The 230,686-nt window shown below is 38.6% G+C and carries 205 protein-coding genes, 1 other RNA gene and 1 riboswitch (1 of these 207 cut by a window edge); of the genes, 80 read left to right on the plus strand and 126 right to left on the minus strand.

What is annotated here, in order from left to right; all coding sequences use genetic code 11:
• Positions 1 to 166: 166 nt before the first annotated feature.
• Positions 167 to 706 (plus strand): citrate lyase holo-[acyl-carrier protein] synthase, encoded by a 540-nt coding sequence (gene citX, locus PT281_RS01465; RefSeq protein WP_277151387.1) that lies wholly within the window; start codon positions 167 to 169, stop codon positions 704 to 706.
• Here citX and PT281_RS01470 read toward each other — a convergent pair.
• Positions 699 to 1,646 carry a sugar-binding domain-containing protein gene (locus tag PT281_RS01470; protein WP_277151388.1) on the minus strand — a complete coding sequence of 316 codons (948 nt, stop codon included), beginning with the start codon at positions 1,644 to 1,646 and terminating at the stop codon, positions 699 to 701. The genes citX and PT281_RS01470 overlap by 8 nt on opposite strands.
• A 109-nt stretch (positions 1,647 to 1,755) precedes the next feature.
• Entirely contained in the window at positions 1,756 to 2,256 is a 501-nt protein-coding gene (ybaK, locus tag PT281_RS01475; protein WP_277151390.1) for a Cys-tRNA(Pro) deacylase, read from the minus strand.
• 62 nt (positions 2,257 to 2,318) lie between these two features.
• Between ybaK and prmA the strand changes: the two genes are divergently transcribed.
• The 7 genes from prmA (at position 2,319) to PT281_RS01510 (ending at position 10,375) form a co-directional block, all read left to right on the plus strand.
• Positions 2,319 to 3,263, plus strand: coding sequence for a 50S ribosomal protein L11 methyltransferase (gene prmA, locus PT281_RS01480; protein WP_277151392.1), 945 nt, complete (start codon positions 2,319 to 2,321; stop codon positions 3,261 to 3,263).
• A gap of 70 nt (positions 3,264 to 3,333) precedes the next feature.
• Positions 3,334 to 3,675, plus strand: a complete 342-nt coding sequence (locus PT281_RS01485; protein WP_277151880.1) for a hypothetical protein — start codon at positions 3,334 to 3,336, stop codon at positions 3,673 to 3,675.
• A 14-nt stretch (positions 3,676 to 3,689) separates the two neighbouring features.
• Positions 3,690 to 5,939: a bifunctional (p)ppGpp synthetase/guanosine-3',5'-bis(diphosphate) 3'-pyrophosphohydrolase gene (locus PT281_RS01490; RefSeq protein ID WP_277151394.1), complete on the plus strand. Its 2,250-nt coding sequence runs from the start codon at positions 3,690 to 3,692 to the stop codon at positions 5,937 to 5,939.
• Positions 5,940 to 6,377 (plus strand): D-aminoacyl-tRNA deacylase, encoded by a 438-nt coding sequence (gene dtd, locus PT281_RS01495; RefSeq protein ID WP_277151396.1) that lies wholly within the window; start codon positions 5,940 to 5,942, stop codon positions 6,375 to 6,377.
• 276 nt (positions 6,378 to 6,653) lie between these two features.
• Positions 6,654 to 7,940 (plus strand): histidine--tRNA ligase, encoded by a 1,287-nt coding sequence (hisS, locus tag PT281_RS01500; RefSeq protein ID WP_277151398.1) that lies wholly within the window; start codon positions 6,654 to 6,656, stop codon positions 7,938 to 7,940.
• A 2-nt stretch (positions 7,941 to 7,942) separates the two neighbouring features.
• Entirely contained in the window at positions 7,943 to 9,796 is a 1,854-nt protein-coding gene (aspS, locus tag PT281_RS01505; RefSeq protein WP_277151400.1) for an aspartate--tRNA ligase, read from the plus strand.
• A 78-nt stretch (positions 9,797 to 9,874) separates the two neighbouring features.
• On the plus strand, positions 9,875 to 10,375 hold the full coding sequence (locus PT281_RS01510; RefSeq protein ID WP_277151402.1) for an NUDIX hydrolase: 501 nt from the start codon (positions 9,875 to 9,877) through the stop codon (positions 10,373 to 10,375).
• Positions 10,376 to 10,420: 45 nt separating this feature from the next.
• Here PT281_RS01510 and tpx read toward each other — a convergent pair whose 3' ends face one another.
• Both tpx and PT281_RS01520 read right to left on the minus strand, forming a co-directional pair.
• Positions 10,421 to 10,912: a thiol peroxidase gene (gene tpx, locus PT281_RS01515; protein WP_277151404.1), complete on the minus strand. Its 492-nt coding sequence runs from the start codon at positions 10,910 to 10,912 to the stop codon at positions 10,421 to 10,423.
• 100 nt (positions 10,913 to 11,012) lie between these two features.
• Positions 11,013 to 12,197, minus strand: coding sequence for an aminotransferase class I/II-fold pyridoxal phosphate-dependent enzyme (locus PT281_RS01520; RefSeq protein ID WP_277151406.1), 1,185 nt, complete (start codon positions 12,195 to 12,197; stop codon positions 11,013 to 11,015).
• 151 nt (positions 12,198 to 12,348) lie between these two features.
• Here PT281_RS01520 and msrB point away from each other — a divergent pair, with 151 nt between their 5' ends.
• A complete protein-coding gene (msrB, locus tag PT281_RS01525) occupies positions 12,349 to 12,780 on the plus strand; it encodes a peptide-methionine (R)-S-oxide reductase MsrB (protein ID WP_277151408.1) in 432 nt (143 codons plus the stop codon).
• 49 nt (positions 12,781 to 12,829) lie between these two features.
• Here msrB and PT281_RS01530 read toward each other — a convergent pair whose 3' ends face one another.
• The 3 genes from PT281_RS01530 to PT281_RS01540 form a co-directional block, all read right to left on the minus strand.
• Positions 12,830 to 13,708 carry a YitT family protein gene (locus PT281_RS01530; RefSeq protein ID WP_277151410.1) on the minus strand — a complete coding sequence of 293 codons (879 nt, stop codon included), beginning with the start codon at positions 13,706 to 13,708 and terminating at the stop codon, positions 12,830 to 12,832.
• A 341-nt stretch (positions 13,709 to 14,049) separates the two neighbouring features.
• A complete protein-coding gene (msrA, locus tag PT281_RS01535) occupies positions 14,050 to 14,577 on the minus strand; it encodes a peptide-methionine (S)-S-oxide reductase MsrA (protein WP_277151412.1) in 528 nt (175 codons plus the stop codon).
• A gap of 58 nt (positions 14,578 to 14,635) precedes the next feature.
• The gene (locus tag PT281_RS01540; protein WP_277151413.1) at positions 14,636 to 15,466 is read right to left on the minus strand and encodes a pyruvate, water dikinase regulatory protein; all 831 of its coding nucleotides are present in this window, start codon (positions 15,464 to 15,466) and stop codon (positions 14,636 to 14,638) included.
• A 182-nt stretch (positions 15,467 to 15,648) separates the two neighbouring features.
• Between PT281_RS01540 and rpsU the strand changes: the two genes are divergently transcribed.
• The 10 genes from rpsU to rpoD all read left to right on the plus strand — a co-directional run bounded on the left by rpsU (position 15,649) and on the right by rpoD (position 25,770).
• Positions 15,649 to 15,825: a 30S ribosomal protein S21 gene (gene rpsU / locus PT281_RS01545; protein WP_009560161.1), complete on the plus strand. Its 177-nt coding sequence runs from the start codon at positions 15,649 to 15,651 to the stop codon at positions 15,823 to 15,825.
• Between the two features lie 151 nt (positions 15,826 to 15,976).
• Complete coding sequence (locus PT281_RS01550) at positions 15,977 to 16,420, plus strand: GatB/YqeY domain-containing protein (protein ID WP_277151415.1); 444 nt, start codon at positions 15,977 to 15,979, stop codon at positions 16,418 to 16,420.
• A 21-nt stretch (positions 16,421 to 16,441) separates the two neighbouring features.
• Positions 16,442 to 17,398 carry a PhoH family protein gene (locus PT281_RS01555; protein WP_277151417.1) on the plus strand — a complete coding sequence of 319 codons (957 nt, stop codon included), beginning with the start codon at positions 16,442 to 16,444 and terminating at the stop codon, positions 17,396 to 17,398.
• Complete coding sequence (gene ybeY / locus PT281_RS01560) at positions 17,398 to 17,922, plus strand: rRNA maturation RNase YbeY (protein ID WP_277151419.1); 525 nt, start codon at positions 17,398 to 17,400, stop codon at positions 17,920 to 17,922. The genes PT281_RS01555 and ybeY overlap by 1 nt, the downstream gene beginning before the upstream one ends.
• Positions 17,922 to 18,830 (plus strand): GTPase Era, encoded by a 909-nt coding sequence (era, locus tag PT281_RS01565; RefSeq protein WP_277151421.1) that lies wholly within the window; start codon positions 17,922 to 17,924, stop codon positions 18,828 to 18,830. The genes ybeY and era overlap by 1 nt, the downstream gene beginning before the upstream one ends.
• Complete coding sequence (gene recO / locus PT281_RS01570) at positions 18,831 to 19,583, plus strand: DNA repair protein RecO (protein ID WP_277151422.1); 753 nt, start codon at positions 18,831 to 18,833, stop codon at positions 19,581 to 19,583.
• A 250-nt stretch (positions 19,584 to 19,833) separates the two neighbouring features.
• Positions 19,834 to 20,751 (plus strand): glycine--tRNA ligase subunit alpha, encoded by a 918-nt coding sequence (gene glyQ, locus PT281_RS01575; RefSeq protein WP_277129599.1) that lies wholly within the window; start codon positions 19,834 to 19,836, stop codon positions 20,749 to 20,751.
• Complete coding sequence (gene glyS, locus PT281_RS01580; protein ID WP_277151424.1) at positions 20,744 to 22,810, plus strand: glycine--tRNA ligase subunit beta; 2,067 nt, start codon at positions 20,744 to 20,746, stop codon at positions 22,808 to 22,810. Before glyQ ends, glyS begins: the two co-directional genes overlap by 8 nt.
• 24 nt (positions 22,811 to 22,834) lie before the next feature.
• The gene (dnaG, locus tag PT281_RS01585) at positions 22,835 to 24,649 is read left to right on the plus strand and encodes a DNA primase (protein WP_277151426.1); all 1,815 of its coding nucleotides are present in this window, start codon (positions 22,835 to 22,837) and stop codon (positions 24,647 to 24,649) included.
• Positions 24,649 to 25,770, plus strand: coding sequence for an RNA polymerase sigma factor RpoD (gene rpoD / locus PT281_RS01590; protein WP_277129602.1), 1,122 nt, complete (start codon positions 24,649 to 24,651; stop codon positions 25,768 to 25,770). The genes dnaG and rpoD overlap by 1 nt, the downstream gene beginning before the upstream one ends.
• A gap of 48 nt (positions 25,771 to 25,818) precedes the next feature.
• Here the strand turns inward: rpoD and PT281_RS01595 are convergent, their stop codons facing one another.
• Entirely contained in the window at positions 25,819 to 26,259 is a 441-nt protein-coding gene (locus PT281_RS01595; protein ID WP_277151428.1) for an 8-oxo-dGTP diphosphatase, read from the minus strand.
• 184 nt (positions 26,260 to 26,443) lie between these two features.
• On the opposite strand from PT281_RS01595, the gene PT281_RS01600 reads away from it, so the two are divergent.
• From PT281_RS01600 to PT281_RS01645, 10 genes are all read left to right on the plus strand, one after another.
• A complete protein-coding gene (locus PT281_RS01600) occupies positions 26,444 to 27,133 on the plus strand; it encodes a class I SAM-dependent methyltransferase (protein WP_277151882.1) in 690 nt (229 codons plus the stop codon).
• On the plus strand, positions 27,120 to 27,917 hold the full coding sequence (locus PT281_RS01605; RefSeq protein WP_277151430.1) for a Nif3-like dinuclear metal center hexameric protein: 798 nt from the start codon (positions 27,120 to 27,122) through the stop codon (positions 27,915 to 27,917). The genes PT281_RS01600 and PT281_RS01605 overlap by 14 nt, the downstream gene beginning before the upstream one ends.
• Before the next feature lie 9 nt (positions 27,918 to 27,926).
• Positions 27,927 to 29,165, plus strand: a complete 1,239-nt coding sequence (pepT, locus tag PT281_RS01610) for a peptidase T (RefSeq protein WP_277151432.1) — start codon at positions 27,927 to 27,929, stop codon at positions 29,163 to 29,165.
• A gap of 308 nt (positions 29,166 to 29,473) precedes the next feature.
• On the plus strand, positions 29,474 to 29,827 hold the full coding sequence (locus PT281_RS01615) for a GntR family transcriptional regulator (protein ID WP_277151884.1): 354 nt from the start codon (positions 29,474 to 29,476) through the stop codon (positions 29,825 to 29,827).
• A gap of 11 nt (positions 29,828 to 29,838) precedes the next feature.
• On the plus strand, positions 29,839 to 30,546 hold the full coding sequence (locus PT281_RS01620; protein WP_277140420.1) for an ABC transporter ATP-binding protein: 708 nt from the start codon (positions 29,839 to 29,841) through the stop codon (positions 30,544 to 30,546).
• The gene (locus PT281_RS01625) at positions 30,546 to 31,376 is read left to right on the plus strand and encodes a hypothetical protein (RefSeq protein WP_277151434.1); all 831 of its coding nucleotides are present in this window, start codon (positions 30,546 to 30,548) and stop codon (positions 31,374 to 31,376) included. Before PT281_RS01620 ends, PT281_RS01625 begins: the two co-directional genes overlap by 1 nt.
• A gap of 12 nt (positions 31,377 to 31,388) precedes the next feature.
• Positions 31,389 to 32,210 carry a hypothetical protein gene (locus tag PT281_RS01630; RefSeq protein WP_277151436.1) on the plus strand — a complete coding sequence of 274 codons (822 nt, stop codon included), beginning with the start codon at positions 31,389 to 31,391 and terminating at the stop codon, positions 32,208 to 32,210.
• Positions 32,211 to 32,230: 20 nt separating this feature from the next.
• Complete coding sequence (locus PT281_RS01635) at positions 32,231 to 33,049, plus strand: hypothetical protein (protein WP_277151438.1); 819 nt, start codon at positions 32,231 to 32,233, stop codon at positions 33,047 to 33,049.
• A gap of 27 nt (positions 33,050 to 33,076) precedes the next feature.
• Positions 33,077 to 33,913, plus strand: a complete 837-nt coding sequence (locus tag PT281_RS01640; RefSeq protein ID WP_277151440.1) for a hypothetical protein — start codon at positions 33,077 to 33,079, stop codon at positions 33,911 to 33,913.
• A gap of 154 nt (positions 33,914 to 34,067) precedes the next feature.
• On the plus strand, positions 34,068 to 34,193 hold the full coding sequence (locus PT281_RS01645) for a hypothetical protein (protein ID WP_277151441.1): 126 nt from the start codon (positions 34,068 to 34,070) through the stop codon (positions 34,191 to 34,193).
• 256 nt (positions 34,194 to 34,449) lie between these two features.
• On the opposite strand, the gene PT281_RS01650 is transcribed toward PT281_RS01645, so the two are convergent.
• Together PT281_RS01650 and lepB are read right to left on the minus strand one after the other, a co-directional pair.
• Complete coding sequence (locus PT281_RS01650; RefSeq protein WP_277151443.1) at positions 34,450 to 34,641, minus strand: LBP_cg2779 family protein; 192 nt, start codon at positions 34,639 to 34,641, stop codon at positions 34,450 to 34,452.
• A gap of 63 nt (positions 34,642 to 34,704) precedes the next feature.
• On the minus strand, positions 34,705 to 35,277 hold the full coding sequence (gene lepB / locus PT281_RS01655; protein WP_277151445.1) for a signal peptidase I: 573 nt from the start codon (positions 35,275 to 35,277) through the stop codon (positions 34,705 to 34,707).
• Positions 35,278 to 35,360: 83 nt separating this feature from the next.
• Here lepB and PT281_RS01660 point away from each other — a divergent pair, with 83 nt between their 5' ends.
• Genes PT281_RS01660 through PT281_RS01680 form a run of 5 tightly spaced genes read left to right on the plus strand, consistent with a single transcriptional unit; the run spans position 35,361 to position 39,995 of the window.
• Positions 35,361 to 36,113 (plus strand): SAM-dependent methyltransferase, encoded by a 753-nt coding sequence (locus PT281_RS01660; protein WP_277151448.1) that lies wholly within the window; start codon positions 35,361 to 35,363, stop codon positions 36,111 to 36,113.
• The gene (locus PT281_RS01665) at positions 36,103 to 37,068 is read left to right on the plus strand and encodes a hypothetical protein (protein WP_277151450.1); all 966 of its coding nucleotides are present in this window, start codon (positions 36,103 to 36,105) and stop codon (positions 37,066 to 37,068) included. Before PT281_RS01660 ends, PT281_RS01665 begins: the two co-directional genes overlap by 11 nt.
• On the plus strand, positions 37,061 to 38,446 hold the full coding sequence (locus PT281_RS01670) for an RsmB/NOP family class I SAM-dependent RNA methyltransferase (protein ID WP_277151452.1): 1,386 nt from the start codon (positions 37,061 to 37,063) through the stop codon (positions 38,444 to 38,446). Before PT281_RS01665 ends, PT281_RS01670 begins: the two co-directional genes overlap by 8 nt.
• 5 nt (positions 38,447 to 38,451) lie before the next feature.
• Entirely contained in the window at positions 38,452 to 39,228 is a 777-nt protein-coding gene (locus PT281_RS01675) for an HAD family hydrolase (protein ID WP_277151454.1), read from the plus strand.
• Between the two features lie 29 nt (positions 39,229 to 39,257).
• Positions 39,258 to 39,995 carry an NADPH-dependent oxidoreductase gene (locus tag PT281_RS01680; protein ID WP_277151456.1) on the plus strand — a complete coding sequence of 246 codons (738 nt, stop codon included), beginning with the start codon at positions 39,258 to 39,260 and terminating at the stop codon, positions 39,993 to 39,995.
• 63 nt (positions 39,996 to 40,058) lie between these two features.
• On the opposite strand, the gene fni is transcribed toward PT281_RS01680, so the two are convergent.
• From fni to mvk, 4 genes are read right to left on the minus strand one after another with little or no spacing between them, the layout of a single operon-like run.
• Complete coding sequence (fni, locus tag PT281_RS01685; protein ID WP_277151458.1) at positions 40,059 to 41,075, minus strand: type 2 isopentenyl-diphosphate Delta-isomerase; 1,017 nt, start codon at positions 41,073 to 41,075, stop codon at positions 40,059 to 40,061.
• Positions 41,076 to 41,083: 8 nt separating this feature from the next.
• Entirely contained in the window at positions 41,084 to 42,166 is a 1,083-nt protein-coding gene (locus PT281_RS01690; RefSeq protein ID WP_277151460.1) for a phosphomevalonate kinase, read from the minus strand.
• A 35-nt stretch (positions 42,167 to 42,201) separates the two neighbouring features.
• Positions 42,202 to 43,164: a diphosphomevalonate decarboxylase gene (gene mvaD / locus PT281_RS01695; RefSeq protein WP_277151462.1), complete on the minus strand. Its 963-nt coding sequence runs from the start codon at positions 43,162 to 43,164 to the stop codon at positions 42,202 to 42,204.
• Positions 43,164 to 44,072, minus strand: coding sequence for a mevalonate kinase (gene mvk / locus PT281_RS01700; RefSeq protein WP_277151463.1), 909 nt, complete (start codon positions 44,070 to 44,072; stop codon positions 43,164 to 43,166). Before mvk ends, mvaD begins: the two co-directional genes overlap by 1 nt.
• A 75-nt stretch (positions 44,073 to 44,147) precedes the next feature.
• On the opposite strand from mvk, the gene PT281_RS01705 reads away from it, so the two are divergent.
• From PT281_RS01705 to PT281_RS01775, 15 genes are all read left to right on the plus strand, one after another.
• Positions 44,148 to 47,624 carry a PD-(D/E)XK nuclease family protein gene (locus PT281_RS01705; RefSeq protein ID WP_277151465.1) on the plus strand — a complete coding sequence of 1,159 codons (3,477 nt, stop codon included), beginning with the start codon at positions 44,148 to 44,150 and terminating at the stop codon, positions 47,622 to 47,624.
• A gap of 3 nt (positions 47,625 to 47,627) precedes the next feature.
• Positions 47,628 to 51,245: a helicase-exonuclease AddAB subunit AddA gene (gene addA / locus PT281_RS01710; protein ID WP_277151467.1), complete on the plus strand. Its 3,618-nt coding sequence runs from the start codon at positions 47,628 to 47,630 to the stop codon at positions 51,243 to 51,245.
• A gap of 21 nt (positions 51,246 to 51,266) precedes the next feature.
• On the plus strand, positions 51,267 to 54,053 hold the full coding sequence (locus PT281_RS01715) for a helicase C-terminal domain-containing protein (protein ID WP_277151469.1): 2,787 nt from the start codon (positions 51,267 to 51,269) through the stop codon (positions 54,051 to 54,053).
• Positions 54,046 to 54,528 (plus strand): hypothetical protein, encoded by a 483-nt coding sequence (locus PT281_RS01720; RefSeq protein ID WP_277151472.1) that lies wholly within the window; start codon positions 54,046 to 54,048, stop codon positions 54,526 to 54,528. Before PT281_RS01715 ends, PT281_RS01720 begins: the two co-directional genes overlap by 8 nt.
• A gap of 66 nt (positions 54,529 to 54,594) precedes the next feature.
• A complete protein-coding gene (gene asnS / locus PT281_RS01725) occupies positions 54,595 to 55,893 on the plus strand; it encodes an asparagine--tRNA ligase (RefSeq protein WP_277151474.1) in 1,299 nt (432 codons plus the stop codon).
• Between the two features lie 72 nt (positions 55,894 to 55,965).
• The gene (locus PT281_RS01730) at positions 55,966 to 56,607 is read left to right on the plus strand and encodes a DnaD domain protein (protein WP_277151476.1); all 642 of its coding nucleotides are present in this window, start codon (positions 55,966 to 55,968) and stop codon (positions 56,605 to 56,607) included.
• Entirely contained in the window at positions 56,607 to 57,230 is a 624-nt protein-coding gene (gene nth / locus PT281_RS01735; RefSeq protein WP_277151478.1) for an endonuclease III, read from the plus strand. Before PT281_RS01730 ends, nth begins: the two co-directional genes overlap by 1 nt.
• Before the next feature lie 266 nt (positions 57,231 to 57,496).
• The gene (locus tag PT281_RS01740; RefSeq protein ID WP_277151480.1) at positions 57,497 to 61,315 is read left to right on the plus strand and encodes an SLAP domain-containing protein; all 3,819 of its coding nucleotides are present in this window, start codon (positions 57,497 to 57,499) and stop codon (positions 61,313 to 61,315) included.
• 186 nt (positions 61,316 to 61,501) lie between these two features.
• Positions 61,502 to 62,272, plus strand: a complete 771-nt coding sequence (locus tag PT281_RS01745; protein WP_277151482.1) for an accessory Sec system protein Asp3 — start codon at positions 61,502 to 61,504, stop codon at positions 62,270 to 62,272.
• 42 nt (positions 62,273 to 62,314) lie between these two features.
• On the plus strand, positions 62,315 to 62,497 hold the full coding sequence (locus PT281_RS01750) for a hypothetical protein (RefSeq protein WP_277151483.1): 183 nt from the start codon (positions 62,315 to 62,317) through the stop codon (positions 62,495 to 62,497).
• Positions 62,498 to 62,510: 13 nt separating this feature from the next.
• Positions 62,511 to 64,847 (plus strand): preprotein translocase subunit SecA, encoded by a 2,337-nt coding sequence (secA, locus tag PT281_RS01755; protein WP_277151485.1) that lies wholly within the window; start codon positions 62,511 to 62,513, stop codon positions 64,845 to 64,847.
• Positions 64,848 to 64,890: 43 nt separating this feature from the next.
• Positions 64,891 to 66,108: a hypothetical protein gene (locus tag PT281_RS01760; protein WP_277151487.1), complete on the plus strand. Its 1,218-nt coding sequence runs from the start codon at positions 64,891 to 64,893 to the stop codon at positions 66,106 to 66,108.
• Between the two features lie 15 nt (positions 66,109 to 66,123).
• Complete coding sequence (gene asp1, locus PT281_RS01765; RefSeq protein ID WP_277151489.1) at positions 66,124 to 67,611, plus strand: accessory Sec system glycosyltransferase Asp1; 1,488 nt, start codon at positions 66,124 to 66,126, stop codon at positions 67,609 to 67,611.
• Positions 67,612 to 69,165, plus strand: a complete 1,554-nt coding sequence (gene asp2 / locus PT281_RS01770; RefSeq protein WP_277151491.1) for an accessory Sec system protein Asp2 — start codon at positions 67,612 to 67,614, stop codon at positions 69,163 to 69,165.
• 239 nt (positions 69,166 to 69,404) lie between these two features.
• On the plus strand, positions 69,405 to 70,949 hold the full coding sequence (locus tag PT281_RS01775; RefSeq protein ID WP_277151493.1) for an ATP-binding cassette domain-containing protein: 1,545 nt from the start codon (positions 69,405 to 69,407) through the stop codon (positions 70,947 to 70,949).
• 52 nt (positions 70,950 to 71,001) lie between these two features.
• Here the strand turns inward: PT281_RS01775 and PT281_RS01780 are convergent, their stop codons facing one another.
• Both PT281_RS01780 and recU read right to left on the minus strand, forming a co-directional pair.
• The gene (locus tag PT281_RS01780; RefSeq protein ID WP_277151494.1) at positions 71,002 to 73,353 is read right to left on the minus strand and encodes a transglycosylase domain-containing protein; all 2,352 of its coding nucleotides are present in this window, start codon (positions 73,351 to 73,353) and stop codon (positions 71,002 to 71,004) included.
• The gene (gene recU, locus PT281_RS01785; protein WP_277151496.1) at positions 73,340 to 73,975 is read right to left on the minus strand and encodes a Holliday junction resolvase RecU; all 636 of its coding nucleotides are present in this window, start codon (positions 73,973 to 73,975) and stop codon (positions 73,340 to 73,342) included. Before recU ends, PT281_RS01780 begins: the two co-directional genes overlap by 14 nt.
• Before the next feature lie 69 nt (positions 73,976 to 74,044).
• Between recU and PT281_RS01790 the strand changes: the two genes are divergently transcribed.
• From PT281_RS01790 to PT281_RS01840, 11 genes are all read left to right on the plus strand, one after another.
• Complete coding sequence (locus PT281_RS01790) at positions 74,045 to 74,614, plus strand: DUF1273 domain-containing protein (protein WP_277151498.1); 570 nt, start codon at positions 74,045 to 74,047, stop codon at positions 74,612 to 74,614.
• Between the two features lie 91 nt (positions 74,615 to 74,705).
• Positions 74,706 to 75,131 (plus strand): DivIVA domain-containing protein, encoded by a 426-nt coding sequence (locus PT281_RS01795; protein WP_277151500.1) that lies wholly within the window; start codon positions 74,706 to 74,708, stop codon positions 75,129 to 75,131.
• 29 nt (positions 75,132 to 75,160) lie between these two features.
• Positions 75,161 to 75,521: RNase P RNA component class B (rnpB, locus tag PT281_RS01800), an RNA gene on the plus strand.
• Positions 75,522 to 75,590: 69 nt separating this feature from the next.
• Positions 75,591 to 76,715, plus strand: coding sequence for a class I SAM-dependent RNA methyltransferase (locus tag PT281_RS01805; RefSeq protein ID WP_277151502.1), 1,125 nt, complete (start codon positions 75,591 to 75,593; stop codon positions 76,713 to 76,715).
• Entirely contained in the window at positions 76,712 to 77,941 is a 1,230-nt protein-coding gene (locus PT281_RS01810) for a metallophosphoesterase (RefSeq protein ID WP_277151504.1), read from the plus strand. The genes PT281_RS01805 and PT281_RS01810 overlap by 4 nt, the downstream gene beginning before the upstream one ends.
• A gap of 14 nt (positions 77,942 to 77,955) precedes the next feature.
• On the plus strand, positions 77,956 to 78,291 hold the full coding sequence (locus tag PT281_RS01815) for an acyltransferase (protein WP_277151506.1): 336 nt from the start codon (positions 77,956 to 77,958) through the stop codon (positions 78,289 to 78,291).
• 190 nt (positions 78,292 to 78,481) lie between these two features.
• The gene (locus tag PT281_RS01820; RefSeq protein WP_277151508.1) at positions 78,482 to 80,158 is read left to right on the plus strand and encodes a formate--tetrahydrofolate ligase; all 1,677 of its coding nucleotides are present in this window, start codon (positions 78,482 to 78,484) and stop codon (positions 80,156 to 80,158) included.
• A 9-nt stretch (positions 80,159 to 80,167) separates the two neighbouring features.
• Positions 80,168 to 80,632 carry a signal peptidase II gene (gene lspA / locus PT281_RS01825; protein ID WP_277151510.1) on the plus strand — a complete coding sequence of 155 codons (465 nt, stop codon included), beginning with the start codon at positions 80,168 to 80,170 and terminating at the stop codon, positions 80,630 to 80,632.
• On the plus strand, positions 80,625 to 81,533 hold the full coding sequence (locus PT281_RS01830) for an RluA family pseudouridine synthase (protein ID WP_277151511.1): 909 nt from the start codon (positions 80,625 to 80,627) through the stop codon (positions 81,531 to 81,533). Before lspA ends, PT281_RS01830 begins: the two co-directional genes overlap by 8 nt.
• A gap of 4 nt (positions 81,534 to 81,537) precedes the next feature.
• Positions 81,538 to 82,593 carry a carbamoyl phosphate synthase small subunit gene (locus tag PT281_RS01835; protein WP_277151513.1) on the plus strand — a complete coding sequence of 352 codons (1,056 nt, stop codon included), beginning with the start codon at positions 81,538 to 81,540 and terminating at the stop codon, positions 82,591 to 82,593.
• Positions 82,594 to 82,596: 3 nt separating this feature from the next.
• Entirely contained in the window at positions 82,597 to 85,773 is a 3,177-nt protein-coding gene (locus PT281_RS01840) for a carbamoyl phosphate synthase large subunit (protein ID WP_277151515.1), read from the plus strand.
• Between the two features lie 51 nt (positions 85,774 to 85,824).
• On the opposite strand, the gene PT281_RS01845 is transcribed toward PT281_RS01840, so the two are convergent.
• Positions 85,825 to 87,513, minus strand: coding sequence for an NFACT RNA binding domain-containing protein (locus tag PT281_RS01845; protein ID WP_277151517.1), 1,689 nt, complete (start codon positions 87,511 to 87,513; stop codon positions 85,825 to 85,827).
• A 382-nt stretch (positions 87,514 to 87,895) separates the two neighbouring features.
• Here PT281_RS01845 and PT281_RS01850 point away from each other — a divergent pair, with 382 nt between their 5' ends.
• The 4 genes from PT281_RS01850 to PT281_RS01865 all read left to right on the plus strand — a co-directional run bounded on the left by PT281_RS01850 (position 87,896) and on the right by PT281_RS01865 (position 92,069).
• Entirely contained in the window at positions 87,896 to 88,309 is a 414-nt protein-coding gene (locus tag PT281_RS01850; protein WP_277151519.1) for a MarR family transcriptional regulator, read from the plus strand.
• Positions 88,310 to 88,382: 73 nt separating this feature from the next.
• Complete coding sequence (locus PT281_RS01855) at positions 88,383 to 89,261, plus strand: DegV family protein (RefSeq protein WP_277151521.1); 879 nt, start codon at positions 88,383 to 88,385, stop codon at positions 89,259 to 89,261.
• A gap of 55 nt (positions 89,262 to 89,316) precedes the next feature.
• Positions 89,317 to 89,940: an NUDIX hydrolase gene (locus tag PT281_RS01860; protein ID WP_277151523.1), complete on the plus strand. Its 624-nt coding sequence runs from the start codon at positions 89,317 to 89,319 to the stop codon at positions 89,938 to 89,940.
• Positions 89,941 to 90,098: 158 nt separating this feature from the next.
• Positions 90,099 to 92,069 (plus strand): S9 family peptidase, encoded by a 1,971-nt coding sequence (locus PT281_RS01865; RefSeq protein WP_277151525.1) that lies wholly within the window; start codon positions 90,099 to 90,101, stop codon positions 92,067 to 92,069.
• A gap of 72 nt (positions 92,070 to 92,141) precedes the next feature.
• On the opposite strand, the gene xerS is transcribed toward PT281_RS01865, so the two are convergent.
• A complete protein-coding gene (gene xerS / locus PT281_RS01870) occupies positions 92,142 to 93,209 on the minus strand; it encodes a tyrosine recombinase XerS (protein ID WP_277151527.1) in 1,068 nt (355 codons plus the stop codon).
• A 1,355-nt stretch (positions 93,210 to 94,564) separates the two neighbouring features.
• Here xerS and PT281_RS01875 point away from each other — a divergent pair.
• A complete protein-coding gene (locus PT281_RS01875; protein ID WP_122018189.1) occupies positions 94,565 to 94,924 on the plus strand; it encodes a helix-turn-helix transcriptional regulator in 360 nt (119 codons plus the stop codon).
• A 68-nt stretch (positions 94,925 to 94,992) separates the two neighbouring features.
• Here the strand turns inward: PT281_RS01875 and PT281_RS01880 are convergent, their stop codons facing one another.
• From PT281_RS01880 to parE, 4 genes are all read right to left on the minus strand, one after another.
• Complete coding sequence (locus tag PT281_RS01880) at positions 94,993 to 95,922, minus strand: manganese-dependent inorganic pyrophosphatase (RefSeq protein WP_277151529.1); 930 nt, start codon at positions 95,920 to 95,922, stop codon at positions 94,993 to 94,995.
• A 60-nt stretch (positions 95,923 to 95,982) separates the two neighbouring features.
• Complete coding sequence (locus tag PT281_RS01885) at positions 95,983 to 96,918, minus strand: LysR family transcriptional regulator (protein ID WP_277151531.1); 936 nt, start codon at positions 96,916 to 96,918, stop codon at positions 95,983 to 95,985.
• A 150-nt stretch (positions 96,919 to 97,068) separates the two neighbouring features.
• Positions 97,069 to 99,525, minus strand: coding sequence for a DNA topoisomerase IV subunit A (gene parC / locus PT281_RS01890; RefSeq protein WP_277151532.1), 2,457 nt, complete (start codon positions 99,523 to 99,525; stop codon positions 97,069 to 97,071).
• Positions 99,526 to 99,540: 15 nt separating this feature from the next.
• Complete coding sequence (gene parE, locus PT281_RS01895; RefSeq protein WP_277151534.1) at positions 99,541 to 101,499, minus strand: DNA topoisomerase IV subunit B; 1,959 nt, start codon at positions 101,497 to 101,499, stop codon at positions 99,541 to 99,543.
• A gap of 97 nt (positions 101,500 to 101,596) precedes the next feature.
• Between parE and plsY the strand changes: the two genes are divergently transcribed.
• Complete coding sequence (gene plsY, locus PT281_RS01900; RefSeq protein WP_277151536.1) at positions 101,597 to 102,232, plus strand: glycerol-3-phosphate 1-O-acyltransferase PlsY; 636 nt, start codon at positions 101,597 to 101,599, stop codon at positions 102,230 to 102,232.
• A 121-nt stretch (positions 102,233 to 102,353) separates the two neighbouring features.
• Here plsY and PT281_RS01905 read toward each other — a convergent pair whose 3' ends face one another.
• The 11 genes from PT281_RS01905 to PT281_RS01955 form a co-directional block, all read right to left on the minus strand.
• The gene (locus PT281_RS01905; RefSeq protein ID WP_277151538.1) at positions 102,354 to 103,241 is read right to left on the minus strand and encodes an aldose 1-epimerase family protein; all 888 of its coding nucleotides are present in this window, start codon (positions 103,239 to 103,241) and stop codon (positions 102,354 to 102,356) included.
• An 18-nt stretch (positions 103,242 to 103,259) separates the two neighbouring features.
• Positions 103,260 to 104,663, minus strand: a complete 1,404-nt coding sequence (gene hslU, locus PT281_RS01910; protein WP_277151540.1) for an ATP-dependent protease ATPase subunit HslU — start codon at positions 104,661 to 104,663, stop codon at positions 103,260 to 103,262.
• 15 nt (positions 104,664 to 104,678) lie between these two features.
• Positions 104,679 to 105,203, minus strand: coding sequence for an ATP-dependent protease subunit HslV (gene hslV, locus PT281_RS01915; protein ID WP_277151542.1), 525 nt, complete (start codon positions 105,201 to 105,203; stop codon positions 104,679 to 104,681).
• Positions 105,203 to 106,129: a tyrosine recombinase XerC gene (gene xerC / locus PT281_RS01920; protein ID WP_277151544.1), complete on the minus strand. Its 927-nt coding sequence runs from the start codon at positions 106,127 to 106,129 to the stop codon at positions 105,203 to 105,205. Before xerC ends, hslV begins: the two co-directional genes overlap by 1 nt.
• Positions 106,130 to 107,446 carry a methylenetetrahydrofolate--tRNA-(uracil(54)-C(5))-methyltransferase (FADH(2)-oxidizing) TrmFO gene (gene trmFO / locus PT281_RS01925; RefSeq protein WP_277151545.1) on the minus strand — a complete coding sequence of 439 codons (1,317 nt, stop codon included), beginning with the start codon at positions 107,444 to 107,446 and terminating at the stop codon, positions 106,130 to 106,132.
• Between the two features lie 86 nt (positions 107,447 to 107,532).
• Positions 107,533 to 109,644, minus strand: coding sequence for a type I DNA topoisomerase (gene topA / locus PT281_RS01930; protein WP_277151547.1), 2,112 nt, complete (start codon positions 109,642 to 109,644; stop codon positions 107,533 to 107,535).
• 65 nt (positions 109,645 to 109,709) lie between these two features.
• The gene (gene dprA, locus PT281_RS01935; protein WP_277151549.1) at positions 109,710 to 110,558 is read right to left on the minus strand and encodes a DNA-processing protein DprA; all 849 of its coding nucleotides are present in this window, start codon (positions 110,556 to 110,558) and stop codon (positions 109,710 to 109,712) included.
• Positions 110,559 to 110,610: 52 nt separating this feature from the next.
• A complete protein-coding gene (locus PT281_RS01940; RefSeq protein WP_277151551.1) occupies positions 110,611 to 111,363 on the minus strand; it encodes a ribonuclease HII in 753 nt (250 codons plus the stop codon).
• Positions 111,360 to 112,199 carry a ribosome biogenesis GTPase YlqF gene (gene ylqF / locus PT281_RS01945; protein WP_277151553.1) on the minus strand — a complete coding sequence of 280 codons (840 nt, stop codon included), beginning with the start codon at positions 112,197 to 112,199 and terminating at the stop codon, positions 111,360 to 111,362. Before ylqF ends, PT281_RS01940 begins: the two co-directional genes overlap by 4 nt.
• A gap of 49 nt (positions 112,200 to 112,248) precedes the next feature.
• Positions 112,249 to 112,479 carry a YozE family protein gene (locus tag PT281_RS01950; protein WP_277151555.1) on the minus strand — a complete coding sequence of 77 codons (231 nt, stop codon included), beginning with the start codon at positions 112,477 to 112,479 and terminating at the stop codon, positions 112,249 to 112,251.
• Positions 112,480 to 112,481: 2 nt separating this feature from the next.
• Complete coding sequence (locus PT281_RS01955) at positions 112,482 to 113,342, minus strand: DegV family protein (protein WP_277151557.1); 861 nt, start codon at positions 113,340 to 113,342, stop codon at positions 112,482 to 112,484.
• 118 nt (positions 113,343 to 113,460) lie between these two features.
• On the opposite strand from PT281_RS01955, the gene PT281_RS01960 reads away from it, so the two are divergent.
• On the plus strand, positions 113,461 to 114,126 hold the full coding sequence (locus PT281_RS01960; RefSeq protein WP_277151559.1) for a hemolysin III family protein: 666 nt from the start codon (positions 113,461 to 113,463) through the stop codon (positions 114,124 to 114,126).
• Here PT281_RS01960 and PT281_RS01965 read toward each other — a convergent pair.
• The 17 genes from PT281_RS01965 to PT281_RS02045 form a co-directional block, all read right to left on the minus strand.
• The gene (locus PT281_RS01965) at positions 114,123 to 115,319 is read right to left on the minus strand and encodes a CCA tRNA nucleotidyltransferase (protein ID WP_277151561.1); all 1,197 of its coding nucleotides are present in this window, start codon (positions 115,317 to 115,319) and stop codon (positions 114,123 to 114,125) included. The two genes, PT281_RS01960 and PT281_RS01965, sit on opposite strands and share 4 nt — an antisense overlap.
• 182 nt (positions 115,320 to 115,501) lie before the next feature.
• Complete coding sequence (locus PT281_RS01970; protein ID WP_277151562.1) at positions 115,502 to 116,755, minus strand: tetratricopeptide repeat protein; 1,254 nt, start codon at positions 116,753 to 116,755, stop codon at positions 115,502 to 115,504.
• A gap of 126 nt (positions 116,756 to 116,881) precedes the next feature.
• Positions 116,882 to 117,157 (minus strand): HU family DNA-binding protein, encoded by a 276-nt coding sequence (locus tag PT281_RS01975; protein WP_277129681.1) that lies wholly within the window; start codon positions 117,155 to 117,157, stop codon positions 116,882 to 116,884.
• Positions 117,158 to 117,344: 187 nt separating this feature from the next.
• Positions 117,345 to 118,655: a ribosome biogenesis GTPase Der gene (gene der / locus PT281_RS01980; RefSeq protein ID WP_277151564.1), complete on the minus strand. Its 1,311-nt coding sequence runs from the start codon at positions 118,653 to 118,655 to the stop codon at positions 117,345 to 117,347.
• 65 nt (positions 118,656 to 118,720) lie between these two features.
• A complete protein-coding gene (rpsA, locus tag PT281_RS01985) occupies positions 118,721 to 119,932 on the minus strand; it encodes a 30S ribosomal protein S1 (RefSeq protein WP_277129683.1) in 1,212 nt (403 codons plus the stop codon).
• A 72-nt stretch (positions 119,933 to 120,004) separates the two neighbouring features.
• Positions 120,005 to 120,679 (minus strand): (d)CMP kinase, encoded by a 675-nt coding sequence (gene cmk / locus PT281_RS01990; protein WP_277151566.1) that lies wholly within the window; start codon positions 120,677 to 120,679, stop codon positions 120,005 to 120,007.
• Positions 120,680 to 120,721: 42 nt separating this feature from the next.
• Positions 120,722 to 121,177: a LysM domain-containing protein gene (locus PT281_RS01995; RefSeq protein WP_277151568.1), complete on the minus strand. Its 456-nt coding sequence runs from the start codon at positions 121,175 to 121,177 to the stop codon at positions 120,722 to 120,724.
• A gap of 98 nt (positions 121,178 to 121,275) precedes the next feature.
• Positions 121,276 to 121,965: an ECF transporter S component gene (locus PT281_RS02000; protein WP_348635615.1), complete on the minus strand. Its 690-nt coding sequence runs from the start codon at positions 121,963 to 121,965 to the stop codon at positions 121,276 to 121,278.
• A gap of 92 nt (positions 121,966 to 122,057) precedes the next feature.
• Positions 122,058 to 122,172: riboswitch (FMN riboswitch) on the minus strand.
• A 27-nt stretch (positions 122,173 to 122,199) separates the two neighbouring features.
• The gene (locus tag PT281_RS02005; protein ID WP_277151570.1) at positions 122,200 to 122,919 is read right to left on the minus strand and encodes a pseudouridine synthase; all 720 of its coding nucleotides are present in this window, start codon (positions 122,917 to 122,919) and stop codon (positions 122,200 to 122,202) included.
• The gene (scpB, locus tag PT281_RS02010; protein WP_277151571.1) at positions 122,919 to 123,527 is read right to left on the minus strand and encodes an SMC-Scp complex subunit ScpB; all 609 of its coding nucleotides are present in this window, start codon (positions 123,525 to 123,527) and stop codon (positions 122,919 to 122,921) included. Before scpB ends, PT281_RS02005 begins: the two co-directional genes overlap by 1 nt.
• Positions 123,517 to 124,254 carry a segregation/condensation protein A gene (locus PT281_RS02015; protein WP_277151887.1) on the minus strand — a complete coding sequence of 246 codons (738 nt, stop codon included), beginning with the start codon at positions 124,252 to 124,254 and terminating at the stop codon, positions 123,517 to 123,519. Before PT281_RS02015 ends, scpB begins: the two co-directional genes overlap by 11 nt.
• Entirely contained in the window at positions 124,244 to 124,606 is a 363-nt protein-coding gene (locus PT281_RS02020; protein ID WP_277151573.1) for a reductase, read from the minus strand. Before PT281_RS02020 ends, PT281_RS02015 begins: the two co-directional genes overlap by 11 nt.
• An 8-nt stretch (positions 124,607 to 124,614) precedes the next feature.
• Complete coding sequence (xerD, locus tag PT281_RS02025; protein ID WP_277151889.1) at positions 124,615 to 125,523, minus strand: site-specific tyrosine recombinase XerD; 909 nt, start codon at positions 125,521 to 125,523, stop codon at positions 124,615 to 124,617.
• Positions 125,507 to 126,394, minus strand: coding sequence for a S1-like domain-containing RNA-binding protein (locus tag PT281_RS02030; RefSeq protein WP_277151575.1), 888 nt, complete (start codon positions 126,392 to 126,394; stop codon positions 125,507 to 125,509). Before PT281_RS02030 ends, xerD begins: the two co-directional genes overlap by 17 nt.
• Before the next feature lie 112 nt (positions 126,395 to 126,506).
• Positions 126,507 to 128,276, minus strand: coding sequence for a pyruvate kinase (pyk, locus tag PT281_RS02035; RefSeq protein WP_277151577.1), 1,770 nt, complete (start codon positions 128,274 to 128,276; stop codon positions 126,507 to 126,509).
• 30 nt (positions 128,277 to 128,306) lie between these two features.
• Complete coding sequence (gene pfkA / locus PT281_RS02040; protein ID WP_277151580.1) at positions 128,307 to 129,266, minus strand: 6-phosphofructokinase; 960 nt, start codon at positions 129,264 to 129,266, stop codon at positions 128,307 to 128,309.
• 167 nt (positions 129,267 to 129,433) lie between these two features.
• Positions 129,434 to 132,562: a DNA polymerase III subunit alpha gene (locus PT281_RS02045; RefSeq protein WP_277151582.1), complete on the minus strand. Its 3,129-nt coding sequence runs from the start codon at positions 132,560 to 132,562 to the stop codon at positions 129,434 to 129,436.
• Positions 132,563 to 132,673: 111 nt separating this feature from the next.
• Between PT281_RS02045 and PT281_RS02050 the strand changes: the two genes are divergently transcribed.
• Positions 132,674 to 132,880 carry a YjzD family protein gene (locus PT281_RS02050; protein ID WP_277151891.1) on the plus strand — a complete coding sequence of 69 codons (207 nt, stop codon included), beginning with the start codon at positions 132,674 to 132,676 and terminating at the stop codon, positions 132,878 to 132,880.
• A gap of 47 nt (positions 132,881 to 132,927) precedes the next feature.
• On the opposite strand, the gene PT281_RS02055 is transcribed toward PT281_RS02050, so the two are convergent.
• The 8 genes from PT281_RS02055 to uvrC form a co-directional block, all read right to left on the minus strand.
• Positions 132,928 to 134,475 (minus strand): bifunctional UDP-sugar hydrolase/5'-nucleotidase, encoded by a 1,548-nt coding sequence (locus PT281_RS02055; RefSeq protein ID WP_277151584.1) that lies wholly within the window; start codon positions 134,473 to 134,475, stop codon positions 132,928 to 132,930.
• Positions 134,476 to 134,544: 69 nt separating this feature from the next.
• Positions 134,545 to 134,736, minus strand: coding sequence for a 50S ribosomal protein L32 (gene rpmF, locus PT281_RS02060; RefSeq protein WP_277129694.1), 192 nt, complete (start codon positions 134,734 to 134,736; stop codon positions 134,545 to 134,547).
• A gap of 111 nt (positions 134,737 to 134,847) precedes the next feature.
• Positions 134,848 to 135,069, minus strand: coding sequence for a lipopolysaccharide assembly protein LapA domain-containing protein (locus tag PT281_RS02065; protein WP_277151586.1), 222 nt, complete (start codon positions 135,067 to 135,069; stop codon positions 134,848 to 134,850).
• Positions 135,070 to 135,077: 8 nt separating this feature from the next.
• Positions 135,078 to 135,878, minus strand: a complete 801-nt coding sequence (locus PT281_RS02070; protein WP_277151588.1) for an SDR family oxidoreductase — start codon at positions 135,876 to 135,878, stop codon at positions 135,078 to 135,080.
• Complete coding sequence (rnz, locus tag PT281_RS02075) at positions 135,871 to 136,812, minus strand: ribonuclease Z (protein WP_277151590.1); 942 nt, start codon at positions 136,810 to 136,812, stop codon at positions 135,871 to 135,873. The genes PT281_RS02070 and rnz overlap by 8 nt, the downstream gene beginning before the upstream one ends.
• 12 nt (positions 136,813 to 136,824) lie before the next feature.
• Positions 136,825 to 138,744, minus strand: coding sequence for an acyltransferase family protein (locus PT281_RS02080; protein WP_277151592.1), 1,920 nt, complete (start codon positions 138,742 to 138,744; stop codon positions 136,825 to 136,827).
• A 27-nt stretch (positions 138,745 to 138,771) separates the two neighbouring features.
• Positions 138,772 to 140,076, minus strand: a complete 1,305-nt coding sequence (obgE, locus tag PT281_RS02085; protein WP_277151594.1) for a GTPase ObgE — start codon at positions 140,074 to 140,076, stop codon at positions 138,772 to 138,774.
• Positions 140,077 to 140,156: 80 nt separating this feature from the next.
• On the minus strand, positions 140,157 to 141,959 hold the full coding sequence (gene uvrC, locus PT281_RS02090) for an excinuclease ABC subunit UvrC (protein WP_277151595.1): 1,803 nt from the start codon (positions 141,957 to 141,959) through the stop codon (positions 140,157 to 140,159).
• Positions 141,960 to 142,128: 169 nt separating this feature from the next.
• On the opposite strand from uvrC, the gene PT281_RS02095 reads away from it, so the two are divergent.
• A complete protein-coding gene (locus tag PT281_RS02095) occupies positions 142,129 to 142,251 on the plus strand; it encodes an SPJ_0845 family protein (protein WP_277151597.1) in 123 nt (40 codons plus the stop codon).
• 28 nt (positions 142,252 to 142,279) lie between these two features.
• On the opposite strand, the gene yihA is transcribed toward PT281_RS02095, so the two are convergent.
• The 7 genes from yihA to rpsO all read right to left on the minus strand — a co-directional run bounded on the left by yihA (position 142,280) and on the right by rpsO (position 150,121).
• Positions 142,280 to 142,867: a ribosome biogenesis GTP-binding protein YihA/YsxC gene (gene yihA / locus PT281_RS02100; RefSeq protein ID WP_277151599.1), complete on the minus strand. Its 588-nt coding sequence runs from the start codon at positions 142,865 to 142,867 to the stop codon at positions 142,280 to 142,282.
• The gene (clpX, locus tag PT281_RS02105) at positions 142,857 to 144,122 is read right to left on the minus strand and encodes an ATP-dependent Clp protease ATP-binding subunit ClpX (RefSeq protein ID WP_277151601.1); all 1,266 of its coding nucleotides are present in this window, start codon (positions 144,120 to 144,122) and stop codon (positions 142,857 to 142,859) included. Before clpX ends, yihA begins: the two co-directional genes overlap by 11 nt.
• A gap of 126 nt (positions 144,123 to 144,248) precedes the next feature.
• Entirely contained in the window at positions 144,249 to 145,571 is a 1,323-nt protein-coding gene (tig, locus tag PT281_RS02110) for a trigger factor (RefSeq protein WP_277151603.1), read from the minus strand.
• A 143-nt stretch (positions 145,572 to 145,714) separates the two neighbouring features.
• On the minus strand, positions 145,715 to 146,905 hold the full coding sequence (gene tuf, locus PT281_RS02115) for an elongation factor Tu (protein ID WP_277129706.1): 1,191 nt from the start codon (positions 146,903 to 146,905) through the stop codon (positions 145,715 to 145,717).
• Positions 146,906 to 147,090: 185 nt separating this feature from the next.
• The gene (locus tag PT281_RS02120; RefSeq protein WP_277151605.1) at positions 147,091 to 147,924 is read right to left on the minus strand and encodes a tetratricopeptide repeat protein; all 834 of its coding nucleotides are present in this window, start codon (positions 147,922 to 147,924) and stop codon (positions 147,091 to 147,093) included.
• Between the two features lie 2 nt (positions 147,925 to 147,926).
• Entirely contained in the window at positions 147,927 to 149,696 is a 1,770-nt protein-coding gene (locus tag PT281_RS02125; RefSeq protein WP_277151607.1) for a ribonuclease J, read from the minus strand.
• 155 nt (positions 149,697 to 149,851) lie between these two features.
• Positions 149,852 to 150,121 (minus strand): 30S ribosomal protein S15, encoded by a 270-nt coding sequence (rpsO, locus tag PT281_RS02130; protein ID WP_277129710.1) that lies wholly within the window; start codon positions 150,119 to 150,121, stop codon positions 149,852 to 149,854.
• A 202-nt stretch (positions 150,122 to 150,323) separates the two neighbouring features.
• Between rpsO and rpsT the strand changes: the two genes are divergently transcribed.
• The gene (gene rpsT, locus PT281_RS02135) at positions 150,324 to 150,575 is read left to right on the plus strand and encodes a 30S ribosomal protein S20 (protein WP_277129711.1); all 252 of its coding nucleotides are present in this window, start codon (positions 150,324 to 150,326) and stop codon (positions 150,573 to 150,575) included.
• A gap of 63 nt (positions 150,576 to 150,638) precedes the next feature.
• Here rpsT and holA read toward each other — a convergent pair whose 3' ends face one another.
• The 9 genes from holA to typA all read right to left on the minus strand — a co-directional run bounded on the left by holA (position 150,639) and on the right by typA (position 160,171).
• Complete coding sequence (gene holA, locus PT281_RS02140; protein ID WP_277151609.1) at positions 150,639 to 151,625, minus strand: DNA polymerase III subunit delta; 987 nt, start codon at positions 151,623 to 151,625, stop codon at positions 150,639 to 150,641.
• A complete protein-coding gene (locus PT281_RS02145; RefSeq protein ID WP_277151611.1) occupies positions 151,622 to 153,904 on the minus strand; it encodes a DNA internalization-related competence protein ComEC/Rec2 in 2,283 nt (760 codons plus the stop codon). The genes holA and PT281_RS02145 overlap by 4 nt, the downstream gene beginning before the upstream one ends.
• The gene (locus PT281_RS02150; protein WP_277151614.1) at positions 153,873 to 154,574 is read right to left on the minus strand and encodes a helix-hairpin-helix domain-containing protein; all 702 of its coding nucleotides are present in this window, start codon (positions 154,572 to 154,574) and stop codon (positions 153,873 to 153,875) included. Before PT281_RS02150 ends, PT281_RS02145 begins: the two co-directional genes overlap by 32 nt.
• A gap of 60 nt (positions 154,575 to 154,634) precedes the next feature.
• Complete coding sequence (locus tag PT281_RS02155) at positions 154,635 to 155,684, minus strand: SepM family pheromone-processing serine protease (RefSeq protein ID WP_277151616.1); 1,050 nt, start codon at positions 155,682 to 155,684, stop codon at positions 154,635 to 154,637.
• A 4-nt stretch (positions 155,685 to 155,688) separates the two neighbouring features.
• Positions 155,689 to 156,168, minus strand: coding sequence for a pantetheine-phosphate adenylyltransferase (gene coaD, locus PT281_RS02160; protein ID WP_277151617.1), 480 nt, complete (start codon positions 156,166 to 156,168; stop codon positions 155,689 to 155,691).
• Positions 156,168 to 156,719 (minus strand): 16S rRNA (guanine(966)-N(2))-methyltransferase RsmD, encoded by a 552-nt coding sequence (gene rsmD, locus PT281_RS02165; RefSeq protein ID WP_277151619.1) that lies wholly within the window; start codon positions 156,717 to 156,719, stop codon positions 156,168 to 156,170. Before rsmD ends, coaD begins: the two co-directional genes overlap by 1 nt.
• On the minus strand, positions 156,716 to 157,057 hold the full coding sequence (locus tag PT281_RS02170; RefSeq protein ID WP_277151621.1) for a YlbG family protein: 342 nt from the start codon (positions 157,055 to 157,057) through the stop codon (positions 156,716 to 156,718). The genes rsmD and PT281_RS02170 overlap by 4 nt, the downstream gene beginning before the upstream one ends.
• Positions 157,057 to 158,226: an FtsW/RodA/SpoVE family cell cycle protein gene (locus PT281_RS02175; protein WP_277151623.1), complete on the minus strand. Its 1,170-nt coding sequence runs from the start codon at positions 158,224 to 158,226 to the stop codon at positions 157,057 to 157,059. Before PT281_RS02175 ends, PT281_RS02170 begins: the two co-directional genes overlap by 1 nt.
• Positions 158,227 to 158,329: 103 nt before the next feature.
• The gene (gene typA, locus PT281_RS02180) at positions 158,330 to 160,171 is read right to left on the minus strand and encodes a translational GTPase TypA (protein ID WP_277151625.1); all 1,842 of its coding nucleotides are present in this window, start codon (positions 160,169 to 160,171) and stop codon (positions 158,330 to 158,332) included.
• Between the two features lie 257 nt (positions 160,172 to 160,428).
• Here typA and def point away from each other — a divergent pair, with 257 nt between their 5' ends.
• The 4 genes from def (at position 160,429) to PT281_RS02200 (ending at position 164,054) form a co-directional block, all read left to right on the plus strand.
• Entirely contained in the window at positions 160,429 to 160,983 is a 555-nt protein-coding gene (def, locus tag PT281_RS02185) for a peptide deformylase (RefSeq protein WP_277151627.1), read from the plus strand.
• Between the two features lie 177 nt (positions 160,984 to 161,160).
• Positions 161,161 to 161,385: a DNA-dependent RNA polymerase subunit epsilon gene (locus PT281_RS02190; RefSeq protein ID WP_277151629.1), complete on the plus strand. Its 225-nt coding sequence runs from the start codon at positions 161,161 to 161,163 to the stop codon at positions 161,383 to 161,385.
• A 6-nt stretch (positions 161,386 to 161,391) separates the two neighbouring features.
• On the plus strand, positions 161,392 to 163,071 hold the full coding sequence (locus PT281_RS02195) for a ribonuclease J (RefSeq protein ID WP_277151631.1): 1,680 nt from the start codon (positions 161,392 to 161,394) through the stop codon (positions 163,069 to 163,071).
• Between the two features lie 35 nt (positions 163,072 to 163,106).
• On the plus strand, positions 163,107 to 164,054 hold the full coding sequence (locus PT281_RS02200; protein ID WP_277151633.1) for a YegS/Rv2252/BmrU family lipid kinase: 948 nt from the start codon (positions 163,107 to 163,109) through the stop codon (positions 164,052 to 164,054).
• 41 nt (positions 164,055 to 164,095) lie between these two features.
• Here PT281_RS02200 and PT281_RS02205 read toward each other — a convergent pair whose 3' ends face one another.
• The 28 genes from PT281_RS02205 to PT281_RS02340 all read right to left on the minus strand — a co-directional run bounded on the left by PT281_RS02205 (position 164,096) and on the right by PT281_RS02340 (position 191,348).
• Positions 164,096 to 165,670, minus strand: coding sequence for an APC family permease (locus PT281_RS02205; protein ID WP_277151634.1), 1,575 nt, complete (start codon positions 165,668 to 165,670; stop codon positions 164,096 to 164,098).
• A gap of 141 nt (positions 165,671 to 165,811) precedes the next feature.
• Positions 165,812 to 166,198 carry a DUF1828 domain-containing protein gene (locus PT281_RS02210; protein WP_277151637.1) on the minus strand — a complete coding sequence of 129 codons (387 nt, stop codon included), beginning with the start codon at positions 166,196 to 166,198 and terminating at the stop codon, positions 165,812 to 165,814.
• A gap of 15 nt (positions 166,199 to 166,213) precedes the next feature.
• Positions 166,214 to 168,583: an ATP-dependent RecD-like DNA helicase gene (locus tag PT281_RS02215; RefSeq protein WP_277151639.1), complete on the minus strand. Its 2,370-nt coding sequence runs from the start codon at positions 168,581 to 168,583 to the stop codon at positions 166,214 to 166,216.
• Complete coding sequence (locus tag PT281_RS02220) at positions 168,576 to 169,220, minus strand: tetratricopeptide repeat protein (RefSeq protein WP_277151642.1); 645 nt, start codon at positions 169,218 to 169,220, stop codon at positions 168,576 to 168,578. Before PT281_RS02220 ends, PT281_RS02215 begins: the two co-directional genes overlap by 8 nt.
• On the minus strand, positions 169,221 to 169,880 hold the full coding sequence (locus tag PT281_RS02225; RefSeq protein WP_277151643.1) for a histidine phosphatase family protein: 660 nt from the start codon (positions 169,878 to 169,880) through the stop codon (positions 169,221 to 169,223).
• Between the two features lie 105 nt (positions 169,881 to 169,985).
• Positions 169,986 to 171,110 (minus strand): tRNA 2-thiouridine(34) synthase MnmA, encoded by a 1,125-nt coding sequence (gene mnmA / locus PT281_RS02230; RefSeq protein ID WP_277151645.1) that lies wholly within the window; start codon positions 171,108 to 171,110, stop codon positions 169,986 to 169,988.
• 6 nt (positions 171,111 to 171,116) lie between these two features.
• On the minus strand, positions 171,117 to 171,458 hold the full coding sequence (locus tag PT281_RS02235; RefSeq protein ID WP_277141578.1) for a DUF1831 domain-containing protein: 342 nt from the start codon (positions 171,456 to 171,458) through the stop codon (positions 171,117 to 171,119).
• A gap of 48 nt (positions 171,459 to 171,506) precedes the next feature.
• Positions 171,507 to 172,655, minus strand: a complete 1,149-nt coding sequence (locus tag PT281_RS02240; protein ID WP_277151647.1) for a cysteine desulfurase family protein — start codon at positions 172,653 to 172,655, stop codon at positions 171,507 to 171,509.
• Positions 172,656 to 173,351 (minus strand): 5'-methylthioadenosine/adenosylhomocysteine nucleosidase, encoded by a 696-nt coding sequence (locus PT281_RS02245; RefSeq protein WP_277151649.1) that lies wholly within the window; start codon positions 173,349 to 173,351, stop codon positions 172,656 to 172,658.
• Between the two features lie 26 nt (positions 173,352 to 173,377).
• The gene (locus PT281_RS02250) at positions 173,378 to 173,722 is read right to left on the minus strand and encodes a hypothetical protein (RefSeq protein WP_277151651.1); all 345 of its coding nucleotides are present in this window, start codon (positions 173,720 to 173,722) and stop codon (positions 173,378 to 173,380) included.
• 1 nt (position 173,723) lies between these two features.
• Complete coding sequence (locus PT281_RS02255; RefSeq protein ID WP_277151653.1) at positions 173,724 to 174,287, minus strand: NUDIX hydrolase; 564 nt, start codon at positions 174,285 to 174,287, stop codon at positions 173,724 to 173,726.
• A complete protein-coding gene (locus PT281_RS02260) occupies positions 174,288 to 174,509 on the minus strand; it encodes a cold shock domain-containing protein (RefSeq protein ID WP_277151655.1) in 222 nt (73 codons plus the stop codon).
• On the minus strand, positions 174,509 to 177,298 hold the full coding sequence (ileS, locus tag PT281_RS02265; protein ID WP_277151657.1) for an isoleucine--tRNA ligase: 2,790 nt from the start codon (positions 177,296 to 177,298) through the stop codon (positions 174,509 to 174,511). Before ileS ends, PT281_RS02260 begins: the two co-directional genes overlap by 1 nt.
• A 224-nt stretch (positions 177,299 to 177,522) precedes the next feature.
• A complete protein-coding gene (locus PT281_RS02270; RefSeq protein ID WP_277151658.1) occupies positions 177,523 to 178,290 on the minus strand; it encodes a DivIVA domain-containing protein in 768 nt (255 codons plus the stop codon).
• Positions 178,266 to 179,066: a YlmH/Sll1252 family protein gene (locus PT281_RS02275; protein WP_277151660.1), complete on the minus strand. Its 801-nt coding sequence runs from the start codon at positions 179,064 to 179,066 to the stop codon at positions 178,266 to 178,268. Before PT281_RS02275 ends, PT281_RS02270 begins: the two co-directional genes overlap by 25 nt.
• The gene (locus tag PT281_RS02280) at positions 179,066 to 179,368 is read right to left on the minus strand and encodes a YggT family protein (RefSeq protein WP_277151661.1); all 303 of its coding nucleotides are present in this window, start codon (positions 179,366 to 179,368) and stop codon (positions 179,066 to 179,068) included. Before PT281_RS02280 ends, PT281_RS02275 begins: the two co-directional genes overlap by 1 nt.
• The gene (sepF, locus tag PT281_RS02285) at positions 179,368 to 179,808 is read right to left on the minus strand and encodes a cell division protein SepF (protein WP_277151663.1); all 441 of its coding nucleotides are present in this window, start codon (positions 179,806 to 179,808) and stop codon (positions 179,368 to 179,370) included. The genes PT281_RS02280 and sepF overlap by 1 nt, the downstream gene beginning before the upstream one ends.
• 15 nt (positions 179,809 to 179,823) lie before the next feature.
• Entirely contained in the window at positions 179,824 to 181,152 is a 1,329-nt protein-coding gene (gene ftsZ, locus PT281_RS02290; RefSeq protein ID WP_277151665.1) for a cell division protein FtsZ, read from the minus strand.
• A gap of 15 nt (positions 181,153 to 181,167) precedes the next feature.
• Positions 181,168 to 182,529, minus strand: a complete 1,362-nt coding sequence (ftsA, locus tag PT281_RS02295) for a cell division protein FtsA (protein ID WP_277151667.1) — start codon at positions 182,527 to 182,529, stop codon at positions 181,168 to 181,170.
• A 55-nt stretch (positions 182,530 to 182,584) separates the two neighbouring features.
• Positions 182,585 to 183,439, minus strand: coding sequence for a cell division protein FtsQ/DivIB (locus PT281_RS02300; protein ID WP_277151669.1), 855 nt, complete (start codon positions 183,437 to 183,439; stop codon positions 182,585 to 182,587).
• 21 nt (positions 183,440 to 183,460) lie between these two features.
• Positions 183,461 to 184,567 carry an undecaprenyldiphospho-muramoylpentapeptide beta-N-acetylglucosaminyltransferase gene (murG, locus tag PT281_RS02305; RefSeq protein WP_277151671.1) on the minus strand — a complete coding sequence of 369 codons (1,107 nt, stop codon included), beginning with the start codon at positions 184,565 to 184,567 and terminating at the stop codon, positions 183,461 to 183,463.
• Between the two features lies 1 nt (position 184,568).
• Positions 184,569 to 185,948 carry a UDP-N-acetylmuramoyl-L-alanine--D-glutamate ligase gene (gene murD / locus PT281_RS02310; RefSeq protein WP_277151673.1) on the minus strand — a complete coding sequence of 460 codons (1,380 nt, stop codon included), beginning with the start codon at positions 185,946 to 185,948 and terminating at the stop codon, positions 184,569 to 184,571.
• A gap of 10 nt (positions 185,949 to 185,958) precedes the next feature.
• A complete protein-coding gene (gene mraY / locus PT281_RS02315) occupies positions 185,959 to 186,921 on the minus strand; it encodes a phospho-N-acetylmuramoyl-pentapeptide-transferase (protein WP_277151676.1) in 963 nt (320 codons plus the stop codon).
• A gap of 7 nt (positions 186,922 to 186,928) precedes the next feature.
• The gene (locus PT281_RS02320; protein WP_277151679.1) at positions 186,929 to 189,094 is read right to left on the minus strand and encodes a penicillin-binding transpeptidase domain-containing protein; all 2,166 of its coding nucleotides are present in this window, start codon (positions 189,092 to 189,094) and stop codon (positions 186,929 to 186,931) included.
• Entirely contained in the window at positions 189,094 to 189,456 is a 363-nt protein-coding gene (ftsL, locus tag PT281_RS02325) for a cell division protein FtsL (protein WP_277151681.1), read from the minus strand. The genes PT281_RS02320 and ftsL overlap by 1 nt, the downstream gene beginning before the upstream one ends.
• A gap of 12 nt (positions 189,457 to 189,468) precedes the next feature.
• A complete protein-coding gene (gene rsmH, locus PT281_RS02330; RefSeq protein WP_277151684.1) occupies positions 189,469 to 190,416 on the minus strand; it encodes a 16S rRNA (cytosine(1402)-N(4))-methyltransferase RsmH in 948 nt (315 codons plus the stop codon).
• A 3-nt stretch (positions 190,417 to 190,419) separates the two neighbouring features.
• Positions 190,420 to 190,851 (minus strand): division/cell wall cluster transcriptional repressor MraZ, encoded by a 432-nt coding sequence (gene mraZ, locus PT281_RS02335; RefSeq protein WP_277151687.1) that lies wholly within the window; start codon positions 190,849 to 190,851, stop codon positions 190,420 to 190,422.
• 170 nt (positions 190,852 to 191,021) lie between these two features.
• Positions 191,022 to 191,348, minus strand: coding sequence for a DUF3397 family protein (locus PT281_RS02340; RefSeq protein WP_277151690.1), 327 nt, complete (start codon positions 191,346 to 191,348; stop codon positions 191,022 to 191,024).
• Between the two features lie 92 nt (positions 191,349 to 191,440).
• Between PT281_RS02340 and PT281_RS02345 the strand changes: the two genes are divergently transcribed.
• Entirely contained in the window at positions 191,441 to 191,578 is a 138-nt protein-coding gene (locus PT281_RS02345) for a DUF4044 domain-containing protein (RefSeq protein ID WP_277151692.1), read from the plus strand.
• A 32-nt stretch (positions 191,579 to 191,610) separates the two neighbouring features.
• On the opposite strand, the gene mreD is transcribed toward PT281_RS02345, so the two are convergent.
• The 10 genes from mreD to ezrA all read right to left on the minus strand — a co-directional run bounded on the left by mreD (position 191,611) and on the right by ezrA (position 203,889).
• The gene (mreD, locus tag PT281_RS02350) at positions 191,611 to 192,144 is read right to left on the minus strand and encodes a rod shape-determining protein MreD (RefSeq protein WP_277151694.1); all 534 of its coding nucleotides are present in this window, start codon (positions 192,142 to 192,144) and stop codon (positions 191,611 to 191,613) included.
• Positions 192,144 to 192,995: a rod shape-determining protein MreC gene (gene mreC / locus PT281_RS02355; RefSeq protein ID WP_277151696.1), complete on the minus strand. Its 852-nt coding sequence runs from the start codon at positions 192,993 to 192,995 to the stop codon at positions 192,144 to 192,146. Before mreC ends, mreD begins: the two co-directional genes overlap by 1 nt.
• Before the next feature lie 49 nt (positions 192,996 to 193,044).
• Positions 193,045 to 194,049, minus strand: coding sequence for a rod shape-determining protein (locus PT281_RS02360; protein WP_277151698.1), 1,005 nt, complete (start codon positions 194,047 to 194,049; stop codon positions 193,045 to 193,047).
• Positions 194,050 to 194,146: 97 nt separating this feature from the next.
• Positions 194,147 to 194,770 carry a JAB domain-containing protein gene (locus PT281_RS02365; RefSeq protein WP_277151700.1) on the minus strand — a complete coding sequence of 208 codons (624 nt, stop codon included), beginning with the start codon at positions 194,768 to 194,770 and terminating at the stop codon, positions 194,147 to 194,149.
• A 36-nt stretch (positions 194,771 to 194,806) separates the two neighbouring features.
• Positions 194,807 to 195,487 carry an HAD family phosphatase gene (locus tag PT281_RS02370; protein WP_277151702.1) on the minus strand — a complete coding sequence of 227 codons (681 nt, stop codon included), beginning with the start codon at positions 195,485 to 195,487 and terminating at the stop codon, positions 194,807 to 194,809.
• Complete coding sequence (locus tag PT281_RS02375; RefSeq protein ID WP_277151704.1) at positions 195,468 to 196,745, minus strand: folylpolyglutamate synthase/dihydrofolate synthase family protein; 1,278 nt, start codon at positions 196,743 to 196,745, stop codon at positions 195,468 to 195,470. The genes PT281_RS02370 and PT281_RS02375 overlap by 20 nt, the downstream gene beginning before the upstream one ends.
• A gap of 1 nt (position 196,746) precedes the next feature.
• The gene (locus PT281_RS02380; protein ID WP_277151706.1) at positions 196,747 to 199,386 is read right to left on the minus strand and encodes a valine--tRNA ligase; all 2,640 of its coding nucleotides are present in this window, start codon (positions 199,384 to 199,386) and stop codon (positions 196,747 to 196,749) included.
• 269 nt (positions 199,387 to 199,655) lie between these two features.
• On the minus strand, positions 199,656 to 200,873 hold the full coding sequence (gene thiI, locus PT281_RS02385; protein ID WP_277151708.1) for a tRNA uracil 4-sulfurtransferase ThiI: 1,218 nt from the start codon (positions 200,871 to 200,873) through the stop codon (positions 199,656 to 199,658).
• A 3-nt stretch (positions 200,874 to 200,876) separates the two neighbouring features.
• Positions 200,877 to 202,034, minus strand: coding sequence for a cysteine desulfurase family protein (locus tag PT281_RS02390; RefSeq protein WP_277151710.1), 1,158 nt, complete (start codon positions 202,032 to 202,034; stop codon positions 200,877 to 200,879).
• Positions 202,035 to 202,173: 139 nt separating this feature from the next.
• Positions 202,174 to 203,889, minus strand: coding sequence for a septation ring formation regulator EzrA (gene ezrA, locus PT281_RS02395; protein WP_277151712.1), 1,716 nt, complete (start codon positions 203,887 to 203,889; stop codon positions 202,174 to 202,176).
• A 341-nt stretch (positions 203,890 to 204,230) separates the two neighbouring features.
• On the opposite strand from ezrA, the gene rpsD reads away from it, so the two are divergent.
• From rpsD to PT281_RS02410, 3 genes are all read left to right on the plus strand, one after another.
• Entirely contained in the window at positions 204,231 to 204,842 is a 612-nt protein-coding gene (gene rpsD / locus PT281_RS02400; RefSeq protein ID WP_277151714.1) for a 30S ribosomal protein S4, read from the plus strand.
• A 72-nt stretch (positions 204,843 to 204,914) separates the two neighbouring features.
• Positions 204,915 to 205,382, plus strand: a complete 468-nt coding sequence (locus PT281_RS02405; protein WP_277151716.1) for a YueI family protein — start codon at positions 204,915 to 204,917, stop codon at positions 205,380 to 205,382.
• Positions 205,382 to 206,689 carry a replication-associated recombination protein A gene (locus PT281_RS02410; protein WP_277151718.1) on the plus strand — a complete coding sequence of 436 codons (1,308 nt, stop codon included), beginning with the start codon at positions 205,382 to 205,384 and terminating at the stop codon, positions 206,687 to 206,689. The genes PT281_RS02405 and PT281_RS02410 overlap by 1 nt, the downstream gene beginning before the upstream one ends.
• Before the next feature lie 67 nt (positions 206,690 to 206,756).
• Here the strand turns inward: PT281_RS02410 and PT281_RS02415 are convergent, their stop codons facing one another.
• Positions 206,757 to 219,992 (minus strand): SLAP domain-containing protein, encoded by a 13,236-nt coding sequence (locus PT281_RS02415; protein ID WP_277151720.1) that lies wholly within the window; start codon positions 219,990 to 219,992, stop codon positions 206,757 to 206,759.
• 938 nt (positions 219,993 to 220,930) lie between these two features.
• Between PT281_RS02415 and PT281_RS02420 the strand changes: the two genes are divergently transcribed.
• Complete coding sequence (locus PT281_RS02420) at positions 220,931 to 221,212, plus strand: hypothetical protein (protein WP_277151722.1); 282 nt, start codon at positions 220,931 to 220,933, stop codon at positions 221,210 to 221,212.
• A 46-nt stretch (positions 221,213 to 221,258) separates the two neighbouring features.
• Entirely contained in the window at positions 221,259 to 221,720 is a 462-nt protein-coding gene (locus tag PT281_RS02425; protein WP_277151724.1) for a universal stress protein, read from the plus strand.
• Positions 221,721 to 221,780: 60 nt separating this feature from the next.
• Here PT281_RS02425 and PT281_RS02430 read toward each other — a convergent pair whose 3' ends face one another.
• The 13 genes from PT281_RS02430 to atpB all read right to left on the minus strand — a co-directional run.
• Positions 221,781 to 222,974 carry an FtsW/RodA/SpoVE family cell cycle protein gene (locus PT281_RS02430; RefSeq protein WP_277151726.1) on the minus strand — a complete coding sequence of 398 codons (1,194 nt, stop codon included), beginning with the start codon at positions 222,972 to 222,974 and terminating at the stop codon, positions 221,781 to 221,783.
• Between the two features lie 12 nt (positions 222,975 to 222,986).
• Complete coding sequence (locus tag PT281_RS02435; RefSeq protein ID WP_277129772.1) at positions 222,987 to 223,214, minus strand: DUF2969 domain-containing protein; 228 nt, start codon at positions 223,212 to 223,214, stop codon at positions 222,987 to 222,989.
• A gap of 8 nt (positions 223,215 to 223,222) precedes the next feature.
• Positions 223,223 to 223,516, minus strand: coding sequence for a membrane protein insertion efficiency factor YidD (gene yidD, locus PT281_RS02440; protein WP_277151728.1), 294 nt, complete (start codon positions 223,514 to 223,516; stop codon positions 223,223 to 223,225).
• Positions 223,517 to 223,534: 18 nt separating this feature from the next.
• On the minus strand, positions 223,535 to 224,524 hold the full coding sequence (locus PT281_RS02445) for a rod shape-determining protein (RefSeq protein ID WP_277151729.1): 990 nt from the start codon (positions 224,522 to 224,524) through the stop codon (positions 223,535 to 223,537).
• Positions 224,525 to 224,606: 82 nt separating this feature from the next.
• Complete coding sequence (locus PT281_RS02450; RefSeq protein WP_277151731.1) at positions 224,607 to 224,837, minus strand: DUF1146 family protein; 231 nt, start codon at positions 224,835 to 224,837, stop codon at positions 224,607 to 224,609.
• A gap of 71 nt (positions 224,838 to 224,908) precedes the next feature.
• Entirely contained in the window at positions 224,909 to 225,346 is a 438-nt protein-coding gene (locus PT281_RS02455) for a F0F1 ATP synthase subunit epsilon (RefSeq protein WP_277151733.1), read from the minus strand.
• Positions 225,347 to 225,357: 11 nt separating this feature from the next.
• Entirely contained in the window at positions 225,358 to 226,797 is a 1,440-nt protein-coding gene (gene atpD, locus PT281_RS02460; protein WP_277151735.1) for a F0F1 ATP synthase subunit beta, read from the minus strand.
• Between the two features lie 23 nt (positions 226,798 to 226,820).
• Positions 226,821 to 227,783: a F0F1 ATP synthase subunit gamma gene (locus PT281_RS02465; protein WP_277151737.1), complete on the minus strand. Its 963-nt coding sequence runs from the start codon at positions 227,781 to 227,783 to the stop codon at positions 226,821 to 226,823.
• Between the two features lie 10 nt (positions 227,784 to 227,793).
• A complete protein-coding gene (atpA, locus tag PT281_RS02470; protein WP_277151739.1) occupies positions 227,794 to 229,305 on the minus strand; it encodes a F0F1 ATP synthase subunit alpha in 1,512 nt (503 codons plus the stop codon).
• A gap of 14 nt (positions 229,306 to 229,319) precedes the next feature.
• Positions 229,320 to 229,868, minus strand: a complete 549-nt coding sequence (gene atpH, locus PT281_RS02475) for an ATP synthase F1 subunit delta (RefSeq protein WP_277151741.1) — start codon at positions 229,866 to 229,868, stop codon at positions 229,320 to 229,322.
• A complete protein-coding gene (gene atpF / locus PT281_RS02480; protein WP_277151743.1) occupies positions 229,868 to 230,377 on the minus strand; it encodes a F0F1 ATP synthase subunit B in 510 nt (169 codons plus the stop codon). The genes atpH and atpF overlap by 1 nt, the downstream gene beginning before the upstream one ends.
• A gap of 44 nt (positions 230,378 to 230,421) precedes the next feature.
• On the minus strand, positions 230,422 to 230,646 hold the full coding sequence (atpE, locus tag PT281_RS02485; protein WP_277129782.1) for a F0F1 ATP synthase subunit C: 225 nt from the start codon (positions 230,644 to 230,646) through the stop codon (positions 230,422 to 230,424).
• A gap of 18 nt (positions 230,647 to 230,664) precedes the next feature.
• A protein-coding gene (atpB, locus tag PT281_RS02490) for a F0F1 ATP synthase subunit A (protein WP_277151745.1) crosses the window boundary here: on the minus strand, positions 230,665 to 230,686 show its 3' end. Its footprint extends 692 nt past the window's final position; the window shows 22 of its 714 coding nt (coding positions 693-714); its start codon lies beyond the right edge, outside the window — the gene reads right to left on this strand; its stop codon occupies positions 230,665 to 230,667.

The raw sequence follows: 230,686 nt of genomic DNA on the forward strand, positions 1-230,686 counted from the left end.
TATACTGATCGGACAGTTGCTTTAGTTGAATATCGTGATGGCTCAATCATTGATACTATCAAGCAAGTTAAAGACTAAAAAATTATAAATTAAAAGCGTGGAAATAAGTAATGACTCGTTTCCACGCTTTTTTAGTTATAATAATGATAAAAGGAAGTTTATAGTAATGCAATCAATTTTTTTAATAGGTAAACCGCAAAGTATCCCTGATGTATTGGCTGCTAAAGATCAGCGGGCAGCATTGCAAAAGCAGCTTTTTAGCCAAAATCCGCAAGGTACACTATTAGATGTAAAGCTAAATATACCGGGTCCGATCAAAAATAATCGTTATTTGAAGCAGCTATTTAATAAGGGGTGTGCAACTTTAGAGCAAGACTTAAAAATTCAAGGATTTAAATATTATTTGGTAAGTAGTTGGGACCAAGCAAGTGGCTGTGAGAATTTTTACCTATTAAATGTTGCAGCTGAATCCGTAAAGCAAGTGGCAATTGCATTTGAAGATAAAAACAAACTAGGACGTCTGTTTGATGCTGATGTGCTAGTTAAAAATCAACCAGCAGCCCTTTCACGATCAAAGTTAGGACAACCTAGACGGCATTGCTTTTTATGTAATCGACCAGCTAAAGAATGTGCACGCTCGCGCCGCCACCAAGTCACAGAATTACAAGATTATATTAGTAAAATATATCAAGAAGAATTTAGCTAAATTCAATATTTTTGCGTAGTACCCGTTCAGCAATACCACTAGTTGTAATTAAGTGCGTAATTATTCCACTTCTTAATGCGCCTAAGAGAGCATCTTCTTTAAAACGATTTTTTACAATCACAAACCGATTGGGGATCTGCATGATTTCTGCAAAACTGATGCCACAAATATGTGTTTCAATCGGTTTAAAAAAGTTACCATCAATATCATATGGTCGCCCAAAAATCATACCTGCGACTTTGCTGCGGTCAATATGTCTAAATAACTTATCTGCGTAATAATCCATGAAAAATTGTCCGGATTCTAATGATTGTGCTGTCCCAATACTTGCAAAAACCAAATCAATTCTAGGGTAAAAAGTTTTGATATATTCAAAGAAGGGCTCTTGCATAATGTCTGTTACAAAATCCGGATTAAGCGCGTAAAGAGGAGCTGGAAAAGTTAAACAATTGGCACCAAACTTATCAGCTGCCTGTTGCACTAGTTGGTTTTTTCGTTTGCTTGCATTAACTGCCTGTCCAACCAGCTGCACAAAAGTTAAATCTTCACGTTCAGTTTCAGGAAAATTATTAATAATATCGCGAATTAATGTTCCCCAAGTCAGACCGACTACGTGAGCCGATTTAGTATAGTTTTGAATTTGCTTAGCGGCGTAATTAACGATCATTTCGTTATCTTGATTTTTGGTTTCTAAGTCTTCTAAAATATATACTTCTTTTAAATTAAAGAATCGTTGAAACTTACGCTCCAATTTTTCAGCTCGCTTGGGACTTTGATAAATGCTGATTTTGACAATTCCTTTTTCTTCGGCTTCCTCTAACGCCTTGGTAATCAGGTAACGCGAAAGGTCATACTTTTTGGAAATATCAGCGATATTTAATTTACTTAAAAAATAATCGTGTGCAATATTTGCAAGTTGTTCATCTGTTAATAATGTCATGTTTTTATTCCTTATCTGTTTGTATTAATTTATATTATATTACAAATGAATAAATTTGCCTGATTGTTTTACTCTATACGGGAAAATTTTACCCTTTTGCTAAATAAAATCATTCTAATAAGTCACAGAATGTTCCATTGGTAACCTGTTGAAGATCATCAGGACTTAAAAAGACACTACGGCCAACTTTACCGCTGGAAACACCAATTTTTTCTTCATTATTCATGCCATTATCTAGATAAATTGGAAAATGATGCTTAAAATAGATACCAATCGGTGTATTAGCACCATGAACATAGCCTGTTGTCTTTTCCAAGTCTTTAAGTGGTAACATTTCACACTTTTTATTACCAGAATTTTTAGCGAGTTTTTTCATGCTTAAATGCTCAGTTACTGGGATTACACCGACAAGGGGACCAGTTTTATTACCTGTGCAAACCAAGGTTTTGTAGACCAAATGTTCATTCTCGTTTAAAATAGAAGTATCCATTTGAGCAACACCACCTGAATCCTCGTGGGTTGTAAACTGGGTTTGTTCATACGGAATTTTGTTCCGCTCTAAAATTTTTTCAACTAAAGTTTTTTCAAGTTTATTTTTTTTCTTTGCCATATTTATCACCTTTTTTATGATAGCATTGTGCGGATAAAAATAAAAAGGGAGTTTAAGTTAAAATGAAATTATTAATTATTAAAATTGAAACCAGTCATGAAGTAGAAGATGCGCTCAGCGTTTATAGCCAAGATATCTTGGGTGCGCTAGGAACCGAAACTAGGAAACGAACCGACTTTGAACATGCCGGTTGGGAGCATGATTCAACAATTGTTAATTTAGATGAAATTAAGGACTTGCCTGACGACATGCAATTTTTTGCTTATTTCGATGAAGAAGCAGATGCAGAAGAATTAGTCCAAAAATATCATGATAAGCTTGCGGAATTAAAAGGCTATGGCCTGGCTGTTGGCTTAGAGCAAATTACAACATCTTATATTGAAGATCAAGATTGGAATACTGCTTGGCAAAAATTCTACCATGTGATTGACTTTTCACGGCATTTGGCGATTGTACCTGAGTGGGAAGACTATGAACCTGCCTTTAAAGACCAGCAATTGATTAAACTTGATCCGGGTTTAGCCTTTGGGACAGGTAATCACAAAACAACCCAGTTAGCAATGATGGGCTTAGAACGTGCGATGACAACGCCTAAAAATGTGATTGATGTTGGCACTGGCTCCGGCATTTTAGCTATTGCTGCTGCTCTTCTTGGTGCTCAAAATGTTGTGGCAACTGATATCTCGGATGAAGCTGTTACAGCAGCTGGTGAAAATATTAGTTTAAATAATTTAACTAATATTAAGGTAGAAAAAGCTAGTTTATTGCAAGGAATTAGTGGTAAATTTGATATTATTGTAGCTAATATTTTGGCAGAAATCCTCTTAGATTTAATTCCACAATTGAATGATCATTTAAATGAAGGTGGCCAAGTTATTTTTTCAGGTATTGATTATTTACAATTGGACAAAATCAAAGCAGCCCTTGAGCAATATAACTTTAAGATTACCTTGACAATGCGCCAAGATCGTTGGGTAGGATTAATAATTGAACGCAAAGAACAATAAAAAAGACTATAATGTTAAATTAAGTAAGGAAAATAGATTGATTATTAAATTCAAAAAATTTAAACAAAAAATTCTGGCAATTCCCCCAATTCATAAATTAAATCAATTGCAAGCAATGCCAATCGTTTGGTGGAGTCTATTAGTGGCGATTTTGCCGTTTGGCTTCAGCCTTTTTAGGATACCAATTGTCTGGCGGGTTGGATTATTATTTATCGTTATTAACTGCATTATCAGCTACCATGTTGGTCGTTTAATAATTACCCTTAAATTGCCTAGGTATTGGCTATTAATGTTACCAGTGGTCTTTTGTTTGACGATAATTATTAAATTTGCTAAATACAATTTGTTGTTTGGGATAATATATCTCATTTTTGAAATTTTTGGTTTAATGGATAAACAGATCTATAACTAGAAAGGGTGCTGCAAATGTCGAAATACATTGAAATGACGCATGACCAGGTAATAGCAGCCTGTAAAAAATATATGACTGATAAGCAAATTGCCTTTGTTGAAAAAGCTTATGAATTTGCGAATAATGCTCATAAGGAACAAAAGCGGGCTTCAGGTCAGCCATATATTGTGCATCCAACTCAAGTAGCCGGAACTTTAGCAAACTTGGGTCTTGATCCAGATACAGTTGCTGCCGGCTTTTTACATGATACTGTTGAAGATACACCTGTTACTAACGATGATATTAAAGAAAAGTTTGGCAAAGATGTTGCCTTTATTGTTGATGGTGTGACCAAACTTAACAAATACGAATATAAGTCACACCAAGAATTTTTGGCTGAAAATCACCGTAAAATGTTAATTGCAATGGCCAAAGATATTCGCGTCATTATGGTTAAGTTAGCTGACAGACTGCATAACATGCACACTCTGCAACACTTACGTCCAGATAAGCAGCGGCGAATTTCTTCAGAAACAATGGACATTTATGCACCACTAGCAGATCGCTTGGGTATCGGGACAATTAAATGGGAATTAGAAGATATGAGTTTTCATTATCTAAATCCTGAAGCTTATTATCAAATTGTTAATATGATGAGCTTGAAGCGTAGTCAACGTGAAAAGTACATCCAGGATGCAATTGATACACTTGAAGCAAGTCTTGATAGTCTGGGGATTAAATACGAAATTTATGGTCGACCTAAACATATTTATTCCATTTATAAAAAGATGGTCGATAAACATAAGGACTTCGATGAAATTTACGATTTATCTGCAGTTCGGGTAATTGTTGAAACTGTCAAGGATTGTTATGCAGTTTTAGGTGCGGTTCATACTAAATGGAAGCCAATGCCTGGTCGCTTTAAAGACTATATTGCAGTTCCTAAGGTTAATGGGTATCAATCGCTGCATACAACAATTATTGGTCCCGGCGGTCGTCCGTTAGAGATTCAGATTAGAACTGAACAAATGCATGAAGTTGCTGAATACGGGGTTGCTGCTCACTGGGCATATAAGCAGGGTAATTTTACTGGTGTTGAAGAAACTAGTTCAAATGAAAAACTAGACATGGTTCGTGAAATCTTAGAGTTAAAGGATGAAACCCAAGATGCTGGCGAATTTATGAAGAGCGTCAAAAGTGAAATCTTTTCTGATCGCGTTTATGTTTTTACTCCTAAAGGCGAGGTTTATGAGCTGCCTAAGGGCGCAGTTACGCTTGATTTTGCCTATCAAATCCATACGCAAGTTGGTAGTCATGCTGTTGGTGCCAAGGTTAATGGTAAACTAGTACCCCTTGATTACAAGCTGAAAAATGGCGATGTAATTGATATTATGACCCAGTCAAATGCGACACCGTCGCGTGACTGGATGGATATTGTTAAGACTTCACGGGCGCGAAATAAAATTCGCCGTTATTTCCGTAATTTAGATCGAGAAAAAAGCATTGAGCAGGGCGAACAAATGGTTGCCGATCAACTGCGTGACCAAGATTTAGCTCCCAAAGAATTTATGGACAAAGACCACCTTGAAAAAGTTCTCGATCAGTTTAATTACCATACTGCTGATGAAATGTTCGCTTCTGTTGGTTTTGGTGATCTTTCTGCAATCAGCGTTGTTAATCGGCTTACTCAAGATTTACGGCGCCAAGAAGAAGAAAAACGGCAAAAGCAGCTTGAAGATGAGATTCTAAATTCGGGGCAAAAAGCTGCTTCATCAACTCAGACTAACAAGTCGGCTAGTTCACCAATGAAGATTAAGCACAAGAATGGCGTGATGATCCAAGGCATTAGCGACTTAATGCTGCATTTGGCCAAGTGTTGTAATCCAGTTCCTGGTGATAAGATAGTTGGTTATGTTACTAAAGGACGTGGTGTAACAATTCACCGCGCAGATTGCCGCAATATTACCAATGATGCAGCTAGTCAAGGGCGACTAATTGATGTGCAATGGGAAAATGTTGACGATAGTGCCGATGGTTCTAAACAAACTTTTAACGCTGATATTGAGGTCTTTGGTTATAATCGTGAACGTCTGTTAAGCGATGTGATTACCAAATTAAATACTGTTACGACTAATATCAATAATTTGTCGGGTAAAGTAAACGAAAATAATATTGCACACATTTACGCTACGGTGGCAGTTAAAAATGCGGCTCAACTGGACAAAATTTTGAGTAAATTACGTGATGTTCCAGACATTTATGAAACACGAAGGGCAGATAATTAAATGCGAGTAGTAATTCAACGGGTTAATCGTGCCCAAGTAAATATTGACGGTAAGACTGTTGGTCAAGTTAAGCGCGGTCTACTTCTCCTGGTTGGGATTAAAGAAGGTGATGACCTAGCAATTGTTCAAAAAGCAGCGGCTAAAATAGCTAAAATGCGGATTTTTGAAGATAAAGACGGCAAGACTAATTTAGCAATCAAGGATGTTGGCGGTGAAATTTTGAGTGTCAGTCAATTTACATTATTGGCTGATACCAAGAAGGGTAATCGTCCTAGCTTTATTGAGGCTATGAAACCACCTAAGTCAAAAGAATTATGGGAAGATTTCAACCAAGAACTGGTTAATGCTGGTTTACATGTCGAAACTGGTGAATTTGGCGCGGATATGAAGGTTGATCTTGAAAATGATGGCCCGTTTACGATTGTGCTGGATTTATAAAAAATAGCCTAAATTTGCATTCTAGGTTGACTTTTGCCCCTTAAAACTATAAGCTAAAACAAGAATTATCAATGACAAAGATTGAAGATTGGCAATTTCTATGACAGAGACCGCTTGATTGGTGTAAAAGGCGGATAGAAAGCTGACTGTGACCCCTTTAGCAGATAATATGCGCGTCGCGAGCGTTATTCGCAGCAGGCAAAAGGTGGTACCGTGCAAAATTTAGCGCCCTTGATTTTTTCAAGGACGCTTTTTTATATTTAAAAGGATGATTAAATGAGAGTTCAAAAACCAAAAGGAACAGTCGATATTTTACCTGAACAATCTGGTTCATGGGAAAAGGTTGAGCAAACTGTCCGTGACTTCTTTAAGCAAGCCAATTACCGAGAAATTAGAACACCGAGTTTTGAAAATTATGAGGTCTTCTCCCGTTCAAGTGGTGAAACTTCTGACGTCGTTGAAAAAGAAATGTACGACTTTAACGATAAGGGTGGTCGGCACATTGCACTGCGTCCAGAAGGGACAGCTGGTGTTGTTCGGGCTTATGTTGAAGACAAAATGTATGCTCCAGAAGTAGTCAAACCATTTAACGTTTACTACATCGAGTCAACTTTTCGTTATGAACGTCCGCAAGCTGGTCGCCAACGTGAGTTCCACCAAATTGGGGTAGAGAGTTTTGGTTCCAGCAATCCCTTAGCAGATGTTGAAACAATTGTCTTAGCTCACGACTTACTTGCCAAACTTGGTGTAAAAAATTACGAATTGCATATTAATACGTTAGGTAACGCGCAAGTGCGTCAAGATTATCATGATGCCTTGGTTAATTACTTTACACCGCTAAAAGACCAATTGTCTGATGATTCTAAGCGTCGCTTAGAAAAGAATCCACTCAGAATTTTGGATTCTAAAGATGAACAGGATAAACAATTTTTACCAGATGCACCTAAGATTATTGATTACTTGGATGTAGATTCTAAGGCTAACTTTGATGAGATTACTGGTATCCTTGACCAACTTGAGATTAAGTACGTTATTGATAACGATTTAGTTCGCGGTTTGGACTACTATACCGGAATTATTTTTGAGTTTATGGTTGAAGATAAGAACTTATGGGAATCAGCAACTACCATTTTGGGTGGTGGTCGTTACGATCATTTAGTACAAGAGTTTGATGGGCCAGAGACTCCAGCTGTTGGTTTTGGGATTGGTGAAGAACGGCTGATGCTTGTTTTACAACAGCAAAATCCAAACCTATTTGCCGATCAAGGGATTGACTTTTTCATTACTAATATTGGTGAAGGAACTGGAATTAAAGCTGTTGAAATCGCCCGCTCACTACGTAAGCAAGGCTTTAGAGCGCAATATGATGTTGACCAAAAGAAGCTGAAGGCGCAATTTAAGAAGGCCGACCGTGTCTACGCTAAGTTCGTGATTACGATTGGTGCCAAAGAATTGGCTAACGGCACGTTAAACGTTAAACGACTAGCTGATGGCAAAACAATCGACCTCCAGCTTGAAGACGTCGACGATATGAAAACAGTTATGGAACAATTAAAGGATTAATTATGGAACAAATGGAAAAAAGAACAGACTACTGCGGCAATATTACTACTGCATATCTTGACCAAGAAGTTAATTTGTATGGTTGGGTGCAACGTGTCCGCAATTTAGGAAATTTATTGTTTATTGATTTGCGGGATCGCGAAGGATTAGTGCAAGTCGTTGTCAACCACGATTCTGGTGCAGAATTGATGGCAACAGCTGAATCACTTGGTAATGAGTATGTTGTTCAAGTTAAAGGTCAGGTTGTTAAGCGTTCAAGTGTCAATCCAGAAATGAAAACTGGGGAAGTTGAAATTGAAGCTTCTGCAATTAAAATTTTAAATAAGTCTCAGACCCCGCCATTTGAAATTAAAAATGACATTGAAGTTGGTGAACAAACTCGGTTAAAGTACCGCTACCTTGATTTGCGTAGACCAAATTTACAACAAGCAATTATTTTACGGTCAAAGATTTTGCGTGCAACTCATGAATACTTTGATGAAAATGGCTTTATTAATATTGAAACGCCTATTTTAGGAAAGTCTTCTCCAGAAGGGGCTCGTGATTACCTGGTACCATCAAGAATTTATCCTGGAAGTTTTTACGCTTTGCCACAATCACCGCAATTGTTTAAGCAATTATTAATGGGTGCGGGCTTTGACAAGTACTACCAACTGGCTAGATGTTTCCGTGATGAGGACTTGCGAGGCGATCGTCAACCTGAATTTACCCAAATTGATATGGAAACTTCATTCACTGATGAACAGCAAGTGCAAGATTATACTGAAGGCTTGCTCAAAAAAATCATGAAAGACGTTATGGGTATTGACTTAAAGACGCCAATTGCCCGAATTTCTTGGACTGACTCAATGAATAATTACGGTACAGACAAGCCCGATACCCGTTTTGGCATGTTAATTCATAATTTGAACGATACTTTTGCCGATAGTGACTTTAAAGTCTTTGCAAATGCAATTCAAGATGGTGGTTTCGTTAAGGGAATTGCCGTTAAGAATGGTGCTAAGGCATATTCACGTAAGCAGATTGAGAAAAAGCAAGACTACATCAAACGTTACCATGCCAAAGGTTTGGCTTGGGTTAAGTTTGAAGATGGTGAATTTTCTGGTCCCGTTAGTCGCTTCTTAACAGATGACAATCAGGCAGCTTTAATCAAAGAATTTGATCTTGAAGGCGGCGAATTGCTTGTCTTTGTTGCTGACAAGTGGAAAGTTTGTTGTGATTCCTTAGATCATTTACGGCGTGAATTTGCTAAAGAAACTGGTATTATTCCTAAGCATGTCTTTGACTTTGTCTGGGTTGTTGACTGGCCATTGTTTGAATTCGATGAGGGCTTTGGTCGCTGGATTGCTGCCCACCACCCATTCACAATGCCTGATGATGAAGGAATTAAGTTGCTTGATACTGACCCACATAAGGCTCATGCCCGCAGTTATGATATTGTCATGAACGGGGATGAACTTGGTGGTGGTTCAATCAGAATCCACAAACGTTCAATTCAAGAAAAAATGTTTAAGGCACTTGGCTTTACTAAGAAGCGAGCATATGAGCAGTTTGGTTACTTGCTTGTTGCTCTTGACATGGGCTTCCCACCACATGCTGGATTAGCTATTGGACTTGATCGTTTTGCCATGATGTTAGCAGAGAAGGATAATATCCGCGATGTCTTGGCCTTTCCAAAGAATGCCAGTGCTTCAGAACCAATGATGCACGCACCAGCGCCAGTTGCTGAGCAGCAATTAACTGACTTGGGAATTGAAGTTGAAGAACAATACCAAGAAAGTGTTGCGCAAACAGAAGCACGTTTAGAAGAAGAAGCCCAAAAAGATGCGGATCAAAACGCAACTTGGGATGAATAAATAAAACAGCAAAAAACGATGTGATAGAATAAATTCACATCGTTTTTGTTTATTTAAAAATAAAGAAGGCTTTTTAAAATGACAGACAAATATCATCGCGCATTTGGTGTATATGGCATTATGCAGCAGCAAGAAAAGTTAATTGTTATCAAAAAACGTGGCGGTCCCTATACCAACCGTTATGATTTGCCCGGAGGCAGTCTTGAAGATGGCGAAAAGCTTACGGATGCAATTGAACGTGAAATATATGAAGAAACAGGGTTAACTGCTCTTGAAATGGTTCAATTAGGCATTACTTCTTTTCGTTATCCTTGGGATTATCAAGAATGGCATTTCAATCAGCACCTTTGTGTGTTTTACCAAATTAAGAAGTGGCAGGGACAATTACAGGAAACAGTTAAGCAATTTGCCGGGCAAGATTCTTTGGGAGCAGTTGCTGTGCCATTAACGCAGCTTACTTTGGCGAATTCGTCACCCTTGGTTCTAAAAGCCAAAGAGTTTATCCAGAATAATTATCAATTTAATCCGGCCGACCAAACTTTTGGGGCATGGTCCGTATTAACTAAATCAGTGTATTAAAAAAGATAACCAGTAATGGTTATCTTTTTTAATATTAATGCTTAATTATTTTAAGTTGCTTAAAAATGTTAATGCAGCATCGTAATCTGGTTCATCAGTCATTTCGTAAACCAATTCTTGGTACAAAACTTCGCCGTCAGCGGAAATAATCCAAACACTTCTTGAATCTACGCCGCTTTCAAGGTAAAGACCCATTTCTTCACCGAAGTTGTGGCTTTCATCAGATAAAATTTCCATGTTTTTAACGCCTTCAGCAGCACACCAATTCTTTTGGTCAGCGAGAGTGTTAGTAGAAATTGTGTAGAAGTTAATGCCGTCAAACTTATCAACTTCGTTGTTGAAACGTTTAGTTGAAATACTGCAGACACTAGTGTTAAGGTCAGGAACAACACTAATTAAAGTTGGCTTAGACAATAAGTCAGCCTTAGTAGCTTTACTACCATCAGCTCTAACAACAGTAAAATCTGGCAACTTGTCGCCAACCTTAGGTGGTTCACCGTTAGTATATAGAGGCTCATTTAATCTTGTAATTTTCATAATAAAATCCCTTCGTTTAACTGTTTTCTATTTTGATAAATTGTTTATCTATTCAATTCTACTATAAAGAGCGCGGAATTACGTCTACTTTGCTTACTGATTATAAGTCATTAACGTAGGCAGTAATCCGGCGAACAGCTTCTTCTAGGTCTTCTGTTGAAGCAGCATAAGACAAACGTACGTAGCCTTGACCGCCTTGACCGAAATAACTGCCAGGCATTAGTGCAACTTTTGCTTTAGTAGCTAAATCAGTCGCGAATTTAACATCATCTTGTCCAAATTTAGTAGGAATTTTAGCAAAAATATAAAATGCACCTTCAGGGGTAGCCATGCTAAAGCCGCATTTGCGTAAACCAGTTTCAATAATGTTTAGACGGTTTTCATACGTATTGCGGGCAATCGGATAGTCAGCTGCACCATGAACTAGGGCTTCAGTTGCAGCAGCTTGTACATTATCAGTAACAGCAGTAATCAAAAATGAATTAACTTTAATAACCGACTTCATAATTTCTTTAGGACCAGCAATGTAACCAATGCGCCATCCAGTCATTGCAAAGCTCTTAGATAAACCAGATAAAAGTAATGTCCGTTCAGGAATAATCTGAGTTAATGAGTAGTGCTTTTTGTCGTTATAGATTAATTCGGCGTAGATTTCATCAGTAATGGCAAAGAGATTATTATCTGTGATAACTTGGGCTAGTTCTAGCAAATCTTGCTTGCTGTAAACGCGACCAGTAGGGTTAGATGGATCTGTTAAGACAACAGCTTTTGCGCCTTTTCCTTCATTTGCCAATACTTCCTTTAAATGATCGGCAGTTAAAAGAAAACCGTCTTGCGAGGTATCAACTTCTACTGGAACTGCACCAGTCATTTCGATAATGCCAAAGTAGACACCCCAAACAGGAGTAGGTACTAAAATTTTATCACCAGGATTAAGCAGGGTCATAAAGGCAACATTTAATGCTTCAGTTGCACCGACAGTTGCGCAAATTTCGGTGGCAGGGTCAAAAAACACGCCCAAGCTATCATTTAAATAGTCGCTAATTGCGGTTAGTAATTCTGGCTTACCAGCTTCTGGGGCATAATGAGAATCGTCTTTCTCAATATCGGCAATTGCGGCCTGTTTAACATGCTCTGGAGTATTAACATCAGGTTCACCAATTGTTAATTTAATAATTCCAGGAATTTTGGATGTTTGGTTATTAAACGTAGTTATTTGTGAATCAGATAATTGTGCGATTTTGGTATTGATTGTTCTAGACAAACTTTTTGCTAGATGTGGCATAATTAAAAAATCCTTTCTATTTAATTATTTTACCTTTTAATTATAAACCATACGGCAATAGTGGAATTATAAAACAAAAAATTTAATAAGTCTTTAAATGTACTCCAATAATCAAATTTTGTTATAGTTAAGAGGAAAGATGGTGTATTTTATGGATCAAGCAAAAAAAGAAGCACGACTAAAAGAGTTAACAAAAGACCAATATGCATCAACACAAAATGCGGCAACGGATTATCCTTTTAGTGGTAAGTATGACGATTTTTATCAAAAAGGAATTTATGTTGATATTGTTTCAGGCGAGCCATTATTTTCTAGTGAAGACAAGTATGATGCTGGCTGTGGTTGGCCCAGCTTTACTAAGCCAATTAAAAAATTAACTTATCATCGCGATCAGTCTCATAATATGGAACGAACCGAAGTAAAGAGTCCAGATGCAGACTCACACCTGGGGCATGTGTTTACTGATGGGCCAAGTGATCAAGGTGGATTAAGATACTGCATTAATTCTTCGGCATTAAAATTTATCCCGTATGATGAGCTTGAGCAAGCAGGGTACGGTGAATATCGAAAATTATTTGCTTAATTTTTGAACATTAAAAAGAGTGTTAGAAAATTTCTAACACTCTTTTAGTTTAAACGATTTCTTGTTCCCTGAACCGCCCATAAACATGCTCAACTTCACTGACACTCATGAAGGCATACGGATCACTTTTTTTAATAATTTGTAAAATATCATACATGTCATAACGGTCAATGACTGTAACTAAAACGGTCTTTTCGTCATGGCTGTATGCACCTTCAACATCGTGGTAGATGGTAATACCGCGATGCATCTTGTCTTGAATGCCATCAATAATTGTTTGAGGATGCTCAGTTACGATTGTAACCTGCAACTTTTGGTGCTGCGTATAAACCGCATCAATTACTCGACCATTAATAAAAATAGTTAAAGCAGAATAGAGTGCGCGATTCCAACCAAAAACAAAGCCCGCGGCCACAATAATTACTAAGTTAATCATAATATTAACTTTGCCATAGCTGGCGCCCGTTTTCTTTCTAATGACAATTCCGATAATATCAAGCCCACCAGTTGAAATACCATTTTTAAGAGCAAAGCCAGTACCTAAGCCGTTTATCATGCCGCCAAAGATAGCACAAACTAACGGATCAACATGCATGTTGACTGGGTTAATTACGTGCATCATGATTGTGCCCAAGACAACTGAAATTATGGTAAAGTAGGTAAACTTGTGCCCAATCTTGAACCAACCTAATAAGAACAACGGGACATTAAGCGCAAAATACATGACAGAGGTCGTCAATGTAAAGGGTAAGAAGCGTTCACTTAATGTGTTAATTAGCTGGGCAAAGCCAGTTATTCCAGATGAGTACATATGTCCTGGTGTCCAAAAGAAATTCAAAGCAACCGCGACTGCCAGCGAGTAAAAGAACGACGCTGAAATTTTGGAAAGTAAATTATAGCGCCTATTAAACTTATCCAATTGATCCATATAGTTAGTAATAACTCCTTATAAATAAAGAAATTGGGATTTTTACGATATTTATATCCCAATTATCTTAAAAACTTACGCAATTCGTTTTACATTGTATCATTCTTCTGCTTTTTTGCCTTTGCATTAATATTAAAAATTATTACAAACTAGTAAATTGATTTTTAAAAACATTAAAAAAGCCATCAGTAATAATGATGGCTTTTGTGGACGCTTAACAAAGTAAAATTAAATCTCTAGATAGTATAATTATTGTTATTTTAAGTATATTAAATATCGTTTGATCAACATCCACATTTACATCGTATCATCAATTTGCTATTAATTGTTTAGTTACAACTTTATTTGGACCAGTGTTCTTTAATAAAGTTGTCGCGACCACCAGATTCTTCTAAAGAATATCTTAGTGGGTCTTTCTTGTAAAAATCTTGATGGTAATCTTCGGCATCATAAAAAGGGGCAGCAGGTTCAATCTTAGTAACAATTGGCTTATCAAATTTACCACTATTTGCTAATTCTGCCTTTGACTTTTCGGCAGCAGCTTTTTGTTTGGGCGAATTATAAAAAATTACGGGTCTGTAATTATCACCACGGTCTTGAAATTGTCCTGCAGCATCAGTTGGATCAGTTACTTGCCAATAATACTGTAATAATTTTTCATATGGCATTAATTCCGGATTAAAAGTTATTTTAACTGCTTCTGTATGACCGGTAGTACCAGCACAAACTTGTTCGTATGTTGGATTAGCAACGTGACCGCCAGTATAGCCTGAAACAACTTTTTCAACGCCGGGTAAACTGTCGAAGGGTTTAACCATACACCAAAAACAGCCGCCGGCAAAAATTGCAGTATCTTCTTGTTTGTTCATATTAGTTATCTCCAAATATTTTTCTTAGCAAAGTATAAATTAAGTACTTACTAACTAATTATAGCTGTTCAATCCCTAAGTGATCCATAATTAAGGCTGCAGTTTCTTCGATTGAGCGGTGAGCAACATTGATCACATAACAACCAAGCTTGTCATATAACTTTTGTGCGGAATCAAGTTCTGCTTTAATTGCATCAGTATTGGAATATGTTGTATCTGGACTCAAACCATAAGAGATCATTCTTTGGCGTCTAATTTCGTTTAGAACTGATAGGTCATTAGTTAAGCCAATAATCTTTTTCGGATTAATTTTATAAATTTCTTTAGGAATGTGTGTATCAGGTACAAGCGGTAAGTTAGCAACTTTAAGGTTCTTATTGGCTAAAAATAACGACAATGGTGTCTTTGAAGTTCGCGAAACCCCCAATAAGACCACATCAGCCTCTAAAAAGCCCTTAGGGTCTTTACCGTCATCATACATAACCGCAAATTCCATCGCTGAAATTCGGTCAAAGTACTGCTGGTTCATTTTATGCTGGGCACCAATTTTTTCTAATGGTCGCTTGCCAGTCACTTTTTGCATGGCTTCCAGAGCAGGGGATAAAATATCGACACTTTGAATCTTATGTTCACGAACAAATCTGATTACTGGAATTTGCATTTCATCTTTAACCAGACTGTAAATGATAATTAAATTAGGATATTGCTCAATTTCCTCAAAAACATCATCAAGTTTATTATTATCGGTAATGAATGGGTAACGCCGATAATTAACTTGGGCATCAGGGAATTGTGCTGCCGCCGCGATAGCATTGTTAAAAGCAGTATCACCAGCGGAATCAGAAATAATAATTATGTTAACTTCTTTTTTTAGTGTTTCTTCGCTCATTGTTAACTCCTTTTTAATTAATTATACATTTTTGAGAAATTATTAACAGATTTAGTTAAGATAATGCTGCTAAAAAACTTTTTTAAAAATATTGCATGTATGTATTGACCCTTGCGTGAGGTTTGATATAATTTAAATAAATGTATGACGGTAACGTCAAGAAATGGAAGGAGGGATCACACATGGCCAAGACAGTCGTTCACGAAAACGAGTCTATTGATGATGCTCTTCGTCGTTTCAAACGTTCCGTTTCAAGAAGTGGTACCTTGCAAGAATACCGCAAACGCGAATTCTACGAAAAACCTAGTGTACGTAGAAAGCTTAAATCTGAAGCAGCACGGAAACGTAGACATTATTAATATATAAAGAAGCGACTTCTATCTGTTGATAGGGGTCGCTTTTTTTTACAGGTAAATTACGTTATTCGAATAATTTGATTAATTGTTTTCTACCACGGACTAGATTTGCTATAATTTAGTTGGATTCTATATTTAGAAAGAAGGAGTACTTGTGAGTTTATCAGAACAAATCATGGTCGACATGAAGGAAGCCATGAAAGCACGTGATAAAGTTAGATTGAATACGGTGCGGATGATTAAATCAGCCCTGATGAATGAAAAAATCAAGGCAGGTCATGAACTTAGTTCAGACGAGGAATTGACAGTTTTGAATCGGGAAAAGAAGCAACGTGAAGAATCAATTGAAGAATTTACCAAGGCTGCTAGAACTGATTTAGCTGACGAAACTAAACAGGAATTGGCAGTTGTTGAAAGTTATCTGCCGAAGCAATTGTCCCAAGATGAATTAGAGCAAATTGTCACTGAGACAATTGCCGAAGTCGACGCCAAAGGTAAGTCTGATTTTGGTAAAGTGATGAAGGCTTTGATGCCTAAGATCAAGGGCAAGGCTGATGGTAAAGCAGCTTCCAGCGCAGTGCGTAATCATCTAAATTAAGCAAGAAAAGGAGCGAACTTTTTGGCTCGAACCAATTTTATTCCTAAAAATCCAGAGAATATCCAAAAATTAGTTGGAATTAATGATGGTAATCTTAACTTGTTAGCTGAAGGTTACGATTTAAGCGTGACTGATACCGGCAACCAAATTGTCGTTGACGGCGATGTTGAAAATACGCGTAAAGTAATCGCAGTCCTGAAGGCTTTAGACAATGTTGTGAGCACTGGTGTTAACATTGGCGCGCCTGATGTTGTCAGCGCAATGAAAATGGCAGATAAGGGAACAACAGAGTATTTTGCTGACTTATATAAAGAGATTTTAATTCGGGATGCTAAAGGTAAACCGATTAGAGTTAAAAATATGGGGCAAAAACGCTATGTTGAAGCCATTAAAAAAAGTGATGTTGTATTTGGGATCGGACCTGCCGGTACCGGTAAAACATTTTTGGCTGTCGTTTGTGCTATTGCAGCCTTTAAAAAGGGTGAGGTTTCTCGAATTGTTCTAACTAGACCAGCTGTTGAAGCTGGCGAATCTTTAGGATTTTTACCCGGAGATTTAAAGGAAAAAGTTGATCCGTATTTACGGCCAATTTATGATTCGCTCTATGCAATTTTGGGGACTAATACAACTGACCGGTTGATGGAACGAGGCGTAATCGAAGTCGCTCCTCTAGCATATATGCGGGGAAGAACACTTGATGATGCCTTTGTTATTTTGGATGAAGCCCAAAATACGACCGATGCACAGATGAAGATGTTTTTGACGCGGTTAGGTTTTAATTCAAAGATGATTGTCAATGGTGACATGACGCAGGTTGACTTACCCGGTCGCCAGCGCAGTGGACTGATTGATGCTCAACGAATTTTAAAAGGCATTGACCAAATTAAATTTATTCGTTTTACCGCTAATGATGTTGTTCGTCACCCAGTGGTTGCTAAAATTATTAATGCTTATGAGAAAGAGGACGAAAGACATTAATGACGTCGATTGAAATTACCTATAATGATGAGGTTGGCTTTTTAGAGAATGCTGATCGTGATTGGCAGGATTGGATTGCGAAGTTGTTGTTACTTGCTAAAAAGGCAATTGCTAAAGAAAATAACTTGGCAATGAGTATCAATTTTGTTGATGAAGAACGTAGTCATGCGATTAACAAACAATATCGTGAAAAAGATCGACCAACTGATGTTATTTCGTTTGCAATTGAAGATGGCGAAGATGACTTAAATCTTGCAGCTTTTACTACAGATCCCGACTTTCAAGAAGATATCGGCGACTTGTTTATGTGTCCGAGCGTGATTGAACGTCATAGCAAGGAATACGGAACAGGCTGGGACCGTGAATTTGGTTATACCTTAGTTCACGGCTTTTTGCATCTTAATGGTTATGACCATATTGAGCCTGATGAAGCAAAAGAAATGTTTGGTATCCAAGGCAAAGTACTTGAAGAATACGGCTTACCACTGTATCCTGACCAATTAGATGAAGGCAGAGGAAAATAATGACTGAAAATAAGAAAAATAAATCTGGTTTTGTTGCATTAGTCGGTCGACCAAACGTTGGTAAATCAACTTTAATGAATAATTTGGTTGGTCAAAAGGTGGCAATTACTTCTAATAAGCCGCAGACAACTCGCGATAAGATTTCTGGTATTTACACAACAGATGATATGCAAGTTGTCTTTGTTGATACGCCGGGAATCTTTAAGCCGCATCTTAAACTAGATGATTACATGGATAAAGCTAGTATTTCTAGTTTAAACGATGTTGACCTAGTTTTATTTATGGTTGAACCGGAAAAAATGGGCAAGGGTGACGAATATATCATCGACTTGTTGAAGCAGGTCAAAGTACCTGTCTTTTTGGTAATCAACAAGGTTGACCAAGTTAATCCGAATAACTTATTGCCAATTATTGATTCGTATCGCAAACTTGATTTGTTCAAGGAATTTTTGCCAATTTCCGCAACTCAAGGAGTTGGCATTACCGACTTAATCGCTACTTTGCACCAATATTTACCTGAAGGTCCTGACTATTATGATCCTGAACAGATTACTGATCGTCCCGAATATTTTATGGTTGCAGAATTAGTGCGTGAACAAATTCTAAAGTTAACGGCTGAAGAAGTACCGCACGCTGCAGCTGTTTGGGTTGAACGGATGAACCAGCACGAGAAGGGCAAGTTGCAAATCGAAGCAACGATTTATGTTGAAAAAGATGGGCAAAAGGGAATTATTATTGGCAAGGGCGGAAAAATGCTTAAGCAGATTGGTATTAATTCCCGCCGTCAAATCGAAAATTTGCTCGGTGAAAAGGTTAATTTGCATTTATGGGTTAAGGTGCAACATAATTGGCGGTCTGACCCAAGCTTTTTAAAGCAAATCGGTTATGACAAGAAGGCACTCTCATAAATGACACGTGAACTTAAAGAAGTTCAAGGCATTATTTTTAAACGCCAAAAATTTAAAGAAGCAGATTTACTAGCTAAGATTATTACCAAAGAAAATGGCATCATTACGATGATTGCTCGTGGAGCATTGCGACCTAAGTCAAAATTAGGGGCAGCCTTACTCAATTTTTCTTACGGAACGTATATTATTTATACGAGTGGTCAAGGTCTAAGTAATTTGCGCACTTATAAAGAAGTAAAGCAATTTGATGGGTTATTTAACGATTTAACCAAGAATGCTTATGCTTCTTTTATTTTAGATTTGGTTGACCATGCTTTTGTGGAATACCAGCCTCTTGGTAAGTATTATTCATTGATTGAATTTGCCTTACAAAAAATCAATGCGGGTATTGATCCAGAGATGATTACGCAAATTTGTCAAATGCAGCTGTTGGATGCTTATGGGGTTGCCCCAGAATTACGCAGGTGCGTTATTTGTGGGAAGGAACAAGGCGTTTTTGATTATTCAATTAAGCGCGGCGGCATTATTTGCAGTGACCATTTTTATCAAGAAGCTAGTCGCATGCATTTAGAACCGAAAGAAACAGCGGTTTTAAGAACCATTGGTTTACTGCCGATTGCGCGGCTAGGTTCAATTACGGTTAATGAACCAACCAAAAAGGCAACTCGCAAAGCTATTGACCTCATTTATCAAGAAACTGTTGACCTAAATTTAAAGACGAAGAAGTTCTTAGATGAATTAAAATTATTTTGACTAAATCTTTTGTTTACATCCGTGATTATGGTAAAATACCAATGTACTTTGGTAATAATGAGGATTTAAAAAAGTACCAGCTAAGCGAGTGTCGGTAGTGTAAGGACATCTGGGAAACAGGCACCTCTAGCCAAATCAATTAAGAGCAGAGAAGATATTCTCTGAATTAGGGTGGAACCGCGATTAAATCTCGTCCCTATGCAAGTTTTGCATAGGCTTTTTTTATGGCCTCATGCAGGGAGGAATTAATATGGCAAAGAAAAAATTAACAATTCAAGAAATGATTTTTAAATTGGAAGAATTTTGGTCTTCCAAGGGTTGTATGATTATGCCGTCATACGATGTTGAAAAAGGGGCCGGAACAATGAGTCCGTATACTTTTTTACGGGCAGTAGGTCCAGAGCCATGGGCAGCATGTTATGTGGAACCATCAAGACGGCCAGCAGATGGTCGTTATGGTGATAATCCTAACCGGCTGTTCCAGCACCACCAATTTCAGGCAGTAATTAAGCCGGCTCCAGAAAATATTCAACAATACTATTTGGATAGCTTGAAGGTATTAGGCATTAATCCATTAGAGCACGATATTCGCTTTGTTGAAGATAACTGGGAGAATCCATCGATGGGTTGTGCTGGTGTTGGTTGGGAAGTTTGGCTTGATGGGATGGAAGTCAGTCAATTTACTTATTTCCAAACTGTCGGTGAACTTGACGTTAAGCCAACTATGAGTGAAATCACTTACGGGGTTGAACGGCTTGCTTCCTATATTCAAGATGTTAATTCTGTCTTTGACCTTGAATGGGGCAATGGTGTACTTTATCGTGACATCTTTAAAGAAGCAGAATATGAGCACTCTAAGTATGCTTTTGAAGAATCAAACCAAGAGAATTTATTAAAATCCTTCGATGTTTATGAAAAAACTGCTAAACGTTTGTTAAGTCAAAACTTAGTTCAACCTGCTTATGACTATATTTTGAAGTGTTCACATACTTTTAACTTGCTTGATGCGCGCGGGGCCGTTTCGGTTACTGAACGTGCAGGTTATCTGGCAAGAATTCGTAATTTAGCCCATGAAGTAGCTGTTTGTTTTGTTCAAGAACGTGAAAAGCGCGGCTTTCCATTATTAAAAAATGCAGAAGACAAGAAGGCGGGGCTTGAAAATGACTAAAAATTATTTGTTTGAAATTGGAATTGAAGAAATGCCAGCACATGTTGTTTCAAGAAGTGTGAAGCAATTAGCTGACAGAACCAGCAAATTTTTAAAAGAAAACGGTTTAAAATTTAAGAATATCAAGACTTACTCAACACCACGCCGCTTGACGATTGTTGTAGAAGAATTAGCTGAAAAGCAAGTTGATATTGACGAAATTAAAAAAGGTCCAGCTAAGAAGATTGCTCAGGATGCTGACGGTAATTGGACTAAGGCAGCTCAAGGTTTTGCCCGTGGTCAAGGCATGACAACCGATGATATTTACTTTGAAGAACTCAAAGGTACCGAATATGCTTATGTTCATGTCAAGCAAGAAGGCAAAAAAGCCAGCGATATTTTGCTGGGAATGAGCGACATTATTAAAGCAATGACTTTCCCAACTAAGATGCGTTGGGATTCTCATGACTTCGAATTTGTACGGCCAATTCACTGGATGGTTTCACTATTTGGCAGTGACGTTATTCCGGTTAAAATTTTAGATATTACTGCTGGTCGTAAAACCGAAGGTCACCGTTTCTTAGGCGATTCCGTTGTTTTAGCTAGTGCAGATGATTACGAAGAAGCATTAAAGAATCAATTTGTAATTGTTGACGCTGACGAACGTAAAGAAATGATCGTTCAACAGATGAATGATTTGGTTGAAAAGAACGATTGGCAGATTAAACTGGACAAGAACTTACTTGAAGAAGTTACTAATTTGGTTGAATATCCAACTGTCTTTGCCGGTACTTTTGCCGAAAAATACTTGGAAATGCCGCAAGAAGTTTTAATTACTTCAATGAAGGATAACCAACGTTACTTTGAGGTTTACGACAAGCAAGGTCAACTGATCAACCACTTTATTGCTGTTCGTAATGGTAATAAAGATTACCTGGATAATGTTATTTCTGGTAACGAAAAGGTATTGGTTGCCCGACTTGACGATGCTCAATTCTTCTATGATGAGGACCGCAAGTATCCATTAAGTCATTTTGTTCAAAGATTGAACAATGTATCCTTCCACGATAAGATTGGTTCGATGGCCGAAAAGACTCAACGTGTTCGGATTATTGGTGACTTTTTAGCTGAAAAATGGAACTTGGACAAGCAAACTGTAACTGACTTTGATCGTGCCAGCGAATTATACAAATTCGATTTGGTTACGCAAATGGTCGGTGAATTTGCAGAATTGCAAGGGATAATGGGCATGCATTATGCTCGGCTTGCCGGTGAAAATGACGATGTTGCTGTTGCTATTAAGGAACACTACATGCCATTATCTGCTGAAGGTCAACTGCCGCAAACAACTGTTGGTGCATTGTTATCAGTTGCTGATAAGCTTGATACCATCATTACTTTCTTTGCTGCTGGTATGATTCCAACCTCATCTAATGATCCGTATGCTTTGCGCCGGTACGCTTATGGGATTGTTCGCATTTTACTTAACCAAGAGTGGTCATTACCATTTAATCAAGTTTTGCCACAAATCGTCAGCTTGCTTGATGGTAAAACTGCTGCCAAGATGCCAAAATCAGAAAGTCAAGATGAAGAGATTGCTTCCTTCATTCGTGATCGGATCAATCAATACTTGCAAAAGAATAAGTTTAAGTATGATATTATTGATGCGGTTCTTGCTTCTAGCCAACAGGATCCAATTCAAATTTTAACCGCGGCATCAGTTCTGCAGTCACATCATGATGACGAGCAGTTTAAACCAGTTGTTGAAAGTTTGACAAGAATCAATAATATTTTGAAGAAAGCTAAGTTTAAAGGACAGATTACAATTAATCCAGACTTATTTGACGATGCAACTGAAACTGAACTTTATGCTGGTGTGCAAAACTTACAAGAGTTAACAGATTTAACTGAACTATATAATGGTTTTGTTAAATTACAACCGGTCATTGACCGCTACTTTGACACTAATATGATTATGGCTAAGGACGAAGCCGTTAAAAATAACCGACTAGCACAATTAAGTGCAGTTGGCGATTTGGCTGAACGTTTGGGTGATTTAAGTAAATTAGTTATTAAATAAGTTAATCAGGAATAGGTGATATGAATGGCTGGTTTGATTCCAGAAGAAACAATTGCCAAGGTGCGCAATAATGTTAACATTGTTAATGTAATCAGCCAGTATGTCTCACTTGAAAAGAAAGGCAAAGACTATATTGGTCTTTGCCCTTTTCATGAAGAAAAAACACCATCGTTTACCGTTAATGAAGAGAAGCAATTTTTCAAATGCTTTGGCTGCGGCAAGGGGGGCAATGTCTTTAAGTTCTTAATGGAGAAGGACAATTTAACTTTTCCCGAAAGTGTGCGTAAGGTTGCCGATTTTGCCCATATTGATATTGGCGAAACCGGACAAAGCAGTCAAACCAGCAACCCGCTGATTAAAATGCATCAAGATGCTTGTGACTTTTATCAGCGGGTGTTGACCTCAACTAACGCTGGTAAACGGGGACTAGCATATGCGCAATCGCGAGAACTTGACGATGAAATTATTGCTCACTTCAAGATTGGTTACGCGCCAAAGCAAAACAATTTATTGCTGACATACTTAAAGGGACGTGGTTATTCAAACGATGAGTTAGCCTCTAGCGGCTTATTTGTACAGACTCAAGATGGTGAGCTCTTTGACCGCTTTCGTGATCGGCTGATGTTTCCGCTAAGTAACGAGAGTGATTACGTTATTGGCTTTTCCGGTAGACGTTTGTCGACAGATAAGACAGAAGCGAAATATATCAATAGTCCAGAGACGCCAATTTTTACCAAATCCAAGTTGCTATTTCACTTTGCGGAAGCTAAAAAAGCAGCTCGAGATGAAGGGCATTTGGTGTTATATGAAGGCTATATGGATGTAATCGCAGCTTACAAGGCGGATATTAAGTCTGGAATTGCTTCAATGGGAACAAGTTTGACGGATCAGCAGGTTTACATGCTGCGGCGAATTACCAAAAATATTGTCATCAATTATGATGGTGATGATCCCGGAGTTCATGCTGAAGAGCGAGCTGCCAAAATGTTTGATAAGGCTGGCGGCTTTAATATTGGGATTGTTGTTCTACCAGAAAAATTGGATCCCGATGAATATGTCAAAAAATATGGTGCTGCCAAATATCGCGATGAAATTAAGGGTGCATTAACGCCGACTGACTTTTTCTTAAAGCGATTAGCACAAAAGTATAATTTAGCTAATGACCGCGAAAAAATCGCCTATCTCAACGATGCCGTTAAGGAAATTGCTGAATTGTCAAATCCAGTTGAGCAAGACTTATATTTGGAACGGATTGCTCAGGCGCAGAATGTTTCTAAGGATTCTCTCAAGGTCAACCTGCTGCGGCAGCGCCGGATTAATAATGCAGCTCAAAGACATAAAAATAGTGGTGGTCCAGTTGATCCTATTTTGGAGGATGACTCGACACCAATTATTGAAGCCGAACAAACTGCCAAAATTGATCCGATTCAAACTAGATTATTATATTTATTTATGCATTCAGAACATGCCCGTGATTTTTTGCTTGAAAATAATTTTTTATTTCCAGATGAAAAATATGCAGATTTAGCTGAATTATGGTTAAAATTTAGTGAAGAACATGAAAATCCAACAATAAATAGTTTCTTAGATTTTATTCCTGACGAACTTCAAGGTATAATAGTAAGTACTGAAATGACAGATATGCCCCAGGATTTTTCTGACCGCGAACTTGAAGAGCAGATGGCTGCACTTGAGATGCGTAAAATTAATGCCCAGCTGAAAGATCTAGAAAATCAGTTGCAGGATGCCAAACGCAAAACAGACACAAATGAAATTATTGCCATTACTCAGAAAATTTTGCAGTTAAAGAGGATTCAGGGTCAAAGGGGGGCCTTTTAGTGGTAGAAAAGAAAAACACTAACCAAGAAGAAGAACTATCATTAGACAAGGTAGTTAAAAAAATTGTCAAAGAAGTTAAAAAAGACAAGGCAATTACCGAAGAAGAATTTACTAAGCAGTTAATTAAGCCGTATAAACTGCAAGGTAAGGCCGTTGATCAATTGGTGCAGGAGTTTGAAGATAATGGTATCAGCATCGTTGATGAAAAGGGTGAACCTTCAAAATTAGCCTTGAAAAAGCAAAAGGATGTTGAAAAGGCTGAATTAAAAGACATGTCTGCACCTTCAAGTGTGCGTATGAACGATCCAGTTCGGATGTATCTGAAAGAAATTGGTCGTGTACCACTTCTTAATGCTGACCAAGAAATTTCTTTGGCTAAGAGAATTGAAAAGGGCGACGAAGAAGCTAAGCAGGAATTAGCAGAAGCTAACTTGCGGTTAGTTGTTTCCATTGCTAAACGTTATGTTGGGCGTGGAATGTCGTTTCTTGATCTAATTCAAGAAGGTAATATGGGCTTAATGAAGGCTGTCGACAAATTCGATTATAGCCTTGGATTTAAGTTTTCAACTTATGCAACTTGGTGGATTAGACAAGCAATTACGCGTGCGATTGCCGATCAAGCACGGACAATTAGAATCCCAGTTCACATGGTTGAAACCATTAACAAATTAATTCGGATTCAACGGCAACTATTGCAAGACTTAGGTCGTGAACCAGTGCCTGAAGAAATCGGTGCTGAAATGGATATGCCAACAAGCAAGGTGCGCGACATCTTAAAGATTGCTCAAGAGCCAGTGTCTTTAGAAACCCCAATTGGTGAGGAAGATGATTCACACTTAGGTGACTTCATCAAGGATAAAGATGCCACTAGTCCTGAACAACATGCTTCTTACGAGATGCTCAAAGAGCAATTGGAAGAAGTCCTTGATACCCTAACTGACCGTGAAGAAAATGTTTTACGGTTGCGGTTTGGTCTTGACGATGGTCGGACACGGACACTTGAAGAAGTAGGAAAAGTCTTCGGTGTTACTCGTGAACGGATTCGGCAGATTGAGGCTAAAGCTTTGCGCAAGTTGCGTCATCCTAGCCGTTCTAACCAATTACGTGACTTTTTAGATTAATAATAAAAAAGGATGATGAATATCGTACGATTTCATCATCCTTTTTGTTTAAAATAATTCGTCACGGTTACCGTCAAGCAAGTGTTCATAAGTTTGCTCATTAAAGTAAACTTGTAAATCCCGATCAAAGTTGTAGGCAAGTTGGTGGCTCATTAATTCATCCTTGGTCATCCAAGTTAGAGCACCTTCATTTGAAGCTTGAACATTACCAGTAAAGTTATCAGCGATATAAAACAACACAATGTAGCGATCACCATTCTCGTCATAAAATTGTTTAATTCCTGCTAAACGTGGCTTGGTAATTGTTAAGTTTGTTTCTTCTTTAACTTCACGGACAACTGAATCATGGAATGATTCATGTGCCTCCACGTGACCACCTGGGAAAGTTAGTCCAGGCCACGTGGGGTCATTGCGGTTTAAGACTAAAATTTTATCGTCTTTAGTTATCATACACATATTAGTTAACGTAACACGTTCGGTTCGATCCATAATTACTCCTTTTAATTTGAATTTCTCTATAATCTTACCACTTAGCTTGCCTGCATAAAAATCAGTTCTGGGGCTATTAGTAGACCAAAATAATAAATAGCCACTAATTTTTATTTTACTGGCTCCAACTAATAATTTTATTATGTTAAAATTTGAGTGATACCTAGAGAGCAGAGGAATGAAAATGAATTTACGGTTAAATACTTTAGCGCAAATGGTCGATCAAGGGGCACGAGTTGCTGACATCGGCACCGATCATGCATACTTGCCAATTGCATTAGTCCAATCTGGTAAAATTGACTACGCAATTGCCAGTGATATTGCTCAAGGACCACTAGATAATGCCCGAGATGACATTGCTCAGGCTGGTCTTGAGAAGCAGATTGATGTGCGTTTGGGTGCTGGTCTAGTGACAATTACGCATGAAGATAAAATTGATACGGTTGTAATTGCTGGTATGGGTGGCAAGTTAATGACAGAAATTCTCACTGCCGCTTGGCAGAATGGTTTCCAATTTAATACACTAGTGCTTGAGCCTAATGTTGGTGAACCTGGGGTTCGAAAATGGCTTGTAGACCATAATTATCAAGTTGTGGCAGAAGACTTGATTGAGGAAGCTGGTCATACATATGAACTCATTAAGGCAATTCAGGTGAAAACACCAGTTAAGTTAAGTAGTGCAGAAATCTTCTTTGGACCCTTAATTTTACAAACCAAAAATCCTGTTTTTTACCAAAAATGGCATGGTCAACTTGCTTATCACCAGAAGCTATTAGCCAATTTAAACAAGGCTAAAAACAAGGATACAGAGCATATTAAACAAATTGAGCATGAAATTACACTGATTGAGGAGGAATTAAATGACCAAGGTTAAAGATATTGTTGCTCGTTTGCGGCAAGACTTTCCTGAAGAAATTGCCAGTCAAGGTGATCCAGTTGGACTGCAAATTGGATCACTCAAGCAGCCGGTTACCAAGGTACTGACTACACTTGACGTGCGGCCGCAAGTTGTTACTGAAGCAATTAATCAAGGCGCTAATTTGATTATTAGCCATCATCCGTTAATGTTTCATCCAGCGCGAAATTTAGACTTTGCGGATCCGCAAAATGCCATGTACGGTCAGATCATTGCACATGGCATTACTGTTTATTCAATTCATACTAATTCTGATAAGGCACAAAATGGTTCCAGTGATTGGCAGGCAGAGGAACTGGGGTTAACTGATGTTGAACCGTTCTGCTTAGATGATGACGGAATTGCCATTGGTCGCAAAGGCAAATTGCCTCAAGCAATGACTGCTTATGATTTTGCTTATTATGTCAAACAGAAAATGAATATCAAAATGGCGCGGTTAATTACTGCTGATAATCAGCAGCTAATTTCAACAGTTGGCTTTATTTGTGGTGATGGCGGTAAATACTGGCACCAAGCAGTCGTTGATGGGCTAGATGCCTTTATTACAGGCGACGTTTATTATCATACTGGTCATGATATGATTTCTGCAGGGTTAACAGTAGTTGATCCCGGGCACTATACTGAGAAGTTATTTAAGGATCGAATCTATAACTTGCTGCAAAAATGGAATACCGAATTAAATTGGCAAGTACAAATTGCCGTTTCTCAGGTTTCTACCAATCCGTTTCAAGATTTAATTTAAGGAGTAAAAATGGAATATCCAAATTTGTTACCACGATTTTTAAAATATGTACAGGTTAATTCACGCTCTGATGAGCATTCAACTCGTTTTCCATCAACGAAAAGAGAAGAAGACTTTCAAAAGCAGGTAATCATGAAGGATCTGGAGGAATTGGGTCTAAGTGACGTTCATTATAACCAAAAGTCCGGCTGTGTGATCGCTGAAATTCCAGCTAATATTACTAAAGATGTACCTGTCATGGGCTTTCTGGCTCATAGTGATACGGCTGACTTTAATTCAGAAAATGTCAAGCCGCAAATCCATAAAAATTATGATGGTCACTCTAAAATTCAATTGGGTGATTCCGAATTTTATTTAGATCCAGAAGTTTTTCCGCATTTAAAAAATTATCAAGGACAAACAATTATCACTGCTTCCGGTGATACATTACTCGGTGGTGATGATAAGTGTGGTGTGTCTGAATTAGTAACTTTTGCGGAATATTTGCTTACTCATCCGGAAATTAAGCACGGGAAAATTCGGCTTGCCTTTACACCTGATGAAGAAATCGGTACGGGTGCTGAGCACTTTGATGTTCCTGAATTTGGTGCTGATTTTGCCTTTACAGTTGATGGTGAAGCTCCTGGCAAGCTTGACTGGGGGACTTTTTCTGCGGCACAGTTTAGCCTTGATATTCAAGGAGTTAATGTACATCCAGCTGTTGCCAAAGGACAAATGATTAACGCCATTCAAGTTGGAATTAATTTCCAAAATCAATTGCCACAAGATGAGGTACCAGAACAAACAGATGGTAAGCAAGGATTTTATCATTTAATGAACTTTGCGGGTACTGTTGATAATGCTCATTTAGACTATATTATCCGTGACTTTGAGCGTGATGGTCTTGAAGAACGTAAGAACTTGGTTAAGTCAATTGTCGCTAAGATGAATGAAGAATTCGGTACTGAGCGGATTAAGCTTAAGATGTGGGATCAATATTACAACATGGCTGATGAACTGGCTAAGCACATGGACATTGTAAATTTGGCTCGTGATGCTTATAAGGCAGAAGGACTAACAATTGATGAAGATCCTGTTCGTGGCGGCACAGACGGCTCGCAATTAACTTACATGGGTCTGCCATGTCCTAATCTCTTTGCCGGTGAAGAAAACATGCATGGTCGTTATGAATATACCGTTTTGGAATCAATGTACAAGGCAGTTGACGTAATGGTTAAGATGGCAGAATTAAACGCCGCCAATCATTAGTAGTGGAACAAAACCTGTAATAATTCAGTACTTTATTAGAATTATTTGAAAAAGCTAAACACTTATTTTCTAAGTAAAATAACTTTTTCCTTGATTTAAAAAAGTTATGCACAAATAACTTAGTAATTCAAAAAAGTCCATTTTTAAGCTGATATAACAACTTTAATGGACTTTTTAGTTTGCACAAAAGCCTAAAAATGCTTTTGTGAAACATTGGAAGTAACTTAAAAAGATTGCACTCACACCTAAAATAGTTTACTATATAGGTGTGCTAGGAAAATAGTACAGTGAAAATGGAAGGTGACCTTGTGGAATTTAAAGATAATATTCCTATTTATCTGCAGATCAAGCAGTATCTTTACCGAGAAATTGCCGTAGGTAAATTGCAAGCCGGAGAAAAAATCCCATCAGTTCGGAACTTGGCATTACAATTAACGGTCAATGTCAATACGGTGCAGCGTGCCTTGCAACAGATGAATGATGAAGGAATTTTATATACTAAGCGCGGTGAAGGTAATTTCGTGACCAAAGATACTGCTTTACTGGCGCAGACTAAGCAAAATTTAATTAATAATGAATTGGACAAGTTTGTTCAGAGTATGAATGCTTTAGGTGTAACCAATGATCAGCTTAGTTCAATTCTAGCTAATTATTTGAAGTAAGGAGTTTTGTAATGAAAAATGTACTTGAAATCAAGGATGTAACTTATAAGAAGAATCAAAAATTGATTTTAAAAGATGTCAATTTAACTTTGCAACCCGGTAAAATCGTTGCTCTTCTTGGAGAAAATGGTGCTGGTAAAACCACGCTGATGCGGATTATCAGTGGCATGGCTAAAAATTACCGTGGCAGTGTGAAAATTGATGGCTTTGACAAGGACGCCGAGAAAAAAGCACATTTATCATTTACTGATGGTTTAACGGGCTTCAGTGACTCAACTAAGATTAAGGCGGTCGTTGACTTTTACGAAGTTGTCTACCAAGATTTTGACAAGGACGAATTTGAGCAATTGCGTAAGTTCATGAAGCTTGACCCTGAGATGCGCTTGAGCCAGTTGTCGCGGGGAATGCGCGAAAAATTAGTAATTGCCCTGACTTTTGCTCGTAAAGCTGACTTATATTTGCTTGATGAGCCATTTGGCGGAATTGATGCAATGGCACGTAAAAAGATTATTAATTCAATTATTCTTTGGAAGAATGATGACGCAACAATCTTGATTTCCGACCATTTTGTTAATGAAATTGCGTCGCTGCTTGATGAAGTAGTCGTTATTAAGGATCAAACTATTTTTGCTCATAAATCAGCTGATGAAATTCGTAATAATCATGAGAGTATCGAGCAGTATTATGAAGGCCTTTACGATGGAGAAGAGGAAGATTAATGGCTGTTTTTGAACGTTTATTTACCGAATTATTCAAGCAAAAGTCTAAGAAAGCCCACTTAATGATTATGTTGCAGTTTGTATCTGCCTTAGTCACTACTATTTTTAATTATTTCGAAAGCACTGGCGAAATGAAATTCGTTTTGCAAAAAGAAAATGGCTTTTTACCATTTTTATTCGCGATCTTTTTCCTATTTAGCTTTTTGTTTTTGCCAATTTACCTAATTGTAACCAGCTTGCAGAATGAGCGGATTAATCATAGTCAGACTTGGCGCTTAGCACCAATGAGTGATGCCAATATTTATTTGGATAACACGTTAAGCTCATTTGTTAACTTTATTTACTTAGCCTTATTGCAAACACTTGGCTCAATAGTCTTATTTGGGCTCAGTTACTTATTCAATAAGCGGACTAAGAATGGCTGGGATGGCATGCTTGCGGCAATCAGAAAAGGCAATCAAAGTCGGGCAACGCTTACTGACCTACTTGGTATTGTCTTGATTGCAATCCTTCTTGGTTTATTAGTTTACTTAGTTATCAGCTTTTTAAACTTTACTAGTCAGGCAATTGTCGATTTTTTGCCGGCAGTTTCAAGTAAATTTATCGTTACGATTATTCGTTTAATTTTAATTATTGCGATTATGTGGCTGTTAACCAGAGTTTACCTATTTGTTAAGCCGATTGTGGCTTCGCCGTTAAGCTATTTACTCGGTGAAAAAGAGTTAGAACTTTGGCCAGCAGTGGGATTATTCACCATCATTGATGTAGTTTTAGCAGCCGTGAACATGTTTTTAATTAGTAAGTTCTTTGAAGCAAAGCAAAATAAGTAGAGCAGCAGAAAAATGACAGTTTTTAATCATCTATTTAAAGAATTATTTAAACAAAAGAATCGCAATGCTAATGCAGTAATTATTATTCAGTTGATTTCTGCGTTAGCGATAACAATTATTAGTTTTGTGGCAGAAGGCAGGTATGAGGCTGAAGATTGGAAAATGGTGCTGCCGATGTTCGCTATTTTATTTGCAGTAACTAGCATTATTGCCTTGCCAATTTATCTGGTTGTTACTTGTTATAAAAATGAGCACGTTAATCGCAGTCAAACTTGGCGTTTAGCACCAATCAGTGATGAAATGTTCTACCTGGACAACACGTTAAGTTCATTTATTTCGGTTATTTATCTGCTGATTGTCCAAATTGTAGTTATTGCGATTTTAACTGGGATTAGTTTTGTACTGTTTAATGAAAATCTTAATGATGCCTTTAAAGGCTTGATGAATGGCCTTTCTGGTACTAATTATAATGTAGCTTTCGGCAACATATTGCAGGTTATCTGTTTAACCATTCTGATTAGTCTGTTTACATATCTAATCGTTAGCTTTCTGAATTTTTCTACTCGTGCAATCGTTGATTATTTACCAGGAATATCAAGCAAAGCCGCAGTTACCATACTTAGATTAGTATTGATTATTGTTATCGCTAAGTTATTAGAGAAGATTTTCGAATTATTTAGCAATGTAATCTTATCACCGACAAATTATCTATTTGGTAATATGAATATTACTTTAAACGGAATTATTTTTATTTTTTTGGTGATTGATATTGTATTATTGTTGGCCAACATGCTTTTAATTAATAAGTTTTTCGAGGCCGAACCGAATAAGTAACTGAAGCAGGAGGCATTGCAATGATCAGTTTTAGACAGTTATTTGGAGAATTATTTAAAAGTAAGAGCAAAAAGTTGTTGCAAGTCATTGCCATTCAATTGGTTGCTGCCGTGATTTTAGCGGGAGTAATGACTTTTAAGGCAATTGCAATGCCTGGCAATCCTTATTTAAATATGATTCGCAGCTTTTTGTTAAATTTAGCAAGAGTTGTTGCCTGGACTGGGTTAATAGCTGTCTTGGGCAGTCTCTTTGCGACTATCTCTGACGTAGAAAAAATCAACCATAGTCAAACTTGGCGGCTGGTTCCAACTACTGAAAATACCATTTATTTGAGCAACATTACCAGTTCACTTGTTTCATTTGTGATTTTAGTCCTGCTAGAGTTTATTTGCGGAATTGGACCGATGTTATTGCACTATTCAATAAGCGGACAATGGTCAATGGTGATGGACTTCTTTAATGATATGGCGAAGATTGGTTGGTTCAAGTGGTGCCAAATTGTAGTGGTATTATTTTTAATAACTTTGGCTGTTTACCTTACCGTTAGCTTTTTAAATTTCAGCAGTCAGACGATTGTTGACTTTTTGCCAAATTTTTCAGGAAAATTAGGATTAAAGGCTACTAGGTTCATTATCTTTTTGTTAGTTTACTGGCTGAGTGTTGGTGCTGCTAACATTGTTTTACCAATTTTAAAATTGCCATTCCAATTAATGTTTCTGGGTGCCGCAAAACTTCAATTATTAGGCGGAATTGCTGCCTTGGTAATCTTTAATTTATTTGTTGGAGCAATAGATCTGTTCTTAATCAATAAAACATTTGAAGCCAAGGCTAATAAATAGTTGCTGCAGTAGCAAGAAGGTATAAAAATGACTGATTGTACCAAGTTATTTAATGTAATGCTCAAGCAAATGAGAAAAACAATCTACTTACTATTTGGGATGCAGTTATTGGCAGCATTGGTAATTACTGTTTTCAATTGGTTTAGCCATAATGGAATGCAAGTTTATTTTTACCATTTAGCAATGACTGACTTTTTACCGCAGTGGGGAATCTTTACAATTGCTTTGAGTTTTTTGTGTCAATTAATTTTGGTCACAATAATTATCTTTAAAATGCAACAAAATTGTACTAGCCAAACTTGGCGGTTAATTCCTGTTAGTGACACTAATTTTTATTTAGTTAACCTGCTAAGTGCACTCATTAGCATAATTTATCTAGCAGTTTTGCAATTACTTGGTTTAATTTGTATTTTTGGTCTTTCTTTTATGAACAGCAGCAGCTTTCATAATGATTTTTTACAAGAACTGCATCAAGACAGCCAACTGATTAGCTGGAATGGAGCTGCTGCTATTAGACTTATTGAATTAATTGGGCTAGTTCTATTGCTGGTGATTGTTAGTCTTTTAGTAATTAACTTAATCTGTTTTTGCTGGCAAATTATTAGCGCTGCTTTTAATGGCAAATCCAATGGCGTAATATTAATGCTACTTTGGTTGTTATTTTTATCTGGCATTTATCGGCCACTGCTGACAACGCTAAATTTTTTGCCCCAAGCATTAAATTACCCACTGAATTTTATTGCTGGTCAAGATATGACTGGTGTTCATAGTACAGTTAGCTTTTTACTGCTAATAGGTATCCTGCTTCTAGCAATTAATCTTTACTTAATTAATAAGGTCGTTGAAGCAAAGGCTAATAACTAATACTAAAAAAGTGCTCCTAACACAATTAGGAGCACTTTTTGCATGTGATTTTATTTTCAAAAAATTGCAAAATCATCTTTTATTATATATTTGAATATGTATAATATGATTGTTAGCTAAAATAGCTAACATGTGTACTTAAGGGGGTGAGAAAATGACCCGCATGGAGTACCGTAAGGCAAAACAAAAAGCCGATCATAAAGCAAGACTTAAGCAAATTGCTTTCATTATCGACCTAATTGCAAACCTTATCAGTATTATGCGTCAACTCTTATTTTAGACCCTTAAGAAGTTGACAAGGGGACGGGCTAATGCTTGTCCCTTTGTCTTAAGTATAGCAAAACTCAAGGAGTTTTCAAATGAAAAAATCTGAAGAAATATTTTTAATCGTTTCGCTAATTGTTTCTGCTATATCCATAGTTTGAAATGTCATAAGTTGGATTAAATAGGAGCTATAAAGTGCGTACTATCAAAAAACGTTTAACTTACTAAAAGACCTTCAAGGATTAACTTGAAGGTCTTTTGTTAAGTTAGATTTAATGGCTGGCCGCCATATAATCGTAAAGCTGATTAATTTCTTCAGGAGTGAATTCACCCTCGCCAGTTTTCATTGCATGAATTTTTTCAACTGATAAGTGGCTGGCAAAGGCTAAATCAGTATCCGTGACGTGATGTTGTACTTGATAATCAATAATCGCATCGGATAGTTCTTCTAATTGATGACTCATAAGTTATCCTCCTTTACAATTTCATTTTAACGAAAAAACCGTTAAATTCAAAGAGAAACAATATTAAAATCCTTGAATTTTATTGAATGGCCAATAACGAAAGACAACTTTGCTAACTAGGGCACTTCTTTTAACGGGACCAAAAATATGTGAATCTTTGGAGATATCACGGTGATCACCCATGACCCAGTAGTAACCCTTAGGAACTGTATAAGTGAAATTGTTTGTATAAGTTTGACCAGCTTCATTATCAGCCTTTTTAAGACTATTATCTAAATACGGTTCCTTAAATAACTTGCCATTGATGTACATTTTGTCATTTTTAGAAACCAATTTATCACCGGGTAGACCGATAATTCGTTTGATATAAAGGGCGCCAGGAACATCTTGGGCTGCTTTAGGTGCTTTCAAAACAACAACATCGTTGCGCTTAGGTTCAAAGTGCCGTACCGAAATTAACCGGTCACTATCTTGAAATGTTGGCTGCATTGATGGACCAGATACACTATCGTTTGACAGGGCATAGGTGAAGACCAGCCAAAAGATACCTAAAATTACAACCATCATTACTACAACGTCAAGGATAAATTTTCCTAAACTTTCTTCTTCGTTTTGCTTATTTCCTTTTTTTGCCATAAAACTTCTCCTTTGTTTATTATCTTTTATTATAACTGAAATCTGTCTGTTTGAATGGTAAAATCAATAGAGGGATTGAAGTTATGACAAATTTTTTAGACAAAATTAACCAATTAGACAGGCAAATTAAGCATCCATTAGTCAATCGGCAGGTTGCAGAAATTAATCAAATTATCACTAAGTTGAACCAACACCAAGTGTTGGAAACGGCTCCGGCAAAATTAGGCTTATTGCCTGATGAAGTTGAAGTGATTTTGCAGCAAGTGGGGGATGAACAAGATACAAACCTCAAAGTATTGAACCAATTGCTTAACAGCTTGCGGCAATTTTTATCAATTAGGTATGGTCTTTGGTCATTGCCCAATCTGACAACAGCAGGCTTAATTAAAGAGCAATTGCACGTGACAACGGCATTAGAAATTATGGCAGGTAACGCATATTGGTCAAAGGCTTTGACTAAGGCACATATAAGGACAATTGCAACTGATTCTTTAGAATGGTCTAAGACTTCAGCAACAGGCAGTCACCCAGCTTTTGATGTAGTAGACTTAGATGCAGTACAGGCAATTAAGCAGTTTGCAGATGTTGATTTGATTATTTGCTCATGGGCACCCAACTTTACTGAGAGTGATTTACTGGCAGTTGCAGCATGGAAAAAGTATAATCCTAAGAGTCACTTTCTTTTTGTTGGTGAAAAAAATGGTGCAACTAATTCACCCGCTTTTTGGCAAACAATCAAACGTCATCATTCACCACAACTAAGAAAGATTAACCAATCGTTTCAAAGTTACGACTTTATTAATGAACAAATATTTGAGATAGAACATGAAATTTAAAAAATTCGGATTAATTATAGTTTTCTTCTTGGCACTTTTAGGAATTGGTAGTATGTTATCCAACGTGCAGTCACGTGAAGCTGACCAATTGCTAGAAGCCTATGGTTTAAGCAATAGTACACGCTATATTGATATTAATAGTCGGCAGAAGGTCAGCACTTTTTTACGATATTTAACTAAAAATTACCCCAAGAACAAAATTCAGGTACATCTTGATCATCAAGATAAAAATCACCAAACGTTAATTTGGGCTAACCATACGATTATTAGTTTGCCGACCGAAGCAGGACGCTATTTTTCGGCGGATGATTTTAAGGGACAAGTTTCTTTTGCGGTACTGGGGCTAAACGCCAAGGTCAAAACGTTAAAAACGCAAGGTAACCAATATGTTGTATTGCACCATAGATATTATTCGGTAATTGGCACCTTCAAGCATTACCGCCAAATGAAGCAAGATGGCTATTACTTATCGACTGGTCCTAAGCAGCCGACAGGACAATTTAAGCTAAACAATTACCAAATTATTATTGATGCATCAGACAAGGTCATTCATAAAATTGCGGCGCATTATGGCGGTAAGGTTAGAACACCGTTATTTGTAAAAAAACATCAAATTCATCGATTTTCGGTTATTCGTGAAATTTTACTGATTGCTCTTTTTGGCTTAGTTGCAGCAATTTGTAATCTGCTGCTTGCCTTAATTGATTGGCAAACAGTTAAAAAGACCAGCCTTACTGGCAATCTATTACGTAATTGGCTGATTAATCGTGGCATTAGACTAATTCTAACTGAATTATTAACCATGGTAGGAGCCTATTTCTTTTTATGCTGGCGAGCATTTTATTCAAAACCCGATCATTTGTTATGGCTGCTAATATTCAGCTGGTTTGTCATCATTTGGGCTTATATTCTTGGCATTTTGTACTTATCACGAAAGGAACGGCGTCGTGCTTAACTTACCCGCAGAATTTACACTTAAATATCAAAAATTACTTGGCAAAAAGCAGGCAGCCATTATGTTTGAAGCAATGGCACAACCAAGTAAAAAGGCTTTTCGCCTTAACCCACTGAAGTTTACGCAACAGGTGGCATATGATTGTGAAGAACCAATTCCTGAAATTAAAACAGCGTATTATGGTCAAGTTGCTGGCAATGATCCAGAGTGGGTTAGCGGCACGGTGTATTCCCAGGATCCGTCAGCGATGTTTCCAGCCAAGTTAATGGCAGTTAAGCCAGGTGATAAAGTCCTTGATCTCTGTGCTGCCCCAGGCGGAAAAAGCACCGCCTTAGGCGAGCAGTTAGCTGGCGAAGGGTTATTAGTTGCTAATGAAATTTCCGCGACGCGGGCCAAGATTTTGCGAGAAAATATTGAACGTTGGGGCATCACTAATTGCTTGATTACCAGTGAAGATCCGGTAGATTTAGCACCGCAATTCCCGCAATTTTTTGACAAAATCTTAGTTGATGCCCCGTGCAGCGGCGAAGGCATGTTTCGTAAAAATCCAGATGCAGTTAATTATTGGTCACAGGATTATGTACTAGTTTGCCAAAAACGCCAACAAGAGATTTTAACGCAAGCCGTCAAAATGCTTAAGCCAGGTGGGGAGTTGGTTTATTCGACTTGTACCTACGCTCCAGAAGAAGATGAGCAGATTGTCAGCTGGTTAATGACGGAATTTGGCTTTTCTGTAGAGGCGACGAATTTACATTCTACTAAGATAAGTCATGGTCGACCTGAATGGGGTGATAATCAGCCAGCCTTGAAGGAGACCCTTCGCTTTTGGCCGCAGGATGACTTAGGAGAAGGACAGTTTGCAGCCAAGCTAAAATTACCTGGCAGTATTGAACAGCACTCAGTTAAAGAAAAAAAGCATAAAAAGCACCGGTCAAAATTGCTTTTAACAAAAGAACAAACTGAATTAGTAACTTCAGTTTTGGCGGAATTTGATTTGCCACAAGCATTATTAAACTGGCGTGAGGAAGCGCGCGTTAGCCAAGATCATGTTTTTATTCCCGCACTCAAAACTTCTAACCTGCACCTCAAGATAATTAATAACGGACTTGAATTAGGTGTCTTAAAGAAAAACCGCTTTGAGCCGGGACACCAATTAGCAATGGCATTAAGCCAAGTTAAGCAGGAGCGCACAGTTGATTTAAATGATGATGACTATGCAGCTTATTTACATGGCGAAACAGTGCGGATAAAAACGGATTTACGCGGCTTTGTTTTAGTTAGCGCGCACCAACTAATTTTTAGCTTTGGTAAGATTACTGGCAATGGTGTCCTTAAGAATTTTTATCCTAAAGGTTTGCGAACACTCAAGAAAGGTTAATTAAAATGATTAAGTTAATTGCAACAGATATGGATGGTACTTGGCTGACTGATGCCAAGACCTATGATGTTGACCTGTTTTTGCGTGAATTTAAGATTATGCAGGAACGTAATATTAAATTTGTAGTTGCCAGTGGTAATCAGTACGAAAATTTAATAACTCGCTTTTCTGAAGTAGCTAATCAAATTTATTTTGTCGCTGAAAATGGGGCGCTGGTTGCTAAAGGTAAGCAGGTAATTCATACCGATAGCTTATCTGACAATGATTTGCGGACAATTTTGCAGATTACACACCAATATAAAGAAAAAGCCGTTGTTTCTGGATTACTCAGTGCATACGTACTAGATCCTGAATCGATTGAAGAATTGCGCAAGTACTACCACAAGATCACGTTAGTACCAGACTTTGAACACCTAGAAGATCAGGTCTTTAAAGTCACTTTTGATGTCGCTGAAGCTAAAATGCCACAAATGTTAGCAGAACTGAAACGCAATTATCCTAATCTGGGCTTTGTTTCCGGTTCTGCCGGTTCGATTGATATGTCAACCAAAGGCATGAATAAAGCTGTCGGCTTACAGTATTTAAGTAAGAAGCTCGGGATTAATCCGCGCGAAATGGTTGCCTTTGGTGACAGTGGCAACGATGTTGGCATGCTTAAATATGTTGGTCGTAGTTACGCGACTGGGACAGCTTTACCAAGTGCTAAAAGTGCCGCAAACCGAATTATCGGTTCCAGTAACGACAGTGCTGTCCAAAAAGAAATATGGCACTTATTGAATTAACTTAATATTTAAAGAAGGAACTAAGAATAGTGAATGATTTTATTCAAAAAATGACACAACATGTATCCGTACGTTCATTTGTCGATGAACCCTTGCCAGCTGCAACTAAAGAAGAACTACTCAAAGCTGCTAATAGTGCATCATCATCAAATTTTGTCCAGGCATTTTCAATCATCGAAATTACAGACGAGCAAAAACGCCAGCAATTAGGTGAAATTGCCAATTGTCCAGAATATGTGGTACACAGTGGGACCTTTTATGTTTTCGTTGCGGATTTGTACCGGCAAAAGTGTCTTTTAGAAAAAGCAAAGCAGTCACTAGCAGGAATTAAAAATATGGAAGCGCTGTTAGTCAGCGTAATTGACGCGACGATTGCAGCACAGAATATGGCAGTTGCAGCTGAGTCCCTTGATTTAGGAATTTGCTATATTGGCGGGATTCGGAATGACCTCGAACAAGTAAGTGGAATCTTAGAATTACCAGAGTATACTGTGCCTATTTTGGGGATGACAGTAGGTATTCCGACTAAGAAGAATGAGATAAAGCCGCGAATGACACTAGAGCAAAAAGTTGCTCAAAATAGCTATGACAAAACGAAGTTCACTGATTTAAGCAATTATCAGCAGGTGACTGCTGCATATTATGCTGCTCGTAATAGCAACCAGCAGCAAACCGACTGGCTGCAAAAGAATATTGATTTCTTTAGTGAAGTAAGAAGACCAGATGTGGGCGCATTTTTGCAAAAACAAGGTTTTGAACTGAAATAGAAAAAAGAACAAGCAGAATATGCTTGTTCTTTTTTATGTCATAATTAAAATTATGTAAAGTATTTAACTTAATTGCATTATTAAGTCATGCAAGGGCAGGTCAAAATATTGCTTAATACTTGTTAAGTTAGTCAAATCTTTTTGCCCAAAAATTGCTAATAAGCCAGCTAATTCATGCTGCCAATTCTGAATCATTTGCAACAAAAACTCCGGTGAATTTTGTTCCATTGCTTGTAAAAAGACATTAGAAATACCGACATATTGACCGCCTAAGCATAACCCCTTGAATACATCAAGAGGATTGCGAACGCCACCAGAAACAATTAGGTTAACGTCTTCTTTTTGAGCCATCATTGCCGCGATAACTGTTGGCAAACCTAAATCTTCTAAATAAGAAAGGTCACTCTGATTACGAGCATTTTCAATTTGGGCAAAATTAGTGCCGCCGCTGCCAGCAACGTCAAACCATTCAAAGCCTTCATTTTTCAATAGCCGAATGGTTGCCTGGTCAAGGCCGAAACCAACTTCTTTAATAATGATTGGGACAGTAATTTCTTGGCGCAAATTTTTAAGATTATCTAACCAGTGGAAATCGCGTTCACCTTCAGGCATGGCAATCTCTTGAACTGTATTTAAATGAACCTGCAAAGCATCAGCTTGCAATTCGTTGACAATTTTTTGGGCATCTTTTGGGGCGGTTTTAGCATTGACGTTAGCAATAATCACGCCATCTGGATTAGCCTCGCGCGCAACCAAAAAACTATCAAGCTGTGCATGCTCTTTAACTAAGATACTAGCTGAACCTAACGCCAGCCCGATTTTAGTTTGATTGGCAATCTTACCTAGCTCTTTGTTAATCACCAGTGACTTAGGTGAACCACCAGTCATCGCGTTAATGAAGAAGGGGGCATTGACTTTTTTACCAAACATTGTTGTTTTGATTGCAGCTATGTCAACTTGGGTTTCAGGTAAAGCTGGTCGTAATAAGTGCATTTGGTCAAAACTATTGGCTTTTTCAGATTGAAAAAAAGTTTGTGCTAACGCTAAATGTTCTTCTTTGCGTTTAGATCTGATTGACATTTTTTCTCCTATTGGGCAAGTTTAACTTGGTGTACGTGAAAGTTGAGCGGTTGAATTCCATTTTCCTGCCATTGACTTTCTAAAGCAGCCACGTTGGTTGCTTTGTCTGCAATTACAATACCGCAATCGCCGTTACCAGCGCCAGATGTCTTAGCTGCACCGCCAAAACTTTCAGCAATACTAATTAATTTGGACAAGCGCGGAATTTCAATCGCAATTTGGTTAATTTGGGCAAAATGCTGCAATAAACCGCGATTGACACGGATCTGTGTTTTAATCAAGTCAATATTACTTTGTTCAAATCCAGTAATCATGTTCAACACGCACTCGCGTGACGCCCGCAAAAATTCTTGATATTCACCATTTAGAGCGGCGCGATTAGCATTAGTTTCATCAACTAACCGTGATGTTGAAGCTGGCTTTTGGCTCCAGCCTATCATTAGATGCATCCCTTTTGGTGGCGTTAATAATTGGATTTTTAATCCCGGCCATGCTTCGTTAACGATTTCTGATAATGTTTTGCTAGTCAATTCACTAGTCAGCCATGCCTTATCAAAGGTTTGGTAAGCCAGCCAGCCGCCGTATACGCTGGCTGCAATATCGCCAGCAGAACCGTTACCCTGAACCGAATAATGAGAGATGGCGGATAATTTATAAACTAATTCATTGCTAAAAGGCACATTATAAAAATGCAAAATTGACTTAACGGTTGCAACTGTTACTGCCGCGCTAGAACCCAAGCCGTACTTTTTGCCATCAGCCGAATCTAAATCTGAATTAACGTACAAGTCATAAACTTCCATCGTAACGTTTTGTTCAATACAGTAACGTTCCGTATATGAAATTGCAGCTAAAATATATTCGAAAGGATTATCACGGTTATCAATTACCATTTTGGTACCTTTGCGTACCCAGTGAATTGAGTCTTGTGAATACTGCTTGGAGTGAATTGAGCCCGTTGTTGATTTGCTTTTAGTAATCGAAACCCGAATAAACTGGTTAACTGCAACTAAGATTGCTGGGCAATCTTGTTCTAAGACGGCATATTCACCAGCAATATATAATTTCCCGGGTGCTTGCTCTGTGATCAATTAATTTAATCTCCTAATCAATTAAATTACATTAATTAGTCCAGGCATGAAATACCTGGACCAAAACTTGCATTTACTATCTTAGCATTCTTAAACACAGACACAAATGAATTGGTCACATCTTTTACATTTCTTAACTGGCAGAGAACTTTAACGTTAGGTCCAGCATCAATTGTGTAGTAGCATTCAACTCCGCAAGCTCGCAATTGGGCAACCAGTTTAATCGCGCGAATAGTGTCTGGTTCAAAATAAGTAAAGCCAGGTTGAGCGGTTAGGTTAATTGCATGCATTTCACTGGCGTTAAGTTCAGCTAGTTGTCCTAATTTAGTAAAATCATTTTCCTTGATGGCAGCTATCATAGCCGCCATTTCTTGTTCATTACGCGCTAGCCACGGTTTAAAAAGTGGCGAAGATTGGGCTTGCTTCATTCCGCCAGTTGACGATAATTTTTTCGGTTGCTGGTTTAACTCAATTGCTAAAAGATGTAGATCCATCTGTGGCTTTTCATCCAAAGCATAGGCATAAGAACTGGCATTATCTGTACCTTTTTGCCAAACCGCAAATCCGCCATAAATTGACCTAGAGGCTGAACCCGAACCCAGCCGCGCTAAACAAGAGAGTTCTTTACGCGTAACATCTAATTGGTAATATGAGCAAAAAGCCCCAGCTAAGGCCGCAAAAGCAGAACTAGATGAAGCGAGTCCCGCTGCTGTTGGCACGTGATTGGTCGAGTAAACGGATAATGGACCTGTGACGTTAAAATGCTGTTGCAGTTTTTTTAAATAAGTAAAAACACGCTGCGCGCTTTGACCAGTTTGTTCAACATTGTTTAAGAAAAAATGATTTCCTGTTGTGCTGGGCTTGATTTTCGTATCTGTATAAAATTGGTCTAAGGTCATTGATAGACTAGACATAAGCGGCAAGCGCAATTGGTCGTCAGCCTTACCCCAATACTTAATTAATGCGATATTTGTGTGCGCGCGGACTGTTTTGGCCATTAAATTTCCTCGATCCATGAATTTGCAATTAACGTTTGACTTGCGGCGATGATTTTTTCTGCCGTTTCCCGATTAGGGCACAGAGCAATGACGATTCCACCAAGGCCACTGCCAGATAACTTGAATCCTAATGCTCCGTTAGCTAGGGCTAATTTTTGCAACTGGTTAATTTTAGTTGTGGCTAAACCGAAGGCTTGCAAGATTGCTTGTGCTTGATTAAAAATATGACCCACCTCAACTTGCTGCTGGTTCAGCCATGCTGTCTTAGCTGCCGTGGCTAATTGCCCCAATTGCGCAATCATTTGCTTTTTAGCGGGGTCTAGCTCCATTTGGGTATGGACCTGGTTAACGGCTTCTTTGGTGCTGCCTAATTCACCGGTATCCATGATAAGCAGGGTGGCTGCCAATTTGGCATTCAAAGTTTGCGGACCCATTTTTTGGTTAAAAAAGACCAAATTAGTTGCATTAACAGTTGCCGCATCAAGCCCAGATGCCTTGCCATGATTAATCATTTCGGCATGGTTGGTAATCGCCATGATTTCTTCTTCTGTTAAGTTTAATACAAAATATTCATTCAAGACGCGACTTGTTGCTAGTGCCACGGTTGCACTAGAACCCAAGCCGCGTTCAGTCGGGATTTCTCCCGTATAAGTGATTTTGAGAGGCTCATTGCTGTTTGCCTTAGCGCGCATCGTCTTGACGACATACTTCAAGCCGTTATATTCATCCGGAGCCGTAAAAAAGGGCCCCTGATAACAAGCGGTGTCTAACCACATTTGTGAGTTAGGTTCAACCGTTGTCTTAATCTGCAGGGACATAATTGGCAAGGCTAAGGCATCATAGCCATAAACAACCGCATGCTCACCAATTAAGATAACTTTACCATGTGCTAAATAACTACATTTCATTTTATTTAAGATCCTTAATGTTAGTAAAAAATTGTGGCTCCTATGCTAAAATAATAGCTAAGGAGAAGTGAACAAATGATCAAGATTCTAGTCGGTCGGCAGACAGATCCTTTGCAAGAAAAAATTCTGCAACTAGCAATTGAAAATTATCAACAGCAGCCAGAACACGAAACTTTCATCATTGTACCTAATCATATTAAGTTTACCACAGAAATTAGGGCAATAAATAAGCTTGCTGTAAGTCAAAAGCAGGTAGAACAGTCAGTGAAGAATTTGCAGGTTCTGTCGTTTTCACGACTGGCCTGGTATTTTTTAAAGGACGCAGAAGAAGGATTGCCCACGCAATTAGACGATGCGGCAGCAGCCATGTTATTAGCTAAGATTATTGAGGAAAAGCGCGAGCAGCTGCATTTATTTAAAAATGTCAGCGTTAATTCTGGCTTAGTCAAGCAGCTTTACGATACTATTCTGCAAGTGCGGGCTGGTAATTTGGATCTGGACGGACTCGATGACAGCAATTTAGATTTAGAAACAAAGAACAAGATTGCTGACTTACGCGTGATTTATGATGCCTTTATCACAGAAATTACGGGTAAGTTTTCCACCAAAAACGAAGTTCAATTACAGTTAAACGAACTCTTGGCCAGTAAGAAAGATCTGCGCCAGACGGATTTTTACTTCAGTGATTTTTCACATTTTTCATTACAAGAATGCTTAACTATTAAGCTGTTAATGATGTATGCTGGCAGTGTTACCTTGGCCTTTAAGACCAAACTAGGGCAAATTGATCCCGCTGCCGAAGCTGGTGACTATGATTACGTCATCCAAAAAACAATTGGTCAATTGATGCACTACTTAGATGACCATAATTTAGATTATCAAGTAAGTACCACGCCGATTGCACCTAAGCCATCAAATCGTGAATTATTAAATGAATATTGGACAGGATCAATTACACCACCGGAAGAATTGAAGCAGGTACAGTTGGTGCGAGCTGATTCGCGTTACGCTGAAGCCTATTTTGTCGCACGCACAATCTACCAGCAAGTAGCTCTTAGTAAGTATCGTTACCGTGATTTTTTGGTCTTAACACCTAATCTGCACGAATATGAAACCTATCTAACACCAATTTTGCGGCAAAATAAGATTCCATTTTTTAATGACTTGCAGCAGGAGATGAAATACCATCCCTTAGTAATACTAATTGAAAATATTGCCCAACTACTTGCTAGACCCCTGCAAACCAGCAACTTACTAGCAATTTTAAAAACTCGCTTGTTGATTCCCGATTGGTATCAGGATGAAGCGGCCTATGTTCACGATGTCGATGAACTAGAAAACTTTGTCTTAGCGCACGGAATTAACCATAACTTATGGCGGCGTGACTTTACTGATTATGTGGCTGCCGAGGTTATCAGATTAGACAAGATTCCCGATGAAGTAGCCAAGATTAGCAAGCTCAAAGATTATTTTGTAGACCGTATTTCAAACTTGCTTACTGAGATGAAGAAAGAAACCGACAGTCAAAAAGCTGTCACCATTTTCTTTAACTTTCTAACGCAAAATGGTATTCCCAAGCGCTTAGAACAGTGGCGTGAGAATGCGCAAGAACAAGGTGAATTACAACAAGCGCAGCAGCCTGAGCAGGTATGGGATTTATTGATTAACTTACTTCATGATTATCTTCTGATTAACCCCGATAAGTTCGATATTGACAGCTTTTTTTATGTATTAACCAATGGCTTTAAGGAAGCAACTTTCTCGCAAATTCCTTCGACTTTAGATGCCGTTAACTTGTCCGAAATGGGTATGATTCAAACTAGCGGCTACAAGCAGGTCTTTATTATTGGGGCAACCAGTAATAATTTGCCGGCAATCCAAAATATTCCGGGCTTTTTAAGTTCGGAAAACATAGATAAATTAAGTCAGGCATTTGGTGAAGATTCATATTTGGAAGACAGTCAAGAGCTAAGTAACTTAGATCAGAATTATCAATTTGGCGTGTCTCTTGCCTTAGCGCAAGATAAGGTTTACCTTTCTTATCCGGTTTTAAATGCTGCTAACGAAGAATTAGAGCCGTCAATCTACTATGAACGGCTGAAACAGGCTGGCGCTCCCGAATTTAGTCAGCATAATTTGCCAGACAAGTTACAGAATTTGTTATCATTTTTAACTAATCCTGAGGCCAGTCTGGGTTATTTAACTTATTTAAGTCAAAATCAGCCAGAGCCTCATGTTGAAAAGCTGCTGACGTTAACACAAAAATATTTGCCGCAAAAGACAGCGATGGTCCTTGAAGCCAGTCAATTTGATAATCAACCGGAAGATATCGGGGCAGAATTAGCCCAAAAGTTATACGGGGAGAATCTTAATTCTTCGGTTTCACAATTAGAAACCTTTTATGAAAATTCCTATGAATACTTTTTAAATTACGGCTTACGCCTGCGCAAACGCTTTGAAAATGAGCTTGATGTTATCCAAGCTGGGAATTATTTCCATGAAACGTTTGACCGCTTGGTTAAGGAATTAAATCAGCGCAAATTGGACTTAGCAGAGATTGATCAGACGACTTTGCAAAGGCTGCTTGAATTAGCTCGCGCAAAAATGCAGGATGAAACTAAATACCAACAGTTGATGAATGATCCGTTTAATAAGTACTTATTTCGGTGTTTAGATCAGACAACAACTAAGGTGGCAGCTAATTGGCACCGTTCACTGCAAAAAACTCCTTTGCGGGCGCAATACTCAGAATTAAGTTTCGGCTTAGGCGAACAAGTTAAGGGACTAAACTTTACGGTTCCCAACTTGACAGGAGACCACCACGTCAATTTACGTGGCAAAATCGATCGGGTTGATCTTGCCCAAATTTCTGACCAGCGGGAATTTTTAGCTCAGGTCATTGACTATAAGTCATCGGCGAAAAAATTCAATCTTGGGTTATTTTATAACGGAATTTCCCTGCAAATGGTATCCTATCTTGATGTCTTAGCCCAAAACCAGGACTTTTTTACTGGCAGCAATCCTTTATCACTACTAGGAGCATTTTATCAAACAGTCACCCGGCAGATTGAGCGACTCAATGGTAAAGATTTGATTGGTACGGATTTGCTTCTTAAAAAGCCATCCCTAGATGGGCAAACGCGGCTGAAATACACGGGGCTAATCAATAATGACCCCGACTTACTATTAAAGGCGGAGCCGCTGCTTGAAGAAACAGGTCAGGTCTCAGAGCTGTATACTGGTGTTAAAACTAAGGCAAAGGGCGGCTTTAGTTTTAGCAGTAAGAATGACTTCACTGAAGATGAAATCAACCTATTGTTAAAGTACGATGAAGACCTAATCAAAGAGGCTTCCAGTCAGATTTTATCCGGGCAGGTTAAGCTTAATCCTTATAAATACGGCAAGAGTAAAAATGCCTTAACTTATTCCGACTATCGTGATGTCTTCTTTTTTGACTCCATGCTTAAAGATAATAAGTATCATCAAATCAGTAATTTAAGCAAAAAAGAGCTACTCAAGAAAATTAAAGAAAAATTAGGAGAGAGTGACTAAATAATGCCCCAATTTACTAAAGAGCAACAACAAGCAGTTAATGATCGCGGGCAGGATATTTTGGTCTCCGCATCAGCTGGTAGTGGCAAGACCACAGTCTTAGTCGAACGGGTCATGCAGGAAATTTTAGCGGGCACGGGGGTTGACCAGTTATTAGTTGTAACCTTTACTAAAGCCGCCGCTCAAGAAATGAAGACCCGGATTAAGCAGGTACTAGAACAACAGTTAAGCTCGGCACCAAATTCTAATAAACGTTACCTGCGCCAGCAGCTGAATCAAGTTGATACCGCCAATATTTCAACAATTGACGCCTTTTGTTTGGATGTGATCCATCGTTTTTACTATGTCATTGACATTGATCCCAGCTTCAGCGTCTTAACAGATGAAACGCAAGCAGCATTGCTGCGTGAACGGGCGCTGCACGAAATCGAAGGCGAATTTTTAGAGGCAAAGGATAAGGACTTCATTGCCTTTTATGATAATTTTGCTGGTGATCGGGATGCCGATTCTGCTCAAGGGTTGCTGCTGGACTTGTATGACTTTGCTATGGCTAAGCCCGATTATCGTGATTGGCTCAAGCAATTAAGTCGGCAGTATGAAGTTGGCGATAGTATTATTAAATCTTCTTTGTGGCAGAAGCAGATTAAGCCGTACTTAACGAATACTTTTGCAGGTCTCAATGAAAAAGTTGAGCGGCTGCTGACAAATAGTCAGCTTGAGACTAAAGAATTAAGTAAGGTGCAAGCAGGTTTTACGCAATTTCAGCAGGCGTTAGCAAATTATCGTAAAAGTTTAGCAGACGATGCAGATTACGAAACCCAGCGAGCATTTTTACGCAGCTGCATTTTTACTGGGACTTACCGTAAATCGAGCAAATGGGATGAGGATCTGCTTGACGTCTATCAAGAAAGTCAGACTTTAAAAGAAGAAGCTAAAAACCAAATTTTTTCAACGTATACTTCTTTTTACGTGACAGACGAGAAAGAGCAGCTCGACTTGTTAAAGCAGGGAAAGCAAATTATGACAGCAATTACTAAGGCTGAATTGGCTTTGATTGATCGTTTTAATCAATTAAAGCGCGCTGAAAATCTGCTCGATTATAGTGATATGGAGCAATTAGCTTACCAAATTCTTAGTCAGGATACATCTAATTCACAACTGGCTCGTGACTATTATCGCAATAAGTTTAAGGAAATTCTGGTTGATGAATACCAGGACATTAATGCCTTGCAAGAAAAGATTTTGCAATTACTGAAAAAGGAGGGACAAAACAACCTCTTTATGGTGGGGGATGTCAAGCAGTCAATTTACGGCTTTCGCCAAGCTGAACCCAGTCTATTTTTGCATAAATATCATGCCGCGGCACAAGCTGACAATAAAAACCAAGAACGAATCTTATTATCAGCCAATTTCCGCTCTGCTAAACCAGTTGTGAAGCTGGTTAATCAAGTATTTGACAGCATTTTAAGCACTGACTTTGGGGGAATTGATTATTCTCATGAAGGTCAGTTGATATTTGGCGCACAATATTATCCGTCTGATTTGCCAGCAGCTAGTGAAATTCTTTATCATGAAAAAGAAACACAAACAAATCAAGATGAACCAGTGCTGGATATTGATGCCAGTGAAATCATGATGGTTATTAACCGGATTCAGCAATTTAAAAAAGAACATTTACAAGTGTATGATGCTCATTTGGGACACAAGCGACCTTTTAAATACAGCGATATTGCTATCTTAACCAGAAGCCGCAGCGATAATTTAATGATTATGCAAGAGTTTGCTAAGAACCAGTTACCATTATTTGTGACCGATGCTAAGAATTATTTTCAGACCCTAGAATTAACAGTGATGATGAATTATTTAAAAATCATTGATAATCCGGATCAGGACATCCCGCTAGTCACGGTTTTGCGCTCCCCACTGTTTAACTTCAAAGAATCCGACCTTGCTAAAATTCGGATTCATAGCAAAAACGCTAGTTTTTACAATGCATTAACTTCGTATGTCGTAGTCGGTGACCAATTAAGTGGTCGCATTAAAGCCTTTTTAAATCAATTAGATGACTTACGGCAGTTTGCGACTAACCACCGTATTTCGGAGTTAATCTGGAGTATTTACGAACGAACAAGTCTTTTAGAAATTATGACCGGGCTGCCTAATGGTGAACAGCGCCGGGTTAATCTTGAGGCTCTTTATGAGCGGGCAAGTTCCTATGAAAGTGCTGGCTTTAAGGGCTTGTACCAGTTCATTAACTTTATTGAGCGCATGCGCCGCAGTCAAAAAGACCTGGCGCAACCGCTACTAACTAAAGAAGCTGGTGATGCGGTTCGACTGATGACAGTTCATGGCTCTAAAGGACTAGAATTTCCAATTGTGTTCTATGTTGGCTTGCAGCATCGCTTTCAAATGCGTGATTTAAGCGGTAATTATATTATTAATGCCGATAATGTTGGCTTGACTTTACGGCGCAAACACTATCGGGCAGATTCACTAGTCAAGTCAATTGATAATATTAAGCAAAAGCAGCAATTATTAGAAGAAGAGGCGCGGATTTTGTATGTTGGGCTGACGCGGGCTAAGCAGAAACTCATTTTAGTGGCGGATATTCCGAGTTTTCCTAAAAAAGTCGCGGCTTGGCAGCAACAATTGAATAGTAAAAACCAACTTGCATTAGCTGACAAATTAGCAGCTACAAGTCCAATGAATTTTATTGGACCGGCAATTCACTTTGATGAATATCCTACTCAAACAATTAGTGACGTCACAAGTGAATTAGATCAAAGCCAAGACTTATTAATCATCAAATATGATGAAGAACAAATCACAGCTGCACCCGCTCAAAAAGCTCAGCAGCAAGAAAAGCAGGATTTAACCTTGCTTAATCAGACCGCCCAGAAGTTGTATGACTTTGTTTACCCGTTTAGCGATGCTAGTCAAACAACAGCCTATCAAGCTGTTTCGGAAATCAAGAAGGCCTTCAATGATCCAATTGATACCGAACTGGAAAATGCCCACCTCTTGTCATCTACTAACCGTTACCTGCAGCCAATCGACACCAAACCCAATTTTCTATTTGAAGCAAAATTTACGGGTGCAGAAATTGGGACGGCAACCCACTTAATCTTGCAATATTATGATTATCGCGGTAATGGCAATGACGATCAGTTAGATAACGAGATTCAAGAATTGGTCAAGCAAAAGAAGCTAAATCCGCAAATCGTTGCTAGTCTTAAAAAGGACGAGATTGACTGGTTTGTACATAGTGATTTCGCTCGTGACTTTTGGCAAAAGCCAGATAAGTTAAAGCGTGAAGTAGACTTTTCCAGCTTAATTGCAGCAACAACACTGTTTAAGCAATTTAGTGATCCTGATGCCAAGATTCTGGTACACGGAACCATTGATGGTTATTTTGAAGCTGACGACGGGATTATTTTGTTCGATTATAAGACTGATCACGTTGATCCAACTAATTTAGACGCGGCAATCGCTAAGATTAAGCAAAAATACACGGGCCAGCTTAGGTTATACGAGCAGGCACTTAATTCGTTTGCTAATCAAAAAGTAACCCACAAATATCTAATTCTGCTTGACGCAAAAAGGGCAGTAGAAGTTAAATAGAGAAGAAAAGGAGGGCAGAACATGACATCATTTGCTAAAGATACTTTTGCGGTGGTCGATTTGGAAACAACCGGAACGCAGCGCGAAGATGATAATCATATTATTCAATTTGGCTGCGCAATTATTAAAAATCTGCAGGTTGTCAAAACTTATTCATTCATGATTAATCCCCACCGTGAAATTCCCTTGGCAGTCCAAAATCTGACCCATATTCATAATGAGGACGTCGCAAAGCAAAAGGACTTTACTTACTATGCTCCCAAAATCATTGAAATCCTTAAAGGAACGGTTTTTGTTGCGCATAATGTTAATTTTGATCTGCCGTTTTTAAATTATGAACTAGTTAGTCATGGCTTTGATGAGTTGCCCAACAAGGCAATTGACACGGTTGAATTAGCTAAGATTGCCTTTCCAACCTTGCCATCATATAAGCTCGGTGACTTAACGACCCAATTAAACATCAAGCATTTAAATCCCCATAAAGCTGACTCCGATGCCTATGGAACCGCGGTATTATTAATTAAAATTATTCATGAACTTGAAGCCTTGCCTCAAGCAACACTGAATACGTTGAGCTCACTAGCTCATGGCTTAATTCGTGATACTTCGTGGATTTTTACAACAATCGCGGAAAACGCCCGCCAGCAAAAACGCCCGTTAAGTAAAGATCGCATGCAGGTACGCAATATTGTCCTGCAAAAGCAGCTGGTTAATCCTACTAGTAATCCGCGGAGCAGTAGAGCCAAGTTTCCGATTAAGGATGAGGTTAAGCGTAAGCTATTTAAGGATAAAATTAATTATCGCCAGCCCCAAGTTGACCTAATTAACCAGATTAATGGCTTTTTGCGTGATAGTCAGCAGCGAGCCATGTTAGTTGAGGCACCTAATGGTACGGGGAAAACTTTCTCCTACTTATTCGCTTATGCTTACCAGCTGTATTCCAGCCGGAAGTTAGTCATCGCTACGCCAACCAAGGTTTTGCAAAATCAGGTTATCAGTCAGGAAATTCCGCAAATGCTGGCAGTTACTAAGCTTGATCTAACTGCAGAAGTAGTTAAATCAAGCAGCCATTATCTTGACTTAGACGGCTTTTATCAAAGTCTTTATCAGGGAACACAGAACAAGCCGACATTGATTTTGCAGATGCGGATTTTGGTATGGTTAACGCAAACCAAAACAGGAGACTTAGATGAGTTACAATTAACCAATTATCGTGCGCCGTTGTTTACGGAAATATCGCATCCTGGAGATGCTCGTGTCGGCAGCAATTTTGCGGCGGTTGACTTTTGGAACTTAGCAAGACAAAGGCAGGAACAAGCCGACATCTTGGTGACCAACCACGCTTACTTGGCTAATCATTATAATGATTCAATTTGGGGACAAAATCCTTACTTAGTAGTTGATGAGGCTCATAGATTTGTCGACAATGTGATTACTTCGCGTAACGATTCGTTTCAGTTTGAATCGCTTTGGGGCGTGCTTAGTCATATTCGCAACTTATTGTATTACGCTGATGACAGCATTTTAAACCAATACGGCAATGACTCACAGCTTAACTTTTTACTAGAAAAATTGAATCCAGAACTGCTTGATTTAATTCACGCGATGAATAATTTGCAAAAAATGCTGTATGCGCAAAAAGAACAGTCTCTTAACCAGAACTTACTGGCAAATGGTAAATTACTTCTTAGTTTTCAAGGAACAGACCTGTTCCCTAAAAAAGGGGAGTTTAGGGCGCGACTGAGTGAATTTCAAAGACGATTAGAAAACGTCCGCCAGGAACTTAACCAAATTTTATTTAAACTGGATAAGGAAGCTGGCGATACTACCAATGATGAAGATGCACTTTTAAGTGAAATTACTGCCCAGCTTGACCGGCTCGACTTCTACATTGAAAAGAGCTACCAATTGTCTGACCTGCTGCACGACCAAGCGAATTTACAGCAGGAAGGGTTCATTGTTACGTTGACTAATCCGCAAGATCCGCTTAGTGCTAATATTAGTTGGCTAATGCTAGATGCCAGCAGTGAGTTGAAGCAAATTTATGCCCGCTTTGATCACCTGCTATTTGTCAGCGCAACTTTAACTAGTGAGAATAGCTTTGCATTTGCGATTAACCAGTTGGCTCTAGCTGATTTAATGCCCAAGGAGTACATTGGTAAAAGTACATTCAAATTGGCGAAGCACCTTGAGGTCTTATCAGCTAAAGACATGCCGGACTTTACCGCTGAGCAATATAATGACCAGCTGGCAGATATGTTAACCAATGATTTAGGTAATAAAAAGCATGTATTAGTACTAATGACTAATCTAGATCAGATTAAAGAAGTCTTTACCGCGATTTTAAACTCGCCGAATTTGCAGGACTTTGAAATTTTAGCTCAAGGATTATCCGGGTCAAACAACCGAATTGCCAAAAGATTCGCGATTGCTAACCAAGCAATTATTCTTGGTGCTGATAGTTTTTGGGAGGGTATTGACTTCCACCAATGTGGAATTGACCTAGTAATTGTTGCTAAATTACCGTTTGAATCGCCGGATCAGCCAGAAGTTAAATTACGCCAAAAAAGGCTGCAAGACCAAGGACTGAATGTCTTTCAAACTGATACAATGCCGCGCGCCGTTATTCGCTTTCGGCAGGGAATGGGTCGGTTAATCCGCGGCGAAGAAGACCGAGGGCAATTTGTCATTTTAGATTCGCGCATTTGGCAGCGAGATTATGGTAAAGTATTTTTGGATGCAATTCCGGTTAAAACACAGAAAGTCAGTTTAAAGGAGTTACGAGATAAGTTGGCTAATTATGATTAAAGATGATACAAGACAAACAATTAAGTTCGTTACTTGGGTGGTAATCATTGTAGTATTGCTCTACTTTGCATTTGTGGCCCTTTTTTACCAAGCAGGTCAACCTGGACGTAGTGAAACTCAAAATGTTAAGCAAATTGCAACCAGTAAGACACCGATTACGCTGGTAGAAGCACATTATCACTTAGATCGCGGAATTAATAGCTATGCCGTTAAGGGCATTAGTAAGAAGAATGGCACGTACTATTTTATTTACTTGCCTGGGTCCAAGAAGGGTTACCTCTATCCGGCTAAAAAAGGTGTCAATGAGACCACAATTAGAGCTGAATTTAATCAAAAGCATACTGGTGGTAAGATTAATGAGGTTAACTTAGGTTGGTACCAGAATAAGCCAGTTTGGGAAGTAACTGCTAAAAATGCGGCAGGTGATTATAGTTACAAATTATATGAATTTAAAACCGGAAAATTTATCGGTTAAGTCGCGCAAAAGGTAAAACTTTGGTATGATTAAGTTGATACAATAAGGAAAGTGGAATAAGAATTTATGACAGAATTAATTTCAATTAGAGACTGCTCCAAGCATGTTGACGAAGAAGTTGAGATGCATGTTTGGCTGACAGACAAACGTTCAAGTGGAAAAATTGTTTTCTTGCAATTGCGTGATGGTACCGCATTTTTCCAAGGAGTTCTTCGGAAAAATGACGTTTCCGAAGAGGTATTTGAAGCCGCAAAATCATTGCACCAAGAAGCTAGCTTCTACATTAAAGGTACTGTTCATCAAGATGAACGGTCTCACTTTGGCTACGAAATTCAAATTTCGGACTTAAAAGTTGTCACTAACAATGAAGGCTACCCAATTACAAACAAGGAACACGGAATCGACTTTTTACTCGATCACCGTCACTTATGGTTAAGAAGTCGGCGTCCATTTGCAATTATGCGCATTAGAAACGTCATTTTCAAAGCAACAGTTGATTTCTTTGAAAATGAAGGCTTCGTTAAATTTGACGCGCCAATTTTCATGCATTCTGCACCAGAAGGTACTACTGAATTATTCCATACTGAATACTTTGGTGGGGATGCTTACTTATCACAATCAGGTCAATTATACGGCGAAGTTGGTGCTGAAGCTTTTGGTAAAATCTTCACCTTTGGACCAACATTTAGAGCTGAAGAATCCAAGACTAGACGTCATTTGACAGAATTTTGGATGATGGAACCAGAGATGGCATGGATGCATCAAGATGAATCACTTGATATTCAAGAAAGATTCTTGTCCTATGTTGTTAAGCAAGTACTTGATAACTGCCAATACGAACTAGAACTTTTAGGTCGTGATCCTAAGAAGCTTGAACCAGCTGCAGAAGGCAACTACACTCGTTTGTCATACGATGATGCTGTTAAGATGCTTCAAGAAGCTGGTCGTGACTTCAAGTGGGGCGATGACTTTGGTTCTCCTGATGAAGCTTTCATTTCTGAAAAATTTGATCGACCATTCTTTATCGTAAATTACCCAACAGTTATTAAGCCATTTTACATGAAGAAGAACCCAGAAAATCCTAAGGAATACCTATGTGCTGATGTTTTAGCACCTGAAGGTTATGGTGAAATCATGGGTGGCTCAGAACGTGAAAGCGACTATGAAATTTTGAAGAAGCAAATCGCTGAAGCTGGCTTAAACGAAGATGACTACAGCTGGTACCTTGATTTGCGTAAGTACGGTAGTGTGCCGCACTCTGGCTTCGGCATGGGCTTTGAACGGGTAATTGCTTGGATCTGTAAATTAGACCATGTTCGTGAAGCTATTCCATTCCCAAGAATGATTAACCGTATTGAGCCATAGAGTTACTAATAGAATATAATTAAAAGTTGGACTAAAATTTTTAGTTCAACTTTTTTAAAGGGGAGAATTTAATTGCACTACAATGATTTTCGCAAATTAGGTTTTACTACACTGCAGAACGGTTTAATTGCCTATTACCCACAGCTTAAAATTAGTGATCCTGAATTAATTCTAATCATTCAGTTAGAGGCTTTTGCCCAAAAAGGAGAGAACTTCCCAACAAATGAACAAATCGCTGCCAATACTAATCTCTCAACTGGTGAGGTAGCCAGCATTATTCAACAGCTGATTGACCAAAATTATTTAACCATCGACCAATTAACTGACAAACAAGGTCGAATTGGAAATTTTTATAATTTAGCTAACCTTTACCATAAGCTTGATGACTTTTTAACCGCTAACGTAATGGTTAAAAGTCATCAGGATCACACCGAAAAAGTTAGTGATAGTCTTGATAATAATCCACTTAGTACACTGGCAAGGCAGTTTGAAATCGAGTTTGGGCGCTATTTAAGTCCAATCGAACGCGAAGAAATTGCTGCCTGGCTTAGTGTTGACCACTATGATCCAGAAATTATTAAATTAGCATTGCGAGAAGCGGTTTTGTCGCAAGCATACAGCTTAAAGTATGTTGATCGCATTTTGTTAAATTGGCAAAGACATAATCTCAAAACCGTCGCGCAAGTTCAAAAGTTTTTACAAAGGAACCGTTAATGTCACAAGAAGAATTGTTAAGCACTGAAGAAGCACGCAAAGTATTGCGTACAATTAATAAGATGTATCCTGATGCCAAAAGTGAACTAATATGGGACAATAATTTTCACTTGCTTTGCGCGGTCCTAATGAGTGCCCAAACAACTGATAAAATGGTTAATCGGGTAATGCCCAAATTCATTGCTGATTATCCGACACCCGTGGAACTGGCACAGGCAACGATTGCAGATATTGAAGATCATATTTCTAAGATTGGCTTGTATCATTCAAAGGCCAAGTACCTCAAGGAAACAGCACAAATTTTAGTTGATAAATATAATTGCCAAATTCCTGAAGACAAGAAGACATTGGTAACCTTACCCGGAGTTGGTGTCAAAACAGCTAATGTTGTTCTAGCAGATGGCTTTGGTGTACCAGCAATTGCGGTTGATACTCATGTTGCCCGCATTTCCAAGCGATTTCACATTGTACCACAGAATGCCAAACCACTTGAAATTGAAAAAAGGTTGGAAGAAATTTTGCCACCTGACGAATGGATTCATACGCACCACGCCATGATTTTATTTGGACGTTACTCGATGACCGCTCGCGATAAAGAGAACCCATATACGTATTTGAAATAATATAGTAAAAATTTTTAATAGAATTAGTTTTATAAAAAACGTCGTTTATATTTTTATATAAGCAGCGTTTTTTTATTTGCTATTTTAAAAGTTAACGTGTTATTTGTATGCCATGATTTTGCATAGTCTAAAGCTGTGTATGCGTTTCGATCTAGCAGTGTTATTTAATAGCCTTTTTTGGCATTATTATTAAATTTAGCTATATAATAAAAGTGGTATAAATATATATACTATATAGTAGATTTATTATTAAGGAGAAGTTTATAATGAGCTCAAATCATAAAAAGAAACAAAGTCTCTTAAATAAAACGCAAAAACATAAAGTCCATAAATTAGCTAGAAATATTGCTGCAGCTGGTACAGCTACAATTGGTGGTATCCTCGGTGGTCTAGCTGTGTCACCCAGTGTTACTCACGCTGCAAATGTAACAACAGGTAAGGTGACGACCACTGATGATGTTCTGGCAAATGCTAAATCAGCAGCAATCCCTGCTTCACAAAGCGCTTCATCACAGAGTACAACTAATTCTAACTCTAATTCTTCAAGTACTTCAGAAGCAACTGCTCAATCAGTTAGTCAGTCAAGTACAAGTAACTCATCAACTACTGGTTCACAAAGTGATCAGTTATCTGAATCAACAACCGTTAAGAAATCGCAATCAACTTCATTAACTAAAGATCAAAGTTGGGGAACTAAAGATTTTCTTTCCGATCTAGCATCAGCTTCAGCTTCAACTTCAGCTAGTTTGAGTGCCGCAGCAAGTGCTGCGGCAAGTACCGCAACTTCAATTTCAGCTAGTTTGGTTGCTTCTAACTCAACTAGTTTGAGCATTGTAACTAGCTTTGCTGATTCAGTTTCAACTAGTGTCCAAACTTCAATGATTAACAGTTTAAGTACATCAGCTAGTCAACTTGCGTCGTTTTCAACTAGTTTGGTTAATTCAGTCTCAACTAGTTTGAGTATCGCGACAAGTACGGCAACTTCAATTTCAAATAGTTTAGTTGCCTCACAATCTACTCAACAAAGTTTAGTAGAAAGTCAAGCTGCATCATTATCGACTAGTTTGGTTAATTCGGCTTCAACTAGTTTGTCAACGGCAGTAAGCTATGCTAACTCTGTTTCGACTAGTTTATTGTCATCAGCTTCAACTAGTGCTAGCTTACTCGCCAGCACGCTTGAGTCACTGTCAACTAGTTTTTCAAAACTGTTCTCACTCAGTACCAGTCAGGAAAGCCTTGATTCTGCGTCACTGTCAACTAGTTTATCGAATTTGATTTCTGAAAGTGAATCAACTAGTGCTAGTGAAAGTACATCTAGATCTGAGGCAAATGAAGAATATACCTCAGAACAATTATCAAATCTATCAGCTAGTCTTTCTACTGTTATTTCAGCAAGTGTAAGTGCATCAACTAGCACCAGCACCTCAGCTTCAACTATCAGTACGTCAACTTCAGCCAGTTTAAGCAGCCTGTCGGCATCACTTTCAACCAGCTTATCTGAGCAAAGCGAGAGTTTGGCTTCAACCAGCACTTCTATTTCAGAAAGTATTGCTAGTCTAAGTGCATCAACTTCACAGAGTTTACTTGACTCGTACAATTCAGCTTCTACTTCAATTTCAACATCATTAAGTAGTGCAAGTGCTAGTTTATCGACAGTTGTTTCGGAATCAACTTCAAATTTAGCAAGTGAATCAACAAGTGTTGCAACCTCACTGTCACAAAGCTTAAGTGCCGTGCAAAGTATTCTTTCTAGTGTATCAGCTGTTGCCAGTGAAAGTGTTTCAGCTAGTCTGGAAACATCAATTTCAACCAGTGAAAGTATTGCTATTAGTGGCATTAATTCACTATCAACTAGTTTGGAAAGTTCACTGTCAACCAGTATGAGTTATGCTGAAAGTGTGGCTAGTTCATTATCAACTAGTTTAGAAGATTCAGCTTCAGCCAGTTTAAGCACTGCTACCAGCACAGTAAACTCAATTTCAACTAGCGCTTCACTTGCAGCTTCAACTCTTGCTTCACTTAGTCAAAGCACTTCGGCAAGTTTAAGTACATCAATGTCTAGCGCTGATAGCGGATACACTTCAAGTGAACTCGCATCAGTTTCGACTAGTTTATCAAGTACAGTTTCCGCAAGCATTAGTACTGTAACTAGTCTTAGTGAATCTGCATCAACTAGTTTGATTTCTGCTAGTGCGTCACTTTCAGCTAGTTTAAGTAGTGTTATTGCTTCTATATCAGCAAGTGCATCAACTTCGTTATTGGAAGTATACAGTGCTCAAGCAAGTTACAGTTTATCTGCTGAACAAAGCCTGAGCTATGCTAGTGAATCGGCTTCAGCTTCGATTAGTAAGTTCATGTCAACTTCAGTATCTGAATCTCAAAGCACATCAACTAGTGAAAGTCACCTGGCAAGTGTTGTTCAATCAGTTTCAACAAGTATAAGTTTAGTTGCAAGTAAAAATGCATCTGAGGTAGTCAGTGCATCAACTGAAGCTTCAGCAAGCTTAGAGGCAGCAAGTGTATCAGCCAGCCAAAGTTTAGCCAGCGTAAGTGCTGCAGCTAGTCAATCAATGTCAACTAGCATTATTGATAGTTTAAGTTCATCAATCAGCATGGCTGAATCACTCGTTAATAGTGCAAGTTCAGCTGCAAGTAGCCTTGCTTCTAGTTTGGCTGCTGAATCAGCATCAGCTTCAACTAGCCTAGAAGAAGCAAGTACTTCAGCTAGTCAAAATTTAGCTAGTGAGAGTGCATCAACGTCAACCAGTATTTTTGATAGTCAGAGTAAGTCCACCAGTACTTTAGCGTCACTTTCAAGTAGCGCAAGTATAATTGAAAGTAGTACGTCTGAAAGTTTAGCTAGTGTATCTACTTCTGCATCATCAGCTGCTTCAACCAGTACTTCAGCCAGTGTAAGTAATTCTATTAGTGATAGTTCATCGCTTTCTGAAGCTAACACTAGTTACACATCGGAGCAATTATCATCATTATCAGCTGCTTCGGAAAGTGCGGCTTCTTCGCTTTCAGCTAGTCAAGCTAATTCACTTAGTGAGAGTACAGCTGTATCAAGTAGTTTGATCGAATTAAGTCAATCACTTAGCAGCAGTTTAGCTAGTGAGAGTGCGGCAACTTCAACTAGTGTTGTAAATAGTCAAAGTGTTTCAACCAGTACTTCAGAATCACTTGCATCAAGTTTGAGTACAGCTGCAAGTGAAATGACTTCTAGTTTAACCGAAGCATCATCAGCTGCTTCAGCAAGCTTAAGTTCAGCAAGTGCATCACTTAGTAGTAGTTTAGCTAGTGAGAGTGCATCAACTTCAACTAGTATTGAAAATAGTGAAAATGCGTCAACCAGTACGTCAGAATCACTAGCAAATAGTGAAAGTACAGCTGAAAATAATGCTTCAGCAAGTCTATCTAATTCAGCATCAACAGCATCAAGCAGTTTAAGTTCAGTAAGTGCTTCTACTTCAACTAGTTTAGCTTCGCAAAGTCAATCGGTTAGCCAATCTACATCAACTTCAATTAGTGATAGTTTAGCTGGTATTTCATCGACTTCAGTTAGTCTGTCTGGTTCTGTTAGTGCAAGTACTTCTACTTCAACCAGTACGACTATGTCGCAATCGAGCAACTCAACCTCGACTTCAACATCAAATCCAGGTTCAACTAGCACTTCCGCATCTAATTCCGCAAGCAATTCAGCTTCAAATAGTGGCAGCAACAGCTATGCTCCTGAAGATAAACTTTTGATCCACAATGCTTACATCTACAACAAGAAGGGCAAGCGTGTTGGCAAGAAAGTCTTAAGAAGAAGAAAGACCATCAGAATTTACGGCGTTAAAGTAATTAAAGGTCGGAAATTCTACAGCATTGGTAAAGGTAGATACGTTGCTGCAGGTAATATTGCCGGAATTAAGCGCCGCTTAGTTCATAATGCCTTCTACTACAATAAGAAGGGTCACCGGATGAACAGAAAGGTAATGAAGAAAGGCAAGTTAGTTAAGGCATATACTATCAAGCGGATTAGAGGCAGAGACTTCATCTACATTGGTAAAGGTATCTATGTTGCCGCAGGTAATATTTAATTAATCATTAGAATTATTAATTAAAACATCCCAATATTTATCACATCCAAGATAAATATTGGGTGTTTTTATATATTCAAATTTTGTAATAAATATAGGTGGTTTATGTTATAATAATCTCAGTATATCAATGAATATTATAGTTATCGTTCATTGATTTATTTGATGATTATGAGGTCTAAGATTGTGGGAAATGTCTATCTCTTTTTTTGTCCCTTAAATTTGTTCTATCTCTACACTTACGGGGCTAAGATTAATTTTGGCAACGATAAAATTAGTTACGAAAATGCCATTTTATCGCCCGGTCAGCCATTAATTACTTGGCGTAATGCGCACTTGGCTCTTGATGAAATTCCAAGTATGTATTTACCAATACTTGAAGCTAAGCAAAGATACCAATTTTTTATTAGTAGTACTGAACAGCCTCACAATTCACTATCATTAGCAGTCACGCAATTTGATGATACTAATGGTCAGATTAAGCACGATGTTTTTGAGCAAAAGAGCGGTGTGTTCACGGTCTTACCGCAAACAAGGAATTATCAACTTGATTTAATTAATTTAAACAACCAAAAGTTTGAATTTACTGCTGTTATCCTTGCTAAAACTAAAACAATGAGCAAATGGGATATCCAGCTAAGCTGCACTGCAGCATTTTGCTTAATTAAAATTCAAACTAAGAAACACAGCAATAAACCATTGTTACTGCACCTTCAGACAAAAGCGAATGTGGTGCAGCGCTTGAATTTTAACAAAAGTTACAACCATATGTTCATTACATTGCCGCTTGATCAAAATGGGCAGTTTAGATTAAGTGCTGCTGATTTAACGCGGTTAGTTAAACAATTAAGACAGCTATTGACTGATGCTGAGTTATATCAGCTCATTAATCAACCGGCACATGATAATTTAACAAAAACTATTGTTACCCAGTTAAAGCCACTTTTAAAGTCGTAATAGTTAATTTCAGCTTTTAATATTAACGAGGAGGCTGATTTAATGAAAAGTCCACTTGATGAAAAAATCCAAAAGCAGTTTGGAAATGAAGAAAAGAAGTACCCAATAATTAAAAAGACCCAGAAGACAAAAACGGAAAAATTGACCATCTTGGTTAGTTTACTATTGGGGCTGGGAATTATTATTGGCGCGGTTTACCCGTTAATTCAACTATTAATTAGATAATCTGAGAAAAAACATGAAGTCATATTTGAAAAATCATCGCTATTGGCAAAAGACTACACAAGTTATGAAGTTGCGCGACCGGTTTGCTGAGCTAAGTGATGATGAAATTAAGGCTAAAACCAAAAAATTGCGGCGGCAGTACCAGCAAGGTGCCTCACTTAATTCACTCTTAGTGCAAGCTTACGCCTTAGTTTGCATTGCAGATGAACGCGTCTTAGGTTTACGTCCGTTTAAGGTGCAAATTTTTGGAGCCGTGGCAATGCACTACAATAATGTCATCGAGATGAAAACTGGCGAGGGCAAGACACTTACCGCAACGATGGTAATGTTTTTGCATGGCTTAACAGGTCCTGGTAACTTTTTGGTTACAGCTAATTCGTACTTGGCAAAGCGTGACGCAACTAATATGGGGCGAGTATATCGCTGGTTGGGCTTGACTGTCAGCTATAATAGTGAAGACGCGACCGATAACGAGCAAAAGCAAGAAATTTACCAAGCCGATATTGTTTATACCGATAGTGGCACCTTTGGCTTTGACTATTTGACTAATAACCTCGTATCAACAACTGAAAAGCAATTTATGCCGCCCTTTAAGTTTGCTCTAATTGACGAAGTTGACGCGGTTTTATTAGATCTTGCCTCAACGCCGTTAGTAATTTCTGGTCGGCCTAAAGGACAATCAAATTATCCTAAGTTAGCAGATACCTTTATTAAGACCGCAAAAGAGAAACGTGATTTTGCTTATAGCAAAGACCGAAAGAAAGTCTGGTTTTTGAAGGCTGGAATTAAACGAGCCAGCGAATTTTATGGCGTGCCTAATATTCTAGCGCAAAAATACGCTGACATTTATCGTTATTTATATCTAGCTCTTAAAGCTAATTACATTTTACAGCGTGATCAAGACTACTTGGTCGATGACGGTAAAATTGTCCTGATTGATGACAATAATGGTCGCAAGATGAATGGCATGCAGTTACAGGCAGGTCTACACCAAGCAATTGAGGTTAAGGAAGGCTTGGAAGTAACTCCCCAGCAGCAAGCCATTGCGACAATCACCTATCAAAATCTCTTTCGCATGTTTAAAAGTCTGGCAGGAATGACTGGGACGGCATTAACTGATCGCAGTGAATTAATGCGGATCTATAACTTAGCCGTTGTTCAGGTACCGACTAATAAGAAAAGTATTCGGGAAGATAAGCCAGACCAGATGTTTTTCACTAATCAGGCGAAATTATTAAGCTCGTTAAAATTAGTAAAACAAAACCATGAAAAAGGACGCCCAATATTAATCGAAACCGGGTCTTTGGAATTATCTAACTTATATTCTGACTTATTATTCAGAGAACATATTCCGCACAACTTGTTAAATGCTCGCAGTGTTGTACAAGAGTCAGCAATGATTGCTGTTGCAGGACAGGTAGGGATGGTAACTGTCTCAACTTCAATGGCTGGTCGCGGAACAGATATTGTCTTATCTGATGAGGCTAAAAAGTTAGGCGGTCTATTAGTGATTGGTACCGAGCGAATGAGCATTAAGCGAATTGACAATCAATTAAGAGGACGTGCTGGACGGCAAGGACAACCAGGAACGACGATTTTTTATACTTCTTTGCAGGATCAACTAGTTAATAAGTTTCCGTCTTCTAGAATTAGTAAGACAATTAGCCGCCATCAAGAACAGTCCGATCAACAAATTACTGGGCATTTTCGCTATCAGCATTTATTTGATAATTTGCAAAAGCAGGTTGCCCACCAAAATGAGTCTTCACGGTTTATGACCCTGCAATATGGTGAGATTATGCGCCTGCAGCGAGAGGCTGTTTATCATGCCCGGGCACAAGTTATGGAAGAATATCAGGACCTAGACGAATTAGTGATTAAGAATAGTGAGCAGGCAATTGATGATTTTGCAGTCGAAGATAATCTGCAGACAGCAACAATTATGGATTATCTGTTAAAGAATATTGATCCGGAATTTGTAACGCGAGTTAATATTAATCGTTCAACAGCTAATTGTCGTCATGAGCTTAAAAAGATCATGCTTACTGCTTTAGACAACAAAAGAAAGCAGTTTAAAAATCCGGAAGCTTGGCATTATTATGAGAAATTAACGATTTTAAAGGCAATTGATGATTCATGGGTAACGCAAGTAGATACACTGGAAACTTTACGAGTAGAAACTGAGCAAAAAACTACGGGACAAAGTAATCCAATGTATCAGTATCAAGAAGACGCGCTAAATAGTTTTATGAAGATGCGGCAAGATATTGCTCAACGGGTAATGAAAAACGTCTTATGTTCAGACGCTGACGGGAACTCTGATGAAGGGATGCAGATTTACTTTGCATAGTAACAGCTGTGGTAAAGAATAGAAATAGGAGGGCAATGCGCCAATGAAAAAGCGAACTTTACAAAAACGAATTCTGTGGTTGCTTTTTTTGGTGGCAGTTTATTGTTTGGGACAGTTTATCATTATTCCATTCGTGTCTACTAAAATTGCGGAACATTATTTGCGGAAGAATACACTTTTACGGGTAATTGGGATGTACACTGGGGCGCAGACTAGTCGACCATCTTTATTAATGCTAGGCATTGGTCCCTACATGTCTGCCAACATTGTTTTACAAGCAATAACTTCATTAGATATTGCTAAGTTAAGAAACATGTCAGCTCACGACACCGGGATTTTAATTAACTTTTTAAGTCTATTTTTCGGAATTCTGCAAGGAATTATGTATGCCTATAATTTACGACCTGCCCTGATTTATATTGGCTTTTTTGGTCATAATGTCAGCTTTTTATTAACAACTATCGTTTTGATCGCGGGAGCAATGATTGCCGTCTTTTTAGCTAACCTTAATTCAGAGAAAGGAATTGGTGGCTCGGCAATGCTGATGCTACCGCAGCTGTTAGTATCATTGCCAACAATTCTCAAGCATGGTTGGGGCAACGGAACTTACAAATTTACAACCAGCAATTTAATTATCGTTTTCGTAGTTGTTATTCTATTAATTCCGTGCGGACTAGCCTTGACTAGAGCTGAGGAACGGCTTCCTTTGCGCAACCCAATGTTAACCAGCAATTTTGCGGAATCATTCTTTCCATTGCGTTTACTATTGGGCGGCGCAATGCCCTTTATGTTTTCCAATACATTATTTATGTTGCCGCGAATGCTATCAGGCAATGTTAAAAAATTTAAAAATATCGTTCTTAGTTTAACATCACTTAATCAGGTAAGCGGCATTCTGTTCTATATCCTGATAATTATAATTTTGAACTTTATCTTCGGTATTATCTCGCTGCAGCCAAGTGTTAAGGCGAGAGAATTAAAAGAATCTGGTTGTTACTTCTACGAAACAGTTGCTGGGGCTGACACAGAAAGCTTTTTACTAAAGCACTTTATCAGGCTAACATGGATTAGCAGCTTATTTTTGATTTTGATTAGTGTATGGCCACTAATATTGGGACTTAAATGGCACCAATTAGCTAACTTGACGCCGTTTATCGGTAATGCATTCATCATTATTACAATTGTCTATGCCGCCAAGCAAGAATATCAAACGCTCAATAATGAACGTAAATATGTCATTAATATGTGGGCCAAAAACTAATGATTAGGTGAAAAAATGATAACTTTAGTTCCTAATTTACGGGTAACAAATGATTTTTACCAAGAAAACAACATTTTAAACTTATATTCGAATTTTACTAAGGCAAAACTATCTTGCCAATTGCTTATAATTGATGAATTTCCTGATTCTGAATTATTGCTTAAACAGGCTGGTATTACCAACCAGCATTACTGCATAATTTTTGATGAAATTCAGGGAATTGATGTTCCCGGAAGTCCCATATTCTTAACGGATTTAAATCTTTCGGCTACCTATGTTCCTTCCTATGGCGACAGCCAAAGCGGCATTGTGACATATTACCGTGATCATCAGCCAGCATTACAGGTCAAATTGACTAAAAATGGCTGCATTGACACAGTTACGCAGATAAGTGGTTCATCATTAATTAGAGATCAATATGATATTCGCGGCTTTCGCAGCAGTCGCAGTTATTTTGCGACCGCCAAGCCAAAAAAACCATTTAAAAAAGAATGGTTTAATTGTCAAAATGATCTAGTAATGACGGCTACCGAAAAACAAATTTTGATTGCTAAAGCGCAGCAGGATCGATTTAAAAAAAGAAAGTATGCTAATTTAGCTGAAATAATCGCTGAATTTACCCAACCGCACCTTAATTTAAATGATCCGGTCATTGCTGATGCTTGGAATACTAGCATTAGTTTACAAGAACAGTTAGTGGGGCAGCGTTTTTATTTTTCAGTGGAAGATTTGGCACAGTTTTCAGCAGATGTATTTAATCAAGCACAGCAGCATACTGCCACCTACGTTTTTCCTAACGATAGTGTCAGAGATAGCTTTTTAGCTAATTATCCCGTCAGCCAAGAACAAACTCGAATTATTGCGCCGTATTTCCCTGATTTTTCATTTAGCAACAGCAATTATTTAGCCGAGCAACTGATTTATTGGCGTATTGGACAAAGCAGCTATGATGCCACTACCAAGATTTTATATCAACTACTTCATTTACTAGTTGTTCATCCTAATGTAACGGTTGTCACAGATACTGATTTAATCCACAGTCAATTCTTAAAAGCATTAATTAAAATCTTAATCAAGCAATTTAACCAAGAATTAAGCGATTTAGACAAGAAGCAGCCGCGCAATGAAGCTGCTATCAAAAAAGCCCAGCAACAAATAGCGGCATTTGATCGTATTACTTTTAAAGAACTAGCCGATTATCAAGCAAGAAAAAAATTATTGCGGCAAGCCCGGCTGTATTTAGATACTGGAAATAAGACTTACTTTTCCTTACAACTGGAGGCAGTTACTGCTGGTATTCCGCAGATAGTTAAACAGGCTAATGGTGTGGTTCATGAAGGAGTTAATGGTTATTGCATTAAGCAGCCAGCTAAATTAGCGCAACAGCTCGAACCTTTTTTAAGTGAATTTTCAGCTTGGAATGATGCAGCAATTGAGGACGTTAAAGTAATTGAACAATTTTCAGCGGAAAAATTAGTCGAGAACTGGAAAGGTCTAATTTAAATGAAAGTAAAACGATACCTGTTCCACAGTGGGCAGCAATCCTATAATTTAACTGCGAAATTTCTGACAACTTTTACTTATGTTTGGGCTGACACTTTTAATTTGCGCAAGAATGATTTAGAACCAATTTTCAATAAATCAGAGTTTAATGAAGACTATTCTGACGCTTTTTTTCTGCTAGATGAAACTTCGCCATGGCTGACAGACTATGAATTGTTAAAGCAACTGCCCGCTAATCAGATAATTTATAGTAAGCAGGCTAAATTATCTAGTAAGGTGCAACGATTGCTCAATTTGCGTGGGGCTTTTAAGCTCGAGTTTGGCGCTGATTTAAGCAACTTACAGTTTACCCTTAATCATTATTTTTATGGTCGCGGTGAAGGGTACCGCATCACTTTGGCTGAATTTGTCTTACAAAAACAGTTCATGGCTAATGCCAAGCTAGTTGGTAATAATTATTATGACCTCAAAGTTGCGGCAACTGATGGCTGGACTAAGTTGGGAGAATTACGCCATAGTGTCTACTTACCGCTTGAAATGGATGAAGATATCATTATTGAGTTTCAACAATTAGGATCAGTTGAGTTAAAGGTTGAAGCCGTGTGTTTTTCACTAGATCAAAGCAAAATTATTGGTAAGTTTAGCAAAAGTGGCAAAGAGTTACACGACGGTAAGTTAGTTATTGCCGGCTTAAAAGAAGCAACGTATTTTATTCTCCAATTTTATGTTCGCGGTGAAGGAAATTTACATCTAGGGTATATTCATATTAGACGCTCACTTGGCAAGTACGGCAATATTGTACTTGGGGCTAAGACAATAAACGATGACCGCCATTTGAGCGGGGATATTGCTTATTTGTTTAATGCTGGTGACTTAAAGCCACCGCTAAACGTTATTTTCAGTGGTTATCATACGGCTGAATCGTTTGAAGGTTATCGAATGATGAAGAACTTGCACGCACCTTTTCTATTGATTAGTGACTTGCGTTATGAGGGCGGCGGCTTTTATATTGGTTCTGATCACTTCGAGCAAAAGGTACTTGCCGTCATTAAAGGCTACCTACATAAGCTAAACTTTACTAATCAAGATTTAGTATTATCAGGAATGTCAATGGGTACCTATGGCGCAATGTATTATGGGGCACAATTAGACCCTGGTGCAATTGTTATTGCCAAAATTTTACTAAATATTGGTACCATTGCGGGAAACATTAGCATTGAGCGCCCAGAAGATTTTAGGTGTGCCAGTGATCTAGTTTTAATTAATGAAGGAGCTAATGATACAACTGCCCAGAAGAAAATGAATAACCACATGTGGCGTAAACTTTCCAATGGTTATTTTACCAATACCACCTTTGCATTGGGTTACATGGAAAATGATGACTACGATCCTAATGCCTTTACGGAACTTAGGGAGTTTTTAGTTAAGCGTAATCCGCAAGTTCACTTACTGTCTAAAGGCTTTCCTGGACGGCACAATGACGACACGCCAAGTATCGCCAATTGGTTTGTGCGCCAAGTCGGTAAAACATTAAAGAATAAGTATCAACGATAACTTAAAAAGACATGGTTCAGCTATGCCTTTTTTATTTTGGTAATTAATGATAAAATTATTAAAAATACTGTTATGTCATAAGGCAAATTCGTTTACAAGGAAGTGATTATGATGAGAAGTTTACTAGTCAATCAAAACGCGATGGAAATTGCCTAACAAGAGCAATTTTTAGTTAAAGATCAACTTTTGTTAGGACAAATTCCATAATTTAAAAATATTATTACTAAGGTGTGATAGTTATGGAATTTATTAAAATTATTGATCTTACAATTAATTATCAGGGAGTAAAGTTATTTACCATTCCTAATTTAAAAATTAGTACCAATGAAAAAATCGGATTAATTGGAGCAAATGGTGTTGGCAAAACGACCTTAATGCAGACAATTTTACAATTACCTGAAGATACACATGGTCAAGTTATTAAAAATTGTTCACCTATTTACGTACCACAATTATTACCGCAGACAGATCAAAGTGGTGGTGAAAAAGAAAAGGCTGCACTTAATCAGGCTTTTCAGCTGCTAGGGGGACAAAGAAACAGGGTACTATTACTTGATGAGCCTACTTCTAACTTAGATAAAGCTGGACAAGTATGGTTAATTAACTATCTGCAGCAATTAAGTTGTCCTATGCTGATAATTAGTCATGATCGAAAATTGCTGAATGCAGTTACTAATCTCACTTGGGAATTAAAAGAACAAAGAATCATAGTCTATAAAGGTAATTTTGCGGCTTATGAACAATTTTTAGCCAAGAAGAAAGAACACCAACAAGCCCAAAATCATCAACACGAATTAAAGCGCAAGCGACTGCAAAAAGAATATCAACGTAAGCAAACTCAGGGTCACACTGCCCGCAAACGTAAAGCTGGTATTTCAGTTGCAGATTGGAAATCTCGTGGTGATGCCAGCGGTACACAGCGAAAACTACTCAGACAAAGCCGCATTCTAACAAAGAAGATAGCCGCAGAAAATGAGGCAATTAAGCATCCCCACGAACATGATCAAATCACGCTAAAAAATATTACAGCACATTTAAATAAGTTAAAACTACCAATCAAAGCTAATTTAGTGACTATTAAGCCGCAGTCTGTTTACTGGCAACAGCAAAAATTATTTACAGTCGCTCATGAATTGAAACTGCAAACTAACAGTAAAATTGCCTTAGTTGGGCCTAATGGCAGCGGTAAGTCGGTTTTTTTGAAAAAGTTGGTCAATAAACAACTATCTGGCTTTTATAATCTGCAGTTAGATAGTGGACTATTTAATCAGGATCTAACAACTTCATTAACTAATGAAACTGTGCTAGACAAACTATTACGCGAATCAATTTTTACACGCAGCATAACAATGCAGCTATTGGGAGACTTGAATTTACAGTCAGCCTTTAATGAGTCAATTAGACAGTTAAGTGGTGGGCAGCTAGTTTGTTTTAACTTAGCTCGTATCTTGTTAGGTCGGCATAACCTACTTTTGCTTGATGAGCCGACTAATTTTTTAGATATTGGTTCAATTACGGCACTAACTAATTTTATAAATAATTATCCGTTTGCACTAATTGTCGTGTCACACGACCAGCAGTTTATGGCTGATCTCAACTTTCCTAAATGGCAAATTCAAGATAGGCAATTACTTAATGGCGCCTATTTGCAAGCAAATAGTGATAATAGAGCAGAGGAGATTGCATTGCTTAAATTTAAACGTGACCAGATGATTGCCGATCCGTCGGTCGAACTTAAAGAAATAGCAGCAATTACCCAAAGGATAAACCAATTAACTAAATAAAATAAAAGCCTCACGGTAATTAACCGTGAGGCTTTTTGATTATCAATCTGATTTAGTGATGCTGCTTATTAGCAGTTGAATTATTGTCTGTCGTTGACGTCGATCCTTCATTAGTTGTTGAACCTGATGAAGAATTATTAGCATTGGACTGATGATGTTCAGATTGATTATTGTTGTTATTTTGGTTGTTTTGGTTATTCTGATGTGTATTTGTATGATGCTGACTATCATGGGACTGCGCAGTAGAACCATTTTGCTGTTGGTGCTGAGTAATGGCATGATTTTGCTGCGTATTAGTTGTTGAACTGGAGCTGTTTGTATCAGTTTCTTCATCATCTTCATCGTAGCTACTATCATCAACGATGCCACTTGGAGCATGTCCGCGAACAAACAATTGCCACTGACCACTTGTAGAAACTTCAGGTGGGTTAGAATTTTTAGCAATTCTTGCCCGAATAACAGAATCTGGTTTTTGCCAATCAGCATTTGCCTTATTCTGCATCAGATACGACATCATGCTCTTATACAATAATTGAGCAGATTGTTGACCAATCCCAGAAATTGTTCCGTCTTTTAGATTATCATAGCCCGTCCAAACGCCCATAACATAGCTTTGGGTATACCCAACAAACCAAGAATCTTTGGGTGTAGAAGCATAGCTTGGGTAGCGAGCTAAATCTTGATCGGAATACTTAACAGAACCAGTTTTACCAGCTTGGTGCAAGCCGGCAATTTTAGCACTAGTACCAGAACCAGTTTTAATTACACCCTTAAGCATATCGGTAATCATGTAAGCAGTAGACTTGCTCATTACTCGAACGCCGGCAGAATCATAGTTTCTTGTTAAACCATCTGGAGTTTCAATTTTAGAAACAAACTGCGGTTTATGGTAAACGCCCATCGTCGCAAAGGCACTAAAGGCACCAGCCATCTGCATACTTGAAGCATTTGCCCCAATCGCTACTGATAAACCGGAAGATTTTGGAACATTAATTCCTAATTTTTGAGCAAAAGCAGCAGCTCTAGGAACACCAACCTCCTTTAACGTCTTAACAGCAGGAACATTACGTGATTGTTCTAACGCATGACGCATGGTCATCATGCCATCGTACTTGTTATCCCAGTCATAAAGCTGAACATTCGTCCCAGGATAATAGTATTTACTATCATCCAGCATTTTGGCTGTTGACCAATTTAAATACTGAATTGCTGGACCATAGTCAAGAACTGGTTTAATTGAAGATCCAGTTGAACGACTAGTCTGAACGGCACGGTCAAGACCTAACTGAACAGAAGGTAAGTGGCGACCACCGATAATCGCAACAATATGACCGCTGCTAGGATCAACTACGGTAGCTCCAACCTGCATTTGGTCGCTAGTAAATGGTACTTGACCGTTATTAGCAAGCTCATAAAGCTTGTTTTGGGCTTTTTGATCAATATTGACGGTGATTTTGAGGTTATCACGGTAGGGGTCAAAGCCTTTTGCCTGTACTTCAGCGATTGCTTCCTTAATATACGGATCATCAATTTTACGCAAATTAGTTTGCGCCTTTTGACTATGATATTTAAGACCTTTTTTAACACTTTCTTTGCGTGCCTGATTATATTGGGCTTGTGTGATTTTCTTATTATCCAGCATTGCGTCTAAAACAATATTTCGGCGATATTTAGCATATTTCGGGTAAGCATATGGATTATAAGCAGTTGGTCTATTAGGCATTCCTGCAAGTAAAGCTGTTTGAGCTAAGTCAAGTTCACCAATACTCTTACCATAATAATAATTAGCAGCAGTTCCAATCCCGTAATTACCGTAATTCATGTAAACCTTATTAATGTAAAATTCCAGAATTTGGTCATGTGTATATTCGCGTTGAACTTTCATTGCCAGCCATGCCTCTTGAGCTTTCCGGCGCAGCGTTCTTTGCGAAGCATTAGTAGAAAAAACAGTTAGTTTAACTAGCTGCTGGGTAATTGTCGACCCACCAGCGGCAATGCTCTTGCTTTGGGCGTTAGTTAACATTGAACCAGCAATTCTAATTGGGTCAACACCTAACTTATCCTTATAGAAGCGTTTATCCTCAACCGATACAATTGCATCCTTAAGCAGCTGCAGCTTAGGACTGTCCTTAACGTAGATGCGCTTTTCTGAACCAAGCGATAAGAGAAACTTACCATTAGTTGTATAAAAGCCGGATGAACCCCCGCTTTCAAGCTGTGCCTGACTAATATTAGGTGCATCTTTTGCATAATATGCAAAAAGACCAATTCCCGAAACAATTAGCAGTAATGCAGCTATCAGACACCACTTAACTATCCGCCGCCACAACGGTTTGGGCTGTTTTTGCCGATATTCTTGACGCGACTGGCGCTGATTATTTGAACTAGATTTATTGTTTGCCATTATTCATATTCCTATCTGTAATAAAATGATCAACAGCAATTAAATAGGGCAGCGTAGGCTGAAAACCACTCTTAATTTCAACTGACCACTTTTCTACCTCGGGTAAAGTCACTGAGCTTTTATCTTTAGTCCACCAAGCTTTAATAATAAAACTAGCTGGAGTGACAAAATACCGTTTTAAGCTTGTAAAACCAATAATTGTAAAACAAATTCCCTGCTGCTTTAAACATTCTGCTAAGTGCACAATTTGGTGTTCGTGAAAGTTTTTCAGCGGAAAGTTTGTTTTATTTTTGGTTTCTTTAGCTTCAAAGTCTAAATAATAACCTTTATATACTCCATTATAGTCCGTTGTCGACTCTTGGCGAAAATATGCTTCGCGAATTACTGCTCGTGACCGCTTAGGATAATCTACCTTCACAATTTGCACTGGCGTTGGCTTTTTGTGAACAACGGCCATTTCCTTTAGGCGATAATATTTATTTGATTCGTTAATCATTTGTTCTAAAGTCATCCCACGTCCCGAAAAGCTAACATTTTTACGATGCTCAAAATTTTTACGGATTTTGGGTTCTTCAGTTGATTTACGAAATGCGGCTAAACTGCCGCTTGGATATTTGACCATTAATCTCACTCCTGCTAGCATTATAGCAATAAAGAAAATTTTTTTGAACAAGGAGCTATCTGTTTCACTATGCAACGACTATGGGTTACCGGTTACAGAAATTACGAATTGAGTACTTTTGGCGATAAAGACCCTAAGATTAAAATCATCAAGCTTGTTCTTAAAAAGCGCATGGTAGAGCGGCTAGAAGACGGTCAACTTGATTGGGTGATTACTGGTGCTAACTTGGGCGTTGAGCAATGGGCTAGTGAAGTTGCAATTAGCTTACGTGACCACTATCCTTTGCGGGTTTCAATGATTATACCTTATGAAGAATTCGCAGGACGCTGGAACGAAGCTAACCAAGGCAAATTTCTTAATTTAAAAAATCAAGTTGACTTCTATGCCTCAACATCAAGTCATCCGTATCAAAGTCCAGTTCAATTGCGTAACTACCAAAATTTTATGCTGATGCACACGGATCAAGCATTAATGATTTATGATCCTGAAAATCCGGGTAAACCTAAATTTGATTATAATTTAATCAAAAAACACCAAGAAACCAAGGATTATCCGCTAGAATTAATTGATTTTTATGATTTACAAGATGCTGCTGAAGAATATCAAGAAAGTCTGGCGGAAAAAAACCGTTCAGAATAACTTAAAAGTTTATTTAAAGTTAAATTTGCGGTTTTAAGCACGCACTCTTTTTGCTAAAATAAAAGGGTATGATAAAGGAGTTGTCGTCACTATGCCAGATTTAAATGATATTCAATTATCCACACAGGATATTTTAAAAAAGCAATTCAGAACTAAAGTTAAGGGAATTGACCCAAACGAAGTTGACGCCTTTTTAGACAAGGTAATTGCGGATTATGATACTTTTGAACAAATTATCGAGGATCTTTATGGTCAAATTGGTGATTTGCAAGGAAAATTAATCAATGACCGACAAAAAGAAAAAACCGCGGAACAGCCAAAGTCACGCCGCGTTGCGCCAACTGAAGATACAGTCCGGACGTATACTCCAAGTAGTCAAGTCAGCACTTTTAACTCTTTTGCAGATAGCGAGCAAGAAACCGAAAATTCGACTAATATGGCGATAATTCAACGCATTTCGGCACTCGAACGCAAAGTTTATAACTTGGAAAGACAAGTTTATGGGTTACAAAAGTAATTTCTTTTGGTATAATCTTTTTTAGTGTGAATTTTGAGCAGTCGCGGTTTGGCTTTGTGCCGAGCTGAGGAAAGTCCACGCACGCACGAGCTGCGATGCTTGTAGTGTTCGTATTTAGCTCAATAAGCTAAAGAATTTTTAATTACGGCGGAAAAAGTGCTACGTCTTATTGATATGCATGACTATCCTGAAAAGTGCCACAGTGACGAAGCAGCAGTGGAAACGCTGCTGGTGGAACGAGGTAAACCCTGCGAGCGTGCAACCCAAATTTGGTGGGGGCGTCTCAACCTAAGAAATTGAACTAAAGGTTGGATTACTTTAATAGTAAAGATAGATGGCTGCTGAAGGTAATTTTGCCAAAATTACTGGAACAGAACGTGGCTTATAAATATTTGCACTGGCAGCGTTGAGCTTTTCAAAGGGCTCAACGCTTTTTTTAAAGAAATGAAAAGGATTATTATGAAACAATACCAACTTTATACAACAATGGGCGCGGGCTTCGAAAGTGTCGTTGCCAAAGAATTGCAATCACTTGGTTATGAAACAAAAACAGAAAACGGTCGGGTTTTCTTTAAGGGTAATCAAGCAGATATCGTTAAGACTAACCTCTGGCTGCGGACTGCAGACCGTGTCAAAATTCTGCTGAAAGAATTCAAAGCGACTGATTTTGATACGCTTTATAACCAAGTTTATGATGTTGATTGGGCTGAATTATTGCCGATTGATGCTAAGTTCCCAGTTCAAGGGCGTTCAGTTAGGTCAAAATTGCATTCTGAGCCGGGCATTCAATCAATTGTCAAAAAGGCAATCGTTAATAAAATGTCTGACCAGTATCATCGGCGTGGCTTTTTGCCAGAAAGTGGTAATGAATATCCGCTCGACATTCACATTTATAAAGATACAGCCCGAATCTCATTAGATACAACTGGTGCTAGCCTCTTTAAGCGTGGTTACAGAATTGAACACGGCGGCGCCCCTTTAAAAGAAAACTTTGCTGCTAGTTTAATTAAATTAACCCCATATGATGGTACGCATCCGTTAATTGATCCAATGACCGGGTCGGGAACATTGGCAATTGAAGCAGCTTTAATTGCCAGAAACATTGCACCGGGTACTTGGCGGAAGTTTGCCTTTGATGGCTTTGACTGGTTCGATACCAGCCTGCACGAAACAGCTTTAGCAGAAGCCAAAACACTGGTGCGACCACTTGAGCAGCCAATCTGGGCAAGTGATATTGACCAATCTATTTTGGAAATTGCCAAGTTAAATGCCCATAATGCTGGCGTGCTGCAGGATATTAATTTTAAGCAGATTGCAGTTAAAGACTTTGCGACAGATTTAGAAAACGGCATTATTATTGCTAACCCGCCATACGGTAAACGTTTGAAAGATAAGGAATCTGCCGAAGCTTTATATAAGCAAATGGGTGAAGTTTTCCATAAATATGACAGCTTTAGTCAATATTACTTGGTTGGTGATCCCGATTTTGAAAAATGTTTTGGTGCACGCGCAACTAAAAAGCGTAAATTATTTAACGGTAACTTGCGCGTTGACTTTTACCAATATTGGGCAAATAAAAAATGATCACAGATAAGTTAAACACTGAATTTTGGGTAATTACAGATACACATTTAATTGCAGATAGTCTTCATGACAATGGTCCGGCTTTTGCTCGTATGCAAAATACAAGTCAAGGTAAGGACTTGGCATATCAAGAAGTAGCTTTGAGTGCCTTTTGTAAGATGGCCCAAGAAAAGAAACCCGCAGCTGTTATTGTAACTGGCGATGTGACTTTTAATGGGGAACTAATTTCCGCGCAGAAGTTTCAAGAGATTTTTAGTAGTTTAACTGAAACCAAATTATTGGTTTTACCTGGTAATCATGACATTTACGATGGTTGGGCACGCAGCTTTAAGGGTGAAAAACAAATTTTAACCCCGCAAGTTGGACCTCAAGTTTGGCGGCAGATTTACAAGTCGTCATACGATTGTAGTCTAAGTCAAGATCCACATTCACTAGCATATAGTGTGCAGCTTAATCCGCAATATCTGTTGATAATGCTGGATACAAATATCTATGGCACTCAAGAAAACTATACTTCACCAATTACCGCAGGACAGATTAGTGACGACCAGTTTGTTTGGCTTGAGAATCAATTAATCAACGCGCGTAAACATCATTTACGGCCGCTGCTATTTATGCATCATACGCTATATGTTCATAATCCGGCAGTTAATCGCGGATTTGTTTTAAATAATGCGCCAATGCTTAGGCAAATATGCAGAGAATTTGACATCAAGATGGCTTTTTCTGGTCATATTCATGCCCAAAATATTGTCGGTCCAGTTGACAAGACACCTACAATTGAAGTTGTAACCTCAAGCTTTTGTTCCTACGATCAAGCATATGGTGTTGTCCAAGTAAATCCTAATAAAGTTACGTATCAAAGAAAAACTTTTGAAATGGAACCTTACTTAACTAAGTCACAACAACAAAATTATACCTTGACCCATTTTCATCAATACTTGAAAGACATTCAATTGCGCAATCTAAGTGGTAATTCTGGTAACCTTGATCCTTTGGCTGAAAATCAACCACCATTAATCCAGCAGGTAAACAAGTTATTTCTCAGTATGAATTATAATTATTTTACTGGTCATAATCATATTAGTCAGGAAGAACTTGACCAAATTTATGATTCCGTAGCTTACCAAACGCTTGAAGCGCAGCATCCTAAATTTCGTAATTACATGAGAACATTGTATGACTCAACAGATCACAGTAACTTGGAAGCAACAGTTGAATATTAATCAGGAGTAGCTAAATGAATAAGAAGCACTTTATTATTCTTGGACGTGTAGGGTTAGTTTATTTTAGCTGGGTATTTGTTGTTTTATTTCTCAGCTTAATCTTGGCTTACGAAGGAACACACGTCAAAAATTGGCCAGCAATAAGTTTGGGGCTAGTTTTTGTAATATTGTTAATTTATACCTTTTTAACTTCATATTGGAATAAAAACTATCTTAAATTGCCATTTAGAACTAAAGTAAAATATAATAAACCACCCAAATTGTTTTGGAAGTGGCATTATTTACATATTTACGTAATTACTGTTGCCGATTTAGAAAAATATTATTTATTACGAATCGCTAAAAATTAAGTTAAAAAATAGCCAGCTAAAAAGCTGGCTATTTTTATTGCTTGCAAATTAACCTGCAATAAAGAAAATGTTCTTAAAATTTGTTATAATAGCAGTTGATTTTAAATAAAGGTGGGACCTAAATTCTAATATGAAAAGGCAAGCAAGTATTATGACAACTTAATTTTAAAAACAGAAGGAAGAATTCTAATTGAAAACAGATATTCAAATTGCTCAAGAAGCACAAACTCTACCAATCAGTGATATTGCAGCTAAGGCGGGCTTAGCTAAAACTGACCTTGAACCTTATGGCTACGACAAAGCCAAGATCAACTGGTCAGCCATTAAGAGAAGCCAAGCTAACGGTCATCTTGGCAAGTTAATCTTGGTAACTTCGATTTCACCAACTCCAGCTGGCGAGGGCAAATCAACAATGACAATTGGACTTGGCGATGCCATTAATAACCAATTGCACCAAAAAACAATGATTGCTCTGCGTGAGCCGTCAATGGGTCCTGTTTTCGGTCTTAAGGGCGGCGCAACTGGTGGTGGTCAAGCTCAGATCATTCCCATGGAAGACATTAACTTGCACTTCACTGGCGACATGCATGCATTAACTGCCGCAATTGATACTCTGGCAGCACTTGTTGACAATTATATTTACCAAGGAAACGACTTACATCTTGATCCTAATAAAATTGTCTTAAAACGCGGAATTGATGTTAATGACCGCAGTCTACGACAAGTTACAGTTGGTCAAGGGTCTAAGTTCAACGGTATTGAGCACGAATCAAGCTTTGCCATCACAGTTGCTAACGAATTGATGGCCATTTTGTGTTTAGCCACAGACATTAATGATTTGAAAAAACGAATTGGGGAAATGTTAGTTGGTTATACAACAGCTAATGAGCCCGTTTACGTTAAGCAACTCGGTTTTCAAGGGGCAATTGCGGCTCTTCTTTCTAATGCACTAAAGCCTAATTTGGTACAAACAATTGAACACACACCCGCATTAGTTCACGGTGGACCATTTGCCAATATTGCTCATGGAGCTAACACAATTATGGCAACTAATCTTGCTCTGCACCTCAGCGATTATACCTTAACTGAAGCTGGCTTTGGTAGTGACCTTGGCGGGCAAAAGTTCATGGATTTTGTATCTACCAAACTTGATAAAAAGCCAGATGCCAGTGTTGTTGTGGCAACTGTTCGCGCATTAAAATATCAGGCAGAAGGCTCAACTGACAATCTAGGTACCGAAAATCTGCCTGCTTTACGCAGCGGTTTTAAAAACTTAGAACGCCACATGAATAATATGCGGAACTATAATATTCCTGTAATTGTCTTAATAAATCGCTTTGCGACTGATACACCAGCAGAACTTGATCTATTAAAGCAATTGGTTAACGAACAAGGAATTGAAGCTCAAGTTGTTGATTATCATCAATTAGGTTCAAGGGGTGGTATTGAAGCTGCTCAAGCTGTTATTGACTTGGCTAATTCTGGAAAATCTGACTTAAAGCCAACTTATCAGGAAAATGATGATGTCAAAACTAAGATTACCAAAATTGCCCAAAAAGTTTATCATGCAACAAGTGTTGAGTACAGCGAAAAAGCTGAGCATGATATTCATGAATTAGAAAAGATTGGAAAAGATAAACTACCGGTTATTATTGCTAAAACTCAATATTCATTCACTGATAATGCTAAATTGCTGGGAGCACCAACTGATTTCACTTTGCATGTTAAGGGTGCAAGTTTAAGAAATGGTGCTGGCTTTATCGTAATTACAACCGGACATGTTTTAGACATGCCAGGATTACCTAAGCATCCCGCAGCACTTGATATTGATGTTGATAATGATGGTAAAATTAGTGGTTTATTCTAAAATTTATTTATGCAACTTTTATATTTAATTATTTCTTTCGTAGTTGTTTTCGCAGATCAAGGGCTTAAATCCTTTATCAGTAATAATTATAGCCTAGGTGAGGTTCACCAAGTCATACCTCATGTTTTGTCATTTACTTATGTCCAAAACAACGGTGCTGCTTGGAATATTCTTACTGGACAAATGTGGCTGTTTTATCTAATTAGTATTTTTGCAATTGGAGTCTGCCTTTATTATTTATTCAAACCCAAATACAAAAACTGGTTGTTTGATTGTGGACTAGCCCTTGTTTTAGGCGGAATTATCGGTAATTTAGTTGATCGAATTCACCTTAAATATGTTATTGACATGTTACAAGTGGATTTTATCCATTTTAATATTTTTAATATTGCTGATTCAGCAATTACTGTTGGAATTATTTTGATTTTTATTTATCTATTATTTTTTGATGAAAGTGGTAACGTGAATGACTGAAAACTATCAGCTTGAAGTTAAAAGTGAGCAAGGTCGGCTCGATAAATTTATTGCAGCTCAAATTACAACTTTATCGCGCACACGGATCAAAGAGTTAATTCAAGATAAACAAATATTGGTTAACAACAAACTTGAAAAAGTGTCTTATAAAATCCAGAATGGCGATCAAATTACTGTAACTGTGCCGGCACTAAAACCCTTGGCCGTTACTCCTGAAAATATACCGCTAGACATCGTTTACGAAGATCAAGATGTGATTGTCGTCAATAAACCGCAGGGAATGGTGGTTCATCCAGCAGCTGGACATCCCGACCATACCTTAGTTAATGCGCTGTTATATCATACAAAGGATTTGGCAGCTAGTCCTGAAGGTTTTCGCCCAGGAATTGTCCATCGGATTGACAAGGATACATCAGGCTTATTAATGATTGCCAAAAATGCCCATGCTCGCGAAAGTTTGGAAGAACAATTAGCTCAGAAAACTAACAAACGGCAATATTTAGCCATTGTTCATGGCAATTTTAGTGAGAACAGCGGTGTGATTGACGCACCAATTGGGCGTAATCATTATAACCGTAAGAAAATGGCTGTTGTTGAAAATGGCAAAGATGCTGTAACTCATTTTACAGTTTTAGAACAATTTAAGGATTACAGTTTAATCCGTTGTCAATTAGAAACAGGTCGGACACACCAAATTCGTGTCCATTTGTCTTATATTGGTCACCCAGTTGCTGGTGATCCTCTATATGGTCCACACCATACCTTGCAAGGTCATGGTCAATTTTTACATGCCCAAATTCTGGGCTTTTCACAACCATCTAGTGGCAAATGGCTTGAATTTCAGGTAGAACCACCTCAGATTTTTCTGCAGCGGCTATCCGAATTAAGAGAAACTAAGTGATTAGATGAAACGATATTTAATTCTTGAAGACGGCAGTTCATTTGAAGGTGAGGGCTTTGGTGCCTCAATTATTTCAACTGGCGAATTGGCAATTCAGACCGGTAATTTTGGGTACCAAGAAGCGTTAACAGATCCAACTAATGCTGGTAAAATTCTTGTTTTTACAGCACCAATGATTGGTGGCAATGGGATTAATGCAATCGATTATGAGAGCATTAATCCCACCGTTAAGGGGATTATTGCCAATGATGTTGCCCGTAACATCTCTGATAGTGAAAATTTTCAAGATTTAAATTCTTTTTTACAAGAAAAGAAAATCCCAGCATTATATGCGGTCGATACACGGGCACTGGTACACTTGTTAATTGCAGAAAAGACAATCAAAGCATCAATTATGGATGCCAGTGATGCGCATGCTTTTGATCAAATTAAGGCGCTTGTTCTACCCAAAAATAAATCGGCTGCAGTTTCAACTAAAAATGCCTACGCGGCGCCAAATGTTGGCAAAACTGTTGCCGTTTTAGATTTGGGTCTCAAACATTCAATGCTGCGCGAGTTATCGTTAAGAAAGATTAACGCGACTGTACTGCCATTTGATGCTTCCGTAACAGATATTGATAATTTGCGCCCAGATGGCATTATTATCTCGGGAGGTCCCGGGAAAGCTGCTGAAGTCAAAGCTACTTTAGAACCTGTATTCTCTCATTTTTATGGAAAATATCCGATCTGGGGTATTGGCTTGGGCTTTTTAGCACTTAGCGATTATCTCAATTTTGAATTAGTTGATCTGCCTGAAGAATTTAATGGCACTAATTATCCGGTTATTGAACAAAACTGTAACCATATTTGGCAGACAGCAATGAACATTTCGCAATTAGTGTTAGCTGATAGTGTGCAAATGGAAATGCAGCAGGAATATTTTGACCTGCACAGTGACTTGTTAGCCGGGTTTTGTAATCCACAGAAAAAGATAATCGGCACAGCTTTTAACGCTGAAGGTGCACCGGGTAGTCTTGATGCACTATCTATTTTTGATGATTTTGTAAAGATGATGAGGTAGAGTATGCCTTTAGAAAATGATTTAGACAAAATTTTAATCATTGGGTCGGGACCGACATTAGTGGGAAGTGTTGCAGAAACCGATTTACTTACTTCTGATGCTATCAGGGCACTTTTAGAAGAGGATATCCATGTAGTTCTTGTTAATCCTAATCCAGCAACAATTTCAACTGATAAAAGACCGGGAGTAACTGTTTATTTGGAGCCAATGACCTTGGACTTTCTCAAGCGAATTATTCGCATGGAAGAACCAGATGCAATTATTCCTGCATACGGTTCAACCACTGGGTTATCGGTAACGCTTGATCTAGTTAATGATGGTATTTTGCAACAAATGGGCATTAAGCTGCTCACGTTAAATAAAGAAACATTAATGATTAATTCCCAACAGAAGATGACCGCTTTTCTCAAGCAAAATGGTCTTGAAATTAATCAAAGCTGGAAGTTATCAGACTTTTCTAGTGATAATTTAGCTCACGAATTGGACACTAAAGTTACTTTCCCGATTTTAATGATTAAGAGAGAACGTTACTTGTCTAATAAGCAAATCATTTTTCAAAAGTGCCAAGACTTAGTTGCTTACATCAAAAAAGAGCGGCAATGTGAAGGCTTTTGTTGTGATAATTACCGCTTAATTGAAGACTTGTCTTCATGGGAAGAAGTTATCGTTAATATTATTCGCGACAATGATGGTAATGTATTGTTTACTAGCTTTGCTGATTCAATTGAACCAGTTGCCGTCAATGCTGGTGATTCCGCGATGGTGATGCCGGCATTAACTTTAAACAATGACCAAGTTCAACGGATTAGGCAAATAGCACAGAAAATTGCTACAAGTTTAAAAATTGTTGGCATTTTAAATATTCATTTTGCTGTCAAACATCAAGGAACAAAATTTGATGTCAAGATTTTAACAATTAAGCCGCGATTAACTAGGAGTGCAATTTGGTCGCAACGAATTGACCTTTATAGCATTGGTTATGTTGTTTGCAAGATTGCAATTGGTTATCGCTTAAATGAGATTACAGATCCAATGTCAGGATTAAATGCGGCAATTGAGCCAACTCAAGACAAGGTTGCTGTTCGCATGCCATATTGGTCATTAACGCAATTAAGTACTAATCATTATTCTTTAGGCAAAAGAATGCAGTCGGGTGGGGAAGCTATTGGCATTGGTCGTAATTTTGAAACCGCCTTTTTAAAAGGATTGGCTTCAACCGTTAATCTCAACACGGCAGTGCAACTATTTATTGCTGAAAAAGATAAGAATCCGGAAGAAATTAAGCAAGATTTACTTCATCCCGATGAATTACACTTGATTAGATTGTTAGCAGCTATTGCTAAGGGGTTTTCTTACCAAGAATTGCAACAGTTGGTGCAGCTGCATCCCGTTTATTTTCAAAAATTGCAAAATATTGCTGACATCAGTCGTAAGTTAAAAGACAATAAGCCAAGTGATGAACTACTAATTGAGGCAAAAAGGCGCGGCTTTCGTAATGAGTTGATAGCAACATTAACTGGCATTAATCTTGATGCCTTACAAAAACATCTTAAAAAATTGCACCTAACACCATCTTACTTAGAGATTGATGGTTCAGCAGGCGTTTATCAGCCCAAAGTTCAAGCATATTACAGTGCCTTTGGTGTTCAAGATGAGGTGCAACCGCTAATAGCTGATAATAAGATATTGATCATTGGCATGTTGCCAGCACAGGTATCAGTTACCAATGAATTTGACTACATGGTTAGCCATGCAGTAGAAACTTTACATAAAAATAATTATGCCACTGTACTCATTTCCAACAATGATGAGTCTGTAGCTACTAGTTACAAGTATACCGATCGTATCTATTTTGAACCCGTTACAGTCGAAAATATTGTTCAGGTTGCTCACAAAGAGAACATCAAAAATGTATTGCTGCAATTTTCTGGTAAAAAAATTAACGCTATGGGCGATAAACTTGTTCAACGCGGGTTAAATGTTTTGGGTAATCACAGTGAAAATCCCGTTGATAAAATTAAACAGCTTTTGTCAACTCCAGTAAAATCACTCAAACAAAATTCACTATTAACAACTACTGATCCAAAAGAAGCAGAAAAGTTTGTTAAGGAACATAATTTTCCGATTTTAATTGGTGGTTTTAATAATCAAGGCGTCAAGCAAAAATCAGCCGTTGTTTACGATCAGCCAGCTTTAGAAAAATATGTCGCAGAAACCCAATTATCAAAAGTAACTTTGTCGCATTTTATTGAAGGCAACAAGTACGAGATTACAGCCATTTCTGATGGTAAAGATGTCTCTATTCCAGGAATTATTGAGCACTTAGAGCAGTCCGGCTCGCATGCTTCGGATTCAATCGCGGTCTTTAAACCCCAAAACTTATCTAAGCAAGGCAAGAAACTGTTAATTGAATACGCATCTGAATTAATTAAAAAGCTAAAAATGCGGGGTATCTTTACACTACACTTTTTAATCGTCGATAAAAGCATTTATTTATTACAAATTAAGCCATACGCGGGGCATAACGTCGCCTTCTTGTCACAATCGCTAGGTAAAGATATTACAGCTTGTGCCACAGAAGTACTAACTGGGAAAAATTTAGCCGACCTAGACTGTAAAACAGGCTTATGGCATTCAAACAACTTTATCCATGTTAAGATGCCCGTCTTTTCATATGTTGACTATAATAGTGGCAACACTTTTGACTCAAAAATGAAATCTTCTGGTTCAGTCATGGGTCGTGATACAGAACTTGCTAAGGCTCTTTACAAAGGTTATGAAGCCAGTGGCTTACATATTCCAAGCTTTGGTACCATCTTTATTTCTGTTCGTGATGAAGACAAGAAAAAAATGACAGAGTTAGCGCAAAGATTTAACCGTTTAGGCTTTAAAATTGTTGCCACTGAGGGGACTGCTAATGCGTTCGCTGAAGCTGGAATTACAACTGGTGTAGTTAGCAAGGTTCATTCAGATCCCAATAATTTATTAGAAAAAATTAGCCAGCATAAGATTGTCATGGTAATTAATATTACTAATCTTTCTGATACAGCAAGCGGCGATGCAATTAAGATTAGGGACGAAGCTTTGAACACACATATTCCTGTTTTTTCTAGTATTGAAACTACGGAATTAATCTTGCATGTCTTAGAATCCTTGTCTTTAACCACGCAGCCAATTTAAAAAATAAATTAAAACGCGCAAAAGCGAGAATGTATTACATTCTCGCTTTTTTTAATCAATTCTTTTACTCAAAACACGATCTTTTTCTGGTGTAACTTCAATTGAATTCTGACCAGTATAGATAACAAATCCAGGTTTGGCACCATTAGGCTTCTTAACTCGCTTATCTTGAACATAATCAACTTGCACGTGTGCTGAATCTTTTGCCTTAGAAAAGTAGGCGGCAATTTCGGCAGTTTCCGCAATATCTGTGTCAGTTGGCGAACTATCTTGCAAGATAACATGTGACCCCGGAATATTCTTAACATGAAACCAAAGATCGGTTTTATTAGCTTTTTTTAGCGTTAGCCAGTCATTCTGATAATTATTTTTCCCAACTAAAACAGTTTTACCAGAAGTTAGTTTAAACTTATTTAAATTATGCTCGGTGATTTTTTTCCGCCGCTTTTGCTTTTGCGGTTTGCGAAGATAACCTTGACTGATTAGTTCATCAGTAATTTGGTCAATATCCTGCGGTTCCGCATTATCAATTGCCGTTTGAATTGAATCAAAATAGGTTAGGTTAGTTTGGGCAATTTCAATCTGCTCTTTAACATGCTTAATCGAATCACGCAACTTTTTATAACGAGTAAAATACTTTTGACCATTACGTGCAGGGGATAGGGCAGCATCTAATTTAATCTCAATTGGTTCATTATTATCATAATAATTAGGTAAAGATATTTTTGTCATTCCTGGTTTAACTTGACCTAAATTAGCGTTTAAAATTTCGCCGCGAATACGATACCCCTCAGAATTTTCTGCCTGATCAAGCTGCTGATTAAGCTTAACAATTTTTTTACTTAACTTTTTTTGTTCATTTTTGACAATCCGTTCAACTTGACTTGCCTTTTGTTTAACCCAATCACGGTTAGCTTGATATTGATAAAATTCATCTAAAGCATGATTTATATCAGGATCCGTACTTTCCTTTACCAAATCGAGATGATAGGGAAGATAAGGGAAGATTTTTCGCTTATTGTTTGGTGTTTTTAAAACAAAGGCACCAGATTTATCAAATTGCTGCATAAAAGTGGTAAAAGAGGAGTATGTATAATCATCTTCCAAATAGCCGGTCAATTCATCACGATCATCTTTGTCCAAACCGCCAATCTTTTTAGCAAAAATGGCGGGCTCGCACCCAGTTATTTCTTGTTTAAAGTCATTTTCTGTTAGGTCAAAGCCATTTAAACCCGGATTAAGGGGTGGTAGTTCATATTTAGCCTTGGGCAACAAAATTCGTGCCCGGTTTTCATCTGGATTGATTCGCTTCAATAAATCAATAATATGACCACTTGTCTGATCGTACAAAATTACATTACTGTGGCGTCCCATTAACTCAATTGACAAAATAAGTTGTACTTGATCACCAAGCTCATTGCGATTACTGAAACAAAAGTTAATAATACGATCGACACCAACTTGATTGATTGATTGCAAAACTGAACCTTCAAGATATTTTCGCAATACCATTACAAAAGTAGGTGCCTTATCGGGATTACTAATTGCCTGTTTAGTTAAATAAAATCTCGGATATTGTGCGTTAGCCGAGATTAACAATTGTTGATTCTTGCGTTCTTTTCTAAAAGTTAAAATTAGATCCTGATTGAAGGGCTGGTAAATCTTTGATAAGCGCCCACCAATAAGAACTGGGGCTACACTGTTTAATAGACTATGAATGAATAAGCCGTCGAATGCCATAATAAATATCACCTCAAAATACGAACTCTATTATACCAATTATTTAGCAATAAGTATAAGATGTCTTTTTAAACCGCATTCTTAAAATAACGTACATTCACAATATATTAATTAAATTTACTCTAGCAAAACAAATTATTGCAAAAAGATGCTATACTAGTAATATATATTAATGGATACTGGTATTTATTAGTTATAAGTAAAAAATAATGCAAAATTGTTTCACGATAAAATTATTTGCATACTTACCATTGCTGTTTCACACTCTATCTGATATGATGAAACCTTATTTAACAATGTTATTTAACTTTTAAATTGTTAAAATTTATAGTATGCAAAATAATTTTGTCTTTTAGTTATTCAGAGGAAAAGGTTTAGTTGAATGGATATTTTATCTTTTAGCACAATTGCAGCGCAAATAAAAAATGAAATCAGTCGTACATGCGGGTTAAACTTATCGCAAACCAGGATTTTACTATATTTTGATAAAAATGGTAATCAGCCATTGAAAATGGGTAGTTTAGCAACTAATCTAAATATTTCTTTGTCAACTTTAAGTAGGCAATTACAACAGAAAAAGACATTAACATTAGTAAAAATTATTCGTTCTGAGAGTGATTCTAGCAAGTCAGTTGCTCTAAATGATGCTGGTATTCGCAAAGCAGGTGAGTTAAAGGCTACTTTAAAGAAAATTGAACAGATACTCTTTGAAGACCTTTCACAACGTGAAATTAGCCAGTTAAGTACGATCATCAGCCAGCTAGCAACTAAGTTAGAAACTGCAAAGTCTCTTTAGATAGTAGAATGACCGCCTATTTTTATGCTATAATTTCTCTGTATCACATATTAATAAGCGAAAGGTTAATTAGATGAAAATTGCATTAGTTACCGATAGTACTAGCGTTATAACTAAACAAGAAGCTGAAGACAATAATATTATCGTTGTACCAATTCCAGTTATTATTGGTAATAAGGAATACTTAGAAGGCGTTGATATTACTTCCGACAAGCTTTTTGAGCTGCAGAGAGAGGGTGCAGATTTTCCTAAGACCTCACAACCAAGTATGGGCGATATGATTACACTTTTTGACAAGTTACATGAAGAAGGATATGAGGCAATTATTGCAATCACACTTTCTAGTGGTATTTCTGGTTTTTATCAGACTTTATGTAATATCGCGCAAAATCATCCTACATACAATCTTCATCCTATCGACACCAAGATGACGGTACGTTTGCAAGGTAATTTAGTATTAGCTGCTGCTAAAATGATCAAAAATGGTTTAGATTTATCATCAATTCTTGATCACTTGGATAAGATTAGAGCAACAATTGATGAAGTTTTTGTTGTTAATGATCTTAAGAATCTAAGCCGTGGTGGTCGGTTAAGTAACGCTGGTGCGTTTATTGGCTCAATGCTCAATATCAAGCCGCTGTTAACTTTTGAAAATGGTGACATTGTCGCATTTGACAAAATCCGGTCAATGAAACGAGCTTTTTCTAAAATGGAAAATTTAACGATTGAAAAAATCAATCAATTACCGTACAAAGATAAAATCAAGTTATTCATTATTGATTCAAACGATGAAAGTCAAGTTAAGGAAGCCAATGAGTTCTTACTAAAAGAATTTCCAGATAAGACAATTTCAATTACTAAATTTAGTCCCGGAATTGCTACTCACTTAGGCGAAAAATCACTTGCCATTGGTTGGATGATAGATATTGATAAAATTGATTTAACAAAATAAAGGGCAGCTATGATGGCTGCTTTTTCTGTAGTATTCAAAGGTAAAGGCAAAAATTATGGATAAAAAAGATCAGTTTACTAACTGGGCAATCGAGTTACAAAGTTTAGCTCAAAATGGTTTAGAATATGGTCATGACAATTTTGACCTGGAACGCTATGAACGAATCAGAGCCATTGCAACCGAGATGATGGCTGCTAAAACGGGTTTGCCAATAAAGCAAGTAAAATCATTATTTAGCAGTGATGATGGCTACCAGACGCCTAAATTGGGGACAAGAGCAGCGATTTTTAAGGATGATCAAATCTTACTTGTCAAAGAAACTATCGATGGTGCTTGGTCAATGCCTGGTGGCTGGTGTGAGCCTAACATGTCAGTTGCTCAAAACTGTATTAAGGAAGCCAAAGAGGAATCAGGACGTGATGTGGCAATTGAGCGCGTGATTACAATTTGCAATCACAACCATACAATTCGCGGTGAACGAGCAATTAATATTGTTAATGTATTCTTTTTATGCCATGAACTAGGCGGAGAATTTGTCAAAAATACTGAAACAACTGACTGTCGCTATTTCAGCCTTGAAAATCTACCCAAGTTATCAATTGAACGCAATAGTGAAGCAGAAATCAGGACATGCTTTGATGCATATCACGACTCTAACTGGCAGACAACTTTTGAATAAAATTTAAAACACACGATTGACAGAAACTTTACCTAATCGTGTGTTTTTATTAACTAAAAAATTAAAGCATTGACAAAAAAGGTCAGAATAGTAAGATTAATTAAATTAATAAATAATGAAATAATATTTAATTTAATTAATCAAAGGAGTGCAGATTTATGACGAAAAACATCGCACCAGAAGACCTTTATCAGTTAAGATCCGTTTCGCAAGTAAGATTTTTCGATAATAAAATCTTTTTTACTGAAAATTTCATTAAAAAAGACAGCAACAGTTATTTAGCCAATTTGGTTAGTCTCGATCAAGACAAAAACTATCGCATTTGGAGTCATGACGGGCTAAATAGTAGTCCGCGAGTATTGGGAGATTTTCTTTATTATCGCCATCAAGAAGACGGGGAAAAGCCGCAACTTTACAGGATGCCAATTGATGGCGGCAGCTCACAGCCATTCTTGTTAACTGACAGTGATGATATTTCAGTTCAAGAATTAGTTATTTCAAATGACGCGCAAGCTCTGTATGTAAAAACTAAGAAGACTAAGGAAAAGCCTAAATTCAAAACGGAAAAATTTCCGCCAGTTAGACACGTAACCAAGCTTAATGGTCGATTAGATGGCTATGGTTGGTTTGAAAATGATGCCGAGTTTTCACTGATTAAGATAGATAAACTAACGCAAGAAGCAACAGTTTTGTTTACTACTAAAGACGACTTCCAATTAGCAGCAGCCAAAGCCGGGACTATTGCTTATATCAGAGGGCGCCAGCCTGAACTTGATACAGACATTGATTACACCAAGGCAGTGTATCTTTATAACGAAAAGACAGGCAAAACCCAATTGATTACTGCTGAAGTTGCTCAAGGGAGTTTTTCTGCCGCAGCTTTTTCACCAGACGGCACAACTTTAGCATTAGTCGGCAATGATAACAGTCATCCAGGGCAAACTGTTAACGATCTATGGCTGTATTCTTTAAAAACTAAGCAATTAACTAATTTAACGCGGCAGTTATCTGACGTTGATGTAGGATATGAAGCTGCGCTAACCGCAGATTTCGCCCAAAATTTATGCAGTAACAGTGTCGTTTGGTTAGATAATGACCAGTGTGTGTTTACTGCTTTACATCACGGTCATAGTCAACTGTATCTGGGTAACCAGGGTACTGTGCAGCTAATTCGTGATGAAGCTGAAGATATCACTGACTTTTGTACGGCTGGTCCGCAACAGTTATTACTGACAGTTTCAAAGCAGGCGCTGCCAAGTGAATTGTTACTCTTTGACCTTGAAACTAAAACTACCAGCCAATTGTATAATCCTAATCATGACTTTGAACAGACCCATAGTTACCTTGAGGCGCAAAAATTCACTTATCTGTCTAAAGATAAAACACAAGAATTAGAAGGTTGGTATTTACCCGCAGCAAATCAGCCTAAACAATCTCCAGTATTGCTGTATGTTCACGGTGGTCCACATGCAGCTTATGGTGAAGCCTTTTTCCATGAATTTCAAGTTTTAGCCAGTTGGGGCTACGGAATAGTTTACGTTAATCCACGTGGTTCAACCACATATGGGCAAAAATTCTGTGATGATGTTGACGGTCATTACGGTGAAAATGACTTTTCTGATGTCTTAACCGGCTTAGATTATGCCTTAGAACATTTTCCTGAGCTAGATAAGAACCACCAATATATCGCTGGTGGCTCTTACGGCGGTTTCATGACAACTTGGGCTGTGGGGCACACAAAGCGGTTTAAAGCAGCAGTTGCCCAGCGCTGCGTCAGTGATTGGATTAGTATGAATGGTACTTCAGATATCGGCTATTGGTTTGACCGTCAAGAATTACAGGCAGACTTATTTAGCGATGACGAAGCCCGGCAAAAATATTGGCGCATGTCCCCATTAGCTTATGCCCAAAATGTAACCACGCCGATTAGACTACTCCATGGTGAATGGGACATGCGCTGTCCAATCTCACAAAGTGAGGAGTTCTTTACTGCCGTCAAACTGGCAGGGGGAGAAACCGATATGATTCGTTATCCGCAATCATTCCACGGCGTGTCACGTAATGGCTTGCCATCTATTAGAATCCACAGAATGTATGATATTAAAGAATGGTTTGATCAACATCAATAACAATTATATAAATGTAGAACTTTTATGCCAAAAGCCCAGTTATTGTTAAATAACTGGGCTTTTGGTTTATTTTTATTTATTTTCCGTTTCAGAAATTTCGTTTAATGCGTCACGCTGCTTCTTTTGATCGACATGCGTATACAGATCCGTCGCTGAAGTGCCTTTTTGCCCAAGTTGCTGTGCTACAAGCACCTGGTCTTTAGTCACGCCATAGAGCTCAGAAGCAAGCGTATGGCGCAATTTATGTGGCGTTAGCGGATGACCGAAGCTAGCAGAATACTTGTTAACCATTTTTTCAATCGCGTTGGTCGTCATTCTTTTTGTTTGCTGGTGCCACCGCGTTAAGAAAAATGCCGTTTCTTTCTTAGTTGCAGAATAACGCTCACGTCTGACTTTTTGATATTCAGTTATATAGTCTAACGTCCATTCAGCAATTGGAACGCTGTCGCGCTGACCACCTTTACGAGTTACATCAAGTGTAGCTTTTTTAAGATTCAAATCCGCCAAGTTAACGCCAGCACATTCAGAAACTCTAATTCCTGTTCCCAAAATTAAAGCAATAATTGCCATATCTCGTTCTTTATTGATTTTGAAAGCAGGCAATGCTTGCTTATTGCAATGCTGCTCATACTCATTTTCAATAAAATCAAGAAACTGATATTTTAACTTACCAATGTACATGTGTGATTCAAGAACATGCGCCCGATAATTCAAAGTCTTAGTGTTATTAAGCGAGTCGATTTTGAGCATGACGTTGCGATCAAAGTAGGGTTGACCATCATTGTTATCAGCTGTAATCGTTAAAAACTTAAATAGAGAGCGTAGAGCGTTAATTGACCGGTTAATTGTTGTCGGTGAATTTAAATGTCCCTGTTGATTTTTCACGTGCCCCAAATAGTTAATGTACAGCATAATATCGTTGCGCCGCAAATTAGCTAGTGTATCAACACTAATCTGACTATTATCAGGAGCAGATGAAATTCCTTCTTGACGCAGCCAATCAAAAAAGCGGCGAATTTCTGTTAAATACTGGTATGTTGTCGTTAAAGAGTGGGCCGTGCCAAAATTATACTCTTTGACAAAATCCGGCATACCTTTAAGTTCAGTTTCGATTAAGTCTAAATACTTTTTAGTTTCCACAAATCTGTTCTCCTTAAAAAGTTGATTATATTTAATAATTATAAAGCAAAACTAGAATGTATGTTCGAATTTTTGACTATGAAAGTACTATAAATAAGCAGAGGAGGGGAAAATAGTAGGATTGAAGAACACAATACCCAATAGCACTAGGCTAGTTGGCTCTTTCGTTTTAAATTTTAAAAATAAAATGTAGCAAAGGGATTTTGACAAAATTAAGTTTAGCTTTTGCAGATGACTTTTAAAATTCAAAAATAATATTTTATAAAAACCATCTGCAAATTAGTAATCAAATTAAGCAAATTTAGCTAAAAATACTGATATACAGCCGTTTATACCTTTCATTAAAATTATAGTTTTAATGAAAGCAAGCGAAAATTATTAAGTTTAAGTAAACCTGGCTTAACCAAACACCAAACTCGATCAAGTACTCCTCTTATGAATATGTGGCTTAATCAGAAAATAAACATTAATTTTTAAATTGCTAATTTCTCTTACAACTAATTATTATTAGCCTTTAAACTGTTAATAATCCAAACTAGGTAATTAAGTTTGACAGTTATCGGGCAAAACCAATTAATTTGACCGTAGAATTGCAATCTCAGCAACAAATAACAATGATTACTGCTCACAAAATTAATTTTGCTGCCGCTGATTAACCAAATAATCTTATTACTAGTAATTTTGCATGCTACTAGTAATTAACAGTGTCTCTTCCAAAATATAGTTATTTTCCATGATTACTTTACATAATATATATTATACGAAGCTATAACTTGCATAATTTCCACAATTACTCTTGTATATTCTCCTTCCAAAGTTGTTTCCTTCTAATTTTTTCTTGTAGTGTTAATTGATACTAAAAAATGATTTGCACTAGGCAATTTCATAAACTAATTGCTGATTGCAAACGAGTTTAACTGTTTATAATTAATAAATATTCACTTAGATCAAGTAATTATTTAATTTAGCTGTCTATTTAGGTGATTTATTCTTTAATTTTTTAAAGTTGAAGCCCTTACTTGGATAAATTTTAATAACCAGCATTTAATAATTAACGATGCTTTAATCTTTCTATTTTACCCTCCCATACGACAAGCAATTTGGCCATTTAAGATAATATTTGCCACTTTTTCCCTTTTTTATTTTAAGTTGAATTTTTCTAGGTGCATTTTTATTTGAATTTTCAGCAAAATGTCCTACAATACTATCTGGGGTTTTTAAAAGTGAGTTTTAAGTTTTACATTTATTAGTTAAACCTAAGGCTTGCACTTATTAATTTTATTGTTTTATTTTGTAATATATTTATTTTATAATATATAGGATAGAGTTTATTTTTTGAAAGGGTTGTTTATTCCATGAGTATAAATTTAGGAAAAGAAATATGCCGTCGTCGACGTGAACAAAAGCTGACACAGGAGGATCTCGCTGAATTAAGTGATTTGTCAGTTAACTTCATCTCACGTCTTGAACGTACTAAGAACCAAAACATTAGTATTCAAAAGCTTGATTCAATTGCTAGAGCTTTGAATACCACGACACCTGATATTATCATGAATGCTTACCGCTTTAAGGAAGTTAAAGCTGAAAATCATCAAGATAATACCCCAGTCTTCATTAAGAAGGTTCTTAATGAATTAAGAAAAATGGCTCCTGAAAAGGCTGAGCGCGTATGTAAGTCTTTCATTATTTTAGCAAAAGAAATTAACAAAGATTAATTTTAAAAGCAAAACAAAAAAGACGAAGTAGGACTAATTTCCTACTTCGTCTTTTTTGATATTTAAATTTATGCAAAAGCTTCAGTTAATGGTGGGACAACTTGCTTCTTACGCGAAACAACACCTGGTAAGCTGATTTCTGAATCAGTCACCTTACCAAATGCCTTTTCAAACGCTGCTTGAGCCTCATCTGAGCCCACTACAAGAGCTTTTGAATCGGAATCAAGAACATTAGTAATTAAGAGCATAAACATGTCATAGCCATTAGCAGTTGATGCTTCTTGCATTGTCTTTAAGAACGCATCTTTACGTTCCATTGCTTCTGGCAAATCAACGACATTGATTTGGGCAACACGGACGTTTTTGCCGTTAAGAGCAAAACTCTTGGCATCCAAATCAATTAAATCTTCTTCTGACTTAGCAGCAATGTTTGTACCAGCTTTTAATTCTTCAAGACCATAAGTCTGGTAGTCAACATCAGCAATCTTAGCTAAAGCCTCAACAGCTTGTTTGTCATCATCTGTAGTTGTTGGTGACTTGAGCAGCAAAGTGTCAGAAATAATTGCTGAAAGCATAATTCCGGCAATGTTTTGCGGAATCTCAACACCAAAGTGCTTGTACAATTTCCACATAATTGTACTTGTACAACCAACAGGTTCTGCTAAGTAAAACAATGGCGAACTAGTGTCAAAGTTCATAATCCGGTGGTGGTCAACAACGTGAGTTACTGTCACTTGATCAATATCAGAGACACTCTGTTGCGGCTCATTATGGTCAACCAGCATTACCTTATCAACTTCGTTAGCAGCTGTTTTAATTACTCGTGGTGCTTCAAAGCCAAATTTCTTTAAAGCATAGGCAGTTTCATCGTTAGGTTCACCCAATGCCACGGCTTCAGTGTTAAAGCCCAACTTATTTTGTAAGTATGAGTAAGCTATCGCAGTCCCAATCGCATCAGTATCAGGATTTTGGTGACCAAAAACTAACTCTTTTTCCATTAATCTTCCTCTTTCTTCTTTTATAAAATAATCGTTCTATTCTATTTTAGCTAATAGACGTTATTTATCCAAGAAATTTTTAAATTCGGTCAAAATATTATTGATCCGCGGAATATCTTTTTTACCTTTACGATAAACTAACGACACGGCAAATGGTTTAACTTCTTTTAAATGGATTGGCGTTAACGTGATTTCATTCTTATGAGCTTGGTAATACGCATCACTGACAAACGTGTCGTAATCCGTCTCTTGAGCAGTCTTAACTAGTTGTTCAGTTGATGAAAAACTAATTGGAACCGTCAGACAGTCTTTGACATTTGTTTTAGCGCCAAGTTTTTTCTTCATTAGCTGGGTTAAGTAAAAATCATCTGGATAAGCAACCCACTCTCGATGGGCAAAGCGTGAAATTGGGTATGACTGCCCTGCCTCAACTGTATCTTTATGCGTTAAAACCGTCAATTGGTCTTCATAAATAGTGCAGTGCTCATATTGATGCTGTAATTCAGCCTGACTCTTCTTGGTACTATCAGGTAAGAACATAACTGCAATATCAATTAAGTTATTGTCCAAGTTATACCACAAATTCTTACGGTCATAATATGTCACATTAAGCGTAACATCAGGGTTCTTTTGGTTAAAAGCAACCAAGAATTGCCGCAAGACTTCAGAGTTAATGCTATCTAAGATACCGATTGAAACCTGACCCTTGTCAGCTTGAGTAAACTCTTGGATACCGCTGACAACTGAGTTAATCGTGTTTAATAACTTAATTGCCCCAGTCTGCAGTTCTTTACCAGCTTCAGTTAAATAAAGCTTTTTACCCATTTGACCAAACAGCGGTGTACCAATCGCGTGTTCAATCTTTTTTATTTGCTGCGTCAATGCCGGCTGCGTAATTCCCAATATTTGAGCAGCCTGAGTGTAATTCATCGTATCAATTAATTGTAAAAAATAATGTAAGGACTTAGTTGAAAGTATTGTATCTGTTTTAGGCATGTAATAATTTCCTCTATCATAGCAAGAATATATTTATATTTACATGCTATTATCAAATAAAATTACGCTCATGTCAAAGTATAATTCAAAAACTTTTAACACAATTAAAAACACATTTTATAAAAAATGTGTTTTTAATTTGTAAGCCTTTTAATTGTTACTGCTTAAAGGCTGACCCAGCAGCAAATTGGTAGGCTGACCATCGGTTATTGTATCAATTACAAATGAACCATTTGAATACCGGTCGCCTATTGGATATTCATTAGTTTGCAATGTTACTTTTCTTTTACTGCTAGTAATAATATTTAAAGTGTGATTTTGACCATAAGATACCAGTGCAGAAATTCTATGTGGTTTTGTCTTTAATTCACGTAAAACAAGCACGCCACGCTTAGCCCGCGACACCTTGTTAATTAATTCTGCTTTGAATTGCTTGAAGGCTCCACGCTGCGTAATCAAACCGACTTTAATTAGATCAAGATATTCAGGATCAATTAAAATGTAAGACACGATAAAATCATCATCTTTCAAATTAACAGATTTGACCCCAATGGCCTTGGCGCCAGATGTCGGCACTTCACTTACATCATAACGAACAGCATAAGCATCACGCGTGAACAAGATAATTTCTGCTTTTGTATCTGGTTGAACCACATCAACGCGAACTACTTGGCTTGCTGCTGACTTCATCTTCATGGCAGTCATTGCCCTTGAACGATATGTTCTCGTTGGCTGTAAATTAACTAACTCTAACTGCTTAATGTAGCCGTCATTGGTAGCCAGCAAGAAGTTAATCTTTTCGTCTAATTTATCAAACGCAAAAACTCGAATTACTTGTTCATCACTTGGCAAGCCAATTTCTTGTGACAAGTGCTGCCCAGTCTCTTTCCATTTAGCCTCAACTAATTCATGAACCGGACGATAAATAACATTACCGCGATTAGTAAACAGGTACAGACTAGCTAATGTTGAGATTGTCTTTTCAAAAACAACATCATCGCCATCAGGTAAACCATTTTCGGTATCATCACTTGATTGCCATGAGCGTAATGATGAACGCTTTAAATAGCCATCACGACTGATTAAAACACGAACCTGTTCATCAGTAACCAATGCTTTTTCATCAATTTGGATTTTGGCAGTAGCAGTAGAAATCTCTGTTCGCCGTGGATTACCAAATTCACGTTTAACAGCTGATAATTCGCGAATAATTTCTTTTTCCAAAACTTTCGAATCAGATAACAATTGTTGATACTGATCGACCTTTTGATTTAAGTCTTTCTGTTCAGCAACTAGTGCGTCAACATCGGTATTAGTCAAACGGTACAATTGCAAGGAAACAATTGCTTCTGCTTGTCTTGATGTAAAGTCAAAGTCAGCAGTCAAATTCTTCTTGGCATCAGCTTTATTCTTTGAACCACGAATGACCTTAATCACTTGATCCAAGATATCCATTGCATGGATTAATCCTTGAATAATTTCTAAGCGATTTTGTGCCTTGTTCAAATCAAATTTGGTTCGCTTGATGACAACATCCTTTTCATGGTCAAGATATGAAGCCAAAATATGCTTCAACCCCACCTGAACTGGCGTCATATTATCAATTGCAACCATGTTAAAGTTATAAGAAACTTGCAGCTCAGTATTCTTGAATAGATAATTCAAAATATTTTGCGCGTCAGCATCCTTTTTAAGTTCAACAACGATCGATAATCCATGACGGTCAGTTTCATCACGAACTTCTGCAATCCCGTCAATCTCCTTATTAAGGCGGATTTCATCCATTTTTTTAACCATTAAGGCCTTATTGACAGCAAATGGAATTTCGGTAATTACAATTTCTTGACGATGGCCGCGAATTTCTTGAATTGAAGTCTTAGCCCGGACTTGAATCCGCCCGCGACCAGTTTTATAAGCTTCACGCAGTCCCTTTTGCCCCATAACAATTGCTCCAGTAGGAAAATCTGGGCCTTGAACGTACTTCATTAGGTCGTCAAGCGTGGCATCTGGATGCTTCAATAAATATATCGTGGCATCAATCACTTCAGACAGATTGTGCGGCGGAATATCTGTTGCATAACCTGAAGAAATTCCTGTTGAACCATTAACCAGTAAGTTAGGAAATCTTGCTGGTAAAACTGTCGGTTCGTATTCCGTATCATCAAAATTCAGCACCATATTGACGGTTTCTTTGTCAATATCCTGCAGCAGCATGTTGGAAATCTTATTCAGTCGTGATTCCGTATAACGCATAGCCGCGGGACCATCGCCATCCATTGAACCGTTGTTACCGTGCATTTCAACTAGTGGCTCGCGCATTTTCCAATCTTGTGATAAGTGAACTAGGGCGCCATAAATCGAACTGTCACCATGCGGGTGAAAGTTACCCATGATATTTCCTACAGCCTTGGCTGCCTTTTTAAATGGCTTGTCATAAGTGTTATTATCCTGATACATTGCGTAAAGGATTCTTCTTTGCACTGGCTTTAAGCCATCACGAATATCCGGTAGAGCCCGTTCTTGAATGATATATTTGGAATATCGTCCAAATCGTTCACCCATGACCTGCTCAAGCGGCATTTCACGAATTCGTTCTTGTATAGCCATTAATTAAAAACCTCTTTACTCATTTTCTTCTTCTAAGATTGACGCGTTCTCGCCCATTCTGAATTTAACGTTCTGTTCAATCCATTTCCGTCTAGCAGCAACCTTATCACCCATTAATGTTGTAACGCGGCGCTCAGCAAGGGCAGCATCATCTATCTTCACCCGAATTAGCATTCTGGATTCTGGATTCATGGTTGTCTGCCATAACTGTTCGGCATTCATTTCACCCAAACCCTTAAATCTTTGCAGCATATAGCCCCGACCCATATTCTTTTCGTCAGTTGCTAATTCCTCATCGGTCCAAGAATACTTAACTTGTGCCTTCTTGCCGCGACCCTTTTGCAGACGGTAAAGCGGCGGCAGAGCAATATAAACCTTGCCTTGTTCAATCATTGGCCGCATGTACCGGTAGAAAAACGTCAGCAGCAAGATTTGAATGTGCGCACCATCATCATCGGCATCCGTCATGATAATTACTTTGTCGTAATTGGAATCTTCTGCCTTAAATTCGGCACCAACACCAGCACCAATGGTATAAATCATGGTATTAATTTCTTCATTTTTGAAGATATCTTGTAATTTAGCCTTTTGGGTGTTTAAAACTTTACCCCGCAGCGGCAAAATTGCTTGGAACTTTCGGTCGCGACCTTGCTTAGCAGAACCACCGGCAGAATCACCCTCAACTAAGAATAGTTCATTCTTTTTAGGATTACGTGATTGCGCTGGCGTTAACTTCCCAGACAATACTTCTTTCTTGCGGCGTTTTTTACCATTACGGCTCTCATTACGTGCCTTTTTGGCTGCTTCACGAGCATCCCTCGCCCGTTGCGCCTTCTTAACCAAGTCCTGGGCTAACTCCCCATTTTCCATTAAGTAGTAAGACATCTTCTCATAAACGAGTGTATCAACTACTGAACGTGCCTGCGGCGTGCCCAATTTACCCTTAGTCTGACCTTCAAATTCAAGTAGTTCTTCCGGAATTTTTACTGAAAGAACGGCACTAAGACCTTCACGATAGTCAGACCCATCAATATTTTTATCTTTTTTACCAAGCAGCCCCTGCTTTTTGGCATAGTCATTAAATGCCCGCGTAAAACCACTTCGAGCACCAACTTCATGAGTACCACCATCAGCGGTGCGAACATTATTAACAAATGAAACTAAGTTTTCTGAATAGCTGTCACTATACTGACCACTAAACTCAACTTCCATCCCATCTTGCTTGCCTTCAAAATAAAAAACATCGTTTAAAGTGTCTTTACCTTCATTCAAATAAGATACAAAGGACTTAATCCCATCATCGTACTTAAAATCATCATGATGTTCCGGCTCACGTTCGTCAGTCAAAACAAACCGAACACCCTTTAACAAGAATGCCGACTCACGAATTCGTTCTTGAATCGTTTCATACTTATACTTAACCGTTGAAAAAATAGTTTCATCAGGCTTAAACGTAATTGTTGTTCCAGTTTTTTCCTTAGTTTTACCCAGTGACTTTAAAGTTCCTACTGGATGACCGCCGTCAGCAAATTCCTCTTCATAAGCTTCACCGTCACGGACAACCCTAACTTTTAGATAACTAGATAGAGCATTAACAACAGAAGAACCAACTCCGTGAAGACCACCTGATGTCTTATAATTTTGTTCAGTAAATTTACCACCGGCATGCAAAACGGTCAGGATAACCTCAATTGTGGGCTTTCCTGACTTGTGCATCCCTGTTGGCATTCCTCGACCAAAATCGCGTACGGTCACGCTATTATCCCGATGAATGGTTACATCGATTTCTTTACCGTAGCCGGCCATCGCCTCATCAACTGAATTATCGACAATTTCGTAAACTAATTGATTTAGACCATGGATATCAGTTGACCCGATATACATTCCCGGCCGCTTTCGGACCGCTTCTAAACCGTGAAGAATCTGAATTGACGAGTCATCGTAAGAACTTGTTTTTTTATTTGTTTTAACCAAATAAATTCCTCCAGTTATTAAATCATTTAAAAATTCACCGCCAACTTGGATAATTTTTGCTAAAATAGCTGTAATACACTAAGAGAGCAGGATTTAAATGATAAATTTGAAATTATTACTGGTATTTATTCTAGCATACTTAATAGGATCCTTCCCGACGGGGGTAATTGTCGGCAAACTATTTTTCCATGAAGATATCCGTAAATACGGTTCAGGAAATATCGGTACTACCAACTCATTCCGAGTGTTCGGACCAGTTGCCGGCAGTTTCGTACTGGTTGTCGATGTCTTAAAGGGGACACTTGCAACCTGTCTACCGCGGATCTTTCATTTGCCGTATCCTAAGTATGTTTTACTAATTTGCGGCGGGTTAGCTGTTTTAGGCCATACCTTCTCAATTTTCCTTAAATTTAAGGGCGGCAAGGCAGTAGCTACTAGCGCTGGTGTCTTCTTAGGCTACAATCTCCAATTCTTTGGTGTTTGTGCGGCAATCTTCTTACCGCTGGTCTTTATTACATCGTACGTTAGTTTATCAAGCTTAATCGCAATTACAGCAATTTTTATCGCGACGTTTTTCTTTCACGATATTTTCTTAACTATCATCGCGGGCGTGATGCTCATTATTCTTTTTACAAGACACCGCGATAACATTAAGCGCCTTGAGCACCACAGCGAGAATATTATTCCGTTTGGTTTGCTTTATTGGTATAAAAAACGACACCACAAATTATAAACTAGAAATAAATACAGCCAGTTAAACCGTAGTTTACTGGCTTTTATATTATAGCTATTCGAACAATTGTTCGCAAGTACTAATTATAAGTAAAAAGAGACACGTTAGTGTCTCTTTTTACTTAATCCTGATCATGAAAAGCCATCCCAAATCCAGCTGTAAAAGTAGCTTCCTGAGCCAGATGGTTCATCCCATACTTTTCTTCCAACTTACTATTAGTATCACTTAGATCAGCAATTCCCCACCAAGGTTCGATACAAACATAATCGGCCGTTTGCGGATATTGTGACCAAACACCGACAAATGGTGCATCCCGCAGCCAAACATTAACATGAAAATCACTTGTTTCGGTTCTAAGCGAAACTTTATTATCATGACCCTTCATCTGAAAAATCAAAGCGTCATTCTTAAATAGATGGTCACTTAATGTAATCAAACTGTTAGTTGAAGCTAGTGAACGATTATCCCAATCTAAGTACGAATCCTTTAATGGAATTTGCACTCTTGCAATCGAAGGTTTAGTACTAAAGTAGTAATCTTCCTTAGTAATTGAGTTAGTTGTCGGGATATTAAATCCCGGATGCCCACCAATACCAAAAATCATTTCGTCAGCGGACTTATTCGTCACACTGAAATTTTCTTCAAGCAAGTTATTTAACAGATTATAATTGACCCGCAATTCAAACTTAAACGGATAAATTTTTCTTGTTTCAGGAGTATCTTTAAGTAAAAAGGTAATACTCTCTGCCGTCTGCTGTTCAACACTAAACTCCATATCACGTGCAAAACCGTGCTGCGTCATACGATAAGTCTTACCCTGATAGGTATACTCATCATTTTTTAGTCGACCAACGATTGGAAACAGTACTGGTGCATGGCGACCCCAGACATTAGGATCTGCCTGCCAGAGGTATTCATAGCCGTCATGCTGACTTTTAACGCTTTGTAATTCAGCACCCTTACTTGAAATTACAACTTTTAAAATTGTATTTTTGATAATGTAGTCCATCTCACTCATCATCCTTTGTTAAAGAATAAACTTAGTTAAATCTTTATTTGTTATTATATCACTAAGTTTTCCATTAACATATGCTTCAGTTACCGTAATTTCACCCATTTCCATGTCTGGGCCTTCATACAGAACGTCTTCAAGCAATTTTTCGAGGATTGTTGACAGTCTTCTAGCCCCAATATTATCTGTACCTTGGTTAACATCAAAGGCAATCTGCGCAATCCGTTCAACGGCTTCTTGTGTAAAGATTAATTTAATTCCGTCAGCTTTTAATAAGGCAACATATTGCTCTAAGAGTGAATCTTCTGGATCTTTAAGAATTTTAACAAAGTCATCTTTAGATAAAGCATTTAATTCCACTCTAATTGGAAACCGACCTTGTAATTCGGGAATTAAATCGCTGGGCTTAGTTTCAGCAAATGCTCCCGCGGCAATAAAGAGAATATGATCGGTTGAGACTGGACCGTACTTTGTCTGCACGGTTGACCCTTCAACAATTGGCAAAATGTCACGTTGGACACCTTCACGGGAAACTTCCCCAGAATTTTTCTTATTACCGGAAGTAATTTTATCAATTTCATCAATAAAGATAATCCCGTTATTGGTAGTCCGCTCGATTGCTTTTTGGTAAAGCGTGTCGTAATCAATCAGCTTATGTGATTCTTCTTGAATTAAGACTTCACGAGCATCTTTTACAGGTAAAGTTCGCTTAACCTTCTTCTTAGGTACCAAATCGCTCAACATTGAACTCATATCAACGCCCATTTGCCCCATCATGTCACCCATTGGATTAACTTTTGGTGCTTGCTCAACCTCAATCGTAACTTCGCGATCTTCTAATAAACCTTTACTTAATTGTTCAGCGACCGTTAAGCGCTCATTGCGAATTTCATCAGTCACTTCTTCTTGGTCAGTGTCCTTAGATTCATTTTGTCCGCTACCCATTAACATTGACATCATATTTTGCATTTCCTGCATCTGATTTTGATGTTTTTCATGCTTAATACCAGGTACTAGTAACCGCACCAAAGTCTTATTGACTTCCTTAGCAGCTTGAGCACGCACATGGTCAAATTGATCTTTTTCTTCCATCCGCACAGCTTCATTAACTAAGTCACGTACCATTGATTCGACATCGCGGCCGACATAACCAACTTCGGTAAATTTAGTTGCTTCGACCTTAACAAAAGGCGCATCAACGATTGCGGCCAGCCGGCGTGCAATTTCGGTCTTACCAACACCAGTTGGACCAGCCATCAATAAGTTCTTCGGCGTAATATCTTCCTGCATTTTCTTTGGCAGCTGCATGCGGCGATAACGGTTGTAAAGCGCAATCGCAACCGACTTTTTAGCCTCATCTTGCCCAATAATGTATTCATTTAGCAAATTAACAATTTGCTTTGGCGTTTTTATTTCCATGAATTTTTCTCCTAATTAGAGTTCATCCGTAATAATTTGATTATCAGTAAAAATATCAATTCCCGAAGCAATTTCAACTGCTTCATGAGCAATTTCTTCTGCTGACATCCCCGAAGAATGTCTCGTTAAAGCAATTGCAGCAGCTTGAGCAAAGTTACCACCAGAACCGATGGCAACGACGTTTTCATCTGGCTCAAGCACTTCACCATTTCCAGAAATCAGCAATAAGTCCTTTTCATCAAATGCAATAAGCATTGCTTCTAACTTTTGCAATGTTGGATCCTTACGCCAAGATTGTGCCATCTCAACAGCTGCCCGGCGCAAATCACCGCCAAAAGCTTCTAGTTTACCTTCTAACATGTCTTGCAGACTAACGGCATCAGCTACACCGCCGGCAAAGCCAATTACAACGCGGTCATGATAGATCCGGCGAATCTTTTTAGCTGTTGCCTTAGCAATTACCTTTTCGCCCAAGGTAACTTGCCCGTCACCGGCAATTGCTGTTTTACCATTAAATTTTACTGAACAAATTGTTGTCATTATTTTGCCTCATCTTTCTGATCATTACGAGTAAAAAACTGTTCGTAATTAGCCTGTAAGTGGCTCATTGTAACATGGGTATATATTTGGGTAGTCGATAAGTTAGCATGCCCCAATAATTCTTGCACACTGCGCAAATCGGCGCCATTATTAAGCATTGCTGTCGCAAACGAGTGTCGCAATTCATGGGGATGCACCTTACCACTAACTCCCGCCTTATTAAATACTTTTTGCATCACATATTCAATTCCCCGTGGCGTAATCGGGTGCCCTTGATTATTTAAAAAGACTGTTTGGGTATCATCTTGCTGACCAAGAAGCTGCGGTCGTGCATCTGTTAGATACTGCACCAAGGCAGCTTTAGTTTGCTCATCAAAGGCCACATAGCGATCCTTATTGCCTTTACCATGAACCAAGATAACTTTTAAATCCAAATCCAGCTGCTGGATCTTTAACGCACTAACTTCGCTCACCCGCATGCCAGTTGTATAGAACAATTCAAACATTGCTAAGTTACGCTCTGTTAATGGATCAGTAGCTGTCAAAGTCGCAAAAACCTGCTTCATTTCCGGAGTATAGAAAAATTGCGGCAATTTACGGTCTTTTTTGCGCAGCGTAATCGTTTGTGTTGGATTAACCTTGACGACGATCTTACGTCGCACTAAAAAACGATAGTAGGACCGTAAACTGGACATCTTCCTGGCTTGTGTCGATCGCGCTAAGTTGCGCTCTGCAAGACTTTGTAAAAAAATCTCAACATCGCGTTCGGTAATCTTTTGCCACGCCACAAAACCACCATTGGTCTGCCAAAATGTCTTTGCCTCAAGCAAATCAGTTTGGTAAGACTTAATCGTTTTGCTGCTGTAATGCCGCTCATTTTGCAAATAAGAAATAAAGCTTTGCAATTCTCGATCCTGCGTTGACATTTAACCCAAGACTTCCTCTTTAAATTTAGCCAAACTGGCTAACCCGCGTTCACTAATCTTTTCGTGCCGTTCACGCTTATTACGGATCTTTTTACCTTCAAGCCCGGGAATAAGAGCAAAACTCGCATTCATTGGCTGAAAATGCTTTGCACTAGTTGTAGTCACATAATTAGCCATTGATCCAAGAGCTGTCACTTTAGGAAAAGCAACAGTTTCTTCACTCATTGCTCGTCTAGCCGCGTTAATCCCCGCAACCAAACCGCTGCCGGCACTTTCGACATAGCCTTCAACCCCAGTCATTTGTCCGGCAAAGAACAAACCTGGTTGCTTTTTAGCTTCATAACTGGCGGTTAAGACTTCTGGTGAGGCCATGTAAGTATTACGGTGCATTTTACCGTAACGGACAAACCGCGCATCGGCTAATCCCGGAATCATTGAAAAGACCCGCTTTTGCTCACCATATTTTAAGTGAGTTTGAAAACCAACGATATTATACATCGAAGCAGCGGCATTATCCTGGCGTAATTGAACAACCGCATACGGCGTTTCACCAGTATGTGGATCTTCCAGACCAACTGGCTTTAGGGGACCAAATAACATTGTTTTACTTCCCCGCGCAGCCATAACTTCTATTGGCATACAGCCCTCAAATACGTCACTATTTTCAAAACCGTGCATTTCAGCGGTTTCCGCATTAACCAATTCTCGCGCAAAACGGTCATATTCTTCTTTAGTCATTGGACAGTTCAGATAAGCTGCTTCCCCGCGGTCATAACGTGACTTTTTATAAACGATTTCCTGATCAATCGAATCTGCCGCCACAATTGGTGCTGCCGCATCAAAAAAGTGCAGGCTATCCGTTCCAGAAAATTGCTGAATTTGACTAGCTAAGGTGTCACTTGTCAATGGTCCCGTTGCAATCACCGTAATTCCATCCTGAGGAATAGTTGTGATTTCTTCATCATGAAAGGTTACATTAGGCAGCGAGCGTAACTTTTGGGTAACATAATCGCTAAATTTGTCCCGATCAACAGCCAGAGCGCCACCTGCTGGAACTTGCGTCTTATCAGCAGCCTCCAAAATAAGTGAATCCATCTGCCGCATTTCTTCTTTTAATAAGCCCACGGCATTTGACAACTGGTTGGAACGCATTGAATTAGTACAAACTAACTCCGCAAAATTACCAGTCTTATGTGCTGGTGTTAACTTGTTAGGTCGCATTTCGTACAAGTCAACTTGAATTCCACGCTTTGCTAACTGCCAGGTTGCCTCACTGCCGGCAAGTCCACCGCCAATTACTGTTACATTTTTAGGCATTCTAAGATATTCCTTTTCTAAAAAATATTTTTCTAAATACAAGAATATCATCAAACCATATCTGACTTGATGATATTAACTTAAATTTAACTTTCTTTTACAGCGCCTTCATCCTTAGGCTCCTCCTTGTAGTCGCCATTAGGACATAGCACGACCAGTCCTTTTTTGTTTTTCTTTTCAACCAAAAAGTGACCATCATTTGGACAATTACGACCAATCGGCTTATCCCATGATACAAAATCACATTCTGGATAACGGGAACAGCCAAAGAATTTGCGGTTACGCTTAGATTTCTTTTCAACGACATCCCCCTTGCCGCATTTTGGACAAGTGACACCAATCTTCTTCACAATTGCCTTAGTATTACGACAATCAGGGAAGCGCGAGCAAGCATAAAACTTACCGTACCGGCCCATTTTAATTACCATTGGTGCCCCGCAGATATCACAGTTAAAACCAGCTGGTTCATCCTTAATCTGAACCTTCTTGATGTCAGTATCTGCCTTATCAAGTTCCTTTTTGAAGGGATGATAATATTCATCAATTACCTTGACCCAATCTTTTTTACCCTCTTCAACATTATCGAGGTCATTTTCCAATTGCGCGGTAAAATCAACGTTAACAATGTCAGGGAAGAACTTTTCAATTAAATCATCAACAATTTCACCTAATTCTGTTGGAACAATTGCCTTACCTTCAAGTTTAACGTAATAGCGTCTTTGAATTGTATCAATAGTTGGGGCGTATGTTGACGGGCGACCGACACCATTTTCTTCAAGCGAACGAACCAAGCTAGCTTCAGTGTATCGTGCCGGCGGCAATGTAAAGTGCTGCTTGTTATCCGACTTAACTAATTTAACTTGATCACCTTCATTTAAATCTGGCAATTCAACACTATTTTCCTGTTGATTATCGTAAACCTTAGTAAATCCAGGAAACTTCATCTTCGAACCAGTTGTTCTAAAAATGATACCATTTTGCGCGATATCAGCTCTGACCGTGTCATAGACAGCTGGTGTCATTTCACTAGCTAAAAAGCGTGACCAAATCAGTTTATATAACCGGTATTGCTCAGTAGTTAAGACTTCCTTAAGTGATTCTGGTGTCCGATAAATACTGGTAGGTCTAATCGCTTCATGGGCATCTTGGGCATCTTGGGCATTTTTAAAGTGTCGCTGACCTTTTGCTGCATATTCCTGACCATATTTTTCATTTAAAAACTTGGATGCTTCAGCTTGCGCGATTGGTGATGTCCGCTTAGAGTCGGTTCTCATATAGGTAATTAAACCGACCGTACCTTCTTTGCCTAAGCTAATTCCCTCATAGAGCTGCTGGGCAATGCTCATGGTCCGCCGCGTCCGGTAATTGAGCCGCTTATTGGCTTCCTGCTGCATTGTCGAAGTTGTAAATGGGGCAGCTGGCTGGCGGCGACGCTCACGGGCAACAACTTTGCTCACGTTAAACGGCTTTTTCTTATCAATTTTGGCTAAAACGTCCTGAACAGCATCATTATTTGGTAGTTCCCTCTTTTTACCGTCAACACCCCAAAATTGTGATTTGAAAGCTTGCTGATCCTTTTTAAATTCGGCATCAATTGTCCAATACTCTTCCGGCTTGAAGTTCTTGATCTCCTTTTCGCGGTCAATTACCAATTTTAAGGCAACTGACTGCACCCGACCAGCACTCAAGCCCTTTTTGACCTTATCCCATAAAATTGGAGATAGTGAATAACCCACTATCCGGTCAAGAATTCGCCGTGCCTGCTGAGCATTAACCGTGTCCATATCAATCGCCCGGGGATGCTTAAAGCTTTCCTTAACGGCATCCTTAGTAACCTCATTAAAAGTTACCCGGTTCTTCGCCGTATCGTCCAAATTTAATGCATGAGCAACATGCCACGCGATTGCTTCTCCTTCACGGTCGGGGTCGGATGCCAGATAAACATCTTTAGCCTTCTTAGCTTCCGACTTTAATTCCTTAATTGTGTCGCCTTTGCCGCGAATCGAAATATATTTTGGCTTGTAATCATTATCAAAATCAATTCCCATTTGTGACTTAGGCAAATCGCGAATATGTCCTTTAGAAGCAATTACGCGATAATTACGACCTAAATATTTTTCAATCGTCTTAGCTTTTGCTGGCGATTCTACTATAACTAATGTTTTTTTATTTTTACGTTTCTTTGACTTAGTAGGCATCAAATGCCTCCTCATTAAAATTCTATTTTTAAAAAATACTATTCTGAGAATAGAATATTTAATGGCTAGTTGTCAAATCTTTCATTTAATTTAAAGTCAGTAATTGGGTTAGCACCAGCCGCAATTAGTTTATTGGGACCTGCTGATAATGGACTAGTAATCGGACCTGGCACCGCATAAACATTGCGATTTTCTTGCAAAGCCAAATTAGCCGTAATCAGGGAACCTGACTTTTCCTTTGCCTCTGTGACTATGGTACTTTCGGCTAAACCCGCTAAAATACGATTACGCTCAGGAAAGCGAAAAGGTCGCGGCGGCGTGTCAGGTAAATATTCACTCAAAATCAGCCCCTGCTGGACAATTTTTTCTTGTGTGTTGTGGTTAACCATCGGGTAATAATGATTTAAGCCGTTACCAACAACCGCTATTGTCTGACCCCGATTTTGTAAAGTTGCCCGATGTGCTAAAACATCAACGCCTTTAGCTAGACCGCTAGCAATTACAATGTCATGCTTAACCAAATTAGGCACAAGTTGCGCCAAAACCTGCTGGCTATATGCCGTTGCCTGTCGTGAACCAACAATGGTCACAATTCTTTTTTGGAGCAAGGCAATATCCCCGCGAGCAAACAGAATTAGGGGCGGCTGATAGATTTGCCGCAATTGTTCAGGGTAATCATCATCAAAAAAGCTGATTACCTGACACTGCTTTTTGATTCGCTTAATCACTTTGCCAAATTTTTCTGACTTAAAGGCAGCTATACCGGCTTCTTTCACTGCCAGTGGCAAGGTCATTTGTTTTAATTTTTGGATACTTACTTGCTCATCGTCCAATTGGCTGGCAATTTGCAGCATTTTGACGTAACCCAGTCCCTTTTGTAACTTTAGGCGTAACAAAAAATTTGTTTTTTCCATTAAAAAAGCCTCCTAATTACACATACGTGAAAAAGGAGGAAATATTCTATTTTTATTTAAAAAAATCACTAACTGGGGCAAAAGTCTTACGGTGAATTGGAGTTGGTCCGTATTTCTTCAGTGCGGCAAGATGGACACTGGTCCCATAGCCAGCATTGTGATCAAATTGGTACTGCGGATAAATTTTACTATAATCAGTCATTAACTGATCACGAAAAACCTTGGCGACAATTGAGGCGGCAGCGATGGAATTAGACTTCGCATCCCCCTTAATTAGGCGCACCTGCGGCAAGTCAACTGGGACATCCATCGCATCAACTAGTAACGCGTCCGGCTTACGATCAAGATCCATAACTGCCTGCGCCATCGCCAACCTATCAGCTTCATAAATATTAATTTCGTCGATTACCTGGGCACTTTTGACTCCAACGGCAACACTGACTGCTTCTTGCAAAATTTTCGGGTATAGTTCCAGCCGTTTTTGCGGTGTCAACTTTTTAGAATCATTAACATCAAGCAGATCAAACTTAGCATCAATAATTACCGCAGCCGTAACTACTGGTCCAGCTAAAGGACCACGGCCAACTTCATCCACGCCGGCAACCATTTGACCCTTAGCCCAAAATTCCTGTTCATACCGCATTCTAGTTAAAAAGTCGGCTTTTTTTTGCGCCAGTTTTTCTTTGCGGCGATAATAACTAGCTAATAACTTTTGGACTCCCGCACGTGGGTCAGTACTTAACGAAGCTAATTCTGCTTCACTAACCTCAGTGGTAAGCAGCTCTTTTACTTCTTTAATTGTCATGGGCGATCCAGCGTAATTCGACCAACTTTACCCTTACGCAGCCGCTGCAGTAAGTAAAGTGAAAAGCGATCATAATCATCCCGCATCCCATAGGATTCGGTCATTGCCAGCAATAAGTCAGTATCGTTAATCTTAACTACTTCGTCTTTAGGAGTTCTGGCGAATTTTGCCAGATCAGCCAAATAATATTTGCGCAGATTCTTCATTAAAAATAGCGCCACGTCATCAGCATGAAAAATACTGTCTTTAATAGCTCCAAATGCAGCTAATTTATAACCAACCTCTTGATCGTCAAATTTAGGCCATAAAATTCCTGGTGTATCTAAAATTTGAATATTAGTCTGTGTCTTAAGCCAAGTTTGACCTTTGGTTACCCCTGGCTTATTCCCAACTGCAGCTACATTGCGACCAACCAAACGATTAATAATTGTTGACTTGCCACAGTTAGGGATGCCGGCTAAGGCAATTCTAATCACTGGATTAGAAGCCCCCTTGGCCTCAAGTTTAGCCACCTTGTCTGCTGCGGCTTTTTTAACCATGCGAACTAGCACTTGCATGTTAGTATTATGCAGTGAGTCCATCGCCATGACAAATTTGCCTTTGCCCGCAAACTTCTTTTGCCAAATTTTAGTTAATACCGGATCAGCTAAATCTGCCTTATTTAAAATTATTAAGTGCGGTTTAGTACCTACTAATTCCTCAATCATTGGGTTTCTTGATGATTGCGGGATACGGGCATCCAAGACTTCAACTAAAACGTCAATTAGCCCCATCTTGTCTTCAAGCTGGTTACGCGCCTTGTTCATATGTCCCGGATACCATTGAATTGTCGCCATCTTTTGTCCTCTTTAACACTAAAAAAGCTCCAAAAGTTAGGAGCTTTACTTAATACGCCATCTTTTCTTGATACATCTCGTAGGCCTGATCAAAAATACTCATGCTAGATAAATAACCAGCATTCAGTTCAAGATAATCAGACAGCTTTTCGTAATCCTGTTCCTGTTTAGGAAAAGTCTGATCATTCTGAGCATTGTTTGCAAACTGCGCGATTTCATCATTTGAATCACTATCACGCTGGGTCATTAAGTAACGATAAAAACTCTCTCGATAAGCCATGATTACTCCGTATAGTACAAAATTGCATAAGCGTCTAGCCCTGTATGAGTCGCAATAATTGGACTCGTTTCACGCACCAGTACGTCAATATCAGGATTAATCTCCTTGATTTTTTGGGTAAAATCTTTTAATTTTTGCGGAACACCATCAAGGGAAACATAAGAAATTCCTACTTCCTTGATCTTATCCTTGTTAGCTTCAATATCAGCTAAAACTCGATTGTCAAAGGCTATTGAGAATTTTTTGCCGCGTCCTTTTTTGGCCACTTTTAAATGACCTCCCGGCATCTGCAACTCAAGGCGAATGTTCAGTAGAGTAGCAATTTTACCAGAAACAGGTCCCAGTCGTCCACCCTTGATGATATTTTCTAAATTAACAACTATCAGTCTTAACCGCTGCGTCTTCTTAATATGTTCTATGTGTTCTAAGATTTCTTGGACTGTCTGTCCTTTCAAAGCACCACGGGCAGCTTCTAAAACCTGTAATCCTTCAGCCCGATCAGTTAATTCTGAATCGACTAAATTTACCTGCTCATCCTTACCAGCAATTTTGACGGCCTGTCTTGCTGCGTCAATCGTTCCACTCAAGCCCTTGCCTAAAAAGATACCAATAACTTCACTGCCATCAGCAGTCAACTGATTGATAGTATCAACTAGCTGACCGATTGGCGGTTGACTAGTCTTCGGTAATTCTTTTGCTGTCATCATCTTTTCAACAAATTCTTGCCGTGTAATATCCACGCCATCAACGTATGTTTTGTCATCAATTGTCACCAACAACGGGATAACTGTGATATGATATTTTTCGATTTCCTCTGGCGTTAGCTGCGCTGAAGAATCTGTCATGATTTTTATTTCTGACAACGTATTCGCCCTCAATTCTAATTCGCGTTACATTTTATGATAAGATGTTAACAATATCAATACAAGCATTATAGCAAAAAAACTTAATGCAGAAGAAAATGATTGGACTATTTTGATAATGAAATTAAAACAACTTTGGCAAGAGCCAACAACAAGATCAAAAACATATTACATCCTAGACAATACCTTTAGTGCCATTACCCACGGAATTGGGTTTGGTTTAGCTGTCGCCGGTCTAGTAATGCTAATTATTAGAGCCGCAGCTACTGGAAATGCCTTGCGCATTGTTACTTTCAGTATTTATGGTGCCTGTTTGGTCTTTTTATACCTGTTCTCGACTCTTTTTCACAGCTTAATCTTTACTAGAGCACGTAATGTTTTTCAAATTTTTGATCATTCATCAATCTTTTTATTGATCGCTGGCTCATACACCCCATATTCTCTTGTTGCTATCGGTGGGATATGGGGCTGGATTTTATTCTCCCTTATCTGGGCATTAACCATTTTTGGCATTATTTACTACATCTTCAACCGTGGCAAACATACTATTCTTGATACCGTTTTGTACGTTGCCATGGGCTGGCTGGTGATTTTTTCTGGACACTCACTCTATATCCGTCTTAGTCCGGTTGGTTTCTGGCTGCTTGTAGGCGGCGGAATTGCTTATACTGTCGGTGCCTTATTATACACAATGCGGCATATTCCCTTTATCCATGTTATCTGGCACTTATTTGTCATGCTGGGATCAGGACTAATGTACTTTTCGGTCCTACTTTACGTTTAATTATCTGCCAAAAAAGCAGTGACTGCCTCCACTGTATTTTCAAGTTCACCAGAAATTATCTTTTGCTTAATTGAGGTCAATAATTGTCCCAACTTTGGTCCCGGAGTAATTCCAGAATTAATCAAAAAGCGACCATCAATCGCGAGCTCTGCTGTCGACTTAATCGGTAAGGCAACATAGCGATCAACCAGAGCTTTAGAATTAACTGGTTGACCTAAAATATGAGCAACATCAATTGCATTTAACAAGATTTCTTTTCCTGCTTCAAAGAGCTCAAAATCGGTTGGTGTCCGTTCTGAAAGCAAATCAAACAAGGTAACAATTTTTTCAACCTCGCTAGTCATGGCATTTGAATTTTTCCAATCACGCATAAATTTCGTGATTTGTTTATTAGGAATTTTAAGCAAAATTATCACAATTGCCCAAAGACTAGTTTCCATATCCGGATTAAATTCTAAGCTGGGATAAATTGCTAGCAGGTCACTTTTACCGCAAAAATCGGGAACATCCTCACTTAATTGCGTATCTAAAAAGACCTGAAAAGCTTGCCGTGAATGTGGTCCAATACCCATCTTAACAAATTCATCACGAATCCGTTCTACCGAGATTTTTTGTAAGAGCTGGTGGTTATCCTTAACTGCCTGCTCTGTTTTTGTTTCTAAGTCAAATTGCAGCTGGCTCATGAACCGCACCGCACGCATCATTCGCAAGGCATCTTCGTTAAAGCGCTTTTCGGGATCGCCAACCGCCCTAATCACATGCTTTTGCAAATCACCTAGACCATCAAACAAATCAATAATTTCACCGCTCGTATTCATTGCCAAGGCATTGATTGTAAAGTCCCGCCGTTTAAGGTCTTCACTCAAATTTTGTACAAACGTCACATGATCAGGTCGGCGGAAGTCCTGATAGCCAGATTCGGTTCTAAAAGTAGTAATTTCATAACTTTCATTATCATACAGGACAGTCACGGTTCCATGCTTAATCCCAGTATCAATTGACCTATTAAACAGTTCCTTAACTTCTTCTGGATATGCACTAGTTGCAATATCAATATCATGGATATGCCGTCCTAGCAATAAATCACGAACAGAGCCACCAACAAAGTAGGCTTCAAAGCCTGCTTGTTCTAATGTTTTAAGAACGGGTAGCGCCGCCGTAAAGATCGCGGGTAATTCATTTATTTTCATCATTAATAATCAACTCATTTATCTTAATTTTTGTCAGTTAAATAAGCACCATTATTTTAATTTATAATAGTGTCACTGCATATTATAGCCTATTTACGAATCAAACACGACTTCTCTTGTATTATCTCGAAAAATTGCCAAACAAAAAAGGCCACATCATGGTCTTTTTGTGTTAAAAAATTTAATTAATCAGCTAATTGATTGTACAACTCCTGCATCTCGCCGTCTTCTGGCTCCAGCTTTAAATAGCGCTCTAACAGCTGCAAGACGATTTCAGTAGCATTAGCCTCAGTATTAAAGAAACGAATCATTTGCTTCAAAAAAGCGGGATTACCTTGAAATTCTGGATACGCCAGCAAGAACTCACTCTTGGCCTTATCGCTGTTATCCAAATTCTCATAAGAAAGGGCCATATTCCAGTGAGCTTGCGGCTCCAAATCACTTTCATCAAGCTTACTAAACAGTTTAAGATTAGCCTCGTTCTTATTTTCATGTAGGTAAAGATTAGACAATTGCAGCCGCAAATCGTTATTTTCCGGTTGAACCTTTAACCCCCGCGTCAATAGATCCTCAGCCGTCTTTAGGTCATTGAGATTAGCTGCTGCACGGGCACCCTTAGAATACAATATTGGGTCAAGTTCGTTATAAGCTAGTCCTGCCTGACTAGAACGCAAAACCTGCTCGTTATCATTTTTATGCTCATAGGCAGTAGCTAAGAGCGGATAAGCATTGACGTAATCCGGACTCTGATCAATTACGTCATTTAAATAAGTAATTGCCTGATCATCTTTATTAACATTAAGCATAATCAAAGCAGCTTGATACTTACTGTCAATATCTAAAATATCGCCGCTATGCTCTTCAATTACCTTGCTGGCTTCTTCATAACGGCCCAATTTAGCCAAGGTTTGAAACAGGCGGTCAGTTAAGTTAACTTCACTAATATTCTTGTGACGCGTTAATAAATCTTGGTACAAAGTCAAAGCTTGCTCATTATGGCCGCTCAGGTAATCTAATTCAGCCAAGCCAAACTTAATAACATCTTCGTCTGGAGCTAATTTAGCCGCCTTCAGCAGCTTGCTATGAGCTGTCTCAAGCAAACCGTTAGTTTGATAATAATCAGCTTGAACTAACAAACTATCCAGGTAGGCAGAAGAAGCTTCATCAATGTTATATAGCAATGACAGACCATCATCTTCTTCGCCATCATTTAACAAAATTTCAGCTAAGTAGACTTTAAATAAGTCTTCCTTTGGAAATTGGGCAATCAAGCTCCGATAAACTTCTTTAGATAAGTTAGTAAAGCCTAAGCCCGTTAAATTTTCAGCCAAAGATGCCAAGACTTCTGGGTCATCGTTATCCAAGGCCTTTTTAAGTAAGACTTTTTCCTGTGAAAAATCTTGTCTTTCAATTGAATCAAGTAGTTGTTCAGAATACATTTAGTCCCTCCATTACTCCTAATTATGCCATAAAATCAGCCTAACAAAAAATATCCCGAATTATTTACACCAATCAAAAAAGATGGCAACAATCACGTTGCCATCTTTTAGGGTAAAACTATTAAACTATTTAACAGCTTCTTTAAGAGCCTTACCAGGTCTAAATGCAGGAACCTTACTTGCTGGGATTTTAATTTCATCACCAGTTTGTGGGTTACGACCCTTACGGGCTGCACGTTCACGAACTTCAAAAGTACCAAAACCAATCAATTGAACTTTGTTACCCTTTGCAAGATCATCTTGGATTGAGCTGAAAATTGCATCAACAGCAGTAGCTGCGTCTTTCTTAGTTAATTTAGTTCTTGAAGCTACTTCAGAAACTAATTCTGCTTTATTTGCCATCTGGACTTCACCTCCCAAAATTTGGATCCACTTAACTAAATCCAAAGCCTATTCTTCAAACTGAAGAACGAGAAATAATGATTTTGATTCAATCACTGTTTCTATGACCCAAAATAGCACAAAAGCCTTAGTACAACAAGCTTTTTTGCTAAAAAGATTAATTTTTATGCATTTGCAATATACAAAATTACTTTCGCTTACGAGCAATTATTTTAATTGGTGTTCCCGTAAAATCAAAATTTTCTCTTAATTGATTTACTAAGAAACGTTGATAAGAAAAGTGCATCAATTCCGCATCATTAACAAAGACCACAAACGTTGGCGGGTTAGTCGAAACTTGAGTCATATAGTAAACCCTTAAACGTTTACCCTTAATCATCGGTGTTGGTACTAGTTTACTTGCTTCTAACAATAAATCATTGAGCACGCTAGACTGAATCCGTTGAGTTTGGTTTTGGTAGACCTGCTTAACCATTTTGGGAATTTGGTCAAGTCGTTGACCTGTTTTAGCAGAAACAAATAAAATCGGCGCATAATCGAGATACTGAAATTCTTGCCGAATTGTCTGCTCAAATTCTTTGGCGCTAGTGCTATTTTTCTTTGGCAAATCCCACTTATTTACAATAATAATTATGCCGCGACCAGCATCGTGGGCATAGCCCGCAACGTGCTTATCTTGCTCACGAATCCCGGTACTGGCATCTAATACAAGGCAGACAACATCTGAGTGCTCAATTGCCCCCATTGCCCGCATAACAGAATACTTTTCCGTCTTTTCGTAAACTTTGCCGCGGCGTCTGATGCCAGCAGTATCCACAATTCGGAATTTAGTACCATCTTCTGAAACAAATGGACTATCAACGGCATCACGGGTCGTTCCTTCCTCATTATTGACGATAACCCGTTTTTCACCAACTAATTGATTAACAATTGATGATTTGCCAACGTTTGGACGACCAATAACACTAAAAGAAATTTGATCGTCATCCTTTTTATCTAAGTCTTTTGGCAATTCACTGACAATCCGGTCAAGTAAGTCACCGATACCAGTACCGTGAACACTAGATACAGGAATCGGATCACCAAATCCTAAACTATAAAAGTCATAAATATCTGCTCGCTGTTCGGGATTATCAGCCTTATTTACAGCCAAGATAACTGGCTTTTTGGTACGGTAAAGTAATTGTGCAATCCGCTCATCTAAATCCGTTAAATGATTAGCGACACTAGTTAAAATTACAATTACATCAGCTTCATCAATCGCGATTTCTGCTTGCGCACGAATTTCATCTTCAATGCGCCCGTTTTCCCATGTAATACCACCAGTATCAATTAGGTCAAACTTTTGCCCCATCCATTCAGCTTGGGCATAATTACGGTCACGAGTTACGCCTGGCTTATCTTCAACAATTGCCAAACGCTCATTAATAATCCGGTTGAAAAGCGTTGATTTACCAACATTTGGTTGGCCAACGATTGCCACTACTGGTAAAACCATCTTTCAGCCTCCTTTATAATATAAAATAAAAAAAGCCGGCTATTCAGTCGGCTTTTTTATTATGATTAACGACGGTCCTTTAATTGGTCACCAATAATGTCACCTAAAGCGAAACCGCTGTCTTCGTTGTTCATGTACTTCTTGTTAACAGAGTTGTTTCTGTTGTTGTATGAACTGTGTGAACGAGAACCTTCATTGTCAGAGCCTTTAGAATCAGCTGCCTTCATTGAAAGTGAAATCCGACGTTCACTTGGGTCAATGTTCAAAACCTTAACCTTAACAGTTTGGCCAACTTCCAAAACATCACTAGGTTTGTCCACGTGCTTGTATGAAATTTCTGAAACGTGAACTAAGCCTTGAATACCATCAGCAACTTCAACGAAAGCACCGAAGTTAGTCAATGACTTAACTTCACCTTCAAAGATGTCACCTTCATGTAATTCTGAAGTAGCTTGTTCAAATGGAGAAGGTTCTGTTTGTTTGATTGAAAGGGAGATGCGATGTCTGTCATCATCAATACCAATAACTTTGACCTTAACATCTTGACCAGCCTTTAATACATCGCTAGGCTTATCAACGTGCTTGTATGAAATTTCTGAGATGTGAACTAAACCGTCAACACCACCAACATCAACAAAGGCACCAAAGTTAGTCAAACGAGAAACTTTACCTTCAACAACATCACCAACAACTAATTGTGATGCTACTTTATCAAAGGCTTCTTCACGTTCTTCTTCGATTAAATCCTTGTGTGAAAGAATCAAACGATTCTTACCTGGATCAATTTCGGTAATCTTAAGTTTCATTGTCTTACCAATGTAAGGCTTAAGATCAGAAACATAACGATTAGAAATAAGTGAAGCTGGCAAAAATCCTCTAGTACCAACATCAACTAATAAACCACCACGAACAGAAGCTGTGACAGTACCTTCGATAGTTTTACCTGCTTCGAAGTCCTTTTGTAATTCGTCATAAGCTTCTCTTTCCTTAAGACGAGTTACTGAGAAGAAGAACTCACCGTTTTCCTTGTCGCCGCCGGCTTTTCTCAAAACTAAAGCCTTAAGTTTGTCACCTGGCTTAACAAGGTCACGTAAATCGGCGTTGCGGTCTGAAGTGAATTCACGACGTGGGATTACACCTTCGACACCAGCGTTTTCAACACCGACATCGATTTGGCCGTCTTCAACGTCTAATACTTCTACATCGACGATATCTCCGACCTCAACTCCTTGCATTTGTTTCAATGCATCTAAAAATTGATTACTGTTTTCTGACATTATTTACCTCCCAATATCATAATCTAATTCTAAATGAAAGTGAGATATTTTTCTACTGTTTTAACCCCTTTTTTATAGTTTTTTTTGACTTTTTTTTATTTCGGCTAAAATTGCAGCTACTACTTGGTCAATTGACAGCGATGTTGTGTCAATTTCAACTGCGTCTGCTGCCTTCTTTAAAGGGGAAACTTCACGATGTGAATCTTTATAGTCGCGACTGGCAATATCCTGTTCAATTTCAGCAACGGTCTTATCAGACTTAATACCACGTTCTTGCAAGTCAAGCATTCGCCGCTTAGCTCTAGATGCTGGGGTAGCTACTAAAAAGATTTTAACTTCGGCATTAGGTAGCACTGTTGTTCCAATATCACGGCCATCCATAATCACATTGACCTTACCAGCCATTTGCCGCTGTAAACTGACCATTTTAGCCCGCACACCAGCTAAAGCAGATACTTGTGATACATTAGCAGAAATTTCAGGCGTCCGAATTTCTTGAGAAATATCTTGGCTGCCGGCAAATACTTTTTGCTCACCATCAATAACTTTAAGTTCAATTCCAACTTGGTCAATTGCCGTTAAAATTCCAGCTTCATCCCCATAATCAAGGTGCTGCTCTCTGGCAATTACCGTACATGCGCGATACATCGCTCCAGTATCGATATAAATAAAATCTAATTTTTGCGCAATAATTTTTGCGACTGTACTTTTGCCAGCTGAAGCTGGTCCATCAATTGCTACTTGCATTCAATCAAAAAGGGACACACAGTCCCTCTCCCTTCTCAATAATTATTTTAATTTAAGTGTTTGTCCGGCGTTCACATGTCCATCATCATCAAGATTATTAAGCTTGGTTAATACTTTCGACGAAACATTTTTCTTTTGGGCAATACTATTTAAAGTATCACCATCTTGAACAACATACTTATTTGACTTTCGTTTGGTCGTCTTTTTCTTAGCTTTAACCTTAACTGAAGTTTTAGCCTTTTTGTGTTTAGACTTAGCTGATTGCTTTTGCTTCACACTCTTAACTGACTTTTTAGTCGTTTTTTGTAATTCAACAGCCTGCTCTTTAGTCTGACTACTTGAAGCCAAGTGATGAACAATAGGAACAAGAGCAATCATTACAATGACTAGCAGTGCCAGAGTTATCAGCCAGCCTTTAGAATGCGACTTATAAATTGTGGTCCTCGATTCACTTGGACGTGCATAATGCTTATATGGTTTTTCCTGTTTCTGATTCATCAAAATACCTCGATTCACCTAACTTGTTTAATTTTAGCATATTTACCAGTCTTTTTGGATAAAAAAATCGGCCATTTACATGACCGATTTTTAAAAAACTAGCTTTTTAAATTAAAATTCTTTTGAACAAAAGGTTTTAAATTACGTAAGACTGCTTCAAACAATAGGTAAACAACAATACTATTGATTAATCCCTTTAAGAGGTTAAACGGAACAATTATGCCAAAAATATATGTCCCCATTGATGGAATATGCAGTAATTGTCCTAAGTATACCTTTTCGGTAAAGCCTAATAAACCGGAATACCCGTGAATTGCCGGCAGGTTAGGTACTGTTGTTACGGCATACATAGGTGTCAAAATCAAAGCGTTCAGAGTTGCTAAAATTACTGCCATCGCAAGTGTTCCGCAAATTAAACCAATAATTGGCTTAACATGACGCTTCATGCCGCTAGTTTCATCACGCTTCACGTGTCTAGTAACAAAATAGAATGGCAATGCATAACAAATTGAGGCGATTAAAGCTGCTAATTGCCCAACGATACTTGGCAGGCTAAAGCCACTATAAATTAAACTTAACAACATTCTGATAATCGCAATGAAAATCCCCGGCCAAATGCCAAACAGAAACATCCCGATTGTAATAATGACATCCGAAAAATCAAATTTTAAAAAACTCGCATTTGGTAAAATAGGAATCCCTGTAAATTTAATAATGACAAATGATACTGCACCTAACATCGCACATGCGATTAATAATGCTAAATTACTCGTATTCTTACTCTTCAAAAAACTTACCTCCAAACAAGAATAGGTCTGTTGCTCCCCAGCAACAGACCTATTAAAAGTAAGCGTTTTTAATTTACTTTTCTTTTAGTTTAGTCTGTCTTCTTTCATCTAGACTCTAACTATCGGTATCTCAAAAGATTCCACCACTTACGTGGGTCGTGGACTTGCACCACCGGTCGGGATTTTCACCCTGCCATGAAGACAACAAACTCTGTATTTATTTCTATCAATATATTAGTCCACACGCTTTAATCTGTCAACTTCTTCGTGAGTTAATTCGCGATATTTGCCAGATACAAGCCCATCAAGTGTTAAGAACGAATATTTTTCTCGAGCTAACTTTTCAACCTGATGATTAACTGCCTTGAACATGTTCTTAACTTGGTGGTAGTGACCCTCATGAATTGTTAATTGAACAATTTGACGGTTACGCTTCTTGTCTGTGCGAATAACTTTTACCTTAGCCGGAGCACTCTTGTGGTGGTCAAATTCAACTCCGCGCGCTAACTTTTTGCTTTCCTCAGGTAGTAACTGACCTTCAATGCGGGCAACATAAACCTTAGCTACCTTATTGCGCGGGTGCATCAATAAATTAGCCAGTTCACCATCGTTAGTCATTAATAATAAGCCTGACGTATCATAATCCAGCCGTCCCACTGGATATAAACGGTATGGTAAATCACTAAAATAATCAACCACAGTCTTTCTACCCTTATCATCACTAGCTGTTGAAATAACCCCGCGTGGTTTATAAAACAAGTAAGTGTGCAGGCTTTCACGCTCGATTGGTTCACCATCAACCGTAATGTTACTGAAAGTTTCTACTTTAGTACCAAGCTTGGTAACAATTTCACCATCTACCGTGACGCGACCCTCCGTAATCATTTTTTCAGCCTTACGCCTTGAGGCAATTCCTGCTTCAGCAATTACTTTTTGTAAACGTTGTAACGTCATTATTTTTCTCCCTTTTGCATGCTAGCCAAGTTTTTATCAGCCTGACCCTTAGCCGCAAATAAATCTATTTCGCCATCGGCATTAATACTATCATCTTCAAAATCCTCAATTAACGGTAAATCTGCTAAACTTTGATAACCAAAATATTGCAAGAAGTAGTCGCTAGTGACATATAAGTTAGGATGACCTGGTGCTTCTTTTTTTCCGTTAACCTTAACCAGTCCGCGCCAAATTAAGGTCTGCAATGCACCAGACGAATTAACACCGCGAATATCATCAATTTCAACTCGGGTAATTGGCTGGCGATAAGCAACAATTGCCAAAATCTCTAAAGCTGATTGACTTAATGTTTTAGTTAAATCTTTTTGAAAATAGCCCTCTATCGTTTTAGCAACCTCAGGACGAGTTGTTAATTTATAATTTTGGTTAATATGCAGTAGCTGCAGTCCCGAATCGTGATTTTCTTGCAGCTTATCAGCCAAATCTTTAGTTAATTCGCGTAAAGCTGACTGACCTACTGCTAATAATTCACATAAATTATCACCAGCAATTCCGTTATCACCTGCCACATATAGCAAGGCTTCTAATTGCGCAATCTTACTTGGCATCGACATCAATTCCCTCTAATTCTAAGTCGCCATATGTTCGTGCTTGACTAACCTTGATTTTTTGCTTTTTGCATAATTCCAGTAATGCTAAAAATAAGCCAATTATATCTGACAAGCTATGCATTTGGTCACTGCATGCAAAAAAGCTGACCTTTTTGCGACCGGCTGTTTTTTCCTGCAAAAAATTAATCATTTCTGTAATCGGTGTTTCCTTCACTTTTACTGATGCAATGTCGGGCTGTCTAATTTTGAGCCGCTGCAATACAGCAATGAAAGTATTGGTTAATTCAGTGGCTGTAATCTGACCACTTGGAAGTGGCTGTACCTTCTTAGTCTGCGGGATACTTTCTTCTTTAGCCGCAGTAATTGGTACCATTTCGTTGCGCTTCTTAAAATATGCCGAGATCTTTTTAAAGACTGAATACTGCACCAATTGTTGCACTAACTCTTCTCTTGGATCATCTTCAGGTTCATCCGCGACAAAATCATTTTGAGGCAACAATGACTGCGACTTAATTCGTAAGAGTGTTGATGACATTACAAAATACTCACCGGCAATTTGTAAGTTTAATTGTTGCATTTGCTGCAAATAAGCTAAATATTGACTTGTAATTTGGGCAATCGGAATATCATAAATGTCAATTTTTTGTGACTTAATTAAGTGCAGCAGTAAATCTAGCGGTCCTTCAAAATTAGGTAGTTCTAAAGTTAAATTATCACTCATGATTTTTATTTTCTATTAAATATTTAAGTAAATAAGTCCATTCCGGCAAAGCCGTTACCTTCTTCTTGGGATTAGTGGCTGCTAATTCGCGAACTGCCGCTGATTCGTATTTGATATCGCGATAATCTGGCGCAAATGACAAATAGCGAATAACAATAAAATTGGCATCATTTTGCGTGCCAATAACCCCGACAAAATTAGCATCATTTTCGCGATATAGGTAAAGCTGAAACTCCGAACCATTTTTATTCAAATTTATTTCATCTTTCAAATTGGCAAGATTTTTAAAATCAGGTAGATAAGATAGCAGTCCCATTGCCACCTTTTCTTTGTCGCTTTTACATTCAATTAACATTTAATCACCTAAGTTCGTGGATGTGTTTTGGCATAGACTTGTAAAATATGCTTTTGTGATAAATTGGTATAAATTTGGGTAGTACTGATATCAGAATGACCCAAAATTTCCTGTACAACCCGTAAATCAGCGCCATTTTCAAGCAAATGAGTCGCAAAAGTATGACGTAACGTATGTGGCGTCACATCTTTAGTTATCCCAGCCATCTGGCAATAACGTTTAATAATCTGCCAAACAGCTTGCCGCGTTAATGACCCGCCACGATTATTAAGAAAAATATAATCGCTGGCCTTACCAGTTTTTAAAAGTAATGGTTCACGGACCTTAGTCTGATAACTTTCAATCCACGAAATCGCAACCGTACTAATCGGAATTAGGCGCTCCTTAGAACCTTTACCTAAAACCTTTAGTAGTTTTAATTCCTCATGCAAATCATCAAATTTCAAATTAATCAATTCACTAACCCGAATTCCCGTCGCATAAAGCGTCTCAAGCAAAGCCCGATCACGTAGCCCTAGCTTTTGGTGAACATCTGGTTGTGCTAAAAGACGTTCAACTTCATCAACAGTCAGAGCTACTGGCAAACGGTGCTCCTTTTTGGGTGGGTCAATTTCCAGCATAGGATTTAATTTTTGAATGTTCTGCCGTGCTAACCACTGGTAGAACTTGCGTAAACTTGAGATCATCCGGCTAATCGAACTGGTAGCCTTGTTTAAATCGCGCTGCTGTGCCAAAAAGGCATCAATATCTAATGCCTTAGTTGGCCAAGACGTGAAGTTTTCTTGCGTTAAAAAAGTAAGAAATTCCGTTAAGTCTTGGCGGTATGCTGTAATCGTATTCGCACTCAGCCCCCGTTCAATTTGACTATAACGTAGATAATCTTCAATCTGTTCCTGCAATTTACTCATTTTGGTCATCATTTGGATCGTTGACGAGGCTGATTGTTCCGCTAACCTTGTCTTCAGTAATATATCTTCCCTTTAACAGGTGACCCAAAGCACGTTTAAAAGCAGACTTGGAAATACCAAAATAATTCTTAATTTCTTGAGCATCGGACTTATCGTAAAAAGGTAAGGTTTTCGTCTTCATTCGGCGTAAACTCATCAAGACCATCTGCGCATCATCGTCAATTTCTTCAAAAGCCCGCGGTAAACTACTCAAATTAAGCCGGCCATACTGACTAATGCCAACAACGCGTCCTTTAAATTGTTCACCTAACCGAAGTGGGCGCGCCATCTGTGAAGAATGAACAAACCCCAAGTAATATTCCTTAGTAATTACAAAGGCTCCTAATTCCCGACTAGCATAAACCGTACCGAAGATATTTTTATTTTCCATATCATTAGGAAAATGCGCGGATAATTGTTCAAAAATATTTTCATCAGCCAATTTTGCCCAAATCCGGTCTTTTTCATCAGTTATCAAATGAACTAACAGCTGATCATCTTTGCGTGGCCAGCGATCTTTATCAAAAGGAAGGTCATCAACTGATAAAACCACATCTTTATCCGGCAGCCCAATATCAATAAAAACACCTAAGTTGTACTTAACTTCAGTGACCTTGCCCCAGCCATACTGATCTTTTTGCGCGAATGGTAAAAACTGTGTCATTTCACGATTGTGCTGCTTATCATCATACAAAAAGCCGCGAACTTCATCACCAATTTTGGGTGTTTCCTCTTGGGTAATTTCCTTACGCTTTAATTCATAAGTAATGCCATCAATTTGCACGTAATATGCGTCTTCATTTTGATCAATTACTTTGCCTGTTTCAATCGTGCCTAACATAGTCACTTCTCCTAATTTTACATAATTCTGTCTTTATTAAGTATAAAAGAAAATGATGCAAAATAAAATAGCCAGCACTCAAGCTGACTATTTTATTTAATTTTAGCATTAATTACAGGTTAGAAATTTCACCTTGGTAAATGGCACCGCGCCGTGCATCAACCGTAATGGTGATACCGCTGGCAATCTTTTCTGTTGCGTCAGTAACCCCAACGACAACTGGAATGCCAAGTGACAGACCAACAACAGCGGCATGTGAAGTCAATCCAGATGCTTCAACTACTAAACCAGATGCCTTTTTAATTGCTGGCATGTAATCAGGATCCGTAGTCTTAGCAACTAAAATGTCGCCTTCCTTAACCTTGCTGTTAGCTTCTTCAGCACTATTTGCGACAACTGTCTTACCAACAACAGAGCCGTTACCAACACCTAGACCTTGAGCTAACTTGTTACCGATAATTTGTAATTTCATCAAGTTGGTTGTACCTGAATCACCAACTGGAACACCAGCAACGATAATTACCAAGTCACCATCTTTAACGTAACCTTGTTCCTTAGCAACTTTAGCAGCAACTGCGAACATATCATCAGTTGATGTTGGCTTTTCAGTCAATAATGGTTGGACGCCCCAAGTAATGCCTAATGAGTGTTCGATCTTTTCATCAAAAGTCAAAGCCAAGATATCAGCGTTTGGCCGGTATTTCGAAATCATTCTAGCAGTATAGCCTGAGTTAGTTGCCGTAATAATTGTCTTAACACCCAATTCTTGAGCAGTCCGAACAACTGATTCACCGATTGCTTCAGTTACGTTTGAACCCTTGTATTCTTCAAAACGTTGTAAAGCCAAAGTATTACGCTTAAGTAATTGTTCTTCGGTTCTTTCATCAATTTCTGCCATTGCCTTAACGGCTTTAACTGGGTACAAACCATTAGCAGATTCACCAGAAAGCATGGTGGCATCAGTACCATCAAGAACAGCGTTAGCTACGTCTGAAACTTCAGCACGAGTTGGACGTGGATTTTCTTGCATTGAGTCAAGCATTTGGGTAGCAGTAATAACCGGCTTACCGAGTGCATTAGCACGTCTAATTAAATCTTTTTGAACAAATGGAACATCGATAAATGGAATTTCAACACCCATGTCACCACGAGCAACCATTAAACCGTCTGAAACTTGCAAAATTTCATCGACATTGTCGATACCTTCTTGAGATTCAATCTTAGGGTAAATTTTGACGTAGTCACAGTCAGCATCTTCACACAATTTACGAATGTCTAAAATGTCTTGAGCTTTACGAGCAAAAGAAGCAGCAATAAAGTTAATGCCATGCTTTAGACCGAATTTAATATCGTCAGCATCTTTTTCAGTAATTCCTGGAAGCCGAATTTCAACACCAGGTGCGTTAACACCCTTCTTTGAGCCGATTACACCGGTATTTTGTGCTTCACAGACTAATTCATGATGTTCATCATCCTTATCGGTAATCAATAAGTCAACTAAACCATCATCAATTAAAACGTGTCCACCAATATGAGTATCATCGTAAAGACCTGCATAAGTAACGTGAATCTTATTCTTATTACCTTCTTGGGAATCATCCATTGAAACACGGATAACATCGCCAGTGTTAATAGTAAACTTGCCGCCTTCTTGGTCAGTGGTTCTGATTTCAGCACCCTTAGTATCCAAACAAATACCAAGTACTAAGCCAGTTTCTTTTTCAACTTGACGAACCATCTTCATCCGTGAAAGGTGTTCTGCATGGTCACCGTGCGAGAAGTTAAACCGGAATACATTTGCACCAGCTTTAGCTAAAGCTGTGATTGTTTCAATATCATTTGAAGCTGGCCCTAACGTACTAACAATTTTAGTTTTCTTCATTATGTAAAAATCTCCCCAAAAATCGGCTAATTACTTAGTCATTTCTTCATTTATATCTAGCAGTGTTTCATCACTGTGGTGTTTTTCATCAAACAAATCAAGGATGTCATGCGTACTTAACTCGTTATTCTCCATGCCGACAGCTAAACCGCCTTGACCATCAAGAAGTAACTTAACCGCATAATTACCCATCTTTGTGGCATTAATCCGGTCAATAACGCTCGGTGAACCGCCGCGTTGCATGTGACCGATAACATTAGCACGGGCATCAAAATTGCCATACTTTAAGAGTTCATTCTTAAAGTCATTGGCGTTCATCACACCCTCAGCTAACACAACAATACCATGGTCTTTACCGTCTGCAAAACCACGCTTGAGTGTTTCAGCAATTTTCTGAACGCTATATTCACGTTCAGGGATCACAATTGCATCAGCACCACTAGCTAGACCAACACGCATCGCAATATCGCCACAATCGCGGCCCATCACATTAACAATGAACACACGGTGGTGGCTGCTAGCAGTGTCGCGAATCTTGTCGATTGCTCGCATCGCAGTTGTACATGCAGTATCTAAGCCGATTGTATAATCAGTATACGGAATATCGTTATCAATTGTTCCCGGAAGACCAATTGAATTAATACCGAGACGAGTTAAGGCTAATGCACCATGATATGAACCGTCACCGCCGATAACGATAACAGTATCAATTCCATGCTTTTTTAGCTGCTCAACACCCTTTTGCTGCACTTCCTGTTGTGCAAATTCAGGGTAACGAGCACTATAAAGGAATGTGCCACCTAAACTTATTTTGTGGTCAACATCTTCCGCCGTAAGCGGAATAAAATCACCCGCAACTAACCCAGCAAAACCATAACGAATACCAACGACGCCGAGTCCGTGATGAATTGCGGTCTTGGTCACTGACCTTATAGCCGCGTTCATCCCGGGAGCATCCCCGCCACTGGTTAAAATACCAATTCGTTTCATGAATTCACCTCATCAAGATTTATTGTGTAATTTCTCACATCCATTAGATTCTAACATTTTTTTGGTAAAAAATCTCACAAAAAACGATTATTTTTCCCGCTTTAGCAGCCTTTTTAAATGGTAGCGCTACCAAAGCGTAATTGTTAAGGTTTGCGCAAAAAAATAATTTAGCCTTTAAAATTAATTGCCTTTAAATTGGTTAAAATATATTGTTTTTTACTTGAATCATAACGGTCATTTTGAATTCTAATCCCAAGCAAATAAACATTGCCTTCCTTGAGATTATCTTGCACTTTTTCATAAATATTAGGAAAAATCACAATTTCCTGCCGGCTGGTCGAATCAGCAAAACTGGCAAAAGCCATCGTGCTGCCTTTTTTTGTTCTAATTAACTTGAGGGTCATCAATTTACCCACAGCAATCCCCGTATCATTAATCGCAAAATCACTCAAAGATCGCGCGTTGAACTGTTCGGCATATTTTTGCGCAGCAACCAAAGGCGAGGTCATTGTTGAAAAGCCGAGTACCTCATTTTCCATTTCTGCTAGTTCTCCTTTAGTAGCTTCAGGAATTTCCTTAATTGGCACCCCGCCTAAACTTTCAGAAAGCGCTAAATTCTGCCCCGTTAATTGAACATTTTCAATAATTTCCTGACTGTTTGCCAATAGTTCCTTACGATTATGATACAAATGATCAAAACACCCAGCTTGAATTAACGCCTGAATAACCTTTACCTTAATAAATTTAACATCAATTCGCCGCAAAAAGTCATCAAGCGACGTAAATGGTTTCTCTTTCCTAAGCTGAATAATTTCTGTTAGTAAGTCTAACCGCACACCCTTAACCGCCTTTAAACTAACCAGAATTTTGCCCTTAATTACCTGGTAATCTAAGCCGCTATGATTAATATCGGGCGGTAAAATCTTAGTACCGGCTTCTTGGGCGCGCATCACGTAGTCACTTAGTTTAAGGCGGCTGCCGCTATTTGAATTAAGCATCGCTGCATAAAACTCAGCTGGATAATGAACTTTCAAATACGCTAGCCAGAAGGCAATCTTCGTATAAGCCACCGCGTGTGACCGGTTAAAGCCGTAATTGGCAAACTGTTCAATATAATTGTAAACACGCTCAGCGACTTCTTTAGCATGACCTTTTTTAACCGCGCCAGCAATAAACTTTGTCCGCTCCTGCTCAATAACATCCTGTTTCTTTTTAGACATTGCCCGCCGCAAAATATCGGCTTCACCTAAAGAAAAGCCTGCTAAAACTTGCGCCGTCTGCATAACTTGCTCTTGGTAGACCAAGATGCCATAAGTCGGCGCCAAAATTGTCTTAAGTGCTGGATCAGGGTAAGTAACCTTTTGCTTACCCTTTTTGCGGGCAATAAAGGTTTGAATATTTTGCATTGGACCCGGACGATAGAGCGCATTAACAGCTACTAAATCTTCAAAATTATCTGGATGTAATTCTCGCAATACCTGCCTAATCCCACCTGATTCAAATTGAAAAACCAGGTCAGTTTCTCCCTGTTGGAAGGCTTTCATTGTCTGAAAATCATCTAACGGAATTTGGTTAGGATCAATTTTTTTACCCTGGCGTGCAATTAACTCGAGAGTATCACCCAAAATGGTTAAATTACGCAAGCCTAAAAAGTCAATTTTTAATAGTCCCAGCGATTCAACATACTTCTTGGTTTGCTGAGTAACAGGAATTCCTAATTGTCCTGTTTGCAAACCAGAAATCCCGGCAATGGATTTATCACTAATTACTAGCCCAGCAGCATGAATTGAATAATGCCGCGGCAAGCCTTCTAAGCCGCTAGCTGTTTGAAACAATAATTTGTTTTTGACGCTGGCTCCAACTAACAACCGCATCTTCGTTGATTGCTGGTAGGCCTCCTGCAATGTAATCTTGCCCTTAGCAAAAGGCACACCGCTCGACCACTTATTTAATTCAGCTTCACTTAAGCCAAACACACGCCCTGTATCACGCAATACCTGCTTGGCAGCTAACGTCCCAAAGGTCAAAATCTGCGCTGCATGATCCATGCCATACTTTTGAAACATGTACTTAATCACATCATCACGGCGATTATCTGGAATGTCCAAATCAATATCCGGCATTTCATGCCTTGCCGGATTTAAAAAGCGTTCAAATAATAAATGATACTGAATAGGGTCAACTTCTGTAATCCGCAAAGAATAAGACACTAGTGACCCACAAGCTGACCCTCGCCCTGGACCAGTGGTAATCCCTGAGCGATGACAATAATTAATTACATCCCAGACAATTAAGAAATAGTCATTGAAGCCCATCTGGTCAATGACTCCCAATTCGTAATTAAGCTGCTTTTGATAATCGACTGGAACTTGGCGATTCAAAAATCGTTCCTGTAACCCTTTTTGAGCTAAATAATTTAAATATTCCTTCGACGTTGGGAATTTCTGCTGCTTATATTGCGGCAAAACTGGCGTGCGAAAAACCACCTTGGCATTGCAATCTTGGGCAATTTGCCAAGTATTAGCCAATGCCTCATCAAGATCCATTTCATGATAGCGACTGCTTAACTCTTGCGCTGAGGCTAAAAAATGCGACCCCTTTTGCTTAGCCAATGCTTCTGTATCTTGCAAAACAGTTCCTGATTTAATCGCCTGCAACGTCTTACGTAAGAACTGGTCATTAGGCTTTAGATAACGTGTATCTTCTACACTAACTAGAGGCAGCGAGAATTGTCTTGCCAAAGTTTGCACGTAAGCCAGATAATTCTCTTGATGCCGCGCGGCATATACACCCAAATATAGCGAGCTGGATTGCGGTACTAATTTGAGCAGCTGCCGAATAAAGTCATTTCCTAATTGCTCCTGCTGCTCTTGCAGGTGGACTAATTCACTATTATCATTAGCAGGTACAATTAAGATTAACTCACCTAAGTACTTGGTTAATTCAGTTAATGTTAAGATTTTTTGGTTAGTCCCGTTTTCAGTTAACAAGTTAATTGCACTCGATAACCGTAAAATATTACGATAACCAGCATCTGACTTTGCCAGCGCAATAAGATCATATTGGTGGGCACTGTCAATTAAGCCATTGAGCCGCAACTGCATTCCCAATAGCGGTTTAATCCCAATTTTTTGAGCTAATTCATAAAAATTAACCAATCCGTAAGTAAAATTAATGTCGGTTAGTGCAACAGCCTCATAGCCCTGATCTTTTGCCGTTTGCAGCAAATCATTAATTTTAGTGGGACTTTCCAGCAGCGTAAACGTGCTAATATTTTGTAATGCGGCGATTTTCATCTTTGAGAGCCACCTTTCTTCTAAAATTAGTATACCAAAAACTAACTTTTTAGTTTGAAAAAGCACATGAACTTTGCTAAAATTCTACTATGTATGAAAGAGGGTACTACTATGGGTCGTTATATCGTGACTATCTGTTGGAGCGTTATCTATATGTTAATCGTGGGCTTTATCGCTGCACCATTAACACAAAGCGTCTTTAATTTACAAGATGCCATCATTGTTGGCGTAATCTTCGGTATTTTATTTGCGGCAATCATACCAACAATTACCGCTCATTCAAGTAAAGATAAAAGTAATTTTACCAAGCTTAAATAATTTTGAATTTAAAAACCGCTAGCTGTTTTGGCTGGCGGTTTTTATATTTAATAAAAATGATAATTAGTTTGTGAATCAACTTTAACTTCATTACTTGTTAAAAATGCTTGAAACATTTGCACGTAATCTTTGTCAGAAATTTCAAGAATTTTATCAGGGCTATATTCAGGATAAAAGCCGCCCCCCATCACGCGATAATTGTTAACGGCCAAGTAATAAGTCTCTTCATCTTGAAGCGGGCGACCATTTAATTCCAGTTTGGTCAAACGCTGTCCTACTGGTCGTGCAATGTCTGCTTCGTAATTCACGGGATAAAAAACATCAAAGTTAAAGAGAAAGTCACGTTTTTCTGGTAAAAATGTCACTTTACCAGCAGCATCTTTAGTTAAAAATGCCAAGCTATGTTCAATCACATGACGTAATTCACGACCAGTTAATTTTACCTTACATAACTGGTTAGAATACGGATAATTAAGCACCACATCACGCATCGTGACCTGCTTGCCAAAGCCTTTAGCCGTCTCGCTCATTACCGCGGTTGCCGAAATATCGGCACCGGTAAAATGCAGCTGCATTGACTGCAATAGGTTAATAAATGGTGCCCCTTCTAGCCGCGCTCTAGTAGCATCCCCAATTGGTGCTGGCTTTTTTAATGTCGCAATTGGATTGTCCAACCAATTTTGCGTTGCCTGATCTAGCGGTTTAGTTAATTCCGTAATGGTCTGGTCTTCCGCGTAATCCTTAGTGGCAATCAATTCAGTTGTTATTGACGTAATTTTTTTAGTCGCTTCATCAATATCAAGTACGACCTTACCAACGGCTTCGCCGCGATAACCCGGCTGCACAATTGCCGTCTGCTTGACTACCAATTGCATTTTTTGGTGTTGGTGCCCAGTTAAAAAGACATCAACTTCAGGAATTTGCGTTAGGATTTGGTAACCCTCATTTTCACCATTATGCGGCATAAGTTCACTACCCGTCTGCGGATCATTTTCAAAGCCGCCATGATAAACAACTGCCAAAACATCAACTTGTGGTCGCAAAATTTGGGCATAATGCTTAACTTGTGCAAAAGCTGAAGTAAATTTTAAACCAGCAAGATGGTCATCCGGTTCCCAATGGGGAATGTATTGGGTCGTAATGCCAATTATGCCGACCTTAATTCCCTGCTTTTCAATTATGCGATAGGCTTGCCCAAATGCCGGTTCACCAGTTTGCTCATTTAAAATATTAGCATTCAACATTGGCGCTGTATTTTGCGCAAGATAATACTTCAAATAATCTTGACCATAATTAAAGTCATGGTTTCCTAAAACGCGGGCATCATAACCAATTGTATTATAACTAGCTGTATACTCTTTAAGGGCGATTTTTGTATCTGCAGCGTGGACATAAGACGCTAATGGCGCTCCCTGAAGACAGTCGCCCGCATCGGTAACAATCACGTTCTCAGCACCATATTTTGCCTGCTGCGCTTTAATGACGCTAGCAACCCGGCTTAAACCAAAGGGAGCCTTATAATTAGTGCTATCTTGATAATCTGTTGCCAACAAGTAACCGTGGATATCACTAGAATGTAAAAATACTAATTTCATAATCTTTCTCTCTATAATTTTCAGAAAATTTGGGCAAAAAAAAGACACCAAAATTTCGGTGTCTTTTAATTAGTTGTTGTCGCTAGCGCTAGTTTCGTTAACCACTTGACGACCCTTGTAATAACCTTTAGGTGAAACTCGGTGACTCAAACGGTATTCACCAGTAGTTGCATCATAATGCATTGCTGGAACAGCTAACTTGATATGGCCACGACGTGAACGTTTCTTTTGTTTAGAAGTATGTCTCTTAGGAACTGCCATTTAAATTGATCTCCTTTATTGTAGATTTAAGTTTTAGGACGCTAATAAAAGTGCCTAAATTACCTCACGTGTGTTAATGATACTATTGAATGATAAATAAATCAAGATTTATTAGCTTTTCTTACCTTGATTATGTTTATTTGAACCCCAGAACCAACCAATTAAAACACCAATAATTATCATAACTACTAATACAATAATTAACGGTAATTTAACGTCAAAGAAGCCAAAATTGATTGCCACTGGCTTAGTATTAAGCACAACGAAAATCACTGCCAACAGAATTAGAACTAAACTAAAAATTAATTTTACCTGTTGCCATTTACTTTTCATGTTAGGCCCTACTTTCTAGAAGCATACTTTAAAGATAGGTTATCACCAATAGTTGGGAACAAGTTATACAATTTAGCCAAAGCAGCTAAGCTAAGTGGTAAATTAAGCTCACGTTTATTACTGCCAAAGTAATGAACAACTTGCCAAGCAACATCATCAGGATCAAGCATGAACTTTTCTACACTTTGAGCATACTTACCGCTCTTATCAGCAATATTAAAGAAATTAGTGTAAACAGGTCCCGGATTAACGGTCATGACTTTGACACCAAATGGCTTTAATTCCAACCGTAAAACATTAGAAAACTGGATAACAGCGGCTTTGGAAGCACTATATGCGGCAGACTTAGCCGTTGGAATCTTACCCGCAACTGAACCCAAGTTAATGATTTGACCAGTTTTTTGCTCGATCATGACCCGACCAACTAGTCTGGTAAAATACATTAGTCCTAAGACATTAACTTGAAACATTGCTGCTGTTTCTCGCCGATCCGTATCAACGAATTGCTCAAACTTACCAAAGCCAGCACAGTTAACCAAATAATCAATGTGCTTGGTTACCTTGGTTATTTCCTTAAAAGTAGCGTCAATTTGGTCATTTTTTCCCATATCAGTAGCAAAAGTATAAGAAGCCGCACCCGAAAGTTCCCGCGCTTCAGCAGCAATTTGCTTAAGCTTATCCATGCTACGATTGCGAGCAATCAAAATGACTGTGGCTCCACGCCCAGCGCTCTCTAACGCAATTGAACGACCAATACCGCTGGAAGCACCAGTTACAACTACAACCTTATTTCTTAACGAATCACTCATTGTTTTCACCTTTCATTGGAATCTCTACTCGGTCAAAATCATTAGCCAAATTAGTATTCGGAAATACTTTTCGTGCCTGTTTTTCCAAATTCTTAGCTTTAGCGCCCAAATATCTTGCCGAAATATGGTTCAAATATAAACTTTGGACGCCATTATCGCGCGCAATTTTGGCTGCTTCAACCGCAGTCGAATGATAATATGAATGCGCTAAGTCAGCTTCATTGCCGGCAAATGTTGATTCATGGACTAAGACATCCGCATTCTGTGCTAATTTAGCAATTGTTGGTGTTGAACGAGTATCATAAATAACTGTTACTATTCTACCAGGTTTATCAGGACCGAGAAAGTCCTTACCGTCTAAAACAGTACCATCAGCTAGTGAAACTTTTTCACCATTCTTTAGTTTACCAAGTAATGGACCGTTTGGCACATTATATTGCGCTAATTTATCCATTAAAAGTTCACCTTGATGTGAATCCTCAACTACCCGATAACCAAAACTAGGTACGCGGTGAACTAATTTTTCAGCATAAACCTTAAAACCTTGTCCTTGATAGATTAAGCCGCCCTGGTCTAACACAACAAACTTAATTGGGTAAGTAACCTTAGTGCGTGATACTCGCAAAGCTGTACGCACAAACTGTTCCAGTCCACTTGGACCATAAATTGTCAAAGGTCCAACATCACCTTGAAAAGATCTAGTTGCAAGTAAGCCCGGCAGACCAAAAATGTGATCGCCATGATTATGCGAAATAAAAATCTTGGTTACCTTGCGTAAACGGATATTTGTCCGCAATATCTGGTGTTGCGTAGCTTCTCCAACATCAAATAACCAGATTTCATTTATTTCATCAAGCATCTTCAGTGCAATACTTGAAACATTACGCTTTTTGGACGGTTGGCCCGCTCCTGTACCTAGAAATTGTAATTCCATATCTTTCCCGTTCTAAAATCTTGCGTGCTTGACAATTGTCTTCGCAATCAAAACACTATAATACTTTGATCCTACTGGTGTTGGGTGTGTATTGTCCTGATAAAACCAGTTGGAATGCTTCTTTGAATAATTATACCAATCAATGATAATTAAATTCGGATATTTTTTGGCTGCCGTTTGCAGCAACTTATTAACCTGATTTTGCCATGGCTTAGTTGGCACGTGTGTATTAATCCAAAAGACCTGCGTCTTGGGTCCCATCTGCTTCATTAGCCGATCTAAGTCACGCATTGAAAATGGTCCATTAGTCCCAAGACCAATTAAAACGTTGTTGGCTAAGGCCTTTTGGGACTGATACTGATTAATTAATCCCGTAGCCACACTTAATTGGCGTGACACTGCAGCATCGATTACAGCCTTAGGCATCAATTGCGCAAGCGTATTGCTCGAACCTGCCATTACGGAATCACCAATTGCCGTTAACTGCACTTTTTGTGCTAATTGCAGGTCTAATTGTGAAATGCCATATTTTTTAAATGACCGGTTAACTGGATGACTTTTTGCGGTGCGTTGTGCCTCATTAACTAGTTTAGTCCTTTGCCGCGTTTTTTTCTTGGCTTTTTGCAATTTAGAAATTAAAATTTGATTATCTTTTTTCTGTTGTACTTGATTTATCCTAATCCGTGTAGCCAATTGCGACTTATTAAAATCTTGTGCTTTAACCGTCGGTGAAACTAAAATCCCCGTGGTACCAATTAAAAATATCAAACAGCTAACAATTGCTTGTAATTTAGTTAAATAATTTGTAGTTGACTTTTTAAACAAATGACTGCAATATTTTTTAAATTTTACCCACGTAGTTTTGCCCAGTGGCTGTTCAATTAAACGGTAGGAAATTTCACTTAACAGCAAAATCAAAACAATTTCAATTAACGGATACAGCAAAACATGATCCGCCATATTGGTTACTTTGTCTTCAAAGAAAATCATTACGGGAAATTGATAGAGATATATTCCGTAACTGCGTGAACCAATCCAGTTAAATAGTGGATTAGTCAGCCACTTATTCCAATGACTACCTGGGTGAGCAATAATTCCGACCAAAATAGCCGTGAATAACGTAAATAATAGCATCCCGCCATAATAAGGAAATGCCTGTTCTGGATTCATCTGGGGACTAAAGAACAACCAAATTAAACCGCATAATGATACTAAACCCACGCCGTCAAGCAGCCAAGTATCAACCTTAGTAACATTCTTACGTAACTTTTCCATTGGCCAGATTACTGCTAAAGCTGCACCTAACCCTAACGAAAAGAAGCGTGTATCTGTACCATAATAGATTCGATTAATGTCAACACCGCTATGATACATAATTGCCATCTCTAGCGCTGAAGCAATAGACACACCGAATAAAATCCAAAAACTTGTTTTTCGTTTCTTAGCAAACTTAACTAGTAAAAAAATTACGATTGGCCATAAAAGATAAAACTGACCGTTAATTGACATTGTCCATAAATGCGTAAACGGTGATTCATTAGTAGCAAACCGTTCAAAATAACTTTGACCATTTAAAATCTGCCAGAAATTATAAACATTCAGCAGGTTAGCTGCCACAACTTGTGCTAATTTAACTAGCAAATTACGTTGAAACAAAAAGATATAAGCTGCCGATAACCACAAAACAGCAATTAACGGCGGATATAATTTTTTAATCCGACCTAAATAAAATTTGCGTTGATCGTAATACCCTTGCTCGCGGTATGCCTTAAACATATGATCCGTGACTAGATATCCCGATAACACAAAAAAGATCGGCACCCCAAGATAACCGCCGACGAAAGTATTAGGATTGAGGTGATATAAAATCACGCCAATCACTGCCAATGCTCTAAGTCCAGAATATCCTGTAATAAACCGATTTTTTGTCATATTGTCAAACTTTTCTATTTAATGATTCTATTGGACAAATTCAAAATTGAATGTACCAATTATTACGTCGTCGCCGTCTACGGCTCCATTTTCGCGTAAAGCGTCATCAACGCCTAAATTCTTCAGCTTACGAGCTAACCGCATAACCCCATCGTGGTGGTCAATATTGGTACGTTCAACCAGCCGAAGCAAACTTTCACCTTTAATCTCAAAGACATGATCTTCAAGTTTTTCAATTGTAAACTCATTCTTTTTAGGAGCAGTAAACTTGTATTCCTTAGTTTCTTCAACCTGCTTAGGAGCTTCTTCAGCCTGACGCTTTTCAACTTCAGCAACCATCGTAGCAGTATCTTGCATCAAGACATCAACGCCTTGATGAGCTACACTTGAAATTGCATAAACAGGTTCTGTAATCCCTGCTGCCTGCAAGTTTTGCTTAAATTCAGCAAGCTTCTCATCTGAACCAGGAAGATCCATTTGTGAAGCAACAATTAATTCCTGCTTGTTTTCAAGATTATCATCATAAGTCAACAATTCTTTACGAATCGCCTTGTAATCAGCCATCGCATCACGACCATTAGCTGGATCCATTGAAACGAGGTGCAAAATAACTTTAGTTCGCTCAATATGGCGTAAAAATTGAATTCCCAAGCCAACACCTTGACTGGCACCCTCAATTAATCCGGGCAAGTCAGCCATTGAAAAGTCCCGACCATCAGGCAGGATCACCATGCCTAAATTAGGCGTTAACGTAGTAAACGAATAAGCTGCAATTTTTGGCTTAGCTTTAGTAACAACTGATAGTAAGGTCGACTTACCAACAGATGGAAAGCCAACTAACCCAACATCAGCTAATACCTTTAATTCCAGCCGCAAGATGCGATCTTCTCCCGGTTCGCCGTTTTCAGCAATTTCTGGTGCCGTGTTTACGCTTGTGGCAAAGTGAATATTGCCGCGTCCGCCGCGTCCGCCGCGTGCAACAACTAATTCCTGCTTGTTTTCGGTTAAATCACCAATTTCTTCATTGGTATCAAAGTCATAAACTGTTGTACCAATCGGGACCTTTAAGTATAAATCCTTTGCACCACGCCCATATTGGGACTTAATGCGTCCATTTTCACCGGATTCCGCTTTAAATTTTCGCCGATAACGAAAATCCATCAACGTTCTTAATCCGCTATCCGCAACAAAAATAATACTGCCGCCACGACCGCCGTCACCACCGGCTGGACCGCCATTTGGAACGTACTTTTCATGGCGGAAAGCAACCATGCCATCGCCGCCTTTACCGGCTTGGACTTCAATCTTAGTTTGATCGACAAATGTAGGCATGTCAATTCTCCTTCCGTCTCTTAAACTCTAATACATTACTATAACATAAAAACTACTGTTATCACCCGTTAACTTTACAATTACAGGGTTAACTTAATTGTTTGCGCTTGCGGCAGTGTTAAGCCCACAGCTCGCAATTCATCAATTGATGCTTCTTTAATCTTTTTAAGAGAACCGAACTGCCGCAACAATTTATTTCTACTCTTGGGACCAATTCCTTTAATCGAGTCTAATTTACTCGACAAAGCATTTTTGGCATGCGTTTTACGGTGAAAGGTAATCGCAAACCGGTGGACTTCATCTTGAATTCTAGTCATCAAGTAAAAGCCCTGTGATTTTGGATCAAGCGGAATCAGCTTTAGGGGTATGCCATTAATTGGATCACCAAAAAGCAAGTGGTTGGTGCGGTGCTTATCATCCTTAACCATTCCCGCAACCGGAATGTTCAGGTTTAATTCATTGCGCAATACGTCTTCACACGCTTCAACTTGGATTTGTCCCCCATCCATTAGGATTAGGTCGGGCATCTTCTGGTGTTCACGCAGCAGCCTGCCATAGCGGCGTCTAACAACTTCCCGCGTGTTTCTGACTTCATCGCCACCATTTTGGTGTTCGACTTCACCCTTGAGCTTATACTTCCGATAGGCATTTTTGTCAGGCTCACCATCTTTGAAGACAACTAACGCCGAGACAGGATCAGCTCCCTGAATATGTGAGTGGTCAAAACTTTCAATAACGTGGCCATAAGGCAACTCAAGTGACGCAAAAATTTCTTTTTGTGCCCCCTTAGTCTTGCGATTGCCTAGTTCTAACAACCTAAATTTATCGTCAAGCTTTAATTTAGCATTATCCTTAGCCATATCTAAAAGCGCTCGTTTTTGCCCGCGCTGCGGTGTTCTAACCGGTACAGCCAACACCTCGGCTAATGCTTCATTATCTAAACCTTGTGGTACCAATACTTCTTTGGGTAAAATTCGGTTCTTTTGCCCATAAAACTGCACGATAAACGATGCAAAAGTATCCTCTGGATCACTGGTATCAGTTAACGGATACATCCGCGTTTCACGACGTAGTAATTTAGCCTGCCGCAAGAAGAAAATCTGAATCGAAATCCAAGATTTATCAACATAAAAATTAAAAATATCGCGCTGCTTATTATCATTCGAGATAATTTTTTGCTTTTCAACGGTTTCTTCAATGTATTTCAACTGATCACGAATATCTGCTGCCCGTTCAAATTCAAGATTCTGTGATGCTTCCAGCATCTTTTGGTTCAAATCCTGCTTAACTGAAGCAATATCACCATTAAGAAAGCTTTTGATTTTCTTAATCTGAGCATCGTACGTTGCCTTAGGTACAGTCTTAAAACAAGCACCCAAGCACTGTCCCATATGATAATACAGACACGGGCGCCCTTCTTTACCATGACAATGCCTAAGGGGAAAAACTTTTTGAATAAATTTCAAAGTTGCCTGAGCCGCATAGACATTAGGATACGGACCAAAATAGTAACCGCCATCGCGGCGAACAATACTCGTTAACTTTGTCTGTGGGTCACGCTCATTGGTGATTTCAATGTAAGGATAACCTGTACCTTGTTTTAATTGCACATTATAATAAGGCTGATATTTTTTGATTAGCGTAATTTCTAATAAAAATGCTTCCTTGTCAGTCGACACCGTAATAATATCGTAATCACGGATTTCCCGTACTAATTCGGCGCGCCGACCAACTTGTTTACTTTTAAAATATGAGCGTACCCGATTTTTTAGATTTTTTGACTTACCGACATAAATAACTGTCCCATTAATGTCCTTCATTAAGTAACAGCCCGGCTGCGCGGGTAATAATTTCAATTTGTTTTCAATTAATTCTGTCGCCAAAAAATCACTCCCCCCAAAATGTATTATTAATTTTAACATAACTCAACTGAAATCGGTTTTATTCTAACTTCGCCATTAGCTTTACATAATTAAAATTATTTAAAATAATTTAATACTAGCTCTCGCCACCAAATTTTATTATAATGAGCTTAACGAAAGGATGATATTTATGGGCTTAACTTTTAAAAAACAAGATGAACTAGAAAGATTATTTGATAAGTTCGCAACTGTACCAGAAGATAAAAAGAAAAAATTAGGCAAAGACATTAAAAAGAAAACTAAAGACAAATAAAAATGACTCTAATCAGAGTCATTTTTATTTACTGTAAATGTTGTTCGATCCAGTCACTTAATTCTTTGACATGTATTCTTTTAACTGAGCTGTATGTCAGAACAGTAACATTGTCATAGGACAAATCCAGTGTCTTTTTCAAATTAGCAAGCACCTTATTAACTTGATTTTTTTTGACCTTATCAATTTTGGTACAAACCAATAGAATCGGTAAATTCAAGTATTGCGCATAATTATACATGGCAATATCGTCTTTAGTTGGTTCATGACGCGAATCAACTAAAATGATTAAGCCCCTCAAATTTTCTCGCGTTTCAAGATAATCCTGAATCATTTCACCGAATTGAGCTCGTTGCGATTTTGAAACTTTAGCATAGCCATAACCAGGAACATCGACTAGATAAAACTCCTCATTGACAATGTAAAAGTTCAAGGTTTGCGTTTTTCCCGGTTGTGATGAAGTCCTGGCAAGATTTTTTCGGTTTAACAGAGAATTAATCAGGCTTGACTTACCAACGTTAGATCGTCCCGCAAGTGCAATTTCAGGCAGATCATCTTTTGGATACTGGTCTTCACGAACGGCACTAATCGCATAATCACTGCTTCTAATGATCATTTGCGGTTACCTTCATTTCATCGTCTTCTACGTGGCGAGTTATTTTGGGCTCAGCATCATGTGTAATTACGTCCTTAGTAACTTCTACTTCTTCAATATCTGTTTCACTTGGCGTTTTATACATGATACCCATCATTGCATTTTCAATAATTGTCCGCAAACCGCGCGCGCCCATATTACGTTCAATGGCCATATCAGCAATTGCCTTTAATGCACCATCCGTGAACTTCAATTTTACTTGGTCAAGCGCTAATAACTTCGTATATTGCTTAACTAACGCATTCTTTGGTTCTGTCAAAATCCGGACTAGGTCGGAATTATTGAGCTTATCAAGCGTGGCGATAATTGGAATCCGACCAATAAATTCGGGAATCAAGCCGAACTTAACTAGGTCAGCAGTTGTCAAATGCTGCGTCCAGGCATCATCCTGCGCCTGATTAAGTTCATTTTCAGCACTAAAACCGATAATCTTTTTGCCTAAACGATTCTTAACAATTTGTTCAATACCATCAAAGGCACCACCAACAATAAACAAAATGTTAGTTGTGTCCATCTGGATCATCTCTTGTTGTGGGTGCTTACGTCCACCTTGTGGTGGAACGGAAGCAATAGTTCCCTCCAAGATTTTCAATAATGACTGCTGCACGCCTTCACCGGAAACATCACGCGTAATTGAAACATTTTCTGCTTTTTTAGAAATTTTATCAATTTCATCAATATAAATAATGCCGCGTTCTGCGCGATCAATGTCATAATCAGCGTTTTGCAATAATTTAAGTAAAATATTCTCGACATCTTCGCCAACATAACCTGCCTCAGTTAAGGTAGTTGCATCAGCGATTGCAAATGGCACATCCAAAATTCGCGCCAAAGTTTGGGCCAAATAGGTTTTACCAGAACCAGTTGGTCCAATTAAGGCAATATTTGATTTTTGTAGTTCCGTGGATGAGTCAACATCCATTTGACTAATTCGCTTGTAATGGTTGTAAACAGACACTGAAAGAACCTTTTTAGCTCGTTCCTGCCCAATCACGTATTGATCAAGTTGCTTCTTGATTTCCATTGGTTTTGGCAGGTCATGGGCTTTTTTTAGTGAGTCTGACTTTAACTCCTCGTCAATAATCTTTTTAGATAAATCAACACACTCATTACAGATATATACTCCGTTACCAGCAATCATCTTTTTAACTTGATCTTGTGTTTTACCACAAAAAGAGCATTTGATTTCTTCCTGATCAGTAAACTGTGTTGCCATACTATTCCTCCTGTAATCTACAAGAATAAGGTTATCATAAATTTTAAAAAGTACCAGAACTATTTGCTTGTAGAAAATAAAAAAGGTGGTTTATCACAAACCACCTTTTTTATTAGAAATTAAATTCTATTTTTTATTAGACTTGTCGTCTTCTTTAATCTTAGACTTAGCAACTTGTTTAGCGTTGTCAGCTACAAGATCGATGGCCTTGCGAACATTAATATCATGAGCAAGCATTTCATCTGTCAAAGTACCACGGACAGTCTTCTCATCCATATTGTATTCACTAGCAAGATCCTTGACTTCCTTGTCAATTTCTTCCTTTGAAGCTTTAAGATCTTCAGCCTTAACAATTGCTTCAAGAACTAAGTTAGTCTTAACTCTTTCTGCAGCGTCCTTGCTAAATTGAGCACGCAATTGATCCTCAGTTGTATTAGTTAACTTGTAGTAAGTTTGTGGACTAATACCTTGGCGTTGCATGTTACCCAAGTACTGGTTCATTTGGGTGTTAACGTCTTCTTGAAGCATTGCATCAGGAATTTCGTCAATTGTAGCGTTAGCCACAGCACCTTCAATAGCTGCTTGCTCAATAGCATCCTTAGCAGTATTTTCTTTTTGTTCCTTCAAGCTCTTCTTGATCTTATCTTTTAATTCATCAAGAGTTTCAACAGAATCATCAACATCCTTAGCAAATTCATCGTCTAATTTAGGCATTTGCTTTGACTTGATTTCATGAATCTTAGTTGCAAAGTGAGCTTCTTTACCAGCTAAGTCTTTAGCACCGTAGTTTTCTGGGAAGGTAACTACTACATCAACATCGTCACCAGCTTCGTGACCAATAAGTTGGTCTTCAAAGCCAGGGATAAACGTGTTAGAACCAAGTTCAAGTGAGTAATCGTCAGCAGAGCCACCATCAAAGGTCTTGCCGTCAATTGTACCCTTGTAGTCAATTGTTACAGTGTCGCCTTTTTCAGAAGCACCCTTCTTAAGAACAAGTTCAGCATTCTTTTCACGGTCTTTTTCAAGTTCAGCATCAATATCCTTAGCATAAACACGTGTGTTTTGCTTAGGTACTTCAATACCCTTGTAGTCGCCCAATTCAACTTCAGGTTCAACGGAAACAATAGCCTTCATTGTCCAATCCTTGTCAGCATCCATTGCCATAGGTTGAATTTGTGGTTGACCTACAGCAGCAATACCAGCTTCTTCAACAGCAGCTGAATATGCCTCTGGCAAAACAATGTTCAAAGCATTCTCATATAATGCTTCTTCACCATAGTATTGGTCAAAAATAACGCGAGAAACATGACCTTTTCTAAAGCCAGGAACACGCAAACTATTCTTTACTCTTTTAAAAGCTTGATCCAAGCCGCGCTTAACCTCAGCTTGAGAAATATCAAAAGTAAGTTCTCCGGCAGTCTTACCGGTCTTATTCCATTTTACAGACATTAATTAAATACCTCCAATGTCGAGTTCGATCGCTTTGTTGCGTACTAAATTATCTTACATTAAACGCGCGCAAAAAACAAATTTAGGCAAAAAAAATGTACTTCTATGAAGAAGTACATCTTTTTTAACTGTCTCTTTAGAAACTAGTCAAGAATTTCAGTAACCTGACCAGCACCAACAGTACGACCACCTTCACGGATAGTGAACTTAGTACCCTTTTCAATGGCAGCTGGTTTAATCAAAGTAACAGTAAATTCTGTGTTATCACCAGGCATAACCATTTCAGTACCTTCTGGCAATTCGATTTCACCAGTAATATCAGTGGTGTGGAAGTAGAATTGTGGACGGTAGTCTGAGAAGAATGGAGTATGACGTCCTCCTTCTTCCTTCTTCAAAACATAAACTTGACCCTTAAATTCTTTATGGGTTTGAATTGAGCCAGGTGCAGCCAAAACTTGTCCACGAACAACTTGATCACGGTCAATACCACGAAGCAATACACCAACGTTATCTCCGGCTTCACCCAAGTCTAAAGTCTTGTGGAACATTTCCAAACCAGTAACAACTGACTTAAGAACTTCTGGTACCAAACCAACGATTTCAACTTCGTCACCGGTCTTGATAGTACCACGGTCGATACGACCTGAAGCAACAGTACCACGACCAGTAATAGTGAAGACATCTTCAACTGGCATTAAGAATGGCTTGTCAGTTTGACGTTCTGGAGTTGGAATGTATTCGTCAACAGTGTCCATTAACTTCATGATAACGTCTTGTTGTTCCTTGTCACCTTGTAAAGCTTTCAAAGCTGAACCACGGATAACTGGAATATCATCACCAGGGTAATCGTATTCAGTTAACAAGTCACGAACTTCCATTTCAACCAAGTCGATCAATTCTGGGTCGTCAACTAAGTCAGTCTTGTTTAAGAAGACAACGATGTAGTTAACACCAACTTGACGAGCAAGCAAAATGTGTTCACGAGTTTGTGGCATAGGACCATCAGTTGCGGCAACAACTAAGATAGCACCATCCATTTGAGCAGCACCGGTAATCATGTTCTTGATGTAGTCGGCGTGACCCGGAGCGTCCATGTGAGCGTAGTGACGATTTTCAGTTTCGTACTCTACGTGGGCGGTATTGATAGTAATACCACGTTCCTTTTCTTCTGGCGCAGCATCGATTTCTGAATAATCTTCAGCCTTTGCTAAGCCTTTTTCTGATAAAACTTTAGTAATAGCCGCAGTTAAAGTGGTCTTACCATGGTCAACGTGACCGATAGTACCAATGTTTACGTGTGGCTTCGTTCTAACGTAATGTTCTTTTTCTGCCATTAAAATGACCCTCCTGTAATTTTGCAAGAAGTCCGTTGAGTAAGTAACGGATAATTCTCTGTTGAATATTGTACTACTTTCATTGGCAAATGCCTAGTATTTTAATGCATAGAGCCATGCCTAATGAAAACGTCCTTTGCTATTATACTAAATACTTTCAAAAAGTAAAGTCTTTTTATTCAAAATTATTTAGGTAAATTAGCATAAACTTGCTCAAACAGCTTACGGTGACCTCGACCATCGTGATGTTCAATATATGATGCAAGATCACTAGCAAAGCTGTCTGGCTCATCAACGTACTTAGCTAGTTTAGGATAAAGACTGCCTAAAATCAAGTTTACTTCACCCAAAACCGTTGGTAATTGATTAGGACGATGATAATATCGCGAGCCGATTGCTGAAATAATTTCGCGGTAAACTGTACCCTTTTCCAATAATTCAGTTTCTTGAGGGATAAATTCTTCATTTTGACCTAACACCAAAACGTGAATCTTATCCTTAACCCCAAGACGAACTAAATCTTCGCACAGAGCAATCCGCACGGCAAAGTTTAAGCTTGGATCCAGCAAAAGGCTTTGAGCAAAGTTAATAAAATTAGGTAAATCCAATTTGAACAACTGCTCATAATCAAACTGGGTAACCTGCTTTTTCTGCTTAAAATTTTGCATTACCTCTTGCTGCTGAGCTAGAGCAATTGGCGTAACAGTAATCTTAACCCTATTTTTACTTAAATTTTGGACTTCAAGCGCTTCAATCAAAAAATGATTTGCCTGTAAAATTTTACTGTACTCCGCAAAAATCGCTTGGTCAGAAAAAAGATCAGGTTCTTCTTTAATTAACGCAAAAGCAGCATACTCTTGCCCAGCTTTTAAGTATAAATCACAAAGACTGATTACTAATTCAGTTGTGCGACCACTGCGCAATGCTTCTTCTAAATATTGGATTCCCTGCTCAAAATCACCAGCTGCTGCGCTTTTTTGGGCTAAATTAATTAAATTTTGTTGACTCAGTGAAGTCATCTTTAGTCCTTTTGCCCAGCTTTTTGGTTCGACTTTTTATTTGTTGGCGCTTGTTGTTCAGCATCCTGCTTATTATTACGCTTTTGCATTGCTCGATGGCGATTTTGATTAACTTCCATCACAACTGGCAAGACAACAGGTCGACGATTAGTCTGCTTGTATAAGAACTTCTCAAGGTCATTACGGACATCTTGCTTAATCTCAGTCCAATCAAATTTTTTATGAGCAAAATTATTGTTGATAGTTTCCTTGATTAACTCAATGCTGTCATGCATTAGCTTACGATTAGCCTTAATATAGACAAATCCGCGGCTGGTAACCTGGGGCTCGGCAATAATCTTCTTCTTGCGGCGGTCAATTGTAACAACAGCAATAAAGATACCATCATCAGACAATACTTCTCGATCACGCAAAACGATATTGCCCACATCCCCGATACCTGAGCCGTCAATCATGGTATCCTCACCTGGTACTGGGTCAGTTAAGTACAATTTCTTTTGCTTGAAGTCGTAGCTCAAGCAGTCACCATTTTTGGTAATAAAAATATTTTCTTTCTTCAAGCCAGTTCTTATTGCTAAATCCTTATGGATTTCAAGCAGACGATATTCACCAATTACTGGGATTAAAAACTTTGGCTTTAAAGTATCAATTAATAGCTGCAAATCGCGGCCAGTCGCATGACCACTTGTATGTTTGGCATGTCCTAATTGGATTACAGTTCCTCCAGCACGGTAAACCATATCGCTTGTTTGAGCGAGTGTTGTTTCAACCGCGTGAGACGGTGTTGTCGAAATAAAGACCAAATCGCCCTGATGAATTGTAATCATGCTATGCCGATTTTGTGCCATTTTCTGTAAAGAATTAAGCGGCTCACCCATCTGACCGGTTTCTAAGATTACCGTCTTATTATCAGGAGTTGTCTTCAGGTCTTTGACCCGCATTAATAAGCCCTTAGGTGCCTTAAGATAGCCTAATTCCATTGCTGTTCGAGCAATCTTAGCCACGTCGCGGCCAGTTAATAAAACGCGTCTGCCAGTTCTTTGAGCGGCATTAAAAACTTCCTGCATTCTAATAATATTAGATGCCTTGGCAGCAACAATAATACGTCCCTCAGTATTACGAAAGACATTAGTAACGTAGTCACCAATACTTTGCTCAGAAACATTTGGTAACGATGCTTCCGCGTTTGACGAATCACTTAAAAGTGCTAAAACACCTTTTTGCGAAATTTCAGCGAGTCGATCCATATCAGTGCGATAATTCGGCGCTGCTGATGGGTCAAATTTGAAATCTCCCGTATAGACAACTTCACCGGCTGGAGTATGGACATCAATTCCTAATGAATCTGGAATCGAATGTGTTGTATGGAAAAACGAAATATTCGCATTCTTAAAATCAATTTCAGTTTCCGCATCAATTGTATGAAACAGACTATTCTTACAACGCTTGTTGACCCGCTTAACCTTGATCTTAGCGAGTTCAATCGTTAATTGTGAGCCAAATACCGGAATATCATAGTCTCGCAAAATATACGGTAAGGCACCGATAGAGTCAGCGTGTCCATGCGTCAAAAAGATGCCGACAACCTGATCGCCGTATTGCTCAAAAAAATCAAGATCCGGAATAACCAAATCGATTCCAAACAAAGAACTATCAGGATACTTCAGTCCTGCATCAAGGACAAAAATTTCATCATTGACTTGAACAGCGAACATGTCTTTTCCTTGTTCGCGGACGCCGCTCAAAATCATTATTTTAACTTGATCAGCCATTATACTTCCTTTTCTATTTCTATTCAGTTGTTATTTTATGGATCATAGCGATCACAACGTAAAAAGTATCTTTATTAATTTTAGCATAAAAAGTAATGATGACAAAAATAAAAAAGCCAGTTCGAAACGAGCTGACTTTTTTATCATATTTGCAATTAACGACGTAAACCTAACTTCTTGATTAATTCACGGTAACGATTAATATCGTTATCTTGTAAGTAACGAAGCAAGTTACGACGGTGACCAATCTTCTTCAGTAAACCAACGTAAGAATGGTGATCATGTGAGTGACTCTTCATGTGTTCAGTCAAGTTGTTGATATCTGTAGTCAAGATTGCAACTTGAACCTCAGTTGAGCCTGTATCGCCTTCGTGAGTTGCGTACTTCTTAATGATTTCGTCTTTTTCAGCTTTTGAAATTGCCATAATATTTTTTCACCTTTCACTAAAATAATTGCCGTTAACAACGTTAACCGTCAGGTGTGAGCGTGCAAACAGCGTTAACGGTTCACAACAATAGTATAATACAGATTATTTTTTTAAAAAGCAAGTATAAATTATCTTGCATCTGAGATTATTCTCCAGTATAATCAATTAAGTAAAATTACGATCAATGGAGGTGAATCTCATGCCACAAATCAAATCAGCTATTAAGCGTGTTAAAACTCAAGATGCTGCTAGAAAGCGTAACGCCGCTCAAATGAACCAGTTAAGAACTGCTGTTAAGAAGTTCAAGACTGCTCAAGCAGCCGGTGCTGAAGACGCCTCCGAATTACACATTGCTGCTGCTCGTGCTTTGGACAAGGCTGCTTCAAAGGGTCTTATTCATAAGAACAAGGCTAGCCGTGACAAGAGTCGTTTGGCTAAATTGGCTAAATAGTTAGCCCGATTTTTATTGACTAACAATTAAAAAGACAAGAATCATTTCGATTCTTGTCTTTTTTTATACATTCAAGATAAATAATTTTAGAAAATTATCTTCATGATACTGCCCGTTTTTATAATTAAAGTCCAGCTTAATTGCTTCTTCCAGCAGGCTCATTAATTTTTCAAGGGCTAGCCGATTATCCAACGCTAACTTTACGCGGTACGGATGCACGCCAAGTGCTTTTACAATCTGGGACTCACTTCTTCCCCGCTTTTGCAAAATTTTCGCAGCTAATATTAATTCTAATTGATTTTCAAAAACTGCTAACAACTGGATTGGATTACTCCCTTCACGCAATTGGTTATCAAGCCGGTTAATCGCTTCTTGATAGTTATGCTTTAATGCAGACTCCAAAATAGCAAAAACATTTTGTGCAAGCGACAAGTCGACATTTTGTACAATTTCCTGTTCAGTAATTTTTCCGTCAACTGCAATCATCTTCAGCTTATTATAATTACCTAAAATCGTATCCAATACCTGATCACTGCGCTGCAGTAATAATTGCAATCCCGTGCGCGAAATTTGGTAACCTTCAGCAGCAATTAAATTTTTAGTTACCGGCGCAACTTCATAAGTTTTAACCTTAGTTTCAACAACATTAAACTGCTGCAAGACGGTTTTAGTTAATTTTTTACGGCGGTCAACCTTGTCATATGACGCTACCAGCACAACAAGGTCATCCAACTGCTGCAGATTTGCAAAAATTTCTTGTAACTGATCCATCTGCTTCTGCATTTTTTTAGGCGCCTTGGTCGTTAAGAAGAATGGATTTTTGACCGTGATAATTTTTTGTTGGCTAAATAAGCTTGATTCGGTAAGGTCCGCGATTAATTCATCAATGCCTTCACTTTCGCAATCAACATTAACCCGTTCCAAGTCATTAAAGCGTTCCTCACGCGTATAAGAACGAGCTAGATAGTCATTTAAAAAGCTATCTTCACCTAAGATTAGTGTTTGCGGATTGCTGCTATTGGAATTTTTAAATAAAGAAAGTAATGTCATTTGTTATTCACCGTGATAAAACGTGTTAGTTTAGGCTTAGTTATACCATAAGTCCATGTAATCATACCACAGTCTTGGGTTGAAGCCCACGGTATATGTTGTGCTTGCAATGTCGCCAAAGTTTCTGGATGCGGGTGACCAAAACGATTATTACGACCAGCAGAAATAAAGACCATTGCTGGGTGTAATTTTTGCAAAAATTCTGGATTCGATGCTGTCCTGCTGCCATGATGTCCTAATTTAAAATAATCAGCATGGATGCCGTACCTCGCCATAATCTCTTGCTCGCCAGCCTGACCCAAGTCGCCGGTAAAGAGCCAACTTTTATGTGCCAATGTAAAGGTCAACGATAACGAATCATCATTTGTTCCTAATCCCGGTTTAAAAGGATAAACAATATGAAAAGTAACTGGTCCGCGAACCGTCATCCCTGCCAGCAATTGAACAATCTGCCCTTTAGTAATTCGCCCATTAATTCTTTTTTGAAAAGACGGATTATTAATTAATCCTTGCGCCATATACAACTTTTTAACTTTTACTTGTTCTAAAAGAGGACCCAAATCACCAACATGATCGGCATCCTGGTGCGAAACAAACAGACCATCAATTTGACTAATTCCCTCAGCTTTAAGCAGTGGAATGGTTATTTTATTGACTTGCGGCGTTAATTTTTTGTCACCAAAATTCAATTTGCCACCAACATCAATCATGTATACGCGGCGCCAGAGCGGTGTTGTAATTAAAATGCTGTCGCCCTGCCCAACATCAATAAAAGTTACTTGTCCAGTAAGCGGAAAGTGGATCATAAGTAGTAGCAATAGATAAGTTGTGCCAAGTCCAACTGTTAAATTGCGACTTAATTTAACTATTTGCCCGTCTTCATTAATATTAATTAATAAAGCCGCCGTTAAAATTAGCAAAAAGAGGCACTGCCACCAATTAATCTTACCAAAAGTCAACAAACCAATTTTAGTTGCCGATAATTTACCAATTATCTGTTCACCATAATTCAAAATATTCGCAAATATTTTAGACAGATACGGATGCCAGCTAAATACCACCAGATTAATAAATGTCAGCGGCATTACTACCCAATTAAAATACGGTACAATTAGCAAATTAAAAATGACCGTCAACAAGTTAAATTGAAAAAAATATACCAGTAACAAAGGAGTTAGCAACAAATTAAGTAGCACTGACTGTTTCAGGCTGGTCATTTTATTAGTCATCTCTAACCCTAAAGCCAATATGTAAGTTAAAATTGCCCCAACCCCCATCATCAATCGCGGATTAAGCAATAAATGCACTAGGCAAGTTAAACCTAACAAATCAAAATGTTTTATCTGCCAATTTTTGAAATCGAAAATTTTTCCTAAAAGATAGGTTAGACTGGCACGTACAAAACCTGCTTGACCACTACTCAAAAATACCCCAGCCACTAAGACAAGCAAGCAGCAGCCAAAAGTTTCTTCCTCGGTAAATTTTAGATAATAACAAAGTGTACTAATTACCAGCGCATAAATCCCAACGTGCAAGCCCGAAATGCTTAAAATGTGAATTACCCCTAGATCACGGTAATTATCTAAAATTTGCTGATTATCCTGGTTGGGATTTTCTCCCAATATCAATTCGCTACTAAAAAAGCCTAAAATACGGGGCATTTTTTTAAAGTAAGATTGTAATTTAAACCTTAAATAATGAAAATAATCGCCCCACCTGCCAGCTCCAATCTGCATTTGGCAACTTTTAAATTTAATCTGCTGCCAAATATTTTTACCAGCATAATATTGTCGCGAGTCAAATTGACCATAGTTAGTTGCTGGTTCAATCGGCTTAACATCACCTACTAAATTTGATAGATAAACTGGCTGACCTTGATTAAGCTGCCTAACCTGCTGCTTGGTTACCGTTCCTGAAACTAAAATTTGACCGGCTTTTACGTTACCGACACCAGACAGCCAGTCATCATCAACCTTAACTTGATCGGGATAGATTTTAATTACCACATTTTCTGACAATGCAAAATGCGCTTTATGGTTATGAAACGCAACATCAATTATCCCAACTACCAAAAATGCAACAACAAGCCACTTTAAGCGACCAAACTTTTTCAAAAGTAGACAGACTAAGTAACCTGCCAACAAAATACAAGTTAACTGTTGTAAATAACCGTGGCTCTGGTAAACGCCAAAACTTACATCAACGCCTAATAATGCCAGCAATAAGAAAAAACCGGGCGCTAATAATTCAGATTGCCAACTGATCTTTAAGCGCCGCAAAGGTTTTATCCCCAATTCCTGAAACTTGCTTCAAATCTTCAATCTTCTTAAAATTACCATTCTTTTGCCGGTAAGCAATAATCTGTTCTGCTTTCTTTTCCCCAATCCCATTAAGCTTTTGCAGTCCTTGAGCATCTGCTGTATTCAAATTGATTTTAGAATGGTCAGCGGTGGTTTCAGTAGTTGAACTGCTGGAATCATCTGCTGGGGCAACATTAGAACTGCCAGTTACCGAAGTCACAATTTCATTAGCCTTAATTTTTTCGCCTCGATAAGGAATATGAACCTTATCTTGATCCTGTAAAATCAAGGCACGATTAACCTGCTTTAATTCTGCATTATTCATAATGCCCCCAGCCGCTTCGATTAATTCCTGCAATCTTGCACCAGTATTTAAGGTATAGACGCCTTGATGCTTAACAGCTCCTGAAATGTCGCACGTTACGTTCTTAGGCTTTGCCGGCTCCGGCTCTTGTTTACTAACTTCAGTAGCCGTTTCTTTAGCTGGCATTCCTTTTTGCGCTGGATGTTGCTCCTCAGTAAATTCAGTAGCAGTATCCTTTTGATTACTGCCTTGATGAGCCCAAAGAACAATCCCAATGACAACTAAACCAACTAAAAAATACTGCTTGTGATCTAAAATAAAATCTTTGATCTGTTCCCAATTCACGTTTTTCACCTCAATTATTAGATACGAAAAAAGCCCAGAAATTTTTCTGGACTTTTTTAATTAATAATTCTGTTTTAAGTAATTGAGGGCATCAGTGAAAGTTCTTACGGGAACAATTTTCATCTTTGAATGAATTGTCCGCGCCGTTTTTTTAGCAATCAAATAATTACTAGCTGATTTTTTGACCCCAGTTGTATCCGTCGGGGCAAAGAAAACTTCAGCACCAACTTTATCCGCGGCAACAACTTTTTTGTCAACGCCGCCAATAATGCCAACTTTACCATCTGGAGCAATTGTTCCTGTACCGGCAATCTTGTGACCCTTTGCCAGTTGTTTCCCAGTAAATGTTTCATAACTGGTTAGAGCAAACATTAATCCCGCAGATGGTCCACCAATCTCACCCGCGTTAATGGTTAATGGCGGTTTTGTAGTGACCTGAACATGCTCAACTAGCTGAATACCGATTCCTGATTTACCAGTTCCCGCGACTTTCACAATCTTGCCAGTAAAAAACTGCTGTTTACCCTCACGTAATACCATAATTTTGACTCGTGCATGAAGCGGCTGCTTTTGCAGGTATTGCATCATTTCTTCAGTCGACTTAAACTGATGACCATTAGCTCCTAAAACTGTATCGCCGACTTGTAATTTACCCCTAAAACTCGACTGCTTTTGCACCTGCATTACATAAACGCCCTTGTAATGCAGCTCGGGCTTTAGACCTGCCTGTTTAGCTGCATAATAAATTGCATTTTGCTGGCTAGTTTCCATGTACCAGTTTTGCAGCTCCTCGTACTGGCTGTTAGTTTCGCCGCCCAATAATTCTGAGCTTGGTATTCGCGTTGTATATTTTTGCGTGTAGCTCCATAAATATTGCCAAACTGTGGCTGGGCGACTAGTTTCACTAACTGTTACTAAATATAAGTTATTAGGCTTAGTTTTTTTGCTTTTCACAAATTGACCAGTAGAAATCGCTTCACCTGGCATTTCTAAGTAATAATTTGTTGGCCAACTTAAACCAACAACTACTAAAACCAGGGCAATAATGAATAATAGCCAATTTCGTGCCCGTTTTTTGCCCTGTCGCTTTGATTGCTGCTCTTGTACCATAAAATTATCCCAACTTTTGTTTCAAGGCTTCAGCTGCCTTTTGGGGCAGAAAAGCACTAATATCACCATGAAAATGAGCAACTTCCTTAATAATGCTCGAAGCAACAAAACTATCTTCAGGCTTGGTAAATAACAGCACCGTCGCTATTTCTGGTACCATTTTTTTATTCATTGCCGCAATCTCTTGCTCGTACAAAAAGTCAGAACTGTTGCGGACACCGCGAACAATAGCTTGAGCATGTAACTCACGCGCAACATTAACTGTCAAATCTTCCGGTCTTTTCAAGACTTCAACATTCGGACAATCCTTTAACGCATCTTGTGCAAAAGCGACCCGCTCATCGACGGTAAACAAATATTCTTTAGCTGTATTAGTCATTACAACTACATATAGTTTGTCAAACATTCCGGCCGCCTGTCTGGCAACGTCAACATGACCATTCGTAATCGGGTCAAAACTCCCCGGAAATAATGCAACTGTCATTACTCAGCCCTCCGATAGAAACGAACAATCGTTTTACCTAAATGATGCTCTTTAAGCAATGTAAAACCGGTAATATCGTCCAAACTAGTTTCATCATCAGTTTCAGCGACAATTATTGCTTCTGACGTTAGTAAATTTAATGCCAGCATTTTTTGCATGTCTTTAACTATTTGCTGTTTAGCATAAGGCGGATCTAAGAATACCAAATCAAATTGCTGCTTATCCTGAGACAACTTTTTAAGTGCGTTATTGCTGGGCATCTTATAAACTGAAAATCGTTCTTCTTCTTTAGTGAGAGCGACATTTTTACGGATAATTTCCACGGCTGCATAATTGATATCAACGATTGTTGCATGATCACAGCCGCGCGATACCGCTTCAATGCCCAAGGCACCGCTGCCGCCATATAAGTCAAGCACCTGCCCGCCTGAAAAAAATTGCCCCAGACTATTAAACAGTGATTCCTTAACCTTATCACTGGTTGGTCTCGTCTTTTGACTCTTTAACGTAAATAAGTTGCGTTTGGCATACTTGCCAGAAATAATTCTCATGATAAATGTTCTAGTTTTTCCTGTTCTTTTAATAGTTTATCTTCTGCGGCCTGAGCCATTTCCGTAATCTGTTGTTCAATATGGCTGCTGGATAAGTCCAAATTTTCTTCACCTGATTTTTCAACTTTTTTGACAAAATCAAGTGAGGTTAACTTTTGCATTACCTGGTCAATCTCTTTTTGATCGGTATATAAAACGCAGTAACACATTTTTTTAGAAAAATAGACAATATCGCCATAATGCCGTAACTTGTACTGGTTACTGGCGGAATCAAGATAGACAATTAGCCCTTGTCTTTTAGTTATTGGGGTGTCTTGTAAGTCCTGATTAATACTCATTATTCACCCTCCTTTTCCATTCGTTCATTAGCTGCCACATTGAGCACTAAACCAATTGATGCGGAAAGAACAATCATTGACGAACCACCATAAGAGATAAACGGCAAGGTAACCCCAGTAATCGGCAGCAGCCCCAATACCGCACCAACATTAAATAAAGTTTCTGTAAAAATAATTGTGGTTACGCCAAAGCAAACCAAAGCATCGAATTGAGAATTAGCATGAATCCCCACTTCCATAATGCTCCACATTAAATAAAAGAGCAGACCAACAATTACGATTGCGCCAATTACGCCAAGTTCTTCAGCAGCAATTGACAAAATAAAGTCTGTATATGGTTCCGGCAAATAGCCACGCTTTTGCATACTGTTGCCAAGACCTACACCAAACAGACCACCATTATGAATTGCATAATAAGAGTTAACTAGCTGCGCGCCACCCTTTTGCTCCAATTGAAATGGGTGCAAAAAGGACATAAAACGTTGATATTGATAGCTATCTTGCAAAAATTTGGGATTCCAATGTATGACTAGCGTTACCAGCAAAAAGACGCCCGCACCAATACCAATTAGCCAGATCAATGCTGTCTTAGCGGGCACCCCCGACATGGAAAACATCACAATCACAATCATCGCTAAAATTGCTGTTCCCCCAAAGTCGGGTTCAAGCAATACCAAAAACATCATAATTCCAGCTAATATTGCTGGACGCGACAAATTTTCGATAATATGACCGCGCCGAAAGGCACCGTCATGCCGATCTAAAATAAACGCAAGATAAACTACTAGAGCTAATTTGGCAATTTCCAGCGGTTGAATTTTAATAAATTTCAGATCAATCCAGCCAACAGCACCATTAACAGCGGCAGCTGAACCTTTGACAACTTTTAAACCAATTAAATAAAGCAGCAGCAGCATGCTAATGCCTAAAAACCACTCAACAAACTTAGCGCTCTTTAAATTCTCAAGTTTTAATTTAAAGAATATAAAGGCAAATGCTAATCCAGCAATCGCATATTCTGCCTGTCTAACACCATAAACTGATGGCTTAAAACCATTTACCAGCAAAATATCAGAACTTGCCGAATAAACCATAATGATCCCAATAACAATCAGCAACAAATATGGCACTAAAATTTTGTAATCTAAATGGTGTATTTTTTCACGCACGGATAGCCTCTCCTTTAGGGTAAAAAACCTGTTTTTATTATAAAGCAAAAAGAGCACCACTTCATCAAGTGAATGCTCTTTTTTTGAATTTATTAAACTTTGATTAGTTACGTTTACGCTTCTTATCAGCCTTTTGACGTTCTGAAGTGTTCAAAATCTTCTTCCGAAGACGAATTGATTCAGGAGTTACCTCACAATATTCATCTTCGTTTAAGAATTCAATTGCTTCTTCCAAAGTCAACTTCTTAGGTGCATGAATAGCAGCAGCGTGGTCTTTACCAGCAGCACGAGTGTTAGTTAAGTTCTTACCCTTAATAACATTAACTGCGATGTCGCGATCACGAGAAGATTGACCAACAATCATTCCTTCGTAAACTTCAACACCAGCACCGATAAACAATTGACCACGTTGTTCAACAGTTTGCAATGAGTAAGTAGTTGACTTACCTTGACTAATTGAAACTAAGGCACCGTTTACTCGACCTGGTTCCCAATTCTTAACAACTGGCTTGTATGAATCAAAACTGTGGTTCATGATACCGTAACCACCAGTTTGTGACATGAATTCGTTGTTGTAACCAATTAAACCACGAGATGGTACTAAGAAGTCAAGACGGGTTTGACCATTACCAGTTGAGGTCATGTTCTGCATCTCGCCTTTTCTTTGTGACAATGAGTCAATAACTGAACCAACGTATTCGTCTGGAGTATCAACTTGAACAGCTTCAAATGGTTCACACATTGTACCGTCGATTTCACGATAGATAACCTTTGGCCGTGAAAGTTGTAATTCAAAGCCTTCACGCCGCATTTCTTCAACCAAAATTGACAAGTGCAATTCACCACGACCAGAAACAGTCCAAGCGTTAATTTGGTCAGTTGGTTCAACCTTCAAAGAAACATCAGTCCGAGTTTGCTTAATCAAACGGTCTTCTAGTTTCTTAGGAGTAACCTTGTCACCTTCGCGGCCAGCAAATGGTGAGTCACTAGCAACAAAGTCCATTTGCAAAGTTGGTGGATCAATCTTAAGTAATGGCAATGCTTCTGGATTCTCAGCTGAAGCAATTGTTTCACCAACGAAGATATCGTTAATTCCGCTGATGGCAATGATGTCACCAGCTTTGGCTTCTTTAATCTCATTACGTTTCAAACCGAAGAAACCAAAGAGCTTAGTAACCCGGAAGTTTTGCGTTGAACCATCACGCTTCATCACAGTGATGTTGTCGCCAACTTTAACTTGACCGCGGTAAATTCGACCAACACCAATTCGACCAACGTAGTCATCCCAGTCAAGCATTGTAATTTGGAATTGTAATGGTTCATCAATGTTGTCAAGTGGAGCTGGAATTGCCTTAATAATGGTATCGAAAATTGGATCCATTGTTTCTTTTTGAGTTGCTGGGTCAGCTTCGTATGAAGAAGTACCGTTCAAAGCTGAAGCATAAACAACTGGGAAGTCAAGCTGTTCATCATTGGCACCCAATTCGATAAAGAGTTCCAATACTTCATCCATAACTTGCTTAGGACGAGCACCAGGACGGTCAATCTTGTTAATAACAACGATTGGCTTAACACCGGCTTCCAAAGCTTTTTTCAATACGAAACGAGTCTGCGGCATTGTACCTTCGTAGGCATCAACTAATAGCAATGCTCCATCAACCATGTGCATGATTCGCTCAACTTCACCACCAAAATCGGCGTGTCCTGGCGTATCCAAAATGTTGATAGTTGTATCACCATATTTAACTGCAGTATTCTTAGATAAGATAGTAATACCACGTTCACGTTCAATATCATTTGAATCCATTGCCCGATCTTCCAAAGCCATATGCTCAGGCAGAGTATCGGATTGCTTCAATAATTGGTTAACCAAAGTAGTCTTACCGTGGTCAACGTGAGCTATGATAGCTATATTTCTAATATCGTCTCTTCTTTTTTCTGACAAAAGTATTCCTCCTCCACTCCTCAATAAAAAAACTGTGACCTGGTCACAGTTTCGGCGGCACGCTTAAAAACATGCTGATCGAAGTGTTTTAATATCTGTGTAGTTACGCTCATTGATTTTACCACCTAAGTATATGTAGGTCAACGTTTATCCCTCTTTTTCAAAATTGAAAAATAGTATAGAATAAAAGTCAGACAATTAAACCAGATTTATGGTAAAAATAGATGTAGAACTTTTAGATGAAAGAGTGAATTTAATTGATTTTAATGAAAGATATTACCCGCGATGGTAATCCTGTATTGCGTAAAGTAGCGCAACCGTTGAGTTTTCCGCTTAGTGACCATTATCGCAAGTTAGCTGACGAGATGATGGAATACCTAATTAATTCGCAAGATCCTAAGATTGCCAAAAAACACCAATTACGTGCCGGCGTTGGTCTTGCTGCACCGCAGGTTGGTGAAAGCGTCCAAATGGCTTCCTTGCTTGTACCAAATGAAAAAGGCGAAATTATTTTTAAAGAAACCTTTGTCAATCCTGAAATTTTATCTGAATCTGTTCGTCAGGCTTGCCTTAGTGAAGGCGAAGGCTGCCTTAGCGTTGACAAGGTTATCGATGGATATGTTCCTCGTCCTGATAAGCTAAAGATTCATTATTACACTGTTGACGGTGAAGAAAAGACCATTCGCTTAAAGGATTACCCAGCTATTGTTGCTTCCCACGAAATTGAGCACTTACGTGGTCACCTCTTTTACGACCGCATCAACAAGCAAGATCCATTTAATTTAGATGAAGATACCGTCGTTATTTATTAGTTAAGTTAAAAGACAAGGAAGCCGCCAATGCCTGTTTGACGGCTTTTTTGCTTAATTAATTGGAACTTGTTTCTATACTTGCTATTGCAATTATGGTAGAATTTTTATTAGCTATTGAATATTTTCATAAATATTCATCTTAAGAACGTTTTTATAACTGAATAGGAGAATACAAAGATGATCTACAAAGTTTTGTATCAAAAAGACAAGGTTGTTAACCCAAGAAGAGAAACAACCGAAACTCTTTACATGGAAGCTGACAACTTGGTTAACGCCAGAACATTGGTTGAGGAAAATACCCCCTACAACATTGAACTCATCCAAGAACTTGCAGGTAATTCATTGGATTACGAAAAAGAACACGCTGATTTTAAATTAACGTCGTTTGAGAACAAGAAGTAGTTTTCCGTGCGCATTAAAAATAATGAAGTTGCCGTTTTTGCAATCGGGGGGTTGCATGAAATCGGCAAAAATATGTACTGTGTCCAATACCAGGATGAAATTGTCATCATGGATTGCGGGATTAAATTCCCAGAAGACGATTTGCTAGGAATTAACTATGTCATTTCAGACTATTCTTACCTAGTTAAGAATCGCAAAAAAATCAAGGCATTAGTTGTCAGTCATGGACACGAAGACCACATTGGTGGTATTCCGTTTTTACTAGAAAAAATTCCAGAAATTCCGGTTTATGCCACTCCATTTGCCTTGGCCTTAATCAAGGGCAAGCTTGAAGAACACGGTATCCTAAGAACAACCGAACTTCACGAAGAACACGAAGATACTGTCCTTAAATTCAAGAAGCTATCTGTTGAATTCTTTAGAACTACCCACTCAATTCCTGATACATTAGGAATTGCTGTTCATACACCACTGGGTGCAGTTGTCTTTACTGGGGACTTTAAGTTCGACTTAACCCCCGTAATGAACCAACCAGCACCAGACTTCCAAAAGATGGCTCAGTTAGGTAAAGAAGGAGTTTTAGCCCTTCTTTCCGACTCGACTAACGCGGAAGTTACCCAATTTACTAAATCCGAACGATTTGTGGCTAAGTCATTGCACGATATTATCACTGGAATTCACGGGCGAATTATCTTTGCCACATTTGCTTCCAATCTTTATCGGGTATCAACAGCCATTCAAGCCGCGATTGACACGGGACGTAAAGTCGCTATCTTCGGTCGTAGTATGGAAAATGGCGTACAAAACGGAATTGACCTCGGCTACTTGAATGTTCCGGAGGGCTTAATCGTTGATGCTAATGAAATTAACCATACACCAGCTGATAAGGCCATGATCTTATGTACCGGTTCGCAAGGAGAGCCATTAGCTGCCCTCTCACGGATTGCCAATGGTACGCACAGACAAATTAGTCTGCAGCCAGGAGATACAATTATTTTCTCCTCTAACCCAATCCCTGGTAATACTTTGAGTGTTAACCACTTGATTAACAAGTTAATGGAAGGCGGCGCTAATATTGTTCACGGCCGAGTTAACAACGTGCACACTTCTGGACACGGCGGTCAAGAAGAACTGAAAATGATGGTTCGTTTGACCCATCCGCAATATATGATTCCGGTTCACGGTGAATACCGTATGCAGGTTGTTCATACAGAATTGGCGCAAGCTGCAGGAGTTCCTAAAGATCACACCTTCGTTTTAGAAAATGGTGAGGTACTCTGCTTTAGCCCAGAAGGTTCGCGAATTGCTGGTCATATTCCGGCAGGCGATGTTTACGTTGATACTTCAGGTACTGCTGATGTTGGTAATGTTGTTGTCCATGACCGCCAAGTTCTATCTGAAGAAGGCTTAGTGGTAGCTGTGGCAACTGTTGATTACAAGCACAAGCGTGTTCTCGCTGGACCTGATGTTTTAAGTCGCGGCTTTGTCTACATGCGTGAATCAACGGACCTGATTAGTCAGGCTCAGAAGCATATTTACCATGTGCTTAAATCAGAAATGGATAAGACCGATCATCCTAAGGATAGTGTTATCCGTAAGGCAATTGTTGAAAATCTTTCTGACTTTTTATATTCAAGAACCAAGAGACGGCCAATGATCCTGCCAATGATTATTGAAAAGAAATAATAAAAAGCCCTCAGGGGCTTTTTTAGTATATAAAGATGAGTAATAAAATGAAATTACACCTGCTAGTTAATGAAACAGCCGGTAATGGTCAAGGCAAAAAAAGTTTTGCTAGTCTTGTAAAGCTACTAGTTGATGCCGACATTAATTTTAGCTTCCAGAAAAGCACTTATGCTGGTGAATTAATTAAATTAGCCCAAGATTACAGTAATCAAAAACATAATGCTGAAGATGTTCTACTAATTATCGGCGGCGACGGGTCGCTCAACGAGGTACTAAACGGGATTAAACGCTCAGCTAATCCTGAAACACCGTTTGCCTACTTGCCTGCTGGTACTGGCAATGATTTTGCCCGCGCGGCTGAACTAACAACTGATCCAGAAAAATTATTGCAAAACTTACAAAAAAGCTTAGTACCTAAGCAGATTGACTGTGGCAAATTTCAATTAGCTGGATATCAGGATCAGCCAAGTTATTTTGCTAACAGCTTCGGTATCGGTTTTGATGCTTCAGTTAATCATTTTAGTAATCATTCCAAACTAAAAGAAGTACTAAATAAGTTACATGAAGGCAAGCTTATTTACGGTGCCAACATTTTACGTGCATTGCGCAGTCAAGATACTTTTAGCATTGAAGTACGCAGCGCTAACAAGAAAATACAATTTGATGATGCCTTTTTAGTGACGACAACTAATCAGCCATACTTTGGTGGCGGCTTCCCGTTATTACCAAGCGCCAGTCTTACAAGCCACCGAATTGATACGATTGTCGTTGAAAAGTTCAGTATCCCTAAACTGCTTAAATTACTCTATCATCTGCTTAAAGATGGTTCCCATATTAATGATCCGCAATTCCATTACATTGAAGCCAAAGAAATAATCGTTAAAACTAAACAAAAGGAATTCGCGCAAGTAGATGGTGAGGAAATTAATCAGCGCACCTTTAATTTAAAATTGCGGGTTAGTCATTTTAATTTGTTAAAGTAAAAAACATTTTCGTAACTAGTAATTACGAAAATGTTTTTTATTTATTCTTCTATCTGAGCCTTTTGGTTAATTTGGGCTGCTTCTTCTAAATCAGGACCAGCATAAGCACTGCGGACGCCCCAATAGTAAAAGCCAATACTAATTAAAGCAACAATGACCAAATCCCAAGGATAATGCAGCCAATTCAAGCCACCAAACTCCTTAGCACCCAAGATGGACAATCCTGCCATAACTATCAGATAGCTAATTAGCCACCAACTACCCTTCAAGGCCTGCTTAAACTGATGGTCGTTATTCCTCCATTCATAGTAAGCGTAAATTGGCATTCCCGCCAAGATTACCAGCATCACTTCCCAAGTAGTTGGAAACTGTCCCCAATACACTGCCAAACTAGTTAACACAAAGGTTATCGGCGCTAAGATATTTAAGTTACGCAACTTAATTGGGCGATAAAACTTAGGTGCTAACTTACGTAAAGCCATCGTTGAAACCGGACCGGTCAAATATGCAATTAAAGTGGAGGTGGCAATCACACTTGCTAATTGTCCCCAATTAGGAAACAGGGTTACCAGAATGATACTAACAATTAAACTTGCCAGCATTGCCTTATGCGGCGTGTGATACTTAGAATCCAATTTAGTTAAAAAGTGCGGCAAGTGCTTGTTTTCAGCCATTGCGGCAAGTGATCTACTTGTAGTTGCCATGAAGGCAATTCCTGTCCCAAATGGAGAAACAAAGGCGTCAATATAGAGCAAAATTGACAACCAATTAAGTCCCAGTAACACTGCTAGTTGAGCAAATGGTGAGCTGAAATTAATTCCTGACCAGCCTTTTATCTGAATTAAATGATGCGGCATACTAGCCACAAAAGTGAATTGCAACAATGTATATAGCAAGGCACTGATTGCTAGCGAAATAATAATTGCCCGCCGCATATTTTTTTGCGGGTTTTCAATTTCACTGCCCAGATTAATAACCGTTTGAAAAGCATCGTAAGAAAAAATAATTCCCGCACTAGTAGTTGCTGTAAAAATTGGCGCTGTCCCGTTAGGAAACCAATTAGTAGTCGTTAACGCCAAATTATGGGCATTAAAGCCCGACATCAACAGCAAAATAAAAGTTAACGTTGGAATAATAATTTTAAACCACGTGATGGTATTGGAAAAGCGCGCCATCAAGTTAACGGAATAATAATTAATCCAGGTAAAGATCCCCATAAAGGCAAAAACAACTAACAAGCCAATGCCCGTAATCTGCCCGTGATGCATTAATTGATGGAAGCTTCTTGCCCACGGCCATGGCCAAGAGCTCAAATATTGAACCGCAGCCACGGCTTCAATCGGCAAAATTGTTTCAAGCGAAACCCAGTTAGCCCAAGCAGCAATAAAGCCAAGCAGTGACCCGTGCGTATATTGGGCAAAGCGGCTCATCCCCCCACTCTGCTGAAACATTGTACCCATTTCAGTATAAACAATGGCAATAAAGCCCATAATAACGGCACCGATCAACCAAGAAAAAATGGCCGCGGGTCCTGCTAAATGTGCACCCTCTCCGGCACCAAATAGCCAACCCGAGCCAATAATCGAACCTAATGACAAAAGAGTCAGTGATACCAACCCAATTTTCTGTTTTTTAATTTTTATTACCTCATTTCATAAAATTAATTTTGCCCTTTCTAGTATAAATGTCAAGTATAATAATTAAGGTAACCGCAACCAATTAAAAAGTGGCAACCTAGACGGTCACCACTGCTATTTTTAACCTAAATATGAAATCGCAACTTGTAATTGAGCTAACTTGACTATTGCTTGAGCCAAATTGTCCTGTTCAACTTGGACAGAAATTTCACAATTTTCTTCATTAAAATCATAGCCTGCCCCTAAAGCAATTTCGGCAGTTGTTTCATATAAATCCGTATCACTGATTCCAGGATCAAGTTTAAACAGCATTCGACCATCATCAGTGACTAAATATCGCTCACCAACTTGCTGGACAAAGCAATATACCGTATCACCATAAGAGTCAATCGCCGTTGTTGCCACCTCTAAAGTGTCGCTGCTAACGGCTGTAACCCCAGTGTGTGCTGCCACCCAATCGCCAATTGCTTGGTTAAGTTGTAACTGGTTCGCTAATTCTTTTACCATTGTTTACCCCCCGTTTTATGTTCGTGATGTTAATTTAATGCCCTGCATCCCAATCATTGGATCAATTTCACCAGAATAAATCAATTCTGATGTCAAAATATAATCTTGCGGCTGCTTATTCTGTTCATCAGTGGTTTCCGCTGCCGGGACCAGCTCGTCATCCACGGCATCATTATTTGGTTCTTGTCCAAGTAATTTTTGCAACTTGGTAGTCAAGCCAGTTTTGCGGTCATTCCCCGATGTATTAAGTGCCATTACATAGGCGCGTGGATCGCCAACCAAAACCAAATTTTTCTCTGCCCGCGTCACCGCCGTATATAGCAAATTCCGCTTAAGCATCACGTAATTCTGCATCGTTAAATTTAGAATGACCAACGGAAATTCTGACCCCTGCGACTTATGAATTGTAATTGCATAAGCCCGCGTCAGGTCAAACAAATCCTTCTTGCTAAAATTGACTTCGCGACCATCAAAGTCTGCTGTCAGACATTTTTGAGCATTTTTAGTATCAAGCGAAATAATTTTACCGATTTGACCATTATAAATATCTTTTTCCGGATTATTTTGCAGCTGCAAAACCCTGTCGCCAATCCGAAAGATTTCATCATGGACTTCAAGATACTTGCTATCAGGCTTTGCCGGATTCATAATTTCCTGGATTAAATTGTTTAAGTTGGTAACGCCGCCTTCACCATGATACATTGCTCCAAGAACCTGAATATCATCCGGACTAAACTTCTGCAGAGCCCGCTCAACAATTTGACTGACAACATGACCAATCTCGTGCGGCGGGCAAGAAATGAATGAATAATTTTTGGTCTTTTGAAACATGGCATCTTGATCGGTGCCCTCATTAATATCATGTGCCAAGGTAATAATACTTGAGTCATCCCCCTGGCGGTGAATTTGGGTTAAAACAGTTGTTGGTAAAACTTGCGACTTAATTAAATCACTGAAGACATTACCCGGACCGACTGACGGCAGCTGATCTTTATCACCGACAAAGACAACGTGCTTAGTTTGATTAATACTAGAAATCAGCTGCTTAAACAAGAACATGTCAACCATCGACATTTCATCAATGATTAAAATTTCACCATTTAGTTCATTGAGATCAGCAGCATCATTTTCACCAATTCCCATTCCCAACATGCGGTGAATTGTCTTGGCAGTGATACCCGTGATTTCTTCCATTCTCTTAGCCGCCCGACCAGTTGGAGCAGCTAATAAAAATGGCGGATCACTGCTGTATAGAGCAGAAGAAGGTATCTCTGCCAAATCGCGCAACGCCAACAAAATCCCGTTAATAATTGTCGTTTTACCAGTACCAGGTCCACCTGTCAAAATTGAAATCGGGTGGGTCAAAGCGTTTTTAATGGCGGCTTTTTGCGTATCATCATACTTGATTTTTAGCTCTTTTTCAGCCTTTTTAATGGCTTTTTTAACGTCGTGATCACTATATTGCTCATCTTCATCCTGTTCATTGCGCCGTTCAATCAAGTTTTTCATGGTTAAGGCAATATCATTTTCCGTCTGGGCAATATTTTGCAATGCCGCATTTTCACCAGAAACAACTACCTTGCCATCATGTTGGAGCTGATTCACGCAATTAGCGATAGGATCAAATTGATTGATTTGCAAAAGCTTGCTAGTATCCGTCAATAATTGAGCTAAGTTAACATAGGTGTTCCCCGCTTTACTTAACTCATCAAGCAAAATTTGAAAAATCGCCCCGTTAATTCTGCGTGGGTCATCAACTGAAATCCCTAGTTCTTGCCCTATACGGTCAGCACTCTTAAAGGCATAACCTGTGACCTCGTCAATTGAAGCATAGGGATCTTCTTGCAGCTTGGTTAACGTTTCACCGTGATAGATTTGATACAGACGACTGGCAACTTTTTTATTTAAGCCAAATTGCGTCAGCTTCAAAATAATCTCTGAATAAGAATCCATCGAATTCACACCGGCAAGCAAACTGTCTTTTTGCTTTTGCGTCAAGGGCAGCGTGGCAATCTTAGCCGGATTTTCTTTGAGCACTGTCAAGGCATTAACGCCCAGTTCAGCAATAATTGTATTGGCGGCTTTTTTGCCAATTCCGGGGAACTTGCTTGAACTCAAATAACGGCTTAAACTCCCCTCCTCATGTGGTAAGGCCTGCTGGTAGCTATCACAGCGAAACTGCAATCCGAATTTGTTGTGAACCACCAATTTACCTGAGAATTGGTAGGTTCCACCAACTTGTACCTCGCCAAAGTTGCCAGTGACTTTAATCTCATCACGATCATAATCAGCTAACTTACCGTTAATTGTCACATCAAGAATTTTGTATAGGTCCTGATTATTTTCAAAAACAATACCGTTAATCTTGCCTACAAATTCAGTCATTACCGTTATCCTTATCCTTATCCTTAACTAATTTAAGAATTGATGCATACTGGTCGAGTGCTTGCTGATAATATTTAGGGTCCTGTTTTTTCGCCGTTTGCATAAATTGTCGGGCCTCTTTGCGATCATCTTCTAAAACCGTAATTCCCAGCAAAAAGTTAACTTTGGCACTTCTATCAGGAGTTGGAATTTGTTCATAAATAGTGCGCGCTTCCTTTAACTCTCCAAGGCTAAGCCAAATATCACCCAATAATTCCCGCACGCGATTATCAATCTGCTTGATTGTCAGTGCATAGGCTAGGGCCTTTTGCTTTTGGCCGATTTTAAGATAAACTAATGCCTTTTGGTATAAAACCAAATCATCATTAGGAATTTGGTCAAGTAGGGTCAATGCCTTGTCAAAATCGCCCTGCATGTAATAACATACTGCTAAATCATAATCTAAGTCTTGCGGCTTTTTAACTAACTGCTTAGCCTGCTCCAACAACTGTGTTGCTTGGGTAAAACTGCCTTCATTTAATAAGTAAGTCGCTAGCTGCAGATAATTATCTGGATTCTGCGGCTCGCGATCAATTTTAGTTATTAATTGATGAATTTTGTGATCAATGTCTGCTTGATGTTTATCCTGTTTTGCCATTTATAATGCGTCCGTTTCTGAAAGTTTGCGGTCTAAAAAGTCAGTTTCATTCCAAATTAATGAGTGCCACGTCTGCCCTTGATCATTTGTTTCTAAAATCGTTAAACTAGTATTATTTAAACTACCGTTTTGCCGTAAATTTTTGAGAGAAAAGCCTAATAGACCACCCATAATTGCCGAAAGAGCAGCCCCATGACTAACTGCTAATACCTTATCATCTGAGTTAGTAAATTTTTGAGCTACACTACGTGCAAAATCTTGTCCGCGAGCAATAACTTCTGGATAATCTTCACCGTTAATTGAGTGTCCATCATATTTTTCAGGATGATGCCATAAATCATCAACTTGTGCCGGATACTTTTGCTGAGCAGCCTCAAACTGCATGCCCTCCATTTTACCTAAATTAAATTCACGCAGGCGCTCATCAATAATCACTGGCAATTGGGCATTCATTGCATCGTCAATTCCCTGTGCAGTCGCAAAGGCACGCTTTAACGGACTAGAATAAATTGCCCGAAATTTAGTATTTTTTAGATGCTGCCCCAGTTTTTTAATATCAATTAGACTTTGCGGCAATAGTGGAGAATCTCCTTGTCCGCCTTGAAAGCGCTTCTCAAGGTTCCACTCAGTCTTGCCATGCCGTACAAAATAAATCCGCATCAGTATTTTATCTCTTTTCTATTGCTGTTACTTGTCTAGTTTATCATTTAATGAAGGTAAAAGAAAAAGAGAAAAGCAAATTGTGCCTTCCTCTTTTAAATCAAATTAAACTAATTGTAATTGCTTATCTTCTTGGTATGCGGCGTCAATATTGCCACCACCAAGACATTCCTCACCGTTATAAAGTACGAGTGCCTGTCCTGGAGTAACTGCCCGCGCTGGTTCATCAAAGTAAACTGTCGCAGTATTTTGCTTGGCATGATATTCAACCGTCACGCCAACATCACACTGGCGATAGCGGAACTTCGCACTGCAATGGATCTTGAAGTCATGATCTGGCTGACCAGTAAAGAATGACATATCACTGGCTTCTAATTTAGTTGCATATAGCAGTTCACTATCATAGCCCTGTTCAACAATCAATTCATTCTTCTCAAGATCTTTACCAACGACAAACCAAGGATCAGTTGACTCCTTAGTTGAACCAAGACCAAGACCTGAACGCTGACCAATTGTATAATACATCAGTCCTGCATGCTCGCCAACAACCTTACCATCTGGTGTAATCATTTTACCAGACTTAGCTGGCAAAAATTCACTCAAGAACTTACGGAAATTGCGTTCACCAATAAAACAAATTCCCGTTGAATCCTTCTTTTTCGCTGTTGCCAAGCCTGCCTTAATTGCGATTTCACGCACCTGTGGCTTGGTCAGGTTTGCTAGTGGAAAAATAACCTTACTAATCTGCTTCTGGCTTAGTTGACTTAGGAAATATGTCTGATCCTTATTGCCATCTTTTGGACGCATCATATGAGCAATACCATTTGCGTCAGTAACCGTCTTAGCATAATGACCCATGGCAATATAATCGGCATCTAAGTTCAAAGCAAATTCTAAAAATGATTTGAATTTGATTTGGCTGTTACACATAATATCTGGATTAGGTGTGCGGCCCTTTTTATATTCACTTAAAAAGTATTCAAATACGCGTTGCCAATATTCCTTTTCAAAATTAATTGAGTAATATGGAATGCCGATTTGATCCGCCACTCTTTTAACGTCATCATAATCTTCGGTTGCTGTACAAACACCCGCATCATCAGTGTCATCCCAATTTTTCATAAAGACGCCAATGACATCATAGCCCTGCTCTTTTAAAAGTAGTGCCGATACAGATGAATCTACACCACCACTCATGCCGACAACGACTCTTGTCTTCTTTTCTGTCAACCTTCATCAATCCTTTACTGGAACAATAATTTTGCGTTCTTCGAGATCCTTTAAAATATAATCTAACAGTTCTACTGTTTGCGCTAATTGCTTGTTCTTAAAAATATTTACCTTCTGCAGGCCATTACGATCAGTTACCACCATTGTTAACCGCGTCATGTCCTTGTTAATCGTCATTTTAAGTTTAGTTGGTGCATCATAAGGGGAATCATTATAAAGCGGATGTTCATAATTATAATTGCCCTTAGCGGTTTTGACAAAACCGGCATCAATCAACGCATAGAGTTTCAAATCAGGACTAAGTGTAAACTTGCGCTGATCACCATTAATTACAACTGTATTTGCCATAATTTTACCTCACTTACTTATAATAAGTTAACTTGCTAAAGAAAGCAATTATTTTTGTACTTTACAAGCAATTTTGCTTAATTCTTGCGCAAAAGCAGCTACTTCCTCATCAGTATTATACCGCCCAAAAGAAATCCGAATTGATTCGTTAACACGTGGCGAATCTTTGCCAAAGCAGGCTACCAAAACATGCGAAGGTTCAAGTGAACCTGCCGTACAGGCAGAACCGCCCGAAACTGCAAATCCAGCTAAATCAAGATTTGCCTGCAAAATTGTCGTGCTGACACCGGTAATTCGCAAATTAAGCACATGATGCGATACGTGTTCGCCGCGCCCACCATTAACCTCATATGCGACACCAGCTTGATTAAGCTCTTGTAAAATCATCTCTTGCCAATGCGCATACTTTGCCTGTAAAACGGTTTTATCAACTGCCGCAATTTCACTAACTGCTTCACCAAAGCCCGCGATTGCCGGCACATTTTCTGTACCAGCTCGCCGTTTAGTTTCCTGCTCGCCGCCTAAGACTAACGGTGGTATATCAATTTGTTTATTTTCATATAAAAAGCCCAAAAACTTTGGTCCATTAATCTTATGCGCCGAAGTTGATAATAAGTCAATTTGCATTTCTTTAACGTCAAGATCAATATTACCTAAACCTTGAACCGCATCAACATGAAAGTAGGCGTTACTATCTGCCACAATTGCACCGATTTCTGCTAGTGGATTAATACTACCAACCTCATTATTCACGGCCATAATTGACACCAAAATTGTTTCGGGTGTTAATGCATTTTTTAGATCAGTAAGTGAAATATGACCAGTCTCATCAACATCTAAGTAAGTAACTTCATACCCTTCACGCTCTAATTGACGCATTGGGTTTAAAACTGACGGATGCTCAATCTTAGTGGTGATAATTTGCTTGCCAATCTTTTGCTGGCTGCGTGCTACACCAAAGATCGCCGTATTATTGCTTTCTGAACCACCCGAAGTAAAAATAATCTCACTATCATCTGCGTTAATTGCTTTGGCTATTTGGCTGCGAGCATGATCGACCGTATGGCGTGCTTTACGACCCAATTCATAAGTACTAGATGCATTACCAAAATCGCTTTTCATTTCGCGAGTCATAACATCAATAACTTGCGGTGACATTGGTGTTGTTGCCGCATTATCTAAATAAATTTCTTGCATTTAATTCATCTTCTCTAAATAAGCACAAATCAGTTTAGCCGCTTTAGCACCAACTTTTTGGGCAAATTCATCAAAATCTTCGTTAGCATCATCATTACCATTATCGGAAATTGCCCGTAAAGCAATCAACGGCTTATTAAAGTGGTAAGCAACTTGCGCAAAAGCAGCCCCTTCCATTTCTACAGCTAAGGCATCAGGGAAATTCTGCTTAATCGCATCTTTTTGGACATCAGAACCAATAAAGGCATCCCCAGTAACAATCAAACCTTCCTTAAAGGGCACCTTTTGCTCAGTTAGGAACTGCTTAAAGTCTTCTCTAGCTGGTGAGGTCAAATTAAACTCTGCTGGTTCTCCCGGAATTTGGCCTTCAACGTAATCACCAGCCAAGGTATTGTGTGCATCATGATAAGTGAATGCATCTGCTAATAATAAGTCTTCCCTATGAACTGCGGCAGCTAGTGAGCCAGCCGTTCCCGTCATCAAGATTAAGTCAACATCCACATTACTTAATAGGCTTGCCAAATTCATTGCTGCCTGTACCTTGCCAATTCCACTCAAGCCCAAATAAATATCATTGCCGTTAACGCAAAAATGCTCGAATACGGTTGATCCGAACATTTCTTTGTTACCTGAGTGAAAATTTTTACGATAATATTCTGCCTCAATTGCCATCGGGACAATAATTGCTATCTTCATCTTTATCCTCAAATAAAATTTTATCTTTATAAATGAAACAATGCCAATAATACCAAAACAATTAAAACAATTACAATCAGAATTGCTCGATTCAGCTTTTTCTTTAAAAGTAATGCCTTGTCAGTACTAGGCTCTTTTCCTGCTTTTGTAGTCTTTTTTGCCTCAGCTTCACGCGTCGCGTGAAGTCGCGTATTTGATCCTGAAGCAGTTTTCTGCTCCGCACGCCTTTTTTCTTCAGGATCGCGCTTAAAATCAGGATTGACATCAACTTCTTCGCCTTCACCATCAAAAGCTGACTTAATCGTATGTAAAAGGTTATTATTCTTTTTACGTTTTACTTGTTTACGGTAATCGGATCGTTTCTCAGTCATATTATTCCTTTGCTTTTGCACCTGTCAGCAGCATGTTTTCCCATACACTCATTGCATATAAGGTTTTAGCATCAACAATTTTACCCTGAGCAGACAGTTGCTTTAAATCAGCTAGATTATACCAATGAGTAGTTAAAAACTCATCAGTATCAAGGGGCCGCTTGTCAGTTAACTCGGTTAATGTATCACAATAAAACAAATGCAATTTTTCATTAGTAAAACCGGGAGAAGAATAAAATTCAGCGACTTTTTCCCAATAATCTGCGCGATAGCCGCCTTCTTCGTTCAACTCGCGCTTCATTGCATCCAATGGACTAGCATCAGTTTCATCAATTAACCCAGCTGGAATCTCCAAAGTCAATTCTTTAATCGGCTCACGCCACTGTTCAACCAGCAGCATTTCCTGCTTACTATTAACCGCAATTACCGCCGCAGCTGGTTGGTGGTTAACCACTTCTCTAGTTGCACTAGCACCGTTAGGCAGCCTAATTGTTCTAACAGCAAGATCAACAATTCGGCCCTTGAAAATTTCTTTTGAAGAAATTTCAGTCTCTGTTAAATCCATTTACTCACTTTCCTGCGTATCAGCTAAATACACGTTAACACATTGCAAACCATTTTTACCTTGTGCAAGTTGATACTTAACCTTTTGGCCCACTTGAAGACGGCGATAGCCCTCCTCTTTAATCGCTGTATAAAATACAAAGTACGACTTATGGTTGTCATTATCCTCAATAAAACCAAAACTACTGTCATGGTCAAACTGTTTTACTGTTCCTAAACGCATTATTCTTCTAATCCTTCTTGAACTGCTTCAGGATGATCTTCTTTAACAATGGCAGCACAGCGACCACAAAGCAAAGGCAAGTCAGTATCACTACCGATATCTGTCCTAATCATCCGGCAACGTGGGCAAGCTTCACCTGCTGCATGTTCAACAACAATGGCAGCATTTGGCAATTGCTCAGCATCTGCTGGAGCTTCACCATCGGCAATCACTAATTTAGAAACAATTAAAATTTGTCTAAAATCAGCAGCCAATTCATCAAGGACAGCCTTAGTTTCTGCAGTTGGATAGATAGTAACGGCAGCTTCAAATGATTTACCGATTAACTTCTTATCCCGTGCCTCTTCCAATGCCTTCAAAACATCATCACGCAAGTGCATAAACTGCTTCCAGTTATCTAATAATGCGTCATGGTTAGCAAATTCTTCAACTTCTGGCATATTTGCAAGTTGAATGTAATCTTCTGGTTCTTTTAGGAATGACCAGATTTCTTCCATTGTGTGCGGCAAAATTGGCGTTAAGATCTTAGCTAACTTAACAGCGGCATCATAAATAACGGTTTGCATTGAACGTCTTGCAAGACCATCTTTACTCTCAATGTACAAAACATCTTTGGCAAAGTCCAGATAAAAGGCTGACAAGTCATTAGAAATAAAGGCAAAGACCTTCTTATAAACACTATTAAAGTCATAATGATCATAGCTGTCAAGACATTCCTTAATCAAGTCATTCAATTTAACTTCCATGTATTGGTCAATTGAATTCATGTTTTCGTAAGCTACCCGATTGCTGCTTGGATCAAAGTCAGTGGTGTTAGCAAGCATGTAACGGAAGGTATTTCTAATTTTACGGTAACCTTCTGAAGTTTGACGCAAAATATCTTGTGAAACAGCAACATCAGAAGTAGTGTCAACTGAAGCTACCCACAAGCGAATAATTTCCGCACCCATTTGCTTGATTACATCGTTTGGCGAGATTACGTTGCCAAGAGACTTCGACATCTTGTGACCCTTATCATCAAGAACAAAACCTTGTGACAAGATACCTTTATAAGGTGCTTGACCAGTTGTTGCAACAGCAGTAATTAAACTAGAGTTAAACCAGCCACGGTATTGGTCGCTGCCTTCAAGGTACAAGTCAGCTGGGAAGCGCAAGTCCTTACGGTGAGCCATAACTGCTTGATGTGATGACCCAGAATCAAACCAAACATCCAAAATATCAGTTTCTTTTCTAAACTTCCCATTTGGTGAATGTTCTGAAGTAAATCCTTCTGGAAGCAATTCTTCAGCTGAATGTGTGTACCAAGCATTTGAACCTTCCTTAGCAAAGATTTGCGCAATATGCTCAATCGTTTCCGGAGTAACAATCGGCGTATCATCTTCAGCGTAGAAAATTGGCAGTGGCACGCCCCATGCCCGTTGACGTGAAATTACCCAGTCGCCACGGTCCTTAATCATATTGTGCAGACGTAACTTACCCCAAGATGGTGTGAAGTTCACTTTGTCGATTTGCTCAAGAATTTGGTCACGACACTTTTTAATTGAGGCAAACCATTGCGTCGTTGCCCGATAAATAACTGGCTTCTTTGTCCGCCAATCATGAGGGTATGAGTGGGTGAAGAAACTTAACTTAAGTAAATTGCCAGATTTCTCTAACTTGTCACTGACAACCTTATTAGCGTCATCATAGAACATACCAACCAAATCTGGATCGGGAATTTCAGAAGTAAAACACCCCTTGTTATCCATTGGACTGAAAACTGGCAGACCATATTTTTGACCAACATTATAGTCATCTTCACCAAAGCCAGGAGCACTATGAACTAAGCCGGTACCATCATCAGCAGTAACATAGAGTGCATTCATCACTAGTGAATCTTGGTCATACAATGGGTGCTTAGCAACCATGCGGTCCATGTCGCTTCCCTGCATGTGTTGGACAACTTGATAATCAGTCCAGTCAAGGTCTTTGGCAACTGCTTCAAGACGGTCAGTACCAATTACGTAACGTTTATCACCAACTTGAACAACAGAATAGTCAAATTTTGGATTAACAATAATTCCCAGGTTTGAAGGAATTGTCCATGGTGTCGTCGTCCAAATTACAAAGTATGTATCTTTGTCATCTAAAATTCCCTTACCATCTTTAACTGGAAAAGCAACATAGATTGCTGGAGATTTAATATCGTGATATTCTACTTCAGCTTCAGCTAAGGTTGATTCACTTGACGGTGACCAATAAACGGGCTTCTTACCCTTGTAAATGTAGCCATTTTCGTACATTTTACCAAAGAGGCGAATTTCTTCGGCTTCATATTCAGGCTGCAAAGTGATATATGGGTGATCCCAATCACCCATCACGCCAAGCCGCTTGAAGTCAGCCATTTGCTTTTTAATTTCTTTTCTAGCAAATTCTTCACAGAGCTTACGATATTCTGCTCGATCCATTGTTTTACGGTCGATTCCTTGCTTAGCTAATTGTTGTTCAATTGGCAAGCCGTGAGTATCCCAACCGGGAACGTATGGTGCGTAATAGCCATCCATATTTTTGTAACGAACAATAATATCTTTGGAGATTTTGTTCATGGCATGACCCATGTGAATATTACCATTGGCAAATGGGGGACCATCATGTAAATCAAAACGTGGTTTACCCTCGTTCAACTTCAATCTTTGCTCGTATAACTTGTTTTCTTCCCATTCTTGTTGCCATTGAGCTTCACGAACCGGCAGGTTGCCCCGCATTTTAAATTTGGTTTTACCCAAATTGAGTGTATCTTTTACTCGCATTTTCAAATTCCTTTCTGCAAAAAAACCTCGCCCTAAATTAGGACGAGGTTTATCATCGTGGTACCACCTAAATTGAGCTGTTAAGCTCCACTTATGTATTGCGTATCGTGCAATTGACGCAAATAAACTAAATAAGGCAGCTGATCAACTATTAGGCTCTTACATTAGCCTCCCACCAGCGCTAATTCGCTGAATTGCCTGCAAGTTTTACTGTCAGTTTATTATTAATTATGATCTTTGTAATCATCTGGAAAAATAATTACTGGTCCAGAATCATTATCTAATGAATTAGACGATTGACGATTAACAGTTTCATTACTTGGACTATCACCCGTCATTGGTTGTGGTTGGTCCGTAAACTGATCCTCTTCAATATCTTCCTCAAAGTTTACGTCATCTTCATCATCATTGTCAAGCTCATCTAGCTCTTCATCATCTTCCATGTCTTCATCGTCATCAACCAAAGTAATTGGTTCAGAGCCATCTGGCGGATAAAAACGTTCTGTTGAAAAATATTTGTCGAGTGCTTTTTGCCATTTTTCATCACTTAAATTATCAATCGCAATTTGCAACAGATCTTGAATATAATTACGGTAGCCAGCTACTTCCTTCTTCAGGCGTTCATAATCTGCCTTAATGGTTTCCTGTTGCTGCTTTTCATAATTAGTGTTCGTTTTAATTTGTTGCGTCGCGTTACTAATAATTTGTTGTGCCTGTTTTTGCGCATTATCAAACGCTTGCTCGGTTTCTTTTTTAGTTTTCTGATACTGGTCAACTTGCGTCTGTAATTTTGCAACTTGATCTTTTAAACCAACAATATCATTTTTCAAATCAACCGTTTGGTCTAAAGCATCACCATAATCATCTACAACCTGATCCAAAAAGCTATCGACTTGCTCACGATCATAACCGTTAAGTCCACGCTTTTTGAATTCTTGGTTGTGGATGTCCATTGGCGTCAATCTATTTACTTGTGTTTCTTTGTCTGCCACAGTTTTAGCACCACCCTATATTTACCTTTTTTAGTTGTTGTAATGTCCATAATTTGGCTTCTGCCAAAATGTCTTAAGCTAAGGACATCGTCTACTTTTACTATTATATTAGAATCTTGCACTCCATGCCAATTTAATTTTACTAAATTGGTGTTAATTGCCGTTTTTAATTGCCCACGACTCGTCTTACTGATACCGGCCAAAACCGCATCAATTCTAAGAGAAGCAACAATCAGCGGGACAATCTGACTATCATCTTCTGGTACTAAAATTTCTGCTGGCAAAATTGAGCGAATCTTGACCTGCGTATGACCAATACGGTCAATTTGCTGAATAAAGAAATTAAGTAGTTCCGTTTTAATGAAGAACTGCCACTTACCAGTACCATCAGTAATAATATCACCAAAGGTATTTGTTTCTATCCCTGAATTAGCTAATGTTCCCAAAATTGAACTATGAGTTAGTTGAGCAAACTTACTAGGATAGTAGATTTCACATGCCGTTACTTGGTAGTCCATCGGCATTAAATTAACCCAGTCTTCACTTAAATAGACGCGCTTTTTTTCCGCATCATTATAGCCACCAAACTCCTGGATAAATAAGTCGCTGCCAACAACCGTTTTCAAAATATCCCTTTGGGCGGGATCCAAAAAGTCTGTCAGCATTGCCTCATGCTTAAAAATAACCTGATTAAAAAAACCGACCATCTTGTCAACAGTCGATTTTTCTTCTGAATCAAAGTGTGGGTAAAAGCTACTTGCCTGCCTCTTTAACATTAGCCTAACACCCGAAATAGTATATTAGCTAGCCAATTTAGGGCGTAATCCTGAATAAAATAGAGAAGTAATAGTCCTAACAGGAAAGACAAATCTAACCCCGTTGCATACGATAATTTTTGAATTGGACCCTTACGAAAAATATTTAAATAAGGATCAATTATTCGGTTAAGAAATCTACCAACAGCCGAATCTCGCAAAAACGGTACCCAACTCATAATCGCATCAATTACCATAATGATACTGTATATCCAGATTATCCAGTTGATTGCACTTAAAACATAAGAAACTATTGTGAGCATTAACTTAAATTATCTTTCTTATCAACTAAATCACTAATTTTACCGTTAGTTACAAACTTAGGTGGCGTTGCCAAAAAAATCTTATCACCAATACGTTGAATTTCACCATTCAGGGCATAAACTGTCCCGGTAATAAAGTCAACAATCCGTCTAGCAGATGTATCTTCCATTCTACTAAAATTAATGATAACTGCTTTGTTATTCAGCAAATTTTGGGCAACATCTTTGGCATCAGAATAAACTCGCGGTTCGTATAGGACAATTTTGCTTTTAGCAGCATTCATCCCTGACTTAATTGAAACTATCTTATCATGATCAATTGTATTGGCTGGAACATTATCGTTGTCAATCTCTTGGTCATCAAGGTATTCTTCTGTATCAAGCATGTCTTCATCTTCATCAGAAATGCCAAAAAATTTACCTATTTTACTAAAAGCCAATTCTTTTGCCTCCTATTAGTTCTCACCACGGTGCCTAAAAAACGGAATATCATCAGTATCGTCATCATCTTGGGCACTAGTTTCGATTTGCGAAATACTACTCTGCTCATCTTCATCAAATGAATTAAAATTATCTTGTTGATTGATGCTTGGTGTTGACCGTCTTGTTTCCTGGCTGTCATTATTCAAACCCCAAACACTAGTTGGATCAACCATTGGCTTGTGCTTTGGTGCAGATTGAACGGGTGACTGATCCACAGTTTGTTCATGACTTATTACTTGCTGGTCTTGTGGTTCGGACTTTTCATGATTAATCTCGTTAGCTGGCTTTTGTGCCTTAACTTGATGACTGCGACCCGGAAGTTGCTTTGAAGCTTCTTCTTCAGCTTGAGAACTGATTCCAGTCGCAATCACGGTCACAACAACTTCGTCGCCTAAGTTAGGGTTAATTGACGTACCAAATATAATGTTAACGTCATCGCCAGCTGCCTTAGACACAATTTCAGAAGCATCTTGAGCTTCAAACAAGGTTAAGTCTGGACCACCAGTAATGTTTAATAACACTTGCTTAGCACCATCAATTGAAACCTCAAGTAATGGCGAAGAAATTGCTAACTTAGTAGCTTCAACCGTTCTATTTTCACCACTAGCACGACCGATGCCCATTAAAGCAGCACCCTGGTTAGCCATAACCGTCTTTACATCAGCAAAGTCCAAGTTCACATAATCTGTTGACGTAATCAAGTCAGAAATTCCTTGAACACCTTGTTTCAAGACATTATCAGCTTCCTTAAAGGCATCCATCATTGGTGTCTTTTTATCTACCATCTCAAGCAGACGGTTATTAGCAATAATAACTAGTGTATCAACATATTGCTTTAATTGCGCAATCCCTTCAGTCGCGTTTTTTGAACGCTTTGGTCCTTCAAAAGTGAACGGTCTTGTAACTACACCAACAGTTAACGCACCAGTTTCACGGGCAATTTTAGCAACAATTGGCGCAGCACCAGTACCAGTACCGCCGCCCATTCCAGCAGTGATAAAAATCATATCAGCGCCTTTAAGTGCATCTTCAATTGTTTGTTCACTTTCTTCAGCTGCCTTTTGACCAACTTCCGGATGCGAACCTGCACCTAGTCCTCTGGTCAGCTTAGGCCCTAGCTGAATTTTAGTTTCTGCTTTATTACTGTTAAGTGCTTGCACATCGGTATTGGCCGCAACAAAAGAAACGCCTTGAACACCATCATCAATCATCCGATTAACAGCGTTACCACCAGCACCACCGACACCAATTACTTTGATCACAGCATTTTTATTGTCGTCTGAATCGAACGTAAAATCCATCTAAATTAACCACCTTTAATCAAAGAACTTTTTCAAAAAATTCTTAATGCCTTTATTTTGATTTTGATTATTATTTTTTTGCTTACTTTGCGATTGTTTATCTCGCTTTAGCATCTCATGTCTATTATATTCTTCTTTTACTTTGGTTTCACTAGCAGCTGCCGGTCTTTTTGATTTTTTTATATTCTCGTGAGTTGGCTCATCATCTGTTTGCCCAAGCAAACTCTTGCCATAAATTGCACTAATAACCAAAAAGTCAATGTCAGACATTCTATACGAATAATTAACGATACCATAAGCTGCAGAGTATACTGGATTACGCATTCCAATCTGATCGGGTTGATAAATCCGCGTTTTTACTCCTAAAGCATTAGCAACAATATTATCAATTCCCTGAAGTAAACTGTTGCCACCAGTAATAATGATACCACCCGGTAATTTTAACGCATCGTGCTTACTTAAGCCCTTGCCGATACGTTCAATGGTCTGCATTAATCGTGCATTAATGATATTACTCAAGTATGCTTCATCAACCATTTGCTGACCATCAGTACCAACACTGTTAACAGCAAACTTGTCTTTTGTTGAAGCCAAATCTGGATCAGCATAGCCATAGTCTAATTTGATTTGTTCCGCATCCTTTTTGGAAGTGCTTAGGACAACTGAAATATCATTGCTGATATCACTACCGCCCTCAAAATCAATATTTGCATACTTAATTTGACCGTCATGAATAACAGTAGCAGTAGTCACACCACCACCCAAATCAAGAATAATTGAACCAAAAGTACGTTCACTTTCATCAAGAGCAACACTTGCAATAGCCAGAGGGGTTGGCACAAAGAAATTATTCTGGTAGCCCGCACGTTCAATTGCCTTTTTAATATTATGCAAAGGACTGGCTGGCGCAGTCAATAAAATTCCTTGAACTGCAAGAGAATGGGCAATCATTTTACGTGGATCATCAACCTCAGTTTTACCATCAATTAAAAATCGGCTTGGCAAAAAAGCAATTGGTTCACGTTCATTTTTAACTGCAGACTTGACTGCAGCCTGTAATACACGCTTAACATCACTGTTACCAACTTCTTGACCACTATCACTAACATTAATCAGATCACTGGCTGTCTCAAGTTGCAAGAGTCCGACAGGTATTCCTGTAACCACGCTATAAATCCGTGCATTTGTCTTATCGGCAATTTCCTTTAACGCACGACTAATTGCACTTGCCGTCTCATCAATATCAATGATATTACCGTGCCGCATACCCTTATTAGGAATTGCAACTGCGCCAATTACCTTGCCAGAATCAGCGACTACTGCTTTCACACTTGTAGTACCTATATCAAGGCCTACTAATAAATTTGAATTGTCCAAAATTAACCCCCCATCGATACGCATTAGTAAGTTTTAGCAAAAACTCTAATCAAGTTTATGATATGCCATAAGCTCGCTTTTCACTTGATGTAAGCGGTCTGCTAAAAACTCCTACTTCTAAATCAATTAAACTATTTTTCTTTACTTTAGATTTGATTTCATTATAGTACTTTATTTTATCTTTGAGAGTAGAAACATTTCCTGTAATCACATTGCCATCCTTCATCACGAAAATAACTTGTGATTTACGTCTAGTATTACCACTTAATAATTTTATTTGTTCCTGAAAATCACTAGGTAAACTATTAAATAATAAAAGATCTTGTTTTAAAGAAACTTTATGACTATAACCTACAAAAATCGGCTTATCATGGTCTACCATATTCCATGACAAAAGCCTTGTACCTAGTTTACCATGCGAAAGAATTTTACGGTACCTATTATCTGTTTTAATATAACTAATTGTTTTAAATTCATTGATATGTAAAACTAATTGATTGAAATTTTTAACAGTAAACCAAACATTTTTTACTTCTGTATATTTATTAGTTAGTTTGTGATTAACTGCTGCTTGCTTTAAAAAGTAGTCGCAAACCTTGTCACTCGGCTTAATTCCCGATGTCGCAACTACTTCTTTAGCTGGCAAATCATCGCCACCTGTCACTTGCACACTACTAATATTCGCAAGTGGGGAAATATAATAACCTAGCCCAATTATTGCCAATAAAGCAATCCCAACAATCAAACCTAACCGCCTAATCAGCGCCGATTTCCGTTCACTATGCAAGTGATTAAGTGAGGCAGAAACCTTATTTTTATGCTGCTGATGTTTATGTTGGTCAGCTTGATAATCTAAATAATGCGATAACTTTTCTTTAGGATCAATCTTGGTTATCCGTTTCTTTGGCATCTGCCTCACCACCTTTATCAATTACTGGGCAATCGACTGCATAACCTTAATTACCTGATCAGAAGCATCAGGAACACCCAACTTCTTTGATGACTTACTCATTTCATTTGCATATTTTGTATCAAGCAAAATATGATCAATCGATGAAACAAAACTATTAGTATTTAAATCATCTTCCGCAATTACTAATGCCGCACCTGCTTTTTCCAAATCAGTTGCATTTTTCATTTGATGATTATGCGTAACATTAGGACTAGGAATTAAAATTGCGGGAACACCCAATGCAGTAAATTCCGCAATACTTGTAGCACCAGAGCGTGAAATTACACAAGTCATTTCTGGTAAGACTGCAGGCATGTCCTTAATATAAGGTAAGACTTTAATATTATTACCATAATCAATTCCCTGCAATTTTTCTTGAACTTTATCAAAATACAAAGTTCCTGTTGCCCAAACAATTTGATATGGTTTGTCTTTCAGTTTCAATAATGATTGCAGCATTACCCGATTAATTGCCAAGGCACCACGTGAGCCGCCAAAAACAAGGACAGTCGGAATTTTAGGATTAAAATTCCATTCGGCTTCCAAGTTAACATGCTGCTCATTTAAGCCTAAAACTTGCTGTGAACGCGGATTACCAGTTTTAACTAGTTTTTTCTTTTCTGAAAATTGTGTAGCAGCATCATCAAAGCTGTAACAAATCTTATCAACATAGTGACCCAAGAACTTGTTGGCCACCCCAACAACCGAATTTGATTCGTGAATCATTGTCGGAATTCCCATTTTAGCAGCTTCATAAACAATCGCGCCGCTGACATAGCCGCCTGTTCCTAAAACAACATCTGGTTTAAATTCCTGCAGAATTTTTTTGGCACGTTTAGTTGCCTTAAGAAACATATTAATAGTACTGAAATTTTTTAATAAATGTTTACGATTGAAACCTTGAATTTCAATCGTTTTAAAATTAACTCCAGCTGCCGGAACAATTTTCGACTCTAGTCCGCGCTTAGTACCGACAAATAAAATTTCATCATTTGTCGCAAGCTGACGTTCCTTCAACTGCTCAATAATTGCCATAATTGGGTAAATGTGACCGCCTGTACCGCCACCAGTAAAAATAACTCTCATTTTATTTTGTCTTTAAATCCTTAACAAACTTGATAAAGTAATCGCCGCGATCTTCAAAGGTTCTAAATTGATCCCAAGAAGCACATGCAGGCGAAAACAGTAAAACATCACCAGCAGCAGTCAGTTCGTATGCCTTAGGAACCGCTTCTTGCAAGGTGTTTTCAATTACAATTTGCTTAATACCAGCTTTGCGAGCTGCATCAGCCAGCAAATAACGTGTTTCGCCGTAAAGCACGATTGCTTTAACATGCTTTTTAAACAGCGGCACTAATGAATCAAAGGTAAAACCACGATCAAGTCCGCCAGCAATTAGAACCTCTGGTTCTGTAAATGAGGGAATTGCCACCGTTGCAGCTTCAATATTAGTTGACTTAGAATCATTGTAAATTTTGCGGTTATCCAAAGTCATCACATATTGCAGCCGGTGTTTTGCACCAGTGAAAGTTGTTAAGACTGCCCGAATATCTGCATCATCTGCGCCCATCAGCTTGCTGATTGCAATTGCAACTAGAGCATTCTGCTGATTGTGGATTCCAGGTAGTTTCATTTCACTTGTCTTAATAATCTTATCTGACTGGCTTTGTAAATAACCATCACCAATAAAATAATCGGCAGTTTGGTCAGTCTCCGAAAAGGTTTGGATCTGGGCCTTAGTCATTGCTTTTTCTTGGGTAAAAATCTCTGGTTGATCCAAATTAGCAATGAAGTAATTAGCAGCAGACTGAGTTCGTGTAACATTCAATTTAGCATTAACATAATTGGCAAAAGTTTTATGATAATCCAAGTGAACATTATGGTAAATGTCAACAATTGCTGCTACGCGCGGATCAATGTCAGTTACGCCCAATAATTGAAAGCTGGACATCTCAACTACGAGAATATCATCTTTGGTTGCCTTAGTAACTACTTCAGAAATTGGCACGCCAATATTACCTACGGCATAGGCATGGTGACCACTTTTAGCTAAATAATGATCCAAAATTTGCTGCGTGAGCATTACTGTTGTCGTTTTACCATTTGATCCCGTAACACAGACATACGGTGCTTCACTGACACTTAATGCAATTTCGGGCTCTGTAATAATTGGCACTTTTAATTCGGCTGCTTTTTCTACCATCGGATTTTCGTATGGTATACCCGGATTTTTAACCAAATAATCAAAGTGCTCTTGGTCAAATAGCTCGGTTGGATGATGGCCGCTAATTACCCGAACCCCCATCTTTACCAATTCCTGCGCATGTTCATTTTGTTTTAAATCTGTCTTATCATTCAAAGTCAGCTTTGCACCAAGTTTAAGCAATAACGTACTTACTGCAAAGCCGCTCTTTCCAAGACCCAAAACCAAAATGTTTTTATTCTTATACATGTCAATCTGTTTCATTTTTACTATCTTAACCCCAGATTACTAAATACAAAATACTACCGATCAGTCCTACTAGCCAGAAAACAATATCAACCTTCCATTCTGACCAACCCAGCATTTCAAAATGATGGTGGACAGGTGTCATCTTAAAAATTCGTTTTCCCGTTGTTTGGAATGAAATCACCTGCAAAATAACGCTGGCAGTTTCACAAACAAACACAATACCGACTAAAAGCAGTGACCATGGTCTATTTAAAAAGACACTGACGGCTGCAAGTCCACCGCCCAAAGCAAGTGAACCAGCATCACCCATGAAAATTTTAGCGGGTTTATGATTAAAAATAAAGAATGAAATTAAGCCACCAATTACACTCATACAAAAAATTAGAATGGCAAAGTTCTTCTGCTTAAAGGCAAGATAAGCATAAGTTCCATAAGCTACAATCGACAATCCTGTTGCTAGACCATCAAGTCCATCCGAAAGATTGACCGCATTGGAGAAACCAACTAACCAAAAAATGACAAACAGCGTAAACAAAATCACACTTGTGATAACACCAAAGAATGGAATAAACAAATTAAATTTAAAGTTGTCTGTTGCAGCAATCCAAACAATGACTACGGCAATCAAAATCTGTAACAATAATTTTTGCCATGCCCGTAAACCTAGATTACGCTTATAAAAGAGCTTAATGCCGTCATCCAAAAAGCCGATAATGCCATAGCCTAAAAGGCTAATAACTAAAATCCAAATGGTTTTATTAATGCCATGCTGCCAAGCAGCAACCCAAATTGAAGAAATGGCTGCTGCTAAGACAAAAATAACACCACCCATTGTTGGGGTACCAGATTTTTTCTGGTGCCATTTTGGTCCTTCATCACGAATTTCTTGACCCTCGTGGTGTGACCGCATAAAAATAATCATCCACGGCAAAAAGATTGCCGTTAAAACTAATGAACTAACTAATGCAATGATGCTAGTAATGAGCATATTGTGTTTACTCCTTTAAATTAATTACAATTTTGGTTTTTGACTTGAGCTTGGTCTTTGGGGCAATGCTCTGCTTCACGACAGTACCACTACCCGAAACTTTCAGCTTAACTCCAGTTAATTCTGCAAATTGCCGCAAATCATCCAGTGTCCAGCCTTTCATATCAGGGCAGATAACCTTGCCAGAAGTCAAAACAAACATTCTTTTACCAGACTGTTCTTTTTGCCCCTTAGCATATGATTGAGCAGTAATTTTATCACCTGTGCCAATTTTAACAATTCGCAAGCCTACTCGTTGTACTTCCTGCTCAGCAGCCGAATAAGTAAGACCTTTTAAATCAGGCACCTTAACTACGGTTGAATTATCTTGGTCATTTTTCGCCATTAAGATGATTTGCCGCATCATTGGCTTAAAAATTGATGACAAAATAGTTTCCGCTGGTCTAATCATCCGCCGTGGCTGCTTTAAGGTGATATAAATGCAGTAACGCGGATGTTTGGCTGGGGTGACACCAACCACTGAAAAAGTATAATTGCTATCGCCTTTTAAGTAGCCACCACCTTTGGGATTAGCAATTTGAGCCGTTCCCGTTTTGACAGCAATACTTGCATTATCCATCTTGTATGCATAACCAGTACCAATTCGTTTATTAAGCACTCGCCGCATATTAGCCAAAACAGTTTGGGCTGTTTCAGCAGAGTATACTGGCTGACCCACATTTTTAATTTGGTAACCAGTAATTGTTTTACCATCAGGATCCGTTACTTTTTCAACAAATTGCGGCTTTACCATTTGACCATTATTCGCCAAACTACTAAATGCCTGCATCATCTGCATTACATTAACGTTAACTCCTTGACCGAAACTAGTAACTGCTTGATCAATTGGTGACTTGAAGGCCAATAGCCCCACTTGTTCACCTGGTAAAGTAACCCCCGTCTTTTGCCCAATATGGAACTTGCGCAAATATTTACGCCAAGTCTTGGCGCCCATTTGCTGCTCAATATGAACAAACCCCGTGTTACTCGAACGTGGAAAGGCCTGTGAAAATGGAATACTGCCCCAACCAGAAGTCTGCCAGTCATGAATTGTCGAGCCACTAACAGTGACTGATCCAGAATTATAATACTGATTCGGGTGATAACTACCACTATTAACTGCAGCCGATAGCGTCAATACTTTGAAGACTGATCCAGGCTCATATGTATCTTGAACTAAAATATCGCGATATGACTTAGACATTCCTTTTTTAGTTTGCGGATTAAACGTTGGTCGTTGTGACGCGGCAAGTACCTTACCAGTTTTCATATCTTCAACAACTGCTGTCATTGAAACAGGATTATACGTTTTCTGCACATAAGTTAACCGATCTTCCAAGTAATCCTGCAGCTGTGAATCAATTGTTAAGTAAAGATTATCACCATTTTTGGGTGCCTGATAATCTTGTGTACTATTCGGCGTTTGGTAGTTAGACGCATCAACTGATGAAACCCGATACCCGTCTTTACCTGTCAAAAGGTTATCATACCAAGCTTCCAGACCCATTGTGCCTATCAAGTTTTCTGAGTTTGTTTTCTTATTGTATTTTGGCGTTGCAATCCCAACAATATGTGAAGCAAAATTGCCATTAGGATACAGTCGCGCCGGCGTCTCAAAGAATTTAATTCCCGGCAGCTTCATCTGCTCAATTTTATTTTTATCTTCTTTAGTTAAGCCGCTGCCGGCAGCACCAAATTGTACTTGAAAAGCTGTATGAGCAGGATTTAAATAATGCAAAATTGTATCTGCCGAAAGTGGTAAAACCTTAGATAATTTTTCGGCAGTTTCTTCTTTATTAACCACATATTCAGGCTTATTGTGATAATTAATCGAAGTCTTATCCAAAATCGCATACACAGTATATAAATGCGAGTCTTGAGCGACAGCCAAGCCATTACGATCATAAATCGTTCCGCGATTAGCTTTTAATACCTCATTACGCTTATATAATTGCTCTGTGCGCTGGCTTAAATTCTCACCGCTAACCTTCTGCGAGATACCAATATATAAAAATCTACCTGTAAATACAAGAAAAACCAAAGCAACAGCTACTTGGAGAAATCTCCCTACTGTGAAACGGTAGCTGTGGGCTTTGGATTTTTGTAATCTTAAATTACTAATGCGTTTTTTCATTAGTGAATAGTCCTAATATTCTTCTCAATCAGAGTTAACCCTTTACTGCGCGCGATTTTATTCATCCGTGCACTTGAAGTTAACTCACCTATTTCTTGATGTAAATCACTAACTTGACTTTGTTTCTTGGCAACAGACTGTTGCACGTTGGTGAGTTCATGTTGAGCTGAAGTAGCAGAAATACTAGAAGAAACTAACAGAGTCATCAAACCTAAAGTTATTAGGGTTCCTAATACAAGCAGAGATTTTTCAAAAGCAGACCAAGTAACACGGCGATGATCAAGCACCAACCGCTGCTGAGTTTCTGTTTCCGTTTGCTTATTAGGATTAAACTCTATTTTTCTCGCTAAATTATCAGCCATCTTTTTTCCTCTTTACAATTTTTCCGCAACTCGCAATTTTGCACTGTGTGAGCGGTTATTGTCATCTAACTCTTTATCCGAGGCAACAATCGGCTTGCGATTAACCAAACGAAGCGTTGGCTTCATACTGTCTGGTATCATTGGCATTCCACGTGGTACCTCAACCTCAGAATATTTTTTAAAGATATTTTTAACGATTTTGTCTTCGTCAGACTGAAAGGTAATTACACTGATTCTACCATTAGGCTTTAGAAGTTTAATGGCTTCTTCAAGTGATTCTCTAAGAACATCAAGTTCATGATTAACAGCCACACGTAATGCCTGAAAAGTCTTTTTAGCTGGATGTCCTCCCGTTCGTCTTGCATATGCAGGAATTGCTTCCTTAATCAAATCTACCAATTCAAATGTTGTTTCAACTGGCTTAACTTGTCTTCTTTCAACGATTTTACGGGCAATTTGACGTGAAAATTTTTCATCGCCATATTTATATAAGATAGCTGCCAAGTCCTTTTGACTTGAATTATTCACTAATTGGTACGCATCAAGGGTCTGGCTTTGATCCATCCGCATATCTAATCGAGCATCAAAACGGTATGAAAAGCCGCGTCCTGCCTGATCAAACTGGGGTGAAGAAACACCTAAATCATAGTAGATTCCGTCAATGCCATCTGTATAACCCAGCTCAACCAGATTCTTTTGCAAATGACTGAAATTGTCGTGAACTAACTCTAACCTAGGATTGCTGTTAGCCTGCAATAAATCAGTAAAGTTTAACTTAGCCGATTTTATTGCATATTCATCCTGATCAAAACCAATCAATGTTCCTCGTTCAAGCTTGCTCAGTAAGTAACTCGCGTGCCCACCACCGCCAAAAGTTGCATCTACATAAAGACCATCGTTTTTTGGTTTTAAATTATCTATTGTTTCGTGTAAGAGTACACTGGTGTGTTTGAATTCCATAATTTATAGTTCAATATCGTCCAAATCTTCTGCAATATCATCATAATTTTCGTTCGCTTCATCACTAAAGTTCTCCCAGCGCTCCTTTGACCAAATTTCAATTCGGTCGGAAACGCCAACGATGACACATTCTTTCGTCAAGTTTGCGTGTTTCTTCAATGTTGTGGTCAGATTAACACGCCCCTGCTTGTCGAATTCGCATTCCATTGCACCAGAGTAAAACAAACGCGTAAAACTACGCGCATTTCTCTTAGTCAACGGAAGTTGCGCTAACTTGGCTTCCATTTTCTGCCATGCCTCGGTGGTATAGCCGAAAATACAGCCTTCCATTCCGCGAGTGAACACCATTTGATCACCAATCTGTTCGCGCAAACGAGCTGGTATAATTAGCCGTCCTTTGCTGTCAAGATTGTGATGATATTCACCCATGAACATGGTCTAGCCCCCTTCCAATGAATAATTTACCACACTTCACCACTTTCTACCACAATTTCCCCAAAAAAGTCCGTTATTTAATTATTAAATTATTTTTAAGCAAAAAAAGACCAAAATTCATTGAATTTTAGCCTTTTTCTGCAAAAATTGATTGATAAAATTAGTGGGAATTAAATCATCATTACCAACAAGCCAATATACCAAAAAATACTGCAAACCGTTAAATAATTCCAAATTTGATATAGAGTTTTTCCAAGTGAAATATTTTTATTTTTGATTGCCTCACTAACGGCAACAATAATTACCAAGATAAAGAAAGTAAAAAAACCGTACGGTAAAAAACTAGGACGTTTCTCTACCTTTGTGATTAAATAACATGCCAAAATCAAAAAGAATGGCAAGACATCATAACCGCGAAATTGTGCCTTAGGAAAAAATCTGTTCAACACAAATGCTAAAGCCAAGCCAGCAAGCGGCAATAAAAAGACAAAAAGCATGATAATTCCTCCATTACTTATTTTATCTTACTACGTAATTGAAAAAAACTCCTAATAAGAATAAAATATTGTTCAAACAAGGAGGTCAACCAATGGCACGGAGAAAGAAGAAAAAATCAGGATTTCAAAAGTTAACTATTATAATGGCATGGCTGATGGCATTCATCACTTTAGCAGCAATCATTGCTCAAGTGGCAATCGTATTAGTTAACAATGGTACATTCGGTTAAAAACAAAAGCGTGAGAAAATTCTCACGCTTTTTTAGTGTTGATAATTATCTAGATTAATCATAAATGGATGATTGCGTGCTAACCGCCCCCAAATTGAATATGATAAAATCACAAAAATAAAGGACCAAGCTAGCGTAGGCAATAAACTAAAAAGCATTGTTTTAAGTGGGACAGCAATTATGCCAACCACACTCAAAATTATCCAGTTATATACGCAAACAATCATAACCCCAACTAAAACCGCAAGTAATCTTGCCCAAAAGACTTCCGGAAGAAATCTTGCCGACTTCTGAAGCAGCCAGGTTACCACTGGTAGAATAACTGTGTATACACCAACAATGCCAAAGAAATAAACATCAGCAACAATGCCGGCTCCTAAAGCCAACCAAATTTCCTTACCATTTAAATCATCAAATAGGGCAATTAACATCATACCAATTGGCATAATTAAACAAGCTGCATCACCGTAAGTCATAAATTGATGCAAAAAAAGTGCTAAACTGCCATCAAGTACCAAAGCTACATACAAGGCAAAAGCCAAAATAAACTTACGCCAAGACCGCATTAGTCTTCCACCTTTCTCCTGATGACCGTTACGACAGAAGGATCATTTAGTTCACCTGCTGGCGTAATTTTAATCAAATCTGATAAGCCAAAGGAATCATGAGTTGTCCGAGCAATCGAACCAACTAAAAGACCTTTAGGAGAATTACCGCCCATGCCGCTGGTGTAAATTTTGGTTCCCTGCTTTAACTTATTGCTATCAAGTGCCTGCGTGAAGGCCAAAGAATTACTGCCAACTACAGTAATAATACCGTGAACCTTTTTGCCATTAGTAGCAGTAGCTTCAACCGCAAAACGATTAGCAGCCTTATCACTAGTTGTAATTAATTCAACTTTTGAAGAAGCTGCGCTAACTTCGACTATTCTGCCAATTACGCCGTCGCCGCTCATTACGGCCATATTTTTACGTAATCCAGAAGTTGTGCCCTTATTGATTACCAATAAGTCTGTCCAACTATCAGGCGAGCGTGAAATAACTGAAGCATTGATTAAGTCGTAATCAGTCAATGTGCCCTTAATCTTTAAAGCTGACTTCAATTGCTTATTTTCAGCCTCTAAAGTTTCATTACGTGCTTTAGTCTGCTCTAAATCAGTTACCTTACTCTTTAAATAATTATTTTCATTCTGTGTATTCAGCAGTTCATTAACGTTGCTTAACCCTCCAGAAACCAGACTGATTGGAAAATCAACCACTCTAGTGCCGACTGCGACAACATCATTACCTAAGCTCTGAATGATTAGCGGCGTATTGCGTTTATTGCGTAAATGAACACTGATACCCAACACAGAAAAAATGGCAATAATAACAACACATACCGTTAATAATTTTTTATTCTGTAGAAATTTTTTCATATGGGATCAATCCTAAAAGAAAAGCCGGCAAAAACAGCCGGCTTCAGTATTATTTGCGACTTCTACGCATTAATTCAATATTTTTAAGTGATTCACCAGTACCAATTGCCACACAATCAAGTGGATCTTGGGCAATAAATACTGGCACTTTAGTAGCCTCAGAAATAACATCTGGAAGGTTCTTAAGTAAGGCACCACCACCAGTTAACACAATACCATGATCAATTACATCGGCTGCAATTTCAGGAGAAGTTTGTTCCAAAGTTTCTTTAATCGCAATAATAATATCTTGAACGACGTCTTGAATTGCCTTAGCAACATCAACTGCCATAACATCAACTGACTTCGGCAAACCAGTTACTAAATCACGTCCACGAATATTAACTGACTCAATTTCCTTTGCTTTTTCAACTGAAGCTGAACCAATTTGAATCTTAATGTCTTCAGCAGTTCTTTCCCCAATTAATAAGTTAAAGTTGGAGTGAACGTAATTTACAATTGCTGAATTGAACTTATCGCCAGCTTGGCGAATCGAAGTTGATGAAACAATCCCACCAAGTGAAATTGTAGCAACATCAGTTGTCCCACCACCGATATCAACAACCATTGAGCCAGTCGGATCCATTACTGGAAGACCGGCGCCGATTGCTGCAGCAAACGGTTCTTCAATAACGTATGCTTCACGAGCACCCGCAACACGTGCAGCATCAATTACTGCCCGCTTTTCTACTTCTGTAACTCCTGATGGTACACAGATCATTGCTGATGGCTTTGAATTACCAACAGTCTTATCAATAAAGTACTTTAGCATTGATGCAGTTGTATCGTAATCGGCAATTACACCGTCTTTCATCGGACGAATTGCAACGATCGTAGCAGGTGTTCTACCAATCATTTCTCTGGCTTCAGAACCAACTGCGATTACTTTATCAGCACGGGTGTCCTTTGCCACAACAGAAGGCTCTCTAAGGACAATTCCCTTACCTTCCATATAAACAAGTGTATTGGCCGTACCTAAATCGATACCAATATTTTTTGCTCCAAATCCAAACACGAAAATCTCTCCTTAATTATTGCAGTCTTTAAATCTTGAATAATTATAGCACAAAGCACTGTTTAAAAAAGAATTCCGCAGCAAGTTTTAGACGAATTTAAAACAATTCGTGCTCACGCATACTCAAAAATTTGCTTTTTCCAACAATAAAATGATCTAAAAAATCAATTTGCAACATGGCTGCTGACTCATCAAGCATCCGCGTTAATTTAAGATCACTTTGTGACGGTATCAAATTACCACTAGGATGATTGTGAACGACAAACATCCCGGCACAGGCATAGATTAACCCCCACCGAAAAATTTCCCGCGGATGAGCCACCGACTTGTCAATTGTTCCCTTAAACAGACACTTCTCAGCGATAATATGGTTACTGTTATCGATATAAATTGCCCATAATTCTTCCTGTTTATGACCAGCAAGTTTATCAGCTAAGTATGTTCCCACCTCATTGCTTGAAGTCAGAACAGCTTCACGATCTGGAACCGTATTGCGCAAGCGATCAATTAATTCCTCGCCAACAACTGCCAATTGCGGATTGCACTCAGAACCTGAAAAGTATTTGACCAAATCATTAAAACTGCTTAGATGCAGCTGAACTAATTTGGCTTCCAGTTTTGTTAGGTCAGTTAAACCACTTGCCCGCAGCTGATTAAATAAGTTTCCTAGTAACTCAATATCGGTCTTTACTAAATAGTGATTGGACTTGATAATTTCCATTCAAATCACTCCCTTCACTATTTACGTACACCAAAATCACTTAACTTTTTCTAGAAATTCATTAAAATCATGACAAATTAACGTTGCGTTTGCTTGATCTTCTTTAGTTGGCGGGAGTAAGTCTGGAATCATGACACATTTTAGTCCAGCATTACTAGCTGCGGCAACCCCAGTTGATGAATCCTCAAAGGCCAGCAAATTTTGTTTAGGAATATTTATTTTTTGCGCGGCCCATAAGTAGATATCCGGTGCAGGCTTGGCCTTCAGGTGATGCTTTTGGACATCATCATAATTCAAGTGAAACTGGAAATAATTGCGAATCCCCGTTGCCCACATTTCCTGTTCAATATCTTTTTCATAATTACTAGAAACAACTGCCAGCGATAAGTTAAGCTCATAAAACGTATCAAGTGCCCGCTGAACTCCCGGCTGCAGCTTGAGCTTACCTGCTGCAATCCATTGCTCCACTAATTCATTAGTTCTTTCAATGAAACGTACACGTTCTTCTTCGGTTTTGAAATAACGCTGATAAAATGCCCGCATCTCTTTCGTAGTCGAGCCGACCAATTTTAAATAAGTATCATCGGGTGTATCCAAATGATCTTCTTTTGACGCCTGAATATTAGCCTGCCAGTATAAATTTTCAGAATTAACCAGCAACCCATCCATATCAAATAAGATTCCCTTAATTTCTTCATCAATACCTTGAACGTGCATTTGTGGCCTCCAATTGCAAAACTTCGCCGACAAGATAAAAGGATCCTGTTACTAGCAGTATATCATTTGGCTGACTATCTTGCTTTAATTGCGTAAAGCAAGATTGCCAATCTGAATGATAGGGGTATCTTGCCTGCACTGAAGTTGGAAAGTCCGCCTTTTTAGCAGCCCGCGGGTATGCAATTGTTGTCAATTCCACCTGATCTGATTCTTTAAATAAAGAAAAAACTTCTACTAAATCCTTGTCTTTCATCATTGTAATCAATACCCGCACCTTACCTTGTCGCCTTGTCTGCTGCTGGTGAACAAAATCAAGTAAGTTTTTCATTGCCTGCATATTATGTGCCCCATCCAAAATGATTAGGGGCTGTTCCTGCAAAATTTGATAGCGACCCGGAATTATTGTTTGATTAATCGCTGCTTCTATTTGTAAATTACTCAGCGGTAAATTAAGCGTGCTAAAGGCGCGAACGGCAACAGCAATGTCGTAGCCTTCAACCTTGGGTCTAATGGCAAAGGTTAATTTTCGCTCTGGGTCCTGATAATTTATCCGCCAAGTATTATTTACTGTAAAATCTTGCCTTAACTCAAATAGCGGCGCTTGTTCTTCCTTAGCCTTATTCTCAATAATGGGTACAACTTCTGACGGCACATTTCCGATAACAACTGGTCGCTGATCTTTGATTATCCCACTTTTTTCACGGGCAATATCTTGAATTGTCGGACCAATAACCTGTTCATGATCAAGCCCAACAGTTGTAATAACGCTAACTTCCGGCTTAATAACATTGGTTGAATCGTGGGTACCGCCAATTCCCACTTCAATTACGGCATAGTCACATTTTTTTTGAGCAAAATAAGTAAAAGCCATCACTGCTTCGTATTCAAAGGTAACTAACCCAAAGTCAGGGTCTGTCTGCCTAATTTTTTGCAAAACTTCTTCAATCAAATTGCTAGTCGCTACCAAATCGTCATCACTAAGATTCTGACCATCTAATTGAATTCGTTCACCAAAAGCAAAAATATATGGTGAGACAAAAAGACCAGTCCTTTGACCGGCCTTTTGCAATAAATTACTTAAATAATACGAAGTAGAACCTTTACCATTAGTGCCCGTGACGTGCAGCATCTTAACTTTATCTTGCGGGTTATCTAGTTCTGCCAAGACTCTTCTAATGAAAGTTAAATCCCCTTTGGCATGAAACTTAGGTAACGAATATAAATAAGATATCACATCTTGCGCTTTGGTAAAAATCACATTATTTACTCTCTTTCAAATCCTGAATCCGTTGACGGACACTAGCTAATTGACTTTCATAATCAGCCTTCTTAGCCTTTTCCTTATCAATAACAGCTGCTGGAGCATGAGCAACAAAGCCTTGGTTAGCTAGCTTCTTAGTTGAACGTGCAACTTCTGCTTCAAGGTCTTGTTCTTCCTTTGCCATTCGCTTAATTTCGTCATCAACGTTAACCAATTCAGATAATGGCACAAAAATCTGGGCACCAGAGATAACGGCTGTCTTAGCTAATTTTGGCGCAGCCATTTCTGTTGCAATCTCTAACTTCTTCGGATGCAAGAAGTTCTTAACGTAATCTTCGTTATCTGTCAAAATCCGTTCATTTGCGGCATCATCAAGTTGAATCATGATATCAATTGGTGATGACATTGGCGCATTAACTTCCATACGAATATTCCGGACTGCCTTGATAACTTCAATTAAGAACGACATATCACGGGTAGCTTGAGAATTAACAAATTCACTGTGAGTTTCAGGATATTTGGCAACCATGATTGACTTACCAGCGTGCGGCATTGATAACCATAATTTTTCAGTTACAAACGGCATGATTGGGTGAATTAACCGCAAAATTTGATCAAGAATCCAGATTAAATTATCCTGCTTTCTTGCCTTTAATTCAGCATTATCACCATTTAAAACAACCTTAGAAATTTCAATGTACCAATCACAGAAATCATTCCAAATAAAGTTATACAGTTCCCGACCGGCTTCACCAAATTTATATTCATCAAATAAACGAATAACTTCACCCACCGTATGGTTCAACCGGTCAAAAATCCAGCTATCAGCTAAGTCAAACTTGCTGGTATCAGGCATATGAGCCGGTTGAGCATCTTCTGGCAGGTTCATGATTACAAATCGTGATGCATTCCAAATCTTGTTAATGAAGTTCCAAGCTGCAGCTAACTTCTTTGGATTATAACGAGTATCTTGACCAGGAGCAGTCCCATTTAATAAGAACCAACGCAATGCATCGGCACCATATTCGTTCACAACATCCATCGGGTCAACCCCGTTGCCCAATGACTTACTCATCTTGCGACCTTGCTCATCACGAATTAAGCCATGCAAAACAACATCCTTAAACGGACGCTCATTGGTAAAGTGCAAACTTTGGAAAATCATCCGTGATACCCAGAAGAAGATAATGTCATAACCGGTAACTAAAGCATTAGTTGGGAAGTAGCGTTTAAAATCTTCTGAATCTTCATCAGGCCAACCCATCGTTGAAAATGGCCATAAAGCACTTGAGAACCAAGTATCCAAAACATCTGGATCTTGATCCCAGTTTTCAATATCCTTAGGTGCTTCTTCACCAACATACATTTCGCCGGTCTTCTTGTTGTACCAAGCTGGAATTCGGTGACCCCACCATAGTTGCCGTGAAATTACCCAGTCATGAACATTTTCCATCCAGTGTTCAAGTGTTTGCTCAAACCGTTCAGGAACAAAATTAACCTTATCGCCAGTCTTTTGGTTAGCTAATACCTTATCAGCTAATGGCTTCATCTTAACAAACCATTGTGTCGATAGACGTGGCTCAACTTGAACACCTGAACGCTCTGAGTGACCAACTGAGTGGACAATTGGCTTAACCTTAATCAAGTAGCCTTGTTCCTTTAAATCAGCAACTAATTGCTCACGGCAGTCAAAGCGATCCATGCCAGCATACTTGCCACACTCCTCGTTCATTGTACCGTCATCATTCATCACGTTAATCCGTTTTAAGTTGTGACGGTTACCTGTGGCGAAGTCATTCGGGTCATGAGCTGGTGTAATCTTTACCAAACCGGTACCAAAGTCTGGGTCAACGTGTTGGTCTTCAATAATTGGAATATGGCGACCAACAAGCGGCAAAATCAATTCTTTGCCAACTAAATCCTTATAGCGTTCGTCCCCAGGAGCAACCGCAACGGCCGTATCACCAAACATTGTTTCTGGCCGTGTCGTTGCGATTTCAACGAAGCCTGAACCATCCGCAAACGGATATTTAATGTGATAAAAGGCACCCTTGTCGTCTTGGTGAATAACTTCAATATCACTTAAGGCCGTCTGCAGAGCAGGATCCCAATTAATAATGTATTGACCGCGATAAATTAAGCCCTCGTTATATAATTGAACGAATACCCGCCGAACAGCTTTGGACAATCCTTCATCTAAAGTAAAACGCTCACGCGAATAATCAAGTGACAGACCCATTTTGGCCCATTGACCCTTGATAATATTAGCATATTCATCTTTCCAGTCCCAAACCTGCTTGACAAAAGCTTCACGCCCCATTTGGTGACGATCTTTGCCTTGCTTGCGTAATTTAGCTTCAACTTTAGCTTGCGTGGCAATCCCCGCATGATCCATTCCTGGCAAGTACAATGTGTCATAGCCTTGCATCCGCTTAAAACGAATCAGCGTATCTTGAATTGCTGTATCCCAAGCATGACCTAAGTGCAATTTACCAGTTACGTTTGGTGGGGGAATAACAATTGAATATGGATGAGCCTTTTTGTCACCTGATGGTTTAAATAAATCCTCATCTAGCCAAGTTTGGTAACGACCATCTTCAACTGCTTGATGATCATATTTTGGCGCCAAATCTGTCATATAATTTCCTTCTTTCCGATAATAAAAAATCGTCCTAGATTCTATGTCTAGGACGATTTACTAACCGCGGTACCACCTAAGTTAAGCAATTACTGCTTCTCTTACATCGTGATAACGGCGAAATTTGCCGGATTAACTTACTATTAGTTCAGTCAATCAGTTAAAACCAAGCTACCAATTAACTTTCGGCCTTGCACCATTTTAGCCTTTCTCTGTTTGTAAAGTTAATACCTCTTGGTTATTGCTTTGCTAGTTATTATAGCACTTTTTTACAGTAATGCAGCATCTTCTTCAGCTTTATCAGCCAAAAACTTGTCATCAGGATAAATTGCCGTAACTTCGATACCGGCAAGAGCCCGTTCAATTAAGCCATCAACGTCAAGACGAGCTTCATATTCACGAGCCTTGTCAACTTTTGGCTTAGTTTTTGGTCGCGGCGGCGCGAAAATAGTACAGCAATCTTCGAATGGTTTGATAGACAAATCAAAGGTACCAATGTCTTCAGCTAAGCGAATAATTTCGGTCTTATCCATTGTCGCTACTGGTCGCACAACAGGAGTTGTCGTCACGTCGTTAATTGCCATCATTGATTCCAAAGTCTGAGAAGCAACTTGACCAACTGATTCGCCATTAAAAATTGCCAATTCGTTTCTTTTAGCCCGAATTTCATCAGCAAGCCGCAACATAAACCGACGTTGAACCGTCATTAAATAACCTTCCGGTACTTTTTCTTTAATTGTTTCTTGAATTTCCGCAAATGGCACGGCGATAAAATTAATCCGACCAGCATAATTTGCCAAGATACCAGTTAATTCCTTTGCCTTGTTCAAAGCCTTTTCGGTAGTGTAAGGCGGGCTAAAGAAGTGAACCATTTCAATATCAACCCCACGCTTTAAAGCTAGGTATGATGCAACCGGCGAATCAATCCCACCCGAAAGCATCATTACAGCACGACCGCCGGTACCAACAGGCATCCCGCCAGCACCATGCAGTAATTGGTTAGAAATATAAATTGCATCTTGACGAACTTCAATTCGCAATACTAGGTCAGGATGCTTCATTTCCACCTTTAGGTCTGACATGTTTTCAAATAAATAATCACCAACCAAGGCATTTAACTCATTAGTATCATAAGCAAAATGGTGGTCACTACGCTTGGTATTAACTTTAAAGGTCATGCCCTTCTTAAAAGTTTCTTTCATCAAGGCTAAAGATGTTTCTTCAATCGCCTCCAGCGTTTTTTCCACCTTAATTGTTGGTGAGTAAGTCTGAATGCCGAAGACCTTTTTTAACCGCTGATCGATTTCAGTAAATGGTGCACCATTCAAAACAATGTGCATCCGGTCATGACGCGGATGGATTTCAACTTGCGGGAACTTGCGCAGCACCTTGGTCACGTTACCGGCAAGCTTACCAATAAAATCCTTCCTATTCTTTCCTTTTGTCGATAGTTCGCCGTAGCGAACCATAATTTCCGTATATTCCATTAATTATTCTCCCAAGTGATTAATTTTAGCAAAATGTTGATAAATCTTATCAAAGACAGCGATAAACTCATCGGCTTCTTCTATGGTGTTGCTTTCATCAAAGCTTAACCGAATTGCACTAGTCGCAATCTTATCGTCAACATGCATTGAAACTAACGTACTTGCCTCATCGGTCTTAGTCGAGGCACAAGCAGAAGTGGTTGACGTGTAAATGTCATGTTCTTCTAAAGTATGTACCAGTGTTTCCCCGCGAATACCTTCTAAGGCAAAACACAAAATGTGCGGCGTGAAGTCATCACTAACCGGCGAGAAAATTTTAATTCCCGGTTTATCCTGTAAATAATCAACAATCTTACGCTTAATTGCTGCTTCACGATTAGCCTTATCTGCTTCATCGGTTAATAATAGCCGTACTGCTTTAGCCATCGCCGCAATTGCCGGCAAATTTTCAGTACCAGAACGCAAGCCTTTTTCTTGTCCGCCGCCATCGTGCAGCGGTGATAGCATCTTGCCTTCTTTTTTATACAAAATGCCAATGCCGCGTGGTGCATGGAACTTATGTGCTGATAAACTGGACAAGTCAACCCGTGGTGTAAATACTCTTGACCAAATGTTCTTGCCCAGAGCCTGGACATTATCAACGTGAAATTGAATTGTCGGGTAATTCGTTAATAAATCACTGATGGCTTCAATCGGTTGGATCGTGCCAATTTCATTGTTAACACCCATAATCGAAACCAAAGTTGTATCCGTATCAAGAGCGTTCCGCAAATCATTGACATTCACGCGACCTTCCTTATCAACCGGAAGCCGGGTCACGCGATAACCTAAGTTTTCCAAAGCATTAAAAGCATTAGCAACCGAAGCATGTTCAACACTTGAAGTAATAATGTGTTTTCCAAATTCGCGCTTCTGAATTGCCGTTCCCTTGATTGCTGTATTATTAGATTCGGTTCCACCAGAAGTAAAGAAAATTTCATTCTGTTTAGTACCCAACAGGCTTGCAATTTGTTTGCGCGAGCTTGTCAGTAATTGATAAGCACGATCGCCCATCTTATGCAAACTAGACGGATTCCCCCAAATATTTTGCGCAACTTGATCGTAAGTAGCTAACACTGCCGGATCAATCTTAGTTGTCGCACTATTGTCAAAATAAATCACAAACCTTGCTCCCCTCAAAAAAGCCTACTGAGGCACTTCTTCAACTTATAAATTGTAACTTAAATATAGTTTTGCTTCAATTAATATTAATTTTAAAGTAAAAACAGCTCTAGGAACTTCCTAAAACTGTTTTAAAGATTTATTCGACCTTTTTATCGGAATAATATAAATTCTCTAATCGCTGGTATGACCCAGGTTCTGCCTTCTCAATCGCCGTTGCAATTGTATCTAAAGCTTCCTTATAATTATAGTCTTGACTATAAAGCTGCATCGACTTCTTTTGAGCCCGTTTAATTGTATCATTATCCGAATACTTATTGGAATATTGCAATGTCAACTCAACCAAATCAGCAGAATTAATAATATCATCAGCTTCACGTTTCAAACGCTCAACATCATCAGAAATTTGAATCAATTCGTTAGAAATCTTTTCCATATTAATTCGCACTTCACTTAATTCCTTGGCAACATGCGCAATTTCATTAATTACTAGAGTGTACATTTGCACGAAGGTATCAGGATTGCCCGGCAATTTTTTGCGTTCTAAACGTCGATATACCAAAGAAACTTCTTGCTTAAAGCGATTGATTGAGTCATTAGCTACATTTTCAGAATCATACAGACCATCAACATCTTCTGCCATTTGCTTTTGCTGCTCGCCAATTTCTCGTAAGCGTTCTAGAGTTGCCAGCCAAGAGTCTTTGATTTCAGAATAAACACCCTTACCATCAGCAACATTCTGCGTATCAACTGTATATTGCTGGTTCATGTCATTTACTTCCTGTTCAAGCTGGCGACTCTTTGCTAGTTCGCCGTGTGTCAATTCGTAACTCTCATCAATATGACGCAACTTAGCAACTAAATTCTTGGATTCCACCTGTTCACGCGATAATAAGCGTTGAATTTTATCTTGGTTTTCTTCAACAAATGGTCGCGCCTTATATTCTTTGGCTAAAACATCATATAAACTGGCAATTTCTTGTTTGATTTCCTTAATATACTTAGATAATTCCGGCAATTTCAACTCAGTTAAGAATTGCCCAGCTTCAGCAACTTGATCCCGAATTTCTTTGATTTTGTCTAAAACATCAATTTCAGTAATGTAATACTTGTTAGCCATCATCTTTTTATAGGAATCTGATAATTCCCCTAATTGATCTTGAAAGACTGAATCTAATTCATGACGACTTTCCTTGAGCTCAGGCAGTTCCTCTTGGAGTGTTGCCAAAGTTGCCTTGATTTTTGATAAAACCCGTTTGGCTTCAACTTGATCACCCTGCGACGATAAGTTCTTGGCCTCAGTAAAGTCATTTTCCAAACTCGACAAATTATTTTCAATCTGATCTAATGCAGTACCATAATCAAACGAATCAGCTAACACATTCTTGCGCAACTGGTGATAAATCTTAATTAAGGCTTCATACTGTACCTGATTTTCCCGATTGGATTCAAGTAATTCCGTGAAAACATCCCTTGTATTCTTAGCATCATCAAAGGTTTGCTTCATAATTGCTTGTGCCTGTTTAATGTTTTGGTGTGACTTCAATAACCGGTAGTGAACATTTTCATCGGCAGCTTGTTCCAGTAATTTTTGTACCTGCGGAATTTTCTTACTTGTTGCTTCCTGATAACTCTTGCGCCAAGTTGTTAAGGTAGTCAGGCTTTCACCTGCAAGATCCATTTTATTTAACCGGTCAATATCTTGTTGCAAATGCATTTTTTCGATTTTGGTAATTAAGTCGTCTAGCTCCAAAATCTCCCGCAGCTGACGACGGTTAATGTAGAGCATAAGGGCAACAACAATTAGGATAAGTAAAACTGCAATTACTACTATTATAGATTGGGTTGGTGACATATTTTCTCCTCCAAAACTACCCTTTATTATAACAAATTTATTCTTGCTGTGGGCTTCGGTTTTAAAGATGTGCCCAATTTAATTAAAAAATTGATCTTTTTAAGCATGAAAGCAGTGAAAAGCTTCTTTTTCCTTGCTTTAGCAAGTTAACACCGATATAATTAACTTCGTGTAAAATATTTGCAGCTATAAGTGACAAGAACGTCAACATCTTAATACGTTTTAGTGAACGAGTAACCGACGCTGCAACAGGCGAAAATGAAAATTAAGATGCACGAATGTTGAACTTATGTGTAATATTTTACTCCAGAAACTGTTATCAGATTTTATTGGAGGATTTTATGTCAAGATATACAGGTCCAAGTTGGAAACGCTCAAGAAGATTAGGTATCTCACTTTCAGGTACTGGCAAGGAAATTAGTCGTCGTAACTATGCTCCTGGTCAACACGGTCCTAACTCACGTGGTCGTTTATCAGAATACGGCGAACAATTGCACGAAAAGCAAAAGTTACGTTGGATGTACGGTTTAAACGAACGTCAATTTAGAACTTTGTTCATTCAAGCTGGTAAAATTCGTGAAGGCGAACACGGTACTAACTTCATGATCTTATTAGAGCGTCGTTTGGACAGCGTTGTTTTCCGTTTAGGTTTAGCTACTACTAGACAACAAGCTAGACAATTAGTTAACCACGGTCACATCACTGTTGATGGTAAACGTGTTGATATTCCTTCATACGAAGTTCAAGTTGGTCAAACTATTGGCTTGAAGGAAAAGTCAAAGAACTTACAACAAGTTAAGGATGCTCTTGAAGCAGTCGTAACTCGTCCATCATTTGTTTCATTTGATGACAACAAGATGGAAGGTACTCTTGTACGTCTTCCAGAACGTGATGAAATGGAACCAGAAATTAACGAAGCCCTCGTTGTTGAATACTACAACAAGTTACTTTAATTTCTACATTTGCATGCCCCTTTCCACTTTGGAGAGGGGTTTTTGCTATCCAAGAAAGAAGAAATATCAGTTATGACAGAAGATTTGAATACTCGAGTTGAAAATGCTGCTCAAGGAATTACTCCGCAAACTAAACCAGATGAGCGGCGGCGCTTTTTGGGCTCTTTGCGTGAGCGCGTATTGGTTAGAATGGACAATACTGAAGTTGAAAAGCCTGAATTAACTACCACTTTTTTAGAACATTTTGCTGATTATCGTAATTATTCAATCTTAATTAACGGCAATTTAAGCGGTGAATTTTTGGACCAAATCGAAGCTAAATGTGGGCAATACAATGTTCCCTTTACCCTCGTCAATAATGAAACTGCACGAACTGGCGCCCAAGATACCGCCGTTCTTGTAGTGGCTAAGACTGCAATCAATAAGATGCGCGTTGAAATTGGTCAAGTTTATCCGCCAGAAATGCCCAAAATGGAATTAGGACAGTCTAAAAAGAAAAAGCCAAGCTTCTGGCACCGACTCTTTCATGGAGGAAATTAATGAAGCCGTTAGCTTATCGCATGCGCCCACAAAATCTTGACGAAGTTGTTGGTCAGCAGCATTTGATTGGTCCTGGTAAGATTATTCGCCGCATGGTTGAAGCCAAGTTACTTTCTTCCATGATTTTATATGGACCGCCGGGAATTGGTAAGACCAGTATTGCCAGTGCAATTGCCGGTTCAACCAAATATGCTTTTCGCAAACTTAATGCTGCCACTGACAGTAAGAAGCAATTAGAACAGGTCGCCGCTGAAGGCAAAATGAGCGGGACAGTAATTTTATTACTGGATGAAATTCATCGTTTGGACAAAACTAAGCAGGATTATCTTCTGCCACTGCTCGAATCTGGACAAATTATTCTGATTGGTGCCACAACTGAAAATCCATATATTTCAATTTCTCCTGCTATTAGATCACGCTGTCAGATTTTTGAACTTAAACCATTAGCTGAAAACGATGTTGCGCAAGCAATTAAACGCGCTCTAACCAATAAGCAAAATGGTCTTGGTGAATATCAGGTAAAACTAACCGATGATGCGGAAAAATTGTTAATTCAAAAAGGAAATGGCGATTTACGAGCAACCTTAAACGGTCTAGAACTAGCAGTGCGGTCAACCAAGCAGGAACTGATTGCTGCTGGAAAAGAAGACACTGGCTTTACCATTACTCAGCAAGAAATGGCCGATTCTATTCAGATGCGCAGTCAAAACTTTGACGCCTCCGGCGACGGTCATTACGATCTAGTTTCGGCTTTTCAAAAATCAATTCGTGGTTCTGACACTGACGCTGCCTTGCACTACCTAGCGCGCTTAATCGAATCCGGAGATTTAGTTTCTATTTGCCGGCGCTTGAGTGTTATTGCCTATGAAGACATTGGTTTAGCCAATCCTGCAGCAGCACAACATGCAATTATTGCCATTCAAGCCGCCCAAAATCTCGGCTTTCCCGAGGCACGCATTCCTTTAGCTAACGCAGTTATCGAATTAGCACTCTCACCTAAAAGTAACAGTGCAATGGCAGCAATTGATGCCGCCATTAGTGATGTTCGTCAAAATGACATTGGTGCAATTCCAGCCGATCTTAAGGATGCCCATTATTCTGGTGCCAAAAAGTTGGGTCACGGCACAGGTTATACTTATCCTCATAATTACCCTAATGACTGGATTGCCCAACAATACTTACCAGATCAATTAGTTGGTAAGCAATATTTTACGCCCAAGGGCAATTCCAAAATTGAAAAAGCACTCAAGAAACAATACCAGATTTTGCAGCAAATGCAGAAAGATGGTCTTAACAAGCAGAAGTAATTCTATATAAAACAAAAAATGCCCCAAATTGTCATTTTAACAATTTGGGACATTTTTAATTTAAAGCTTATTTCTTATCGAAGTTAGCTTTCTTAACAAATTTTCCTTTGGCTGTAATGTAATACTTTTTGCCATGAATTGAAATTGGGTTACCATAAGTCTTAACTAACTTATGCTTCTTAAGCACCCGCTTACCTTCACGATTGCCATATTGGCTGTAAATGTAAGCATTGTGCTGCAAGCGCAACTTCTTGGCATCAATATTGGCAGCCTTAATATACATACCATCATCGAGTTCGTAATAAATCACACCGTCGATTGACTTAGCACCAGCAGTTGTAATAACTGTACCAGCACTGAAAATCAAACCATTTGCACGAACACCTTTGTCATTGTAAGCATAAGCATTATGCATAATCTTCTTTTGAACTGGTGCATCAGGCTTGTCGCTAATTGGACCAACTGTTGCCTCAACTTTAGCAGTCTTAGTTACAGTTTCAGTATCAGCAGCATCTGACTCTGATACATTAGTAGCCCGAACAAATTTATTCTCACCAATAATGTAATACTTGATACCGCGAATCGTAACAGCATCACCGAAAGTAGCAATATTAGTACCTGCCTTGATAGCATGACGAGATTTAATTCTTTGACCATATTCATTGTAAACATAGGCATTATGCTTCAAAGTCGTGTGGATGCTGTTGATATTAGTACATACCACGTAATACTTCTTATCATTAGCACCATGGTCGATTAAGACAAAGTAATCCTTGTCACCAATCTTCTCTTTACCATAAGTCTTAACAACTGAACCAGCCTTTAAGTCAACCATGTTAGCACGTTCGCCGTTTTCATCGTAAAGATAGGCGTTATGCATCAAGATTAGATCCTCTTCGCTGTCATTTGAATGCTGTACAGGTTGTTGTGCAGCTTCACCATTTGATGATGAAGAATTATTACCAATAATAGTATTAATAGTTGCCTCATCAGTGTAATCATTCTTGATCTGATTAATAGTATTATCTCGATCTTGGTTAATAGAATTAATATCAGAATCATGCTCAATCTTATTTTTGCCAGCTTGGGCATCTTGCTTAACTTTATCTTTCAGCTTGTCCTTTTGATCCTTACTCCAATTCTTGTTGTTATCAATTGCCGCATTGGCTTCTGTAACAGCATGATCAATGGCAGTCTCAGCATTATTCTTAGCAACATTAGGGTCTTTGTTTAAAATATCAGCTAAATTATTATCAGAAATTGCATTATTAATATTATTAATTGCATCATCTTTAGCCTTATTAACCTTATCTGCTGTATCTGAAGCATCAATGTCACGATCACCCTGAGTAACGTAATCATCAATTTCCTTGTCAACTTTGTTCTTCAAAGCTTGCTTCTCAGTATCGGTATAAGGTGTACCATCTGGCTTGTTAGTCAAATGATCAATCTTATTCTTAGCATTAGCTGCAGCATCTGCCACTTCACCCTTAGCAATTTCCTTTTCCGCTTCTAAGGCATCAGCATTAATTGCCTCAGCAGTATCGCCTTGAGCAACTTGATGCTTATTAAATGCAGCATCAGTCTTTGAAGTATCAGCGTTTGGACCGTATTGGCTGTGCAGCTTATCAATTGCGTTTTTGTGGGCTGCACTAATAGCATTATTAGCCGCAGCAATTGCTGATTGCTTTTTCTTGCTGGCGTCAAAAGCATTCTTAATTGCTGATTGCTTATCAGCAACGTTGGCACTTGTTGTATCAGCACTTGTAATAGCATCAATTGCCGTTGTGTCAGCATTATTGCCTAATTGATCTTTTGCGGTAGTCTTTTCCGCTTCAACCACATTAGCTAAACCGTTATTTTCGGCGGTCTTATACTCACCATCAGTTACCTGATTAATCGCAGCTAATGCATCATGTTCTGCTTGGTCAATTTTGGCTGCTTCGTCACTATTCTTTGCGACACCTAAATCTTGACGGGCTCTATCAGCTGCATCTTGAATAGCTTTTTGGGCTTTTTGCTTATTTTGACGCTCCTCTTTAACATTAGAATCTTGATTAATGATTGCATTAATTGCAGCTTCATCACTATTGTCACAATCACCTTTAATCTTGTTAATGGCATTAATAGCAGTCTGCTTAGCTGTATCAACATCAGAAACTGTCTTAGCAGCATCAATAGTACCCTGGTTATCTTTAGTACCGTTGGCTTTATCAACTTCATGTTGAATAGCATCCTTAATTGCTTGCTTTTCGGCATTAGTGTAAGGAGTTCCATCTTGATGATTAGTCAGCTTGTCAACGGCATTAGCGGCATCCTTGCCAGCCTGGATAACATCTTGCTTAGCCTTGTTTTTGGCATTAGTTACAAGATTCTTATCAGTATTTAGTGCATTTTGATCTGCATCAGTATTACCAGCACTATCATCAGCAATAGTATTCAAATTATCGTTTAAAGTACCACTAACTGTACCATCTTTAGTTGCAGCTTCAGCTTCTTCCTGACTAATACCATCTTTATCTTGAGTAGAATTATTAATATCCTGATTTGCCTTAGAAACATCACTCTCAATTAAGGCATCCAACGCATTCTTTTCAGCATCAGTGTAAGCTGAACCATCTCCATGCTTCAAATTCTTAATGTGATTCTTGGCTGCATTAGCTGCATCTTTGATAGCACCCTTGGCAATTTCTTGCTCAGCTGCCTTGACAGCATCCTTAATGGCTTGAGGGGTTGAACCAGTAACATTCTTATTAGTGTTATAAGCATTATCAAGATTAGTAGTATCAGTACCTTTAGGTAACTTATTCTTAGCTGCATTATAGACAGCTGCTAAGTCATTTTCAGCTTGTGCTTTAGCCTTATCTAATTGAACTGCTGGATCATTAGCTAAAGCATCCTTGTCATTATTAGAATTACCTGTTGCATCAGCTAAAATTTTATCAATAGCGGTATCACGAGCCTCAGTAACAGTGTCTGGCTCAGTTGTTCCCGTCGTAATTGTACCTTGGTCGCCAGTTGCAGCTGCAACATCCTTATCAATTTGACCCTTTAAGGCTTCTTTTTGGTGATCGGTAAAGTTAGGTAATTTATCAATTTGGTCCTTGGCATAAGTTCCAGCTTCATTAACGGCTGCCTTATCGATATTCTTAATTGCATCATCAACATTTTGCAGAGCATCTAAGGCTAGACCATTCAATTGGTCGAGTTCATGTTGGTGAACTTGATCAAGTTCACCACCTGGGTGATAAGCAGCCCCTAATTTCTTTTTAGCCGAGTTATATGCTGCATCAATTTTAGCTGCTGCATTTGTTTTAGCATCAGCAAGTTTACCAGCATCATCTTTCTTAGCACTATCAGCAAGGGTATTCATATCATTAACAACATCACCCTTAGCTTTATCAATCTTACCTTGGTTACCGACCGTGTCGTTAGCACTTGGAGTAACACCAAGAATATTATTGATTGCATTATTAGCATCACTATTAACTTGATCTTCATACGGCTTCTTTTGATCGTCGGTTAAGTTAGAATTGTTATTAATTGCGGCATTGGCTGCAGCTTCAGCATCTTCAACGTCCTTGATTGCCTTAAGCTTGTTCAAAGCTGTTAAACCGGCATCATAGGCATCTGTTGCATCTGGAATTGTAGTCTTATGACCATCTTGTGTTTTATCAAGTTGCTTAATACTATTATTGACAGTATCAATTAAATCCTTATACGTATCCTTTTGCTTAGCAGACAAGCCGTCTTTAAAGCTGTTCCACTTATCACTTAGGTCCTGATGAGCATTGTCAGCTTCGTCATCAAACCAAGGATAAGTAGTATTTTGTTCATTTTGTTTAATGACTCTGTCAATCATCTTTTGATAATCATTAGCAATTTGTTCCGTCTCTTTTTCATAAGCAGCTGCCGATAACGATTGACCATTTTCGTCCTTTTTATTATCTTCAAGTCGCTGTTGTGCTTCATCATAAAGATCTTGCAGCTTTTTATGAGCTGCATCTTTTTGATCATCAGTTAATTGTGAACGGTCAATAATCTTATCTGCATCAGCTTTTTCTTGAGCTAACTTCTTAGTTGCATCCCCTTTATGATTGTTAATCTTGGCTCCGTCAATCAGCTTATTAATCTTACCAACCGCGGTATTCTTAATACCTTCTGGAGAGTTAGGATCGGTTGGGTCAGCGTTAGTAGTATCAGCAATTTGTTTTTCAGCATCACTAACTACCTTACCAATATCGTCTGCTAAAGCAGGATTATCTGTTTTCGCCTTATTAGCTGCATCTTCCAAATCTTTGTCAGCCTGCCGTTTATGATCATTCAGTTTTGCCTTATTAATAATCGCATCAACAGCCTTTTCGCCAGCTTTTTCCGCATTATCTACTTCTTTTGCAGCAGCAGCATAATCATCACTCGTTGGCTTATCTGGCAGCTTCACACCGTTAATGTTCTTAGCAGCCTCTTGACGAGCAGTATCAATTTGATGCTTATAGTCGGCTTTTTCTTGAGCATTCAAATTAGGCATAGCATCAATTGCTGCATCAGCACCAGATTGACCATCAATGTAGTCATTAAGTGCGGTTGTCTGATGATGTTGCTGATTCAATAATTTGTAAGGCAGCAATGCATTGTCAACATCTGTCTCACAACCTTGCTCTACGTTATCCACGTCATCCTTATTAGTATCTAAACCAAAGATTGTATCTTCACCAGCGCGTTGGGCTGTATGAATAGCCTCTTGAGCTGCCGCAATTTCAGCCGGTGTTAATTGGTCAAAATCAGGATTAGTATTGGTTACAGTACCTTGATCAGCTTTAGCATGTGCCTTTAACTTTTCAACTGCCTTTTCTTTGATATCCCAACCATTGGTTAAGTTGGTCAATTGCTTAACAGCATCATTAGCATCAGCATTCATCTTATCAATTGCATTTTCAGAATCCTGACGATGCTTGTTAATACTATTGTTAGCCGCGTTACTAATCTTATTAATTGCATCATAAACACTCTGCTTCTGATCAGCGGTCATATTCGGGTGTTCTGCAAGTAATTTCTTAGCATCATTCTCTGCAACATTTACTGCAGCAGCTACCTTATCCAAGTCAGCCTTTTGGGCTTCATCCTTATTAATGTCATCGCTAGCAGCATCTAATGCCTGATTACCGTCACTTTCAGCTTTATCAATTCCAGCTTGGTCAGTTGCAGCGTTAATCTTTCCTTCTGCTGTACTTAAAGCATTATCAACTTCTGCGTTTAGACCGCCCTTGCCATCAGTACCATTAGCTTGAGTTTCGCTTAATTTGCCGGCAGCTAAATCATCCTTAATCTTTTGCTTAAGTTTATCAGCCTTATCCTTTAAGCTATCCTTAGCTGTCTTTTGAGCAGCTGTGAAAGCAGTATTAGAAGCAGTATTAGTAATATTGTTAATAGCATCCTCTGTATTATTGACAATATCAGGAATCTTACTTTGATCCGTCGTCTGATTGATCTCATATTGACCACCATCAGGTTTGGTTGAGATTGCTTTATTAACCTTATCAATGGCATCTTGTTTCTGCTTGTCAGTCAAATTAGTTAAACCATTAATCTTGTCAATAGCAGCTTGCGCATCTTGTTTTAGCTTTTCATCAGCCTTATTCTTAGCTGCTTGTAAACTCGCTGCATCTAAAGCTGCCTGCATATCACTAATACCCTGATCGCGATCAGATGTGATATCAGACGTATTAGAATCACCTTTGACATTATTTACAGCATCATCATGAGCCTTTGAAGCTTGATCCTTATATTGAGCTAATTGATCTTGGGTTAGGTCATCCTTTAAATCATCAATTTGGTCAAGAACACCCTTATTGCCTTTACCATCTCCATTTAGTTTGTTATTTAAAGCCGTGATTGCATCTTGCTTGGCTGTATTAATTGCGGCTGCTTCATTAGAATCTGCTGTATTCTTAACACCATCAATTTTGTTCTCATAGTTCTTAACTGTGTTGTCAACAGCTGTTGGTGTCTGATCAGTATTATCAATTTCATTCACAGCAGCGTTTACGAGTGAATCAACTGTATCTTTATCATTTTGATTAGTTAATTGCCCCTTAATCTTCTCACCGTAATCTTTAATAGCTTGCTTACCCTTGGCTTTAGCTGAGGCTAACAATGCTGGATTTTCAGCAGCAGCAGCTGTGTTTTGAGCATTAGTAACAGCATCAGCAATATCTTGCTTGTTTTTAGCAGCAGATACTGCATTTTTACCTTCTGTCCTAGCAGTCTCAATATCTTTATTAGCCTTATCAAAAGTCGGCTTAGCTTCAGCTTGTTCAGCAGGAGTTAAAGTGTTCCATTCATTAGCTAAAGCTTTTTCGGCATCATTACATGCTGTATCAATATCCTTATCAGCTTGATCCTTTAAGCCATTAAGATAATCCTGATTAGCAGCTGCTTCAGCATCGGCAATTGCAGTTTCACCATCTTTTTCGGCTTGGTTAGCACTAGGACTGTCTGTTGCCTTATCAACATTAGCTTTAGCAGTATCGCGAGCATTATCAATTGCTGTATAAGCATCTTGCTTCTGATCATCAGTTAAATTAGTCTGCTTAATTCGATCTTTAGCGTCTTGAGCAGCTTGGTCTAGTTTAACCTTATCCTGATCTTTAACAGTATCAAGACCTTGAGCTTTATCAAGAATATCTTGCATAGCATCACAGCCAGCTTGTGCATCCTTGCCAACTTGAGCTGGGGTTGCAGGGTTAGGATTATTAACCTTATCTAATGCAGCATCATAGGCATCTTGAACACTCTGCTTCAGAGCATCCTTACTTGGCGTATCAAGGTTCTTCAATGCATCAATGGCATTATCAACTGCTGTTTGCTTGTTATCCAGCTGATGTTTGCCAGCATTCTTAGCGTTTTGCAAATCAGCTGCAGCACTAATACTAGTAAATTTCGGCTTAGCATTTGCCACAATACTAGTTACATCACTAGGTGTAGTTGCAGTATTAACAGCAGTTTCAGCGGCAGTTAATGCGGCATCCACTCTATCCTTAAAAGTCTTCTTTTCATCTGAGCCAAGAGAAGTTAAGCCATCAATATGCTTCTTAGCTGCAGTAGCGGCATCTTCAAGAGCTTGCAACGCGTCAGATTTACTGTTAGACAAAGCCGTATCTGAAATACCATCAACAACTCCCTGCATTTCATCAATAGCAGTTTCTTTGTCTCTGCCAACTTGATCCTTTGTCGTGTCCTTATTGATCGCGCTGGTGCCAGCATCATGGAAGCCATTAATTTGGTTTTTCATGTCAGTATACTGCTTATCAGTAATTGAATGGTTATTATGTGCAGCTTCAACTGCCTGAAGATCATTATCACGTTCAGTATCTAAATCAGTAATTGCGTCAGATTTTGCTGCTTCAAGATCGGCTTGAGCAGCATCTTGCTTAAGCTGATCTTCACCCTTCTGCTCGGCAGTATTAACATCAGCAGTATTTGTAGCAGTATTAATTGCTGATTGGGAAGCCTGATAATCTTCGTCAAGCTGATCAATAATCTTCGACTTATCACTTGAGCTAACTTGAGTATCCTTATAACCGTTAACCTTAGACTTTGCTGCGTCATATGCATCCTTTAACTTATTAAGTGCATCATTCTTAGCCTTATTTACCGCATTTTCTTTATTTTCCTTATCAGTCTTGTCTTCATTTGCAGCATTAGTTAAAACATTGTCGATATTATGAATGGCCTTATTCTTATCGTCCTCAACTTCAGAATCATTTGCTGTTGCAAGTGCATCAATTCCAGCTGCTGCGGCATTATTAGCATCATTGACTAATTGCTGACGATGGTCATCAGTTAAGTCAGGATATTTGCCCTTACTCTTATCAAGAGCAGCTAAAACCTTATCACGTTCATCTTTAATTGCCTGAACAGCTTGACTGCGTTTATCCTTATTAGTTTCACTGGTTAATAAATTATTAAGATTGGCAACACCGTTATTATAGGCATCCTTAACGCCATCTTTATCTTGGGCGGCATTAATTTGTTTATTAGCAGCATCAACGATATCTTTAGCTTTTTGCTTTGCTGCAGCTAGGTTATCGCCAGTTAAAGTTGCCAGCTTGTCAAGAGCATCATCAACGGCTTTTTCTTTTTGTCCAAGTAAATCTTGGGCGGCTTGTTTAGCTGCCGCAAGAATATTATCCTTAGCCGTTTGCTCCTTATCAGCAATCTGCTGGGAATTATCTGGTGCAGTTGTTGTATCACCATCAGAAATTCCATCAATTGAGCTTTCACCTTTAGTTAAAGCATCATCAATTGCCTGATTAGCGCCAGTGATACCTAAGTCATTCTTAATTTGATTTGCGTAACCAGCAGTTTCAGCCTCAGCAGCTTCCTTGTTGAACTTATTAAGAGCTCTTTGCTTTCGATTATTAATCTCATCGGCATTATTCGTGGCGAAAATTGAATCCTTGCTGTCTTTATCAGTCTTATCAGTCGCAGCTTTGTATGCTTGATCAAGGGCTTGGTTATATTGATCTTGCTCACTTGCAGACAAACCAGAATTCTTAATCCGAGTCTTAGCAGCTTGATAAGCTTGGTCAAGTCCATCTTCTGCATCACCATGCAAGACCGCATTATTAATTGCATTAGTTCCATTATCAGCTGCTGCTTCAATAGGACCATTGCCATTCTTATCAGTATTCTTGTCCGTATCCTTAGCTGCATTAAGTACATCTTTAACTGCTTGTTTCCAAGCATCATTGATAGCCGGTGCTTGTTCAGGGTGAGTCTGTTTAGCCTGATCAGCTGCTAACTTTAATTTATTAAGAGCAGCCAAACGTTTAGTAACATCATCAATTAAGGCTTGTGCTTGCTTATTCTTAGTGGCAGCATCCGTATCATTCTTCGCAGTATCAATGGCGCCACCGTCTTTAGCAATGGCAGCTGCATCATTTAGTTCTTTGTTAAGAGCATTAATTCCTTGGACAATATCAGAATCTGTACCAATCCCAGCTCCATTTAGGTTACCCTTCATGTCACTAACTTTATTAGTCAGACTGTCGTAAGTATTACCGTCTTTATCAGTACCACCATTAATTTGAGCATTAAGATGACTCTTTAACCCATCTTTATAACCTGCAATGGCCTTGTTAATTTCATCAATACCATTTTTAACATCAGTAACGCTATCTTGGTTGTCTGCATTAGCATTGGCATGAGTGCCATCTTGCAAGTTGGCAATATTAGATTCCCCGCTAATTGCAGCCTGCGCATTACCATTAGCCGTATTAATAGCAGCGGTACAATTTGGATAAGCATCCGTCATACTGTTAGCATACTTTTGCAATTCAGAAGCAGCATTTGCCTTAGCAATAGACAAATCAATTGCTTTCTTAGCATTAGTAATATCATTACTGCCAGTAAACTCGCTGCCGTCACCCTTAAAGGCTAAATCATTAGCAACATTATTTTTAGAATTATCAATGTCACTTTGGTACGTAGAACCAGTAGGTAAAGTCAAACCGGATAATTCGTTGCCCTTTGTACCATCATAATCTGTAATTGCAGTCGATAGCTTTTCCTTATACTTGCCAAAAGCTGTTTGCTTAACACCATTAACAACCGTGTCCTTGTTAGAACCATCAGCAGCTATTGAGTTAAGCGCGTTATCAATATCAGCATCAGTTAAGCCAGAGCCTTCACCTGTAAAGTCAGTAGTATCAACTCCTGCCTTATTCAAATCATCCTTAGCTTTTGCAATATATTGTTGAATATCGCTGTATGCTTGAGCCTTATTTTGAGCTGCACTAATTGAATTCAGCGCATTAGTTTTAGCCGTGTTAATTTTACCAAAATCATCAGAACCATAAATAGATTTATCTGCATCATAATTTGGATTAGGCTGACCATTATCTAAAGTTGGTTTAGCAGTAGCTGCATTGACTGCATCGTCAACTGCTTGCTTATAATCTGTATACTTTTGTTGATGTTCTGGAGTTTGATCAGGATCTGCCTTAGCAGCAGTATCGATTGCTTCTTTTGCATTATTTGCTGCCGCATTAATTGCATTGACTGCATCTTTTTGCTTTTCAGCAGGATCTGCAATGCCATCATTTAATCCTGTAGAATGACTACCTGCTGGATCTTTAGGATCATAGCTAATAAAGTTAGCTTCTGGAACAACATTGATTGCATCACCCTTTTGATAGGAGCCAACAGGCAGTGTAAATGAAAATACACCAGTAGTCGGGTCAGCCTTTGCTACATATGTATGCGGCAAATCATTAGTAACTCCTTTTGGTCCGTCATTAGTATCTGCATATGGGTCTTCAATTGGCTTAGTTGGCTTGTAGTATTCTGTTGAGTTGCCAATCTTTACAGCAATATAAATATCGGTACCACAATGCATCACCTTACTAAATAAATTATTCGGTTGATCATAACCATCTACATCTTTGTTATAACCAGTGACTTTCCCACTAACAGTTAAAGAACCATCATCGTTTTGATGATATGATGGCTTGCCTATATTTCCATTATCATCTTGAATGTTTAAGAAACCACCAGAATTAGCTGGCAACATTTTGATATTGTTATAACCAATATTGCCTTTGGATGAGAAGGCTTTTTCAATAACACCTGCAAAAATTTGGTCAAATGGCACCTTATTAGTTACAAGACCATTAAGTTTAGAAAGTAAAGTGCTGGGATCTGAAACGCCAAATGCTTCTATCAGAATATTTGCAAGGCCAGGATTTTCCTTCAGGTCACCAGCTATGGTCTTAAGAGTGGCTTGGCTAAGTGATTGCTTACCATTCAAGACCTCAATCCCATTAGGGATAACACTAATTCCTGTATCAGTCTTTTTAATCTTTAATACGTGGAATGCTGGCAACATAATTGGCGGCATATTAGGGAACTTATCAGAAAAGTCGAATACTTGGCGAACATTAGTAATATCAATTTCATTATTACCAATAATACTTGTACCGTCAGTAGTATTCAGTGAAGCATTTAACACCAACTTCTGTGGGTTGTTAACTGTTAAAGCATCTGTGCTGGCAACATCAACCAACATTATTTTTCCAGTACCAGCACCGTAATTTTTATCATTTGGATGGTTAGGATCATTCTGTAATTCAACATCCAAAGTACCATTTTCTAAATCAGCTTTACCACCAATATATATTAAAGTACCAGAATACTTTTGCATATTTTTACCATATACATTAAGAGTGCCACCAGCACCAATATCTAAAGTACCTTGATCATAAAGTAGAACACTTGCCATACTACTACCGCCAGTACTATCACTAATATCGCCGTTAGTATTAATTGTAATCGTTCCGTTGTCAATTATTTGAGCTTTACCAGTTTGACTCGTCAAAGTAATTGCTGCAGCACGATGTTTATCAAGCACACCAGAATAATCTGGAGTACCAACATTAATAACTAAGTTAGCTCCCTTATTAACAAAAACGGAACCTTCCCCATCACGAACCACAATACCACTAGCCTTAGAAGTATTTTGTGCATTATCACCATCAGAACCATCAAGCATACGAGGATTTAAGGTTACATTTGCACCTTCTTCAATATAAACATTATTTCTATTATTTCTTCCTGTAGTAGTATTCGTAGTATCTGATCCACCATGTAATTCAATTACATTACCATCGCAAGTTGAACCCACAAAAGTTGAACCTTTAGTGAAGTAAAGATTTTCACCTTGTTCCATTAATTCAAATAATTGTTGACCACCGTCCCCTGAGTTAGAACCATTAGCTTGATAACTTTTTTGATCAATTGGACTTACATAAGAAGCTACGGCATCAGCATTAACCGTTCCCTTGATATAAATATCAGTATATTGACCACTATAAGTAACCTGTGAACCATGAAAATCAACATCTTGAAGTGTAAGCTTAGATAAAGAATCAGTTCCATCAACTGAATTTGACAGACCATAATAACTTTGTGAGTAAATGCTTAAATTATTGTATGTAACATCAGATTTACCTCTGCCTAAAAAATTGTCAACATACTGATCAGTTGTACCATCATCAGGTCTTGGGCCGGAATAGTGCAAATCTAATACAAAACGTTCTTTTTTATTAGGATCTGACTGAATTAATAACTTTCTTTGCGGAAAATTAAGATCTGCTCTACCAGTAGTATTGGTGGAAGCAATATTATTTTCTAAATTAATTGCAGAAATAGTAAAATCCGTCATTGCATCAGAAAAGTCTTTCCAAGTTGAAACTTCAGCCGCACTAGACAAAATTTGCACATTATTAAATTTAGTATAAGCACTTGAAAAGCTAGTATTTCCATTGCTATCAGATCTCTTAGTGTAATTACCAAAATCAAGTGTGTATCCACCTGTAGGAGCAGCCGTATCAGATGTAATATTAAGATAACGAGTACCAAAATTAAGCGCACTATTTGCAACTGCATCTGGAGCAGCAATATTATTTTTTAAGCAAATTACATATATGTGTGTATTGCTGTATGCTGCAACAAAATCTTTCCAATTAGCAACATGAACTGTATAATCATATGTTTGAGCAAAATCTTTACCATCTGTTGGTGGTGTAGAAACACCCTCCTCCTGAGTTACCGGCTTCTTTTTGTCGTCTTGATCTGGAGCAGTTGGCTTGTCACTATTTGTGATTGTTGCGCCTCCAGCAGCTGGGTCAGTAGTAACTGGCTTTTGACTAGGCTTAGCAGTTGCGGATGCAATATCGGCATCAGCTGGCAGCTTACCATCTGCAGGCTTGTTAGTGTCTGCTGGTGCAGTCGAACCATTATTAGCGGTAATATCGCTTGCGGTATTGGTACCTGTTGGCGCAGTTGGCTTTTGGTCCGGTTTAGCTGTTGGCGCAGCTGGACTAGGTGTTTCAGCTGGTTGAGTTGCATCACCGTCACTAACGGTAACAGGTACACTATCACGCAAGAATTTACTTAACTTTTCATAAGTATCAAGCTTTGGTTCCTTTTTGTCGTTGGCAGCTTTTTTAGCTTGCGAATCGTTACTATCGTTTGAAGTAGTAACTACCTTTTTACCCGTATCAACTGATTCATTATTAGCCGCAGAATCAGTAGTAGAAGTTGGTTGATTGGCAGCTTCCTTGATCTGCGATGCCGGGGTCACAGTATCCGCTTGTACACTTTGACTGCCCATCCCAAAAAAGGTAAAGCCAAGCAGCACCGAAGCCGCACCAATACTCAATTTTCGAATCGAAAAACGGTCCTGCTTGGCTTGCATTTCCATCTTTCTTAATCTTTCATTGAAATTATTTTTACTTAGCATAATTACTCCTTATTTGTTTCTCAATACAAATACAAATATACATATGGAATTGTAGAACATTTAAATAAAAATGTAAATATAGGCTTGAATTTTATTTGTGTTTTTACAAATAACAAGTACTTGAATTTTCTCAATAATATTTTTTACTAAAGAGCAAAGTTATTCTTTAAAGCCGCTTAATTACAGCTATATACAGCATTAAACATAAAATAACACTAACCATGTTTTTATTTAAAATTATCTCAAAAATCAAAAAAGCGTTTACTACAGTTGAGTTTATTCAATAACTATACGATTTAATTTAAAAACACAATTTGTATAGTATAATTTTTATATCACTTTGCCAAATTGGTTAAGTTGCTTACTTAAATGATATTTATGAATACAATTTATTGGAATTTTTAAAGATAAATTTATGTAATTTTAATTTTATTATTTTAACTTATTTTATTAATTATTATATAAACTTATTTATAAGATAAATTTAGTCAATAGGAGTATTAATATATTCTATTTTAGCTAAGTAATTCACGTTTTATAATATTTTTAACAAGTAAATTATTAATCATTTTTAAATATACAAAACTACCTAAAGCCAAAGGCATTTTTAAAATTAATTTTCTCTTTGAAAGCGCTAATTAGTAAATGGATTAAAATCTTGACATTTATTATGATCTTGGGTAGTATAATAACTGATCTGAGTTGATCGACAAGCTTAAATGTATTAAAGTTGACCGATCAAACTAAAGACGTGCGAGTTAGTAAATAACTACCGAATCGGAAAACTATCATTGAATAGGATCCATATTCGCTGCGCTACTACTCAATTTTTGAACACTGCGGGTTCAACAAGCGTCATTATGCTATGTTTGGTCAACTCGGATTTATTTTGAAATTTAAGTAAACGGTCGTAAGACCGTTTTTTTGTGGAGTTTTTTATGGCTATTAAAATTATTATGGGAATTTATCTCTTGATCTTACTAATAACTTCCCTTTATCTCTGGCACTGTCAAGACAAGCAATTTTTAATCTATAACAGCAAAAGCACCGCCAACTTTAAGACAATTATGCGTTGGACCTCGATTTTGCTTATGATTGAAATAATTTTGGGTATTTTCTTGTTATTACAAAGAAGTCGCTATCTCAATTTGGTTACTTTGATTATTAGCTCATTAACAGTTTTGATTTTTAGCCTATTAATTAATCAAAAGAATGAATAATTAACCAAAAATTTGGTAAAATAGATGGTGAAAGAGGTGTTTTTAAATGATGAAACAATATCACCACATCCAAGTTGCTGTTGATGGTTCTAAAGAAGCTGACTTAGCCTTCAAAAAAGCAATTTCTGTTGCCATTCGTAACGACGCAACTTTAGAAATCTTGCACGTCATTGATACGCGATCATTCCAAAACGTGTCCAGTTTTGACTCTGAAATGATTGAACAAGTTTCTAGTGATGCAAAAGAAAAAATGGAACAATACTACAAGGACGCTAAACAAGCAGGTGTGCAGGAAGTCCACTTTTCAATTGAATTTGGCTCACCAAAAGCAATTATTGCGCATGATTTTCCTAAGAAGCATCAGGTCGACCTAATTGTCATTGGTGCCACTGGTCTTAACGCTGTTGAACGTCTATTAATCGGCAGTGTAACTGAATACGTTACTAGAACTGCAAATTGTGACATTTTGGTTTGCCGTTCAAAAGAAAATTCAGCTTTAACCAAATAATTATTAGACAACACAAAAAGCATTCAACTTGAGTTGAATGCTTTTTTTATATTATAAAGTTTAAAAGTCACCAGCTTGACTGAACATGTAATCTCGATTATGAAATTTCATGGATAAAATCATCCCAATCCCGATCATGTTACCAATCAAAGCCGAACCACCTTGTGAAATAAACGGTAGTGGAATCCCCGTAAGCGGCAATAAATCAATGCTCATACCCACATTTTCAAAAACGTGGAACAAAATCATCATGATAACTCCTGTGGATACGTAGGAATAAAAAGCATTTCGCGTATCAAAGGTAATTTTAACCATTTGAATGATTAGGTATAAATAAAGCAAGATAACCGCTACGCTGCCGACAAAGCCAAATGACTCGCCAATAACCGAATAAACCATGTCTGAGCCGCGAACTGGTACATAGACGCTTAACTTACCAAAGCCATTGCCAAACAGCTGTCCGGAGCCGATAGCCTGCATACTTTGCCATAACTGATATGCACCCTTTGAAGTGTCAGTCGCCGGATTGAGCCATGACATAATTCGTTTAAACTGGTAGGCCTGGAAGAAATGACTAAGAAAGGCCTGTCCTCCAGGTGTCGTTACCATAAAAATCACAACTGCCGCCAAAACAAATACGGCCGCAAACATCGGAGCAATAATCTTCCAGGAAATACCTGAAACTAAGGCAACACCACCAACAATGGCGATAAAGACCAACATCGTTCCGAAGTCATTTTGTAATTTTAACAAAATCGCAATCGGCAATAACCAGCCAGCCATTTTACCAATCAGCAGCCAATCATTTTTAATCGTGTGCGCGAACTTTTGGTTATGTTCATGAACAACACGCGCCAGCATTAAGATAAATGCCGGCTTCATGACCTCTGATGGCTGAAATGAAATTGGTCCCAGCTTAAACCAGCTCTTAGCACCTGTATCTCCCGCAACGCTACGATTATAGAAAAACAGGACGGCAATCAGCAAGATAATACCGAAGCCATAAATGTACGGGGCGATACGCAATAATTGATCCGCGTCAAATTGCATGACAAAGACGACAATTGCCAGCGAAATGATGTACCACAGTCCTTGCATAACTACTGCTTTTATCGGACTCCCCATGTGACTAGGATCATCAATTGCCGCAAAATAAATCGAATACAGCCCCACTAAGGCAAGCAAGATAACTGGAATAACGATATTCCACGCAATCCGGTCAAATAAATCCGTTTTATTTTCTACTTTTACCATTAGTCATCACATCTATTTTTCATGTAACGCAAAGTATGACAATAAGTCATTTACACTACTTTCAAGTGTCTTTGCGTATAAAACATTGTTAGTTTTGACAGTAGTAGCCCGATAACGGCCAGTGATCTTTTCAATTAAGCCAATTGACTTCTTATTCGGGATAACCACTTCCCAAGTCGGGACTTCTTTACCCTTGACTTCATTGATTTCAATATTAATATTTTCTGGTTTTTTTGACATTTTATCTCCTACTTCACATCTGGGTGAAATTTTCTTGCAATGATCTCATCCTCATACTTTTCAGGATGGGGATTACGAAAAATAGTAAAATTATCAGGTACTGGATCAACTCCGCCGTGAACAAAAGGATTACACCGCAAAATACGGCAAATACCCATAATTAACCCTAACAAAGGACCATGCTTTTTCAAGGCATCAATCATATAGGTCGAACACGTTGGATAATACCGACATGTTGGCGGTAAAATCGGTGAAATCCAGTTTTGATACATTTTAACTAAAAAAATCAAAATCTTACGCAAGTTAACTTCTCCCGCGAATTAATGACGTTGGTGCTTTTCAATATTTTTAAGCAAGGTACCTGTCCCTAAGGCAACGGCTTCTAACGGATGGTCAGCTGTTAAAACAGGAACTTTCAAATAGTATGAAATCATCTTATCAATATTCTTAAGCAGTGCCCCACCACCAGTAAGCATAATTCCGCGATCAATAATATCAGCAGACAACTCTGGCGGTGTCTTTTCCAAAACTTCTTTTGTTGAAGCAACAATTGTCATCAGACCATCCTGCAGTGCTTCCTGAATTTCAGGTGCAGAAACAGTTACCTGTTTAGGTAAGCCATCAACCATATCTCGACCACGTACCGTAATGGTTTGATCTTTATCAGGTTCAAATGCACTACCAATTTCAATCTTAATCTGTTCAGCTGTCCGTGAACCAATTAATAAATTATGCTTGTTTTTAATGTAAGACACAACAGCTTGGTTCATGTGGTCACCAGCATAACGCAAAGATTGGCTAGTGACAATTTCACCCATTGATAGGACAGCAATATCAGTTGTGCCCCCACCAATATCAATCACAATATTACCTTGCGGCTTAAAAATATCTAAACCAGCACCGACAGCAGCAACCTTCGGCTCAAAATCAAGGTAGACTTTACCGCCACCAGATTTTTCAGCTGCCTGAATAATTGCTTTCTGCTCAATTGAAGTTACACCAGTTGGCGCACAAATCAAAATATTTGGCTTGGACATGAAGCCTTTTACGTTTAATTTTTCAATAAAGTACGACAGCATCGCTTCTGTAATGTCGAAGTCCGCAATTACCCCATTTTTGAGTGGGCGAATAACCCGAATGTTGCCCGGAGTCCGACCAACCATCTTATATGCTTCGGTTCCTACTGCAACCACTTTATTTGTACTTGTATTGACAGCAACTACTGATGGCTCATTTAACACAATCCCCTTGCCGGAGACGTTAATAAGTACATTGGCTGTCCCTAAATCGATTCCTATATCTCGTGCCACGATAATCCTCCATAAATATTCATTGTTCATTTTACCATAAAGAAAACAGCTTTTCCTTTGACTTTTACCTTTTTACCAAGTCTTAAAAGAAATTGCTTAATTGCAATGACGTATCAATCAGAGTCACAAAAAAATTGCCGACTAAAAAGCCAAGTCCAATTGCCGTAAAAATCAGCAATAATTGTGCCTCAAAAGTTTTGCCCTTGCGGATAATCCTTTCAATGCGGACACTTTTCATGATTTGAAAGGATAAACCAATGGTAATCAAATAGATTACAATGCTGATTAAAGCATGAACTCCAAGTTGAAACATTCTACTTCTCGCTTTTCTTTATTAACAAAAAACGGATACACTCTCGTGCATCCGTTTTAAAACTCATATTACTAATTATCAGAATTGTAAACACTAATCCGGTTTACAGCTCGTTTTAACGCAACCTGAGCTCTCTGTAATGAACGTTGATCATGCTGCTTCTTTGCTTCTTCCATGCGCTTTTGTGCTCGATCACGAGCAGCTTGTGCCCGTGAAACATCAATGTTTTTGGCACGTTCAGCACTATCAGCAATAATTGTAGCAACGTTATCTGAAAATTCAAAATAACCGCCACTTACAGCAATATGATTAACGGCCTCGTTCATTTCTTGACTACGCTTAACCTTAACTTCACCAATTGCTAGTGGAGTTAGAATCGGCAAGTGATTGTACATGATTGAACGTTGACCATCAATCGCCCGCATTTCCACAATACTGGAATGATGCGAATAGATCACGCCATCAGGAGTGACAACATTTACCAAAAAAAGTTTCTCTGGATCTGCCATTTGACATCACCCTACTTTTCTAATAATGCTTTTGCAGCTGGGTCGCTAGCTGTAACACCCATCTCTTGTGCCTTTTTAAGGACATCCTCGATTGGACCAACACTACGGAAAGCATCTTCAGGTAAGTCATCAAGGTGACCATCTAAAATCATCTTAAAGCCCTTGATTGTATCCTTAATTGGTACATAAGAACCGGGAACACCTGTAAATTGTTCGGCAACAAAGAAGTTTTGTGACAAGAAGAATTGAATCTTCCGTGCCCGACTAACGATTACTTTTTCTTCATCGGATAATTCGTCCATTCCCAAAACGGAAATAATATCTTGCAATTCATGGTAACGTTGCAAAATATGCTGTACACCAGTAGCAACTTCATAGTGTTCCTTACCAACAATTTCTGGATCCAAAGCACTAGAAGTTGATTCAAGTGGGTCAACAGCTGGATAAATACCTTGCTCAACTAAGCTACGTTCCAAGTTGGTCGTAGCATCCAAGTGAGCAAAAGTTGTAGCTGGAGCCGGGTCAGTATAGTCATCGGCTGGCACATAAACGGCTTGAATTGAAGTAATTGAACCCTTCGTTGTTGAAGTAATTCTTTCCTGCAATTGACCCATTTCAGTTGCCAAAGTTGGCTGATAACCAACGGCACTAGGCATCCGACCAAGCAAAGCGGAAACTTCTGAACCAGCCTGAGTAAACCGGAAAATGTTATCGATAAAGAGCAAAACATCTTGTCCTTCAACATCTCTGAAGTACTCAGCTAAAGTCAAACCAGTCAAAGCAACCCGCATTCTGGCACCAGGCGGCTCATTCATCTGACCAAAGACCATGGCAGTTTTACTTAAAACGCCAGAAGCCTTCATTTCAAAGTAAAGGTCGTTACCTTCACGAGTTCTTTCACCAACACCAGTAAACACAGAAATACCACCGTGCTCTTGTGCAATATTGTGAATTAACTCCTGAATAATGGTGGTTTTACCAACACCGGCACCACCAAATAGACCAACTTTACCTCCTCGAACGTAAGGTTCGAGCAGGTCAATAACTTTAATTCCTGTTTCAAGAATTTCCTGACTAGTTGTCAGTTCAGCATACTTAGGAGCTTCCCTGTGGATGCTGTTGCGCGGATGATCCTTACTAAATTCAGGACCATTATCAATCGGATTGCCCAAAACGTTGAACACACGACCCAAAGTATCATTACCGACTGGTACTGATATTGGACCACCAGTGTCTTCAACCTTCATCCCGCGTCTGAGACCATTAGTAGATTCCATGGCAATTGTTCTTAAGACACCATCACCAAGCTCAAGTGTAACTTCAAGGACAACAGAAGTATCTTCTGATACGACTACGCGCAAAGCGTTGTTAATATCAGGTAGGTTTTTATCAAGTGGAAATTTAACATCGACTACTGGGCCGATTACTTGAACAACTTCACCTTCGCTCAAAACATCTACCTCCTTTTCTCTATTTATTTCAAAGCTTCCGCACCACTGACAATTTCAGTAATTTCAGTAGTGATTTCAGCTTGTCTTGCACGGTTTAATTTAGTAGTTAAATTAGATACCAAGTCATTAACATTGTCTGTCGCACTCTGCATTGCAGTCATTGAACTAGCATGTTCAGCAGTCTTAGCATCCAAAATGGCACCATAAATTGTTGAACGTGCATATTGCGGCACTAGAGTTGTCAAGACAGTATTAATATCTGGCTTAATATCATATTCTAAATCTTTATGTACTTCAGCTTCCTCAACGCCGATATCAATATCAACGATTGGCAGCATTTTTTCAATCCGAAATGCAGATGACAAAGAGTTAATATGATGCGTGTAACAAACATACAATTCATCATAAACTCCATTTAAGTACATCTTGATTGCGGTTGAAACAATCGGTAAAACCTCATCAAAAGTCGGCACATCAGAGATTGCATCATTTTCATAAACAACGTTAAGATTGTTTTTCTTGAAAAAGTCAGCACCAACTGACCCAACAGCTAAGATTTTAATATCTTTGTTTTCGGCTTTGGAATCTTCGACTAAGCCCATCATATTTTTAATGACAGCACTGTTGTACGAGCCAACAAGTCCGCGGTCACCAGTTATTACCAAATAACCAGTTGACTTGATTTTCTTGCGCTCTTGCACCATATCGGAAACAATTCCAAGACCAAAAACATTTTCATAGTCAACCTTGCTGATAGTATCCTCGTCAGCATTTGCCATTTCTTTGTGCAAATGATTAACAACTTGAGTACTCATCAACCGCGACAAAGTCTGCCGCACGTGATCGTTATAAATAGTATAACCTTGATCACGTTTTTCAGTTTGATTTAACTTTGATGCGGAAACCATTCTCATGGCTTCCGTGATTTTACCAGTTTGCTTAACTGAAGCAATTTTTTTCTTCAACTCAAGTAAAGATGCAGGCATAAGCTACCTCCTATTTATTACTTGGTGAAAAACTATCAGCGAATTTGCTAATTGCAGCTTGTAATTCTTTTTCATCTGGTAATTCACCAGTTTCACGAATTTGTTTTAACAGATCAGCATGAGAACTATCAAAGTTATCGTACATTTCCTTTTCAAATCGTGCAATATCTTCAACTGGAACTGAATCCAAATAACCATGCGTTAAGGCATAAAGAATTAAGACTTGCTTTTCAACTGGAATCGGATCATGCAAAGGTTGTTTCAAAACTTCAACAACCCGGCGACCACGATTTAATTTAGCTTGGGTCGCTTGATCCAAGTCACTACCAAATTGAGCAAAACTTTCCAATTCATGGAAGGCAGCTAAGTCAGTACGCAAAGTACCAGCTACCTTCTTCATTGCTTTAATCTGCGCACTACCACCAACACGAGAAACAGAGTTTCCGGCATCAATCGCTGGCCTGGTTCCGGCAAAGAACAAATCACTTTGCAAGAAAATCTGACCATCAGTAATTGAAATTACGTTAGTTGGGATATATGCAGAAATATCGCCGGCTTCAGTTTGGATAAATGGTAAAGCAGTCATTGAACCGCCGCCTAATTTATCACTTAACTTCGCACTACGCTCTAGTAAACGTGAGTGCAAGTAGAAAACATCACCAGGATAAGCTTCACGACCAGGCGGACGACGGAGAAGCAAGGAGAGTTCACGGTAAGCAACGGCTTGTTTGGATAGGTCGTCAAAGACAATCAAAACATCCTTACCGTTGTACATAAATTCCTCACCCATCGCAGTACCAGCATAAGGTGCAATATACAGCATCGGTGCTGGTTCACTAGGTCCAGCTTCAACAACAATAGTATAATCCATTGCGCCGAAGCGTTTTAAAGTTTCTACTTCAGTTCTAACGGTTGACTCTTTTTGACCAATGAAGACATAAATACAAATAACATCTTGCCCTTTTTGGTTCAAAATAGTATCAATTGCCAAACTAGTTTTACCAGTCTTACGGTCACCAATGATTAACTCACGCTGACCACGACCAATTGGTACCAATGCATCAATCGCCTTAATACCAGTTTGTAATGGTTGATTAACTGACTGACGCTCCATAACACCTGGAGCATTCGATTCGATTGGGCGTGTTTTATCCGTCTTAATGTCGCCTAAACCATCAACAGGTTGACCCAATGGGTTAACAACCCGACCGATTAATGCGTCACCAACTGGAACACGCATGATTTGACCAGTTCTTTTAACCTGATCGCCTTCACGAATATCATCAAAATTACCCAAAATGATAATACCAACATCGTTGGCTTCAAGGTTTTGTGCAATTCCGTAAGAACCATTGTCAAATTCCAACAGCTCATTAGCCAAAACATTGTTTAGTCCGTGAGCCCGGGCGATACCATCACCTATGTAAGTTACAACCCCGACTTCGTCAATATCGAGCTTGTCATCATAGTGTTCAAGTTGCTGCTTGATTAAAGAGCTAATTTCTTCTGCTTTAATGCTCAATGGTTTCACCTCTTTTAATCTTTATTTATTAACTGAACGCGAATTTTTTTCAGCTTGTTTTTAATGGAACCGTCAATTAAACGGTCACCAATGCGTAAGATTACACCGCCCAAGATACTTTCGTCTACTTCATTTTTAAGACGAACATCTTTTAAGCCGTATTTTTGCGCATAACTATTACTCAAAGCAGCTAGTTGCGTATCATCAAGCTTAACTGCAGTAATTGCAGTTCCCGATGTAATCTTTTTTGCCCGATCATATAAATCGTTAAACTCATCAATAATATCAAGTAAATCCGCAAAACGATCATATTCTAATAGAAAGTTCAAAAAGTTTTGCACTTCAGCATTCAAACCTTGTTCAATAACCGAAAGTGAAGCCTTTTTTTCATCACTATTAAAAATTGGATCACTAAAAACACTCAAGATCTGCGGATTAACAGAAACAGCTTGTGCTAACTCCTGTAAATCTGCATGAACAGCATCCAAAGAATTCATATCCTGCGCGTAGCCGAACAGTGCTGTTCCATAACGTGCAGCTATTTCTTCTCTACTTAAGGCCATTATTCATTCAGCCCCTTAATGAATTGATCGACTAAATCTTTTTGATCAGCAGCAGATAAGTTTTTAGAAATCACCTTTTCAGCAATTGCTACCGAAATATCTGCAACTTGACCACGCGCTTCATTCAAAGCATCGGCTTTTGCTTGAGCAGCATCAGCTTTTGCTTTATCGTGAATTGAAGCAGCATCAGTATTGGCATCAGCCACAATCTTGCTGCTTGTCTTTTGCGCGTTAGCCTTGGCATCAGAGAGAATCTGAGTTGCCTCTTGTCTTGAATTCTTCAAGGCAGCTTCACGCTCATTAGCTAAAACTTCAGCTTTTTTACGATCGCTTGCAGCCGAATCCAAATCATTAATTACCTTTTGGCGCCGTTTTTCCATCATGTCGGAAACTGGTCCCCAAGCATAATGCTTAACTAGCACTAACAAAATTGCAAAAACAATTAAATACCAAAGGGTATTGCCAAGATAAATATGACCTGAGGCTGCAAATAAAGTTTGAAATGTCATTTACTGCCCTTCTCTCTTTTTCAACCTAAATCTTTTAGTAAAAATTAAAGGAAGAGAATCAGGAATGCAACAACGACTGCCAAGATAGGAACGGCTTCAATCAAACCAACACCGATAAACATGGTTGATCTCAAGTTGCCGGCACTTTCTGGTTGGCGAGCCATGCTTTCAATAGTCTTTGAAATAACTTTTCCGTTACCCCAAGAAGCAGCTAAAGCAGCGATTCCGGCTGCAATTGCTGCAGCAATATATTTAAAACCTTGTGACATATTTTAACCTCCAAAAAATTATTCCTTTGTAACCTTTTTT

Source organism: Lactobacillus sp. ESL0701 (assembly GCF_029433445.1).
Classification (GTDB): domain Bacteria; phylum Bacillota; class Bacilli; order Lactobacillales; family Lactobacillaceae; genus Lactobacillus.

Excerpts from the sequence above, each read along its gene's own strand:
- PT281_RS02275 (WP_277151660.1), bottom strand. The coding sequence starts at position 179,066 with ATGTTAAAGAGGCAGGCAAGTAGCTTTTACCCACACTTTGATTCAGAA.
- pyk (WP_277151577.1), bottom strand. The coding sequence starts at position 128,276 with ATGAAGAAAACTAAAATTGTTAGTACGTTAGGGCCAGCTTCAAATGAT.
- PT281_RS01630 (WP_277151436.1), top strand. The coding sequence starts at position 31,389 with ATGACAGTTTTTAATCATCTATTTAAAGAATTATTTAAACAAAAGAAT.
- xerC (WP_277151544.1), bottom strand. The coding sequence starts at position 106,129 with ATGTCAACGCAGGATCGAGAATTGCAAAGCTTTATTTCTTATTTGCAA.
- PT281_RS02250 (WP_277151651.1), bottom strand. The coding sequence starts at position 173,722 with ATGACTGAGAAACGATCCGATTACCGTAAACAAGTAAAACGTAAAAAG.
- dnaG (WP_277151426.1), top strand. The coding sequence starts at position 22,835 with ATGGCTGGTTTGATTCCAGAAGAAACAATTGCCAAGGTGCGCAATAAT.
- msrB (WP_277151408.1), top strand. The coding sequence starts at position 12,349 with ATGGATCAAGCAAAAAAAGAAGCACGACTAAAAGAGTTAACAAAAGAC.
- glyQ (WP_277129599.1), top strand. The coding sequence starts at position 19,834 with ATGGCAAAGAAAAAATTAACAATTCAAGAAATGATTTTTAAATTGGAA.
- PT281_RS01540 (WP_277151413.1), bottom strand. The coding sequence starts at position 15,466 with ATGAGCGAAGAAACACTAAAAAAAGAAGTTAACATAATTATTATTTCT.
- recO (WP_277151422.1), top strand. The coding sequence starts at position 18,831 with ATGACACGTGAACTTAAAGAAGTTCAAGGCATTATTTTTAAACGCCAA.
- glyS (WP_277151424.1), top strand. The coding sequence starts at position 20,744 with ATGACTAAAAATTATTTGTTTGAAATTGGAATTGAAGAAATGCCAGCA.
- xerD (WP_277151889.1), bottom strand. The coding sequence starts at position 125,523 with ATGACCAAAATGAGTAAATTGCAGGAACAGATTGAAGATTATCTACGT.
- PT281_RS01975 (WP_277129681.1), bottom strand. The coding sequence starts at position 117,157 with ATGGCAAATAAAGCAGAATTAGTTTCTGAAGTAGCTTCAAGAACTAAA.
- dprA (WP_277151549.1), bottom strand. The coding sequence starts at position 110,558 with ATGGAAAAAACAAATTTTTTGTTACGCCTAAAGTTACAAAAGGGACTG.
- PT281_RS02225 (WP_277151643.1), bottom strand. The coding sequence starts at position 169,880 with ATGCGGATTTATTTTGTACGGCATGGCAAGACTGAGTGGAACCTTGAG.
- PT281_RS01510 (WP_277151402.1), top strand. The coding sequence starts at position 9,875 with ATGACAGACAAATATCATCGCGCATTTGGTGTATATGGCATTATGCAG.
- PT281_RS01845 (WP_277151517.1), bottom strand. The coding sequence starts at position 87,513 with ATGGCATTCGACGGCTTATTCATTCATAGTCTATTAAACAGTGTAGCC.
- PT281_RS02240 (WP_277151647.1), bottom strand. The coding sequence starts at position 172,655 with ATGCAAGAAATTTATTTAGATAATGCGGCAACAACACCAATGTCACCG.
- PT281_RS01635 (WP_277151438.1), top strand. The coding sequence starts at position 32,231 with ATGATCAGTTTTAGACAGTTATTTGGAGAATTATTTAAAAGTAAGAGC.
- asp2 (WP_277151491.1), top strand. The coding sequence starts at position 67,612 with ATGAAAGTAAAACGATACCTGTTCCACAGTGGGCAGCAATCCTATAAT.
- PT281_RS02450 (WP_277151731.1), bottom strand. The coding sequence starts at position 224,837 with ATGTTTCAACTTGGAGTTCATGCTTTAATCAGCATTGTAATCTATTTG.
- rpsA (WP_277129683.1), bottom strand. The coding sequence starts at position 119,932 with ATGTCAGAAAACAGTAATCAATTTTTAGATGCATTGAAACAAATGCAA.
- PT281_RS02220 (WP_277151642.1), bottom strand. The coding sequence starts at position 169,220 with ATGGCAAAACAGGATAAACATCAAGCAGACATTGATCACAAAATTCAT.
- parC (WP_277151532.1), bottom strand. The coding sequence starts at position 99,525 with ATGGCTATACAAGAACGAATTCGTGAAATGCCGCTTGAGCAGGTCATG.
- ftsZ (WP_277151665.1), bottom strand. The coding sequence starts at position 181,152 with ATGGATTTTACGTTCGATTCAGACGACAATAAAAATGCTGTGATCAAA.
- atpF (WP_277151743.1), bottom strand. The coding sequence starts at position 230,377 with ATGACATTTCAAACTTTATTTGCAGCCTCAGGTCATATTTATCTTGGC.
- recU (WP_277151496.1), bottom strand. The coding sequence starts at position 73,975 with ATGGTCAAATATCCAAGCGGCAGTTTAGCCGCATTTCGTAAATCAACT.
- msrA (WP_277151412.1), bottom strand. The coding sequence starts at position 14,577 with ATGAACAAACAAGAAGATACTGCAATTTTTGCCGGCGGCTGTTTTTGG.
- PT281_RS02095 (WP_277151597.1), top strand. The coding sequence starts at position 142,129 with ATGGGCTTAACTTTTAAAAAACAAGATGAACTAGAAAGATTATTTGAT.
- PT281_RS02415 (WP_277151720.1), bottom strand. The coding sequence starts at position 219,992 with ATGCTAAGTAAAAATAATTTCAATGAAAGATTAAGAAAGATGGAAATG.
- citX (WP_277151387.1), top strand. The coding sequence starts at position 167 with ATGCAATCAATTTTTTTAATAGGTAAACCGCAAAGTATCCCTGATGTA.
- mraZ (WP_277151687.1), bottom strand. The coding sequence starts at position 190,851 with ATGTTCATGGGTGAATATCATCACAATCTTGACAGCAAAGGACGGCTA.
- addA (WP_277151467.1), top strand. The coding sequence starts at position 47,628 with ATGCCCCAATTTACTAAAGAGCAACAACAAGCAGTTAATGATCGCGGG.
- PT281_RS01940 (WP_277151551.1), bottom strand. The coding sequence starts at position 111,363 with ATGACAATTAAAGAAGTAAAAGAGCTGCTTACCACTGAGGTTAGTGAA.
- PT281_RS02120 (WP_277151605.1), bottom strand. The coding sequence starts at position 147,924 with ATGACTTCACTGAGTCAACAAAATTTAATTAATTTAGCCCAAAAAAGC.
- PT281_RS02055 (WP_277151584.1), bottom strand. The coding sequence starts at position 134,475 with ATGAAATTAGTATTTTTACATTCTAGTGATATCCACGGTTACTTGTTG.
- rpsO (WP_277129710.1), bottom strand. The coding sequence starts at position 150,121 with ATGGCAATTTCAAAAGCTGAAAAAGACGAAATCATTAAGAAGTACGCA.
- ybeY (WP_277151419.1), top strand. The coding sequence starts at position 17,398 with ATGACGTCGATTGAAATTACCTATAATGATGAGGTTGGCTTTTTAGAG.
- tpx (WP_277151404.1), bottom strand. The coding sequence starts at position 10,912 with ATGAAAATTACAAGATTAAATGAGCCTCTATATACTAACGGTGAACCA.
- rpsU (WP_009560161.1), top strand. The coding sequence starts at position 15,649 with ATGGCCAAGACAGTCGTTCACGAAAACGAGTCTATTGATGATGCTCTT.
- PT281_RS01760 (WP_277151487.1), top strand. The coding sequence starts at position 64,891 with ATGAAAAAGCGAACTTTACAAAAACGAATTCTGTGGTTGCTTTTTTTG.
- nth (WP_277151478.1), top strand. The coding sequence starts at position 56,607 with ATGTCACAAGAAGAATTGTTAAGCACTGAAGAAGCACGCAAAGTATTG.
- ftsL (WP_277151681.1), bottom strand. The coding sequence starts at position 189,456 with ATGGCTGATAATTTAGCGAGAAAAATAGAGTTTAATCCTAATAAGCAA.
- dtd (WP_277151396.1), top strand. The coding sequence starts at position 5,940 with ATGCGAGTAGTAATTCAACGGGTTAATCGTGCCCAAGTAAATATTGAC.
- PT281_RS01470 (WP_277151388.1), bottom strand. The coding sequence starts at position 1,646 with ATGACATTATTAACAGATGAACAACTTGCAAATATTGCACACGATTAT.
- PT281_RS01850 (WP_277151519.1), top strand. The coding sequence starts at position 87,896 with ATGGATATTTTATCTTTTAGCACAATTGCAGCGCAAATAAAAAATGAA.
- PT281_RS02200 (WP_277151633.1), top strand. The coding sequence starts at position 163,107 with ATGAGTAATAAAATGAAATTACACCTGCTAGTTAATGAAACAGCCGGT.
- aspS (WP_277151400.1), top strand. The coding sequence starts at position 7,943 with ATGGAACAAATGGAAAAAAGAACAGACTACTGCGGCAATATTACTACT.
- PT281_RS02210 (WP_277151637.1), bottom strand. The coding sequence starts at position 166,198 with ATGGTAAAAGAATTAGCGAACCAGTTACAACTTAACCAAGCAATTGGC.
- PT281_RS02260 (WP_277151655.1), bottom strand. The coding sequence starts at position 174,509 with ATGCGTTTAGGAACAGTAAAACAGTTTGACCATGACAGTAGTTTTGGT.
- cmk (WP_277151566.1), bottom strand. The coding sequence starts at position 120,679 with ATGCAAGTAGCAATTGATGGACCAGCTTCAGCTGGCAAAAGTACAGTC.
- topA (WP_277151547.1), bottom strand. The coding sequence starts at position 109,644 with ATGCCTACTAAGTCAAAGAAACGTAAAAATAAAAAAACATTAGTTATA.
- PT281_RS02425 (WP_277151724.1), top strand. The coding sequence starts at position 221,259 with ATGATGAAACAATATCACCACATCCAAGTTGCTGTTGATGGTTCTAAA.
- PT281_RS01780 (WP_277151494.1), bottom strand. The coding sequence starts at position 73,353 with ATGGCAAACAATAAATCTAGTTCAAATAATCAGCGCCAGTCGCGTCAA.
- PT281_RS01775 (WP_277151493.1), top strand. The coding sequence starts at position 69,405 with ATGGAATTTATTAAAATTATTGATCTTACAATTAATTATCAGGGAGTA.
- PT281_RS01865 (WP_277151525.1), top strand. The coding sequence starts at position 90,099 with ATGACGAAAAACATCGCACCAGAAGACCTTTATCAGTTAAGATCCGTT.
- PT281_RS01950 (WP_277151555.1), bottom strand. The coding sequence starts at position 112,479 with ATGGCTTATCGAGAGAGTTTTTATCGTTACTTAATGACCCAGCGTGAT.
- mreC (WP_277151696.1), bottom strand. The coding sequence starts at position 192,995 with ATGAAAAAATTTCTACAGAATAAAAAATTATTAACGGTATGTGTTGTT.
- PT281_RS02005 (WP_277151570.1), bottom strand. The coding sequence starts at position 122,919 with ATGACGTTACAACGTTTACAAAAAGTAATTGCTGAAGCAGGAATTGCC.
- PT281_RS01530 (WP_277151410.1), bottom strand. The coding sequence starts at position 13,708 with ATGGATCAATTGGATAAGTTTAATAGGCGCTATAATTTACTTTCCAAA.
- PT281_RS01645 (WP_277151441.1), top strand. The coding sequence starts at position 34,068 with ATGACCCGCATGGAGTACCGTAAGGCAAAACAAAAAGCCGATCATAAA.
- rnz (WP_277151590.1), bottom strand. The coding sequence starts at position 136,812 with ATGGAATTACAATTTCTAGGTACAGGAGCGGGCCAACCGTCCAAAAAG.
- ezrA (WP_277151712.1), bottom strand. The coding sequence starts at position 203,889 with ATGTCACCAACCCAATCTATAATAGTAGTAATTGCAGTTTTACTTATC.
- tuf (WP_277129706.1), bottom strand. The coding sequence starts at position 146,905 with ATGGCAGAAAAAGAACATTACGTTAGAACGAAGCCACACGTAAACATT.
- ylqF (WP_277151553.1), bottom strand. The coding sequence starts at position 112,199 with ATGGCGACAATTCAATGGTATCCGGGACATATGAACAAGGCGCGTAAC.
- PT281_RS02465 (WP_277151737.1), bottom strand. The coding sequence starts at position 227,783 with ATGCCTGCATCTTTACTTGAGTTGAAGAAAAAAATTGCTTCAGTTAAG.
- ileS (WP_277151657.1), bottom strand. The coding sequence starts at position 177,298 with ATGCGAGTAAAAGATACACTCAATTTGGGTAAAACCAAATTTAAAATG.
- asp1 (WP_277151489.1), top strand. The coding sequence starts at position 66,124 with ATGATAACTTTAGTTCCTAATTTACGGGTAACAAATGATTTTTACCAA.
- PT281_RS02020 (WP_277151573.1), bottom strand. The coding sequence starts at position 124,606 with ATGTTAATTGAATGTAAAAGCGACAAAGAAAAGGTGGCAATGGGACTG.
- PT281_RS01995 (WP_277151568.1), bottom strand. The coding sequence starts at position 121,177 with ATGAATCAGAAACAGGAAAAACCATATAAGCATTATGCACGTCCAAGT.
- mraY (WP_277151676.1), bottom strand. The coding sequence starts at position 186,921 with ATGCTCATTACTAGCATCATTGCATTAGTTAGTTCATTAGTTTTAACG.
- PT281_RS02030 (WP_277151575.1), bottom strand. The coding sequence starts at position 126,394 with ATGTTAGGCACGATTGAAACAGGCAAAGTAATTGATCAAAATGAAGAC.
- clpX (WP_277151601.1), bottom strand. The coding sequence starts at position 144,122 with ATGGCAACACAGTTTACTGATCAGGAAGAAATCAAATGCTCTTTTTGT.
- PT281_RS01660 (WP_277151448.1), top strand. The coding sequence starts at position 35,361 with ATGACAAATTTTTTAGACAAAATTAACCAATTAGACAGGCAAATTAAG.
- PT281_RS02045 (WP_277151582.1), bottom strand. The coding sequence starts at position 132,562 with ATGAAAATCGCCGCATTACAAAATATTAGCACGTTTACGCTGCTGGAA.
- hisS (WP_277151398.1), top strand. The coding sequence starts at position 6,654 with ATGAGAGTTCAAAAACCAAAAGGAACAGTCGATATTTTACCTGAACAA.
- PT281_RS01830 (WP_277151511.1), top strand. The coding sequence starts at position 80,625 with ATGACTGAAAACTATCAGCTTGAAGTTAAAAGTGAGCAAGGTCGGCTC.
- PT281_RS02235 (WP_277141578.1), bottom strand. The coding sequence starts at position 171,458 with ATGGCAAATACAGTTGTAATTAATGGTGATCAGCGCAAGTTTACACTT.
- PT281_RS02300 (WP_277151669.1), bottom strand. The coding sequence starts at position 183,439 with ATGCCAAAGAAACGGATAACCAAGATTGATCCTAAAGAAAAGTTATCG.
- PT281_RS02370 (WP_277151702.1), bottom strand. The coding sequence starts at position 195,487 with ATGCACGTTCAAGGTATTGATGAAGAAATTAAGGGAATCTTATTTGAT.
- hslV (WP_277151542.1), bottom strand. The coding sequence starts at position 105,203 with ATGACAACAATTTGTTCAGTAAAATTTAATGGTAAAACAGCAATTGCC.
- prmA (WP_277151392.1), top strand. The coding sequence starts at position 2,319 with ATGAAATTATTAATTATTAAAATTGAAACCAGTCATGAAGTAGAAGAT.
- PT281_RS02340 (WP_277151690.1), bottom strand. The coding sequence starts at position 191,348 with ATGCTTTTTGTCTTTTTATTGCCGCTTGCTGGCTTGGCTTTAGCATTT.
- murD (WP_277151673.1), bottom strand. The coding sequence starts at position 185,948 with ATGAAACAGATTGACATGTATAAGAATAAAAACATTTTGGTTTTGGGT.
- lepB (WP_277151445.1), bottom strand. The coding sequence starts at position 35,277 with ATGGCAAAAAAAGGAAATAAGCAAAACGAAGAAGAAAGTTTAGGAAAA.
- PT281_RS02405 (WP_277151716.1), top strand. The coding sequence starts at position 204,915 with ATGACAGAAGATTTGAATACTCGAGTTGAAAATGCTGCTCAAGGAATT.
- PT281_RS02125 (WP_277151607.1), bottom strand. The coding sequence starts at position 149,696 with ATGGCTGATCAAGTTAAAATAATGATTTTGAGCGGCGTCCGCGAACAA.
- PT281_RS01715 (WP_277151469.1), top strand. The coding sequence starts at position 51,267 with ATGACATCATTTGCTAAAGATACTTTTGCGGTGGTCGATTTGGAAACA.
- PT281_RS01810 (WP_277151504.1), top strand. The coding sequence starts at position 76,712 with ATGATCACAGATAAGTTAAACACTGAATTTTGGGTAATTACAGATACA.
- murG (WP_277151671.1), bottom strand. The coding sequence starts at position 184,567 with ATGAGAGTTATTTTTACTGGTGGCGGTACAGGCGGTCACATTTACCCA.
- PT281_RS01490 (WP_277151394.1), top strand. The coding sequence starts at position 3,690 with ATGTCGAAATACATTGAAATGACGCATGACCAGGTAATAGCAGCCTGT.
- PT281_RS02050 (WP_277151891.1), top strand. The coding sequence starts at position 132,674 with ATGGGTCGTTATATCGTGACTATCTGTTGGAGCGTTATCTATATGTTA.
- PT281_RS02455 (WP_277151733.1), bottom strand. The coding sequence starts at position 225,346 with ATGGCAGATCCAGAGAAACTTTTTTTGGTAAATGTTGTCACTCCTGAT.
- PT281_RS01520 (WP_277151406.1), bottom strand. The coding sequence starts at position 12,197 with ATGCCACATCTAGCAAAAAGTTTGTCTAGAACAATCAATACCAAAATC.
- PT281_RS01620 (WP_277140420.1), top strand. The coding sequence starts at position 29,839 with ATGAAAAATGTACTTGAAATCAAGGATGTAACTTATAAGAAGAATCAA.
- PT281_RS01675 (WP_277151454.1), top strand. The coding sequence starts at position 38,452 with ATGATTAAGTTAATTGCAACAGATATGGATGGTACTTGGCTGACTGAT.
- ybaK (WP_277151390.1), bottom strand. The coding sequence starts at position 2,256 with ATGGCAAAGAAAAAAAATAAACTTGAAAAAACTTTAGTTGAAAAAATT.
- PT281_RS01605 (WP_277151430.1), top strand. The coding sequence starts at position 27,120 with ATGACCAAGGTTAAAGATATTGTTGCTCGTTTGCGGCAAGACTTTCCT.
- rpsT (WP_277129711.1), top strand. The coding sequence starts at position 150,324 with ATGCCACAAATCAAATCAGCTATTAAGCGTGTTAAAACTCAAGATGCT.
- pfkA (WP_277151580.1), bottom strand. The coding sequence starts at position 129,266 with ATGAAACGAATTGGTATTTTAACCAGTGGCGGGGATGCTCCCGGGATG.
- PT281_RS01790 (WP_277151498.1), top strand. The coding sequence starts at position 74,045 with ATGCAACGACTATGGGTTACCGGTTACAGAAATTACGAATTGAGTACT.
- PT281_RS02410 (WP_277151718.1), top strand. The coding sequence starts at position 205,382 with ATGAAGCCGTTAGCTTATCGCATGCGCCCACAAAATCTTGACGAAGTT.
- thiI (WP_277151708.1), bottom strand. The coding sequence starts at position 200,873 with ATGGAATATACGGAAATTATGGTTCGCTACGGCGAACTATCGACAAAA.
- PT281_RS01960 (WP_277151559.1), top strand. The coding sequence starts at position 113,461 with ATGAAATTAAAACAACTTTGGCAAGAGCCAACAACAAGATCAAAAACA.
- era (WP_277151421.1), top strand. The coding sequence starts at position 17,922 with ATGACTGAAAATAAGAAAAATAAATCTGGTTTTGTTGCATTAGTCGGT.
- yihA (WP_277151599.1), bottom strand. The coding sequence starts at position 142,867 with ATGATCATTAGAAGCAGTGATTATGCGATTAGTGCCGTTCGTGAAGAC.
- rpsD (WP_277151714.1), top strand. The coding sequence starts at position 204,231 with ATGTCAAGATATACAGGTCCAAGTTGGAAACGCTCAAGAAGATTAGGT.
- PT281_RS02345 (WP_277151692.1), top strand. The coding sequence starts at position 191,441 with ATGGCACGGAGAAAGAAGAAAAAATCAGGATTTCAAAAGTTAACTATT.
- PT281_RS01595 (WP_277151428.1), bottom strand. The coding sequence starts at position 26,259 with ATGGATCGAACCGAACGTGTTACGTTAACTAATATGTGTATGATAACT.
- PT281_RS01640 (WP_277151440.1), top strand. The coding sequence starts at position 33,077 with ATGACTGATTGTACCAAGTTATTTAATGTAATGCTCAAGCAAATGAGA.
- PT281_RS01815 (WP_277151506.1), top strand. The coding sequence starts at position 77,956 with ATGAATAAGAAGCACTTTATTATTCTTGGACGTGTAGGGTTAGTTTAT.
- coaD (WP_277151617.1), bottom strand. The coding sequence starts at position 156,168 with ATGACAGTTGCATTATTTCCGGGGAGTTTTGACCCGATTACGAATGGT.
- PT281_RS01885 (WP_277151531.1), bottom strand. The coding sequence starts at position 96,918 with ATGCCTAAAACAGATACAATACTTTCAACTAAGTCCTTACATTATTTT.
- atpE (WP_277129782.1), bottom strand. The coding sequence starts at position 230,646 with ATGTCACAAGGTTTTAAATATATTGCTGCAGCAATTGCAGCCGGAATC.
- PT281_RS02420 (WP_277151722.1), top strand. The coding sequence starts at position 220,931 with ATGGCTATTAAAATTATTATGGGAATTTATCTCTTGATCTTACTAATA.
- PT281_RS02365 (WP_277151700.1), bottom strand. The coding sequence starts at position 194,770 with ATGGAAATTATCAAGTCCAATCACTATTTAGTAAAGACCGATATTGAG.
- PT281_RS01880 (WP_277151529.1), bottom strand. The coding sequence starts at position 95,922 with ATGGAAAAAGAGTTAGTTTTTGGTCACCAAAATCCTGATACTGATGCG.
- PT281_RS01835 (WP_277151513.1), top strand. The coding sequence starts at position 81,538 with ATGAAACGATATTTAATTCTTGAAGACGGCAGTTCATTTGAAGGTGAG.
- PT281_RS02430 (WP_277151726.1), bottom strand. The coding sequence starts at position 222,974 with ATGGTAAAAGTAGAAAATAAAACGGATTTATTTGACCGGATTGCGTGG.
- asnS (WP_277151474.1), top strand. The coding sequence starts at position 54,595 with ATGACAGAATTAATTTCAATTAGAGACTGCTCCAAGCATGTTGACGAA.
- fni (WP_277151458.1), bottom strand. The coding sequence starts at position 41,075 with ATGTCAATCAGATCTAAACGCAAAGAAGAACATTTAGCGTTAGCACAA.
- PT281_RS02065 (WP_277151586.1), bottom strand. The coding sequence starts at position 135,069 with ATGAAAAGTAAATGGCAACAGGTAAAATTAATTTTTAGTTTAGTTCTA.
- PT281_RS02080 (WP_277151592.1), bottom strand. The coding sequence starts at position 138,744 with ATGACAAAAAATCGGTTTATTACAGGATATTCTGGACTTAGAGCATTG.
- PT281_RS01740 (WP_277151480.1), top strand. The coding sequence starts at position 57,497 with ATGAGCTCAAATCATAAAAAGAAACAAAGTCTCTTAAATAAAACGCAA.
- PT281_RS02245 (WP_277151649.1), bottom strand. The coding sequence starts at position 173,351 with ATGAAGATAGCAATTATTGTCCCGATGGCAATTGAGGCAGAATATTAT.
- PT281_RS01805 (WP_277151502.1), top strand. The coding sequence starts at position 75,591 with ATGAAACAATACCAACTTTATACAACAATGGGCGCGGGCTTCGAAAGT.
- PT281_RS01860 (WP_277151523.1), top strand. The coding sequence starts at position 89,317 with ATGGATAAAAAAGATCAGTTTACTAACTGGGCAATCGAGTTACAAAGT.
- obgE (WP_277151594.1), bottom strand. The coding sequence starts at position 140,076 with ATGCCTACATTTGTCGATCAAACTAAGATTGAAGTCCAAGCCGGTAAA.
- rsmH (WP_277151684.1), bottom strand. The coding sequence starts at position 190,416 with ATGGAATTCAAACACACCAGTGTACTCTTACACGAAACAATAGATAAT.
- PT281_RS01965 (WP_277151561.1), bottom strand. The coding sequence starts at position 115,319 with ATGATGAAAATAAATGAATTACCCGCGATCTTTACGGCGGCGCTACCC.
- PT281_RS01795 (WP_277151500.1), top strand. The coding sequence starts at position 74,706 with ATGCCAGATTTAAATGATATTCAATTATCCACACAGGATATTTTAAAA.
- PT281_RS02280 (WP_277151661.1), bottom strand. The coding sequence starts at position 179,368 with ATGCTCACAATAGTTTCTTATGTTTTAAGTGCAATCAACTGGATAATC.
- PT281_RS02215 (WP_277151639.1), bottom strand. The coding sequence starts at position 168,583 with ATGACTGAATTTGTAGGCAAGATTAACGGTATTGTTTTTGAAAATAAT.
- PT281_RS01625 (WP_277151434.1), top strand. The coding sequence starts at position 30,546 with ATGGCTGTTTTTGAACGTTTATTTACCGAATTATTCAAGCAAAAGTCT.
- PT281_RS01705 (WP_277151465.1), top strand. The coding sequence starts at position 44,148 with ATGATCAAGATTCTAGTCGGTCGGCAGACAGATCCTTTGCAAGAAAAA.
- atpH (WP_277151741.1), bottom strand. The coding sequence starts at position 229,868 with ATGGCCTTAAGTAGAGAAGAAATAGCTGCACGTTATGGAACAGCACTG.
- PT281_RS02255 (WP_277151653.1), bottom strand. The coding sequence starts at position 174,287 with ATGGATTTAACAGAGACTGAAATTTCTTCAAAAGAAATTTTCAAGGGC.
- PT281_RS02155 (WP_277151616.1), bottom strand. The coding sequence starts at position 155,684 with ATGGTACAAGAGCAGCAATCAAAGCGACAGGGCAAAAAACGGGCACGA.
- PT281_RS01720 (WP_277151472.1), top strand. The coding sequence starts at position 54,046 with ATGATTAAAGATGATACAAGACAAACAATTAAGTTCGTTACTTGGGTG.
- tig (WP_277151603.1), bottom strand. The coding sequence starts at position 145,571 with ATGTCTGTAAAATGGAATAAGACCGGTAAGACTGCCGGAGAACTTACT.
- lspA (WP_277151510.1), top strand. The coding sequence starts at position 80,168 with ATGCAACTTTTATATTTAATTATTTCTTTCGTAGTTGTTTTCGCAGAT.
- PT281_RS02435 (WP_277129772.1), bottom strand. The coding sequence starts at position 223,214 with ATGTCAAAAAAACCAGAAAATATTAATATTGAAATCAATGAAGTCAAG.
- PT281_RS02380 (WP_277151706.1), bottom strand. The coding sequence starts at position 199,386 with ATGACAGATTTGGCGCCAAAATATGATCATCAAGCAGTTGAAGATGGT.
- PT281_RS01665 (WP_277151450.1), top strand. The coding sequence starts at position 36,103 with ATGAAATTTAAAAAATTCGGATTAATTATAGTTTTCTTCTTGGCACTT.
- hslU (WP_277151540.1), bottom strand. The coding sequence starts at position 104,663 with ATGGAAATAAAAACGCCAAAGCAAATTGTTAATTTGCTAAATGAATAC.
- secA (WP_277151485.1), top strand. The coding sequence starts at position 62,511 with ATGAAGTCATATTTGAAAAATCATCGCTATTGGCAAAAGACTACACAA.
- scpB (WP_277151571.1), bottom strand. The coding sequence starts at position 123,527 with ATGCCAAGTAAGATTGCGCAATTAGAAGCCTTGCTATATGTGGCAGGT.
- der (WP_277151564.1), bottom strand. The coding sequence starts at position 118,655 with ATGGTTTTACCAGTAGTGGCAATCGTTGGCCAACCAAATGTTGGTAAA.
- holA (WP_277151609.1), bottom strand. The coding sequence starts at position 151,625 with ATGACATTACTTTCTTTATTTAAAAATTCCAATAGCAGCAATCCGCAA.
- PT281_RS01905 (WP_277151538.1), bottom strand. The coding sequence starts at position 103,241 with ATGGACTACATTATCAAAAATACAATTTTAAAAGTTGTAATTTCAAGT.
- rpmF (WP_277129694.1), bottom strand. The coding sequence starts at position 134,736 with ATGGCAGTTCCTAAGAGACATACTTCTAAACAAAAGAAACGTTCACGT.
- PT281_RS01600 (WP_277151882.1), top strand. The coding sequence starts at position 26,444 with ATGAATTTACGGTTAAATACTTTAGCGCAAATGGTCGATCAAGGGGCA.
- mvk (WP_277151463.1), bottom strand. The coding sequence starts at position 44,072 with ATGAAATGTAGTTATTTAGCACATGGTAAAGTTATCTTAATTGGTGAG.
- plsY (WP_277151536.1), top strand. The coding sequence starts at position 101,597 with ATGATAAATTTGAAATTATTACTGGTATTTATTCTAGCATACTTAATA.
- rsmD (WP_277151619.1), bottom strand. The coding sequence starts at position 156,719 with ATGAGAATTATTTCTGGCAAGTATGCCAAACGCAACTTATTTACGTTA.
- pepT (WP_277151432.1), top strand. The coding sequence starts at position 27,927 with ATGGAATATCCAAATTTGTTACCACGATTTTTAAAATATGTACAGGTT.
- PT281_RS01650 (WP_277151443.1), bottom strand. The coding sequence starts at position 34,641 with ATGAGTCATCAATTAGAAGAACTATCCGATGCGATTATTGATTATCAA.
- PT281_RS01855 (WP_277151521.1), top strand. The coding sequence starts at position 88,383 with ATGAAAATTGCATTAGTTACCGATAGTACTAGCGTTATAACTAAACAA.
- PT281_RS01875 (WP_122018189.1), top strand. The coding sequence starts at position 94,565 with ATGAGTATAAATTTAGGAAAAGAAATATGCCGTCGTCGACGTGAACAA.
- mreD (WP_277151694.1), bottom strand. The coding sequence starts at position 192,144 with ATGCGGTCTTGGCGTAAGTTTATTTTGGCTTTTGCCTTGTATGTAGCT.
- PT281_RS01750 (WP_277151483.1), top strand. The coding sequence starts at position 62,315 with ATGAAAAGTCCACTTGATGAAAAAATCCAAAAGCAGTTTGGAAATGAA.
- PT281_RS02320 (WP_277151679.1), bottom strand. The coding sequence starts at position 189,094 with ATGAAAAAACGCATTAGTAATTTAAGATTACAAAAATCCAAAGCCCAC.
- PT281_RS02170 (WP_277151621.1), bottom strand. The coding sequence starts at position 157,057 with ATGAGTATTAATCAGGACTTACAAGACACCCCAATAACTAAAAGACAA.
- PT281_RS02190 (WP_277151629.1), top strand. The coding sequence starts at position 161,161 with ATGATCTACAAAGTTTTGTATCAAAAAGACAAGGTTGTTAACCCAAGA.
- PT281_RS01840 (WP_277151515.1), top strand. The coding sequence starts at position 82,597 with ATGCCTTTAGAAAATGATTTAGACAAAATTTTAATCATTGGGTCGGGA.
- PT281_RS02070 (WP_277151588.1), bottom strand. The coding sequence starts at position 135,878 with ATGAGTGATTCGTTAAGAAATAAGGTTGTAGTTGTAACTGGTGCTTCC.
- mvaD (WP_277151462.1), bottom strand. The coding sequence starts at position 43,164 with ATGGCCAAAACAGTCCGCGCGCACACAAATATCGCATTAATTAAGTAT.
- PT281_RS01970 (WP_277151562.1), bottom strand. The coding sequence starts at position 116,755 with ATGTATTCTGAACAACTACTTGATTCAATTGAAAGACAAGATTTTTCA.
- trmFO (WP_277151545.1), bottom strand. The coding sequence starts at position 107,446 with ATGCCTAAAAATGTAACAGTAATTGGCGGTGGACTTGCCGGCAGTGAG.